The sequence below is a fragment of the Segatella asaccharophila genome (assembly GCF_054687055.1).
This window is the reverse complement of the sequence record NZ_BAACAN010000003.1, coordinates 1-221,903: the sequence shown is the minus strand read 5'-3', so window position 1 is coordinate 221,903 and position 221,903 is coordinate 1. Positions and strand designations below refer to the sequence as shown.

General features: G+C 43.9%; 204 protein-coding genes, 5 tRNA genes and 6 pseudogenes. 84 read left to right on the top strand and 131 right to left on the bottom strand.

The genetic code is table 11. The features are described from left to right. Window positions 1–173: pseudogene (locus ACYRYG_RS03350) on the top strand (IS1595-like element ISPbu1 family transposase); the annotation flags it as partial. A 10-nt stretch (window positions 174–183) separates the two neighbouring features. Here the strand turns inward: ACYRYG_RS03350 and ACYRYG_RS03345 are convergent. Together ACYRYG_RS03345 and ACYRYG_RS03340 are read right to left on the bottom strand one after the other, a co-directional pair. After that, entirely contained in the window at window positions 184–1,014 is an 831-nt protein-coding gene (locus tag ACYRYG_RS03345; RefSeq protein WP_460197602.1) for a nucleotidyl transferase AbiEii/AbiGii toxin family protein, read from the bottom strand. After that, the gene (locus ACYRYG_RS03340; protein ID WP_294732233.1) at window positions 1,011–1,607 is read right to left on the bottom strand and encodes a DUF6088 family protein; all 597 of its coding nucleotides are present in this window, start codon (window positions 1,605–1,607) and stop codon (window positions 1,011–1,013) included. Before ACYRYG_RS03340 ends, ACYRYG_RS03345 begins: the two co-directional genes overlap by 4 nt. Window positions 1,608–1,841: 234 nt before the next feature. Here ACYRYG_RS03340 and ACYRYG_RS03335 point away from each other — a divergent pair, with 234 nt between their 5' ends. From ACYRYG_RS03335 to ACYRYG_RS03320, 4 genes are all read left to right on the top strand, one after another. After that, window positions 1,842–2,120 (top strand): DEAD/DEAH box helicase family protein, encoded by a 279-nt coding sequence (locus ACYRYG_RS03335; RefSeq protein ID WP_293429063.1) that lies wholly within the window; start codon window positions 1,842–1,844, stop codon window positions 2,118–2,120. A gap of 585 nt (window positions 2,121–2,705) precedes the next feature. Further along, window positions 2,706–4,268, top strand: a complete 1,563-nt coding sequence (gene istA / locus ACYRYG_RS03330) for an IS21 family transposase (RefSeq protein WP_293423219.1) — start codon at window positions 2,706–2,708, stop codon at window positions 4,266–4,268. A gap of 18 nt (window positions 4,269–4,286) precedes the next feature. After that, window positions 4,287–5,009, top strand: coding sequence for an IS21-like element helper ATPase IstB (istB, locus tag ACYRYG_RS03325; RefSeq protein ID WP_293423221.1), 723 nt, complete (start codon window positions 4,287–4,289; stop codon window positions 5,007–5,009). A gap of 304 nt (window positions 5,010–5,313) precedes the next feature. Continuing rightward, entirely contained in the window at window positions 5,314–5,574 is a 261-nt protein-coding gene (locus ACYRYG_RS03320; protein ID WP_293429061.1) for a helix-turn-helix domain-containing protein, read from the top strand. A 107-nt stretch (window positions 5,575–5,681) separates the two neighbouring features. Here the strand turns inward: ACYRYG_RS03320 and ACYRYG_RS03315 are convergent. The 6 genes from ACYRYG_RS03315 to dnaN form a co-directional block, all read right to left on the bottom strand. Then, window positions 5,682–5,756 (bottom strand) — tRNA-Arg (locus ACYRYG_RS03315). A 175-nt stretch (window positions 5,757–5,931) separates the two neighbouring features. After that, window positions 5,932–7,578 carry a tetratricopeptide repeat protein gene (locus tag ACYRYG_RS03310; protein WP_293422853.1) on the bottom strand — a complete coding sequence of 549 codons (1,647 nt, stop codon included), beginning with the start codon at window positions 7,576–7,578 and terminating at the stop codon, window positions 5,932–5,934. A gap of 82 nt (window positions 7,579–7,660) precedes the next feature. Next, entirely contained in the window at window positions 7,661–9,331 is a 1,671-nt protein-coding gene (gene recN, locus ACYRYG_RS03305) for a DNA repair protein RecN (protein ID WP_293420128.1), read from the bottom strand. A gap of 152 nt (window positions 9,332–9,483) precedes the next feature. Beyond that, window positions 9,484–10,677 carry a bifunctional phosphopantothenoylcysteine decarboxylase/phosphopantothenate--cysteine ligase CoaBC gene (gene coaBC / locus ACYRYG_RS03300; RefSeq protein ID WP_294074726.1) on the bottom strand — a complete coding sequence of 398 codons (1,194 nt, stop codon included), beginning with the start codon at window positions 10,675–10,677 and terminating at the stop codon, window positions 9,484–9,486. Between the two features lie 16 nt (window positions 10,678–10,693). After that, window positions 10,694–11,545, bottom strand: coding sequence for an exonuclease domain-containing protein (locus tag ACYRYG_RS03295; RefSeq protein ID WP_293420122.1), 852 nt, complete (start codon window positions 11,543–11,545; stop codon window positions 10,694–10,696). 16 nt (window positions 11,546–11,561) lie between these two features. After that, a complete protein-coding gene (dnaN, locus tag ACYRYG_RS03290) occupies window positions 11,562–12,686 on the bottom strand; it encodes a DNA polymerase III subunit beta (RefSeq protein WP_293420119.1) in 1,125 nt (374 codons plus the stop codon). A 175-nt stretch (window positions 12,687–12,861) separates the two neighbouring features. On the opposite strand from dnaN, the gene ACYRYG_RS03285 reads away from it, so the two are divergent. Then, window positions 12,862–13,281: a DUF3127 domain-containing protein gene (locus ACYRYG_RS03285; protein WP_293420116.1), complete on the top strand. Its 420-nt coding sequence runs from the start codon at window positions 12,862–12,864 to the stop codon at window positions 13,279–13,281. A gap of 89 nt (window positions 13,282–13,370) precedes the next feature. Here ACYRYG_RS03285 and ACYRYG_RS03280 read toward each other — a convergent pair whose 3' ends face one another. Continuing rightward, window positions 13,371–15,080: a glycoside hydrolase family 25 protein gene (locus ACYRYG_RS03280; protein WP_460197598.1), complete on the bottom strand. Its 1,710-nt coding sequence runs from the start codon at window positions 15,078–15,080 to the stop codon at window positions 13,371–13,373. Between the two features lie 99 nt (window positions 15,081–15,179). On the opposite strand from ACYRYG_RS03280, the gene ACYRYG_RS03275 reads away from it, so the two are divergent. Further along, entirely contained in the window at window positions 15,180–15,644 is a 465-nt protein-coding gene (locus ACYRYG_RS03275) for a MaoC family dehydratase (protein ID WP_293426797.1), read from the top strand. A 93-nt stretch (window positions 15,645–15,737) separates the two neighbouring features. Then, window positions 15,738–16,199 (top strand): hypothetical protein, encoded by a 462-nt coding sequence (locus tag ACYRYG_RS03270; RefSeq protein WP_293420107.1) that lies wholly within the window; start codon window positions 15,738–15,740, stop codon window positions 16,197–16,199. 339 nt (window positions 16,200–16,538) lie between these two features. On the opposite strand, the gene ACYRYG_RS03265 is transcribed toward ACYRYG_RS03270, so the two are convergent. The 5 genes from ACYRYG_RS03265 to ACYRYG_RS03245 all read right to left on the bottom strand — a co-directional run bounded on the left by ACYRYG_RS03265 (window position 16,539) and on the right by ACYRYG_RS03245 (window position 21,083). After that, window positions 16,539–16,612 (bottom strand) — tRNA-Arg (locus ACYRYG_RS03265). Between the two features lie 28 nt (window positions 16,613–16,640). Then, window positions 16,641–16,714: transfer RNA gene (locus ACYRYG_RS03260), tRNA-Arg, on the bottom strand. 121 nt (window positions 16,715–16,835) lie between these two features. Next, window positions 16,836–18,896, bottom strand: coding sequence for a molecular chaperone HtpG (gene htpG, locus ACYRYG_RS03255; protein ID WP_293422865.1), 2,061 nt, complete (start codon window positions 18,894–18,896; stop codon window positions 16,836–16,838). A 346-nt stretch (window positions 18,897–19,242) separates the two neighbouring features. Then, the gene (locus tag ACYRYG_RS03250; protein ID WP_293417782.1) at window positions 19,243–19,620 is read right to left on the bottom strand and encodes a hypothetical protein; all 378 of its coding nucleotides are present in this window, start codon (window positions 19,618–19,620) and stop codon (window positions 19,243–19,245) included. A gap of 8 nt (window positions 19,621–19,628) precedes the next feature. Beyond that, the gene (locus ACYRYG_RS03245) at window positions 19,629–21,083 is read right to left on the bottom strand and encodes an aminoacyl-histidine dipeptidase (RefSeq protein ID WP_293429055.1); all 1,455 of its coding nucleotides are present in this window, start codon (window positions 21,081–21,083) and stop codon (window positions 19,629–19,631) included. A 116-nt stretch (window positions 21,084–21,199) separates the two neighbouring features. Between ACYRYG_RS03245 and ACYRYG_RS03240 the strand changes: the two genes are divergently transcribed. The 4 genes from ACYRYG_RS03240 to ACYRYG_RS03225 are packed head-to-tail and all read left to right on the top strand — an operon-like array spanning window position 21,200 to window position 23,477. Further along, window positions 21,200–21,400, top strand: a complete 201-nt coding sequence (locus ACYRYG_RS03240; RefSeq protein WP_293417788.1) for a hypothetical protein — start codon at window positions 21,200–21,202, stop codon at window positions 21,398–21,400. A 58-nt stretch (window positions 21,401–21,458) separates the two neighbouring features. After that, window positions 21,459–22,058: an OmpH/Skp family outer membrane protein gene (locus ACYRYG_RS03235; protein WP_293417791.1), complete on the top strand. Its 600-nt coding sequence runs from the start codon at window positions 21,459–21,461 to the stop codon at window positions 22,056–22,058. Between the two features lie 13 nt (window positions 22,059–22,071). Continuing rightward, window positions 22,072–22,725: an endonuclease III gene (gene nth, locus ACYRYG_RS03230; protein ID WP_293417794.1), complete on the top strand. Its 654-nt coding sequence runs from the start codon at window positions 22,072–22,074 to the stop codon at window positions 22,723–22,725. A 35-nt stretch (window positions 22,726–22,760) separates the two neighbouring features. Then, window positions 22,761–23,477 carry a DUF2461 domain-containing protein gene (locus ACYRYG_RS03225; protein WP_460197596.1) on the top strand — a complete coding sequence of 239 codons (717 nt, stop codon included), beginning with the start codon at window positions 22,761–22,763 and terminating at the stop codon, window positions 23,475–23,477. A 24-nt stretch (window positions 23,478–23,501) separates the two neighbouring features. On the opposite strand, the gene ACYRYG_RS03220 is transcribed toward ACYRYG_RS03225, so the two are convergent. The 3 genes from ACYRYG_RS03220 to ACYRYG_RS03210 are packed head-to-tail and all read right to left on the bottom strand — an operon-like array spanning window position 23,502 to window position 28,519. Further along, window positions 23,502–24,548 (bottom strand): GYF domain-containing protein, encoded by a 1,047-nt coding sequence (locus ACYRYG_RS03220; RefSeq protein WP_460197594.1) that lies wholly within the window; start codon window positions 24,546–24,548, stop codon window positions 23,502–23,504. Window positions 24,549–24,577: 29 nt separating this feature from the next. Then, on the bottom strand, window positions 24,578–25,828 hold the full coding sequence (locus ACYRYG_RS03215) for a clostripain-related cysteine peptidase (RefSeq protein ID WP_460197593.1): 1,251 nt from the start codon (window positions 25,826–25,828) through the stop codon (window positions 24,578–24,580). 6 nt (window positions 25,829–25,834) lie between these two features. Beyond that, window positions 25,835–28,519: a valine--tRNA ligase gene (locus ACYRYG_RS03210; protein ID WP_293417806.1), complete on the bottom strand. Its 2,685-nt coding sequence runs from the start codon at window positions 28,517–28,519 to the stop codon at window positions 25,835–25,837. A 274-nt stretch (window positions 28,520–28,793) separates the two neighbouring features. Between ACYRYG_RS03210 and mazG the strand changes: the two genes are divergently transcribed. The 9 genes from mazG (at window position 28,794) to ACYRYG_RS03165 (ending at window position 38,109) form a co-directional block, all read left to right on the top strand. After that, window positions 28,794–29,762 carry a MazG family protein gene (gene mazG, locus ACYRYG_RS03205; protein WP_293442549.1) on the top strand — a complete coding sequence of 323 codons (969 nt, stop codon included), beginning with the start codon at window positions 28,794–28,796 and terminating at the stop codon, window positions 29,760–29,762. Beyond that, window positions 29,759–30,325, top strand: coding sequence for a lipocalin-like domain-containing protein (locus ACYRYG_RS03200; RefSeq protein WP_293417809.1), 567 nt, complete (start codon window positions 29,759–29,761; stop codon window positions 30,323–30,325). The genes mazG and ACYRYG_RS03200 overlap by 4 nt, the downstream gene beginning before the upstream one ends. A gap of 3 nt (window positions 30,326–30,328) precedes the next feature. Then, window positions 30,329–31,252, top strand: coding sequence for a ribonuclease Z (locus tag ACYRYG_RS03195; protein ID WP_294077318.1), 924 nt, complete (start codon window positions 30,329–30,331; stop codon window positions 31,250–31,252). 187 nt (window positions 31,253–31,439) lie between these two features. Further along, complete coding sequence (locus ACYRYG_RS03190; protein ID WP_460197592.1) at window positions 31,440–33,029, top strand: L,D-transpeptidase scaffold domain-containing protein; 1,590 nt, start codon at window positions 31,440–31,442, stop codon at window positions 33,027–33,029. Next, the gene (locus ACYRYG_RS03185) at window positions 33,026–33,571 is read left to right on the top strand and encodes an RNA polymerase sigma factor (protein WP_293417815.1); all 546 of its coding nucleotides are present in this window, start codon (window positions 33,026–33,028) and stop codon (window positions 33,569–33,571) included. Before ACYRYG_RS03190 ends, ACYRYG_RS03185 begins: the two co-directional genes overlap by 4 nt. Window positions 33,572–33,614: 43 nt before the next feature. Next, entirely contained in the window at window positions 33,615–34,004 is a 390-nt protein-coding gene (locus ACYRYG_RS03180; protein ID WP_460197591.1) for a hypothetical protein, read from the top strand. Next, window positions 34,005–34,439 (top strand): hypothetical protein, encoded by a 435-nt coding sequence (locus tag ACYRYG_RS03175; protein WP_293417821.1) that lies wholly within the window; start codon window positions 34,005–34,007, stop codon window positions 34,437–34,439. A 603-nt stretch (window positions 34,440–35,042) separates the two neighbouring features. Next, window positions 35,043–37,190: a TonB-dependent receptor plug domain-containing protein gene (locus tag ACYRYG_RS03170; protein ID WP_293426809.1), complete on the top strand. Its 2,148-nt coding sequence runs from the start codon at window positions 35,043–35,045 to the stop codon at window positions 37,188–37,190. A 13-nt stretch (window positions 37,191–37,203) separates the two neighbouring features. After that, window positions 37,204–38,109: a DUF4249 family protein gene (locus tag ACYRYG_RS03165; protein WP_460197590.1), complete on the top strand. Its 906-nt coding sequence runs from the start codon at window positions 37,204–37,206 to the stop codon at window positions 38,107–38,109. Window positions 38,110–38,240: 131 nt separating this feature from the next. On the opposite strand, the gene ACYRYG_RS03160 is transcribed toward ACYRYG_RS03165, so the two are convergent. The 3 genes from ACYRYG_RS03160 to ACYRYG_RS03150 form a co-directional block, all read right to left on the bottom strand. Next, window positions 38,241–39,542, bottom strand: a complete 1,302-nt coding sequence (locus ACYRYG_RS03160) for an NCS2 family permease (RefSeq protein WP_293417830.1) — start codon at window positions 39,540–39,542, stop codon at window positions 38,241–38,243. Between the two features lie 79 nt (window positions 39,543–39,621). Then, window positions 39,622–40,431 carry an NAD(+) diphosphatase gene (gene nudC / locus ACYRYG_RS03155; RefSeq protein ID WP_293417833.1) on the bottom strand — a complete coding sequence of 270 codons (810 nt, stop codon included), beginning with the start codon at window positions 40,429–40,431 and terminating at the stop codon, window positions 39,622–39,624. 49 nt (window positions 40,432–40,480) lie between these two features. After that, a complete protein-coding gene (locus ACYRYG_RS03150; RefSeq protein WP_460197588.1) occupies window positions 40,481–42,247 on the bottom strand; it encodes a bifunctional metallophosphatase/5'-nucleotidase in 1,767 nt (588 codons plus the stop codon). A gap of 97 nt (window positions 42,248–42,344) precedes the next feature. On the opposite strand from ACYRYG_RS03150, the gene ACYRYG_RS03145 reads away from it, so the two are divergent. The 3 genes from ACYRYG_RS03145 to ACYRYG_RS03135 all read left to right on the top strand — a co-directional run bounded on the left by ACYRYG_RS03145 (window position 42,345) and on the right by ACYRYG_RS03135 (window position 45,404). Next, the gene (locus ACYRYG_RS03145; protein WP_293417838.1) at window positions 42,345–43,082 is read left to right on the top strand and encodes a DnaJ domain-containing protein; all 738 of its coding nucleotides are present in this window, start codon (window positions 42,345–42,347) and stop codon (window positions 43,080–43,082) included. A 206-nt stretch (window positions 43,083–43,288) separates the two neighbouring features. Continuing rightward, window positions 43,289–43,714 carry an acyl-CoA thioesterase gene (locus ACYRYG_RS03140; protein WP_293417841.1) on the top strand — a complete coding sequence of 142 codons (426 nt, stop codon included), beginning with the start codon at window positions 43,289–43,291 and terminating at the stop codon, window positions 43,712–43,714. A gap of 61 nt (window positions 43,715–43,775) precedes the next feature. Next, window positions 43,776–45,404, top strand: a complete 1,629-nt coding sequence (locus ACYRYG_RS03135) for a class I adenylate-forming enzyme family protein (protein WP_293417844.1) — start codon at window positions 43,776–43,778, stop codon at window positions 45,402–45,404. Between the two features lie 303 nt (window positions 45,405–45,707). Here ACYRYG_RS03135 and ACYRYG_RS03130 read toward each other — a convergent pair whose 3' ends face one another. The 6 genes from ACYRYG_RS03130 to ACYRYG_RS03105 form a co-directional block, all read right to left on the bottom strand. Beyond that, on the bottom strand, window positions 45,708–46,961 hold the full coding sequence (locus ACYRYG_RS03130; protein ID WP_460197585.1) for a zinc ribbon domain-containing protein: 1,254 nt from the start codon (window positions 46,959–46,961) through the stop codon (window positions 45,708–45,710). 104 nt (window positions 46,962–47,065) lie between these two features. Beyond that, on the bottom strand, window positions 47,066–47,755 hold the full coding sequence (locus tag ACYRYG_RS03125; protein ID WP_293422889.1) for a glycoside hydrolase family 25 protein: 690 nt from the start codon (window positions 47,753–47,755) through the stop codon (window positions 47,066–47,068). 17 nt (window positions 47,756–47,772) lie between these two features. After that, the gene (locus ACYRYG_RS03120) at window positions 47,773–48,474 is read right to left on the bottom strand and encodes a hypothetical protein (RefSeq protein WP_293419760.1); all 702 of its coding nucleotides are present in this window, start codon (window positions 48,472–48,474) and stop codon (window positions 47,773–47,775) included. Between the two features lie 32 nt (window positions 48,475–48,506). After that, a complete protein-coding gene (locus ACYRYG_RS03115; protein ID WP_293419763.1) occupies window positions 48,507–49,799 on the bottom strand; it encodes a Na+/H+ antiporter NhaC family protein in 1,293 nt (430 codons plus the stop codon). Window positions 49,800–49,880: 81 nt separating this feature from the next. Next, window positions 49,881–51,377, bottom strand: a complete 1,497-nt coding sequence (locus ACYRYG_RS03110) for a UxaA family hydrolase (protein WP_293429041.1) — start codon at window positions 51,375–51,377, stop codon at window positions 49,881–49,883. 20 nt (window positions 51,378–51,397) lie between these two features. Further along, window positions 51,398–52,462, bottom strand: a complete 1,065-nt coding sequence (locus ACYRYG_RS03105) for a LacI family DNA-binding transcriptional regulator (protein ID WP_293419778.1) — start codon at window positions 52,460–52,462, stop codon at window positions 51,398–51,400. 377 nt (window positions 52,463–52,839) lie between these two features. On the opposite strand from ACYRYG_RS03105, the gene ACYRYG_RS03100 reads away from it, so the two are divergent. From ACYRYG_RS03100 to ACYRYG_RS03080, 5 genes are all read left to right on the top strand, one after another. Beyond that, window positions 52,840–53,862, top strand: a complete 1,023-nt coding sequence (locus ACYRYG_RS03100; RefSeq protein WP_293419769.1) for a PfkB family carbohydrate kinase — start codon at window positions 52,840–52,842, stop codon at window positions 53,860–53,862. An 89-nt stretch (window positions 53,863–53,951) separates the two neighbouring features. Continuing rightward, the gene (locus ACYRYG_RS03095) at window positions 53,952–54,623 is read left to right on the top strand and encodes a bifunctional 4-hydroxy-2-oxoglutarate aldolase/2-dehydro-3-deoxy-phosphogluconate aldolase (RefSeq protein WP_460197583.1); all 672 of its coding nucleotides are present in this window, start codon (window positions 53,952–53,954) and stop codon (window positions 54,621–54,623) included. Between the two features lie 130 nt (window positions 54,624–54,753). Next, window positions 54,754–58,305 (top strand): DUF5112 domain-containing protein, encoded by a 3,552-nt coding sequence (locus ACYRYG_RS03090; RefSeq protein WP_293425669.1) that lies wholly within the window; start codon window positions 54,754–54,756, stop codon window positions 58,303–58,305. Beyond that, window positions 58,281–59,006, top strand: a complete 726-nt coding sequence (locus ACYRYG_RS03085) for a DUF5932 domain-containing protein (RefSeq protein WP_293417264.1) — start codon at window positions 58,281–58,283, stop codon at window positions 59,004–59,006. Before ACYRYG_RS03090 ends, ACYRYG_RS03085 begins: the two co-directional genes overlap by 25 nt. Next, window positions 58,996–59,646, top strand: coding sequence for an AbgT family transporter (locus tag ACYRYG_RS03080; protein WP_293422901.1), 651 nt, complete (start codon window positions 58,996–58,998; stop codon window positions 59,644–59,646). The genes ACYRYG_RS03085 and ACYRYG_RS03080 overlap by 11 nt, the downstream gene beginning before the upstream one ends. Before the next feature lie 252 nt (window positions 59,647–59,898). On the opposite strand, the gene rpsA is transcribed toward ACYRYG_RS03080, so the two are convergent. Together rpsA and proS are read right to left on the bottom strand one after the other, a co-directional pair. After that, a complete protein-coding gene (gene rpsA, locus ACYRYG_RS03075; RefSeq protein WP_293417258.1) occupies window positions 59,899–61,671 on the bottom strand; it encodes a 30S ribosomal protein S1 in 1,773 nt (590 codons plus the stop codon). Window positions 61,672–61,890: 219 nt separating this feature from the next. Further along, entirely contained in the window at window positions 61,891–63,372 is a 1,482-nt protein-coding gene (gene proS / locus ACYRYG_RS03070) for a proline--tRNA ligase (RefSeq protein WP_460197581.1), read from the bottom strand. A 220-nt stretch (window positions 63,373–63,592) separates the two neighbouring features. Here proS and ACYRYG_RS03065 point away from each other — a divergent pair, with 220 nt between their 5' ends. Genes ACYRYG_RS03065 through ACYRYG_RS03055 form a run of 3 tightly spaced genes read left to right on the top strand, consistent with a single transcriptional unit; the run spans window position 63,593 to window position 67,501 of the window. Next, on the top strand, window positions 63,593–64,270 hold the full coding sequence (locus tag ACYRYG_RS03065; protein ID WP_293417252.1) for a YiaD family glycine zipper/OmpA-like lipoprotein: 678 nt from the start codon (window positions 63,593–63,595) through the stop codon (window positions 64,268–64,270). Beyond that, entirely contained in the window at window positions 64,267–65,001 is a 735-nt protein-coding gene (gene mtgA, locus ACYRYG_RS03060) for a monofunctional biosynthetic peptidoglycan transglycosylase (protein WP_460197580.1), read from the top strand. Before ACYRYG_RS03065 ends, mtgA begins: the two co-directional genes overlap by 4 nt. A gap of 40 nt (window positions 65,002–65,041) precedes the next feature. Then, window positions 65,042–67,501 carry an ATP-dependent helicase gene (locus tag ACYRYG_RS03055; RefSeq protein ID WP_460197578.1) on the top strand — a complete coding sequence of 820 codons (2,460 nt, stop codon included), beginning with the start codon at window positions 65,042–65,044 and terminating at the stop codon, window positions 67,499–67,501. A 150-nt stretch (window positions 67,502–67,651) separates the two neighbouring features. Here the strand turns inward: ACYRYG_RS03055 and ACYRYG_RS03050 are convergent, their stop codons facing one another. The 3 genes from ACYRYG_RS03050 to ACYRYG_RS03040 are packed head-to-tail and all read right to left on the bottom strand — an operon-like array spanning window position 67,652 to window position 70,086. Next, window positions 67,652–67,783, bottom strand: coding sequence for a dehydrogenase (locus ACYRYG_RS03050; RefSeq protein WP_293417246.1), 132 nt, complete (start codon window positions 67,781–67,783; stop codon window positions 67,652–67,654). A gap of 7 nt (window positions 67,784–67,790) precedes the next feature. Continuing rightward, the gene (locus ACYRYG_RS03045; protein WP_293417243.1) at window positions 67,791–69,266 is read right to left on the bottom strand and encodes a DUF4270 domain-containing protein; all 1,476 of its coding nucleotides are present in this window, start codon (window positions 69,264–69,266) and stop codon (window positions 67,791–67,793) included. Window positions 69,267–69,273: 7 nt separating this feature from the next. Further along, a complete protein-coding gene (locus ACYRYG_RS03040; RefSeq protein ID WP_293417240.1) occupies window positions 69,274–70,086 on the bottom strand; it encodes a glycogen/starch synthase in 813 nt (270 codons plus the stop codon). Window positions 70,087–70,256: 170 nt separating this feature from the next. Here ACYRYG_RS03040 and panC point away from each other — a divergent pair, with 170 nt between their 5' ends. After that, on the top strand, window positions 70,257–71,114 hold the full coding sequence (panC, locus tag ACYRYG_RS03035) for a pantoate--beta-alanine ligase (RefSeq protein WP_293417237.1): 858 nt from the start codon (window positions 70,257–70,259) through the stop codon (window positions 71,112–71,114). 27 nt (window positions 71,115–71,141) lie between these two features. Next, the gene (gene panD, locus ACYRYG_RS03030; RefSeq protein WP_293417234.1) at window positions 71,142–71,486 is read left to right on the top strand and encodes an aspartate 1-decarboxylase; all 345 of its coding nucleotides are present in this window, start codon (window positions 71,142–71,144) and stop codon (window positions 71,484–71,486) included. A 138-nt stretch (window positions 71,487–71,624) separates the two neighbouring features. On the opposite strand, the gene ACYRYG_RS03025 is transcribed toward panD, so the two are convergent. The 3 genes from ACYRYG_RS03025 to ACYRYG_RS03015 all read right to left on the bottom strand — a co-directional run bounded on the left by ACYRYG_RS03025 (window position 71,625) and on the right by ACYRYG_RS03015 (window position 72,603). Next, entirely contained in the window at window positions 71,625–72,293 is a 669-nt protein-coding gene (locus tag ACYRYG_RS03025; protein ID WP_293431932.1) for an MgtC/SapB family protein, read from the bottom strand. Window positions 72,294–72,440: 147 nt separating this feature from the next. Next, window positions 72,441–72,522 (bottom strand) — tRNA-Tyr (locus ACYRYG_RS03020). A 6-nt stretch (window positions 72,523–72,528) separates the two neighbouring features. Next, window positions 72,529–72,603: transfer RNA gene (locus tag ACYRYG_RS03015), tRNA-Val, on the bottom strand. A gap of 149 nt (window positions 72,604–72,752) precedes the next feature. On the opposite strand from ACYRYG_RS03015, the gene ACYRYG_RS03010 reads away from it, so the two are divergent. Next, window positions 72,753–73,535: a TIGR02757 family protein gene (locus ACYRYG_RS03010; protein ID WP_293417231.1), complete on the top strand. Its 783-nt coding sequence runs from the start codon at window positions 72,753–72,755 to the stop codon at window positions 73,533–73,535. Between the two features lie 30 nt (window positions 73,536–73,565). On the opposite strand, the gene ACYRYG_RS03005 is transcribed toward ACYRYG_RS03010, so the two are convergent. Then, window positions 73,566–74,858, bottom strand: coding sequence for a phosphatase PAP2 family protein (locus ACYRYG_RS03005; protein ID WP_298671998.1), 1,293 nt, complete (start codon window positions 74,856–74,858; stop codon window positions 73,566–73,568). Between the two features lie 257 nt (window positions 74,859–75,115). Here ACYRYG_RS03005 and ACYRYG_RS03000 point away from each other — a divergent pair, with 257 nt between their 5' ends. From ACYRYG_RS03000 to eno, 4 genes are all read left to right on the top strand, one after another. Beyond that, on the top strand, window positions 75,116–77,548 hold the full coding sequence (locus ACYRYG_RS03000) for an FAD-dependent oxidoreductase (RefSeq protein ID WP_293425349.1): 2,433 nt from the start codon (window positions 75,116–75,118) through the stop codon (window positions 77,546–77,548). 477 nt (window positions 77,549–78,025) lie between these two features. Continuing rightward, window positions 78,026–78,529 carry a flavodoxin FldA gene (fldA, locus tag ACYRYG_RS02995; protein ID WP_293417270.1) on the top strand — a complete coding sequence of 168 codons (504 nt, stop codon included), beginning with the start codon at window positions 78,026–78,028 and terminating at the stop codon, window positions 78,527–78,529. Between the two features lie 430 nt (window positions 78,530–78,959). Further along, window positions 78,960–79,598, top strand: coding sequence for a hypothetical protein (locus ACYRYG_RS02990; protein ID WP_293417225.1), 639 nt, complete (start codon window positions 78,960–78,962; stop codon window positions 79,596–79,598). Window positions 79,599–79,829: 231 nt separating this feature from the next. Continuing rightward, window positions 79,830–81,137 (top strand): phosphopyruvate hydratase, encoded by a 1,308-nt coding sequence (gene eno / locus ACYRYG_RS02985; protein WP_293417221.1) that lies wholly within the window; start codon window positions 79,830–79,832, stop codon window positions 81,135–81,137. Between the two features lie 110 nt (window positions 81,138–81,247). Here the strand turns inward: eno and ACYRYG_RS02980 are convergent, their stop codons facing one another. Next, window positions 81,248–81,598, bottom strand: coding sequence for a nitrous oxide-stimulated promoter family protein (locus ACYRYG_RS02980; RefSeq protein ID WP_293417218.1), 351 nt, complete (start codon window positions 81,596–81,598; stop codon window positions 81,248–81,250). 57 nt (window positions 81,599–81,655) lie between these two features. Further along, a complete protein-coding gene (locus ACYRYG_RS02975) occupies window positions 81,656–81,940 on the bottom strand; it encodes an HU family DNA-binding protein (RefSeq protein ID WP_293417215.1) in 285 nt (94 codons plus the stop codon). Window positions 81,941–82,802: 862 nt separating this feature from the next. Between ACYRYG_RS02975 and rplU the strand changes: the two genes are divergently transcribed. The 7 genes from rplU (at window position 82,803) to ACYRYG_RS02940 (ending at window position 91,090) form a co-directional block, all read left to right on the top strand. Then, window positions 82,803–83,120: a 50S ribosomal protein L21 gene (gene rplU / locus ACYRYG_RS02970; RefSeq protein WP_293417212.1), complete on the top strand. Its 318-nt coding sequence runs from the start codon at window positions 82,803–82,805 to the stop codon at window positions 83,118–83,120. A 17-nt stretch (window positions 83,121–83,137) separates the two neighbouring features. Continuing rightward, complete coding sequence (gene rpmA, locus ACYRYG_RS02965; RefSeq protein ID WP_293417209.1) at window positions 83,138–83,425, top strand: 50S ribosomal protein L27; 288 nt, start codon at window positions 83,138–83,140, stop codon at window positions 83,423–83,425. Between the two features lie 292 nt (window positions 83,426–83,717). Further along, window positions 83,718–85,013, top strand: a complete 1,296-nt coding sequence (serS, locus tag ACYRYG_RS02960; RefSeq protein ID WP_293417206.1) for a serine--tRNA ligase — start codon at window positions 83,718–83,720, stop codon at window positions 85,011–85,013. A gap of 249 nt (window positions 85,014–85,262) precedes the next feature. Next, window positions 85,263–87,614, top strand: a complete 2,352-nt coding sequence (locus ACYRYG_RS02955; RefSeq protein ID WP_294729360.1) for a bifunctional dihydroorotate dehydrogenase B NAD binding subunit/NADPH-dependent glutamate synthase — start codon at window positions 85,263–85,265, stop codon at window positions 87,612–87,614. Window positions 87,615–87,830: 216 nt separating this feature from the next. Continuing rightward, on the top strand, window positions 87,831–88,703 hold the full coding sequence (locus ACYRYG_RS02950; RefSeq protein ID WP_293417200.1) for a nucleoside phosphorylase: 873 nt from the start codon (window positions 87,831–87,833) through the stop codon (window positions 88,701–88,703). Continuing rightward, window positions 88,704–90,065, top strand: coding sequence for a tRNA uridine-5-carboxymethylaminomethyl(34) synthesis GTPase MnmE (gene mnmE / locus ACYRYG_RS02945; protein ID WP_293444375.1), 1,362 nt, complete (start codon window positions 88,704–88,706; stop codon window positions 90,063–90,065). It abuts the gene before it with no gap. 224 nt (window positions 90,066–90,289) lie between these two features. Further along, window positions 90,290–91,090 carry a BRO family protein gene (locus ACYRYG_RS02940; RefSeq protein ID WP_460197575.1) on the top strand — a complete coding sequence of 267 codons (801 nt, stop codon included), beginning with the start codon at window positions 90,290–90,292 and terminating at the stop codon, window positions 91,088–91,090. A 97-nt stretch (window positions 91,091–91,187) separates the two neighbouring features. Here the strand turns inward: ACYRYG_RS02940 and ACYRYG_RS02935 are convergent, their stop codons facing one another. The 35 genes and pseudogenes from ACYRYG_RS02935 to ACYRYG_RS02765 form a co-directional block, all read right to left on the bottom strand. Next, complete coding sequence (locus ACYRYG_RS02935; protein WP_460197574.1) at window positions 91,188–92,357, bottom strand: nucleotidyltransferase domain-containing protein; 1,170 nt, start codon at window positions 92,355–92,357, stop codon at window positions 91,188–91,190. Continuing rightward, window positions 92,354–92,527 carry a hypothetical protein gene (locus ACYRYG_RS02930; protein ID WP_460197572.1) on the bottom strand — a complete coding sequence of 58 codons (174 nt, stop codon included), beginning with the start codon at window positions 92,525–92,527 and terminating at the stop codon, window positions 92,354–92,356. The genes ACYRYG_RS02935 and ACYRYG_RS02930 overlap by 4 nt, the downstream gene beginning before the upstream one ends. Before the next feature lie 367 nt (window positions 92,528–92,894). Further along, on the bottom strand, window positions 92,895–94,637 hold the full coding sequence (locus ACYRYG_RS02925) for a hypothetical protein (protein ID WP_460197570.1): 1,743 nt from the start codon (window positions 94,635–94,637) through the stop codon (window positions 92,895–92,897). A 673-nt stretch (window positions 94,638–95,310) separates the two neighbouring features. Continuing rightward, window positions 95,311–95,484: a hypothetical protein gene (locus tag ACYRYG_RS02920; RefSeq protein WP_460197569.1), complete on the bottom strand. Its 174-nt coding sequence runs from the start codon at window positions 95,482–95,484 to the stop codon at window positions 95,311–95,313. A gap of 142 nt (window positions 95,485–95,626) precedes the next feature. Beyond that, entirely contained in the window at window positions 95,627–96,937 is a 1,311-nt protein-coding gene (locus ACYRYG_RS02915; RefSeq protein WP_460197567.1) for a hypothetical protein, read from the bottom strand. Between the two features lie 157 nt (window positions 96,938–97,094). Further along, complete coding sequence (locus ACYRYG_RS02910) at window positions 97,095–97,463, bottom strand: lipocalin-like domain-containing protein (protein ID WP_460197566.1); 369 nt, start codon at window positions 97,461–97,463, stop codon at window positions 97,095–97,097. 5 nt (window positions 97,464–97,468) lie between these two features. Beyond that, a complete protein-coding gene (locus ACYRYG_RS02905; protein WP_460197565.1) occupies window positions 97,469–98,557 on the bottom strand; it encodes a hypothetical protein in 1,089 nt (362 codons plus the stop codon). A 53-nt stretch (window positions 98,558–98,610) separates the two neighbouring features. After that, the gene (locus tag ACYRYG_RS02900) at window positions 98,611–98,745 is read right to left on the bottom strand and encodes a hypothetical protein (RefSeq protein WP_460197563.1); all 135 of its coding nucleotides are present in this window, start codon (window positions 98,743–98,745) and stop codon (window positions 98,611–98,613) included. A gap of 171 nt (window positions 98,746–98,916) precedes the next feature. Next, window positions 98,917–102,717, bottom strand: coding sequence for a sacsin N-terminal ATP-binding-like domain-containing protein (locus ACYRYG_RS02895; RefSeq protein WP_460197562.1), 3,801 nt, complete (start codon window positions 102,715–102,717; stop codon window positions 98,917–98,919). 331 nt (window positions 102,718–103,048) lie between these two features. Further along, the gene (locus ACYRYG_RS02890; protein WP_460197561.1) at window positions 103,049–103,357 is read right to left on the bottom strand and encodes a hypothetical protein; all 309 of its coding nucleotides are present in this window, start codon (window positions 103,355–103,357) and stop codon (window positions 103,049–103,051) included. A 388-nt stretch (window positions 103,358–103,745) separates the two neighbouring features. Continuing rightward, window positions 103,746–103,991: a hypothetical protein gene (locus ACYRYG_RS02885; protein WP_460197560.1), complete on the bottom strand. Its 246-nt coding sequence runs from the start codon at window positions 103,989–103,991 to the stop codon at window positions 103,746–103,748. Between the two features lie 84 nt (window positions 103,992–104,075). Then, a complete protein-coding gene (locus ACYRYG_RS02880; protein ID WP_460197559.1) occupies window positions 104,076–105,242 on the bottom strand; it encodes a nucleotidyltransferase domain-containing protein in 1,167 nt (388 codons plus the stop codon). Further along, window positions 105,202–106,332 carry a DUF1972 domain-containing protein gene (locus ACYRYG_RS02875; protein WP_460197557.1) on the bottom strand — a complete coding sequence of 377 codons (1,131 nt, stop codon included), beginning with the start codon at window positions 106,330–106,332 and terminating at the stop codon, window positions 105,202–105,204. The genes ACYRYG_RS02880 and ACYRYG_RS02875 overlap by 41 nt, the downstream gene beginning before the upstream one ends. Further along, window positions 106,333–107,184: a DUF4422 domain-containing protein gene (locus ACYRYG_RS02870; protein ID WP_460197555.1), complete on the bottom strand. Its 852-nt coding sequence runs from the start codon at window positions 107,182–107,184 to the stop codon at window positions 106,333–106,335. Continuing rightward, window positions 107,181–108,464: a glycosyltransferase gene (locus ACYRYG_RS02865; protein WP_460197554.1), complete on the bottom strand. Its 1,284-nt coding sequence runs from the start codon at window positions 108,462–108,464 to the stop codon at window positions 107,181–107,183. The genes ACYRYG_RS02870 and ACYRYG_RS02865 overlap by 4 nt, the downstream gene beginning before the upstream one ends. 299 nt (window positions 108,465–108,763) lie before the next feature. Then, window positions 108,764–109,450, bottom strand: a complete 687-nt coding sequence (locus tag ACYRYG_RS02860; protein ID WP_460197553.1) for an acyltransferase — start codon at window positions 109,448–109,450, stop codon at window positions 108,764–108,766. A 70-nt stretch (window positions 109,451–109,520) separates the two neighbouring features. Beyond that, a complete protein-coding gene (locus tag ACYRYG_RS02855) occupies window positions 109,521–110,267 on the bottom strand; it encodes a glycosyltransferase family 2 protein (RefSeq protein ID WP_460197551.1) in 747 nt (248 codons plus the stop codon). Next, window positions 110,233–111,144 (bottom strand): hypothetical protein, encoded by a 912-nt coding sequence (locus ACYRYG_RS02850; protein WP_460197549.1) that lies wholly within the window; start codon window positions 111,142–111,144, stop codon window positions 110,233–110,235. The genes ACYRYG_RS02855 and ACYRYG_RS02850 overlap by 35 nt, the downstream gene beginning before the upstream one ends. Before the next feature lie 621 nt (window positions 111,145–111,765). Further along, window positions 111,766–112,548 carry a hypothetical protein gene (locus ACYRYG_RS02845; protein ID WP_460197547.1) on the bottom strand — a complete coding sequence of 261 codons (783 nt, stop codon included), beginning with the start codon at window positions 112,546–112,548 and terminating at the stop codon, window positions 111,766–111,768. 49 nt (window positions 112,549–112,597) lie between these two features. Continuing rightward, complete coding sequence (locus tag ACYRYG_RS02840) at window positions 112,598–113,473, bottom strand: NAD-dependent epimerase/dehydratase family protein (protein WP_460197546.1); 876 nt, start codon at window positions 113,471–113,473, stop codon at window positions 112,598–112,600. Beyond that, window positions 113,470–114,501 (bottom strand): Gfo/Idh/MocA family protein, encoded by a 1,032-nt coding sequence (locus tag ACYRYG_RS02835; protein WP_460197545.1) that lies wholly within the window; start codon window positions 114,499–114,501, stop codon window positions 113,470–113,472. Before ACYRYG_RS02835 ends, ACYRYG_RS02840 begins: the two co-directional genes overlap by 4 nt. Beyond that, entirely contained in the window at window positions 114,498–115,922 is a 1,425-nt protein-coding gene (locus ACYRYG_RS02830) for an NDP-hexose 2,3-dehydratase family protein (RefSeq protein ID WP_460197544.1), read from the bottom strand. The genes ACYRYG_RS02835 and ACYRYG_RS02830 overlap by 4 nt, the downstream gene beginning before the upstream one ends. After that, window positions 115,919–116,539 (bottom strand): LbetaH domain-containing protein, encoded by a 621-nt coding sequence (locus ACYRYG_RS02825; protein ID WP_460197543.1) that lies wholly within the window; start codon window positions 116,537–116,539, stop codon window positions 115,919–115,921. Before ACYRYG_RS02825 ends, ACYRYG_RS02830 begins: the two co-directional genes overlap by 4 nt. Further along, complete coding sequence (locus ACYRYG_RS02820) at window positions 116,529–117,737, bottom strand: glycosyltransferase family 4 protein (protein ID WP_460197541.1); 1,209 nt, start codon at window positions 117,735–117,737, stop codon at window positions 116,529–116,531. The genes ACYRYG_RS02825 and ACYRYG_RS02820 overlap by 11 nt, the downstream gene beginning before the upstream one ends. A gap of 195 nt (window positions 117,738–117,932) precedes the next feature. After that, window positions 117,933–118,865: pseudogene (locus ACYRYG_RS02815) on the bottom strand (acyltransferase family protein); the annotation flags it as partial. A 249-nt stretch (window positions 118,866–119,114) separates the two neighbouring features. Beyond that, window positions 119,115–120,593, bottom strand: a complete 1,479-nt coding sequence (locus tag ACYRYG_RS02810) for a lipopolysaccharide biosynthesis protein (protein ID WP_460197540.1) — start codon at window positions 120,591–120,593, stop codon at window positions 119,115–119,117. Between the two features lie 61 nt (window positions 120,594–120,654). Then, complete coding sequence (locus ACYRYG_RS02805) at window positions 120,655–121,554, bottom strand: LicD family protein (RefSeq protein ID WP_460197539.1); 900 nt, start codon at window positions 121,552–121,554, stop codon at window positions 120,655–120,657. 67 nt (window positions 121,555–121,621) lie between these two features. After that, window positions 121,622–122,449: an ornithine cyclodeaminase gene (locus ACYRYG_RS02800; RefSeq protein WP_460197537.1), complete on the bottom strand. Its 828-nt coding sequence runs from the start codon at window positions 122,447–122,449 to the stop codon at window positions 121,622–121,624. A gap of 3 nt (window positions 122,450–122,452) precedes the next feature. Then, entirely contained in the window at window positions 122,453–124,264 is a 1,812-nt protein-coding gene (locus ACYRYG_RS02795; protein WP_460197536.1) for an aminotransferase class I/II-fold pyridoxal phosphate-dependent enzyme, read from the bottom strand. 169 nt (window positions 124,265–124,433) lie between these two features. Next, window positions 124,434–124,769: a hypothetical protein gene (locus ACYRYG_RS02790; protein ID WP_460197534.1), complete on the bottom strand. Its 336-nt coding sequence runs from the start codon at window positions 124,767–124,769 to the stop codon at window positions 124,434–124,436. A gap of 92 nt (window positions 124,770–124,861) precedes the next feature. Next, window positions 124,862–126,541: a DUF262 domain-containing protein gene (locus tag ACYRYG_RS02785; RefSeq protein ID WP_460197533.1), complete on the bottom strand. Its 1,680-nt coding sequence runs from the start codon at window positions 126,539–126,541 to the stop codon at window positions 124,862–124,864. Between the two features lie 603 nt (window positions 126,542–127,144). Further along, entirely contained in the window at window positions 127,145–127,651 is a 507-nt protein-coding gene (locus ACYRYG_RS02780) for a DUF2335 domain-containing protein (protein WP_460197531.1), read from the bottom strand. Window positions 127,652–127,659: 8 nt separating this feature from the next. Continuing rightward, on the bottom strand, window positions 127,660–127,932 hold the full coding sequence (locus tag ACYRYG_RS02775; protein WP_298673977.1) for a hypothetical protein: 273 nt from the start codon (window positions 127,930–127,932) through the stop codon (window positions 127,660–127,662). Window positions 127,933–128,015: 83 nt separating this feature from the next. Further along, window positions 128,016–129,326 (bottom strand): AAA family ATPase, encoded by a 1,311-nt coding sequence (locus tag ACYRYG_RS02770; protein ID WP_293423066.1) that lies wholly within the window; start codon window positions 129,324–129,326, stop codon window positions 128,016–128,018. 135 nt (window positions 129,327–129,461) lie between these two features. Beyond that, window positions 129,462–129,731 carry a hypothetical protein gene (locus ACYRYG_RS02765; protein WP_460197529.1) on the bottom strand — a complete coding sequence of 90 codons (270 nt, stop codon included), beginning with the start codon at window positions 129,729–129,731 and terminating at the stop codon, window positions 129,462–129,464. Between the two features lie 628 nt (window positions 129,732–130,359). On the opposite strand from ACYRYG_RS02765, the gene ACYRYG_RS02760 reads away from it, so the two are divergent. The 3 genes from ACYRYG_RS02760 to ACYRYG_RS02750 are packed head-to-tail and all read left to right on the top strand — an operon-like array spanning window position 130,360 to window position 131,508. Beyond that, a complete protein-coding gene (locus tag ACYRYG_RS02760; RefSeq protein WP_460197527.1) occupies window positions 130,360–130,854 on the top strand; it encodes a D-Ala-D-Ala carboxypeptidase family metallohydrolase in 495 nt (164 codons plus the stop codon). A 48-nt stretch (window positions 130,855–130,902) separates the two neighbouring features. Further along, window positions 130,903–131,355, top strand: coding sequence for an HU family DNA-binding protein (locus tag ACYRYG_RS02755; RefSeq protein WP_293428206.1), 453 nt, complete (start codon window positions 130,903–130,905; stop codon window positions 131,353–131,355). Window positions 131,356–131,406: 51 nt separating this feature from the next. Next, window positions 131,407–131,508, top strand: a complete 102-nt coding sequence (locus tag ACYRYG_RS02750) for a DUF6486 family protein (protein ID WP_293423099.1) — start codon at window positions 131,407–131,409, stop codon at window positions 131,506–131,508. Window positions 131,509–132,159: 651 nt separating this feature from the next. Here the strand turns inward: ACYRYG_RS02750 and ACYRYG_RS02745 are convergent. The 8 genes from ACYRYG_RS02745 to ACYRYG_RS02710 form a co-directional block, all read right to left on the bottom strand. Then, a complete protein-coding gene (locus ACYRYG_RS02745; RefSeq protein WP_460197525.1) occupies window positions 132,160–132,591 on the bottom strand; it encodes a hypothetical protein in 432 nt (143 codons plus the stop codon). Next, complete coding sequence (locus tag ACYRYG_RS02740) at window positions 132,588–133,859, bottom strand: AAA family ATPase (RefSeq protein ID WP_294076405.1); 1,272 nt, start codon at window positions 133,857–133,859, stop codon at window positions 132,588–132,590. Before ACYRYG_RS02740 ends, ACYRYG_RS02745 begins: the two co-directional genes overlap by 4 nt. 549 nt (window positions 133,860–134,408) lie before the next feature. Further along, entirely contained in the window at window positions 134,409–134,693 is a 285-nt protein-coding gene (locus tag ACYRYG_RS02735) for a hypothetical protein (RefSeq protein ID WP_460197523.1), read from the bottom strand. 180 nt (window positions 134,694–134,873) lie between these two features. Continuing rightward, on the bottom strand, window positions 134,874–135,296 hold the full coding sequence (locus ACYRYG_RS02730) for a type II toxin-antitoxin system VapC family toxin (RefSeq protein ID WP_293418829.1): 423 nt from the start codon (window positions 135,294–135,296) through the stop codon (window positions 134,874–134,876). After that, the gene (locus ACYRYG_RS02725; RefSeq protein ID WP_293418827.1) at window positions 135,297–135,428 is read right to left on the bottom strand and encodes a hypothetical protein; all 132 of its coding nucleotides are present in this window, start codon (window positions 135,426–135,428) and stop codon (window positions 135,297–135,299) included. 127 nt (window positions 135,429–135,555) lie between these two features. Then, window positions 135,556–135,852 (bottom strand): hypothetical protein, encoded by a 297-nt coding sequence (locus tag ACYRYG_RS02720; RefSeq protein ID WP_460197522.1) that lies wholly within the window; start codon window positions 135,850–135,852, stop codon window positions 135,556–135,558. A 56-nt stretch (window positions 135,853–135,908) separates the two neighbouring features. After that, window positions 135,909–136,649, bottom strand: a complete 741-nt coding sequence (locus ACYRYG_RS02715) for a hypothetical protein (protein WP_293428202.1) — start codon at window positions 136,647–136,649, stop codon at window positions 135,909–135,911. A gap of 620 nt (window positions 136,650–137,269) precedes the next feature. Then, window positions 137,270–137,578, bottom strand: coding sequence for a tyrosine-type recombinase/integrase (locus tag ACYRYG_RS02710; RefSeq protein WP_460197521.1), 309 nt, complete (start codon window positions 137,576–137,578; stop codon window positions 137,270–137,272). A 286-nt stretch (window positions 137,579–137,864) separates the two neighbouring features. Here ACYRYG_RS02710 and ACYRYG_RS02705 point away from each other — a divergent pair, with 286 nt between their 5' ends. From ACYRYG_RS02705 to ACYRYG_RS02650, 12 genes and pseudogenes are all read left to right on the top strand, one after another. Further along, window positions 137,865–138,431 carry a flavin reductase family protein gene (locus tag ACYRYG_RS02705; RefSeq protein WP_460197519.1) on the top strand — a complete coding sequence of 189 codons (567 nt, stop codon included), beginning with the start codon at window positions 137,865–137,867 and terminating at the stop codon, window positions 138,429–138,431. Between the two features lie 33 nt (window positions 138,432–138,464). Then, window positions 138,465–139,289 carry a DUF3298 and DUF4163 domain-containing protein gene (locus tag ACYRYG_RS02700; RefSeq protein WP_460197517.1) on the top strand — a complete coding sequence of 275 codons (825 nt, stop codon included), beginning with the start codon at window positions 138,465–138,467 and terminating at the stop codon, window positions 139,287–139,289. Window positions 139,290–139,398: 109 nt separating this feature from the next. After that, window positions 139,399–140,172: an arginase family protein gene (locus ACYRYG_RS02695; protein WP_293423111.1), complete on the top strand. Its 774-nt coding sequence runs from the start codon at window positions 139,399–139,401 to the stop codon at window positions 140,170–140,172. A gap of 449 nt (window positions 140,173–140,621) precedes the next feature. Further along, window positions 140,622–140,801 (top strand): tetratricopeptide repeat protein, encoded by a 180-nt coding sequence (locus ACYRYG_RS02690; RefSeq protein WP_293418813.1) that lies wholly within the window; start codon window positions 140,622–140,624, stop codon window positions 140,799–140,801. Window positions 140,802–140,984: 183 nt separating this feature from the next. Continuing rightward, on the top strand, window positions 140,985–141,215 hold the full coding sequence (locus tag ACYRYG_RS02685; protein ID WP_293418811.1) for a 4Fe-4S dicluster domain-containing protein: 231 nt from the start codon (window positions 140,985–140,987) through the stop codon (window positions 141,213–141,215). A 3-nt stretch (window positions 141,216–141,218) separates the two neighbouring features. Then, on the top strand, window positions 141,219–142,316 hold the full coding sequence (locus ACYRYG_RS02680) for a 3-methyl-2-oxobutanoate dehydrogenase subunit VorB (protein ID WP_293418809.1): 1,098 nt from the start codon (window positions 141,219–141,221) through the stop codon (window positions 142,314–142,316). Window positions 142,317–142,318: 2 nt separating this feature from the next. Further along, window positions 142,319–143,086 carry a thiamine pyrophosphate-dependent enzyme gene (locus ACYRYG_RS02675; protein ID WP_460197516.1) on the top strand — a complete coding sequence of 256 codons (768 nt, stop codon included), beginning with the start codon at window positions 142,319–142,321 and terminating at the stop codon, window positions 143,084–143,086. Window positions 143,087–143,175: 89 nt separating this feature from the next. Then, on the top strand, window positions 143,176–143,721 hold the full coding sequence (locus ACYRYG_RS02670; RefSeq protein ID WP_293418805.1) for a 2-oxoacid:acceptor oxidoreductase family protein: 546 nt from the start codon (window positions 143,176–143,178) through the stop codon (window positions 143,719–143,721). 394 nt (window positions 143,722–144,115) lie between these two features. Then, window positions 144,116–144,289, top strand: coding sequence for a hypothetical protein (locus ACYRYG_RS02665; protein WP_293418803.1), 174 nt, complete (start codon window positions 144,116–144,118; stop codon window positions 144,287–144,289). A gap of 13 nt (window positions 144,290–144,302) precedes the next feature. Continuing rightward, window positions 144,303–145,478: pseudogene (locus ACYRYG_RS02660) on the top strand (GTP-binding protein); the annotation flags it as partial. After that, the gene (locus tag ACYRYG_RS02655; protein ID WP_294077453.1) at window positions 145,470–145,988 is read left to right on the top strand and encodes a GNAT family N-acetyltransferase; all 519 of its coding nucleotides are present in this window, start codon (window positions 145,470–145,472) and stop codon (window positions 145,986–145,988) included. The pseudogene ACYRYG_RS02660 and the gene ACYRYG_RS02655, both read left to right, overlap by 9 nt. Before the next feature lie 136 nt (window positions 145,989–146,124). After that, a complete protein-coding gene (locus ACYRYG_RS02650; RefSeq protein WP_460197515.1) occupies window positions 146,125–147,780 on the top strand; it encodes an AMP-binding protein in 1,656 nt (551 codons plus the stop codon). A 69-nt stretch (window positions 147,781–147,849) separates the two neighbouring features. On the opposite strand, the gene ACYRYG_RS02645 is transcribed toward ACYRYG_RS02650, so the two are convergent. From ACYRYG_RS02645 to ACYRYG_RS02590, 12 genes are all read right to left on the bottom strand, one after another. After that, window positions 147,850–148,881 carry a C10 family peptidase gene (locus ACYRYG_RS02645; RefSeq protein WP_460197608.1) on the bottom strand — a complete coding sequence of 344 codons (1,032 nt, stop codon included), beginning with the start codon at window positions 148,879–148,881 and terminating at the stop codon, window positions 147,850–147,852. A 50-nt stretch (window positions 148,882–148,931) separates the two neighbouring features. Then, window positions 148,932–149,315, bottom strand: coding sequence for a hypothetical protein (locus ACYRYG_RS02640; protein WP_460197513.1), 384 nt, complete (start codon window positions 149,313–149,315; stop codon window positions 148,932–148,934). A gap of 535 nt (window positions 149,316–149,850) precedes the next feature. Then, window positions 149,851–150,219 carry a hypothetical protein gene (locus tag ACYRYG_RS02635; RefSeq protein WP_460197512.1) on the bottom strand — a complete coding sequence of 123 codons (369 nt, stop codon included), beginning with the start codon at window positions 150,217–150,219 and terminating at the stop codon, window positions 149,851–149,853. Window positions 150,220–150,233: 14 nt separating this feature from the next. Next, a complete protein-coding gene (locus ACYRYG_RS02630) occupies window positions 150,234–150,812 on the bottom strand; it encodes a C10 family peptidase (protein ID WP_460197511.1) in 579 nt (192 codons plus the stop codon). 94 nt (window positions 150,813–150,906) lie between these two features. After that, window positions 150,907–151,293 carry a hypothetical protein gene (locus ACYRYG_RS02625; RefSeq protein WP_460197510.1) on the bottom strand — a complete coding sequence of 129 codons (387 nt, stop codon included), beginning with the start codon at window positions 151,291–151,293 and terminating at the stop codon, window positions 150,907–150,909. 206 nt (window positions 151,294–151,499) lie between these two features. Continuing rightward, window positions 151,500–153,086: a hypothetical protein gene (locus ACYRYG_RS02620; protein WP_460197508.1), complete on the bottom strand. Its 1,587-nt coding sequence runs from the start codon at window positions 153,084–153,086 to the stop codon at window positions 151,500–151,502. A 190-nt stretch (window positions 153,087–153,276) separates the two neighbouring features. Next, complete coding sequence (locus ACYRYG_RS02615; RefSeq protein ID WP_293418748.1) at window positions 153,277–153,930, bottom strand: ATP-binding cassette domain-containing protein; 654 nt, start codon at window positions 153,928–153,930, stop codon at window positions 153,277–153,279. Window positions 153,931–153,933: 3 nt separating this feature from the next. Then, window positions 153,934–154,869: a hypothetical protein gene (locus ACYRYG_RS02610; RefSeq protein WP_460197506.1), complete on the bottom strand. Its 936-nt coding sequence runs from the start codon at window positions 154,867–154,869 to the stop codon at window positions 153,934–153,936. Between the two features lie 34 nt (window positions 154,870–154,903). Next, complete coding sequence (locus ACYRYG_RS02605) at window positions 154,904–155,533, bottom strand: DUF2238 domain-containing protein (RefSeq protein ID WP_460197505.1); 630 nt, start codon at window positions 155,531–155,533, stop codon at window positions 154,904–154,906. A 4-nt stretch (window positions 155,534–155,537) separates the two neighbouring features. Further along, on the bottom strand, window positions 155,538–156,482 hold the full coding sequence (locus tag ACYRYG_RS02600) for a YitT family protein (protein ID WP_460197606.1): 945 nt from the start codon (window positions 156,480–156,482) through the stop codon (window positions 155,538–155,540). Between the two features lie 68 nt (window positions 156,483–156,550). Further along, on the bottom strand, window positions 156,551–157,366 hold the full coding sequence (gene panB, locus ACYRYG_RS02595; protein WP_293418740.1) for a 3-methyl-2-oxobutanoate hydroxymethyltransferase: 816 nt from the start codon (window positions 157,364–157,366) through the stop codon (window positions 156,551–156,553). A 75-nt stretch (window positions 157,367–157,441) separates the two neighbouring features. Continuing rightward, window positions 157,442–158,092, bottom strand: coding sequence for an HAD family hydrolase (locus ACYRYG_RS02590; RefSeq protein WP_293423162.1), 651 nt, complete (start codon window positions 158,090–158,092; stop codon window positions 157,442–157,444). Between the two features lie 62 nt (window positions 158,093–158,154). Between ACYRYG_RS02590 and ACYRYG_RS02585 the strand changes: the two genes are divergently transcribed. The 5 genes from ACYRYG_RS02585 (at window position 158,155) to ACYRYG_RS02565 (ending at window position 161,530) form a co-directional block, all read left to right on the top strand. Next, the gene (locus ACYRYG_RS02585) at window positions 158,155–158,958 is read left to right on the top strand and encodes an RsiV family protein (RefSeq protein ID WP_293423165.1); all 804 of its coding nucleotides are present in this window, start codon (window positions 158,155–158,157) and stop codon (window positions 158,956–158,958) included. After that, a complete protein-coding gene (rsmG, locus tag ACYRYG_RS02580; protein WP_293418734.1) occupies window positions 158,955–159,608 on the top strand; it encodes a 16S rRNA (guanine(527)-N(7))-methyltransferase RsmG in 654 nt (217 codons plus the stop codon). The genes ACYRYG_RS02585 and rsmG overlap by 4 nt, the downstream gene beginning before the upstream one ends. Window positions 159,609–159,666: 58 nt before the next feature. Then, window positions 159,667–160,311 carry an MBL fold metallo-hydrolase gene (locus tag ACYRYG_RS02575; protein WP_293418732.1) on the top strand — a complete coding sequence of 215 codons (645 nt, stop codon included), beginning with the start codon at window positions 159,667–159,669 and terminating at the stop codon, window positions 160,309–160,311. Beyond that, the gene (gene ruvC / locus ACYRYG_RS02570; RefSeq protein WP_460197502.1) at window positions 160,308–160,916 is read left to right on the top strand and encodes a crossover junction endodeoxyribonuclease RuvC; all 609 of its coding nucleotides are present in this window, start codon (window positions 160,308–160,310) and stop codon (window positions 160,914–160,916) included. Before ACYRYG_RS02575 ends, ruvC begins: the two co-directional genes overlap by 4 nt. 107 nt (window positions 160,917–161,023) lie before the next feature. After that, the gene (locus ACYRYG_RS02565) at window positions 161,024–161,530 is read left to right on the top strand and encodes a hypothetical protein (RefSeq protein ID WP_294075524.1); all 507 of its coding nucleotides are present in this window, start codon (window positions 161,024–161,026) and stop codon (window positions 161,528–161,530) included. Window positions 161,531–161,823: 293 nt separating this feature from the next. On the opposite strand, the gene galE is transcribed toward ACYRYG_RS02565, so the two are convergent. The 8 genes from galE to ACYRYG_RS02525 all read right to left on the bottom strand — a co-directional run bounded on the left by galE (window position 161,824) and on the right by ACYRYG_RS02525 (window position 168,631). Further along, a complete protein-coding gene (gene galE / locus ACYRYG_RS02560) occupies window positions 161,824–162,861 on the bottom strand; it encodes a UDP-glucose 4-epimerase GalE (protein WP_293418726.1) in 1,038 nt (345 codons plus the stop codon). An 89-nt stretch (window positions 162,862–162,950) separates the two neighbouring features. Continuing rightward, window positions 162,951–163,553: an electron transport complex subunit RsxA gene (gene rsxA, locus ACYRYG_RS02555; protein WP_293418724.1), complete on the bottom strand. Its 603-nt coding sequence runs from the start codon at window positions 163,551–163,553 to the stop codon at window positions 162,951–162,953. 20 nt (window positions 163,554–163,573) lie between these two features. Continuing rightward, window positions 163,574–164,167: an electron transport complex subunit RsxE gene (rsxE, locus tag ACYRYG_RS02550; protein WP_293418722.1), complete on the bottom strand. Its 594-nt coding sequence runs from the start codon at window positions 164,165–164,167 to the stop codon at window positions 163,574–163,576. Next, window positions 164,160–164,843 carry an RnfABCDGE type electron transport complex subunit G gene (locus tag ACYRYG_RS02545; protein WP_293418720.1) on the bottom strand — a complete coding sequence of 228 codons (684 nt, stop codon included), beginning with the start codon at window positions 164,841–164,843 and terminating at the stop codon, window positions 164,160–164,162. The genes rsxE and ACYRYG_RS02545 overlap by 8 nt, the downstream gene beginning before the upstream one ends. Window positions 164,844–164,868: 25 nt before the next feature. Further along, the gene (locus ACYRYG_RS02540) at window positions 164,869–165,864 is read right to left on the bottom strand and encodes an RnfABCDGE type electron transport complex subunit D (RefSeq protein ID WP_293418718.1); all 996 of its coding nucleotides are present in this window, start codon (window positions 165,862–165,864) and stop codon (window positions 164,869–164,871) included. A gap of 14 nt (window positions 165,865–165,878) precedes the next feature. Further along, entirely contained in the window at window positions 165,879–167,285 is a 1,407-nt protein-coding gene (rsxC, locus tag ACYRYG_RS02535; protein WP_293428174.1) for an electron transport complex subunit RsxC, read from the bottom strand. Beyond that, window positions 167,282–168,181, bottom strand: a complete 900-nt coding sequence (locus ACYRYG_RS02530; RefSeq protein WP_293418714.1) for a Fe-S cluster domain-containing protein — start codon at window positions 168,179–168,181, stop codon at window positions 167,282–167,284. Before ACYRYG_RS02530 ends, rsxC begins: the two co-directional genes overlap by 4 nt. Window positions 168,182–168,211: 30 nt before the next feature. Continuing rightward, a complete protein-coding gene (locus tag ACYRYG_RS02525; protein ID WP_293425519.1) occupies window positions 168,212–168,631 on the bottom strand; it encodes a SoxR reducing system RseC family protein in 420 nt (139 codons plus the stop codon). A gap of 174 nt (window positions 168,632–168,805) precedes the next feature. Between ACYRYG_RS02525 and ACYRYG_RS02520 the strand changes: the two genes are divergently transcribed. Continuing rightward, window positions 168,806–169,246, top strand: coding sequence for a hypothetical protein (locus ACYRYG_RS02520; protein WP_293423180.1), 441 nt, complete (start codon window positions 168,806–168,808; stop codon window positions 169,244–169,246). Between the two features lie 116 nt (window positions 169,247–169,362). On the opposite strand, the gene ilvC is transcribed toward ACYRYG_RS02520, so the two are convergent. The 6 genes from ilvC to ACYRYG_RS02490 form a co-directional block, all read right to left on the bottom strand. After that, window positions 169,363–170,412 carry a ketol-acid reductoisomerase gene (gene ilvC / locus ACYRYG_RS02515; RefSeq protein WP_293420077.1) on the bottom strand — a complete coding sequence of 350 codons (1,050 nt, stop codon included), beginning with the start codon at window positions 170,410–170,412 and terminating at the stop codon, window positions 169,363–169,365. Window positions 170,413–170,602: 190 nt separating this feature from the next. Continuing rightward, window positions 170,603–171,373 (bottom strand): acyl-[acyl-carrier-protein] thioesterase, encoded by a 771-nt coding sequence (locus ACYRYG_RS02510; RefSeq protein WP_293420074.1) that lies wholly within the window; start codon window positions 171,371–171,373, stop codon window positions 170,603–170,605. Then, the gene (gene ilvN / locus ACYRYG_RS02505; RefSeq protein WP_293420071.1) at window positions 171,363–171,923 is read right to left on the bottom strand and encodes an acetolactate synthase small subunit; all 561 of its coding nucleotides are present in this window, start codon (window positions 171,921–171,923) and stop codon (window positions 171,363–171,365) included. Before ilvN ends, ACYRYG_RS02510 begins: the two co-directional genes overlap by 11 nt. 59 nt (window positions 171,924–171,982) lie before the next feature. Then, window positions 171,983–173,698: a biosynthetic-type acetolactate synthase large subunit gene (gene ilvB / locus ACYRYG_RS02500; protein WP_293423183.1), complete on the bottom strand. Its 1,716-nt coding sequence runs from the start codon at window positions 173,696–173,698 to the stop codon at window positions 171,983–171,985. Window positions 173,699–173,815: 117 nt separating this feature from the next. Continuing rightward, window positions 173,816–175,618, bottom strand: coding sequence for a dihydroxy-acid dehydratase (ilvD, locus tag ACYRYG_RS02495; RefSeq protein WP_460197499.1), 1,803 nt, complete (start codon window positions 175,616–175,618; stop codon window positions 173,816–173,818). A gap of 319 nt (window positions 175,619–175,937) precedes the next feature. Then, entirely contained in the window at window positions 175,938–177,128 is a 1,191-nt protein-coding gene (locus ACYRYG_RS02490; RefSeq protein ID WP_293420062.1) for an OmpA family protein, read from the bottom strand. 238 nt (window positions 177,129–177,366) lie between these two features. Here ACYRYG_RS02490 and cobU point away from each other — a divergent pair, with 238 nt between their 5' ends. The 4 genes from cobU to cobC all read left to right on the top strand — a co-directional run bounded on the left by cobU (window position 177,367) and on the right by cobC (window position 180,463). Next, window positions 177,367–177,933 carry a bifunctional adenosylcobinamide kinase/adenosylcobinamide-phosphate guanylyltransferase gene (gene cobU, locus ACYRYG_RS02485; RefSeq protein WP_293423190.1) on the top strand — a complete coding sequence of 189 codons (567 nt, stop codon included), beginning with the start codon at window positions 177,367–177,369 and terminating at the stop codon, window positions 177,931–177,933. 4 nt (window positions 177,934–177,937) lie between these two features. Next, entirely contained in the window at window positions 177,938–178,993 is a 1,056-nt protein-coding gene (cobT, locus tag ACYRYG_RS02480; protein ID WP_293423193.1) for a nicotinate-nucleotide--dimethylbenzimidazole phosphoribosyltransferase, read from the top strand. 75 nt (window positions 178,994–179,068) lie between these two features. Beyond that, window positions 179,069–179,863, top strand: a complete 795-nt coding sequence (locus tag ACYRYG_RS02475; protein WP_293419964.1) for an adenosylcobinamide-GDP ribazoletransferase — start codon at window positions 179,069–179,071, stop codon at window positions 179,861–179,863. 3 nt (window positions 179,864–179,866) lie between these two features. Continuing rightward, window positions 179,867–180,463: an alpha-ribazole phosphatase family protein gene (gene cobC / locus ACYRYG_RS02470; protein ID WP_293419967.1), complete on the top strand. Its 597-nt coding sequence runs from the start codon at window positions 179,867–179,869 to the stop codon at window positions 180,461–180,463. A 41-nt stretch (window positions 180,464–180,504) separates the two neighbouring features. Here the strand turns inward: cobC and ACYRYG_RS02465 are convergent, their stop codons facing one another. The 15 genes from ACYRYG_RS02465 to ACYRYG_RS02395 form a co-directional block, all read right to left on the bottom strand. Then, entirely contained in the window at window positions 180,505–183,114 is a 2,610-nt protein-coding gene (locus ACYRYG_RS02465; RefSeq protein ID WP_460197498.1) for an alpha-L-arabinofuranosidase C-terminal domain-containing protein, read from the bottom strand. Window positions 183,115–183,283: 169 nt separating this feature from the next. Continuing rightward, on the bottom strand, window positions 183,284–184,162 hold the full coding sequence (gene folD, locus ACYRYG_RS02460) for a bifunctional methylenetetrahydrofolate dehydrogenase/methenyltetrahydrofolate cyclohydrolase FolD (RefSeq protein ID WP_293419970.1): 879 nt from the start codon (window positions 184,160–184,162) through the stop codon (window positions 183,284–183,286). Window positions 184,163–184,166: 4 nt separating this feature from the next. Continuing rightward, window positions 184,167–185,516 carry a signal recognition particle protein gene (ffh, locus tag ACYRYG_RS02455; protein WP_293425580.1) on the bottom strand — a complete coding sequence of 450 codons (1,350 nt, stop codon included), beginning with the start codon at window positions 185,514–185,516 and terminating at the stop codon, window positions 184,167–184,169. A 165-nt stretch (window positions 185,517–185,681) separates the two neighbouring features. Then, window positions 185,682–186,332: a hypothetical protein gene (locus ACYRYG_RS02450; RefSeq protein ID WP_293419976.1), complete on the bottom strand. Its 651-nt coding sequence runs from the start codon at window positions 186,330–186,332 to the stop codon at window positions 185,682–185,684. Between the two features lie 96 nt (window positions 186,333–186,428). Continuing rightward, window positions 186,429–187,799, bottom strand: a complete 1,371-nt coding sequence (locus ACYRYG_RS02445) for an FAD-dependent oxidoreductase (RefSeq protein ID WP_460197497.1) — start codon at window positions 187,797–187,799, stop codon at window positions 186,429–186,431. 549 nt (window positions 187,800–188,348) lie between these two features. Beyond that, window positions 188,349–188,843 (bottom strand): hypothetical protein, encoded by a 495-nt coding sequence (locus ACYRYG_RS02440; protein ID WP_293419441.1) that lies wholly within the window; start codon window positions 188,841–188,843, stop codon window positions 188,349–188,351. A gap of 247 nt (window positions 188,844–189,090) precedes the next feature. Next, window positions 189,091–189,888: a prephenate dehydrogenase gene (locus ACYRYG_RS02435; protein WP_293419444.1), complete on the bottom strand. Its 798-nt coding sequence runs from the start codon at window positions 189,886–189,888 to the stop codon at window positions 189,091–189,093. Between the two features lie 4 nt (window positions 189,889–189,892). After that, window positions 189,893–190,957: a bifunctional 3-deoxy-7-phosphoheptulonate synthase/chorismate mutase type II gene (locus ACYRYG_RS02430; RefSeq protein ID WP_293419447.1), complete on the bottom strand. Its 1,065-nt coding sequence runs from the start codon at window positions 190,955–190,957 to the stop codon at window positions 189,893–189,895. A 31-nt stretch (window positions 190,958–190,988) separates the two neighbouring features. After that, window positions 190,989–192,158, bottom strand: a complete 1,170-nt coding sequence (locus ACYRYG_RS02425) for a pyridoxal phosphate-dependent aminotransferase (protein ID WP_293419450.1) — start codon at window positions 192,156–192,158, stop codon at window positions 190,989–190,991. Beyond that, complete coding sequence (locus tag ACYRYG_RS02420; RefSeq protein ID WP_293419453.1) at window positions 192,155–192,991, bottom strand: prephenate dehydratase; 837 nt, start codon at window positions 192,989–192,991, stop codon at window positions 192,155–192,157. The genes ACYRYG_RS02425 and ACYRYG_RS02420 overlap by 4 nt, the downstream gene beginning before the upstream one ends. A gap of 334 nt (window positions 192,992–193,325) precedes the next feature. Continuing rightward, complete coding sequence (locus ACYRYG_RS02415) at window positions 193,326–195,086, bottom strand: glycoside hydrolase family 15 protein (protein ID WP_460197494.1); 1,761 nt, start codon at window positions 195,084–195,086, stop codon at window positions 193,326–193,328. A gap of 17 nt (window positions 195,087–195,103) precedes the next feature. After that, window positions 195,104–197,281, bottom strand: a complete 2,178-nt coding sequence (locus ACYRYG_RS02410; RefSeq protein ID WP_293428162.1) for a bifunctional alpha,alpha-trehalose-phosphate synthase (UDP-forming)/trehalose-phosphatase — start codon at window positions 197,279–197,281, stop codon at window positions 195,104–195,106. Window positions 197,282–197,408: 127 nt separating this feature from the next. After that, on the bottom strand, window positions 197,409–199,343 hold the full coding sequence (locus ACYRYG_RS02405; protein WP_293419472.1) for a heavy metal translocating P-type ATPase: 1,935 nt from the start codon (window positions 199,341–199,343) through the stop codon (window positions 197,409–197,411). Window positions 199,344–199,442: 99 nt separating this feature from the next. Beyond that, a complete protein-coding gene (locus tag ACYRYG_RS02400) occupies window positions 199,443–199,652 on the bottom strand; it encodes a heavy-metal-associated domain-containing protein (protein ID WP_293419462.1) in 210 nt (69 codons plus the stop codon). A gap of 226 nt (window positions 199,653–199,878) precedes the next feature. Next, window positions 199,879–200,784 (bottom strand): hydrogen peroxide-inducible genes activator, encoded by a 906-nt coding sequence (locus ACYRYG_RS02395; RefSeq protein WP_293419465.1) that lies wholly within the window; start codon window positions 200,782–200,784, stop codon window positions 199,879–199,881. 246 nt (window positions 200,785–201,030) lie between these two features. Here ACYRYG_RS02395 and ahpC point away from each other — a divergent pair, with 246 nt between their 5' ends. Next, the gene (gene ahpC / locus ACYRYG_RS02390; protein ID WP_293419468.1) at window positions 201,031–201,597 is read left to right on the top strand and encodes an alkyl hydroperoxide reductase subunit C; all 567 of its coding nucleotides are present in this window, start codon (window positions 201,031–201,033) and stop codon (window positions 201,595–201,597) included. Window positions 201,598–201,704: 107 nt separating this feature from the next. Here ahpC and ACYRYG_RS02385 read toward each other — a convergent pair whose 3' ends face one another. After that, window positions 201,705–201,983 (bottom strand): hypothetical protein, encoded by a 279-nt coding sequence (locus tag ACYRYG_RS02385; RefSeq protein ID WP_460197492.1) that lies wholly within the window; start codon window positions 201,981–201,983, stop codon window positions 201,705–201,707. Next, window positions 201,980–202,390, bottom strand: coding sequence for a hypothetical protein (locus ACYRYG_RS02380; protein WP_460197491.1), 411 nt, complete (start codon window positions 202,388–202,390; stop codon window positions 201,980–201,982). Before ACYRYG_RS02380 ends, ACYRYG_RS02385 begins: the two co-directional genes overlap by 4 nt. A gap of 191 nt (window positions 202,391–202,581) precedes the next feature. Between ACYRYG_RS02380 and ACYRYG_RS02375 the strand changes: the two genes are divergently transcribed. Together ACYRYG_RS02375 and ACYRYG_RS02370 are read left to right on the top strand one after the other, a co-directional pair. Then, window positions 202,582–203,130, top strand: a complete 549-nt coding sequence (locus tag ACYRYG_RS02375) for a hypothetical protein (protein ID WP_293444205.1) — start codon at window positions 202,582–202,584, stop codon at window positions 203,128–203,130. Then, window positions 203,115–203,702 (top strand): restriction endonuclease subunit S domain-containing protein, encoded by a 588-nt coding sequence (locus tag ACYRYG_RS02370; RefSeq protein WP_460197490.1) that lies wholly within the window; start codon window positions 203,115–203,117, stop codon window positions 203,700–203,702. The genes ACYRYG_RS02375 and ACYRYG_RS02370 overlap by 16 nt, the downstream gene beginning before the upstream one ends. 5 nt (window positions 203,703–203,707) lie before the next feature. Here ACYRYG_RS02370 and ACYRYG_RS02365 read toward each other — a convergent pair whose 3' ends face one another. Beyond that, the gene (locus ACYRYG_RS02365; protein WP_293444199.1) at window positions 203,708–204,133 is read right to left on the bottom strand and encodes a DUF6575 domain-containing protein; all 426 of its coding nucleotides are present in this window, start codon (window positions 204,131–204,133) and stop codon (window positions 203,708–203,710) included. 2 nt (window positions 204,134–204,135) lie between these two features. Beyond that, window positions 204,136–204,546, bottom strand: coding sequence for a hypothetical protein (locus ACYRYG_RS02360; protein ID WP_298671675.1), 411 nt, complete (start codon window positions 204,544–204,546; stop codon window positions 204,136–204,138). Between the two features lie 62 nt (window positions 204,547–204,608). Between ACYRYG_RS02360 and ACYRYG_RS02355 the strand changes: the two genes are divergently transcribed. After that, on the top strand, window positions 204,609–205,277 hold the full coding sequence (locus tag ACYRYG_RS02355; RefSeq protein WP_293444196.1) for a restriction endonuclease subunit S: 669 nt from the start codon (window positions 204,609–204,611) through the stop codon (window positions 205,275–205,277). Here ACYRYG_RS02355 and ACYRYG_RS02350 read toward each other — a convergent pair. After that, entirely contained in the window at window positions 205,270–205,896 is a 627-nt protein-coding gene (locus ACYRYG_RS02350; protein WP_293444193.1) for a restriction endonuclease subunit S, read from the bottom strand. The genes ACYRYG_RS02355 and ACYRYG_RS02350 overlap by 8 nt on opposite strands. 10 nt (window positions 205,897–205,906) lie before the next feature. Continuing rightward, window positions 205,907–207,034: pseudogene (locus ACYRYG_RS02345) on the bottom strand (N-6 DNA methylase); the annotation flags it as partial. A gap of 227 nt (window positions 207,035–207,261) precedes the next feature. Here ACYRYG_RS02345 and dapF point away from each other — a divergent pair. Continuing rightward, on the top strand, window positions 207,262–208,131 hold the full coding sequence (gene dapF, locus ACYRYG_RS02340; RefSeq protein WP_293423209.1) for a diaminopimelate epimerase: 870 nt from the start codon (window positions 207,262–207,264) through the stop codon (window positions 208,129–208,131). Between the two features lie 172 nt (window positions 208,132–208,303). Here the strand turns inward: dapF and ACYRYG_RS02335 are convergent, their stop codons facing one another. From ACYRYG_RS02335 to ACYRYG_RS02320, 4 genes and pseudogenes are all read right to left on the bottom strand, one after another. Then, window positions 208,304–210,823: a glycoside hydrolase family 31 protein gene (locus ACYRYG_RS02335; RefSeq protein WP_460197488.1), complete on the bottom strand. Its 2,520-nt coding sequence runs from the start codon at window positions 210,821–210,823 to the stop codon at window positions 208,304–208,306. A gap of 223 nt (window positions 210,824–211,046) precedes the next feature. Further along, window positions 211,047–211,190 (bottom strand): annotated as a pseudogene (locus tag ACYRYG_RS02330) (carbohydrate kinase); the annotation flags it as partial. Then, a pseudogene (locus tag ACYRYG_RS02325) lies at window positions 211,182–211,313 on the bottom strand (carbohydrate kinase); the annotation flags it as partial. The pseudogenes ACYRYG_RS02330 and ACYRYG_RS02325, both read right to left, overlap by 9 nt. Window positions 211,314–211,632: 319 nt before the next feature. Then, on the bottom strand, window positions 211,633–211,815 hold the full coding sequence (locus ACYRYG_RS02320) for a hypothetical protein (protein WP_293433232.1): 183 nt from the start codon (window positions 211,813–211,815) through the stop codon (window positions 211,633–211,635). A gap of 187 nt (window positions 211,816–212,002) precedes the next feature. On the opposite strand from ACYRYG_RS02320, the gene ACYRYG_RS02315 reads away from it, so the two are divergent. The 8 genes from ACYRYG_RS02315 to ACYRYG_RS02280 all read left to right on the top strand — a co-directional run bounded on the left by ACYRYG_RS02315 (window position 212,003) and on the right by ACYRYG_RS02280 (window position 221,674). Beyond that, on the top strand, window positions 212,003–213,343 hold the full coding sequence (locus tag ACYRYG_RS02315; protein ID WP_293419428.1) for a sigma-54-dependent transcriptional regulator: 1,341 nt from the start codon (window positions 212,003–212,005) through the stop codon (window positions 213,341–213,343). Between the two features lie 367 nt (window positions 213,344–213,710). Then, a complete protein-coding gene (gene kdpA / locus ACYRYG_RS02310) occupies window positions 213,711–215,417 on the top strand; it encodes a potassium-transporting ATPase subunit KdpA (protein WP_460197604.1) in 1,707 nt (568 codons plus the stop codon). Window positions 215,418–215,421: 4 nt separating this feature from the next. After that, window positions 215,422–217,455, top strand: coding sequence for a potassium-transporting ATPase subunit KdpB (gene kdpB / locus ACYRYG_RS02305; RefSeq protein WP_293419425.1), 2,034 nt, complete (start codon window positions 215,422–215,424; stop codon window positions 217,453–217,455). Window positions 217,456–217,471: 16 nt separating this feature from the next. Then, window positions 217,472–218,053 carry a K(+)-transporting ATPase subunit C gene (locus ACYRYG_RS02300; RefSeq protein WP_293419422.1) on the top strand — a complete coding sequence of 194 codons (582 nt, stop codon included), beginning with the start codon at window positions 217,472–217,474 and terminating at the stop codon, window positions 218,051–218,053. A 12-nt stretch (window positions 218,054–218,065) separates the two neighbouring features. Next, the gene (locus ACYRYG_RS02295; RefSeq protein WP_460197486.1) at window positions 218,066–218,788 is read left to right on the top strand and encodes a hypothetical protein; all 723 of its coding nucleotides are present in this window, start codon (window positions 218,066–218,068) and stop codon (window positions 218,786–218,788) included. Between the two features lie 18 nt (window positions 218,789–218,806). Beyond that, entirely contained in the window at window positions 218,807–219,931 is a 1,125-nt protein-coding gene (locus ACYRYG_RS02290) for a sensor protein KdpD (protein ID WP_293419416.1), read from the top strand. Window positions 219,932–219,946: 15 nt separating this feature from the next. After that, window positions 219,947–221,407 (top strand): HAMP domain-containing sensor histidine kinase, encoded by a 1,461-nt coding sequence (locus ACYRYG_RS02285; RefSeq protein ID WP_293419413.1) that lies wholly within the window; start codon window positions 219,947–219,949, stop codon window positions 221,405–221,407. A 102-nt stretch (window positions 221,408–221,509) separates the two neighbouring features. After that, window positions 221,510–221,674: a hypothetical protein gene (locus ACYRYG_RS02280; RefSeq protein WP_460197484.1), complete on the top strand. Its 165-nt coding sequence runs from the start codon at window positions 221,510–221,512 to the stop codon at window positions 221,672–221,674. The last annotated feature ends 229 nt before the right edge of the window (window positions 221,675–221,903 follow it).

The window sequence follows — 221,903 nt, the reverse complement described above, 5'->3', positions numbered from 1 at the left end:
AGTCACTTTTGCTTGATATGTATCATGGCATCAAAGACGAGTTCCTTCAGAGTTATCTGGATGAATTCTGCTGGAAGTTCAACCGAAGATCATTTGGTGACAGACTTTTTGACAGGCTAGTTGTTGCAGCTGTGTCCTATAGACCGGCGTTTCAGCACAGAACCTATGATTGAAGAAAATCACTCAGTTGAGGATAATCATATAAAATTTCATGCGATGTTCCACGATTGCCTCATACAGGTTCTTATCTTTCAGTGCTTCCTTTGCAAAATCAGTATCCATCAGTTTTTCCAAGTCATAAAGATGGCGGCTCATTCTCAAACTGCGAGGCTTTACCTTTTGAAATTCCTCTGAAAGAAGGAATGCCTTTTCCAGGAATGTCCGTGAAGGAATCACAGTAGGGACTATACAGCTTGTATCTTGTTCTATTTCCGGATACATGTTACTGATCAGAGTCTTGATAGTTTTGTTCTCCACGGGCTCATCCATGGAGAGGCAACTGATTTCAATTTTTACTGAGGAAGGAACATATTGGGACTGATGGCCTGATACACTTTCATAGTCTACCATGATAATCGAAGGATCTGCATCCGAAGAAACGGCAATACTGTTTTTCTCTAGAACAGGATGAACGGAAAAGCCGGAAAAACCCAAGACAGACAATTCTTTTTCAAGTTGTTTCGAGAGGACCTCGTCGATATACCTTCTGCCAGATTTACGCAGTTTCTTCAGTTGGTTGTTATTTTCAACGGGTTGGCGAAAAAATCTATGGCTAAGAGCAATGTCGATGTCTTCACTGAACCTTTGAATGAGATTCCATCCTTTGCTGAGACTTGTTCCACCCTTGAACGACAGGTATCGTGAACAATCCAGTAACATCAGCGCTTTTAGCACCGCTGTCACCCACCAGTCTTTCTCGACTGCATAGTCAGGGATATGCTTCGTATCGGAGACATTTTGGAGGATTGCTTTTCGCTCATCTTTTTTCAGATTAAGCCATGTTGTCTTTTTCATTTCTTTAATTCAACAAAGATTTTCTTTATCCATCGGGGAGGCAGCGTCAGGTCATAATTAATCGTGTCCGGTTCAGGATATTGCCTCAATAATTTCCTGATCATTTCTTTATGCCCTTCTGTTACATGTTCTTTCCCAAGCGCCTTCAATGCCTGCACAAGCATGGGAATAAGTTTGCCCTTATAGGCAAAATTCCGGGGTGATACATGGCGGAACACTACGGACTGTGGTCCAATCTTAATGGTACGCGCCATACCTGATGTCAAATACACCAATTTCATCGGCATTTGGGTAGACATACCCAGTTGGTTAAGAGCTGTAAAACCCGTGGGCAGGACTTCTGCCTTATCTCTTCGAGCTATGGCTTCCACCACTTGCCACATCGAAGGTTTCAATGGCCCAAAACGCGTCATTTTTGGTTTGTAATAAATGCCCCGGCTTAATTTCTGCAGGATACCTCTGGCTACCATATCTTTAGACAGGACACGACTGATATAGGCATCATTTCCGCCAACGGCAAAGTCTGACACAAAGAATACCGTGTCATACGGCCGGTTGCCTATTTTTGCTTCTATTTCCTTGGTCTGTGTCATATATGTGGGTGAATTTCTGCAAAGATAGTTTTAAATATCCAATTAACAAAATTTAGGTTGATAAAATCGACTATTTTTTAACTTTTTAGCCTTAGGGGAGGGAATATCCTTTCTATAAACAGAGTCGTTCTAAATGAATATAATCCTTGTAAATATAGCCGTTTTCTTTCTGATCAGCAAGGATCCCATTGATTTTTTGCCGGCCATGTCTGAAATCCCTGAGTTGTTAATGCTATGATGAAAGGTATCCTGTTTTATGATTATCAGCAGGACATGAAGCAGCGTATTGAGGAGGCTTTCACGTCCCATCAGTCCGTGATGACCAGGATGCCGACAGGTACGGGGAAGCCACACCTGCTGGCAGCCGTCGTTTCAGACCTGCTGGCCCGGACACTGGGGAAGGTATGGATCGTAGCTCATCGGCGTGAGCTGGTTCGCCAGATTTCAGACACAATTACCTTCTATATCCCAGTGAGGACTCTGACCGGGTTTCAGTCCCAGAAGAGAGCCTGAAATGCATTTACGTGAACCCCGTGAGGATATGGTCAGTCATGGGGAAGTCAAGGGATAGTATCTTCCAGAATATACGAAGGATACAGCCGATATCGAAAGGACTTTCCAAAAAGTCAATACGTGCACTGACGATTGATTATTCAATCGGGAGATTGCAGAAAGAGGAATGAGAGATTTGAATTTCATTCCTCTTTTTATTTCCGGTGGAATATAAGGTACATATTCCGGACTATACCCACCCACTTATCCGGGTTTAATGTAGCTTCTTAAAACTTTACATTATTCCTATTCTGGTATCCAGTTCATCCGATTTAAGTGTAAATTAGGATGGAAATGATACGATATGAAGCGAAATACACCGCTTTTTTGGCAGGTTCAGTATACACCTTGAAAAGGAATTGCCTTTTTCCGGAGCATATCCGTTCACTTGATAATGGCGGATGGAATTTTCTATTTTTTCCGGAGCAATGCCGTTCATATTATGTTCGCAACCGGCTGACAAATAATCTTTTCCGGAGCATGTCCGTTCACGTTGCCGATTCTCACTATCTTTGCCGCTTTACAAACAATTTGAAAAGCAAAGATATGGCTGGTATAATAGTAGATATGAGTAAGATTAAACAGATGCTTCAACTCTCCGAAGCAGGACATTCAAACCGGAAGATAGCCTTAGAACTGGGTATAAACAAGGAAACCGTGAATAATTATATGCAACTGATCAGGAACGGCAGGCTGGATATCCGGCAGCTTCTAAAGATGGATGATCCAGAACTTGAACGGAGGTTTCATGCGGGCAATCCTGCCTATACCGACAGCCGGATGAAAACGTTCCTGGAAGAACTTCCTGTGATGAAGGCCTCACTGTCCCAGAAACACGTCACCCGTTTTCTGGTATGGCAGGAATATATAGGGCGTCATCCTGACGGATACGGCAAGTCACAGTTTTTCTATCATCTGAAACAGAATCTTGTAGCGGCAAAGGGCCCTTCCGCGGTCCTTACTGACACTTACCTGCCCGGTGAGAAGCTGTATGTGGATTTTGCAGGAGACAAGCTGGAATATGTTGATCCGGAGACCGGAGAAATCATTAAGGTGGAGGTCTTCGTGGCAACACTGCCCTATAGTGACTATGCCTATGCCGTATGCGTTCCGTCACAGAAGCTTGAGGACTTTGTCCATGCCATACGCATGTGTCTGGAATATATGGGAGGAGTACCCCTTATACTGGTTACTGATAACCTCAAGGCAGCCGTGGTAAAGGCAGACCGGTATGAGCCGAAGCTGAACAAGGGACTCGAGGACATGGGTAACTTCTACCATTTTGCCGTCGTGCCATGCCAGCCGAGATCACCGACGCAGAAAGCACTGGTAGAGGATGAGGTCCGTCTTGTCTACCGCCGTATCTATGCAAGGCTCCGTGGCCGCCAGTTCTACTCCCTGCAGGATTTAAACAAGGCTGTCCAGGCCCTTCTCAAAGACCATAACCAGACCCGCATGCAGAAACGTCCATACAGCAGGGAAGAGCGCTTCAGTGCCGTCGAGAAGGACAAGCTGCAGCCGCTGCCGGCCGGTACCTATGAGATCAGGTATTATGCGGACGTGCACGTACAGCAGAATGGCTATGTGGAGATATCCAGGGATCACCGGTATTACTCGGTACCCTACATCTATCTCCATAAAAAGGCCCGTATTATCTTCACCAGGTCAATCGTGAAAGTCTACATCGACGGGCAATGCGTTGCAACCCATCCCCGGATATACGGCTGGGGATATACCACCGTCAGAGAGCATCTCGCATCAAACAACCGCATCATAACGGACAGGTCCCCTGAATACTATATCGGCCGTGCCTGCAGGGTTTCGGACACCTTTGGTGTCTATATCAAGGAGATTTTCTCTTCGACACGTTCGTCCAATCCCCCTGAGGTCTATTACAGGACCTGTGACATGCTTCTGAGGCTGAGCAGTACCAGTGAGCGGAATCGTTTTGACAAGACCTGCCGCCTTTGCCTTACCAACGGCATCTACAGCGGGAAACGTTTTGAAGCCATCCTGGGAAATCCCATGCTTCTCCCCGAAGATGTTCCAAACGATGCCCCGGTACCTTCCAATCATGAGAATATGAGAGGTGCGGGCTATTATAAATAACTTATAAAATTTTATATTATGACAGATGAAACGGAAAGGGCACTGCACTTGCTCAAGTTGCCCGGAATGGCACAATGCTGGACTTCCATGGAGGAAACGCACAAGCTGGACGGTACGTCCCTCAGGGACGGCATGCAGCTGATGATACAGACAGAAAGGGATACCAGGCGTGACAATGGCATTAAAAGACTGGTCAAGAGTGCACATTTTAGGATGCAGGCGTCAATTGAAAGCCTGGAAACGGATACCACAAGAGGCGTCAGCTCCGCTACCGTAGCCGAGCTGGGTACCTGTGAGTACCTCAGGAATGGCATGACCATCATCATAACGGGGCCTGCCGGCACAGGGAAGACCTACCTTGCCAGTGCTCTCGGTGACAGGGCCTGCCGGCAGGGATTCAAGGTCATGTACTTTACCATAAACATGCTTGTCAGTACACTGAGGATGCTCAGGCTGGAAAACCGTATCAACAACTTCTTCCGCAAGCTCGGCAGTCAGGATCTCCTGATCATTGATGACTGGGGTATGCAGAAAGTTGACGGTGATATACAGAATGACTTTGAGCAGATCATTGATGACAGGTACAACTTCAAATCCTTGATCCTGTGCAGCCAGCTGCCTGTGTCTGACTGGTATAATGTGTTCCAGAGTGAGCTGATCGCAGAAGCTTGCCTGGATAGGATGACACACAAATCAATAAGATTTGACTTGCAAGGTGAAAGTTTAAGAAAAAAATATTAATTTTACAGCCGGTAAGAATTAGCAACAATTGAGTGAACGGATATCACTGGAATAGGTGAACGGGATTCCGCCGGAATATGCAATATAAGGAGAGAAAAGTAGTCTTTTGATCTTTCCATCAACTACTTATAAGGTTCCGAAAATTTACTGTTTACAATTCATGCACATGGTACCGATTCGCCGATATTATCAACCAATGTGGAAATGTGGTTACAATCACGACAGGTATATGTTAAAAATGTTAAAATGAGCTGACAAATATAGTCATGTCCGGTATAATTTTTAATTATAAAATATATCGAATATGGACATAAAAAAATTAATCAATCAGGATCAGATATGTGTACTCTCATCTGCTGATCTCAAGGAGTTTTGTTTGGAATTGATTGAAGAAATCAAGGCACAGGAAAAAGTTGATAACAAGATGTACACTGCAGACGAGTTTTCAAAAAAACATGGAGTGACAAAGCAAACACTTTGGCGCTGGTGCAGGGAAGGCGTGTTAAAAAATTATAAAGTGGGCAGACAAGTGTTTTATAAAGAAAGCGATCTGAAAACACTATAATCAAATTGTTGTACTCCTTGGAATCTATTGTGTCACGTTTGTGTCACGTTTGTTTTTACTGAAAACGCTAACTACTTGATTCACAGGTAGCTAGCTTTTGTGTGTTGTGATTCCGCTGGGGTTCGAACCCAGGACCCACGGCTTAGAAGGCCGTTGCTCTAATCCAACTGAGCTACGGAACCGATCCCGTTATTTCGTGGTGCAAAGGTACTGCTTTTTTGATTGATTACCAAACTTTTCCATTATTATTTTCTGGGGTGTTGACGAGAAGAAAAAGGTAGAGGAGTGAATGCTTCTACCTTTTATGGTCATTATATTCATTGTTCTTTTTAGCGGAAATGAACAAGACTCCCTCCTTTACTTATTTTTGTCGATATATCCCTGGGCACGTGGGTCTCCGAGACTTTTTGCTTTTTCCAGGTTCTGAAGGCCTTCGACTTTTTGCTTTTTCTCAATCTGAGCAAGACCTAAAAGGAGGTAGCCTTCTGCATATTCGGGAGCTATCTTCGTGCATTGAGTAGCCGTACTGACCGCTTCATCAAGACGGTTGACCCGGAGATCGAGTGAGGCCCAGTTTGCCAGATAAACAGGTTCTTTCGGATTCAAATAACATGCTCGTGCAATGTCAAGAAGAGCCTGCTGCCACATTTTTGCATTTACTTCACACTGATAGCGCATGTAAAAGAATGCAGGGTCGAGGGTATGGCTTAAGGAATCGTAAGTATAATAGTCTTTGATGGCTGGCCGGTACTGCTTATTTGCATCAAAGAAATGACCTCTTGCTAAATAATAAGGGGCAGCCATTCCCGTTTTTGATGAAATTATTATGGCACTGTCTAAGAGGGTCTTGACTTCCTGATAAGGAGCCTTCAACTGAATTTTGCATTGTGCACATTCCAACCATAATTCGCCATTGTTCAGAGAAGTCTTTGTCAGATCCTTAAACATATCACAGGCTTTCTGATATTGTCCCTGAGCGTATATGATCTGTGCCTGCTGATGTTTATAAGCTGGATCCGGTTTGATCTGATAGGCTTTAGTTGCTTCATCCAATGCTTTAACCAGAGTCCATTCTTTATACTGGTTAGGGTGATATACGGACTGATTGAAAATCAATGCGGCATAATTAGAGTGAGCCTCATCTTTGTGAGTTGTCTTATCTATCCCCAGTTTCATTTCCCGATCAGCATCATTGAAAAGACTGTCAGCCGTATAGAGTTCAGCAAGTGATTTGTATCCCTGTGCTGAATGGGGGAACTTTTCAATGAATTCACGGGCATATTTATAATTATCTCTCTTAGAACGCTGGCTGCGAGCCAGGAACAAGGCTGTCGTAGCATCCTGTTCCGTATCGGGCAGGCCAATTCGAATTCCAGTCTCGGTAAGGGTCTGGCTGGAAAGTGCGTTTACCTTCAAGATGTTGATATATTGAGCATCAATGACAGAAACAGTATTGGCGTCAAGTGATTTCAGCAGACCGATCACTTTACCCGATTCATTGACCACAGGGCAGCCATAGTCCGTATCCGGTGCGGCATAATCTGCCACATAATAATTATATGAGGTCTTGAATTTTTCCACCCGACTGATTTTTGTGCTTTTAATATTCAGGTTTTGATTGGAGTAGGCCACCACCCAGACGGTTGATCCAGACGGAGAAGGCTGGAGAGAAATCTCCGTTCCTCTGGTAGCATGATCGACCTTGAATTTGATGACATCATAATTTTCATCAGCTCCCATAATGTAATCTACCGGCATGGACTGTCCTTTTGAGTCAATTACCGTAGCGCTGTCAGCCCCTACAAAAGGAGCAAATGGAGCTATTGCCGTTCCCTGATTATCAATAAATACCCCACAGCAAGAGGACTTGATGGATCCATCCTTGCCGAAGGTCGTAAGAGTGAATACAGATTTTTCCACATTCTTCACGCTGCCGGGTTGGGCATGGACTTCTGTTGTAAGTGCAAGGAAGAGAAAGAATAAAAAGAACTTTATTTTTTTCATATTCTATTTAAAAGCAATTAGTTTCATTTTATTATGAATCTACGATACCGTAGTTTCGTTTATCATTATTACTGGAGAAGCATTAACGGGTCTCATCAGCTCTTTTGAGCAGATCACGGGCATTTGCCAGGGCCGCATCCGTAATTGCACTTCCGCTTAGCATTTGGGCAATTTCCTGAACCCGTTGCTGGGAGGTGAGCAGTTGCATCTGGCTGACCGTTCCCCGGGCCGTTTCTTCCTTTACCACTTTATAATGGGTGGAGCCCAGCGCAGCGATTTGCGGCAGATGGGTGATGGAGATCACCTGTCTGTTTTTTCCCATTTCCCGCATAATCAGGGCCATCTTTTCCGCGATCTTTCCACTGACCCCGGTATCAATCTCATCGAAGATAATGGTGGGGAGCTTGACTACTCCGCTGACCATTGCCTTCAAAGATAACATGACTCGTGCAATTTCTCCGCCGGAAGCGACCTGGGCGACAGGTTGCATCGGTGTACTCTGATTGGCACTGAAAAGGAAAGAAACTTTATCACAACCTTTTTCACTCAATGGCTTTTTCTGAAACTGTACGTGGAAGCGGATATGTGGAATACCCAGAGGAACGAGGCGTTTTTTCATTTCTGATTCTACTGTCCGGGCAGAGGCCGTCCGGCTCGTGGTCAGTTTTTCAGCCTTATCCTGACATTCCGCCAATTTGGCGTTTACCTGATCCTGTAAGTCTTTCAGCTCGTCATCACTGTTATCAATGGATGATAATTTTATCTTCAGATCTTCATGAATTTTGAGGAGATCGTCAATACTATTGGCATGAAATTTCTGTTCAAGCGAGTAGAGGGTATCCAGCCGCTCATTAAGGTTCTGCAGTTCGGCAGGGTCAAAATCGATTTTTTCAACCTCACTGCTGATCTCCTGAGATATATCTTTCAGGTCAATATAACAACTGTCAAGACGTGAAGCCAGTTTTCCTGCGTCCGGATAGAATTCCTCAATATGATGAAGTTGTTCAGAAGCCGATTTCAGTTGTCCTACGATGCCTTGCTCATCCGCATTCATGGTTTGGTCAGCAGCGTACAGGGCTGATTTGATTTCCTCAGCATGGCTCATCGTCTGCGCCTTCTGTTCCAGTTGTTTTTGTTCTCCCGGCTGAGGGTTGACTTTTTCTATTTCCTGATACTGAAAACGGAGGAATTCTTCATTTTGCCGGGTATTGGCAATAGAAGTCTTCAATTCCTCCAACTGCCTTTGGAGTTTCAGATATTCACTATAAGCCTTTTGGTAACTTTCCAGTAATGGTTTGTTGCTGGCAATAATGTCTATGATGCCGAGTTGGAAATCATCTTTTTTCAGCAGCAGGTTTTGATGCTGGGAGTGAATGTCGACAAGGTCCTCTCCAAGTTCACGCATCATCACCAGTTGGACCGGAGTATCATTGATGAAAGCCCTGCTTTTTCCAGAAGCGGTCAGTTCCCGTCGGATGATCGTATCTTTCAGGTCCATGTCAATGTCATTTTTGAGGAAGAAACCCTTCAAGTCAGAGCCCGTCAGATCAAAATGTGCTTCAACGATGCAGTGGCTGCATCCTGATTTGACGGTTTTGGAATCTGCCCGGTTCCCCAGCAATAGGCCGATAGCGCCCAGGATGATCGACTTACCGGCACCAGTTTCTCCCGTGATAACGGAAAAGCCGGGATTGAATTTGACATTCAATTCGTCGATAAGGGTGAAATTCTTGATATACAACTGTTTGAGCATTGTGCCAGATTCCTTTCTATAAGGTTTAAAACTTGTTGAAGAGGAACATCCTATCCTGCAGATTCTCAATTCCCTTCAGCATGTCTGCCAGTGAATATCTGTTTAGACTGAAGTCTGCCATGAAAGGCAGGACAGGAGCAGAATCGTACAGGTCACAAGTATTTGGAAAGTTCATCAATAATATCGGCCGCTACTTCAGATTTCTGCTTGCGCGGATAGTCCTTCCTTGTGGAGGCTGTAAGGATGGAGATTTGATTCTCGTCAAAGCCAAAAGTTGTTCCAGGATTCCGGGTGGAATTCAAGACGATAAAATCTGCATTCTTCTTGGTTAGTTTTTCTCTTGCATGAGTTTCTTCATGATCTGTTTCCAAGGCAAAGCAGACCAGTCTCTGACCAGATTTCTTCATCCGGCCCAGGGTAGCTGCAATATCCTGGGTGGGGTTCAACCTGAGGGACATTTCATCACTGCCCCTTTTGATTTTAGTATCCGCTGTCGTTTCCGGCCTGAAATCCGCCACGGCTGCACAGAGGACAGCCGCATTGCAGTCCGGGAAATATTTCGTGGCTGCTTCGTACATCTCTTGGCAACTTGTCACGTTGATCCGACGAATTCCAGAGGGGCAGGACCGTGAGACCGGACCGGCAATTAAGGTGACCTCAGCTCCTCTTGCATAGCATTCCTCAGCCACGGCGAATCCCATCTTTCCCGAAGAATAGTTACCTATGAAACGAACCGGGTCAATATTCTCATAGGTTGGTCCCGCCGTAACCAGAATCTTTTTATCCTTCAGCTCTTCCTTTTTGGGATAGAAAAAGCGATCTAAAAGATCCGTGATGACCTCCGGGTCTGCCATCCTGCCTTTTCCTTCCAGGCCAGAAGCCAGAAAGCCCTCACCGGGTTCTATGATCAGATTACCGTAGTGTTTTAAGATACGGAGATTTTCCTGTGTGGCAGGGTGTCTGTACATATCCCTGTCCATGGCAGGAGCGATGAACACAGGAGCCTTCATGGCCAGGTAAGTGGTTATGAGCATATTGTCAGCTATGCCATGGGCCATCTTTCCCAACGAAGAGGCTGTGCAGGGAGCAATGACCATGGCATCAGCCCACAGACCGAGGTCTACATGTGAGTGCCATGTGCCGTTTTGTTGGGAGAAAAAATCACTGATGACCGGTTTGTGAGTCAGTGCAGACAAGGTTACCGGAGTGATAAACTCTTTTCCTGAAGGAGTGATCACTACCTGAACCTCTGCGCCCCTTCTGATCAGATCCCGTATGAGCAGGCAAGATTTGTAAGCAGCAATAGAGCCGGTAATGCCCAGGACAATCTTTTTTCCTTTTAGCATAATAGAGTAGGTCCTGTTAATGATTGATTTCTTTCAGCCGGATGCGAGTAAGAACCTGTTTGGTATTAAGGGTGAAATCACTGTTCAGAATCCAAGAGAAGTAGCCCGGATCACGGTGCAGGACGTCAGAGACAGCCCATCCCCGGTATTTGCCGAAATTGAAGACTTCATGCTTGAGCGGTTGTCCGTCTTTATCCTTGAGGACATTACCCTTCCCATCTACCATTGGTTCCCAGATGATGCGGCCAGCAAAATCCACATTGTCGTTCCGCCGGGAAAATTCCGCCAGTTCATCCATGTCATTATGCAGGACCCGCTCCGGTTCCTCCTGCTCACCAGGAGCATATTTGTCCAATTCACCCTTCAGAACCCTGTAGGTCGCTTCTGTATCCTGGTCAGAACGATGCGCCACAAAATCATCTTCCATTTTGTGACCCGTATAGAATTTGTATGCAGCTGCCAGGTTGCGCTGTTCCATCTTATGGTAAATGGTCTGGGCGTCAATCAGCCGGCATTTGGAGAAATCGAAATCTATGCCGGATCTCAGGAACTCCTCTGCCAATAAGGGGATGTCAAAACGATTTGAGTTGAATCCGGCGAAGTCACAGCCTTTAAATTTCTCCGCCAGTTTAGGTGCCAACTCCTTAAAGGTAGGTTGGTCTTTTACCTTTTCGTCATCAATCCCCGTGAGTTCTACTACCTCAGGTGGGATATGCTTTTCCGGGTTGACGAGGTGGTCTCCACGTTCTTCCTTGCCGTCCGGTTCAACTTTTATATAAGAAATTTGTATAATATGGTCATGGATTAAGTCCAGGCCTGTAGATTCAAGATCGAAAACGATGAGGGGTTTTGTCAAATTAAGTTTCATCTTCCTTTTTTCCTTTTTAATCATTCAGCAGCATTGGCATCAGCAGCATCAGCACCTCTCCGTTATCCGGTTGTGTGACTGGATAGACGATTCCGGCACGAGACGGGTCTGCCAGTTCCATGATGATTTCATCACTCTCCAGGTTTGTCAGTATTTCCTGCAGACTGGTACCCTTGAAGCCAATACTCATCTCCTGACCACTGTAATCGCATGGTAACTGTTCTTTTGCAGAAGTAGCAAAGTCCAGATCCTCCGAGTTCAGTTCCAGTTTACCTTGTCCCAACTGAAAGCGGACGAGTTCGCTGCTTTCACTGGCAAAGGGTACGACATGTCTCAGGGCACTCAGCAGGCTTTTTCTGTCTATGGTGAGTTTGTTGGGGTTGTCCTCAGGGATCACCGAATTATAATTTGGATAGCGGCCTTCGATGAGGCGGCAGTTCAATATACTGTTGTCAAATTTGATCTCAGAATTCCGGTCATTGAACCGGATGATGACATCACCGCCGTCACGGTTTAATATGTTTTTGAGAAGGGTGGAAGGTTTCTTGGGGAGGATAAAGGAAGTAGGGGCGTCACTCTTGATCCCGAAGAATTTATTCCTGACTAATTTATGTCCGTCACTGGCTACGATATTCAAACTTTCAGGTGTGAGGTCAAAGTATACCCCATTCATCACAGGACGAAGTTCGTCTTCTGCTGTGGCGAACAGTGACCGTGTCAGATTATCCACCAGAATCCCTGCATCAATAGTGATCGTTGTGGTATTGTCATCCAGCAGTTGTGTCCGGGGATATTCTTCAGCACTTTGTGCAGTAAAATGGTAGAGTCCATTCTGGTATGAAACCTGAACGCTGAACGTATCGGTGTCAATATCAAAGTTGAGTGGCTGTTCAGGCAATTCTTTTACTGCGTCAAGGACGGTACGGCTGGAGATAGCAAAGTCTCCATTCCCCTCCGCACTGTCCAGTTTCAGGGTACTCTGTATCGTATTTTCGCTATCACTGGCCGTAATGGAAAGAAGGCCATCATTCACCTTAAAAAGGAAACAGTCAAGAATCGGTAAGGAATTCTTGCTGTTGATCACTCGGGAGAGCGTGTTAAGGCAACTACTCAGTGCCGTACTGGATAATGTAAATCTCATGAGTATGTTTGTTTATGTTCTTTGCGAATGTTTTCAGGATGCAAGTCTGCACCTTATAATGCACAAAAATACGAAAATATGTGTAGATAAGCAAAAATTAGCTTAGAAAATTTCGTTTTTTAGAACTATTTTAGTAATTTCGCAGTCAGAAAATTAAACATTAAAAGCATACAGCATGGAAATACAAGGAAAGATTATTGCGGTTCTTCCCAAGCAGAGTGGTACGTCAAAGCGGACAGGTAATCAATGGGCTTCACAGGACTATGTCATTGAGACTCATGAGCAATATCCCCGGAAATGTGCCTTTCGGGTTTTCGGTGAAGACAAGATCAACCAGTTTGCTATTAAGAGTGGTGAGGAGTTGACGGTATCTTTTGATATTGATGCCCATGAATATCAGGGGCGCTGGTTCAATAATATTAATGCCTGGCAGGTACAGCGGGTAGATCCTGCGGCTGTGCAGGCAAGTGTGCAGGGCAATCAGCCTCAGGACAACGCCGCTCCTTTGGCAGGTGGTGCTCCCGCCAGTGGTGCACAGGCTCCTTTTCCTCCCTCTTCTGACGGAGACAGCGGAGCAGACGATCTGCCTTTCTAAGACCAGACTGAAGGTCGGTTTGTCATAGGATATTCCCGGGAGAGCATGCTGCTGTTCCGGGAATATTTTTTAGTGTTCGATTTCGCTGATCAGCGTATCGTCGCTTTCTGAAGGAATTTTTTATATTCCTGTTCGTAACCGTTGAATACGTTGATGTCTACTTCACCGCGGATTCCCCTTACCCCGCCGTCTGGACACAACTGCCAGAAGGCCAATCGTATATCCGGTTTGTATTCTCCGTAGTGGGCTATCCAGATATAATAGTGTTGCTTGATATCAGGAGCACTGTTCAGGTACTTGTTGACAAATATCTGGTTTACATATAAGATAGGCCTTATGCCTGTATGTTGCTGAACGATTCTCAACCACGTACGGACACGGCCGAACAGGATTTTCTCTCCACCCATTTTCCGGATCTGACTCGGATAGGGCTCTACATCAAGAACAGGGGGGAGATCCCCTTTCCCAAATTTTGATCGTTTCAGATAAAACCAGGCTTGTTTTGCCGGGTCAGTACGGATGGAGAAGAAGTGATAGGTTCCCACACGGTACCCGTGCGCTTTGGCTTTTTCATAATCGCGGAGATAGTAGGGATTGAACAGCGTCATGCCCTCTGTGTTTTTGATAAACACGAATCTCAAGGGGTAGTTGACGGTACCGGAGACTATCTTCTTGCTGAGGTTCCCGAGGTGGGTAATCTTCAGATGTGCCCAGTCGATGGCGTAATAATGTTTCTGGTGCCTGCCTTTGATATGCTGATATTTTGAGATGTCAATGCCATAGATCCGTTCGGAATTATAAATGAGTTTTTCTCCCAGATAGACATTGTTTTTCCATTCACCCACACGGAGTCCTTTCTTCGGGGAGGCCAGAAATCCAAAGCCATTCCGCTTGCCATTTGACCAGTGGCCTTCATAATACGAACCGTCGTTATCTATGTGAGCACCATGCCCCTCAGGGATAAACCGTTGGTTGAGCTCTCCTATGTAAATGCCTGCAGAATCAGGCCGTTCCGTCCAGTCTATGGGCTCGCGCATGCTTTTATTAGTGCCCATGACGATATATTGTGCTACGGACAAGGGCTGACTGGTTACTCCCTGGGGTTTCTCCTTCCGGTCAGTTTGGACAATGAGATACCGGTGGTGCAGGATCTTGATCAGATGGCAGTTCTCTTCTGCCATGTCTCCCTTGGCATCCTTATACTTGACTTTGAAATAAACTCTGTAAGTGATCTGCAGCCGGTTACTGTCACTTTTCACTTGATGGATAGTGTACAGGTCATGAGAGATCTGCCGGTACTGGCGGACTTTCCGGATTCCGTAATCCGCAATCATTCCATAACCGATGTCACGTACATCATGTACACGGGCATAGTATTGAAGCGCCTCGACAATATTTCTCATGTTGTCCTTCTGCCTTTGCAGAGAATCTACATGTTTTTTCAGAAGATTCCGTACTTCTTCAGGACTATACCGGTGTTGGATGAGAGAACTGTCAGAAATCGTAAGCAGACGGCCCTTGCAGGAGGGGACGATGGCCCACCGGTCTATCCAGCAGGCCGCTGTGGTGATCGTGTCTGCATTGAATGACAGTACCGGTTGTCCGTTCAGGGTAAGTTCATAGCATGAAATGCACTTCAGTTGTGCCTCACTTTTATAAATCTCTTTCCTGTCAACGGTATAGGTCGAAATGATTCCGATGAGAAGGATAGCCAGTAACAGTGGCGCACTGATCCATTTAAGTTTTGCTTTTGTAATAGTTGGTTTGATCTTTTCCTGCATTTGCCAGCAAAAGTACATAAGATTTTTGGGATTCGCATATAAAATTCAGAATTTATTGTTAACTTTGCAAAATCTGTTTGTCGGAGAACAACCATCAATCGAATTTAAGGACACGATATGGAAAAATTAATCATCAATAGTTTTGAGGAATTCGCCTCTCATTTAGGCGAGCAACTGGGTGTTTCTGATTGGTTACAAATAGACCAGGAACGCATCAACTCATTTGCTGAAGCCACTCTTGACCATCAATGGATTCACGTTGATGTGGAGCGGGCCCGGAGGGAGAGCCCTTATAAGAGCACGATTGCTCATGGCTATTTGACGCTGTCTCTTCTGCCTTATTTATGGGGTCAGATCATTGAAGTGAACAATCTGAAAATGATGGTGAACTACGGGATGGATAAGATGCGTTTCGGTTGTCCTGTCCTTTGTGGCTCAAGGATCCGACTGGTTACCAAGTTGGCTTCGATAGAGAATCTAAGAGGGATCTGTAAAGCCGGAATCCAATTCAAGATGGAAATAGAAGGAGAAGCCAAGCCCGCTCTGAAAGGGGTGGCGAGTTTCCTGTACTACTTCAAATAATTTTCATTTTCAGGCAGAGTCAACGGATGGGTCTTGATGAGGTTTAGGCCATGTTGTACCTGCCGGTATTTTCCACTGAATGATCTCTTATAAATGATTTATTTTGTAATTGCTGTCACCGTCATCTATATCATTTACATGACCTATAAGAAGGGGGAGCCTCTGGCCAGTATCTCCGAGATTTCCTATGTGGCGAAACACCACTGGGAGTTTATGGCCTATATGCTTTTCCTGGCAGTCTATGTCCTTCCGGTGATGTACAGGAAAAGTTCTCCGGGGACGAGATTCCTGACTTATATAACGGCCTTAGGCATGTTTATGGCTATTATTACTCCGGTGTTTCGTACTCATGGCGCAATTTTTCATGACGTGGGGGGAGTGATTACTTGTGTAGCCTGTCAGACCTGTATTCTGCTGAATCATCCAATTCTCCTTTTAGCGTGGTTCCCTTATGTTTTTTTCTTCCTTTTCATGCGGAAGGAGAATCATTGTCATCCTGTGTTCTGGGCGGAGATGACGGTCCTGGAGAATATGTTTATGTATAGTTTGATTTGAAAATTTCTAAAGTTTCTCCGGTGACCGGTCTATTGGCTATGGGCAGTTGGCTTGAGGTAAGTATGTTTCAGACAACATTATTTTTTTAACAATAAGAATCATAGTCACTGATTTTCACGACCATAGTCAATTGTGGCCGATATGGTGCATTTTGCTTCCCCAAAATGGTGCATATTGCTCCTCTATGACTATCCCCCCTGAATCAGGTGTCAACGTTAGTGAATTTAAGGTCTTATGTATGAAGGTGTAATTTGAATTATTGAACCCTGAATTTGCTATATACAGGAAAGGGTTAAACCTGAAAAAGGGGAAATATCATGATAGATGTTTCCCCTTTTGTGACTCCGCAGGGATTCAAACCCTGAACCCTCTGATCCGTAGTCAGATACTCTATTCAGTTGAGCTACGGAGCCCCAGAGATTTGCAAACTTATTTAAAATGTGACTCCGCAGGGATTCAAACCCTGAACCTTCTGATCCGTAGTCAGATACTCTATTCAGTTGAGCTACGGGGCCCACTTTTTATAAGCGATTGCAAAGGTACAGTTTTATTTTCTAAAAACCAAAACTTTTCAAAACTTTTTTTACCTTCAAGCCATCCGTCTGCATGCCTGTTTCATGATGAGAGGATGGGCCTTCAGGCCTTAATCATTTCGACGGAGCGTTTCATGAATTGATCCAAAGCCTTTCCTTTCAGCATGCCATTCTGGAGGAGGGACAGATCGATAAGTTGGTGAACGACAGCATTGCCGGCAGCATAATCATCCAGGATCTTATTCCTTTTCTCACGCTGATCATTGACCGCCTTTTCTGTATTCTTGAGGTCATCTTTTTCCGCCTCTGTAATCTCCTCAGCTTTTTTCTTGCTTTGCTCCTGATGGATGGCAGCCAGACGAGCCTGGCATCCTTTCAGTTCACTCAGGATCGGTTTCAGCGCGGTTGCGTTCTTGCTTTCCTCTTCCTCAATAACCTTCTTGATTACCGGATGGTCACTGTTGATGACCAGGACATAGCTGTCCGGCATCTGGTTATAGAAGCTCATTCCCGGTTGGAAATGGCTCATCGTCTTCATCCGCCGCATATATTCACTTTGCGTGATGACAATGGGCTGGCTTTCTTCGCCGAGAGCTTGTACCTCCACCATGAACTGAGCCTTATCGATTTTCGGCATCTGTGAATGGAACAGTTCTGTCAGATTGTCACTCTGGTCCTTATCCAAATCAGATTTCTTCGGAGCCTCCTTGACAATCAAGCGGTCAATCACATCAGCGTCCACACGACTGAAACGGGATTTTTCGAATTTCTGTTCCAGCATGCTTACCATCGGCACATCCAGTTCTCCATTCATCAGGAGCACGCTGTAACCTTTGTCTTTGGCGGTCTGGATAAATGAATATTGCTCATCTTTGTTGGTAGCATAGAGGTAGATAAGATTGCCATCCTTGTCAGTCTGATTATCCTTGATGAGTGTTTTGTATTCATCAAAAGTGAAATGCTTGCCATCGACATCCTTGAAGAGAGCAAAGTCTTTGGCACGATCATAGAAGTCTTCCCGGGACAACATGCCATAATTGATGAAGATCTTGAGGTCATCCCATTTCTTCTCATAATCTTTGCGGTCGCTCTTGAAGATCTCCTGCAGCCGGTCGGCTACTTTCTTCGTGATATAGATAGAGATTTTTTTCACGTTGGCGTCGCTCTGAAGATAGCTGCGGCTTACATTCAGAGGAATATCCGGAGAATCAATCACACCATGGAGCAGGGTGAGGAAGTCTGGCACGATCCCTTCGACATGGTCGGTGACGAACACCTGATTGCAATAGAGTTGGATCTTATTGCGTTGCAGGTCGATATTGCTCTTGATGCGAGGGAAATAGAGAATTCCGGTGAGGGTAAAGGGAAAGTCTACATTCAGGTGGATCCAGAACAGAGGTTCATCCTCCATGGGATAGAGGGCTTTATAGAATTTCTTATAATCATCATCCTTCAGTGTAGAAGGCTTCTTGGTCCACAACGGCTCTATGTCATTGATAATATTGTCTTCCTCAGTATCCACCTGTTTGCCGTCCTTCCAGGTCGTTTTCTTGCCGAACGCGAGGGGGACAGGCATGAACTTGCAGTATTTGTTGAGGAGCTCGGTGATCTTTTCTTTCTGCAGGAATTCCTTGCAGTCATCACTGATATGCAGGATCACATCAGAACCTCTGTCCGGTTTGTCAGCTTCTGATATTTCAAACGTCGGGCTACCGTCACAACTCCACTTTACAGCTTTGGCTCCTTCCTTGTAGCTCTTGGTCACGATGTCTACTTTGTCACTGACCATGAAAGAAGAATAGAATCCCAGTCCGAAATGTCCGATGATTGCGTTTGCATTATCCTTGTATTTGGTCAGGAAATCATTGACCCCAGAGAAGGCTATTTGATTGATATACTTGTCGATTTCATCCTCTGTCATTCCGATGCCCCGGTCACTGATCGTGATGGTCTTCGCTTTTTCATCCAGTTTTATCCTCACGGTCAGATCTCCAAGTTGACCTTTAAAATCACCCTTTTCTGCAAGTGTTTTCAACTTCTGGGTAGCATCAACGGCATTGGATACCATCTCCCGTAAGAAGATTTCATGATCAGAATATAAGAATTTTTTAATGACGGGGAAGATGTTTTCTGTAGTAACCCCGATATTACCTTTCTTTGCCATATCAATATGATTTTTTGATTATAATTTTCAACTGTATACGTTTTATGGAGACTGACATCCCTTGTTATGGCATCTTATCGCCCTTGGCAGGCGGGTTCACCCTGAGGAATGAAAGACTCATGGGTAGCTCTTGCAAAATATGTGCCAGAAATGATCCGGGGAAGGTAATCGGTCTCAGGACGGGTGAGGAGTGTCATGTCTGTTTATGGTCTGACAATGAAAGTGTGAGCCTACTTCCTGTCAGGATAAAAAAATCAGGTTCTGACTATCAAGCATAGTCAGAACCTGTTCTATAGGAATATGGCTGAACCGTCAGGATTCAACCTATACAGATCCCCCTGTAAAGTCAGTTATTCTTGAAAGCAACGATTCCTGTCAGATTTCTGTCCATATAGAAGGTCTGCTGGAAATGTTTCACTTTCCCATTGTTACGGGTAATCTTGTAGCTGACCGTCATATACATTAAGGTAGAGGTAGGGACCCCATATTGAATGCCATGGCGGAATTCCGGCATTTTACCTGTGATTTCATGCATCTTCTCTATACGGTCTTTCGTGACATGTGTTGTTGAGTCCATATCACTGTAGCGGTCCTCACTGATGTCACTGTACACCAGATTCTTATTCAAGAAATTTCTGACCAGCACTTTACTCTGGTGCTGCTCTCCGCATCCCGTAAAAAGAAGCAGGAACAGCATCAGAATGAAAAAGGACCTTGCTTTCATAAGCATTTTCAAGCATCAAGATTCTTTAAGATGAGAAGCAGGTGATCCCATACCATCTGGACACTTGGGATATAGAGCATTTCATCCGGAGTATGGACATTTTTCAGGGTAGGGCCAAAGCTGACCATATCCAGATCGGGATATTTCTCACTGAAGAGACCACATTCCAGACCTGCGTGGATTCCTCTTACTTTCGGCTCTTTATGGAAAAGAGTCTTATAAGCGTCAACTGCCACTTTTACCAGTTTGCTGTCCGGATTCATTTTCCAGGCAGGGTAGCCGTCAGTTGCTTCCACCTGAGCACCGGCCAACTGGAAGGCAGCCTTGACAGAATTGCAGATATTGTCCAGGTTGCTCATCACGTTGGACCGCTGGCTTGATACGATAACCACCTGTTCATTGTCCGTCTTTACGCTGGCAACATTACTGGAGGTTTCTACCATCCAGGCAAGGGCCTGATCCTGGCACATTGCGAACACGCCGTTGTCGATGGCTTGCAAGGCCCGCACGAGAGGGATGGACACCTTTTGCGGCATCACCGGCTGGACCTTGCCTTTAGTGATGCTCCAGACCATATTGGTGTCTGTGACGTGGAATTCGTCTTCTACTTTTCCCGTAAAGGCTTTCCAGTCTGCCTTCACCTCATCCTCTTTGGCCTTGGGGATCGCAAATAAGATCTTGCCGTCCCTGGGGATCGCATTGTGCATTTTGCCAGAATTGAATTCTGCCAGTAATAACGACATCTTTTCTTGTTCTATATAGAGGAAACGGGTCAGGATTTTAATGGCATTTGCACGTTTTTTCTCAATATCATCGCCAGAATGGCCACCCTTGAGACCCTTGACGGATGCTTCGAGGAAAGCATAATCCTTAGGGGCAACTTCGCGTTCAAACCTGAAAGTTGCAATCGTGCTCCTCCCTCCTGCACAGGATACGAATAATTCACCTTCGTTTTCGGAATCCAGATTGATCAGGTATTTTCCGGTCATGAATCCCGGTTTGATGCCGATGGCCCCGGTGAGCTGTGTCTCCTCATCGCGTGTGAATACACATTCTATCGGACCATGTTCTATATCGTCGCTGTCCAGGATAGCGAGTTCAATAGCATCACCGATACCATCATCGGCACCCAGCGTTGTTCCTTTTGCTTTCAGCCAGTCACCGTCGACATAAGTCTGAATGGTGTCCTTGGAGAAATCAAAGTCAACATCTATCAGTTTGTCGCAGACCATATCCATGTGGCATTGCAGAATGACAGTAGGGTAGTTCTCATAACCCTTTGTAGCCGGCTTACGGATCAGGATGTTTCCTGTTTCATCCTCTTTTGTTTCCAGATGATGATCTTTACCGAATTTTTTCAAATACGCAATCATTTTATCCTCGTGTTTTGACGGACGGGGAATTTTGTTGATTTCAGCAAATTGCTCAAAGACGCGAGCAGGTTTAAGTTCACTCTTATTCATTTTATTTTCTATTATTAAAAAATACTTCTTTTTATCTCTTTTTATTTTGTTAATTACCTCAAAACTATTATCTTTGTCACTGATTTAGCCATGAAGGTATTGCAAAAATAAGGAAAATGATTGAAATATTACTATTCAGCGTGTTAATTATTGCTATTAGTTTCGCCTTGTTAGCGATTAAGCTGATTTTAAGAAAAAACGGAAGGTTTTCATCACCGCATGTTGAAGACAATCCAGCCTTGCGGAAACAGGGTATCCACTGTGTCCTTGAGCAGGACCGGGAAGCCCATGGCATCCGGAAGGCGGTGTCTGAATGAGAAGGGAGACCGGACAACTGTTCCATTTTGAAAAACAATAAGAACTAAAATAAAAGAAATGAAAAAAAACATTTTGGGAACGCTTGCCGTTGTTGCGATTACTGCTCTCGGCATGACGTCTTGTAACAAACAGCAACCTCAGGTAGAACCGGAGTCTGAAACTGCGAAAGCTCCTGCCAATCTCAAGGTTGCCTATGTGGAAGTTGACTCTATCATGACGCAATATGCGTTTGCAAAACAGTATTCCCAACTGCTGCAGAAGAAGAGTATCAACATTCAGAATACCATTAATGCCCGGGGACAACAGTTGCAGGCTGCCGCTGCAAATTTCCAGCAGAAGGTGCAGCAGAATGCCTACACGCGTGAGCAGGCCCAGGCTATCCAGGAAGGTCTTCAGAGACAACAGGCAGACTTGCAAAGTTTGCAGCAGCGTCTGGGAAATGAATTCCAGGCTGAGCAGAGCAAGTATAACAAGGCCTTGCATGACTCCATTTCCCATTATCTGACGATTTACAACAAGGATAAGAAATATTCCATTATCTTCAGCAAGAGTGGTGACAATCTTTTGTATGCCAACAAGGCTTACGACATTACCAATGAGGTCATTGCCGGTCTGAACAAGGCATATAAGGGCAAACTTAACACCACTGCAAAATAGGAGATTCTGAAAGGTGACCAGAGAAGAGCGTTATCGTTATGTCCTCTCTTATTTCAGGAGGACAGAGCCGCAAGTAACGACCCAGTTAATGTTTGGAAGTGCCTTTCAATTGCTGGTGGCTACTCTGCTGAGTGCCCAGTGTACGGACAAACGCATCAATGAGATAACACCGGATTTGTTCCGGCGTTATCCTGATGCCCGTGCTATGTCGCAGGCTTCTCCGGAGGATATACTGACTTATATCCATTCAGTGAGTTATCCGAATTCTAAAGCCCGTCATCTGTCAGAGATGAGCCGTATGCTCGTTTCTGATTTTGGAGGTGAAGTTCCTTCCGGACCGGATCAATTGGTCAAGTTGCCGGGAGTAGGGCGCAAGACTGCTAATGTGCTGCAGGCGGTCTGGTTCGGAAAGGCGGTCATGGCTGTCGACACCCATGTCTATCGGGTGAGCCATCGGATGGGACTGGTCCCGCAGAGCGCAGATACCCCTCGTAAGGTGGAGGATTATCTGACAGCACATATTCCTTCGGCAGATTTGTCTAAGGCTCATCACTGGTTGCTCTTGCATGGACGTTACATCTGCAAAAGTCTGCATCCTCAATGTGATAAGTGTTTCTTTAATCCATATTGCCCTAAACTTCTTGAGGGGAGCAAACTGGAAAAGTAAGGTTCAGCCTTATCGTTCTCAAATCTTGATGTACTATGCATATTCAGAAGATTAATCATTTTCTTAAAGGCATTTCCGTTCATAATGACCGGGAATGGTTTGCCAGTCATAGAGACGAATTCTTGGCTTGTAAGGATGACTTTGGGGCAGGAGTGGATCAAGCTATTGCCACGATCTCTGAGTTTGACCCGGAAATAGCCCATTTGACGGCAAAGGACTGTATGTATCGCTTTTACCGTGATATTCGTTTTTCCCCTGATAAGTCCCCATATAAAAACCATTTCGGTGGATTTATTTGTGCACATGGGAAGAAATCACTTCGGTGCGGCTATTATCTTCATGTTCAGCCTGGCCATTGCCTTATTTCCCAGGGATGCTATTGGTTGCCGACCAATATCCTGACCTCTGTCAGAAATGAGATCATGGGCAATATAGATACCTGGAGAAGGGCGGTAGAGAATGGAAAATTCATTTCTCTTTTCGGTTATCCTGATGAAGGAAAGACTGACGACAGAGGATCTGTAATCAGCCCCAAAGGATTCGGCCTCAGTCATCTGAAGACTGTCCCTAAAGGATTCCCGAAAGACTATCCCTACATTCAGTATCTGCGGATGAAGGATTTTGCCACTTGGATTCGTGTTGATGATGATTTCTTTAACGGTGACCAGTGGCTTGATACGATAGCTGAAGACTTCAAAGTGGGGAAGCCGATGATGGATTTCCTCAATGGGGTCATTGATGACTATGAGTAACCATCGACGGCTGAGGATAATGGTTTAATGGATGCCGAACATATCCATGACCCTGTTGATAAGGCGGTCTATGGTTGTAGAGTCCGTGACCTGGTTGATCTCCTTATCTATTTTCTTTTCCACTTGCTTTTCTACCTTATTACTGATCCGGGTAGCAATCTGATCAGCAGATTGGCCGTTAGACGGTTGGAAACCATTGTTCACGTTTTCACCCTCACCGGAAGCCTCTTGGTCATCTTGCTGGTTTGCCGCATCATTTTGATCCTGGAGCTGATCCGGACTTTGGCTCTGCACGTCAATTCGTGTCGGATTAACCTTGCTGAGGACCTTCAGAATATCATCCTCATTGATGGTATGTACCTTTCCCAGAATACCGAAACTTACGATATGGTTGCTGCCATCAAGGTGAACCGTTGTTTTTGAAAAGAAAACATAGTTATGATACTGTAATAAAGTGTCCAGTGCAGTATCAAAGAATGTTCCTGTAATCATTTTCGTGATCATGCTGAATCCCTGAGTGAAGAGGTCATCTGTTTCTTCATTCTGGTTATCATTCGAAGCTTTTTCTACAGCCGTAGTGATTTCATTCTTGATGGCGTTTTCATGATCCTGCTTGCTCGGGTTAGTGAAGATGAAAAAGAGCAAGGCGACGATCAAAATGGCTAAAGCAATCAGCCATGGCGTGTGGTTCTTCTTTTTCCCGTTCTTGTCAAGGGTGTTTTCCTGATTGTCCTGTGGAGGGATGGTACCTTCATAGCCGCCCCCTGCGCCGGCCGTTTCAGTGGTATAGTTTCCTGCACCGTTTCGGTCAGCCGCCTCATTCTGGTTTTCTCCGCCCTGCGGAGTGGCATAAGAACCAGGCTGCTGTGTATTTCCCGGAGAATAGGGAGGAGGAGTAGGCTGAGGACTTCCGGTAAGGATATACTTCAGTTGTTCCACCTGCCATGCAGGGGTCCAGTTAGACATGCCTTCTGCCCATACGAGTGTTTCAGAAGTAATATGCTTCTGTGCAAGTTGATCAATTGTAAACGGGCCGGTCTGTTGACCATTTTCGATCATAAAATATTCCATGACGATAAGCTAAATGATGAAAATTGAATTTAATGGGTTGCTTTCCACCAGTCGGTCTTTTCTTTCCCTTTCAAGGCCACACTGTTGATGCTCGGATCAGACGTGGCTATGCCACAATAATTCTTGACAATAATGAAATTGTTTCCATTTCTCAATGCAGTATAGAGGCTGTCAGTATGAGCAGTACTCCGGATGAGTGACGAAAGGGTATCCTGACACGATTTCAGGAGAGAGGCTGCTACCTTGTTGTGGTCAGCATCTTCAAGGTGATCCACGTAATCATAAAAGTCATAATACAAAGGTAAACTGAACCCTCCGACCCCCTGGATGCTGTCACGATAAGACTCAGGGAGGGAATAGCTCTCATTGATCTTTTTCATGATGGCAGCAAGACCATTCATCTTCCTGCAGTCAATAGCTGAAAGTGCGCCGAAAGGATAGGTATAACTCTTGTAGAAGTCGTAAAATGCAGATACAATTGAAGTGTAGGATGGTGCACTGGAGCTCAGGTTATTCCACATTTTTGTATAAGGCATTCCTATATCCATGACCTCGCTGGTGGAAGCGATTAAGAAATAGGCGGCGTTACGCAAGGTGTAAGCGGTTTCAACATTTGCCATATAACAGTCATCGAAGAGAATATATTGGAATTTGATTCCTGCATCAGCGATGCCTTCTGCGAGGGTAGGAATATCGGTGGCGTAGTTCTTCAAGTCTGTGACGCTCCCGAAGAAACGTGTCTTGATTGGACTGTTGGCCTTGTTGTAAGTGAATAACGCACGGCTATTGGGATAATTTGTCCAGTCATCCTTGTAGGTCCATCCTGTCCCGTGACTGCCGATAATCAAGGCGTAGTTTAAAGCGGACGCATTTGCTTTCATGTCGTCAAGGATTTCAGTGATCCCTAAAGCTGAGGTGTAAAAGTTGCCGCTGTAATCCTTGATGTGCTTGTGGGTGAATCCTCCTTGGCTGTAAGTAATCTCATACAACTCAGATTGGGTTGCAGACGTACTGAGAAAGACCAAAACCCTTTTGTTGGTTAACCCTCCTGCATTTTTGATCCCCTTCTCAATGCTGTCCAGATTTTCCTGGAAAATGGAATAGAGCCCATCATCCGAACTTGAACCGGTCCAGGGCATATAGACGAGGAGGGTCTGCTGGTTGACGCCACTGTCGTCACTGTCCGTAATCCCGTCTCCACTACTGCAACTGCCTAAGGCGAAGATCAGAAGGAGACTGAATATGCCTACTATGAAGAAGCGCTTTTCCTTCGCTTTCATACGTTTTTATTTCTTTTTAAGCTCACTTATCGTTTCTTTTAAGGTCTGAATTTTTTCCTCCGCGTCACTCTGTTTCCTGCGCTCACGTGCCACTACAGCCTCGGGAGCATGGGAGACAAAATTCTGGTTGCCGAGTTTGGCCTTCACCCCTTTCAGGAAATTCTCGAAATGCTGCAGTTGTGACTGAGCCTTGGACAACTCTGCGTCCACGTCAATAAGATCACCCACAGGTACGGCAAACTCATTCGTGCCTACCATAAAGCCACTGGCATCAGCAGACTTATCCATGACGGTTTCCATCTTGGAGAGGTTTGCCATCTTCAGGATGACGGCGCTCCATGCATCTGCCTGATGGTGATTGATAGACTGGAGGACAAGCGGTTTCTTAGGAGCAATATTTTTCTGATTACGTACGGTCCTGACCCCACTTACCACCTGTTTGACATCCTCTATCTGATCACACAGTTTTCTCTCATCATCAGTGGGGACGGGTATCTGAAGGATTGAGTCCATAATACTCTCGCCGTCTTTGCGCGGATAGATATGTTGCCATAGTTCTTCTGTGATGAACGGCATGAACGGATGCAGCATTTTCAGCAGGTTCTCGAAAAATCCCAGGGTAGCTTGATAGGTCTTTTTATCAAGAGGCTGACCATATTCTGGTTTGATCATTTCCAGATACCATCCGGAAAATTCATCCCAGAACAAGCGGTATATCGTCATCAGCGCTTCCGAGATGCGATACCCCTTAAACTGTTTGTTCATCTCATCATTTGCAACTTTCAGGCGGGCATCGAACCACTTTACGGCAACCTGGCAGGCTTCCGAAGGCTCTGTGTCCTTTGTCTGCCATCCTTTTATCAGCCGGAAGGCGTTCCATATCTTATTGTTGAAATTACGCCCTTGCTCACACAGGCTTTCATCGAAGAGAATATCATTGCCTGCAGGAGCACTCAGCATCATTCCCATGCGCACGCCATCAGCGCCATATTTGTCAATCAGCGTGATCGGATCAGGAGAGTTTCCCAGACTCTTGCTCATCTTTCTCCCCTGTTTATCCCTGACAATACCGGTGAAGTAAACATGCTTGAAAGGATAGGTCCCCTTGTATTCGTAACCGGCCATGATCATCCTGGCCACCCAGAAGAAAATAATATCCGGGCCCGTGACCAGATCATTGGTGGGATAGTAGTATTTTATATCTGGGTTGTCCGGATGGTTAATCCCGTCGAAGACGGAAATGGGCCACAGCCATGAGGAGAACCAGGTATCCAGGCAGTCACTCTCTTGTTCCAGATCACCAGCCCGGACTGCCGGATTCTTTTCCTGAGCCAGTTTTAAGGCTTCCTCTGCATTCTCGGCGACGACAAAGTCCTTATGGCCCTCTACCGTGGTATAGTAGTAGGCCGGGATGCGGTGTCCCCACCACAACTGCCGGCTGATGCACCAGTCCTTGATGTTCTCCAACCAGTGACGGTAGGTATTTTTGTACTTTTTAGGATAGAATTCGATGGTATCATCCATTACCGGCGGCAAGGCTAGAGCGGCAAAATGCTTCATGCTCAGAAACCATTGTGTGCTCAATTTCGGTTCTATAGGTACGTTGGTGCGTTCAGAGAATCCTACTTTATTGTCGTAGTCTTCGACTTGTTCCATCAGTCCTGCCTTTTCCAGATCAATGGCAATCTGTTTCCTGACGACCATCCTGTCCTGTCCTACATATAATCCGGCTGCCTTGGAAATCGTCCCATTGTCGTTGAAAATATCAATGGTCTCCAAGTGGTGTTTCAGGCCCAGCGCGTGGTCGTTGACATCGTGTGCCGGCGTTACCTTCAGGCAGCCTGTGCCGAATTCTATATCTACGTAATCATCTTCAATGACCGGAATGGTCCGGTTGACAAGAGGCACGACGACATGCTTGCCTTTGAGCCACGTGTTTTTCTTGTCCTTGGGATTGATGCACATGGCGGAGTCACCCATTATTGTCTCTGGACGAGTGGTGGCAACGACGGCATAGAATCCCTTGTCATCATGATGGATGACATTCTCTTTGTCTGCACGTTCACAATCTTGCTCGACGACACGGTATTTCAGATAATAGAGTTTGGAATGTTCGTTTTTATAGACTACCTCTTCGTCGGATAATGCGGTCTGGGCTTTCGGGTCCCAATTGACCATGCGTGCTCCCCGATAGATATAGCCTTTCTTATACAGGTCGACAAACACCTTAATCACCCCCTTGCTGCGGGTTTCGTCCATGGTGAAAGCAGTCCGGTCCCAGTCACAGGAGCATCCGAGGCGGCGTAATTGCTTCAGGATGATCCCTCCATGCTCTCGTGTCCATTTCCAGGCTTCATCGAGGAATTGCTCCCGTGTCAGATCGGTCTTCCTGATGCCTTCCTGGGCGAGTTTGTTGACGACCTTAGCTTCAGTAGCGATACTTGCATGGTCTGTTCCGGGTACCCAGCAGGCATTTTTACCTTCCATCCGGGCCCGTCTTACAAGGATGTCCTGTATGGTATTGTTCAGCATGTGCCCCATGTGCAGCACTCCTGTTACATTTGGAGGCGGAATAACGATGGTATAAGGTTCACGTTCGTCAGGGTGAGAACTGAAGAGATGGTGATCTATCCAGTACTGATACCATTTTGATTCTACATTTTGTGGGTCATACTTACTTGCTAATTCCATTTTATATACTGATTTTATTAAATTCTTCCCTTATTTCTGATCTTCCCAATTAGGAGAAATGTAAGGATCCTCTAATCATCAGGATGCACCCTTTCGTTTCCCTATAGAGATATAATGGTGCAAATGTACTAATTTTCTTTTTAATAGTGAAAAAATCAACGGTTTAATCCTTTTGTTTTACGAAAATGTGCGATTGTATGGTTTTCTTATTCTATTTATTTGTACCTTTGCGCAGAATATAGATTGAAAGTTAAGATTCATTAAGTTGAAAAGGGTGCATAGCAGGGAAGAAAAATTAGCGGCCTTCGGGCGGTTGCTGGATGTGCAGCATCGTTTGCGCAAGGAATGTCCGTGGGATCGCAAGCAAACTTTTGAAAGTCTCAGGCCTAACACCATCGAGGAGGTCTTTGAACTTTGTGATGCGGTGATGAAAAAGGATGATCACAATATCATGAAGGAGCTGGGCGATGTGATGGAGCATGTCATCTTCTATTGTCTGATGGGAGATGAAGAGGGGGAATTTGACATCGCTGATGTCTGTAATCAGGAGGCTGACAAACTGATGTTCCGTCATCCGTTCATCAACTGGCTGAAGAATCCTACAGCTTCTTCTCAGGAGCATCCGCAATGGCGGGTAAGTGATCCGATGCTGGAGATCAATGCCCAGGGCCAGGTGGTCTACCGGCATGAGGATACAGGGCATTCTTCTCAGCAGCCTTTATCTCACTCCTCCGCTGCGAATGTCTCGGAGGTCCGTCGTGCTCCGAATAAGTTTCCTCCTTCTACGGCAAATGAGGTGGAGGCTACCTGGGAGCAGATCAAGCAGAAGGAGAAAGATGGCAACAGGACCGTCCTGGGGGGCGTACCTGACGCCTTGCCTTCTCTCATCAAGGCTTATCGGATCCAGGATAAAGCGAGGAACGTAGGATTTGACTGGAAGGATAAGGGTGATGTCTGGGGGAAAGTCCGTGAGGAACTGGACGAATTGGAAACGGAACTCCGCCGGGAAGACTCCTTGCGGTCAACCAGTGAACTGGGGGATTTCTTGTTCTCTGTCATCAATGCCGCCCGACTTTATCATCTCAACCCGGATAATGCCCTGGAACATACCAATCAGAAATTCATCAGGCGTTTCAACTATGTAGAGAAGAAAATAGAAGAGGGGGATAAAACCTTCAAGGAGGTTACTTTAGAGGATATGGATAAACTTTGGAATGAAGCTAAAAATAAAGAAAGATCATGAAGAAAAATATTCTTTTGATGAGTATTGCACTTATCAGTGTCTTAATCATTGCAGGCTGTAAGAACCATAGGCAGGCACACCATTCTGACTCTGCAAAGACAGAAGATTCTGCTACTGCCGGCGGATCCGATTCTACTATATATGGGGTGTGCGGTGATGGGACTGCAATGCATACCATAGAATTGATTACAGATGCCGGGGATACCATTAATTATCTGATTGATGAGGATGAGACAGAACCCGTGGTCAAAGGTGGACTGTTCGTGGGTGATCGTATGGCTGTCATCGGACACAAGGGGAATGGCGACTGTATAGCAACTAATGTGATCAATCTTACGGCATTGATGGGCAAATGGACAAGTATTGATAAGAACTTTGAAATTCTTGAGGGGGGAACCGTAAAGAATTATGTCAAGGCGGAAACTCATCCTTGGACCTCGTGGAAAATTTATAATGGAAAATTAGTCTTGAGCAGGGATACGTTTACGATAGACAATCTGGGTGCTGACAGCCTCTACCTTGAAAATCATGCGGGCATCTTTGCCTTTAAGCGTCAGAAATAGAGATTGGAACCATTCAGAATACATATCATGGGGTGTGGGTCGGCGATGCCTACGCTGAAACATCACCCTTCTTCCCAGATTATAGAGATCCGGGGTAAACTCTTTATGATAGACTGCGGAGAGGGCACACAAAGTCAGTTGCGTCGTTATAAAATCAGGTTTACGAAAATATCAGCCGTATTCATCTCTCATCTTCATGGAGACCACTGTTTCGGACTGTTGGGGATGATCAGCACTTTCGGGATGGTCGGCAGGACGGCGGACTTGCATATTTACGCACCAGCTTACTATGGCCCTCTATTGAAAAAGGAAATTGACTTTTTCTGTCAGGGGCTGAATTTTCAAATACGTTTCCATCCTGTAGACACTACTCTCCAGAAAATCATCTATGAGGATCATAGTCTGACGGTAGAGACCCTTCCTCTGGTACATCGTATACCATGCTGTGGTTATCTGTTCCGCGAGAAGCCTACGCTTCCTCATATCCGTCGGGATATGATCGACTGTTACGATGTGCCGGTCTCCCAGATTAATAATATCAAATTAGGTGCTGACTGGACCGCAGAGGATGGGGAGGTGATTCCGAATGCTTGCTTCGTGGAACCTGCTGATCTTCCCCGCTCTTATGCATACTGCAGTGATACAAAATATATGCCTGAGTTGTATAAGAAGGTGAGCGGGGTCAGCCTGCTCTATCATGAATCAACTTATATCCAGGCAGATCAGGAAAGGGCCCGATTATATTATCACAGTACAGCCCAGCAGGCCGCACTGGTGGCCAGGGCCTCAGGTGCAGGGAAATTATTGCTGGGACATTACAGCGCGCGGTATGATGATGAAAAGGTCATGCTCGCTGAAGCCAAAGAGGTGTTCCCAAATAGTTGTCTGACCCATGAAGGTGACTCTTTCGATATTAACAATCCTTAACAGGTCCAGATTCTGCTGTGAAGAAGGGAATAGAGTGCTGTTATATCTTTATACAAGAATTTAATCAGAGTGAAAAGGAGTGAATGAGTCGAATGGGGAGAGTATCTATCTTGATCTTGCCGGAAAGGTGTTCTATCTTTATGAGAGGTGAGACCGTTCGTCAAATGATTGTCAAATTCTATCAATTTTGAAATTATTAAAGTTTATTGGACCCTTGTTGTGTGTGTTTTGTAGTCTTTCTGCATGCGAAAATAAGGCAGCTAATCCGAACACACGAATATCTCTTGATTCCTTTTCCGGGCTGAGATCAAATACTTTTGCCCAGAATTCTTTCCGTATCCGGTCTGAAATAGACAGTTGTATGGCATACGATAAGGATTCCCTGACTACGGATTATTGGATACGTCATTATTATCAGAACAAGGGGACTTTTATATGGATTGACCGCCACGGGGTAGACGCACGTGCTGACACCCTTCTTTCCTGGCTGAAAACGGTCAGGGGAATGGGCTTTTCCCCACGCCAGTTCCGCGTCCGCCAGATCGAGCGGGACTTATACAGAATCCGCCATTTGCATTTTGACCGTGTCAACAATATCAATGTGGTCATGGGACGGCTGGAATATAATTTGACCAAGGGTTATTTCCGTTATGCCGTCGGCCAGCGCTTCGGGTTCATGAACCCGGACTATGTGTTCAATCATCTGGATGCTGTGGACGGGCAGTCTTCAGATACACCTTCTCCGGTAAAGTATCATCAACTCTTTGATATCCCCATGGAACATGCCACGAAACGATTCTATGCCCTGGCGCTCTGGAAAGTGAGACAGGATAGTATTGCAGGGTTTTTACGGGAGATCCAGCCCACGAGGCCTTTTTATAGCAGACTGTTGCATCTGCTCAAAAGGGCGCGGACAAGAGAGGCCAGGGAGCTCATCCTGTGTAATCTGGAGAGGTGCCGCTGGCGCTTAAAGGACTATCCTCAACGTCACAGGAAGTATGTGATCGTGAATATCCCCTCCTTCAGACTTGATGCTGTGGATGGTTATAAGGACCTGTCCATGCGTATGGGCTGCGGGACCAGAGAGACCAAAACCCCTTTGCTGGTGAGTTCGATCTATCGAATGGACATTAATCCTCAGTGGATCATTCCGAAGAGTATTATCAAAAAAAGTGTTGCCCGGCATGCGGGCGAAGAGGCTTACTTTGAAAATAAGCGGTTCTTTATAGAAGAGAGGAAAAGTGGGGGAAGAGTCAATCCCGTCCATGCCAGCAGAAGTATGCTTTTAAGTCCTGACTATGCTGTCATCCAAGAAGGGGGGAAAGGAAATGCGCTGGGCAGGATCATCTTCCGGTTCAGGAATAATTTCTCGATCTATATCCATGATACTTCTTCAAGAGGATTTTTCTCGAGAGAAGATCGGGGTGTGAGCCATGGTTGTATCCGGGTGCAGAAACCTTTCGGTCTGGCAATGTTCCTTCTGAGCAAAAAAGATCCTCATCTGATCGGTCAGATCCGTTATTCCATGTCGGCGGACATTTCTTCTCTCCAACACCCTCTTGATCACCGGCAGATGGGGCAGGACGAGGAAGATCACCGGCAGGACGCTCACCTCAACCGTCAACTGCTCGTTAATTCGGTAAAGGTGGAACCTGCCATTCCTCTTTATATCACTTATTATACACTCTATCCGAAGAAAGACGGACATCTGGAAAAATATGATGATGTTTATGGCTATGATCATGTGATCCTGCATTTTTTAAAAAATTATCAGTGAATAAAGATGACATAGAAATTTTACGCTTGCTCGGATCTCCTTCCACTTTCAAAAAAGGATTTGAGCGACTTGTACAAGTTTACAGCAAACCTTTGTACTGGAAGGTCCGTCGTATCGTCTTGGTCCATGAAGATACCGATGATGTCCTACAGAATACGTTCCTTAAGATCTGGTCGAAATTATCACAGTTTCAGGGCAAATCGAATCTTTCTACTTGGATCTACCGTATTGCAATCAATGAGGCTCTTGATTTTCTCCGTCATAAGAAAAGTGCTGCGGGCATCAGTACTGATGAGGATCAGATGGTGGCTAACCGGCTCCTTGCGGATGATTATTTTGATGGGGGCAGGGCTGAAGCTTTACTTCGGGAGGCAATAGCCTTGCTGCCTGAGGTTCAGCGTACTGTGTTTAATCTTCGTTATTATGACAATATGAAATATTCGGAGATGAGTCAGATTTTGAATACTTCGGAGGGGGCTCTTAAGGCAAGCTATCATCTGGCTGTGCAGAAGATTACTCGTTTTTTGAAATTAAATGATTAAACTTTTCATTTCTATACACGTCTAATTCAATAGGAAAGGGAAGATGAATATGAATAAGAAGGAAGAGTTCATTAAGAAAAAGTTTGGTAAGAAGCAACCTTTCAGGGTGCCTGATGGTTATTTTGATGATTTTTCCGGGCGTTTGATGGCGCGTCTGGCCGCACAGAACAAACCTGTGCCCATGGTTTGTTCTCTTTCTTCAAGGCGGAGGGCAGCGCGCAAGCATTTTATCTGGCGTGCCAGTCTGATAGCAGCAAGTATCCTTGCCGCTGTTTTCTCTCTCAATCTGATTTTCTCCAGAAAGGATGCACGACCGGTACAGACCGCTCAGAAGCCTGCACAGTCGATCACCGTTGATCAGGCTGCCGATTATGCAATGATGGATAATGAAGATATATATACGGATCTTGTAGAAGGTAATAATCATTATTAGATGATGAAAAGAAAGTTATTTGTACTTTTTGTTTTTTTGATGGGAATTTCCCTGTCTGTCTTTGGTCATAATGGTTTTAATCCTGAGCGCTGGCAGGCAGAGATGGAGCAATATATTGTATCTAAGGCTGGTCTGACCCCTTTTGAAGCGTCTAGATTCTTTCCTGTCTACCGGGAATGGAAGGAGAAAGAGCGGGTTTATTTTGACCGGCTCCGTTTTTATCGCCATATCAACAGTAATGATCCTCATGCCTGCACAGAGGCTATTCAGCAACGTGACGAGATAGACTTGAACATTAAGAAGTTGCAGCAGTTGTATCATAAGAAATTCCTGAAGATGCTGCCGGCAACGAAGGTCTATCGGATTATCCGGGCAGAGGATGAGTTTCATCGCCAGTCATTCCGGAAATTTATCTTCCAGGGAGGTGATAGATGATTTTTTAAGAGAAGATATTTGATGAAAGGACCATTCATACCTTTGACAGGCTAAAACGCCATGGCTGATCAACAGGAGCCGTGGCGTTTCTGTTTTGCCTGAATCTGATGGATGACGATTTTGTATACAACGACTGACAGGCTATGGGGGGGCATGGCAGGAATGGCAGAAGGGACTGGGCTTGATGATACAAGCTGCTATGGTTAAAGATGGATGTATTCTCGATATGCTGAGGACTTTATCGTTAATAGTAAAGATTCAAATGTTTATTTTTATTAAAAACGATTTGGACAGATAGGGGAGTTTCAGTCTTTCTATGTTTATAGAATACAAGGTGTCTGTATTTCGAATGATTGGGTTTTATGATGACCTTATAAAGGTAATAGATCATCAGGGTGCTAGTCACTTTTATAACTCTTGTCCGTGAAGTTGAATTTCGACAAAACTTGTACGGTTGATTCAGTACAATTAAATTTTTAAAATGAAAAAGTTGTTTTTTAGTATGTTCCTTTTGTGTTGTGATTTGTTTGTAAATTCGCAGCATAAAAAATGTGGTGTTAATGCAGGAATCAATGTAAACAAGTCTTCTGGTGATATTAAGGAATGAACATTAAAAGATTGGCATTAACCTCTTATTGTGTGTTGCTAGTAGGCGTTCCCCATATGTTGTATGCCCAGAAAGAAAAGTCGGTGATAGATTCTATTGGCAAGGTGAAAATCAAAAATAACAAACAGTATGCAAAAGAAGTAGTAATTTCAGAAGTCGTGGTCTCGTCAAAGAAAAAGGATAACAATGTGACCGGTACTGTCGTCGGGTTGCAGAGCCTTACTGGAAACGAGATCAAGAAAATCCCTGCGTTGATGGGGGAGGTGGACGTGATAAAAGCCATACAATTGTTGCCGGGGGTGCAGGTGCCGTCGGAGGGGAGCTGCGGGTTTAATGTCCAGGGGGGAACGATGGACCAGAATCTTATCCTTCTCGATAATGTGAATGTCTATAATGCGTCCCACATGTTTGGCTTCTTTTCCGTATTCAATAATGATGCCGTTGAAAGTGCTGATCTGTATAAGGGTGACTTGCCTATAAAATATGGCGGGAGGTTATCGTCATTGTTGGATGTCAAACTGAAAGATGATTCTCCGGAAAAGATAACGGGGACGGGGGGCCTAGGGCTGATTTCAAGCAGGCTTACTGTTGAGGGACCTTTAGGAAAGAATACTTCTTGGCTCGTCAGCGCCAGACGCAGTTATGCAGATGTGTTTCTCAGGATGTCGTCTGATCCGGAAAAGAAGAATGAATATCTTTATTTTTATGATATTGATGCAAAAATGTCACATCGTTTTTCTTTAAAGGATAAGTTTTATCTGAACATTTATAACGGTTATGACAGGTTTATTGCACCTTTTGGAAAGATCGGTTATGGCAATTCTTTGATTTCAGGATGTTGGAATCATCTCTTTTCTGATAACTTGTTCTCAAAACTGTCTTTGAATTACAGCCGGTATAAATATGATTTGGTATGGACTGTTACGGGGGCGAAGGTAGACTGGATGTCCGATATTCAGGACTTGGAACTGCGTTGGGATCTTAGTTACATGCTCTCAGAAAAACTGAGGATGACTTATGGGACATCTTCTGTCTTCCATTCGTTAAATCCCGCATTGATCAAGCGCCCGGGATACCCTGATTTCCGGATGCAGCGGTCTTATGCCCTTGAACATAATGTGTACATAGGACTGGAGCAAACGGTCAACCGGCATCTTTCTTTGAATTATGGCGCCCGGTTTACGGCTTTCAGGAATATCGGCAAAGGGATCGTTTATAACTATGATCAGAATTATCAGGCCACAGGATTCCATGTTTATGGGAATGGAAAGATATACCATACTTATATACGTCCTGAGTTGAGAGCCAGTGCGGTATATCTGTTAGATGAGAAATCTTCATTGAAAGCATGTTTCTCTCATAATGTACAGTTCTTGCAGATGGCTAATAATTCGGATTCTGGTTCACCTTTTGATCTATGGTTCCCCGCTAGTCCGAATATCAAGCCGCAAGAGGCGGATCTCTATTCTCTCGGTTATTTCCGGAATTTCCATCATAATGCGATAGAAACTTCTGCAGAGGTGTACTATAAGAAGATGAGAAATGTAATTGACTTCAAGGATAATGCACAATTGCTCTTCAATGAGAAACTTGATGGTGAAGTTCGTACAGGAACAGGGAAATCGTGTGGCGTAGAACTGATGGTGAAAAAGAATACGGGTCGTCTCACCGGTTTTGTAAACTACACCCTGGCTCGTACTGAGCGGACCATTCCCGGAATTAATAATGGGAAAACCTATCTGGCTCCTTCAGACAAAACACACAGTGTGAATGTTCTTGCTTCATATCAGTTGAATAAGAAATGGGACTTTTCTGCTGAATGGGTTTTTGCGACAGGAGCACCGGTAACTTATCCTACCGGACGCTTTGAAATTAATGGTGAGTATTATCCGATCTATTCAGGACGTAACAACGATCGCAGGAAGCCATACCACCGTCTGGATGTTTCTGCTACATACCATCCTCATCCTAAATCTAAAAAATGGAGTCATGGAGAGTGGGTCTTTTCGGTATACAACATCTACTGGCACAAGAATCCATGGATGACGTATTTCGACCAGGACACGGATGACGGATTCCCTCATGCTAAAATGATTTATCTTTTCGGTGCCGTTCCTTCAATTACCTATAATTTTAATTTCTGAATCGTAACCAGTGATGAAAGCAAGAATATTTGTATTTAAGGCAATGATGGTATTGCTATCTGCCGCTTTCCTTGATTCGTGTGTGGAAGATACGACGATACCGACGACAGATTCTGCCTATGTACCGGTGATTTATGGTACGATTACAGACCAGAATATCAGACAGGGTATTCAGATAACCAGTTCCAGGGGATATTTTGACAAAAAGGAGAATGCCAGGATAGCAGATGCTCTGGTGGTTCTTTGTGAAGATAGTGCCGCCATACATCGCACCTATATCCTGACTCAGGACTCAGTGGGTAGTGGCGTTTACATGACCAGAGACGAGATGCGAGGCAGACCTGGCTGGACTTATAGTCTTCAAGTGAAAATGGATTTCAATCATGATGGTACTGTTGAAACCTATACCGCGGAGAGTAAAATGCCGAAGAAGGTGGATCTTGACTCTTTAGCTATTGAGAAAATAAAGGAGGGGGACTATACGATGTATGCCGTGAACATCAGTGCTGTTGATCCTAAGGATGAAAATTATTATTTCGGGAAATATAGTATAAATGGCAAATTATATAATGCGATAAGCAAGTATATCTTGTTTGATGATATGAGCCTTAATGGTCAGAAAATACGTGGTCTGACCATACATTATTTCTTTGACAGGACGGATAAAGATCAGTTCAGTGATGATGATGCCAAGGATATGATTTTTATGTCGTCTGGCGATAAAATTACGCTTCAGGTCAGCAATATCAATAAGGATTATTGGGATTTTATCTCTGATTGCATTAATCAGGAGAATGGTTCCAATCCTATGTTCGGAGGTCCGGCCACAAATATTTCAACTAATATTTCGAATGGCGTGCGTGGTTTCTTCACTGCCTATTGTGTGTCGTCAGCAAGTGCTACTGCTCCTGCAGAGTAATGAAATAAGATTATCGTTTATCTATTATAAAAGGATCCAGGTGACTGGATCCTTTTATTGTTTTATGCATAATCTTATATAAGTAGCAGGAACTGCCGGCTGTTGTCCGCAGTAGGAGAGTAAGAATAAAATTACTTGAACACGAAACTGAGAACAAAAATGATGCTCAGAATAATCAGAGTCGGATTCAGATCTTTATATTTTCCGGTGCAGAGTTTGATCACTACATAACTGAGGATTCCGAGGGTGATCCCATCGGCGATAGAGTAGCAGAGCACCATGGTGATCATAGTAATAAATGCAGGAAAGGCTTCGCCGACTTCATTCAGGTTGATCTTCTTCATACTGTCAAGCATCAATACACCTACTAAGACAAGGGCTCCACTGGTTGCGGCACTTGGAATAATCAGAAAGACAGGACTTAAGAACAGGCTGATCAGGAAGAGGATGCCTACTACAAAACTCGTAACCCCACTTTTTCCGCCTTCGGCAATGCCGCTGGCGCTTTCGATGTAAGTCGTGATGGTAGAGCAGCCCAGGAAGGATCCGCAGGTAGTACCGATAGCGTCACTCATCATCGCCTCCTTTACGTGTGGGATCGTTCCATCAGCCTTTACGATGCCGGTCTTTTCAGCTAATCCTACTAATGTTCCCACCGTATCAAATATATTGACGATCAGCAAGGTGAAAACGGTGATGACGGTCTGGAAGTTCATCAATCCGGAGAAATCAAATTTGCAGAATACAGGTGCGAGACTTTGCGGGGCACTCACTGGCAGCCATCCCTTGGAGAAAGAAGTCACTCCCATGGGGATGCCGATAATCGTAGCAATGATAATACTATAAAACAATGCCCCCTTTATCTTTCTTGCCATGAGAACAGAACTTAAAAGTATGGCAATGACACCGAGCAGCATCGGTTTCGTGAAATCTCCCAGACCAACGAAGGTACCTGGTTTGGCGACGATGATGCCTGCATTTTTTAAACCGATGAAAGCGATGAACATGCCGATACCGGTACTGATGGCATATCGTAGGTTCTGCGGTATCGAATTCAATATCAGTTCCCGGATATTAAGGAAGGTGATCAGGAGAAAGATGATCCCTTCGATCAGCATGATGGCCAGAGACTGCTGCCAGGTATAGCCGAGAGCCTGGCACATGGTATAGGCGAAGAAGGCGTTCAGCCCCATGGAGGGTGCTTGTGCAAAAGGTAGTTTGGCCATGAAAGCCAGGAGCAGGGTGGCAATGGCGGCTGCAATCACCGTGCCGGTAAAGAGTGCGGCTTTGTCCATACCTGTCGTTGAGAGGATGGCCGGATTGACAGCTAAAATGTAACTCATCGTGAGAAAGGTCGTAGCTCCTGCTACAACCTCTGTCTTCATCTTCATACTTCTGGGATCAAATCCCAGAGCTTTTTCGAAAAATTTCATTATTTATATATCTATGATTGTATGTGCCAGAGAACTGGATGGGCGAGATAAAAGCATTATATTTCATCCCCGGCTTCCTCTATTTCTTTTCTTTCAACCAGTCATCAAGGATCCTGCGGGCTATACTTAATTTCTCGGGGATCACAGGAAGGTTTTCTTTGGTAAACCAACTACCACGGCTTAGTTCTTCTTTCTGAAGATGAATGGTGCCACTGACGTAATCGGCATTATATCCTACCATTAGTCCACTAGGATAGGGCCATGGCTGGGAACCGAAATAGCGGAGATTCGTGATCGTCAGGGACGTTTCTTCTTTCACTTCACGATAGACAGCCTGTTCCAGCGTTTCCCCGGTTTCAACAAAACCGGCCACCAGTCCGTAAAAATCACCCTTGAAGTTGCGTGCATGGACCAGGAGCACTTCATCTCCACGATGGATAAGGACAATAATGGCCGTGGCTAATTGTGGCCAGACTTCTTTGCCGCAATTCGTACATCTCTTGCTGATGTCTGTATGCATTTCCATCGGAGCACCACAGACACCGCAAAACTGTGTGTTCTTGTCCCAATAGAGGAGTTCACTGCATTTGCCGGCCTCTACATACAGGTTATATGGGATTCTGTAATAGCTTGCCCTCAGGCCGCACATTTCGTAATGAGAATCGTTGGTCAGGGTATGCTGCGGATCTTTACGAAGGAAAGTTTTTGACGGATCATCAATGCTGAAAGTCTTGATCTCCATGCTGTTGTCCTTGGAGGCAATGTTCATAATATGGGTCCAGGGCTTCGTCACGACTGGTGGTTCTTCAGAATAAGGGATAGTATAATGCCCGTCCTGCAATTTCTCGAGCATGAGGTCACTTTTACAAAATATGAACCAATACTTCATATCTGATCTGTTAGCATTCATAAGATGATTTCAATTTATTTTTAAAACATTATTTTTCCTCTGCAGCAGTTAGCGGCTTCCCGAAGAGGAGTGCCTTATCACGTGCGATCGCCGGTGTTGCCCATTCCTCAGGGATGAAACGCCAGTTGTGATGGGCTTCAGGATCCAGCGTCCCGGCCTGCTCGATTTCTTTCATAAGATAGTAGCGCTGGTCTTTCTTGCTTTGAAAAATGATTCGTTTTTTCAGATCCTTATGAGGAATACCTGCACCCTTGGTCAGGAGTTCGCCACCACCGTTCCCCCGGTAACTGTTCATCGCTACCTTGTACCACTTCTTCAGGTCAAAAGGCTGTCCATTGCTCATCCTGAGGATATGGACTTTCTGTCCGTCAGGTTTGGTCACGTCCACAGTATAGTCGATGCCGACAGCAGAATCGAAATTGAAAGCCATGTTCTTGAACTGATACCTTTCTTCTCCATTGTCAGGATGATCGGCAAGGAGCATGATATGATCCTCGGGACTTTTCATCGTGTTGACCCAGAGGTCATAGCTCATCTCCAGATATCTGAGGATTTCTTCTCCCGTCATTCTGACAGTGTAGATCTGATTCTCATAGCGGTAGAGATTGAAAAGATCGCTGACATGCACATCTCCCTTCTGAATGCTCGTATCAAAGGACAGGGGGGCATTGAAAGAGAGGTCTGCTCCGGTGATCTTCAGTTGCAGATCCTGGATGAAATCAGTGAAGGGGGCACTGCCAAAATAGCAATCACGAGTGTAAATACTATGTTTAAAGGTGCCGATCTTACGATCTACAAAAGTTCTCACACTGTCTATCTCTGGTTCGAAATGTCTGGTAAATGCAGTATCTGTCTTTTCGTGGCAGATATTGACCAGTTGTCCGGTCACCTTGGTGCCTAACGTGATAGGATCCGTACCGTCAGAAACAGTTATGGAGATCTGTGCATCACTCACGTAAAGGGCATAGCAGCTCGGATCCAGGCAGAGCACTTCTTTCCCGGTAACCGTATTCTTGATAAGATCCTGATGAAGGGTATGGTCATGGCCATAGAGGATAAGGTCAAAGCCGGGAACTTTCCTGGCTACTTCTATGGAGGCATTCTCATCGAATCGGTCATTCTGTATCCCGCCTTCCTTTCCGCTGTGAAAGAGACCGATGATCAGGTTCGGGTGTTCGTGAGTCTGCAGGTAACTGACCCAATAGCGGCAGGATTTTACCATGTTCTCAAAATAGAGACCACTCCACAAATGCTCGTTGAGCCAGTTGGGAATGGCATCTGTCAGCATTCCCAGAACGGCAATTTTTATGCCATCCCTTTTGATGATCGTGTAAGGGTGTACGTAGGGCTGTCCTGTCTTCGTGGAGATGATATTTGCTCCCAGAACAGGGCATCTGACCTCCTTGATCCATGGATCATAGACGGCATGCCCTGTCTCAACGTCATGGTTGCCCATGGTTTCGGCGTCATAGTGCATATAGTTGACGACACTGGCTGCTACATTTGGCAGTTCAGGTTTGACATAATTGCTGTAATAGCAGGTGGGTTGTCCTTGAAGAATATCGCCGTTATCCAGAAGGATGAGATGATTCCCGTATTTTTCCCTCAAGGAATCTACATAGGTAACGACACGGGCTAATGACCCTTCTTTAGGTTGATGATTGATAAAATCGTAAGGAAAGAAACATCCATGTACATCACTTGTTTCAATAATCCTGAGATTGACTGTTCTCGTTTGTGCCATAGTTGGTAAACTGATCATGATTGCCAGAAGGCCAATAATCGTTTTTTTCATCTGACATTTGTTGATTACTTTGCAAATTTACTAATTATTGTTGGATTTGGTATACTTTTTGTTGCATATCTTATCGTTAATTGAGAGATAGAAAGATATGGCATTTATAGATTATTATAAAATTCTGGGCGTTGACAAGAGCATTCCTCAAAAGGATGTTCGTGATGCATACCTGAAAAGGGTAAAGCAGTTTCATCCTGATCTTCATCCTGATGACCCTAAGGCGAAGGCGAAGTTCCAGGCGTTGAATGAGGCTTATGAAGTTATCTCTGATCCTAAAAAGCGTGCCAAATATGATAAATATGGTGAACAGTGGCGCAATGCGGACGCTTTTGAACAGGCGGGTGGTGCCGCAGGAGGGACCGGTGGTTTTGGACAGGGCTCTCCGGGGGGCAATCCGTTTGAAGGATTTGACTTTAACAGTTTTGGAGGGGGCAGTGGCTTTTCTGATTTCTTTGAAGACTTGTTCGGAGGGGGCAGAAGGCATACCCGCTATCATACTTCAGGTGGTTTTAATAGTGGCTTCGGAGGTTTTGGCAATACCGGCTTCGGAAATGCCCGCCAGAGTACAGGGGAAATGGATGCAAAGGTGAATATTGACTTGTATACAGCGTTGCTGGGTGGAGAAATCCTCCTTCAGTTGAGCAATGGACATCGGATCAAACTCAAGATCAAGCCGGAGACGCAGAATGGTACGAAGGTACGTGTTCGTGGAAAAGGATATGATCGTGGTGATGGTACGTATGGTGACTTGATTATCACTTACAACGTCAAATTACCTGTGAATCTGACGGAACATCAGAAGATGCTGCTCCGAGAGATGCGACAAGGATAAAGAGTTGATCGGCTGGGCCGTATCGATTCTTCAGTTTTAGGAAAGGCAATGACCAGAAGGATGGTCATTGTCTTTTTAAGATTTTCAGAAAACCGGATTACGTATAAAGGACCTTTAGGAGTTGTGAATACGTAATGAACCGGGACTTTTTCCTGTGATTTTCTTTTGAGTAAAAGGTGTACTTACAGATCAGTTATCGTTTTTAAATGGATGAGATTATTTATCATAATATATTACACATGCAACTCCGTTTCTGTGATGCGGACCAGTTCGGGCATGTGAATAATTCGGTGTATTTTCAATATTACGATACGGCGAAGATTCATTATATGAAGACCGTCTGTCCTCAGATGGATAAAAAATATGCGATCGTGGTCGTTCATATAGATGCTGACTTTCTGTCTCAGCTCCATACGGATGAGCATGTTGCCGTGCAGACCGCCGTCATACATATAGGGAAAAAGAGTTTTACCCTTCAGCAACGATTGATTAATCTGGAAAGTAAAGAAGTAAAATGTACCGTAAAGACCGTTATGGTTGCCTATGACCTGGAGTTGAATAAATCGGTAGAGTTGTTACCCGGATGGGTAAATGCTATGTGCAAGTACGAGGGCAGGGACCTCAGGGCATGAGGCCCTGGTGAAGTTGGGATTTGTTTTTTTATATTGTTTAATAACTTTAGAACCAGTTTTTATGAAAGATTTCAAATCTATTTTTGAAAGCCACTACACCTGGATTGAGGGGTTCATGAGGAATGTCATGCGCTATAGTGGCAAGTTGGCAATGGTTGATCCGGACAGGGACAAGACATGGACGTATGCTGATCTGAACAGGGATTGTAATCGCCTGGCTAATGCCTTGATCCATGATGGCCTCAAAAAGGGGGACGTGATCATGATGCAGCTGCCCAACTGCCCGGAGTTTGTCTTCACTTACATCACTGCACATAAAACTCATGCCGTCAACTGTCCGGTCAGCTATCGTCTGAGCCCCGGCGAATTGGCTGAGAACCTGAGAGACTCTCAACCCAGTTTTATCCTTTTCGATTCTGCGAGGAAAGAGGGGATGCTGGAAGCCTTGAAAATTTCCGGGCTGAAGCCAAAAAGGCTTATCGTCACGGACGGGGAAAGTAAGGATGAGGTCATCTCTTACTCTGATTATATAAAGAATGCTCCCGGCACGGAGCCCGCGTACACCTGCGCTTATAACATCTATGATGAAACGACCCGTCTGTATACCTCAGGGACGACCGGACATGCAAAGGGAGTTCCTCTGACCAGTATCAATGAGGTGCTTTCCAGTCATGATGTCATGATCCATTTCCCGATGAGCTATAAGGATGTAACCATGAATACTACTCCCTGGTTTCATCGTGGTGGCCTGCACTGTGCCGGTCCTTGCCCTACCTTTTATGCGGGGGCCACACTGGTGATCATGACTAAGTTTGATGCGATAAAGACGCTTGCCTACATTGCAAAATATAAAATTACTTTCCTCATCGGCGTACCTACTGTTCTGGAGAAACTGGCGGATGAACAGGAGCGGCAGTCTTTTGACCTGAGTACTCTCAAAGGCATCGTGACCATGGGCAGTCCCTTGGAACGGTTTGCCTGCATTCGCTATCAGAAGGTGCTGACCCCGAATATCTTCAATGGCTATGGAACGACGGAAACCTTCTGGAACACTTTCCTGAGACCCTTTGACTTACCGGAAAATGCGGGGACTGCAGGCTCTTCCTGCGTGGATGATGATGTGAGGGTGGTTAAGATCCATGAGGGCAGGCGTTCTGAACCGGATGACCTGGTCACGAAAGATGGGCATGACATCGGTGAGGTCATCATCTGTTCCCCTGCCAAGTCGCCTTATCGATATGTCAATAATGATGCCGAAACGGAAAGCAAATACTATAAAGATTTCATCTATACGGGGGATCTGGCTACATGGGACGAAAATCAGTTCCTCACTATCGTCGGCCGCAGGGATGACATGATCATCTCCTCGGGTGAGAATATCTATCCTACACAGATCGAGGAGGTCCTCAACTCCAACCCGAAGGTCAAGGACTGCATGGTCACCTCTGTTCCTGACAAAATCAGGGGACAGGTCGTCACGGCTTATATCGTCAGAGAAGATGATTCGCTCACGGCTGAAGAGTTGGATGATTATTGTAAGAAAAACCTGAATATGGCCAATTTCAAGCGTCCGCGATTTTACCGTTTCGTCTCTCATATACCTTTCAACGCAACTGGCAAGAAATTACATGGCAAGTTGAGGGAGATTGCTCATGAAGACCTCAAAAACGGACTTCTCTATCAAGTATGAAGAATGGATGAATGCAGACTGGAATTCACGTGCTCAGGACGTTGAATCCCAGCCTGTTTGATCTGTCGTTGTCAACCTGATCCGAGGCTGACATCTATGGAAAATCATTACCGAGGTTTGGTAACTTGCTTACCAAGGCTTGGAAACAAGCTTACCAAGCCGTGGAAACATCGTTACCAAGCCGTGGTAAGGAGTTGACCACAGTCTGGTAATCAACGTGTGAAAAAATCAACCATAAATGACTTTCCCCAATACCTTCCGGAATGGATAAACGGATGCCTGTCCCTGACGGTCAGCCTTAAATTATAGAATAACCTTGGCCATATTGAACGAACTGATCTTCCCATTGGGTGAGACCGTCGCATTGATCCGGAAATCAGACTGAGTAGGTTGGGAAGAATCCGTACTGCTCACACTCTGGCGTGCAGAAAACTGCACCTGATATTCATATTTGTCATCCCCGACACTCTGTTTCTTGATCGTATAGTCATTGTTGATTCTCCAGTTCATATTAGTAATGTCATTTTTCCATATTTTGTGTATGAAACTGGCGACATCTTCTTTGTGAGCATTCGTCTTGCCTAAAAAAGAGGACATGACATTTTCCACCTGGTCAGTGGCACGGTCATCATTTTTTGAATTGATGCTCTGGAAGAACGTCTTGAAGAGGGCAGAGATCATCTGTTTCTCTTCCGGTTGAAGTTCTTTCTGCTGTACCTTTCCCATCTTTTCTTGAGCCGAATTGACAAAAGCACCCTGTGGATGTTCTTTCAAATATTCCTGATAGCTTGCCGGTGTATTCTCGTTTTGGGCATCGCGCCAGTCCAGAGAATCGATTTTATTGCGTGCCTCCGGGGCATGAGGAGAATGAGGATGATTCTGGAGATAGTCTTCCAGGGCACCTTTCGAGCCCCTCATTATCGCATTGGTCCATTCCTGGTCATTCTGCTTGATTTCCATCAGATGATTTTGCACAGAATCCAGATGGGCTTCCGGCGCATTCGGATAGGTATTCAAATAACTTTGCAGGACGGTAGGATCCGAACTTTTCATCGCATATTCGTAGTCTTGTTGCTCTTTTCCGGTCTGGGCTGTCGAATAGAAGTGATACATGATACCTAAAGCAACAAGCGCGATCAATACGGCAATGATCAGAGGGGTATAGTTCCGCTTTTTATGCTTTTTCTTTCCGCCGGAAGTAGAGAAGCTGCTGCCTGAAGGATTCCTCGGGGGAACAGGGCCCTGGATGGATGTCCGGTGCGGTGGTACGGAATGGTTTTTATTCTCCGTCGTATCTTTCGGCGGAACATTATCGGTAACTGGTGGCAACGGTGAGGCACCGGCTGATGAAGAGGACGTAAAAGGAACTTGTGTGGAGGTCTTGTTCAATCTCGTGGGCCGATGGCAGTTAGGGCACATCTCCTCATTAGCAAAATAAACTTCTCCACAATTGGGACAACGGATGATCTTTCCTGCAATTTCAACTCCACAATTGGGGCAAACGGGTGCTTTATCACTGATTTGATGACCACACTCCGGGCACTTGATAATAGCCATATCTTATATTATAAAATTCTAATTTCTACTTTTTATTCACTAAATAACAGAATGGAATGAATTTAAAGGTCATTTATTAGATTTCTTATAAAATCCATTGATTATCATCGGTGTCGGAACCTGATTTCACGTAATTTATGACGCCCCATCAGCCGACTTTTGTCAACATAACCATTGATGCCATCAAGGTGGCCTCTTCCGGTGTATTGCCATAATTCAAAGTCACGACCGTCTGTAAGACGTGGAATGCGTTTGGTATACTGGGCTATCATCAATTTATAATTGTCTACTTTTCCTGCCAGGTTATGGTCGTAGAAATTAGCTCCTGTATAGAGCAGTGGCTTTTGTCGGTAAGTCCGCTCGATGAGCCGGAGGAATTTGAAAAGGCTGTCGCAGAACTCTTCTTCAGACAGTCCACTCCTCGTTTCTATATCGACCATTGGAATTAAGTCCTGGTCCCCCGGACGGCATTGGGACAGGAAATTGTCCAACTGCTGTTGCTGGGAATATCGCGGGCGGTAAAAATGGTAGGAGCCTACTTTCAGACCGTTGCGATGAGCCAGGTCAATGTTTTCCTGGTATTTGCTGTCTATCCGGCCTCCACCTTCCGTGGCTTTCAGATACACATAGGCCATGTTGGAATTATCGCCTACCGTTTTCCAGAATACCGTTCCCTGGTAATGGCTGAGGTCAATTCCCTGGACATAATGACACGTATCCTCGTCTTCTGCCTCCTGGGCTTGTGACAAAGATAGCGTAAATAGGCCGAGTATTAATAATAAAATCCGCTTCATCGTCGCAAAGATACTAACTATTCTTCAATTTCAGATAAGGAACGTGCAAAATTATGTAAAAAGTTGAATATTGTCTCCACAGGAGCATATCCGAAATAGCGCATACTCTGGCGGAGATTGCGCCAGAGCACCTTGCTGTTATTCTGTATGAATCCCGTAGTACCCTGCCGGAAGTGCCACTCTTTCGTGATGTCTGCCCAGGTGTTGCACAGTGAACGGATCGTAAGCCCGCCTGCACCTTTCTCCAGATGGTGTACGAAAGGTACCTCATCTTCCTCAAAATGGAAGAACAGGATGAGGATGCTGCCTTCTAACTGGGAGATACGCCCCAGATGGAGTTTGCTGAGCCATTTATCCAGTTTCAACCAGTCTACTTTACCCCCCTTGGGACTTCGCAGATATTCTCCAAGCTGGATGATGCCTTTGAGGCTCACGCCATAGTTGAGCATTGCATTGATGTTCGAGACGATGAGATGAAGTAATTCAAGAGTCTCTATACTGGTGTCAATGGCATGGCGTTCAGTCAGTTCTATAGATCTTAATTTCTTCTCCAGGAAAGGAGTAGCCAGCGTGACCTTGCCCTCCTTTGATTCAGTGACATTATTCATCAGGGCTTCAAGTTTTTGCATTTTGAAGCGCGTCATGGGTTCTAGTGTTTCATGAGACAGGAAATACTGTGAACGTAATTTCTTAAAAACATTTCTCTGTATAAAGTTCATGATTTCACGAATTTAAGTCCAAACGACTCTTCTTAACTGTATTTTTTGGGGTACCGGAAAAGAATAGCCATCAAAGCGGCTATGCCTATAGCCATGGGGTAGTACAGGTAGGGCAGGATTTGCATCGGGTTCACATGAGCCAGCCCGGCGGCCAGCAGCATCTGTACCCCGTAAGGAAGGAGCCCTTGCACGCAACACGAGAAGGTATCCAGGATACTGGCTGCCTTACGATTGTCCACGCCGAATTTATCCCCGATCCGTTTTGAAATATCACCCACGGTCAGAATAGCTACCGTATTGTTGGCCGTGCAGATGTTGACCAGGGAAACCAGTGCCGCGATGGACAGTTCAGCCCCTCTCTTACCTTTGACGTGAGCGGTGAGCCGGTCAATGATATAATCGATGCCACCGTTCGCCCGGATGATCTCCAGCATGCCACCGGCCATCATTGCTATCATCACCAGTTCGCCCATGCCCAGGACTCCGTTGCCGATGGCACTGAACCAGCCGTAAATGGAGTAGTCCCCGTCTATCATTCCGATCACGCCACAGAGGATAAGGCCTAACGTCAGTACTGCCATAACATTCATCCTGGCAATGGCAGTGATTAATACGACGAGATAAGGAATTACCTTGATAAATTCCACCTTCGGTATGTATGCAGGGGATTGGATATGTATGCCGAGGAAGGTATATATGATCAGTACGATGACGGCCACAGGCATGACGATCAGACTGTTGACCCGGAATTTATCGCTCATGTTACACCCCTGTGTCTGTGTGGCGACTACTGTCGTGTCAGAGATGAAGGAAAGGTTATCTCCGAAATAGGCCCCTCCCACGATGATTGCCGTGATCATGGGCACGTTGGCACCCATGGAATGGGCTATGTCCGCGGCGATGGGGACGAGTGCTACCACTGTACCCACGCTGGTGCCGATGGAGATGGAAATGAAACAGGAGGCGAGGAAGAGACCTGGAAGGAGCATCTTCGCCGGCAGGTAATGGAGGGCTAAATTCACTGTAGCATCAATGGATCCCATTCCCTTGGCTGAAGAAGCAAAAGCTCCTGCAAGGACATAGATCCACAACATCAGCATGATATTACTGGAGCCTGCTCCCTTGCTGTAGGTGTCAATCCTGGCTTTCATCGGCATACCTCCGGTGATCATGATGGCATAGATACTTGATATCAGAAAAGCTACGGACATTGACAGGTTAGGCTCACGGTCACTTTTATCTACCGAATAACGGGTGAAAATGATGATGAGGATGATGAGAATGATCAGCGGTGAGAGGGCCAGTAATCCACGTTTTTTATTCACTGTTTCGTTTTTTTATTTTGAGGATAAGATTCATTTTATGAACAGAGCGACTGAGGAGAACAGAAGGGTCTGGGAATCGTTTCAGAGGGTTACTCCATTTTTGAAGATAGCGATCTCCTGGTAGCCATTGATCTCATTTTTACTCTGTTCACCGCCGGCGATGGCAAGTACCTTATTGATAAAAAGGGTCGTCAGCCTTTTCATGCCGGTATCTTCAAGAAGCACCCCTGCATTAAAGTCCAGCCAGTTAGGTTTGTTATGATAGAGAGTGCTGTTCGAAGCAACCTTTATGGTCGGTACGAAAGTTCCGAAAGGAGTTCCCCTGCCAGTGGTAAAGAGAACGATCTGGCAACCGGCTGCAGCCAGTGCCGTAGAAGCGACCAGGTCATTTCCCGGAGCAGACAGGAGGTTAAGGCCTGGAGCCTGCAAGCGTTCCCCATATCCGAGCACGCCACTGACCAGTGCTTTCCCACATTTCTGGGTACATCCCAAGGCCTTGTCCTCCAGGGTAGAGATCCCCCCGGCCTTGTTGCCAGGAGAGGGGTTTTCTCCTACGGGCTGGCCATGCGAGAGGTAATATTCTTTGAAACCGTTGATCATCTCTACGGTTTTGTGGAAGAGTCCTGCCGTTTTGCAACGGTTCATCAATATGGTTTCTGCGCCGAACATCTCGGGCACTTCCGTCAGGACGGTAGTGCCCCCCTGGGCAACGAGATAGTCGGAAAATTCTCCCAGGAGAGGATTGGCCGTTATACCGCTGAATCCATCAGATCCACCGCATTTCAGGCCTATCCGCAGTTTGCTTATAGGAACCTCCGTGCGCCGGTCCTGCTGTGCTTTATGGTAAAGTTGGCGGAGAATCTTCATGCCCTCTTCCAGTTCATCGCCTTTTACCTGCTGGGCAACCAGGAGTTTGATGCGTTCAGGATCATAATCTCCTAAACTTTTCATGAAAGGACCAGGCTGGTTATTTTCACATCCCAACGATAACACCAGTACCCCCCCCGCATTGGGATGCAGGCACAAGTCACGAAGGATCTTACGGGTGTTTTCGTGGTCATCCCCCAGTTGGGAACAGCCGTAGTTGTGGACCCAGGCATGCACGGCGTCAATCCCCTCGAGGTGTGTCTCTTCCTGCAGTTGCTGTGCGAGCCGTTGGGCAATACCGTTTACACATCCCACGGTAGGGACGATCCATATTTCATTACGAGTACCCACCTCGCCATTCCCGCGTACATACCCCTGGAAAGTACGATGATCCCGGGGAATATTCACGGTGTCCCGGACGGGGGTGTAGGTATAATCAAGGGTTCCAGACAGATTGGTCTGCAGATCCTGCTCATTGACCCATTGTCCCTGTGCCAGATCCGTTTTCGCATGGCCTATGGGATAGCCGTACTTGATGATGTTGGTACCTTTGCATACATTTGTAATCAGCACCTTGTGTCCTGCTGGAACATCCTGCAGCAAGGTGATGGAATGGCCGTCAATGCCGAGGGTTTCTCCCCTTTTAAAGGGGCGCAGACAGACCACGACATTGTCAGCAGGATTGATTTTAATAAAACTGGATGATTTCATTTTGTAGTTCGTTTTTGTAATTATAATTGTGTCCTTTTATAGAAGTCCACATTCTCTTTGGTCAGAAGTTCGATTGGCATATAGTTGACAGGCTGGACCTTCTTCTTGAGCACGGTGGCCCTGAAGAGAGCATCTACACAGTAGTACCCCTGCATGTAGGCATGCTGGGCTATGAGGAAGGAAATGCTTCCGAGCTTCAGGCATCTGGCATTTTTCCCCACCATGTCATATCCCATGATTTGTATATCCCGCCGGTTGGTGGCCAGCAAGAAATCCCCTACAATATGTGCTTTCGAACTTAAGGTGATGCAATGGTGAACAGAGGGATGGCTGTTGAAGAAGTCTTCCAGGATCTGGTAATATTCCTTCCGGTTGTCCCCCATAGGAAGCTGCAGCTCGGTAATCTTGATGTCCGGATAGTGATCGCGCATGTAATGCCGGAAGCCCACCTCGCGGTTGTCCTGCTGCTTGCTGATCACCTGTCCGTCTTTAGTCAGTTTCATCAGCATGATTTCAGATTCCCCCGAAGCGATCAGCATCAGCATCTTTGCAGCAAAGAAACCACTGCAGAAAGAATCCTGGCCGTAGAAAGCCAGAGGCTTGAGGTCCGGCATATAGGAATCAAGGAAGATGAAGGGTATGTTTTCCTTATGCAACTGGTCCGTGAAAAGACGCGTGACATCGAGTTTGGTGGGAACGATGATCACACCGTCCGGTTTCATCTTGAAGACCCCCTCGCATTCTGCAGTGAAGGAAGCATCGTCATAGCGGTTGTAGTGCACGATCTCCAGATTGATATGGAAATCCCGCCGCAGCTCCTCACATCTTTTCGCCCCCTCTTCTATTTCAGCCCAGTAGGCTTCATGTTCGTGCTGGGGGATCAGCAGGTAGAAGGCATACTCCTTGTTATAAGCCAGAGCACTGGCGTACATGTTTGGCTGGTAGTTCATTTCCTTTAAGGCTTGTTCAACTTTTGTCCTTGCCGGCTTGGACACGTTGGGGCGGTCATGCAGCACCCTGTCGACAGTTCCTACAGAAACTCCTGCTCTCTCGGCTATATCCTTGATTCTGATTTTTAAGGGCATACTCCTTGTAAATAAATGAATATTAATAGGCAAACCCACTTCCTCTCTATCATTGGAAGAGGATATGCTGTCAAACGGCTTGAACACCGTTACAAATGTACACATTTCATTTTAATTGTGCGAATGCACAACGGGAAAATTTGAATAAACGGTGCTTTTTCATCATCAGACGGTTAAAACAATAAAGGGGAAAGGTGCTTTCGAGGAGCGTATTCATGAAAAACAAGACAAGCAAGCTTTTGTATTTCTTGTTATTTATTATCAAATAGGAAGATTTTCCTGATTTTATTTCGAAATATGGGAATTATTCATTATTTTTGCCCTATGAGAACAAACATACTCAAGATCTAAGTAAACTATCAACAAAAACATTTAAAATGGCTAAAGTTGTTACATTAGGCGAGATCATGCTCCGCCTGTCGCCGGAAGCAAACGATCGTTTTATACAGACCGATTCTTTCCGCATCATTCCTGGTGGTGGTGAGGCAAATGTCGCAGTGAGTCTGGCTAATTATGGCCATGAGGCTTATTTCGTGACCAAACTTCCCAAACATGAAATCGGACAAATTGCTGTCAATGCATTACGCCGCTATGGCGTGCATACAGATTTTATCGTCCGCGGAGGAGACCGGGTAGGGTTATACTATGCCGAGACAGGCGCTTCCATGCGTCCTTCAAAGGTCATCTATGACCGTGCACACAGTGCTATTGCCGAGGCAGATGCTTCTGACTTCGATTTTGACAAGATCATGGAAGGGGCACAATGGTTCCATTGGACAGGCATTACGCCCGCTATCAGTGACAAAGCTGCCAAACTGACCCAGTTGGCTTGTGAGGCTGCCAAGCGCCATGGCGTGACCGTCTCCGTAGATCTGAATTTCCGCAAGAAATTATGGTCTTCAGAGAAAGCGATCGCCGTGATGCGTCCACTGATGAAATACGTGGATGTCTGTATTGGAAATGAAGAGGATGCCCAGTCCTGTCTGGGATTCAAACCGGATGCTGACATAGAGGCGGGAAAGACGGATGCAAAGGGCTATTACCACATCTTCAAGGGGATGATGAAGGAATTTGGCTTTAAATATGTCGTCTCCACGCTTCGGGAATCTCTCTCTGCCAGTCATAATGGATGGAAAGCGCTTATTTATGATGGCAAGGAATTTTATGAGAGCAAGCATTATGATATTATGCCGATCATTGACCGCGTAGGCGGAGGAGATTCTTTTGCCGGTGGACTGATCCACGGTCTGCTGACGAAGGCGGATCCGCGTGAGGCTCTGGAGTTTGCTGTTGCTGCTTCAGCCTTGAAGCATACCATTCCCGGCGATTTCAACCTCGTCAATGCGGAAGAGGTGGAAAGTCTGGCAGAAGGAAATGCCAGTGGGCGTGTTCAACGCTGATACCTGTGGCTGACAGTAACCGGCAGGGGGCTGTCATTTTATGAAAGGACAGTCTTTTCCTGTCAATCAATCAAGTAAGACAGAAAATTATGGCAAGATTCAATAAAATACAAGTGTTAAACGCAATGGGGAAGACGGGGATGGTACCCGTGTTCTTCAATAGTGACCTGGAGATTTGTAAACAGGTGATCAAAGCATGTTACGAGGGTGGCGTAAGGGTGTTTGAATTTACTAACCGTGGTGACTTCGCACATGAAATCTTCGGAGAATTGGTAAAATGGGCTGCCTCCGAGTGTCCGGAAATGATCCTGGGCGCCGGTACGGTAATAGATGCTCCTACAGCTGCACTTTATATGCAACTTGGAGCTAACTTCATCGTCGGACCTAATCTGAATCCGGCTATCGCTCCTGTTTGCAACCGTCGTCTGGTTCCTTATACACCGGGCTGCGGTTCTGTCTCTGAAGTGTCTGAAGCCCAGTCGTTAGGATGTGACGTGACAAAGGTCTTCCCGGCAAGGAATGTCGGCGGACCGTCATTCGTGAAGAACATCCTCGGTCCTCTTCGCTGGAGCCAGATCATGGTGACAGGGGCTGTCGCTCCAGACCGGGAAAACCTTACGGCATGGATCAAGGCGGGGGTCTTCTGTGTAGGAATGGGGTCCAAACTCTTTCCTAAAGAGGAGGTGTCAGCGGGTAACTGGAAAGCGGTTACGGAAAGATGCGTCCGTGCTTTAGAATATATCCGTCAGGCCCGCTCCTGATGGTAAGGATCATTCATAAAATTTATTTGTTTTCAGGGACAGGCAGCGTGTGACCCTGTCCCTGTTCTTTCACCTATTGAAGAACGTTCAAGAAATTATACGACTCGTAAGAACCTTTTTTTTCCTGTTATTGGTTCTTTTAGTTTCAGCATGTACACCTTCTCACCAGAAAGAGGTAGACGAGTTGAATGCGAAGGCTTATTCCTTTCATTATCGGAATATAGACTCTACGAGAGTACTTGCCGCAAGGGCCCTGGAACTTTCTTCTGACTATGATGCGGGAAAGGCCGAGGCACTTAATAATCTTGCCTTCGTCAGTCTGGTGAAGATGAATTACCGTCAGGCAAAAAGACTGCTTGATGAGGCGATCTCCGCCAGTGACAATCAGATAGAATTGCTCGTCGCTTATGTCCAGCAGATGCGCTTATGCCAGCGGCAGTCGCAGAACAAGAATTTCTATGACTGGCGGGAAAGGGCCGTAAACTGTCTTCACAGAATTGATGAAAGCAGTACGGACTTGCCAGAACGGGAACGGTTGAGGATCATTTATGCCCGTTCAGAATTCAATATCGTCAGCGCCACATACTACTATTATACCGGACAAAGGCGTCTGTTCACGAATGCTTTGGGACATATCCATGCAAATGAATGTGAGGAAGATACGGCGCAATATCTCAATTATCTTTATAATATCGGTGAGGGAGGAGTCATCACCCATGGAACACCGGAACAGATCGCCCAGACGGAATTTGATTATCTGGTGCGTTGCTTTTATTTTGCTAATGTCTTCCGTAGTCCTTACTGGGTGGCAAACTCCCTGGAGGCGATCAGTGAACACATGCAGTCGCCGAAAATCCGTGACTTCCTGATTCACAATAATTTGCCGGCAATAGAACTGCTGAATGTAGATAACATGCCTTATCAACTCCTGGCAGGGAATCTGGCACAACGCTCACTGAACCTTTTTATCCGCTATGGTGATGTGTATCAAATCGCCGGGGCTTATCGTACCCTGGGGCGTAATTACTGGGCAATAGGCGATTATCGTTCTGCCTTGATCTGTCTGAACCGGGCCTTACGCAACAGGAGAATAGAACAGGCACCAGATCTTGTAGCCTCAATCAGGGAACAGTTGAGCATGGCATATTCTGCCGTCAATGACAAACAGGCCAGCGATTATAACCGGAACATCTATCTCGATTTGCAGGAACAAACGCGGCAGGACCGTCTCATGGAAGCCAGGGCGGCAGAATTGAATGAGAATGCGGCCCAGTTGAATACGATGATCGTGGCCGTTATCTTAATGATCACCTTCTTCATCGTTCTTCTTTTTGTGTTTGACCGTTTGAGGAGGAAAAGCGATAAGGAAAATTCTATTGATGAATTGCTCCAGCCTCTACGGCAATGGAAGGTAAAGAATGACCAGTGCATGGATGGCTTGAATGACAGGTATGAAGAGATCCATGAGGATACATTGATCACGCAGGAACATATTCTGAAAAACAAACAGAAGTATCTTGAGCAGCGGGCTAAAGTCCAACTGGTCATCAGCATCACACCCTTTATTGACCAGATCATCAATGAACTGCACCGCCTCCAGGCGGGGACAGGCAGTCAGGAGACGCGGAAGTCTCGTTATCAGTATATCGGTGAACTCACGAATCAGATCAATCAGGACAATGCGGTCCTCACACATTGGATACAGCTCCGCCAGGGACAGTTGAGTTTGCATATCGAGAGTTTCCCTGTTGAATCCGTATTCGATATTGTGCGGAAGGGGAGTATGGCTTTCCAGATACGGGGTATCATTTTTACGGTAGAGAAAACAGAGGCCATAGTCAAGGCCGACCGGACGCTGACCCTGTTTATGATCAATACGATGGCAGACAACGCCCGGAGATTCGTCCAGAAGGGAGGAAGGGTGACCATATCTGCCCATGAAAGCGCTGACTATGTGGAAATTTGTGTCTCTGATACGGGCAAAGGGATGACTCCGGAACAGGTAGAACATATCTTTGACCATAAGGCAATCATCAGTGACGAGCAGCCGGTACCGAATGTAGAAAAGAAATACAGCCATGGATTCGGACTACTGAACTGTAAGGGGATTATTGAGAAATATAAGAAAACGAGCAGCCTGTTCCGCGTGTGCAGCATTTCTGCTCAGAGCGAACTGGGAAAGGGGTCCTGTTTCTCCTTCCGGTTACCCAAAGGGGCGGTACACCTGAGAATGCTGCTGCTGCCGCTGATCCTCTTTTTTACCCTCTGTACGGGAATCCTTCATGCTCATGAAAAGACGTTGCCTTCGAATCGTAAACTTGCGGCCCTTTCTGAAAAAGCCGTTACGCATAGTTCTCCTTATGGCTTGAAGGTCTTGTTCTCGCATAAAGCCTCCCAGTTTGCGGATAGCGTCTATTTCTCAAATATCTATGGGCATTATCACCGGGCTCTGGCTTTTGCGGACAGTACCCGCTACTATCTGAATGCCGTCTACCGCCAACTGGTCCCTCATGGGAAAATATTGATGAAGGCGATAGGGAGTGAGCAGACACCTCCGGAGATACAGTGGTTCCATGATAATCTGGATATGAATTATATCGTGATCCTCGATGTGAGGAATGAGAGTGCCATTGCTTGTCTGGCCTTGCATGACTGGGCTCGATACACTTATAACAATTCGGTGTATACCCAACTCTTCCGTGAGGTTTCTTCTGATCAGTCACTCGATGATTATGTCCAGACAATGCAGAAATCGGAAAATTCCAAGACCGTAGCAATCATCCTGTTACTGTTGCTGCTGCTTTCGATCTTCCCCGCTTATTATTTCCTGTATTACCGTCACCGGGTGTTCTATCGGTTCTGCATAGAAAGGATCAGAGGTATTAACCAGATCTTGTTGAGTGATCTGCCGGATCAGGAAAAACTCTCAGATATTGACCGGCTCTGGGATCAACGGATGAAGAGAGAAATACAATTCCATGCTTTTGGATTCCATTCCAGAGAGGTCATCGACCAATTGGATCAGGTGGTGGAGCAGATCTGCGCAGCCCTGCGGAAGAGTATGTCAATCTATCATGATCATCAGGTGAGCATAGAACTGGCTCAGGACGAACTTTCAAAGGCTCGTTACGAAGATGCCCGCTTACATGTCTCCAACGCAGTACTAGATAACTGTCTCAGCACGCTTAAGCATGAGACCATGTATTATCCGTCACGTATCAAGCAACTCATTGATGGCTCGGACCATCATCTCGAAGTGATCAGTGAACTTGCCGGTTATTATAAAGAACTTTATTCCCTTCTCTCGGCACAGGCGCTCAGGCAGATTACCGGTCAGATCAGACTGGACCCGGACCTCCTGAACTATCTTTTTGAAATCCTCCAAAAGAAAAGCGGGTTGAAGAAAATCATACCGGAAATCCATGACAAGGGGGAAGCCTATGTCCTTATTCATATCCCCTTGCCAAAAATGGATCTTACCGGAGTAGAATGCCGGCAACTTTTTACTCCATTGACAAAGGATCTTGATTTCCTCCTCTGCAAGCAGATCGTAAGAGAAGTGGGAGATCTGACTAATCTCAGAGGTTGTGGCATTGAGGCTGTACCCGGTCAGAACGTCGCCGGGATCATCATTGAAATGGTTTTACCTAAAAAAATATGGATAAATTTAAAGTGGTCATAGTAGAAGATGTGCCTCTCGAACTCAGAGGCACGGAAGGGATCTTTCATAATGACATCCCTGAAGCACAAATCATTGGCACTGCAGACAGTGAACCTGCCTATTGGAAGCTCCTCAAACAGCAGTTACCTGATCTGATCTTGCTTGATCTTGGATTAGGCGGCAGTACGACTGTTGGTGTTGAGATCTGCAGGCAGACGAAAGAGATGTACCCTCAGGTGAAGGTCCTTATCTTTACCGGGGAGATTCTCAATGAAAAATTATGGGTGGATGTGCTGGATGCCGGATGTGACGGGATCATTCTTAAAAGTGGCGAGTTGCTGACCAGGAGTGATGTGGCCTCTTGCATGTCAGGTAAGAAATTAGTATTCAACCAACCCATACTGGAAAAGATCGTCGACCGTTTTAAGAAGAGCGTCAATCAGAAAGTCATGCGTCAGGAGGCATTGGTAAATTATGAAATAGATGAATATGATGAGCGTTTCCTGAGACATCTGGCTCTGGGTTATACAAAGGAACAGATTACCAACCTCCGGGGGATGCCTTTCGGGGTAAAGAGTCTGGAGAAACGGCAGAATGAGTTGGTACAGAAACTCTTTCCCAACGGGAATGGGGGGATCAATGTGAATGCTACGCGCTTGGTGGTCCGTGCTCTGCAATTGAGAATTATAGACCTTGATGACTTGCATCCAGATGAAGAATGATCTGTTTCAAACGAAAGAACTGTCTAAGCGGTGGAAGAACAGAATAGGATGGCTGATCTTTATCCTGATGATGATCCAGGTGGTTGTCATCCTCTTGTCCTGGCTGCTCACGGCGGCCGACCCTGAAAGTTCTATTCGTTCCTTGTTAAGCAGCGAGGGGATCAGATGGTTTATAGGGAAGAACATAAAGAATTTAAGCCAGCCTCTTTTAGTGTGGTTATTACTGCTGGGCATTGCATGGGGTGCCATAAAGAGCAGTGGCCTTTATTCCTTTTTCGCTTCCCGTCAGGTTTTTCATTTGAATAGGACGGAATACAGGAAGCGGATCGCCTTTAGGTTCGTCCTTTTTGAGTTTTCTGTCGTCTTGATCGTCATGGCACTCCTTACAGTCATTCCTCATGCTGTCCTGTTGAACATCACGGGCCATCTTTATCCCGGTCCTTTTTTTTCCGGACTTATCCCGGTAATCAGTTTGACGCTGATTGGTATGGGAATCACCTATGGGTGTATCAGTGGGCGCTTTCAGAATTTTGCGGATATTTTTGATTGTATCACAGTGGGAATCTGTAAGGCGTCACCTTTAATTGTTATCTATATAGTCGTAGTCCAACTCTATTATTCTTTCCTTTTTGTGTTTTAAAAAGGATGGACCTTGAACCTGCGCTTGCATTCCCCCTTTTTCATGGTTAAAGTGCCAATTCCGCTGGCCGGTGTAATCCTCTTTGGCCTTCAGAATAGTCCTGATCTTATGGGATGAAATCAAAACGTACTCATCTCTATTCTCTGGAACGACGGGGACAGGCAAGAGACTAAAAAAGGTGTACTGCCCTTAAGCAATACACCTTTTAATATTTACCAGAAAGTTTGAGACTTGTTTCGACAGGTCAGAAACTTATTTGTCATTCTCCATTTGCTCTTTAAGTTTGGCAAGAGCATCAATATCACCCAAGGTAGTACCTGCTGCCACGTTATTGATTTGTGCAGCTTCAGGTTTCTTGGTGCTGTGCTTGTGAGCGGCTGGTTTGTAATCATCTTTGACATCCTCGAATGTACGGGAGTGAGAAAGGATGATACGCTTGGTCTCTTTCACAAAATCAAGAACCATGAAATCAAGTTCATCACCAACCTTGGCCTTACTTCCATCCTGCTTTACAAGATGTTTCGGAGTAGCGAAACCTTCACCACCTTCATTCAGAGTGATTACGGCACCCTTGTCCATTAGTTGTGTGATCTTGCCTTTATGGATTGATCCTGGAGTATAAATAGTCTCATAGGTATCCCAAGGATTGGGTTCAAGTTGCTTGTGTCCAAGGCTCAACCGGCGATTCTCTTTATCAATATCCAGCACGACTACGTCGATGTCTGCGCCAACAGTAGTGAACTCAGATGGATGTTTGATTTTCTTCGTCCAGGAAAGATCACTGATATGGATCAAGCCGTCAACACCCTCTTCAAGTTCGACGAAAATACCAAAATTAGTAAAGTTACGAACTTTAGCGGTATGCTTGCTGCCTACAGGATATTTCACTTCAATCGTTTCCCATGGATCCTCAGTGAGCTGCTTGATGCCCAAGCTCATCTTCCGTTCCTGCCGGTCGAGAGTCAGGATGACAGCTTCAACCTCATCGCCCACTTTCAGGAATTCCTGAGCGGAACGCAGGTGCTGGCTCCATGACATCTCACTGACATGGATCAGTCCCTCAACACCGGGAGCAATTTCGACGAAAGCACCATAATCGGCCATTACAACCACCTTGCCATGAACATGATCACCGACTTTCAGGTTAGGATCAAGGGCATCCCAAGGATGTGGAGTAAGTTGTTTCAGACCCAGTGCGATACGCTTTTTCTCTTCATCGAAGTCAAGGATAACCACCTTGATCTTCTGGTCGAGGCTGACGATTTCGTGTGGATCACTGACACGACCCCAAGAGAGGTCTGTAATATGAATCAGTCCGTCAACACCACCGAGGTCAACGAAAGCACCGTAAGAAGTGATATTCTTGACAGTACCCTCCAGGATCTGTCCCTTCTCCAGATGTGAGATGATCTCTTTGCGTTGGGCCTCCAGTTCTGCTTCGATCAAAGCCTTGTGGGAAACCACTACATTACGGTATTCCTGGTTGATCTTCAGAACTTTAAATTCCATAGTCTTGCCTACGAAAACGTCGTAGTCACGTATAGGATGAACGTCAATCTGGCTACCGGGCAGGAAAGCTTCAATGCCATAGATGTCAACGATCATGCCACCTTTGGTACGGCTCTCGATATAACCCTGGATGACTTCTTCTTTCTCATAAGCCTCATTGATCTTTTCCCAGCTTTTTGCCAGGCGGGCTTTTTTGTGAGAAAGGACAAGTTGGCCTTTTTTGTCCTCTTGGTTTTCAACGTAAACCTCTACTTTGTCACCTACCTTCAGATCCGGGTTATAACGAAATTCTGAAGCAGGGATAATGCCATCACTTTTGTAGCCGATGTTTACGACAACTTCCTTTTTGTCCATGGCGATAACAGTACCCTCTACTACCTGATGCTCCTGGATCTTGTTCAGTGTGTCGTTGTAAGCCTTCTCGAGGTCTTGTTTGTTGGCTTTCGCACTCGAACCATTTTCAAATTCGTCCCAATCGAAGTCTGCCAATGGTTGTACGTTCTTTAAATCTGACATAAAAAAATTAAAAAATTAATAATGAATAAAGTAAGACTTTATGTTTACATGTGAACACTCTTCGTCCACATCGGCTGCAAAGGTACATAAAAAAGGCAAGATGAGTTCTGATTCATAGACACTTATCTTGCCTTTTAAACATCTTTAACTATCTCTTTCCGGAAATTCTGATTCTTGCAAAAAGTTGCTTTTCAGCATCCGTGAGTGATTGATATATGATCAGTAAGCACGTGCAACAATGACCCTTTGGGTGGCAGGTTTTCCACTGATCATGTCTTTACCCGGAGTGGGAGGGAAGGCGAACGGAATACAACGGATGGTTGCCTGTGTATCCTCTTTGAGTTGGGCTTCTGTCTCAGCAGTGCCGTCCCAATGGCAGAGGAAGAAGCCACCATCCTTTATCCGTTCCTTGAATTCATCATAGTTGTCACATTCATAGATGTGGGCATCCCGGAATTTCAGAGCCTTATCGAAGATGTTTTTCTGAATGTCCTCAAGCAGCGTCTGTACGCGGTTCACGATGCCCTCAAAAGGAACACTTTCCTTTTCGAGAGTGTCACGGCGCATGATTTCAATCGTACCGTTTTTCAAGTCCCTGTTCCCCATTACCAGTCGGACAGGCACTCCCTTGAGTTCATAATCAGCAAATTTGAATCCCGGACGTTTATTGTCAGCATCGTCATATTTGACGCTGATCCCTGATTCTTCAAGTTGTTCGATCACAGGTTGCAATTTTGCAGTAATGGGGGCCAGTTGGTCAGCATTGTTTGCGATAGGGACAATGACAACTTGTATCGGAGCCAGTTTGGGAGGAAGGACCAGACCATTATCATCGGAGTGAACCATAATTAGTCCCCCTATGAGTCGGGTGGATACTCCCCATGAAGTAGCCCAGACGTATTGCGGTTTATTCTCCTTATCCAGGAAGGTGACATCGAAACTTTTTGCGAAGTTCTGTCCCAGGAAATGACTTGTCCCACTTTGCAGTGCTTTTCCATCCTGCATCATCGCTTCAATCGTATAGGTGTTTTCGGCGCCTCCGAAACGCTCTGCAGGACTTTTTACCCCCTGGAGTACAGGCATGGCCATCCATTGTTCGGCAAAGTCAGCATAGACATGCAGCATCCGCTGAGCCTCTTGTTCAGCCTCTTTTGCCGTAGCATGAGCCGTGTGTCCCTCCTGCCAGAGGAATTCAGAAGTTCTCAGGAAAGGACGTGTCCGCATTTCCCAGCGCATGACATTGCACCATTGGTTACACATGACAGGCAGGTCACGATAAGAATGGATCCAATTCTTATAGGTATGCCAGATGATTGTCTCTGAAGTCGGACGGATGATCAGCGGTTCGTCAAGTTGGGCATCCGGGTCAACGATAACACCCTTTCCGTCTTCGCTGGCTTTCAGCCGGTAGTGGGTGACGACCGCACTTTCCTTTGCAAAACCCTTGACATGTTCTGCTTCACGCGAAAAGTAACTCATCGGGATCAATAGTGGGAAATAAGCATTTTGGGCGCCCGTTTTCTTAAACATCTTATCAAGTTGTTGCTGTATCTTTTCCCAGATAGCATAACCGTAAGGTTTGATGATCATACAGCCCCTGACCGGAGCTTGCTCTGCCAGCCCCGCCTTGGCTACCAGGTCATTGTACCATTGGCTGTAATTGTCAGCTCTTTTCGTAAGTTCTTTCAGTTCTTTTCCCATAATTATATGTGTTCTTTTGTTTTCAGAGGATAATCAGACCGAAGGCACCAGAGGGGATACTTCCTGTGTACAGGCGTTTCCTTCTATGAATGATTCCTGGAAATCTTTAATTTTGGGCAAAAGTACAAAAAAAAGTTGATTCTTATAGGGGAATGCAGAAAAAAGAGTATCTTTGCAATATGGAATCAAGTAAATCAAGAACAAATTAAGATATAAGGTTATGAAGAATATGAAATTAGCTGTTGCGGGAGCAACTCTTTTAGTGATGGTCAGTTGCAGTACGAACCGGGGGAATGGTGCGCTTATCGGTACAGGCGCCGGCGCCGGTGTAGGAGCTCTTATCGGGGCCATTGCCGGTCATGGAAAAGGAGCGGCGATAGGTGCAGCCTTAGGCGGTGCCATCGGTGCCGGAACAGGAGCGCTGATCGGTAATCACATGGATAAGGTGAAAGCAGCGGTCAGCCAGCAAGTATCAAATGCCAAAGTGGATGAAGTGACGGATGCCAATGGCCTAAAGGCTGTTAAAGTAACTTTTGACAGTGGCTTGCAGTTTGACATTAACAAAGCGACACTAAAGTCTGATGCTCAGAATGATCTGGCCAACTTTGCCAACGTATTGAAGAAGGATCCGACTCTTTCCGTAGACATACAAGGATATACAGATGCTACAGGTGGAGACCGGATTAATTTACCGTTGAGTGATTCCCGTGCGAAAGCTGTATCCAACTATCTTGTCAGCAGAGGGGTTCCTTCCAGCCAGTTCAAGAATGTGGCAGGCTATGGCAGCCAGAATCCGATTGTCAATAAGACCGTTGCCCCACAAAATCGTCGTGTAGAAGTTTATCTATATGCAAGTAAGGAAATGGTGGATGAAGCAAATAATGGTTCTCTGAAATGATAGTGTCAAAGATACGAAAAGTATTCAGATGGATGGTGGTGCTGTTTTTCAGTTCCACCATTCTTGTTGTAATAGCCTATCGCTTCTTACCCGTTTATATCACCCCTCTGATGGTCATACGCTGTTTCCAACAAGTCAACAGAGGAGAATCTGTCACCCTTCATCATCACTGGGTATCCCTTGATAAAATTTCCCCGCACATGCCTGTAGCGGTCATGGCCAGTGAGGACCAGCGGTTCTTGAAGCATCATGGCTTTGATTTTGGTGCCATCAAGAACGCAGCTTTGCACGATATGGATGGTGGGAGAGTACATGGCGGCAGCACGATCAGCCAGCAGACCGCAAAGAATGTGTTCCTGTGGCCGGGACGTTCCTGGATCCGTAAAGGATTCGAGACCTATTTTACTTTTCTCATAGAACTGTTGTGGGGAAAGCATCGTATTATGGAAGTTTATCTGAACAGCATTGAGATGGGGGATGGAATATACGGGGCTGATGCCGTAGCAGAATACCATTTTAATAAAAAGGCAGTTAATCTGTTCCGTGACGAATGTGCATTGATTGCAGCCACATTGCCTAATCCCATCAAGTTCAACAGCGCTCATCCGAGTGAATACGTGAAGAAAAGGCAGTTTCAGATTGAGCATGAGATGCGTTTTATCCCTGCTTTTCCACGCGAAGGAGAGGATGTGAACCCCCGATCTATGGTGGGCAGGTATACTCCCAGGTGATATGAATGCTGAGAAAACAGTAAGTACGAACTGAAAAATGATGAAAGAGAACTTATCAGGAGATCTTAATCCTTCACAGAGTGCCGCGGTAAGATACATTGACGGCCCCTCCCTTGTGATCGCCGGAGCCGGTTCGGGAAAGACCCGCGTATTAACATATAAAATAGCTTATCTTCTCCACCAGGGCTATCGGCCCTGGTCTATACTGGCTTTGACGTTCACCAACAAAGCAGCCAAGGAGATGAAAGAGCGCATCGGCCGGATCGTGGGCCGGAAGGAGGCAGACCAGTTGTGCATGGGCACTTTCCATTCCATCTTTTCACGTATTCTCCGTATTGAGGCTCGTGCCATAGGTTATACTTCCGCCTATACGATCTATGATGAAGCGGATTCCCGGTCATTGATCAAGGCTATCGTCAAGGAAAAGGGTCTTGATGACAAGATCTATAAACCGGCTGTCGTCCACCATCATATATCCATGGCCAAGAACCGTCTCCTTTTGCCGGAAGCCTATGCCCGGGACAGGGAAGCTATGGCAGAAGCCCAGCGTTCTCATATCCCTGCGCTTTCCGACATCTATACTTCCTATTGTGTGCGGTGCCGGAAGGCAAATGCCATGGATTTTGATGATCTTCTGGTGCTTACCTATATGCTTTTCCGTGATCATGATGAGATCAGGAGAAAATATGAGTCGAGATTTGATTTTGTCCTGGTGGATGAATATCAGGATACAAATTATGCCCAACTGTGCATCCTGTTGCAGTTGACACGTGACAAGCAGCATGTATGCGTCGTGGGCGATGATTCTCAGAGTATCTATAGTTTCCGCGGTGCAAACATTGATAATATCCTGAATTTCAATCAGCATTTCCATGACGCCCGACTTTTTAAACTGGAACAAAACTATCGTTCCACACAGCATATTGTCCAGGCAGCCAACAGTCTGATCAAGCATAATGAGAAACAGATTCCCAAGGAAGTGTACAGCAAGAATGCCGCTGGGGAGAAAGTGATGCTGAGACCAGCATACAGTGACAAGGAAGAGGCGTTGATCGTCTGTCACGAAATTAAAAGGATCCGTGAAAAAGAAACTCTTGAGTGGGGTGATTTTGCCATCCTCTACCGCACCAATTCCCAAAGCCGTAGTTTTGAGGAGGAGATGCGGAGGGAGGAGATACCTTATCATATCGTAGGAGGGCTAAGTTTTTACCAGCGTAAGGAAATCAAGGACATCATTGCTTATTTCCGTATGGTTGTCAATCCTGATGATGAGGAAGCCTTCAAACGGATAATCAATTATCCGTCACGTGGAATAGGAGCAACGACTGTAGGCAAGATCTCCACGGTGGCACGTGAACATGCGGTAAGTTTCTGGAGTGTCATCAATGATCCTGTCCGATTCGGACTTACTGTCAACAAGGGAACACTGAACAAATTGGATGATTTCCGGAACTTTATTTCAAAATATATACAAAAGAGTCCTACCCATGATGCTTATGTTCTTGGATCAGAGTTGATCCAGGAGAGTGGTATCAGTGCAGAGATTTTCTCGGGAGCTGATCCTGAAGCCGTAGCCCGACAGGAAAATCTGGAGGAGTTTGTTGGTGGAATGAAGGATTTCGTAGATGACCGGAAAGAAGAAGAGCAGGATACCAGGACAGGACTGTCCGATTATCTTCAGGAGGTATCCTTGCTTACCGACCTGGACAGTGAAGACAAGGATGGAGGCAGCCGGGTGAACCTGATGACGATACACAGTGCCAAAGGACTGGAGTTTCCGACTGTTTTTGTAGTAGGACTTGAAGAAAATATTTTTCCCAGTCCACTGTCTGCCTGTTCTCCCCGTGAACTTGAGGAAGAGCGTCGCCTGCTTTATGTTGCCATCACCCGTGCTGAAAAGCATTGTATTTTGACCTATGCCCGCAACCGCTGGCGTTATGGGAATATGACCATTGACGGTCCCAGCCGTTTCATTCAAGATATTGACCCTGATCTGCTCGACGTTGAAACAGAGGCAGCAGAAAGTGGCCATCCGTCATTTTCTCATAGTGGGTCGGACTGGAAAGGATATGAGCCCAATCGTCCCTATACAGGTTATCATGACTGGGGGAATGGTGGATCAGGATATGGCTCAAAGATGCAGAACAGCCATCCTGTAGCCTCCCAGTTCAGGGCTGATCCAAAGCCCAGGGTAACTGCCCCTCTCCATGCGGAGAACGCAGTAGACCCTCTATCGGCGTCATTCAAGAGACACTTGGTGGAAAGCGGGGGAAATCTCCGTCGTGTGTCCAAGGCGATGGTCAATGGGGGCAGGACAAAAGAAGAATCCTCTGTGTATGAAGTTTCTGAAGGGGACATGATCGAACATCAGCGTTTTGGCGTCGGCAAGGTAATAAAAGTGGAAGGGAAAGGAGAGAATACGAAGGCTACGGTCGAATTTAAAAATTCCGGCACCAAACAACTCCTGCTGAAGTTTGCTAAATTCAAGATTATAGAATAGTTCCCCTGTTCGACTTCAGAACGGAATAAGGCCGGAGTGTGTTAAAGTCTTTTTGGGAACCCAACCTACGAAATTGTAAGTTAAATTTGTTTTGAGACATCATAAAAAGCCATATCTCACCTTCCTGTAAAGGTGGAATATGGCTTGAAACTACAGATCATTTTCATTCTCTTTCTCAATGTGATGCGGCCTTTTATGAGGCAGATGCTTTTTCTTGCGGAGCCAGATCATCTTACGCTCTTCATAATCACGGCGCTGCCGTTCCAGGAAATTGTCAGCCATAACACACCTATTTATTGAACCGGCTGTAAATGACGGTCATCTTAACCGGGTGATTTGGTCCTCCCACCAGTTTGGTACTCGAAAGAGACATATCATTTACGACTCGTGTAATATAGGTTACGTTATTGCGCGTAGCCGTAGAGATGGTCACAGGAACAATGATCGCCTTATTATAATCAGAGCTCAAGTTCCGCTTCTTATACATATCCGTAATCAACCCGGAAATATTATTGAAAGTATAAGTATTAGAAGAAGAGTCGAACGAAGCAGAAAAACTGTTCTTATAGTTGATGAGTTCATCCTTTTCGAAGAAACTTTGCAGACTGTCCTCAGGAATGATCAGAAGACTTTGTGGGATCCCCAGTTTGAAATTGCTGTCCGTAGTATTATTGATACGTGTGAGGACTAATTTTGCACTATTGATGGAATCATTTTCATGCTTGGTCATGATCTCATTTATAGGTAAGGTGATTTCTGTGAAAATTCCGGCCGGGGTCTTCAGATAGCTGCATGAATTGTCTGCGACAAGACGGTCCAGTGTACCTTCATCATTTGTGATTTTATTGGTTTGCAATACTTCGTCCGTGCCATAGAGATAAGCTCCGGTAGTCACATATTCAAGTGAGTCTTTCGTTGTAGTCACATCACTGCCATTGACCGTTGAGGTATGAGACACAGAGACGATCGTGTCTGTCAGCTGTTCCATATAAACCTGGCTGATTTCTACCTTTGCCATAGCCCCCAAACCATTCTCATATTTGATATAGAATCCGGGGAAGACATTATTCAGGAAGGTTTTAGAGGTCTTGAAATATTCGGGATGCGCGTAATAAGTACGCATGATATAAGCTCCGAAATCCGGATAGGTTACTCCATCATGGACATATTTCTTACCGTCCAGGGAGATGGTAATTCCCTTCATGCCATCGTTGGCAGTCCTGGAAGAGTCACTGAGAGTCCTGTCTTCTACGGTATAAGTTTTTTCTAAAGTCAAGCCATCCTTTTTGACATATCCTTCAGCCTCCGGATCAAAATCAGAATAATAGTTGACCCCTTCCGGGACAGGTTTGCTCAATTCCTCTACCTTTAATTTCATCGGTGCCAGAGAATCACCGTAATAGTCCTCAAAGAAAAGGTTCAGGTAAGTATGTAAAGGTTTTACTCCGCCGTCAGAAGCGATCGTCCGGATAGAATCTTTCTGTATAAACCCCGGGTTAGGGAGGGCATAGAACTGAGCCATGTAGTCTCCCGTAACGTATGCACCTGTTTCCGGGTCTTTGACTTTGCCGACATAGCCACTGCTGTTCCGGGCCAGGACCCTTCCGGCTTTAACCGATTGGGTGTAAGTTTGAAAACTAGAATCGGTTACAAAGAGTGCATCTGAATTGTTAATCAACGATGACCCGATATAATCGGTTGTATTAGTACATGCTGTAAAGGTAACGGCAGTCAAGGCTGCCAGAATAAAGATTTTCAGTTTCATTTTTATTTTATTTATCGGAACTGATCTGATTCAAAAAGTTGATGTAAGCTTGTGTATCTTCTTCTTCACTGGGATGTTGAAGCAAGGGTTTGTCTTTTTCAGCAGCTTCTTTCAGTAGATCCTGATTGACATGGCTGCCTGCCTCTATAATACCATCACTGTAGTCGATTGCTAATTTGCCAAGTTCAAGAAAATCGAATTTCTTTTTATAGGAATCCAGCAGCTCAGCCTTTGCTCCCTTATATTCAATACAGCGCTTGAAATTCTCACCTAAATTGGATTTCAACTGATTTTCAAAGAGGAGACTGACGACCCTCGTGTTTGCAAATGAAGGCTCATCATGATATGCCTTTTTGATATAGAAAGGAACGACAGCTCCTATCCATCCCTGGCAGATGACAATATCAGGAGACCATCTTAGTTTTTTGACGGTTTCAAGTACCCCACGTGCAAAGAAGATAGCTCTTTCACCATTATCGGGATATTCCACGCCTGTTTCGTCTGCTTCCATCTGGCGTTTGCTGAAATAATCATCATTGTCTATAAAATAAACTTGTATTCTGGATACCGGTATAGATGCAACTTTTATAATGAGAGGATGGTCCGTATCATTGATAATCAAATTCATTCCTGACAAACGGATAACCTCATGTAACTGTCCCCGGCGCTCATTGATTGTACCCCATTTGGGCATAAATGTACGAATTTCAAAGCCATTTTCCTGCATTTTCCGAGGCAAGTCTCTTCCCATAATGGACATTTCACTTTCTGGTACATAAGGAGCAATCTCCTGGTTAATGAACAGTATTTTCTTAGCCATATAAGTTGAGTTTTAACAATGCAAAGATACAAATAAAAGTCGAGAATTCATTATAAAACAATTGAAATCAAGGAAAAGAAACAGATTATTCGCAATTTTTTAGGATAATTCTTTCTTATTTAAGAAAAAAAGTTTTATTTTGCAGTCTGATAGAATTAAAGTTTTTGGTTATGAAAATATTCAAAAAAATTGTTGACCTTCAAAATGAGCTTTTTTTAGTTCGTAAAGAAGGTAAAACGGTCGGTCTTGTACCGACGATGGGTGCACTTCACGAAGGTCATGCCTCTCTTATTCGCCGCAGCGTGAAAGAGAATGATGTAACAGTAGTAAGTATATTTCTCAATCCTACCCAGTTTAATGATAAGGGTGACCTGGAGCGTTATCCACGTAATCCGGAGTCTGACCAGAAAGTGGTGGAGGATTGTAAGGCTGATTATTGTTTTGCCCCTTCTGTAGAGGAAATCTATCCAACGCCTGATCCCCGCCATTTTGAATTTCCACCGGTTACTACCGTGATGGAAGGGGCTCATCGCCCCGGGCACTTTAACGGGGTTTGCCAGGTGGTCAGTCGTCTTTTCTATATCGTCCGTCCGGACAGGGCTTATTTTGGCGAGAAGGATTGGCAGCAGATTGCGGTTGTCAAACGCCTTGTAAAATATATAGGTATGAAAATCCAGATCGTGGTCTGCCCTGTAGTCAGGGAGAAAGACGGTCTGGCCATGAGCAGCAGGAATGCTTTACTTACAGCTGACGAACGCAAAATTGCTCCAAAGATTTATGAACTTCTGAAAGCCAGTATTGATTTTGGGAAAGAGCATACGGTCAAGGAGACTCATGACAAGGTCGTGGAAGATATTAATGCCGTAGAAGGCCTGACCGTGGAGTATTTTTCCATCGTGAACGGTGATACCTTGCAGGATGTGGACTCCTGGGATGCTTGTCCCAATATTTCGGGATGTATTGCCGTCAACTGCGGAAGCAAACCGATCCGCCTCATTGATCATATTTCGTATAAGGAAAATAAATAATCGGACTCCATCTATTCTTTCATCTCTATGGAAATTGAAGTTTTAAAAAGTAAGATACACTGTGTCAAAGTGACTGAAGCCAACCTGAATTATATGGGAAGCATAACCATCGATGAAGATCTCATGGATGCCGCGAACATGATAGCAGGAGAAAAAGTGCAGGTCGTTGATAATAACAATGGTGAACGGTTCGAGACCTATATCATAAAAGGAGAGAGGGGGAGTGGGTGTATATGCCTCAACGGTGCGGCCGCCAGGAAGGTTCAAGTCCATGATACTGTGATTATCATGAGTTTTGCCTTTATGGATTTCGAAGAAGCCAGGGCATTCAAGCCGACGGTTGTTTTTCCAAAGGAGGGGAATCTCCTCTGAGAGGTTATGATCTTCGAGATATAAGACGATCAGATATTTTATAAATAGGAGAGGGAACCCGCACATATAGGTTCCCTCTCCATTTTTTATGCCGGGGATAATAAAAAGGTCAGGACGAAAGTTTCCTGTTGGCAGTCTTTATTCTATATCTTCAAAACTGACGCCGTTGAATTCCTGTAAGATAGCGATAACATTTGACGGATAAGTGCTTCTCTTGATCTTCAGTTCCATCGTAACGAGATAGCGGGGCCCCTTTTCAGTATGATTTTCATGAATCTGACAAGAACTCAATTGCAGTCCTGCCGACTCGATCTTTTTTAATATTCTTCCGGCACTAGCCTTATCCGGTGCTTCAAAGGTTACAGCCAGGTTCCGGAACCCAAAGCGGTTGATTATAAAATTTAAAGTTTCCAGGCAGATAAGTACAAGAAGTGTTGTAGCAATGGCCAATGTATACATACCTGAACCACAGGTAAGACCGATGGCACTGGTTACCCATAGGCCGGCGGCAGTGGTAAGGCCCTTGATCACATGTTTTTGAAAAATGATGGTACCTGCACCGATAAAGCCTATACCGGTGACAACTTGTGAAGCTATTCGTGAAGGATCGTAGGAAAGATGAGGAAAATGCCCTGCCAGGTCATTAAACCCATATTGTGAGAGGATCATGAACAAGGCGCTGCCTAAGGCAACCAGGAAATGTGTTCGCACTCCTGCATCTTTGGCCCTGCATTCTCGTTCGAAACCAATACTGCCCCCCAGTAAAGCTGCCACTGCCAGCCGGAAAATAAAATCTGTAGTTGTCATCATCGTCTTATCTGCCTCAAAATGCTTGATTTATGACTCAAACGGAAGCCTTTCATGTCCTTTGAAGATGATCTGTTATATATTGAAAGAAAGGCCGCTTTGGAAAAAGGAAAGAAGAGTATCCGATCATTGGAGATTTTCACGGGGTGGGTAGTGATGGATTCGAACCACCGAAGGCATAGCCAGCAGATTTACAGTCTGCCCCATTTGGCCACTCTGGTAACTACCCTGATTGTGGGCGTTGACGGATTCGAACCGCCGACCCTCTGCTTGTAAGGCAGATGCTCTAAACCAACTGAGCTAAACGCCCTGATTTGCGAGTGCAAAGGTAGGACTTGTTTGCGGAAATTCCAAACCAGTCTTGTGTTTTTTAGTTTTTTTAAGAATTCCAAAGCTTATGCTTACTGGTTTTCCTGCTTTTTGACTAAATTTGCAGCGGAATAATAGAATCCCACATAAATGAAGAAATCACTTAGGCAAGCATTAGTCAGATATGCAAATTACTATGAGTCAGAAGATTTCCTGGAAGGAGATCCTTCCTGGTTTATGCATCAGGTCACGGGATCAAGAAATCAGGAGGTTATGGCTTTTATAGCTTCATCTCTCAGTTATGGTTCCCGGAAACAATTCATGCCAAAGATCAGGTATATAATGGTTGCCTCTCACTATCAACCTTACGACTGGCTGTGCAGTGGTGACTATGCTGATGACATTCCGGATAATTCCTTATGTTATTACCGTCTGTATACGAACCATACAATGTATTCTTTTCTGGGGGCCTTGAAGAGACTCTATGAGGAATATGGGAGCTTGTATGATTTCGTAGGGCAAAGGGTGAAAAACGGTTGCCCCTCAGAGAGTGGACTAGTGGCTTTAAAGAGCATCAGCGACTATTTCAACCGTCAGGGGATCTCCGGAATTGTACCTCATTATGGTTCTACATGCAAGAGACTTTGCATGTTTCTCAGATGGATGTGCAGGGACCATTCGCCGGTGGATCTTGGATTGTGGTCAGAAAGGATTGACAAGCGTTCCCTTTTTATTCCTCTGGACACGCATGTCTTGCAGGTATCCCGAGATATTGGCCTGATCCATCATAAGACCGCAAACTGGTCAACCGTTGTTCTCTTGACCAAAGCATTAAAACAAGTGTTTCCTGATGATCCGATGAAGGGAGATTTCGCCCTCTTCGGCTATGGCATTCATGATGACAAAACCGGCAGAGGAATGATTACAGGATAGCAGGATAGTTCCAACAGTGCTGCAACGAGTTTAAAATCTGATGCAGGCCCGTGCCCCTAAAGTCAGGATGTGTAAATATTCCTTGCTGGAAAGACCATGAGGCGGGCGGAGGTCATAATCAAGGAACAGGCTGGCTCCGAAATGATCTTCAAATTGACGGTTGACAGAAAGTCCGGTACCGAATCCCCAACCATTGTTCCTGGGGATGATGGTGGAACTGATTCGGGTATTTGTGTACCAAGTATGGTCCAATAATAATTTTGTCCCTAATGATAATCGCTCAGAGAGGGGGAGGGAGAAATAAGGGCCTATGGAAAGAGAATAAAAATCGAAGGTGTCGTCAGGAGCTTCACTACCGTTGACAATAAAACGGAGATTGGAGATCGACGCTTTTCCTCCAAAACCGATATATGGGTTAATGAATCCCGCTCCTTCAAGGCCTATTGTCGTTCCAGAGGAGGTCTTGAACGACAAGTTTTCATTCAGGTCATATTTGCTGAGAGGGAGATTGTATCCCATATATAATCCCAGAAAGGATGAAGACTCATCACCTGAAAAAAGGTCAGGCTGTGATTTCCTCTGGAGACCTTTGCCCTTGCAGATCTCATCAGCAATCCAGTATCCGAACTCTGAGGAAAGTATTCCAATCCCGGCTCCTGTGATCACATCGCTCAACCAGTGCTTATTATTGGCCATTCTCATCAGTCCTGTGGCAGTAGCTATACTGTAGGCTCCAACACTGACCCATGGGCTGAGATAGCCATATTCCTTGCTTAACATCGTGGCCGTCATGAAAGCTGTGGTCGTGTGGCCGGAAGGAAAACTATGCCGGTCGGACCCATCCGGACGCATCACATGTGTAGTCGTCTTCAGGATGTTGACCGTTGTTCCCATGATTGCAGCGGAGAAAGCATCACTGATCAGCATCCGCCCCCACGAACTGCGACTTTCAACTCCTGCTGCCTTTAACCCTAACAGTATAGCCGCAGGAGCATATTGGGTATAGTTGTCCACGGTGCGATGGAAATGAGGCATAAAGTCGTTTCTAAGACTTCTGAATTGATCATCCTGTCGCTTGACAACCAATCCGCTGATAATGAGCGGTATCCCAATATGGGTTGACTGAAACCAACGGGATTGTACGAAACGACTAACATTAGGATGGATATAACGGATGGGCGTATTGGAGGTGTCTCTGCTCGTACTGTCTGTACCGTAGTATACAGATGTTGCTGCCCCTAAGGCTGTGGCTTGGGGACAAAGCAGGATAACCGCAGCAATCGTATGTATGATCGTTCTCTTACCAAAGATGAATTGATGCATATTATGTTTTGCAATAAATAGAATCAGATGATTTAATATTATTCTTATCGTCCGGCAAACATACAAAAGAATTTTGGTGAAAATCTGAAGATGGAGGAACAAGTCTTGCAGGAATGGAAAATTCGTGATAGAAGAGTTAAATATTGTTTAATGGCGAAATTGTTTCTCTGAGAAACTTGTCTGATCGGCAGAAAGTGATTATATTTGTGAATATTTCCAGAGGAAATTATTAGTAACAGAGTATATAGAATAGATTTATGAAACATGTGATTATTGGTGGAGTTGCAGGTGGGGCCACGGCTGCAGCCCGGATTAGAAGAGCTGACGAGACGGCCGAAATTGTTCTCCTGGAAAAGGGGAGATACATTTCTTATGCCAATTGTGGCTTACCCTATTATATAGGAGGAGTGATTTCAGACCGGAACAAATTATTCGTACAGACGCCGGAGAATTTTTCCAGGAGATTCAATATTGATGTCCGTACAGGAAATGAGGTGACTGCCATTCATCCGGATGCAAAGACGGTGACAGTGAAGCGAACGGACGGGTCTGAGTATGAGGAATCCTATGACCGACTGTTGCTTTCTCCAGGATCAACACCTGTCCGTCCGCCGTTTCCGGGTATTGACCTGAAAGGTATATTCACGTTGCGTAATGTGGAAGATACAGATGCTATTAAAACTTATATGGATAGTCATGATGTCCGTCAGGTTATTGTGGTAGGTGGTGGCTTTATAGGTCTTGAAATGGCTGAGAATCTACGGTCTGCAGGAGCAGCGGTCTCTATCGTTGAGATGTCAAATCAGGTTATGGCTCCGGTTGATTTTTCTATTGCATCCTTCGTACATCAGGAATTGATGGCACATGGCGTAGGTCTTTATCTGGGCAGGGGGGTAGAACATTTTGAAAAGGAAGGGGATCAGATCAAGGTGTTCCTCTCTTCTGGAGAATGCCTTCATACGGATCTGGTCCTGTTATCTATCGGGGTCCGTCCTGCTACTCAACTGGCCATGAAGACTGGTATTAAGATAGGGGTAAGAGGCATTCAGGTAGATGACTATCTCGAAACTTCCATCAAGGGAATCTACGCTGTAGGAGATGCTATTGAGTTTACGCATCCGCTGACCGGGAAACCTTGGCTCAACTACCTTGCCGGACCTGCTAACCGTCAGGCCAGGATCGTAGCTGACAATATGGTTTTCGGCAACAAGGAAACTTATGAAGGAGCCATAGGAACTTCTATTGCAAAAGTTTTTGACTTGACCGTAGGTTCCACAGGACTTCCTGCAAAAAGACTCAAACAAGAGGGAATCCCTTATCTGAGCAGTACTACCTCAAGCTCTTCCCATGCCGGTTATTACCCTGGAGCGTTCCAAGTAGTGACTAAGTTGACTTTTGATCCGAAGAGCGGACGCTTGTATGGAGCACAGTGTGTAGGACATGATGGTGTAGATAAACGTATTGACCAACTTGCATTGGTCATCAAGCATAGTGGAACAGTATATGATTTAATCAAATTAGAGCAGGCTTATGCTCCACCTTACTCTTCAGCAAAAGATCCGGTTGCCATTGCCGGATATACGGCTGCCAATATCATCTGTGGGGCTATGCCTGTAATTTACTGGCGTGATGTCAGAGATTTGGACCTATCGAAGAATTGCCTGATTGATGTCAGAACACAAGATGAATATCAGTTGGGAACTATAAAAGGTGCTGTGAATATTCCCCTGGATGATCTCCGGGAACGAATAAGTGAAATTCCTGTGGATCGACCGGTCGTTTTGTTCTGTGCTGTTGGTCTGCGAGGTTACCTTGCCTTGCGTATATTGACCGGAAGAGGGTATAAGAATGTCAGAAACTTGTCCGGTGGGTATCAAGTGTATTGTGTCGCCACTCAGAAGATCAAAAGTGAACCCTCAGCGGCAACCGGGAAAGGCAAAGGGCAGCCGGAACTGAAAGACCAGATACAGACGCTGAAAGTTGATGCTTGCGGACTTCAATGCCCTGGACCGATTTTGAAATTAAAGGAGGCCATGGATGGTCTGTCAATCGGAAAGCGTATTGAAGTAGTGGCCACCGATGCCGGTTTTCCAAGAGACGCCAGGGCCTGGTGCATGAGCACAGGTAATACATTGGTCTCTTCATCTGACGATAATGGCTATCATAAAGTGGTCTTCGAGAAAAGAGCGCCACAAATGGAGACTCCATCTTCCAGCAGAGGTAATCATAAGTCTTTCATCCTTTTCAGCGATGATCTTGACCGTGCCATAGCTACTTTCGTGCTGGCCAATGGTGCTGCAGCTACAGGAAAAAAGGTGTCTATTTTCTTTACCTTTTGGGGACTTAACGTGATCAAGAAAGAACATAAGCCTGAAGTCAAGAAAGATTTCTTTGGCAGAATGTTTTCATGGATGATGCCTTCTAACAGCAAAAAACTGAAATTATCCAGGATGAACATGATGGGAATGGGCGGAAAAGTGATGCGCCATTTGATGAGAAAAAAGAATATTGGTTCTTTAGAACAACTCCGTCAGCAGGCCATGGATAATGGCGTGGAGTTTATCGCCTGTCAGATGACTATGGAGATGATGGGTATTCATAAGGAAGAACTCTTGGATGGAGTAACTATTGGCGGGGTGGCAACCTATATGGAACGTGCAGAGCAGTCAAATGTGAATCTTTTCATTTAAGATAATATTCTAATCTCCTGACAGATGATCTTTTAACTGCCTGAATGAGCCAATTTGTCATCTGACAAATTTCAGGCATGGAAATTGCAGGAAAGGATAAAGAGTCAGACAACCAGCAAAGGCTGAAAGATTTAAGAACGGTCTGTAAACCGCGGAGTTGCTGTTTAAGAAGGAGAATAGAAAATGGCTTATGTGATGTGTTTTACAGGATTATTTTTTGTGACAACTTTGGTAGCACGGCATGAGATGGGAAAAGATGGACGATAATGCTGAATCCTTTCAGGTGCATCTTCTGGAGTAAAGCATAAAGTGAAATTTCTTGCCCCATCAACAAGTATGAATGGAATCCATTATTTTTAGGTATTGTGGATTCCATTTTTTTATATTATCTTTGCAGTATTGATATTCAGCATTACATAATTTATATGGAATGAGTTTTAGGAAAATTGGTACTAAACCTTTTAAATGAAAAGAATGATGAAAAAGACGTATGTGATTTATGGATCCTCTACGGGGATCTGTGAGGATATTGCTTCGAGAATCGGAGAAAAACTCGGCCTGTCTGGTAATGACGTGATTAACGTGGCCCAATTGAATGCCAAACAGGTTAATGAAGCTACTAATTTGATACTTGGAACTTCCACCTGGGGTGCCGGAGACTTTCAGGATGACTGGTATGATGGCCTCAAGACTCTTCAGGAATGTGATTTAAAGGGAAAGACAGTTGCATTGTTTGGCTGTGGTGATTCTGAAAGTTATAGCGATACCTTCTGTGGAGGAATGTCAGAGCTATATAAAGGGCTTAAAGATAAGGGCGTAAGATTCATTGGCCCAGTTCCTACCACGGGATATACCTATGATGATTCAGAATCGGTCATTGACGGTAAATTTGTCGGCCTTGCACTGGATGAGGTCAATGAAAGTGATAAGACAGATGAACGTATCGATGCCTGGATCAAACAGATCAAACCGGAACTGTAAGGATTTTGAGATTGAGGGGGATCTGTTGATGATAGATCTGTGCTGAAAGCCTGATGCTCTTCAGTGGTACCATTTTCTCCCTTCTCCATAGCAAGGAGAGGGGAAGAAATAAGCGACTTCTCCTCTTGATCATATTCATAATGTTTTGTAAGAAATAGGGGAGGTCGGGAGACCTTCCTTATTTCTTTTACAGAACAGCTTTTGCTCAGGATGGATTAAGTCATATAAATAAGGTTGATTGAATTCCGGAAGATGTTATTAAACATCACAGTAGCATTGGCGAAGAGGAAGAAAAAACAGTTAGATTCTTCCCTATATCAAATAAATTGTTTATTTTTGCAGAAATAGCGTAACTTCTTTGGAATAGAATCAGTACAACAACAGATAGAGGAGATGGCGTAACCTTCAATAATCATAATTTTAAGTTTAAATGAGGAACAATAAAAAAATCAACTGTACATTACTTATCTTTTTTTTCATTTCGTTGTGCTCATGCGACAATGAAGTAAATGTCCCGGATCATACAGTGGCTGCTAATGACTTATATGAGTTGGAAAAGATAGATTTTTATTCTGATAAGGGTGATTGCACGGATACAGTGGAATATCATATAGACACGACATTCATCTATAATTATTCGGGAGCCAGTCTTAAGGAGGTAAAAGTTTCATCTGATTTTAAGGATACATTATCCGTGTCCATTATGAAAGGGCAGGAGTATCTGAAAGACTTGGTCTTCCAGGGAACCATTAAGTTTCCTTCATCCTATTATGATAATAACTTTTATGATTCTCCAAGTGGACTCGAGATGCCTCTAAATAAACAGGATTCCATCTTTCCTTCACCGGTTAGGTATACTTCATCTACCTCGATGCCTCCAAGGTCCTATCTTATCCATACGGGGATATACCATCAGATCGTGGACCATTATTCGTTCCAAGCTACCTTTATCGGGCAGAAATCCCATGAGACCATTTGCATTCAAGGTAAATACCGTTATTCCCGTGCAACCGTACAGTCATTCAACGGCTCAGAATGTTCTAATATGGTTATCCGTCCGATCAATTAATTCAGCCGTCCCATGATGAAGGCATTTTGCTGGATATAAATTTGTATTCCATGGACTTGAATATCAGAGGGTGAAAATAGTCAGAATAAAGATCCGTTAAATTATGTTACTTTTATAGATAAAAGTTATTTCCCCCGGATTGATTTCAAAAAAATCTTCGTATCTTTGAAAAACACTTGGTAAAGGAGGAAGAAAGTGTATATGCATTTCATTAAATAAATTGTCAAATTTATGAAAATTCAAAAGATTCATGCAAGAGAAATCCTCGATTCAAGAGGTAATCCTACCGTAGAGGTAGAACTCACGTTGGAAAATGGTGTAATGGGACGTGCCAGTGTACCTTCCGGTGCTTCAACGGGTGAGAATGAAGCCTTGGAGCTTCGAGATGGAGACAAGAAGCGTTTTGGTGGCAAGGGCGTATTGAAAGCCGTGGATAACGTCAATAAAACCATCGCTCCGGCATTAGAAGGGGATGATGTTCTTAACCAGCGCGCACTGGATATGAAGATGCTGGCTTTGGATGGTACACCTACTAAGAGTAAGTTGGGTGCAAATGCTATCCTGGGGGTAAGCCTTGCTGCTGCTCATACAGCTGCCAAAGCTTTGAATATTCCTCTTTATCGCTATATTGGTGGCTGTAACACTTATGTTATGCCTGTGCCAATGATGAATATTATCAATGGTGGTGCTCACTCTGATGCACCTATCGCTTTCCAGGAGTTTATGATTCGTCCTGTCGGTGCTCCTTCGGAGAAAGAGGCTATCCGTATGGGATCTGAAACTTTCCACGCTTTACAGAAATTACTGAAGAAACGGGGTCTTTCTACAGCAGTAGGAGATGAAGGGGGCTTTGCTCCTGCATTAAATGGCATTGAGGATGCTTTGCAATGTATCGTTGATGCTATCCAGGCAGCAGGTTATAAACCAGGCAAAGATATTACGATCGCTATTGATTGTGCTGCCAGTGAGTTTTCCTTAAAGGAGAATGGCAAATATTATTATAATTATAAGCAACTCTCCAATGGTATGCCCAAGGATCCTAAGGGTAAAAAACTTTCTGATGAGGAACAGATCCAGTATATTGATCAGTTGATTTCTAAATATCCTATTGATTCTGTCGAGGACGGATTGGATGAGAATGACTGGGAAGGCTGGACTAAGATGACAACAGCGCTGGGACATAAAGTGCAATTGGTTGGTGATGATTTGTTTGTTACCAATACAAAATTCCTGGAGAAGGGTATCAAGTCGGGTGCTGCCAATGCAATTCTGATCAAAGTAAATCAGATCGGTACCTTGACCGAGACGCTGGAAGCTATCGAAATGGCTCACCGTCATAATTATAATACGGTTACATCACATCGTTCTGGTGAAACGGAAGACACAACGATTGCCGACATTGCTGTTGCCACTAATTCCGGTCAGATCAAGACGGGTAGTATGAGTCGTACAGACCGTATGGCTAAATATAACCAGTTGATCCGCATTGAGGAGGAATTAGGACCTCAGGCTGTGTATGGTTATCGCAAATTGAAATGAATAAAACGATATTGTCTATATAAAAACAATATCAAGTAGAATAGATCATATTTTTAACCGGGGCAGCCGTGAGGGTTGCCCCAGTTTTTTAATTTGGGTAACTGACCTGCTCACTTCTTGTGGGTGTTATGAGCATGAATGTGCTGTGAGGATAATCTGTCGTGATATAGTTGGAGAAGATGCCTGAACGCTGACCGGGGACTCCAGATGAGCATACGGGGACCGCTCCATTTCATGACTTCTCTAATTTCCTTTTGCTTTTCAGGGAGGAAACAGTGGTGAGGACAGTCCTTGCAGGCAGGTTTGTCCTTTCCCCAACTACAATGATCCAGACGGGTGTTGGCATAGTTGATAAGTTGCCGGTATTTTTCTGGTATCTGAGAAGTTTTTAACCGATGTTTGCAGTACATTTGAATCATCAATTTTACTGTCTGCTTATCGCGTTCTTTTGAAGAAATCATTTTAATGTGGCATTCGTAAGAAAGATAATAAAGTCCTGACGTTATAAGGAAAGTTGATCAAGAATGTTTACGTGAGAAAATACACAGATTATCGGAAGGTTTGAAGACAACTTTATCATGTGCTTCAATTACGATTTTTTCTCCTGTAGCAGGATTAATGCCTTGACGTTCTGAGACATGCTTTTCATAAAAACGCCCGAAATCGGGAATACTTACTTCTTCGTCTCCTTCACAAGCATTGTCTGCGATGATACCTAAAACAGCATTTACATATCTGGCTGCATCTAATTTTGAGACGTTGACTTTCGCAGCTAAGGCTGCAGTTAATTGGGTCTTATTCATATTCTTTGTATTTGTCCTGCAAATATACAAAGAAATCTCCATTCATAAAAGCCTAATAGAGATTATGCTTTTATGGAATGATAAACATAACATTCATGCTTTTATGAAAATGACAGACCGAGAGAATAAGATCCCGTTTTTTGTGAACTACTGTCTATTGAGTAGGTGTCTCGCAATATCTATTTATCATAATACATATTATATTTTATTTGTCCTAAAGCAATAGTTGATGAAATTATCTTTGATCTCATTATCAAGGATGATACTATCATCCTTGTTGCTTTTGAAAAGATCAATCATTAGAATTGATAGATATCAAACTGACATTGATAATAAAATAGTAAGCGCAGTTTCAGAATCACTCTGTAACTGCGCTTATTATTGCCGGATGGATGGTATCACGCATCCATCCGGATCATCCTTCAACAATCTTTTATCCCTAATACCTAATTTATTTGCAACCTTAACCTTTGCAATTCAAAACATAAAACCAAATAACCAATCTAAACAATCAATAACTAAAATATGCCTGTTGCAAATATAGAACATTTTTATGAATGACGCTCTTGTAGTTTGTGATAAGACTACTTTGACTTAATTTTCTTGACTTACATCAACATCTTTGTGCGCGAACACAAAGATAAAGAACGGTGATTAGGGAAAGTTGCTTCTGCTGAGTATTTTAATCGAAGAGAAGGAATCTGACAGTTAATAATCGTTAAACAGAAGATAATTTCAATCTGTAAAACATTTGTCTGAAATCTTTTTTGTAATTTTGTTGCCGATTTGCCGTAGAGGCTTGGAGAAGTTCTGTCAGAACAGGCAGACGCCTGGCGGTAGAAAACCGTTTTATTAAAAATTAATGTACGTAATTGTAGAAATTAACGGTCAACAGTTCAAGGCTGAAGAGGGCAAAAATCTCTTCGTGCATCATATTAAAGATGCCGAAACAGGTAAGACTGTTGAATTTGACAAGGTACTTCTCGTCGATAAAGATGGAGCAGTAACTGTCGGTGCGCCCACAGTAGAGGGTGCAAAAGTGGTAGTTGAGGTGGTTAATCCCGTTGTTAAGGGAGACAAGGTCCTGGTCTTCAAGATGCATCGCCGTAAAGACGAGCGTAAGCACATCGGTCATCGTACCCATTTCACAGAACTTAAGGTAAAACAAGTAATTGCTTAAAATCGGAGGAATTCATTATGGCACACAAGAAAGGTGTAGGTAGTTCTAAGAACGGCCGTGAGTCGGCTTCGAAGAGATTAGGCATTAAAATCTGGGGTGGTCAGAAGATCGCTGCGGGTAATATCATCGTCCGTCAACGCGGTAACAAGCATTTCGCCGGTACCAATGTCGCACAAGGTAAAGATGATACTCTCTATGCACTTAGTGATGGAGTCGTAAGCTTCCACAAGGGCAGAAAGAACAAGAGTACCGTTTCGGTACTGACGCCTGAGGATTATGCTAAGAAAACTCAGACAGAGGCCTAAATAAAAACAAAACTTATTCCAAACAAACAATAAAGCCTGCTCTTATGCGAGAGTAGGCTTTTTCATTTTAGGAAATTCATTCCTTGATGAGGCGATCTGAGTCGCCACCCTACTCCGCCTGATTGTTTTCATATTTTTCTTGATCGAATCTTTTCCGTATTATGCTTGATTCTTAGTTACAATTTTCAAGAAAGATTTTCACATCTCAAATTTATTTCGTATTTTTGCTCTTTGTAAGAGCCTTTTTCTAAAAGGAATTTAATTTATAAAATATAATATATAGATATATCTTATGCTTACACTTAAACAGATCAGTGAAGAGACTGAACATGTGATCAAAGGACTCGAGAAAAAGCACTTTGAAGGCGCACGTGAATCTATTGAGAAGGTACTTGAATTTGATAAAATACGCCGTGAGGCTCAACAGAAAGTTGATGCTAACAAGCAGCGTCAGAATCAACTCTCAAAGCAGATTGGCGGATTGATGAAATCCGGAAAAAAGGACGAAGTGGAAAAGATCAAGACAGAGGTGGCTGATCTTAAAGCCGATTCCAAAGCCCTTCAGGAAGTAATGGAAAAGTCTCAGAAAGACATGACGGATCTGTTGCTTTCTATCCCTAATATTCCAAATGATGATGTGCCGGAAGGAAAAGATTTTCACGATAATGTAGTTGTGAAAAATGGTGGCACAATGCCGGATTTACCCGCTGACGCACTTTGTCACTGGGATATTTGCAAGAAATTTAATCTGGTGGACTTTGATTTGGGCGTGAAAATTTCCGGTGCGGGATTTCCGGTCTATATTGGAAAAATGGCCCGTTTTCAGCGTGCTCTTGAGGCATTCTTTCTGGATGAGGCCCGCAAAGATGGCTATCTGGAAATACAACCTCCTTATGCCGTGAATGAAGATTCCGGTTATGGCACAGGTCAGTTGCCGGATAAGGAGAACCAGATGTATCATTGCAATCTGGATGACCTCTACCTTATTCCTACAGCAGAAGTTCCGGTCACAAATATTTTCAGGGATGTTATCCTGGAGGAGAAAAAGTTACCGATGAAACTGTGTGCTTATTCTGCCTGTTTCCGTCGTGAAGCCGGATCCTATGGAAAAGATGTCCGTGGCTTGAATCGTTTACATCAGTTTGATAAGGTTGAACTGGTACGTATTGATACTCCGGAACATAGCTATACTTCTTTGAAAGAAATGCTGAATCACGTGGAGGGACTTTGTAAGAAGTTGGAATTACCTTATCATATCCTGCGCCTCTGTGGTGGAGACATGAGTTTTACGTCTTCTATCTGTTATGACTTCGAGGTGTGGAGTGCTGCCCAGAAGCGATGGCTTGAAGTTTCTTCGGTGTCTAATTTTGAAACTTATCAGGCTAACCGGTTAAGATGCCGTTACCGTCGTACTGATGACAAGAAAATCGAACTCTGTCATACATTGAATGGTTCTGCCTTAGCCTTACCACGCATTGTAGCTGCTATTCTTGAAAACAATCAGACACCGGATGGGGTTCGTGTTCCGAAAGCACTTGTCCCCTATTGTGGTTTCAAGATGCTTGATGATAAAAATTTTGATGACTGATGATCAGACAAAAGAGGAGATTGCATCTCCTCTTTTCTGATTATACTAAAGAAGCACAAATGACTCTCCTGTATTCATAGAGGTGTGTGAGAAGAGTTTTTCATTATGCTGGTGTGAAAACCTGATATAATCTTTCGAGCGTAATAATTATCTTATTAGTCCTGATTTGTGAGATAGACCTGCATTGATGAAAGAAAGATAGAAACTTAGCAATCTGTTTTGTATCCATAGAAAATAAAATCCAATTGTATGTATAAGATCATCAAGAAAGAACAATTTTCCGATAAAGTTTTTTGTATGGAAGTGGAAGCTCCATTGATAGCCAGGAGCTGTAAACCGGGTAATTTTATCATTGTTAGAGTGGACAATGTCAGTGAGCGTGTGCCCTATACCATCGCTAAGGCGGATCCGGAAAAGGGCACGTTGACCCTTGTCATTCAGGAAGTCGGCTTGTCCTCCACTAAGTTATGCCGACTGACTCCAGGTGACAGTGTCCATGACATTGTTGGCCCGTTAGGAAATCCGTCTGAAATAGAGAATTATGGTACAGTCATCTGTGCTGGTGGTGGCATCGGTATTGCCGCTATTCTCCCTATCCTCACGGCTCTGAAAAAAGCCGGAAACAAGGTTATTTCTGTTTTAGCTGGCCGTACAAAAAATCTGGTCATCATGGTGGATGATGTTAAGAAATATTCTGATGAAGTGATCATTATGACGGATGACGGATCATACGGTCAAAAGGGTGTCGTTACAATAGGCGTTGAACAGGTTCTAAAACGTGAGCATGTAGACCGGGTAATTGCCATCGGTCCTCCTGTGATGATGAAGTTTACTTCTCTGTTAGCTAAGAAATATGGTATACCTAATTCAGTTTCCCTGAATACGATAATGGTGGACGGTACTGGAATGTGTGGTGCCTGCCGATTAACAATTGGAGGAAAGACAAAATTTGTCTGTATAGATGGTCCTGAATTTGATGGAGATCTGGTCGATTGGGATGAAATGTTCAAGCGTATGGGAACCTTTAAAAATGCTGAGCATGAAAAGATGGAAAATTATCAGAAACATCTGGATTCTGTAAAGGTCAATCCGAATGGTAAAAAAGTTACTGTCATCAAAATGGATGTAAAGCCAACAGAGGATCCTATTAGCGTGCTTGTAGATCGTAATGCTCAGTGGAGAAAGGATTTACGAGCTTCCATGAAACCGAAAGAGCGGAATGCTATCCCACGTGTTGTCATGCCAGAACTTGATCCGACTTATCGGGCTACCACCCGACTGGAAGAGGTGGATCAGGGACTTACGAAAGAAATGGCGCTGACTGAAGCCAAGCGGTGTCTGGACTGCGCAAATCCCACTTGCGTAGAAGGCTGTCCGGTAAATATTAATATTCCTTCTTTTATTAAGAATATTGAGCGTGGTCAGTTTCTTGCGGCAGCCAAGGTATTGAAGAATACTTCTGCCCTGCCGGCAGTCTGCGGCCGTGTCTGTCCACAGGAAAAACAATGTGAAAGTAAATGTATTCATCTGAGAATGGGGCAAAAGGCTGTGGCAATAGGTAATCTGGAACGTTTCGCTGCTGATTATGAACGTGAAAGTGGCAGCTTCTCCCTTCCTGCTCTTGCCCCCGGAAATGGTATTAAGGTGGCTGTGGTCGGTTCTGGTCCTGCCGGCCTGAGTTTTGCTGGTGATATGGTCAAAAAAGGCTATGAAGTATATGTCTTCGAGGCTCTTCATGAAATTGGAGGAGTTTTGAAATATGGTATTCCTGAATTCCGCCTACCTAACCGCATTGTTGATGTGGAGGTGGATAACCTTCGCAAGATGGGAGTACATTTCCATACCGATTGTATTATCGGTAAAACGATTAAGATCGAAGAACTCGAAGAGAAAGGATTCAAAGGAATTTTTGTCGGGTCAGGTGCAGGATTACCAAGTTTTATGAATATTCCGGGAGAGAATCTTATTAATGTCATGAGTTCGAATGAATATCTGACTCGTGTCAATCTGATGGATGCAGCTAACCCTCTCACAGATACGCCGATTAATATTGGCAAAAAGGTCATTGTTGTTGGAGGCGGAAATACTGCTATGGATTCCTGTCGTACTGCAAAGCGTCTTGGTGCAGACGTAACGCTGGTTTACCGGCGGAGTGAGGCTGAAATGCCGGCACGTCTTGAAGAGGTTAAACATGCAAAGGAAGAGGGGATTCATTTCCTGACCTTGCATAATCCAAAAGAATATCTGTCTGATGATCAGGACCGGGTGAGAGCAGCTGTCCTGGATATTATGACTCTTGGTGAACCCGATGAGAGTGGCCGCCGGAGACCGGTTGTAACAGGCAAAACCGTTACGATAGAATGTGACCAGGTTATCGTTGCGATTGGGGTATCTCCTAATCCCCTTGTTCCAAAATCCATAAAGGGGCTTCAACTCGGAAGGAAAAATACTATTGTCGTCAATGATCAGATGCAGTCCAGCCGGCCTGATATTTATGCTGGAGGGGATATTGTGCGGGGTGGTGCTACGGTTATCCTGGCTATGGGTGACGGTAGACGTGCGGCGGCAAGCATGGACCAAAAACTTCAGGATAAAAATTAATCGCTTAATAAATTTATCGGTTATGGGGACTCAATAATATTCATGTATAATTGAGTCCTCATTTTTAGTTTCAGCCTTCTCCAGGATTGATAAAAGAGCATTCCACAATAAAACTTAAAATCCTTGTTGTTTTCTCTTTCTTTTTGTATTTTTGTAATTCACTAATAATATACAGTTTTGAACTGTAATGTTTAAAATGATATAAATCGAGAAAGTATGACACAATATTTTGCAGAATCAGAATTGATAATCAATTCTGATGGAAGTATCTTCCATTTACATCTTAAACCGGAGCAACTGGCCGATAAAATTATTCTGGTGGGTGATCCGGGACGAGTCAAACTCGTGTCTTCTCATTTTCAATCTATTGAGAGTGAAGTACAGAACAGGGAATTCCATTCTGTTACAGGAGAATATAATGATAAGCGGATTACGGTGACGAGTACGGGTATCGGATGCGATAATATTGATATTGTCTTAAACGAACTTGATGCTCTGGCTAATATTGATTTCGGGACTCGTACGGTAAAGGATCATTTGCGTTCCCTGACTATTGTCCGTGTTGGTACCTGTGGCGGATTGCAGCCTAATACTCCTACCGGAACTTTTATAGCAAGCGTGAAGAGTATAGGCTTTGACGGATTGCTTAATTTTTATGCGGGCAGAGATCAAATGAGTGATCTTGATTTCGAACGTGAATTCAAGCGACAGGTTAAATGGAATGACAAGATCGGCAATCCGTATGTTGCTACAAGTGATACCGAACTTCTTGACCGGATTGCACAGAAAGATATGGTGAGAGGGACAACGATTGCCTGTGGTGGCTTTTTTGGCCCTCAAGGTCGTGAACTTCGTCTGCCACTGGCTGATCCTGACTTGAATGAAAAGATTGAAAGATTTGAATATCAAGGACTTAAAATAACTAATTTTGAGATGGAGAGTTCTGCAGTTGAAGGATTGTCCCAACTAATGGGGCATAAAGCTCTTACCTGTTGTATGGTGATTGCTAATCGTTTGGCACATAAAGCAAATGCAGGGTATCAGAATTCCATTGATGGATTAATAAAACTGGTATTGGACAGAATTTAAATGGATAATGCTACTATTTGTGCCCTGGCTACTCCAGCAGGAGGAGCAATAGGAATCATACGAGTCAGTGGTAAAAATGCTATTTCTATAACTGATCGGATATTTCATCCTGCCGGAACCCATTCGTTAACTGAAGCAAAAGCTAATACAGTTCATTATGGTGAAATTATAGATGCGGACCATCAGGTCATTGATGATGTGTTGGTAAGTGTCTTTCGTTCTCCACATAGTTATACTGGTGAAGATTCTACAGAAATTTCCTGTCATGGCAGCCGTTATGTTCTCGGTCAGGTCCTTAGGCGCTTGATCGATTGTGGCTGTCGGCAGGCCGGTCCTGGTGAATATACTCGGAGAGCTTACTTGAACGGGAAGATGGATCTCAGTCAGGCAGAGGCTGTAGCTGATCTGGTTGCTGCTAGTAACCGGGCTTCTCATCAATTAGCAATCAGTCAACTTAAAGGTCATTTTAGCAGTGAATTAGGAAGATTACGTGAACAATTGCTAAAGATGACTTCCCTCGTAGAGTTGGAACTGGACTTTAGTGATCATGAAGATTTGGAATTTGCTGATCGAGGCCAGTTGAAAACCCTTGCCCAGAAAATCGATGATAAGATTATTTATCTGGCCCGCTCTTTTAAAACAGGTAATGCACTCAAGCAGGGCATACCGGTAGCGATCATTGGTAAGACAAATGTCGGAAAGAGCACTCTGCTCAATCGACTCCTTCATGAGGATAAGGCCATTGTGAGTGATATTGATGGGACAACTCGCGATATTATTGAGGATACAACTGAAATCCATGGCATTTCCTTTCGTTTTATTGATACGGCAGGACTTCGCAAAACGGATGACAAAATAGAAAAATTAGGAATTGAGCGGACGTATCAGAAAATTAGTGAGGCTGCCATTATTTTATGGATGGTTGACCAGCAACCTTCTGATCAGGAGATTGAGGATATTCAGAAACGTACCTCTGATAAGTCGTTAATTATTGTACGTAATAAGATTGATAAAGATAGTAGTACTATAAATGTTCCTTCTAAGATTCCGGTGATCTCTTTGAGTGCCAAACAAGGTACTCATATTCCAGAACTGGAGCAAAAGCTGTATATTGTTGCTGATATTCCGGAAATTAATGAGAATTCCGTCATTGTGACCAATGCACGCCATTATGATGCATTAATGGCAGGTAAAGAAAGTATTGAACGGGTTCTGCAGGGATTGAAGGATAATCTGAGTGGTGATCTTCTTTCTGAAGATCTTCGAATTTGTCTGAATCAACTTGGTGAGATAACCGGAGGTCAGATCACTCCCAACGAGGTCTTAAATAATATCTTCAAACATTTTTGCATCGGTAAATAATTGCCCATTATTTTAAAGATAAATTTCAAGAGGCAAAAGATTCAATTACGAAAAAGTGAATATAGAGATAAATGAAGGTTTAAGGCCAAACTTCGCAAATATAAAATATTTAATTTTTAAAATCAAATTATTGAGGAAGAAAATTATAGTTAATTACAAGAAATGGATTGATATGTCTTCCAAAAAACATTACCTTTGTAAAATCGATTATAACATTTTGAATTATGGCAAATATTGAGGAGAGAAACACATTAAGTTTTGAGGACTTTAAGAACCAAAACGGGATCACTTATTGGTGGGCTTCAGATCTAATGCTTATGTTGGGCTATTCTGACATGAAGTCTTTTGAAAAAGTTTTGAATCGTGCCACAAAGACTATGGTATCACTCAATATTCCTCATTATGATAATATTATTGCTGTAAAACGTTCTATAAACGGGAAGGAATGCCAGGATTTCAAACTGACACGCTTTGCATGTTACCTTACTGCCATGAACGGTGATCCTAAAAAACATGAAGTGGCTGTAGCTCAAATCTATTTTGCTGAACAGACAAGGAAATTTGAAGTATATGCCCAAAGCCATAATGAAATTGATCGTTTACTTATAAGGGATGAGCTGACGGATGGCAATAAATCTTTAGCATCAGCAGCAAAGGCAGCCAAAGTAACAAATTATGCGAATTTTCAGAATGCCGGATACCGTGGTATGTATAATATGCCATCCTGGAAACTTGAAAAGCGCCGTGGTGTAGAAAAAGGAAAACTGTTTGATGGTATGGGACGAACAGAACTTGCTGCAAATCTATTCCGGGTAACCCAAACGGAAGAGAATATTAAGAGTAAAGGGATAACAGGGCAGGTAAATCTCGAACAGACACATTATTCCATTGGAAGAAAAGTCCGAGAAATTGTGGAACAAAATACTGGGCATAAACCTGAAAACTTACCACAAGAAAAGAAATTGCCAGAGATCAAGAAAGACCTGAAAAAAGATTACCGTGAAATGAAAAAGAAAGATAAATAGAACTATTTTTGAAGTAAGCGTCCAAAATAGGCATCTTGCAAGACTCTTTAATAAATACAAGGCGGAATGATACGGATACGATTCGGGACCTTCCACGTCAGGCGCTCTTCCCTATCCTCCATAGGAAATGCCAGGTACGGAACAGGGGCTCACTGAGGGCCTCAGAAGGATACAGACGGATGAAATGAAGGTTACGGTAAATCTTCAGGAAATACTTCTTCACCATGCCCTGACGGGTAAAATGGTCATACTTCGTAAAGAACTTCCCGAAATTACCCCCGCCCAGGACTTCACTCAGGAGCAGCTGCCCCCGCTTCCGGTCTACAGGTACCAGCATCCGGTCATCCCGCATGCCGAATACTACGGACAGGACGTACATGACGGCCCCGGCAAAATGATACAGCCCCAGATACCGGAGTTGACGGGCATATTCCTCTCCATCCCATTCCAGTTTCCCCCTGGTCAGCACATAATAGTAATCCATAAGTTGCCGGAGGCCCACGCCCTCATCGAAGAAATGATGATAGATATGGGATAACTGGTAGATGCTGTTAAAGGCAGAAGTAGGCACAGCCACCCTCCCTGCACCATCCGGCAGATCGACAAAATTGGAAAACTGGGCCTCCGCATTCTTCTCAAACCACCGCTGAAGCCTGCGGTTATGCCACAGCGCATTCATCGTGCAAGGAGTGAAATGCAATTCCAGAGGAACGCCCCTTGACGAGTCGAACCCGATATGATGATACCTAAGTTCCGTATTCCCAGTAAGCCGATGGACATACCTGATGATCCGATCCCTGCGCCCTCTCAGGCCCATGCTCCGGTCAAGTCCGCCACCCTTGTTCACGTCCAGGCCTGAAGAGACAGGCCACACCCAGATGTCTATATCCCCCGGCATCCGGGCATGCACATCCGGGTACAACAGCGCATTCCCTTGTCCTTTCAGGATACAGCCAGCCAGCCCATCCCCTGCAAACTTCGTCCACATCCTTACAGCCTCAGTATTCAGTCTGATATTCTGTTTCCGGATCTGTTCACTGGCCGAAAGCCACTGCAACAGGATCCCCTCAGGCGGAGCCATTTCCTTCGGCAGTCGCCGGATCCCGTCAAACAACACCCCTACCAGCGCCTGTTTCCGGGCAAAGGCAAACAGCCCCCTCCAGTCCATATACCGGAAATCCTCCCGAGGCACTGCCGTGCTGTCCATCGAGAAACGGAGAAAAACGAAGAAAAAGTCAAACATATTTCCAGAGATATTCATGATCATAGGTGAACACAACAGAAATGGTTATTATGGACATTTGGGACGATAATCTCGTAATCCAACAGCCATTTATAATCAACATTGTTATCAATACAGTACTTCCATAGCTTCCTGCCGTTGCGGTTCTGGTTGAAACCCTGCATCACGCTTTCAAAATATTCTTTTGTCTCCATATTTGATAATGTTTGAAATACGGTGGCAAAGATAATTAGAAATTTCTTACCATTGACCTACGTTCAAGTGGTGGTTTACTGAAGTATCTGTCAAAATGAGGATGAATTAAAATGCGGAACAGACAAGATATTCCAGAGTGTCACTTATTTTAAGTCATAGATAAAATAAAATAGAATTTAATCCATACCAATTGACTATGATCATGTTCTTTTCCTCCGTCTTATAGAGGATAAGCAGTTTTTCAAAATCTGTCGTACTCAATATAATTCTTGATTTTTGATGTGAGCACAAATGTAACATTTATTAAGTGGTTTTGCAAGATACCGATTTGGGACACGTACACTAATAAAAGGATTATTCATAATTCTATTGAACATAGTTCTTTGCAATAGGTACTTGCAACGCCCCTTCTTTGGCATCTTCTGACATAATCAATTTCTCCCATTTAGCATAGAACCAAAAGAAACGTTCCATTGATACTTCATTGATTTTACTGCTCTCTTCTACACTAAAGCCTATCAACTGATTTAATACAAATGTCAGATAAAAACGCAGATTACTTGTGACATTCATAATATCTTGTTTTATTGCTGCCTCATGAACCAACTCATTTCGCAATCTATAAATTCTTACAATATGCTGTAGCAGATGGTCTTTGTGTGCTTTGATATAGTTTTTTATATTATCTCTTGAATGGAGATGACTTTTCATATTCTTTGCTCTAAATCGTTCAAGGATATTATGCATTCCATTGACAGCCTCATCATCATTTAACGCTTCATATATGTTATCTTTTTGATTCATATAATGAGTCTTTACAAACCAATTCTTCAAATATTCTGTATTTCTTTTAATATAACATACAGAAAGAATCTGAACCAAATAAGTTTTAATACGTTCAAATGTACTGAAGTTCCTGTCACTTGAAGAGAATATAAATTCCAGAGCAATCCAGTAGTTGATAAACTGTTGTTCTATTTCAATTTGAGAATCACCAATTCGTAAATGTCTCAAGGCAGATTGAATTCTGTCCCTTACATCCTCTTGAACTAGTCTAAAGTCCTGTATTTCCTTTAACGTAGATTGTAGAGACTCGTCTGGTTCATCCGTATATTTTCCTCCTGCATCCAAAATACAGAAATTCTCTGTGGATTCTTTTCTCTCAATATTAGGATCTTGAGCAATTACCAAGGCTCTGCTTGGTATCTTGACACTTTTAACTACATCCTGATTATAGTCCAACATTTCAGATAATTCCTCATACCCTATTCTTGCAGCAGATGCCGAATCAAGCGCTTCCACCTTGTCAAGTACAAAATAGCGAGTTTGGCTATTGGACTTTTCATAAGATTTCTGTACGACAATCTGCTCTTGAATTTTCTGAGGAACAGATACATAAATATTGTTAATCTTTTGTTCCGCTGTAATCGCATTTTTATTGTTGTCAAAAGACAGCTTAATGACAACAGAAAATTGCCTGCCTGTCTGCACAGTTAAATCTGTTACCATTTTGTTGAAGGCATCCCCGAAATCTTGATTCTGAGGGTTCTTTTTCATCGCATTAAAGAAAGAAAAAAGATACTTTTTAGAATATCCTTTACGCAAAAGCTCACAGCCAAAGGCAGCCAAAAGATCATCAAACTGCCTTAATATGACGGAAAATTGGTCATCTCCGTATTCGATATTTGCAATTACATAGTTTTTGATTTTACTTACTAGATTTTCAAAATATAGAGTCTTATTTGTTTGAATCAAATCTTCTACTGCATATAGGATAAAGTTTGTCTCATGGAATAGCGGTAAATCCTTTCCGGATTTTGCCCTCTTAGTGTAGTCTGTTAGGTTTGCCAGAAATAAGTTTTTATCATAGTTTGAGAAAGCCAGACAATCGTCATTATTTATGAGATCTAAACATTCCTGTATACAATAATCAACAGTTGAGAAGCGTTTCACGTTCCCATCTAACCAACCTTGAAGGACATTCTTCAATTCTATGATAATAGATAAAGCATTATTTGTCCTGACACGGTAACTGTCCAAAGTGTCTTTATGCATCATTTCTGTCATGCGTAACACAAAATATTTTTGAAAATCAACAGTTTTTATCATCTTTTTATATTTTTTTTATTTAATTATTTGTTTATTTGTTTGTTTATTCATAACTTTGCAACACATAAAGAATAGAAAGGGAGAGTGTCGTTCCTATTGAGGCCTTGGGTCCGGGGTTCTGATCAACCTCCCTACAGTATACGGAGCATCCTTTCGAGGATGCTCTTTTTGTTTTTGAATTTCTCTCATGATTTTATTAGGATGATGTTCAATTGATGTTCATACCAGATAGTCAAGACACTTGAAGGCATCCCTTATTTTAAGTCACGAATAAAACTGAATAGTTTTTAATTAATGATCAACGAGCATCTGTCATTTTCATAAAGTCCAAGCTTTTGTCAAACGATTACATTTAAATTTATTGTTTTTCTTAGCAACTGATCAGATTAGGTGAAGGGTTGTCGGACGAGAGAGACTGAAACAAGGACGACAAAAAGGTGATTCACAGCAGTCGTGAAGTGCTTCAGTAGATTCACGGTTCAAAGATAGTAAATAAAATGGAAACGAACAATGGATTGTTGTGTTTTTTATAGTAAATAGAATCAATCAACAGAAATAAGCGTTCTTTTTGATCAATTATTAACCTCTGACCTATTTCTCAATCAAGAATAGATGGATAGAGGATAATGGTTGACAGACAAAACAAAACCAAACCAGACAGAATTAGACAGAATTAGACAAAAATGAAGTATCTGCCAAAATGAGGAAGAATTAAAATACAGTCTACCCCACCATTCTCGGTGACAAAGTTAAGCACACGATTAAGAGCATTGTATCTTGTCTTATCTTTCGATGATTTTGACTCATACTCTTCAAAAACAGCATTTCTCAAATCTTCAATTGTCATTATCTACATTTTTAAAATTAATCTTCCATTATGTCCTTTCCACATAAATGCCATAATAACGCTTACCCCATATAACACACCAGCCAACTTTTTTGGGGTTACTTCCACACAGTAGGTGTGGGGCTTTGTATTACACATTCTTTTAAACCCATTCTTTTACATTCCCTGCAAATAATTGAAAACCTAGACTCAACAAGCACTCTTTCTTTTTCAGCCATTGCGCATCTCTACACTCAATAGAAAATTTATTACTACCATGGCAAATATCATACCTATTACACTTTGTTGAATCTTTGTTAACCAATCTTTTGTATAATAATTCCCATGATGCCAAAAAAGCAATCTCCACATAGGGCTTCTTTGTTTCTATATTATTCTGCAAAAGAGATGACTTATGCGATTCTATAAAAGGAAAACCATATACTCTTAAAAGTACATCATTAAATGACTTTACATTCTTAATACTGCCATCATATATAAGATTCAGTAAAGTGCTCTCACCTGTACTTAATTCCTCGTTTGTCTGCACAAACACCCTTTTATAATAATCAGACTTCACACCTGTTATTGCCTCAAACTCATGCAGTAGTTCGTTTTGCTCAATGCGAAGCATCTCTCTCATAGTTAATTTTTTATTTCTAAATATAACTTTATTCATCAAGGACTCCTTATATAATGTTCTTCCATTATTTATTTTATTGGTGGAAGCATAGTCTGCTACATCAAAGAAACCCACGCCGGGGTTACAGTATGATAATGCAATCATGCAAATTGAAATCATCAATAGCTTGTCATTACATATCTCTGGATACATAGCTTGGCATATTTTATCAACAATCTTATATGGAACTGTAGAATGCCTCTTGTCTGCTGTAGGATCTATGAGTAGTTGAATATGATGGGCCATCCCCTCAATTATAGCCCAATAGCCAAAATGATATCCTTCTTCGCCATCCAAAGCATCACCCGATTCAAAATCATATATTCCTATTCTCACAGATTGTTTCTTTTTTCTAGCCAATTCTATATCTCCTCTTCTTATTTCAACTTCATCTATATTGTGAGGATAATTTCGGGATCCTTCCGTTTCATTAGCTTTGGTAAAAACATTAATAACCTTGGGGTTGACAGTTTTAGCCGATAGCGGCAACTCTATCTTTTCGTGTTCTTTCAGATAATTCTTATATTCAATAAACAACCGATTGTGTAACCTTGTTCGGTTCACACCATAGATTGTTTGGATATGCTGAATGTAATGAATATATTCATGAACCAAACTTCCATATTCTTTTGTCGACAAGTTATCGCATACAAGATTGCCATCAACTACTTGATAATCGCCATCGTCATCTACATAGATATGGAAATGATTGGTCTCATTTCTGCTTGTGCGAGAAGCAAGTATATCATAATCAAATGCTGTTTCTAATTGTGTATTTTCTGTATTCTCCATGATATAAATTAATTCAAGCTTCACAAGTATATAACTTGCATTTCTAAGTTGATAAAATTAAGGTAAATTCTCTAATTCATTTTTCTACTCGATAAGAACAGATCATTGAGTCTATTTTATTCGAAGCAACCTCTCAGTATAACCTTTAGGGCAACCTTCAATACCTTTCAAAACTCAATTGCAGCAGGCTGTCACGCAAGATCATATTACTGCCACTAAGATACAGGATCTTAAAGTGCTCATTCAGGGAGTTGATGCCTAAGGCCTTCACCGGATCTGTATTCTTCAACAGTGAATCCTGATGCCAGTCATGAATATAAGGAGCATAAAGCCTCAGCGTATCACTGTATCGCTCGTGAAGAAAGAAGATGCTCTCCACCTGGGCCAGTTTCCCTTCAATCCTCCAGAAACTGTTTACCTTGGACAGGTCCCTGATGTCTCCCGTAGCCAACGTGTCCACCTGTTTCAGATGCCAGTATCCGTCCGGTTTCCCATTACTGTCCGTATGCAGGTCACACGAGGCCAATAGTATCAGCCGCCGGCACCGTCATCTATCTGAAAATCACAGAGCCAGTCATTTAACCCAATAACTGAGTCTCTATACTTTTCCCATTCATCCAAGTTACCAATATTCCGTGTGTTCTCTACATCTATTTTTATTTTCATCTTGTTTACATCAAGAGAAATATACTTAAGTACTTCTAAGGTATTAAATTTCTTAATCGGTTCCAAGGTATCCACCAGACACAACAAAAACAAGAAAGGAGAACTTTTCAACCTTATTTTCCTCGCCCGCTTTTTATACACGAATTCACCCAAGTCATGCTCTTTATAGTATTTGGCTTCCTCCGTATCTTCTTGCACGAAAAACATATTGTGACATATAATAGTCCAAGATATACAAGCATAAACTTTTTCTAAAGGCTTTCCCCAATAATATTGTGGAGAATCTTCACGTAATTTTTGCCCCATTGTTGTTATCATCACCGTGTTATCCAAATTATTCGGAGTATTTTTTGATGAATCATGTTGTCTACGTATTTCGCACAATTTTTCATAACAAACTTTACCTCCATAAATGCCATGATCTACATTTACGTGATATTTTTCCTCACGATATTTTTCATAGGCAGATACAGCCTCTGGGGTATAAATACGGGGTAAAAAAACAGAAGATTTCCTTTGCGGAGGAAAAACACCATCTTCTTCTGGGATAACATTTTCACCTTCCTCAACATTATACCCTAAATCGTGGAAGAAACATATTAACATCCATATATAAGAGAATTCACCTTTCCAGTCTTTTGAATAATCATGACATAAAGTTTTCAGTTTTTTATCTATCCAATCCTTTTTAGAAATATTTTCACGAAAAACAAATCCTAAAAGAAAACAAGACACGATATGCTTGATACGACTGGGACTTAGACTATCTAAACTGTCATTTAAATAGTCATTACCTTTCCCTCCGGCTTTCATACAGTTTCTGATAAAACTCTTACATTTACAAGAATTACTCAACATACCTATATTCAATGATGGAGAATTTTCATAATATTCCCACTTATAAGTCGAAAGTACATGATTATATCCTTTATAAAGAGTACACATCTTTTTCATAAAAACTTTTTTATTACATCTTATTTCTCTAATTCCTTATACACTTCCACGGTCTAGTCAACAATCTTCTCCCAATCATACTTGCTCATGTCATACACCATATACTCAAAAAAGTAAGTAATCAATCCACCTGCTTCAATACTATTGTAGAGGGAGAGCAGTTTTTCAAAATCTGTCGTACTCAACATAATTCTTAATTCTTGATGTGAGCACAAATGTAACATTTATTAAGAGGTCTTGCAAGATGCCTATTTTGGACACTTACGATTCTAACCCCTATAGTCGATTTTGATTTGTATTTATATAAAAATCAAATACTTACAATGACTGTTAAGTATTTTTTGTGGGCACTAGTGATTCTATACCTTAAAACGTTTCCTGTTCCCCCGCAGGAAATACACTTGCGGTTGATTATCGATAGAGAATATACGCGCGATGATATAAACTTCCGTTTCCGAATTCTCCACTTTGTCTATCATTTTCCATTCCCTTGCGCTAATTGGAATATTCTCAATAGCATTCTTCGAGCAGACCGTTGTCTTGACTTCAAGATACACTTTAACACCATTCTTTATAAACGTGATATCATATCTGTCATAGTTAGTCTTGTGGTAGTACTTCTTCCCTTGGTAATTAAGGGAAAAGTCATAATCATCATCCTCTGACACAATGGAGGGGCATATTGGTTTGTATCCTTGAGACTTAAGATTACAGTACATACAAATCTCTCCCTTAAATCCTGTATGTGCATTGGGGGTAACGCCTGCTGGCATTGTCGGAGTGAACACGCCAGAGTCTGCTTGAGGCAACAAAGGCCCTTTCTCCATTAGTTCCGTATGATATCCTTTCTCTTTAAGATAGCTCTCAATACCATCTTGCGACTCAATCATGATTACAAATAACTCATGTGCACACTTCTTGCCTATTCCTAGAAAAGAGCATAGAGGTTCCATTAACGGCTCTAAGTTAGCCGCTCTGATATTCCCAGTGAAGTAGAAGTTGTCTTCCAGTCCGAAAGTAGCTTTCTCCAACTGGTCTTCATCATCACCATACGACAAGTATATCTCGTCGCATTGGTAGAAATGTGTCTTTGCCACTTTGCTTCTTAAGTTGCTTTTTGCTTTGCTGTATTCATCTTTGTCGGCGCTCTCTTCAATCTTCAGCAATGCCAGTGCTGAGACTCTTGACTCCAGTGCCATCTTGATAGTTTCACATTCTTCTCTCCCTTTAAAACTCGGCTTGACACTCTTCTCGGTAATAATCTTAACGCCCATCAGGCGCAGCAATTCTATTACCCTATCCTTATTAGTGACGCCACCTATATAGACACTTTTCCACTTGCCAAATCCGTCAAGGGTGATATACCTAAGCTCGGAAGGGTTATAGAACTGTCCATCTGTGGAAAGGATGCGATGACTTGTTGCCCATTCTGTCAATTTGTCTTTATAGCCCAAATTTTCTATGCCTCCAATTTCGATGATTTTGGAATAGATATTGGCAATAAGTTTTTTATTCTTTTCCACTTTGTTGGCATCACAAGATATTTTATCCAGCACATTCAACAAATCATCTATCCCTACTTGAGTCTTTAAGGCCAACAAAGAGTCCCATGAATTATCTATTTCGCCATCAATATCTATAATAGGAAGATAGTTACCGCCAACGGAGCTGATGCTTTCAGTATTGGCAAATAGCTCTTTTGACAATCGTAAGCTGCCGTCCTTAGCTGGGAACTTCTGTACATTTTTAATTGCCCACTCAATGAATGGCTCTAAGTTCAATGATGTGTATTTCGCAGATTCGCCAAAAAATCCTGCCTGCCCTTTTACAATATCCTCATGGAATGCATATTTTTTCGCAAGAATTTTACCCCATATTAATTTAGTCAAGTCAGGCCTTACTTCCTTTTGTGAAAGCAGAAGTGGAGGGTAAAATACTAAGCTCGACTCGTAAAAATAATAAAATTTCGTCCCCAAAGAACCCACATTATATCGTTTTCCAAATTCACCTTTTGCCCTTTTGATTATATCCCAATCCTCAGTATGTCCTATAAGTGTTTGTTTTTCAATTTCTATAGAGTCATTCACTCCGAACTTCATCCAGAACACTTTCCACTCTTGGACATCTGAGCCGCCTGTATATCTTTCCGATACATAGATGTCGCCCTTATAAACGCTTTCCAAATCAACTTCTGGATGATAGAAAGAGCCGAAATAAAGTTCTTCTGCGCACTTTAGTGTCCCTACTTTTGTGAGTATTTTTATTTTTGATAGGGTGTAGCTGCCTATATTATCGAAGATATTCTCATGTTGATTGACTTCAAACAAAAACTGCCCGACTTCTATGGCATTACTAACTGTGATATAGTCGTCCTTGCATAGCACATATTGAATGAAGGTCATATTGTTCAGTTTAGAGACTCCGACTTCACTCAGCCACTTTTCCATGTCAGCATTGGCCTTGGCAAAGTCCGCAACATCTGTATGCAGGAAAGTCACATCCTTTGCCATTTCATTTTGTTCCCGATAGTCAGAGGGGAAGAAAAGATTTTCAGGTGCTGCAAGATTTCCCTTTTCGTCCAGTAGAAACTTCACCAACTTCAGTGTTTTCACAAAATCCGGTTTCTCGGTAGCGTCTCTTTGCAAGTAATATAGAAAGCTTACCAGTTTCTTGTCGAGCTCAACATCAATGCCCTCGAAGCAATCCTCATCATCGAAAAGTTTGGCAAGGCAATCCTTGTCAAAGAAGAACACACCATATTTTTTCAGCATACAGCTACCTTTCCTAACTCTTCGTATTAGGCTATTGTCGTCATACGCTTTTCCGTATGTCTTGTTGACGTGGCGAAGCAGTACACCTGTTGAGATGGCATCAGATATGCCTATGCTATCCATTATCGCCTGACTGGGGAGGAGTTTAATGGCAAGATTATCAATGCTCGGAATGAAAGCCACATTTCCTATAGCTGATTTCATCCCGTCTTCGTATGCTTTCTCCAACGGATTGCTACAACCATACGATATCTTTGGCAGCATCTCATAGTAGTTCTGGTACTTGTCTGAGATTTGCGACATCCACGTCAAGAATTCGAATGGAATCCTTGAGAATATCAGCTTATTCCACGCTGAATCCTTGTGCAGTTGCTGACGTCCTGCATCTGTAATAAAGTTAGCATTGACAAGAAAAGGTAACCCTACGTCACCAAACTTAAAAGAGGTCGGCAGGTAGGTATAGACTACAGCGTCTGCCATAGGTACGAGCCTGTTTTCTTTATCCAGCTTTATCGCAAAAGACAAGTCGAAGCTTTTGGCATCCTGCAGTTTAAGTGGCGTGTATCCATCCTCTTTCATCTCACCTTGGATTTCGGGCGGCACCTCTACATGATCATTGGAATAGATCAGCCACCGACTATCTTCAACATCGTTTTTAGATAGCACAACTTGGTCATCCACCGTTTTCTTCTCCAAAGAAGACACCAAACTATCTTCTTTCCAAAATGCCATCTTGATGTTCTTGGCACTGACGAACAACAAAAATTGACAATCCGACATTAATCGAACAATCTTCTCTCCAATGTTCTTCTTTCTGCCAAGCTGAATATAAGTGACTACTTGATAGCCCGATGTGTCAATACCTATGTTTGGAGGCATGGTCTCTATTGGAATGATTTGCCACGGCATCAGATATTTCTTCTCGTCATCTTTCTTCCCATATGACGCTTTCCAATGTTTATCCCAATAGTCTGTCCAGTGCTCCTTGTCAAACTTGAAGCAATAGCCGCCGGAAGCGACCGTCACGCAGTTGGACCAGAATACGGACTTGAAGCCAATTCCCTTGTAACCGATCTTCTTAATGTCCTTGATCTTGTTTCCGTTACCCACATCGCACAATCCCTCTATGTCGCGCTTGGAGAATGCCTGTCCGTTGTGCATGAACACTAAGTAACCATTACTAATGAGTATTTTCACGTCTAAGCAACCCGCAGAAACCTCAAATGCATCCACTGCATTCTGAAACAGCTCAAAGACAAACCGTTCCTCCTCTGTGTATATTCCAGACGAAAGCTGTATCAGGCTCTGCTCTTGTGTAGTCGCCTGATCTGGATTATTATAATCGCTTTTCTTCCTGCTGAGGTCAGCTATAAATGTATCGTTATTCATCTTCGAAAAGTAAATGTCTATTATTCCATGAACCACTCCGAAGCGCCCTGTTTATGGGCGTCTTCCGACTTTGCTCATAAATATTAAACTTTTGTTGTTAACGAACTTTTGCGTAATAATAGGGCAAAAATTTTTGATTTGTTCGTGTTCAATTGATGTTTATGCCAGATAAACAGGATATTTTAGAGCGTCACCGCTTTTAAGTTGTGAATAAGACTAAAGAGATTTTAATCTATGGCCAGCTGCCCGGGTATCATTATCTTGAAGTCACAACAGCAGTTCCTATTTTAAGAATTTCGGAGACTGGCTATAGTATGTACTGATATTACCTTCATCCGACTTGTAGACTTCTATCCTCATAACTTCCAAGTTCGGCGGTCTCTATCCAGTAACCATGTTTATTTTCCCATTCTGCTATACGAGCGATTTGGACTCCCTTGCAATTCGTTGTTCCCGCAACCGCTTGAACTGATTTGAGCACTCCTTGTGCGAAAGTTTCAACCTCCTCCAGGATTCCACCGATTGAATCTTGATGGCATTTATCTTTTTGTGATAGTCGTTGAGTACCGGTTCCATCCATTATTCCTTTCTTCTTATATCTTGACTTTGCAAAAATAGCTAAACTTTTCTGATTTACCAAACATCAAATGAAAAACTTCAATCATTCGATTTTTACTTGACTATCATCTTGTTGCCGATTGTTAATGTAATACTTCATGATCATAAGACTTATTGATTAATTCTATTTGTTTTTCTTAGCAGCTCATCAGATTAAGTGAAGGGTTGCCGGACGAGAGAAACTGAAACAAGAACGACAAAGAGGTGATTCACAGCCGTGGTGTTTCAGTAGATCAACGGTTCAAAGATAGTAAATAAAATGGAAATGAACAATGATTTGTCGTGTTTTTTATGGAAAATAGAATCAATCAATAGAAACAATTGTTTTTGTTGATTCAATCGAAGCCCTGCAAGGTAAGGTGGCCAATAACAAGGCGGAATGATACGGATACGATTCGGGACCTTCCACGTCAGGCGCTCTTCCCTATCCTCCATAGGAAATGCCAGGTACGGAACAGGGGTTCACTGAGGGCCTCAGAAGGATACAGACGGATGAAATGGAGGTTACGGTAAATCTTCAGGAAATACTTCTTCACCATGCCCTGACGGGTAAAATGGTCATACTTCGTAAAGAACTTCCCGAAATTGCCCCCGCCCAGGACTTCACTCAGGAGCAGCTGCCCCCGCTTCCGGTCCAGGTACCAGCATCCGGTCATCCCGCAGGCCGAATACTACGGACAGGACATAATGACGGCCCCGGCAAAATGATACAGTAAAACACATAACATAAGGTATTTTCATCAAGATTTTGAATGAAAGAACTCCTTTGATTTTTTCCAAAAAAATCTCTTGATCTTTGATAGTACCCACCATCTTGCTTCACTTGGACAAACAAAGCCTAAGCGGTAACACCGCTTAACCACCCAACAATAATTTTTAATAATATCATTAATCGTATTATATTGGAAGATGTATTCTCCCCGGCCAAAATTCCCCACATGTATAATATCTGACATTAGACGTGTTGCCCAATCTTCTTCTTTTTGCGTAAAAGGAATTACTAATGGAGGAATTTGCAAACCAAGATAGTTCACACATAAGCAAGTAAATATCCGCCAGGCCCTCTCCATCCGCATTAATTTCAAATACTCTGCATGTTTAGTCCAGTCAATATTCTTATTGCATCTATTAAAAAACAAAGCATAGTCAATGACCTGTCTTAGTCCCAATCCCTCCTCATACACATGATTGACTAGATGACTGATCAGAAACACACTTTCAAAGGTAGGCGGAAACACGCAAATTTCCTTTCCGTCCATCACAATACGCGACAAATGTTCCGGATAAATCTCTCCGAACATCTCCCGCATGGCCTCGTCAGTGGAAGGCCTTTGGTAATTGTGAACCTTATAGTGTGGTTCCACTGTCACCCCGTCTATCCAGGCCATCCCGTGATGTTCATGCACCAGTGTACGGTCCACACGGCCTAACCGTTCTAGGATGTCCAGTGTTTTGGAAAAATCCCTGCTCCCGATCACAAAATCAATATCGCCCGGTTGACGGTGCAGAGGCTGAGGGTAGCGCAAAGCTGTCACCTGTCCCTTCATAAACACGGGCACAATTCCTTCTGTCTCCAGTGCATCCTGTATCCTTGCGATGATACTGCGGTGCAACCGGTTGACCCGTTCCACCTTTTGCATCTGTGCTATCCGCTGCAACTTTATCGGAAGAGGAGGATGCACCTCCTTCGACAACAGGGAGATACCGTCCAGCACCAGACAAGAAACCGTTTCGATGTCCGCCAAATGGAAGATTCCCTTCCAGTCTGCGCCCATGAACTTAGATGCGTCGGGGCTTTCTCCCCACATCGCTGCACGGACCAATGTCAACAACCGGTCAGCCGTATCCGTCATTGTCTCTTCCTGTCTATCGTTTCTGTTCCAGCAACCACTTGAAATATGCCTCATGCTGGTCCACAAGATGATTCCAGGAATACTCCTTCCGAATCACCTCGAGATTACCGTCCACAAACTGTTGCCGGTGAACGACCTCATTTTCCTCGATATGGTCCAACAGGTCACTCACCTCTTTAGCCGAACCATAGTAAGTTGCATTTTCCCTCAACACGGCCCGGTTAAAAATATTGTCATGCGCCAGGATAAAACAGCCCGCAGCCATTGCTTCTAACAAGGAAGGATTAGTCCCTCCCACACTATGCCCGTGGAAATAGGCATACGAAAAATGCCTGATACTATTGAGTTTGGTAAAGTCATAGATACCCCCAACAAACTGGATAGACGGATCATCGCCGAATTCAGTCAAAAGTTCCTTCGCATGTTTCGTTGTTGTCTTGCCCACAATCACCAACGGTTTTCGTCCATACTCCCCGGAATGTTTGTACCCCTCTATGGCCATACAGATATTGTTTTCCGGCTCCAGACGAGCAATGAGCAGGTAATAGTCCTTAGGATGCAAGCCTAAACTTTCAAGATGCTTCTCGTCATAGTCATCATAGATATTCGCTCCATAGGCCAAGAACTTACTCTCCTTGCCGTAAACTTCCTTGTAATAGTCATGAATACCCATATTGTCCGCTATCAAGTAGTGGCTGTGCTTTACAGCCTCCTTCTCCTCCCAGTGGATAAACTTCTGTACCCACTTGTTGAATTTCGACCGATTAAATTCCAGTCCGTCCATATTGGTCGTGAATATGGGCGACTTGATTTTCTTCACATTAAACCAGATATAGGCTGGGATGATACTGGTATATCCCGCTTCGTAGATAATATCGAAATGTCCCCGTTTCAGGGCATCCCGCAGACAGGCAAAGTCATAGAAAAAACTCCCTACCGATCCGCCCATCCATTTCTCCGGGGAATAGATATGCCGGATGTGAACCCCTTTATATTCCTCCTTCTGATAAGGATGGTATTTCGGAGAATACACCGTTACGTCATGTCCCCTTTTGGCCAGACCTACAGATATATACTCGGCAAACTGTTCGAAGCCCCCGTAATTGTTGGGAATGCCCCGAGTACTGACAAAAGCAATTTTCATCTACTTTAGAATATTAAGAATGATTCCATCTTGCTTCAATCCTGTCATAACATCAGGAGGGACTAAGATTTCCTTAGGTGTTGGTTTCAATCTATCAAGAACAAAATAAAAGAATTTCCAAATATCACGACAAAAATAAGCTAATTTTGAATGTTTGTTTTTCCCTTTATCACAAAAGACTAGTGGAACACATTTCACCTTTAAATGCATACATGAAATAAATAATCCTAATGACCATTCTCCAAAATAGCCAATACACCTTTGTTGTCTAGAATATCCATGTTTTTTTATTCTTTTCTCCACCTTGAAAAGTACCGGGAAAATAAAATTACAAAAAGCATCATAGATTTCTTTTTTTGCAATAAACATTGTGTAAGGATAACTTACCCGTGAATTATAGAAATAATTGATAAAGCTATCATGAAATTGTGGATAGATAGAAAGAAATGTATCTGCAAAAATATAATAATCTTCTTGGCTTGTCATGTGAATTAAATTATCCGCCCTTTCTTGCCGAGAATTCATTTTAGGGGATTTTATGACAATAATATCCTTTTCCTTAATGATTTTATCTATGTTTGTGTCATCTATTTGTACGTCAAAGTACCGCCGATAGTGACACAACCCCAAATATTCAACGTCATTAATATTTTTCCATCCCCAATAAAGTGCTGTTAATTCACTCCATGATGAATTTTTATTACTTATATTGTCACCTATGTTATCATTAAGAAATCCTAAATTGATGTCTGGATGTAAAGCTTTCCCCACCTGAATTGCTGTATATGGTTTACAATTCCTAGTGTAAGAACTTTCTTTATGAGCACATACTAAAATCTGAATTTTTTTCATAAGTATAATTCCTTTTTAATAATTTGTGCATGAATTTCAACTGAATGTTTCCATGGTTGATCTAAAATATTCTTATTGAATTCTTTTAATATTTCCTGATCAAGAAGAATTTGGAAGATTAGTTCTTTCAAACTTTCAGAACTGTCAAAGACAAAATGGGGATCATATTGAGAAACAATATCCTTTGCACCAACATTTTTAGATACAATCACAGGAACACCAAATGAAAGGGCTTCCAAAGTAATCAAACTAAAAGTTTCTTTCCATATTGATGGAACGATTAAAAGATCCATAGATTGATATACCTGTTCTAATTGCCGTGCAGTAAATTTTCCTTTATAAACAATATTGTTGCATTCTTTGTCTGTACCTTTTGGACCTCCCCAGACTGATAAAAGCCAGTTATTATACCCTTGAGAAGATAAATCCCGTAGAATATTTTTTAGTAACGGAAAACCTTTATACGGAGCTATACTTCCTATAAAGCCAATTTTTATACAACTTCCATCAACATGCAAAATTTTTCTTCTATCCATGATTCCTTGATGGGTTATCGGCAATACCACAGATTTGTTGATTTTCAGATGGCTTTGATAAACCTCTTTGGCAACTGTACTGTTGAAATGAATAATATCAAACTGTTCTAGCATAGTTATATACGTATCCAATAATTTTCCATAGCTATTGAGATTATGAGGAGTAGTATTTGTTTGAACTAGTGCTGAAGTGCATGAAATACTATGAGAATTATACTTGAGTTTAGAAAGAAAGACATTTTTATATTTAAGAAGCGTTGGCATGTTCCTCAACTTCAAAAATAATGTCTTAGGAGCACTTGAATTACATATAGAACACAAATAAGGATTAGGCGTTTCACAAACTTTACCACGATCATTTACAAAATTTACTCTAAGACATATACCAAAATAATCATGACTGGTATAAACGATTCTTATGTGCATCTTTTTTGCAACAGAAATAAAGGCTTTTGGTAGCCCCATTAAGGTGTGCACATGAATTACATCTGGTTTTACAGAATTATAAAAATTAATTACAACAGATTCATCAATTGTATGAAAGACCTTATCTGGTCTCTTTATACCATAAAGCAACGGGATTACACAAGGATTGTTAATTTTGTAGCATATAACTTGCTCTCTCGTATAGGCAAAAGATACCCAACATTTTCTCCTTAAATGTATATAGCCTCCAGGGAACAAAACAAAGACCTTGTTATTCTTTTTTTGCACCCGAATCAGATCTGTGGCATACTTAGTCATTCCACCAGTTCGTTCAGGAGGGAACCCTAAGATATAATGTAAAATCCTCAACTTAAGAGTATATAAAATAATCAAATATTACTATGACTTTTTGCACAGATTCCTCTACTTTCTATCTTGATTGACTTCATCCACCATGATTGAAATCATATACGTCCCTTAGACCATATTGATTAAAAAAGATCCACGAGATCCTTTCCTTTTCTATATAAACCAGGCGTTTCCGTCCCGGTTACATAAAGAACCAATTTTTGAATAGCATACTTCGATAGTTTCATGATTATAATTTAGGATTCTTCTTATTTCCTCATTTTCAATATCTTTGCAGGAACTCCACCTATAACAGAATAAGGAGGAAAGATGCCTTTCACAACTGCACCAGCTGCAACAATAGAGTGGTCACCCAGTATGGTACCATCTAATATAGTTGCTTTGGCTCCTATCCAACAATCACTCCCTATCTTTATTCCCTTGCCGTTAACCCCTTGAGATCTTATAGGTAAATTCAAATTGGAATAATTGTGATTTTCAGGATGTACACTCACATAATTACCAAAAATGGTATTATCCCCAATCTCTAATAATCCCGTTCCACTCCCATAATAACCATGTGTACCTAGCCCAACATTATTACCAACTATCATTCCTTGTCCTAACAGTTTAAGACTTCCTGTTAATTCTATATGAGTAAAGAAACCTAAGGACACATTGTCTCCGCAAATGAGACCATGTTTAGACAAAGCATCAATATAGCATAATCTCCCCACAGAGAAATTTTTCCCAAACTTTAACTTTGAAGCACATTTAATAGTACTTGATGGATGAATAAAAACAGTTTTAAAGCATCTCAACCTAACAATACCATAGATTAAGCAAAATATCTTGCTCAAGAAAAAATAAAATATATATGAAGTTGGAACCAGATCATCAATAACAAATGATTCCCCCTTCATTTTGGTTATTATTGAATTTATTTTTTTTATCATATACATTTTATCATTAAGGAACAGCCTTCCCCTTTTGTATCTTTATATTCTATTTTACTCAAACAATTATTTATGATTTGCAAATGACAAAATATTTAAAGGCAAGCCAGTCACGTATCAACAAGAGGACATTTTCTATCCCGGAAACAGTATGATGCAACTTTCTTATTTGATAGGCCTCAATAACTGCTGAGGTGGAAAAGCTCATCCCTCCTATTTTCATTCTGGCAATATGCTTGTCAATAAAAAGATATTTCAAATGATTCCGTTTGCGAACTAATAATTCATAATCAGCACATATCTTAAAGTTTAAGTTGTAAAGACCAATCTTATCAAACAAATTATGCTTATTGTGTAATGATGCGACATGTGCTGCAGCCATAGTCTTCCTCATCACACTCCATGCAGGGGCAGAGCCTAATATTTTCAAGAGATTCCCATGCTCATCTACAAACTCGTTATGTGCACAAATATAATCGTAAGAAGAGATTAGATCGGTTGCCTTAATTGTATCTAAATAGTTATTTAGAGCATGGGGCAATAGCAAGTCATCTGCGCCAACAAACATGATCCATTCCCCACTTGATGCCTTAATCCCCTTATTCCAGGCATCATAGATTCCCTGATCTGGTTCGGATATATGAACAGAGACCTGATCACTATAAGAATCAATGATGGCATTGGTATTGTCTTTTGAACCACCGTCTACAAGAACAAGTTCACACTCATCTGTTAATTGAGGCACAATGCTATCCAAACACCGCTTCAATGTCTTGTCAGCATTATAGGTTGCGATAATAATTGAAATTATTTTCATTTACAAATTTATATTTTATTCCATATCTTTTGACCAAAAACATATATGCAAGGAAAATCCATAGCATATAATGATTAAAAGGTACGACTGAGTAAAGAAGAACATAAATCAATGTATCAAAACTTTTGACTTTTGTTATTGCAAATTTATAAACAAACAAAACAAATGATATGGTCATAATAAAGCCATAATCGTAAAAGGTTGAAAAAATATTCATCGCTCCTATACCCTCTTTTGCCTCTCCTATTGCTAAAATTTGATAATCAGCTAAAGTCTCTGCACTATCAATACCATGTCCAATCCAGAAATTGGGATCCAAAGGATTAAAAGCATTTATATAATTAAAGTAAGGTACTATTCGACATGCAGCACTTGGATCAACATCTACTATGGTATTTATGTCAAATGTAAAGAACGCATTGATTACTTTTGTTATCCTATCAAATTCTATAACTCCTGCATATTTTAATCCCATTGCCAGACCAAATCCAAATATTACAACTCCAATGATATATTTTATATCTTTTACACGTAAAAAATACAGGCAAAAAATCGGCAAAGTAAAAAGTGCCGTCATTGCACCATTTGTTAATGTTACATACAGAAATATGATTATAATTTTTTTATCTCTTTTATAAATTTGTTTTATTTCAAGTTTTTCTCCGAGTAACAGTTCCTGCAATCTTATATAACAATACATCAGAAGAGGAATTATCATAGCCGTATTTGATGATTCCATAGATAATGAATTAAGTTTCCATTTCGAGCTAAAATCACTTGCTAAATTGAAAACATGTGTCATTCCACTAAATGATTGTATTTGCTGAATAAAAAGGACTATTGCATAAGCATAGATTATATATTTTATCAATTTCATTACAGATGAAATCTTTACTTTACTCTTATCCCATATCACAGTGTACGATAAAAACGATGTCACAAATAACAGACTGTATAGAATAGTTGATGACCTAAAACTTTCTCGATGAGCCAGAAAGGAGAACAAGAACATAATAAGAATCATCAATAATGGTAAGAAACTATCTGTTTTGATATATGCTTTTATAAATAAGCCAACGAAACTTAATAGCATCATTGACCCAATCAGGAAATAGTTAAGATTCTCATCATTAACAAAATACCTTATAACAATAGTAAGACTGATTAGATATAGATAAAATAATTTTTTCATGTTTGTGTCCAATTTATCTCCACGCCCTATCGGTATTTCAGAGTGTTCCTAATTTTACGCTCTGAATAAAGTTGAAGAGATTTTAATCTATGACCGGCTAAACGGGGATCATCTTGGAGTTGATAGCCTTTATTTACACAAAATGTATGGATTGACATGTTCTGACCCTCCGTCTTGTAGAGAAAGAGCAGTTTTTCAAAATCTATCGTACTCAACATAATCCTTGATTTTTGATATGAGCACGAAATTTCATTTGTTAAGGGTTTATGCAAGATACCTATTTGGGACACTTACTACTCACAAGGTCTATATTTTGTAATTGATTACATTTCTATATCCCAAGACGCGGGCAATTTTATTTATCACACGAATAGGAAAAACTTTCAGATAACCTATAAAAGTTAGTTTCTTTTTTCGTAATGCCCAAATAGGGCTATCTTCTATTCCTATATTAGAATGACAACCATATTCTATTTCTGATAAATTCTTTGTTACTAAACCCTTGTACTGTTTAAGTAATAAGGATAGCAGACTTTGATCGTAACGACATGTTATAAAATCAGGATTTTCTGTACAAGTTGTACTCTCATCTATCAAATCCTTATGATAATTGCTTAAATTATACCACTGATTTATCAAATCTGAACTTTGCAGCGTTTTACGAACTAAAAGAGTTCCAGCAAAAAACTGTCCTGTATTACGGATCATCTTGTCATTTTGAGAAATACTGAAATATTTGAATACTTCTTCTTTCGTATAAGCTTTCTCCAAATATTGCGGTTGGATAAAAGCCATAATATCCTTATCTTGTTTGCTTATATCCGAAATCCAAAGATGTAATTTCCTCAAGCCTTTTGGATTGAGAGTACATCCCGCATCACAATATATAAGAAGATCCCCTTCATTGAGTTTGTCCAACACACTTTTGACAGCCCATGATTTCCAAGAGTAATAACCAAATGCATACATCTTATTGCGATGTTCTCCATAAAATAATTTCTTATAAGCTATATCAAAGTCTTTTTCAGAAAGAATGTATATCCCATCAAAGATATTCATACCCTGAGCTTCTTTTTTTATTCTTTCCAATGTGGGTTTGTATCGTGAGTCAGCAAAAGTTATGAAATAGATCTTCATCCTAAATCTCCCCCAATGAATGTTTATATGTATACCCGCCTAACAATTGTTGTATCAACGAATCATCGAAATAGGTGTGATTACTCTCTAATCGTAAATCTGCATCAGGCCAAGAGACAGCAGTCACATTAACACCATAATGTCTTGCAATAAGTGTAGCCGCATCTTTTAATGAATATGTCTCCCCACCAATATTAAATATCCGATTGTCGGATGCAGGGTTAAGGGCACCCATTATCATCTGATAGCATAAATCTTCCAAATGTGTAAAAGTCCTTTTAACTGTTCCACCTCCATACAACGTTATATCCTTCCCGGAAGATGCCGTTTTGACAAAAAAACCTATCGTTCCAAAACTATAGTTATTATCCAGCATATTGCCGTATGGTACACAGATTCGGAATACGGTAAAGGGAATATCAAAGTTATAGTTGTATGCTTTCAAGTATGATTCACAAGCTATCTTGTTAGCAGCATAGATAGTCCGTGCATCTTTTTCATCATCTTCTCTTAGAGCCTTATCTACACCCTTGTATACCAGACGTGAAGACGGAAAGATGATCTTTGGGCGATAACTCGACCGACGGATAGCATCCAAGAGATTCAGTAAAGTCAACTCATTGACCTTCAGGAAGGTTCCATATTGGTCGAATCCAGTTCTCGTTCCTGTCAATCCTGTCATATAGAATATGTAATCCACATCAAGACTTATCTCGGAAACAGACTCTTTATTTAACATATCAACTTTGTGATAATGGGCTTCTTCTGACTCCACAATATCATAGCATTCCGGAGTTATTCCTAATCTTGTTTTGAAGAACCAGTTGAGATGCCTCCCTATAAAGCCTTTGACCCCTATTATAGCAATACGTTTCATTCTGCCATGGTTTTAAACTGTGTCAGTAAATCTGATTCATTCTGAACAAGTTCATATTCATTCTCCCTAATACTCTTATCAATAATGCAATCATAAAATCTCCCTATAGATTTACAGAAAGCATCATCGGCAGGTAATTTACGAGTTTCATAGTCTTGGTTTTTCTTGATAGTATACTCTGGTACAAAACCAGCCGGTGCAGTCAAAATACGGTTTGATGTTATTGTACCTTTACTACCCCAAATTTCAATCTCACATTTATAGTCACAATCCATACCGAATGCCAATTGCGCCGTAACTCCAGCATCGTTTATCATTGTGGCAGAGCCAAAAATATCGACATCAAATTCAGAAAGATAATTGAGGTGGGCAGCAACTAATTTTGCGGATCTCCCGAGTAAGAAAGATGCATATTTAAGTGTATACCCTCCAGCATCTATCAAGGCTCCGCCACCGAGAGCCTTATTGTAACGGAAATCATTCTTGGCACGACGGGGAAAGCCAAAAGTAATGCGATAGAGTCTTATGTCACCGATTTCGCCACTGGCTACGACATCATTAATGGCTTTTAATTGGTTGTGATAAACAAACATATAATTTTCATGCAATGCCAGGCCTTTATTATGAGCGAGGGTAATCAATGTTTTCGTATCTGCAGAATCTGTCGTAGTCGGTTTTTCTACAAAAACATGCTTTCCATTTTCAAGAGCCTGCTTTGCCCATTGATAATGTAGGGCTGGTGGCAGTGGTAAATAAACAGCATCAACGTCTTTTGAACTTACGAGTGATGAATAACTGTCATATATCTTTCCCCCTCCGCAGGCATCAATAAAAGTTTGGGCCTTGGAACGTTCCCTTTCGATTCGAACCTTATTGACCTCAGTATTAATGTTGGTTGTCGTTCCATACCATTCTGCTGTACTTGCCATACCTATACCAACAAATTCAAATCGTGAATCCTGCTTCAATGCAGGCAAAAACCTTCTGTAAGCGATTTCAGAAGGACAGATTATACCTATTTTTATCATTTTATAAAGTTTATTGCGGAAAGTAGTGAACGAGCTGCTATATTTAGATAATTGTTATACTTGATAAAGGAAAGCATCTGATTGAGTGTCATCCAACAATAGTTGTCCTCCACACCTATTGGAAAATCATCACCCACTTCTACAATCATATTCAAATTTTGCTCCTGGAAGAATCTTCCACCCTCCTCGCTTTGATATGTAGCATACCAAATTCTCGTCTTCGGAGCATCCACAAAATACTCCAAATAAGGAATCGTATATTCGTTGTACCCTTTTCTATAATTGCCAGTTAGACATTGGACAGTCGGAGCCATCTCAACAATATCAAAATTTCCACATTCGAGTTTTGCCTGAACAAGAAAATGATAGATACCATTTATCTTCTTTACTAGAAACCCCATCAATCCCTTTTGGGCTGATCGTACCATCGGCTGATCCCATGCTACGACCTCGCGATTCCCAATTTCACAATGTACTCCTATGACATCAAAGTACTTATTGTGTTCGTGGTGGATAGTATTTCCGTCATAAATCCAATGTTGAAGATGAGATATGCCGACTTCCCTGACATCCAATTCGTATTTAAACTTCAGAGTTGTCATCCATTTAATAATGTCTTCCTCATCATGTAAATGGTTGTCATGGCTAAGCAGGGAATAAATCAACTGGTCATTTATATCTGTATTCAATTTCTGAAATGCAGATAACATTTTCAGAGAGTGTTCAGAATAGTCTCCGAAGCGTATGCATGAAATTACTGTACGAGAATCCATATTGACCACATTCGGGTGTTTGAGCAATTCCTTTATCTGATAGAGTGTCAGCCAGACAAAATTCTCCTTTATATCTAATTCTTCATCTTCTGATACTTCAATTATTATATTGCGATTGCGCTTATGTAGAAATCTTGCACCCTGTTCACTTTGGAGTTGGTCAATAAGAATCTTTACTGGCTTATCCCCTGTAAAATACTCAAGATACTTGGGTGAAGCGCCACCATGAACTCTCATGAAATTACTACGTGTAGCCTGTAAAGTAGGTGAGAGTTGTACAACATTAAGATTGCCCGGCTCAATTTTTGCCTGCGTCAAAAAATGCAAGACCCCATTTATCTTTTTCGTAATAAAACCGAGAAAACCTATTTCCGGTTGATTGATAATAGGCTGGTCCCAAGTGGACACATTTCTATAATTTGTAGAAACACTTATTCCGTCAATGGAAAAGAACTTATTAGAATCATGACGAATGCGATCATCGCGATAACTCCAATTTATCAATTTCTCCAAAGGAATTTGTTTGATATTACTTTTTACTTCTTCATTCTGTTGTTTAATCCATCCCAGTACATTTTCTGTAGAGATGTATTCACCATCGTGAATGGCAGAAATCAAAAAATCAAGTTCGATATGCTCTTTGTTCATACTAATCCCATTTTATTTCTTAAATTCTCACACCTCATCCATTCTGAATAATAGGGCTCTTCAGCTGTCCAAGGATTACATTCCTTAATTGGTTTAGCCTTTACCCCCCCCCATAAAGTATTACCAATCAAGCAATTACAATTAAGGAAGCTACAGGATGAGATTGTACAGCCGTCAGCGATAGATATTTCTTTAGCTATTACGACATTCGAACTAATTGATACATTGTTGCCTATTTTCTTTGAACAACCGTCTGCGATGGTAATATTGTTTTGAATTTCACAATAGTTACCAATTTTAACAGCCCCATTAATCACAATATTACTTAAATGCCCGATACGTACACCATAGCCAAAGGTGTTAATAGGTATATCAAATCCTGTTTTTGCAGCAAGCCGATGATATTTATACGAATAAAAGAGTTTTAATGACAGGAACATCTTATTGGTCTTGTATTTTGAAGAAACATATTCCAGCCATCTCATACATCGCAAAAAACGGCGAATAAGAGTATGGTTATAGTCAATCAACTTGCGAAATCCTTTAGGAAAGACCTGCTCGTTCATAATTTCGTCTGCCTTCAAATAGAAGTCCAATTTCTTTCTGCTATCTATCATGTGCTTCTTGAATCATTTTTTCATAAGTATGAACTAACACTTCCACTATTTTTTCAGGATCATGCCGTTCTAAGGCAGTCTGCCTGCCATGATGTCCTAAATCTATCGAAAGCTGATCATTGCAAAGTACCCGTTTTATCTGACAAGCCATCATATACACATCGTTACTGGGTACGGTTATACCGTCAATCCCTGTATGTACCAAAGAAGAAACACCACCAACATTAGTTGCAATAACAGGAATGCCAAGTATTTGAGCTTCACATACGGTATTGGGACTGTTTTCTATATAGGATGGATGAACATAAACATCCGCATCAACAATGATATTGACTAATTCTGGTGCCGTTATTACACCTAATATCTTTACATTTACTTCTACAGCCTTTATTTCTGTATATTTTTCTGCATCAGAAAGATTTGATACCCCATATACCTCCCAAATAAAATCAGCGGGAAAGTATTTTTTCAATACTTTAGCAGTTCTAAGGATAATATCACTACCCTTATATACTGCCCCAGAGATAATAGAAACAATATGTTTCACTCGGTGCTGCTTTTTAGACCAGATCTTATCACTATAATAGATGTTCGGTCTAAGCATTTCACTGCAATAGTAATATTGTGCAGATGGAGCCATCAAATTCGATACTCTGTAATCCCATTCGGTTCTTCCAAAAACATATCTTGTATGGGCAAAGATTCTCCTTTCACGCTCCATATTACGATGTAATCCTTTTATTGACATAATTTGTCTAGGATGATCCAAGAAAAGTCTGATCCAAGACAGGCTCTCAGGTAACCACGCTTCTTTGTAGGCATTTAAAATTCCTTGCAAATGAATAATGGTCGGCACTTGTGTAATCGTGGCCACCAAACCAAATATTTCTTCCGTCCCGAATACCTGAATCACATCAGGATTAAAATCATTTACGATCCATTTTACTCGTTCAAGGCATTTCCGTTCTTTACCTTTATAATCCCAAAATGCATGACGGATTTTTTTAACGCCATAATAAAGGCAATTTTCTCCTTGGTCCTTAATGTCCGCCTCCCAAGGAAAAGCTATGGCTAATTTTATATCGCTTGGGTGCATTTTGAGTAATTCCTGTTGGAGAGAAGCTATCCATCCACCGCCATTATAACTGTTCCGGTTAGCATACATAGCAGGATTACCCGAAAACCAAAGTACTCTCATCAACTTATTTATAAAATGTTATTTTAAATTTCTGCAAGGAAACACACATACACCACTGTGTTATCTTCTAGTTAATATCTTAAATCTGGTCTGGTCTTAATCATAATAATTCAATACTATTGTTTATTTAGAGATGATGGGAGTTGGCAATTTTGGATGCAATTCTACAAATATTTCATGTTTGAAATTGATTAGCTACTCCCTATTACACCATTTTTTCACTGTATTACATCCTTGTCCTATTACAGAACTGAAATCTGCTATTAAATTATCTATTCTGCAATAATGGAATAATTGGTCTCGAAAAAAGTCAATGAATATACAAATCACAAAGATGCAAATGCTGACAACTAACATGATTGGCAATAAATAGATAGAACCTAAGTAATTATCAAAGTTTATGTTTTTATACCAAAGGATAGTACGGATGAAATTATTATCATGAATCAGGTAGACACCAAAAGTATAAGGGGCAATTTTTACAAGAAACCTGACTAATACAGCGTCACCAAAAGTATGATTCTTGAAATACATAAATAATGCTATAGTGAGGAAGAAGGAGAAACCATTGTAAGATGAACTTGAATAGCCTAAACCCTCATGATGATGTAGTACGCTGAGAATTGCTCTGAAAACAACAAAGCCAAATATAAAGAAACTAATATACCAAAAATAATGACCGTATTTTTCTTTCCCTAAATGCACATCATACAACCTTATATATCCGGCAACCAAAAACAGGAAAATAAACCACAGTAAAGACATCCCGCCTCCATAGATATCTCCATAAGGTAAATTGAAGAAGAATGTGATATTCAATATTCCCAATACCAATAAAAGGATCTTATATTGAGGTTGTGTCAACGCATGTGCAGCCTGAGCCAAGAAAGGAGAAAGAAGCATCATCCCCATATAAATCGTAACAAACCAATACTCCCGACTTCTAATTGGTGTGAAGGTCTTCAAAATATCTTTTATTCCCGCCATCTCAGGAAAGATGAAATGAACTACGACCGTAATGATAAGTGCATAGAAAAATGTTTGCATCCAAAGTTTTATCACCCTTTCGAGTTTAAAAGTCTTGTTGACAAGAAAATAGCCCGAGATTAAGACATATCCATTCACACATACGCTACAAAGATGGAGAGATAAGTTGAAAGAACATAATTAAATATTCCTAAAGCAGTTCCATCTGCATATATGGTCTTTCCAGACAACCCATGCATTATTCCATGAAAATAGAAATGCCAAACTACAATCATCAGCATGCATAAAGTACGCAATACTTCAAAATTGGGTAGTCTTTTGCCCCCCTTGATATTTGTTAACATAATAAGTTCCCTAACATACTAAAAATCACCCTAACAAATAGAAAGACTAATTTCTCCTAAGAAACTTATCTTTTACTTTTTGGCACATGCAACAAACTAATTCTCGTTCTTTCTGGTTTAAAGCTAATTTATACACAGTTAGTCCATATATTCCCAAGAATACGATTGATGTCAAAAACAAGGATGCTAAATGATTATGAATCAATAGTGCAATTATGCAGGGAATCGGTATTGATATAATACTAACTTGCACTATTTTGAGAATTACTTCTTTACAATAGTTCTTCACATTTAGATGAATCAAATGCCCCATCCACCATATTCTTACAATTGCACAGACTAAATTTAAAAGTACATAGACGACCAATACAGTAATAACAGGAAAATGCAACTTAAGAAGAGTATAGGATATCGGTATATTTAAAATTTTAATACCTGCCATGAGCAATTGGTGAACTTTTAGATTGCCCGTAGCATGTACAGCCTCCCAAAGAGGCTGAGAAAATGAATCAATAAGAGAAAACATAATGATTAGACATAAAAAAGAAGCCGTCTGATCAGGAGGGGTCTTCAACCATAATTTTAGCAAATATTGTATGTTAAGCATAATCGGAAAGGAGATACCAAATAATAACAGGTAGGACAATTTTCCAGCAGAATAAATTAAATTCATAAAATAATGGTAATCCTTTGCTGCATAAGATTTGATAATCTGAGGATTATAACTCTGACTAAAATTACCAACAAATTGGTTTAACTGTGAATTTACCTGATTGGCAATGCCTAATGCTGCATTAGCTACTAATCCTTGAAATAAATTAAAGAAGATACTTATAGACTGTATTACAGCTACATCTGCGATATTAACAATCAGGCTAAGGCCCGAATAATTCGTGAGTTTCTTCAACAGAGCACTATTCCAAAATAACTTATATCGAGATTCTTTAAAATTCAACCTACAATAAACAATCATCCATAAAGTAATTAGTATTGTAACTAATAGCTGTAAAAAAGCATAAGTGATCAGTTTATCATGATGGATGATCAATAACAAATAGACTATCGCCAATTTACAAGATGCCTCAACTATACTAGTATAGGCAAAATAGTTCATTCGCTCATGGGCAATAATTAGAGAGTTAAATGGAGTTCTAAGAAGACTGACAATAAAACTTAATAATGAAAATTGAAAAACTGCCTGTGCAGCTTCAACTCGGGCTGGATCAATATTCATTTTATGACCGATAAACCAAGGGCCAACCAGCTCGGAAAGGAATAAGATGATTAAACCAAGTAATGCCTCAGAATTAAGGCTCATAGAAAAAGTATGTCGTAAATTCCCTAAATTTCCTATCCCTAAATCAAAAGTGATAAATCGAGAAGTCGCATTATTCAATGCGGACTGCAAGAACGAAAACATCACTACAATCGTTCCTACAAGATTATAGGTGCCGAAATCCTTAACTCCTAGAATTTTTAAAATCTCACGGGAAGTAAACAAACCAATTCCTACAATCAGTATCATACGGAGAAACATGAACCCCGTATTCTTCACTACCCTCTCAGACTTTTGAGAAACCATCCTGTTATTTCTTATGTTTTAATTTTGCAAGTACTTCTTCAATAGTCTCCCGCTTCTCCAAATTAAGATATGCTACATAATGATGAGATTTCTGCTCTGATAAAGGAGGATATTGCATATAATCACCAAATATATGAGTTAAATATTTATCATACTCTTTAGGCAATTTCACATTCATATCTTCAAATGGAAATTCTCTCGTTCCTTCATACCATTCTTTTGGCTGATATAGTTTATAGCCATAATAATCATCATATTCATTTATGTATTCGGAACCTTCATAATTAACTTCTTGTATAATTTTATGAATTCCAGATAACGACTTTCTCCTAATTCTTTTTCTAAAAGAACATATAAACAAAATCCTAAATACATCTTTCCAATGTAACTTAATCAGTTGAATCATTAAGTCTGTAAATCCATAATATGTAGCTGTTAGAGAAACATTTAAACGCAACTTTTGATATCTATCATAAAGTCTCTTAGCATGCTTAGGATTTTTGGGAGCACCATCTAGAGGAAAGATATCTATAAATACACCTATAAGACAATGAAAACATTTATTTTCTAATAGCGTTGTATTCTTATCATACAATTTTGCATAAGTAAGATAATAATTTTCGTCCTTTTCAGGAGTTATAATTTCCAAATTGCCAACATTTTTTATTCGGAAGATATCCAAAAGTTTTTCATAATCTGGACGTGGCATCATTACATCAATGTCATCATCCCATGGTATAAAACCATGATGTCGTACAGCACCTATAGCTGTCCCACCGTTACAAAAATATGTTAAGTTATATTTTGAGCAAAGTACATCAAATTGTTTGAAAATTTTAACGAGTTCTTTTTTCCATACAATGAATAATGAACCTTCTATCTGAAAACTCTTTTTATTCCGCATTTTCTATCATGTTATATATTTTATAAGCAAAAACAGCATCATGTAGACCTAAACCTATATTATAAGACTATATCCTTTCGGTATCATTTTCTCTTCCCTTACTTTTACATAGAAGAACATTACCTATTTCGTCAAGACATTTAAACCTATCAAAATATTTAAAGTCCTTTACATGACCACGGTCATCAGCAAAAACTTTATCAAAGAACAAATCACAATTTTGAAATCCCCGGGTATGAATTGGTAAAACTAGAATCCCTGGCTTAAATAAATTATTTTTAGGTTCTAAAATACCTTCAGCAAATGTTATACACGAAATAACCACATCAGAACCTTTGACAAAATCATCCATTGTATCGACTATAGTAAAATGTAGATTGGAAAAATTCTGATATGTATAAGCAAAACTATCAGCCTGATCCTTATATTTTAATAATTTTATATATAATTCCTCATGTTTAAAAGATGCTATTATGCATTGCATTGTACTATGAGCGATTTCACCCAAACCCATCAATGCAAAAACTCGAGCATTTCTTTTTCTAAAAGTTTTAATAGCCAAAGCAGCAACTGCCCCCGTTCTCATATTTGTAATCCAATTAGCATCCATTAAAGCTAACATTGAACCCGTGATTGTATCAAAAAGAAACAACTTGCTTTTCAAGGCAGGATGATTTCCTTTTATACGATTAACGATCTTTACACTAAATGTATGATATTCTTTTGGCAGAATACAAGGCATTGTATTAAAAAAATCACCTTCTTTTGGATGAAGGGATATCTTGGGAGGAAACTGACTTCGATTCTTCATTTTGAAAGATTCTTCAACCCATTCTATACAACGTGTTGTAGGAATTTTCAATGCTTTTATATCATCATCTGTTATAATTTTCATTGCTTACAATTTCCTTAATGCTTTTATTAAAACATCATTATCTTTTTTACCACGTATTGCAATACGCACAAAGTTCTTTCCTTTAAGACCATTTTTAGAATCACAGTCTTTGAGGAGTATATCGTATTTCTCTAAGAGACTTTGTGTAATTTCTCCAGAAGTAAACCTACTATTAATTTTTACAAGAAAATAGTTCGCCTGAGAAGGAATAACAGTAAGATAAGGTATCTGCTTCAATTCTTTAAAAAAGCGGCTACGCTCAGCTATGAACTTATTACACGCTCGCTCATAATCAACAATATACTTTCCAAAAATTTGCATATAAAACTCCGCGAAAGAATTGATATTCCAAATAGCTACATCTTTCTTCATCCAATTAATAAGCTCTGAATCAGAACTGGCCATAATCCCAAGTCGTAATCCTGGAACTCCATAAGACTTAGAGATACTCTTCATTACAATCAAATTAGGATAGTTTTCTAATATATCATCTTTAAAGAGAGAATTATCAGTAAAATTATCCGTAAAATCAACGAAAGACTCATCAACAATCAACTGGATACCCCGATTTTTGCACCATAGTGCAAATTTGAGAATATCTACTACTGGTATAAAATTCCCCGATGGATTATCTGGATTTATAATTAATATTGTATGTACATTCTTGTCTTCATAGAATTGTTCAAGTTCTGATATACCATAAGAAAAGTCTCTTGCCTTTGGCATAAAAGGAACAATATCAGCCGGATTTCTTCTATTAGGATATTCCTCAAAAGTCGGATAGATAATACCAATCTTACCTGCGATTCTCTCCATGAGACTTTTTATCAATTCTGCAGCTCCATTACCGACAATTGTATATTTCTGTTTGACCCCAAAGTACTTTCCTCCAAGAAGAGAGTTGACATACATCCCGGAAGGATATTCAGTGAGTAAAGTATCAAAATTAGCTCGAAGTTCATCTTTCATACGTTCCGTAGGAAAATATGGATTAACTAAATAACAGAAATCCAAAAGTTTAGGAAAACGCCAATGCCCGCCATAACGCCTATTATAACGATTCATCAGATCTTCTTTAGAGGCAAATATAGTTTCAGCAATATCTAAATCCTGAGCATCATCTATTTCATACCACTTCCTATTGCCTATAGGCAGAGCCTTAATATCAGAGCTATTCAAAAATGTTATAACACGTAATACTTGCTCATAATATTCATTATTGCCCAAAGCTTCACAATATGCATTTAAAAATGGAACATACTTATGCCTTGAGAATTCTTTACTGAACTTATAAATATTGACTGTTTTATAATATAAGTTTACATCTTGATAATTAAAGGCTTGTTTGGAAACAAAATCAACAATATTATTGTCTTCATCAATTCTTACCATTGTCCCATCCATCCAGGTTTCATACTTCGCAACAAGGGCAAGATTTGGAAAAGGATCATCAACAAGCATATTTAAGATACTTTCTTCAAAAATCAAATCTGATTCCATAAGGATTGTGTCATCCTCCATCAGTTTTTCTTTTGCAAGGGATAAAGAGTAGATATTGTTAGTCTTATCATAAACAGGATTATCGATATATTCTATCCTCAAACGGTCATCATAACGATGACCAATATGATCTATAAGGTTTTTGCCTTTATATCCTACAACTATGATTACCCGATTGAGATTCAACTTAGAGAGTTGATCAAGATCACGATCAATAAGACGCTGGCCATTGATAGGCAACATACACTTGGTATTATCCCGAGTATATTCTCCAAGGCGCCGTCCCATTCCGGCTGCTAATATTATCGCTTGCATATTTTATTTAGATTATTGATTTGAAAAATTCGTGTCCAATTGATGTCCACGCCCTATAAACAGGGGCATTCCAAAGTGTCCCTGATTTTTTATTGCAAATAAAGTTTAAGAGATTTAATTGATACGCAATTAGCGTGATAACCGATTCATGAAGTCACGATAGCCTTCTTTAACGTTTATAGGCAATCTTTTTGTTTCGATCTTTCCACTTCTTGAGTTCTGTCAGCATTTTCCCATACTGACCGCTCATCTGCTTCAACTGGCGTTGTAGTTCAGCGAGCTGGTCCATCAGTCTGATCTGGCTTTCTGAACCGGATCTGTTCAGACGGGTCAGCTCGTCGATACGGCTATTCAGGCGATCCTCCCTTAAACGGGCTTCCTCCATCAGTTTGTCAAGCCTGGCCTGAAGCTGCCTGTTCTCATTCTGGGATGCCAGCAACATTTTGATGATCGTTATCTTGTCCATATTGGTGGAGAGAGGTTCCTCAAAATCTGTGGCACTCAAAATAATTCTTGATTTTAATGTGAGCACAAATGTAACATTCATGAAGGGGTTTGGCAAAATGACTATTTTGGATACTAATATACGAGTTCGTTTTATTTGAACATTTCTTTCAACCGGCCTACAAGCATTATCTTACGGGCTTCAATGAAGTTATTGAAGTTGTCAAGAGATAAATCAACATCAGGTATCAGGTGAGCATTAAGAAAAACTTGCCTGTCTTTATCTTTAGTCTCCTCATCAATCCATTGCTTTAGTGGCTTGTCATTCTTGGACTCATTCACATTGGCATCAAGCATCTCAAGATTCAGAATGGAATTGTAAACATACCATTCTGATATATCCTCACTATAGGAAGCTGCCGGATGGAGATGGTCAAGATGGAAGTTATTGTTCTTGTAATCCATATTAGGATAAAGAAGCGCCAATATCGAAAATGCGAATTTATCATCTTTTTGTGTGTAAAGCAGCTGTTCAAAGTTCTCATCTGAGAGTGCAGTCTGCTTTAACAACTTGCTTAACTCCTGAGAAGGGAAGTTTTGCACACTCGGCAATATGTACTGACCGGCCATGCTGTCAGTAAAAGCCTTCCTTGATGTATTCAATGCCCCGTCAGAACTTCCGGTAAAAGTTCTCAGTATCAGAGACTTTAACAACCACACTTTTATGTTGGCTCTTTCCGTCTTATATGCCATACCATTAGCGAAGTTGTTGTACAAATCCCTATGATAGATATAATAGAACACAGGCAATGTCGCATTATAAGAAGTCAGCGTTCTGTAATTGAAGCCATAGCCATGCATAAGGTCGAATAATGCGATTATGGAATTGCGAATCTTTTCCCAATTATCTTCTATCTTGGCAATGAAGTCATTTGTAAAGCTCTGTATCTTAAACCTTACATCATTGTGATAAAGGTATAAGAGCGACTTCAAGATAAAATCATAAGTGATAGAGAAACCTTTCGAGTTTATCACATCAACAAGATTAGAAATCTCCGTTTTGGCATCCTTCTCCTTCCACCCTGCTATAAGCAAGGATAGCAGAATGGCTGAAAAGCTCAGAGCTGTACCTCCAGAGTTAATGCGCACGAAAATATTAACTGCCACATCGGGGTCTTGTGTGTCTTCTTCATAAAAGTTTATGCGCAAGTCTGTAAATATAACCTTATCTAACTTCTTCAAAATTTTCTTTTCTGTCCTTTCGAGGGCATTGTCTGTGGAAAAGTCATCAAGGTCATAGTCCTGATTATGCAAGGAAACGATGTGTCCTACCTTAAACCATTTGTCGCCGCTGCCATCAACAAACAAAGGCTTTTCATTTGTTTCCTTCTTGTCACGGAAAAGGAACTTGAAAGTCATGTCGCTTTCTTCTTCCTGAAATTCCCTACTTATGTTCAAGTATAGATGGCGCGTTGGATAATTGTTCTCCGAATAGTCATAAGAATGACGGTATTGATGATAGGCATAACTCCCGAAAAGGCCTATGTATAATGATGTAAGGCGTTGCTGACCATCAAGGACAGCATAGAAGTCATTGACACTGCTGGCGTCATACAGGTTATTATGAGTATGCTTGTTCTGTATGAAATAATTCAGAAATTCGTAAAAACGGTATTTTAGTTTACCATCATCCCTCACTTTCCAGAAAAGCATGGAGCTAATTGGATAGCCCTTCATAAGAGAGTCAAACAGCCTTTCGACTTGATCAGCCCCCCAAACATATTCTCTTTGGAAAGCAGGAATGAGATATTCGTGTCTACGAATATGCTCCATTGCTTCTCCAATTGTTATTGGTGATTGAAATCCAGACATTTTATGCTTATAAATTAATTTGATTATTATTTAATTCTCTTATATTTTAAGAAAGTCCGGCAGTTCATTATATTCTTCGCTACTATCAATGTATTCAATGTTATTGTTCATCTCAAGACCGGTAAACGTCTATTATTCCATGAGCTATCCGGAATCGCCCTGTTTATGGACGTCCCCAGATTTTACTCATAAATGTTAAACTTTTGTTATTAACAAACTTTTGCGTAATAACAGGGCAAAAGTGTTTGATTTGAGATATTCTCGTCTGCAAACTTCACCAGAAGATCCTTGATGTAAACTACCGGTGAGATTGCATTCATCGCGCATAACCATACAATCGGTATTCCCTGATAATGGCCGCATAGTCCGGTTGGTTTCTTTTTTCTTCCATTGCGTGATAAAATATTATTTCACACACAAAGGTATAACTTGTTTTTTACAACGCATGACGGAGAAATGGACGGTTACCAAACTTACTTGTTATGTCGTGGCGAGAAATTGCACTTTTCATAAAAGAACTTCCCGAAGAGGCCAGAAAGTGCTTTTGAATTCGTTCTAAAATAATTATTGCTCTTTCGGCAAATCATGTTCTTCATCTTCCTTTTTCATAGACTTGTCGGAACGTTTATGAAGAACAAAGATAGTTGCTATAGATATAATTGTTACAGAAAAAATGATATATGCCACAGTATCATGCCCGGCTAATGCCAGTTTGTAAGCTCCAACAAAGAAAAGAACAACAAGGATTGCACCAATAATAAGTCCTGCCCAATTTTGCCATATCTGATTCCTTATGATCATTTTCTCACTGGAATGCGTATGCTCCTGCTCTTTCTCTACTAATTTCAAAAATCTGTCAGGAGAACCCGGTAATATGGACTGGTATTCTTTAAGAACTTCGGGAGGTGGCAACGGTCCATGAAAAGCCGTTAGACGCTGACTGGTTACAATGAGTCGTTGAGTAACCTCACCACGCTGCTCTTCAGGAATATCCTTAAGAAGATCGCGTAATTCCTTAGGAATATTCTCGCTTCCTTTTCCCTCATTTTCCCCTTTGGAATTCTTATCCATAAGTTCTCTTACTTGTTATTGTCAGCCATTACATCAAGCGTATATGTGCCGACATTCTCCCAATATTTCCGTATCGATTGAGACGGGGACTTCTGAACTCTATCCAAGAGTTCGCGATAAGAGCTGCTAAAGTCAATAAGCTTGGACAATCCCGTAATATAAGGATGCCGGTCCTTTTGTACCACGGAATGTCTGGTTGAAGAATAAACGACATAATTGTCATCATCCATTACCTGGATCATATCCTTTTCTTTCCTTATATGATAATTCTTTAAAGCCATAACATTATTATTTGTAGCAAATATAATGACTTTTATTTAAAACACACATTATTTTCACATTTTTTATAACTATGGATCGTTACTTACATATCTTCCATAGACAGTCCCTGGAACTGAAGATGATATTTATGAAAGACAACAGGAAGAGCTTCAACTTTCTTCTGTAGTTCGGACAAACGAATGCGGTTCTTCTCCCGTTTTACTTCTGCGACCATCCCTGTATGATCAAAATCATTCAATGCCAGAAGATCAATTTCTTTTTCACCTTTCCGATCCCACCAGTTGCCGACACAGGTGAAACGTCCCGATTCCATAGCTTTCTGCTGAAAATACGCCTCCAGTGTTCGTCCCGTAAACTGATTATATTGGTGTTCAATATTTTCTCTGATCAATGAGAGTTGGTTGCTCTCTATAAGATTCTGATAAGGATAGATAAAGCGGAACCAGAAACGCAGGAATGGGTCCTTGATCTGATACCTCGTAATCTTACTACCAGGTTTGGCCTTCAGAGGTTGTTGCCGGGAGATCATTTCATAGTCTGATTCAAGTTTCTTCAGATACACACCCATACTTTTCTGTAGGACACCATCAATCTCAGTACGCTGTGTCATTCCTGACGCAATCAACTGCAAGATAGAAAAATAAGTGTTGTAATCCCTCTGAAATTCATTATTAATCAGATCAAAACCCTCAGAAAGGAAATAGGAATCCTGCCTGCACACAGCATCTAGCATATTTTTCTTGGTTAGATTTCCTCTGTCCACAAATAACTCCAGATATTTCGCCACACCTCCCGTCAGCATATAAAGACATAGCAAATCCTCACTGCTATATTCAGGATGAGAATCAGATAGAATCTGTTTGATTACCGACAAGCGGAAAGGATGAAGAATGAATTTGGAGGAAGGCCGTCCATAAAGAGGTTCGGATTTATCTTCAAATATTCGCTTCATCAGAGAATGAATACTGCCACAAGCAATGAGATTCAACCGAGAGGTAGCATGATAACGGTCCCATATATCTTGTATCTCACTAAAAATTGAAGGATTGGCAGTATAGAGATTCTGAAATTCATCCAGCACTACTGTGAAATGTCTTTTTTCAGATTCTTTCATGATAATTTCAAACAAATCTCTGAAATTCGTAATGGTTCCATAAATCGATAAATGGAGTGACTCTTCCAGAATCTTCCGAAATTTCTGACAAAGTAAAGATTCATTATCCTTAGAGACAAACAGATAAGCATGCTCCATTCCTTTCAAAGAATGCAACAACAGGGATGTCTTCCCTATCCTTCTGCGTCCCATAAGCACCGTAAACATTGCATGATCCCTGGATTGCATTTCATTATCCAGGAGTATTTTCATTTCTTCTTCTCTATCATAAAACTTCATAAGCAGGGCAGTTATGTTAACGGTGATTTATATAAACAGCCGTTTACATTTACAAATGTAACTGTAATTGTTTAAACTAACAAGAAAAAAAGGAAAAATATTATAGTTGCATGATATGTCCCTTTGGGGTTAAATTCAACTTCTAAAGTTGGCTTTTCTGGAGTTTGTGTCCAATTGATGTCCACACCCTGTCAGCAGGGCGCTCCAGAGTGTCCCTGATTTTTTATTCCGGATAAAACTGAAGAGATCTGAATCTATAGCCAGTTGGCCGAGTAATTGATTTGTAAAGTCAGGGCAGCCTTTAGTGGATACGCTGAGGCGTACCGGAATCTGCGTGCAAGTCCGCAAATGACTTTCTGTCATCCAAAACCACATTTCACTTACACTTTGCTTTTTGAAAGCCATCATGGAATTTCCTTCAAATAGAAATTAAAAATGTCTCGAATCTTTACTATTCTTCATTTCCCTTTACATTTTCAGTATCCCGTTTTCCAATCGCCGTTCGTTCAGGTGGTCATTCCAATGCTTTCAGGTGGTAAAAGCATTGGAGTCAGGGTGCAAACGTACGGCGATTGGACCCTAAACGAACGGCGATTACCAAGCCGGAAAGGTAAAATTGCGTGTAAACAAATCGGAAGCCATTGATACATAGCATTTTGCGGATATTCGCTGAGAATCGCGTATTTCGGACCGAAGACTGCTTGGTGAATTCTATCGCCGTTTTGAGAGGTTTTGTAAAATCAAAAAGAAAGAAAACTTGCGCATTTAACAACAACCTATCAAAAGAGATTTTATCTTTGGCCGGCTGACCAGTATATGGTGGAGTTGACACCGTTGTTTTACACAAAATGTCCGGATGGACCTATTCTTTTCTTCCGTCTTGTAGGGAAGAGTGGTTTTTCAGAATCTGTCGTACTCACCCTCATTCCTGATTTCTGGCATGAGCACTAAGCAATGAAAAGTTATGAGGGCATCCATACTGAAGCCATGAACTAGGGTATTTACTACAAAGTTCCTATACACTGAACTATAAATGAAAACCTTGACAAAGGCTTCGTTTTGCCGTATCTTTGCATCTGTCAAACCAACTTATACTAATATGGAAAACATCATGCTTACTTCTCACTTTTCCAGGTGGGAGATGAAACGCTCGGGGATTGCCATCAAAAAGGATCTGTGCAACGAACCGGACGAGGAACAGTGGAAAAAACTCCAGGCCCTGTGCACGAATGTACTGGAACCGCTCAGGGCACGCTATGGTGCCGTCATCGTGACCAGCGGATTCAGAAGCCGGGCCGTAAATGCCCTGGCTGGGGGAGTACCCGACAGCCAGCATTGCCGGGGAGAGGCTGCCGACCTCTATATCGGATCTGCGGAAAAGGCCCTGAAATACATCGAATTCATTCGCCGTCATACTGATTTCGACCAACTCATCGTGGAGCCCCGTGGCGCATTACCGGAGAATATCTGCTGGATCCACGTGAGCTACACCACCAGGAGAGCCAACCGGCGGATGTTCCTTACTTGACAGTGCACTGTAATTCACATATTGTTTCACTTTTAAATTTTCAAAATTATGTCAGTAGCTTACAAACTCTATCAGTTGAACCACAAAGGCAACAAATCCAACGGACTCTGGTGCGCACGGCCCTGTACCTCCGACACCATCGACGTGAACAAGCTGGCGGAAAAGATCCAAAGTCGCTGTACCGTGACCCTTCCCGACATCGTAGCCGTAATCTCCGCCCTCGTGGACGCCATGCGCGAAGGGTTGCAGGAAGGCAAGCGTATTTATATCGACCGGTTCGGGACGTTCAAGGTGGGCATCCACTGCATCCCGGCCCCAACGGCGAAGGATTTTTCCGTAGCATCCAATGTCAAACGCCTGCACGTGCTGTTCCATCCGATTACGACCGTGGACAACAAAAAGCACATGAACTCCCTGTTGAGCGGCTGTAAGCTCAAGGAGATGGACGCTTACGACAAGCCGGCGAAAACGGACGGCAGTTCGAACGGCGTACAAGCCTAATGGCGAGTCAGAGTGAATTCCAATTTCGTTAAACCTCAAAAAAAACAACACATGCAAATCACAGAAATCAAACTCGTACTGAAGATCGTTGCCACGATCATCTCCGCCATCCTCGGAGTCATCGGAGGAACGGAGGCCTCAGATGAGAAATAAGGTCTATGCCCTGCTCCTTTTCCTCTTCCGGCTCATCGCCTGGTCACTGGTGATATATGCCCTGGTCAGCTGCGCCCTAAACGTGGTTTGACCGGAGAGGACTACCCACGCCGCCCGATACGCATACTTACTGTCAAAACGTTCCCCAAAATGCTGCGCTCCCGAAAACCAATGGCCTTTGCATCCGACAATCGCAAAGGCTATGAAAACGGAAGACGCTATCAGAAACGTGGTGAAGTTGTATGTTTAAGGGCGGCGTATTTTCTTTGAATGACTTAGGCAAAATGCCTGTTTGGGACTGTTACCTTTTTCTGCTGAGCATTAATCTATGGTAAGTATCCAATCAATGTCCAGTTTGTGTCCAATTGATTTCCACCCCCTATAAACAGGGCACTCCAGAGTGTCCCTGATTCTTTATTTCGAATAAAATTGAAGAGATTTTAATCTATGGCCAGCTGGCCGGGGATCATTTCATGGAAGTCACGGCAGCAACAACTTTTAACAGCTTTTCAAAATCTGTCATGCTCAACATCATTCATTGATCGTATATGTGAGCACAAATGTAACATTTATGAGGTGGGTGGCAAGATGCCGATTCTGAACGCTTACGATAAGATTATAATGGAAGAACTATTAACAGTCATTACCGACTCAAATGGTACACTCACATATATTATTCTTGATCTTCAGTTGCGAATCTTTACCATATTTTTTCTTCAGTTTGTTAATCATTATAAATGTTTTTTCAATGGTTTTAGTACTATAATTTGTCGGAACAATAAAGGCCTGAACTTTGTTGCCTTTCTTATGAATTTGCGGAATTGTAGTCAGAATCTGATCGATAGCATGTGACACGTCCTCACCTTTTAACTCAACATAACTTTCAACTGAACTTTCATTATTATCCCCATAAAGAAGCAACTTATCACATCGTAATCCTTCGGTAATCACACAACCGTCAACCTGAATCTTCCGGCATTTTTTCTTTTTAGGATTATGGTAAATCATTTTACTGTGTTTCTCCTTGAAAACGACCTCTAAGCCTTCTGTATCGACCTCACACTTATCCGGTATTGCAATCATAGTTCCAGAAGTTTAGAATAGTCATCGGATATGCATTCTGAAGCTTTATCGAGTTCATCTGTTGAAATCAACTGAAATTCATCATCCTTGATCGAATGAATTTTCCCATCCTTAATACCATAAGCTGACAAGTCTTCATAACGGATATATGACGAACAGTGCAAGATATTTTCAACTGCATCTTTCTTACTCTCATCATGGCTAACAATATTACCTGCTGCAATAAGATTATTGATAGTTGTCATGACATAAGGGCTATGAGTCGTGATAACAATGGTATTATCTCGTTTATTATCGATCATCTGTGCTATTTCCTTTATCAGATAGTACTGTGTCTCGGGAAACAAATTCTCTTCGGGTTCCTCAATAATCAAATTGGAATAATGTGGCTTTCCTATTCGCTCTGTCAAATCTGCTATGCGAACAACAGAATCTTTTAAACCACTCTTATCTTTAAGAGTAATTATGATGTTAATCAGGTCGCTAAATATTTTATCATTTTTCAAAGATTCTCTTTTCATTAAATCAGCAATTTCCTTGTCAGAAAAAAATGTTTGGTCTGCCAGATTCCGAATCGCGGTATATTTATCAAAGGAGATATCCTGTTCATTCTCAAATACCCACTTTGTATTGTAGTTGAGAAAAGCATACATCGGTACGGCCGACTGTATTCCGCTTGAGGCCTGATCCATGTCTATCGTTTTCCCGTCCGGCAATACGATCACATCTCCCTTGCTAGCATCATAATAATACTTAATGCCAAGACCGAGCAAGTCAATCTGATTTTTGACATCAAATTTACTACGAATCAACAACCAATCGAAGACAAAGTCACGGACATATGTATCTGCCATTTTCAACGTGGACAAATTGGGGATGGCTACATAGTTACGCTCTGATGGAATATAGGAAATCTTTCCCATCTTCGCTTTTTTCAGGTCGCCTACAATATCAACCTGACAGTTATGAGACTTGCCGTCAAAAAGGATTTGTAATAAATTACCCTTGAATTTTATCTGCGTATCATCGTAAATATAGGAATCTAATTTATGATATTTAATCAGATTCTTATCAATATATTTAGTATCAATATGATCTTTACCCTGCTTGATGAGCACATCTTTCTCCAGCCACTGGCAAAAACTGATCACCTTTGCCAGGGTACTTTTACCTGAACTTTGAGGACCAATAAAAACATTATATTTATTAATCTCAACTTCAACATCCTTAAGAGGTCCCAAATGATGTATGGATACGATTGGCTTCATGCTTGTAAAAACAATTAATTCAACACTTTAATTTCTCTCTAGAAAAAGAAACACCTTTACAAAGGTAATCATTTTTTAGAATATCGTAGTCTTTTAACCTGTTAATTTATAAATTAACGTAGCACCTATCAGTAGCACCTATCATTTGTTCGTGTCCAATTGATGTCCACCCCCTATAACCAGGGCACTCCAGAGTGTCCCTGATTCTTTATTGCGAATAAAACTGAAGAGATTTTAATTTATGGCCAGCTGGTCAGATAAACGATTCGTAAGGTTGCGGCAGTTATTAAGATTTACGGGCAATCTCCTTGTTCCGATTCTTCTATTTTCTGAGTTCTATCAGAATTTTTTATTCCTAAAGAGGAAAACTAATCTATCGAATTCAAGTAAAGTCTTTTTTAGAACACAAGGACCAAAATGGTGCATTTCGGTCACCTCCAAATTGTGACTTCAATCATATACTATAGTCCTAGTCATCTCCACACTCTCCAAACGCGGCTCCATTTTCTTCGCCTTCATCCATCAATCTTTGCATGGCGGCCATCATCCTCAACTGTTTGGGTGACGGCGGTTTGACTCCGCGCTGGGCCAGATCAAAATAGGAGGGAAGTTGACTATCAGGAGTTCCTGTTTGTTGAGTACGCTGAGGATATTGATCGGATTGGTCATCATGGTGGCGGCCACCCGGTGGACGGTCTCGGCTTTCTTCAGGTTCGGACTGACATAAAGGTCGAGTTTCTTGCAGATCTGCAGGAGCTCTGCCTTAGTCTGGACGGCTAAAATATCAGGGAATGAAATGCCGGAAGTAAATGCCGTATTATCTATAGTAATCATAATGGTGAAATTGCAAACTTTTCAGAAAAAAACTTTCTGAAGAAGGTCTGGAAGTACTTCTATGCCCATCGGCAGGTCTGTACTACACTATAATACAGTTTATCTTAAGGATTCGTTAAAGATGCTCATTTTAGATGCTTAAGAATCCTTTAGTAAGGAAAAATTAGCCAGACTAAAGAATCACTTCTTATTAAAAATCAAATCCAGTCCTTGCTTACGATAAAAAGGGAAACGTGTGTCACTGGAAATCAATGGTAAATGTTCAGTCAATGCTTGTGAAATAATCACGTGGTCTGAAGGATCCTTATGACCCTGAGCCTTATTTAAACGAAGCCGAGAATAAGTCATCATGTGCTCTTTCTTCAAAGGCAGAATACTAATATAAAACTCGTTTTCAATAGAATTAACCAAATCTTCTGCTGTTTTCCACCTCCTAGAGCCTAAACCTTTATTGTTAAAACCAACTATAAGTTCTCTTACAGACTCAACACTCATGCACAAGACCGTTTCCGGTTCTTGAATTATTGCTTGAACATCACGGCTCAGTTGCTCAATATCAAGAGCTAAGTAAACAAAAATATTTGTATCTATCAAATATCGCATTTACAACAGGAATGATGGGTCATTAACGATGATGCTTCCCTTCAGCCTCATTGCTGCTTCCCAGGTCTTGCTGACCTTCTTGCCAGCTTGTTGCTTTGTGGTATCATCCACTTTTTTAGTCTGCTTATCCATAATTTCTGATTTTCATTTCAAAGTTAACAATTCCATTTATAACTTCCAAATTACAGGCTACTTTTTAAGTTAAATATTCATAAGTGTCTAATTGATGTCCATACCCTGTCAAGTATGGTTCCCATCGTTAAATCAAGTCACTGACACTCGCCTGCTGAACCAATTGTATATACAGATCTCTGGTCATCAAGAAAGTAGGAACGACGGACAGGTCACATCTTACGGCGATCTTCTTCAGGTTACGCTTGATGTTCTGACGTTGCTGAATGACTTTCCGGAGGGCTTCTTTCCGACTTCGGGTAGTGACGAAGGGAAAGAAATAGGAAGTTTCAGACAAATAACGGGCGGCAATTTCCTGCATCTGGAGATCCCAAAAGACTGTCCGCCTGGGATTTTCCCCTGCGTGTGAAGTATAAGTAGGCATACCGTCCGGTTCAGTTTCCGAATACACTGATGGGTAAAGGCTACGAATATCAAGATTCAGTGATGTAATGTTATCCTATTCCTGTCGGGATCATTGTGATCACCACAATCCGCATCCATCATACTTTTCACTTCTTCAAATTCTTCCTTATATATACCCCCGACAGCCACGACCATATCACCAATCTTCATGACGAGTTTACGGTCACGGGCTATACGGATGACATAGCCTTCCTGCCCTTTCAGAATACCCGTCAGCACCCGTAACTTCACATTACCTTCGGCATAGTGCTCGATAGGGTTCTGAAGGATCCGGATCCTGGTAGGGTCATCCTTCATGATCTGCATGAAAGGCTGCATCTGACCGTCGGGGATGACTGCCGGAACGCCGGTGTTGTGATCCCTGATCAGATGGAGGAAAGGATAATGCTCATGCAGGTATTGTCGAAGAAATTTGGTACTGCCCTGCAGGAAGACGAAACCACTGATTGAAGGTTTCTCTATCTTCCTGACGCCATGTCTGGCTTTCTCGTAGAAAACGGACCGGTGGACAAAGCAACGGCAGTGACCCTCCTTGTTCACCTCGGCCTCAAACTTTTCCACCTTCTTGCTGTGGACGAACAGATAGCCCCACGAGGCAGGATCCTCAGCCCATTTCTGACTGATCTTTTCTTCCTCCCGAGACGTTCTCTCTATCGCTTGACCCGACTCTCCGTCAATCCAAGTAACGTGTTTGCCCTTTGGAAAACAACTGTTTTCGTCGGCTATAGTCGGGGTCACTGTACCATCCAGTTTCATAGCTTCCCTGATTATTTTATGTCCTTGCCAGCTGCCATCTCCGATAGTGCCAGCGTATTTGAAAATATTGAAGCCCTATTTACCATACTCGTATCTTTTAATACTCGTAATTCACTATTTTTCAGGCTCATAGCCTGGACGTAACAACTCCTTTACTCTTTGTAAAAGGAGTATTGCGATACAAAGATACATTTTTTCTATGATTTCGGACAGTTTTTCATCCATTTTTTTCAAAAACAAAAAAAATCTTCATCAATGTTTGCCAAATCAGTTGTTCCTTGATCCTGTAGGTTACTGATTAATAAGGACAAACGGATAACGCCCTGTCTTACAAAGATAGAGACATATTCGTAAAACATTCTACCGGTCAGTAGTCTGCCCTGTTCCCTTCATTTTACCATTATCTTTCACCATCAGACTCATTTTCCGTTTTCTCTCCATCCCGGACATTAATAAAATAGGTAAAGGAAGGAGGAAAAAAAGCACATAGTCCGATAATTGACCCAGACCGGGAAGCAAAAAACATTGACAAAGATTCATTAAAAAAGGATGTGCAAGTGAACACATCCTCCCTGATCCTTACAGTCCCGTCCGGCTACGGACGAAAAAAGCAGTTGGTTTCAGCACTTCCTTCTCACGTTCCGGATGATCTTCCGATTAGCCCGGTTGATCTGAGAAGTATCAATGGAGTTCAAGTAGATCTGCGTAGTCCTGTAAGAATTGTGTCCCATTCCCTCGCTGATCACGGCAATGGAAACGTCCATGTTACGTGCAATACAGGCCCAAGAATGTCGGGCCACGTAAGTAGAGAGCGGAATCTTCAGTCCGATCCGGTCCCCTATTTTCTTTAAGTTCCGGTTGACCGTCTGTTCCACCTGCCAGTACCTGCGATAGGCCGTATCATCGTCCTGCTTCAGGATGGGAAGCATAAACAGAGATCAAAGATTAAACGACCATAAAGCATAAATATTTCCACCCCAAGTTAAACATGGCCATAAACGATCAGGGAAGAAAACCGCAATAACGACAATTCGAAAAACAAAACATTCCGCTACTAAAACAACAATCATTTCTATTAAATAAACAGAGGAAGAACAACGATTTGCGTTATCTTTTCCTAAAAGTTCCCCACAACTTTAATAAAAATACGAATTTTTGACTATCTTTGTGATAATTCACTTTCGCAATTAAGCGGGAAATTAAAATTATCATGACATGAAAAAAGATTTAGGAGCCAAAATGTTTTTTACACCGTTACCAGTTCTTATCATCGGTACTTACAATGCGGCAGGCATACCGGACGCTATGAATGTAGCCTGGGGCGGACAATGCGGGCCGAAACACGTAGCCCTGAATATCGGTTCACACCAGACCACAGAGAATCTGAGAAACAAAAAAGTTTTCACCTTAGCCTTTGCAGATCGTCAGAATGAAGCCAAGGCAGATTTCGTAGGCCTTGTCTCCGGCAGGACCGTACCGGATAAGATCCGGAAGACCGGTTGGAAAGTAACCAAGTCCCCCCATATAGATGCACCCGTCTTCGATGATTTCCCCCTGACACTTGAATGCAAGGTCATTGACATGAAAGAGGAAAGCGACGGAGGAGCCCGCGTGGTAGGCGAAGTTGTCAACACCATTGCCGATGATAAAATTCTGGACAGCAAGGGGAATATAGACATCGACCAACTTCAGCCTATCCTCCTGGATGATTCCGCTGCAGCCTATCGTGCCGTAGGAGAGAAAGTTGGCAACGCTTTTAAAGATGGCAATTCGTATAAATAAATCCCTAATAGACAATCTTTCAAGACCATCCAAATGAAAAAAATCTGTTTGACAGGAATGTTCCCCCTGCTGATAGGAGTAACCATGACCTTTTGTGCCTGTAACAACAAAGCCACCTCCACTCCGGTCACATTCGATAAAGTAGCAATAGACACAACGGTGAACCTGGTCCCGGGAGACACAGCCTCCCCGAAGGCCAAGATCAATCTCACCTATACCTATGCCAAGGGAGACAAGGGAGACAAGGGAGACAACGTAAAAAAGATAAACAATTATATCCTATCCTCCAATGCTTTCAAAAGTGACCTGGTAAATGCCTATGCTCTGGAAAATTTACCACCGAAAGAAGTAGTCCGCAAATTCGTCCAGGAATATATCAAAGAATACCGGAAAACCTGCGGTCCACTCTATGCAAAAGACAAGACCACCCATTCCTGCAACTATGAATTTCTGTCAGAAGGCAAAGTGGTCAACAATGGAAGATACTCCTGCCTCACCTTTAACAAATACGTTTATACCGGCGGAGCCAACGGGATGTCTTCCGCCATCACCATCAATGTAGATAGAAAAACCGGTGAGATCATTACCAAGGATCAACTTTTAAAGCAGATCTCGCCCAGTAAGACAAAACAGGAAATCGTAAACAGCCTTGTGAGGCAACTCAAAGTAAAGAATTTCAAGCAGTTGCACGACAGCCTGTATGTATTTTCCGATACCACTGTCTACATCCCGGACAACTTCCGGATCGGCAAAGACAGTATCACCTTCATTTATGGCGACTTAGAGATCGCTCCCCACTATATGGGAGTACTCAAGGCCAAGGTATCCAAAAAAGATATTCAAATGAAGCCGGAATAAGCCGGCTGATCCTTCCATGATCTTACTTTTCCTCCGTCAAGGACAAAAGTAAGACCCCTGAAGGATCATAAGACAAGAAATACCAGAAAGCAAAATAAATCGAAAAAGCATGAAAGTAAAAGGGGAACCTATTATTATCATGAATTTCTCAGGAGCCTATGAACTAGAACCCTTTGCCGATCATCCCGGCTTTATCCATCTGGACTGCTCCCACCTCAACGGCACAGATTGCTATTGCAGCCATGAGGCCAGGGAGCAAATCAGACAGATGATCGCCCCCTACTCTCCGGAAGGGATACACTTTATTGATAATGGAGACTACCATTATATCACGAAATTCTGGATAGACAAACTCAACCAGCCATTCTCCCTGGTCATCTTTGATCACCATTCCGACATGCAGCCGTCACGCATTCCAGGTCTGTTGTCCTGTGGCAACTGGGTAAAGGACGCCATGGACGAGAACAGAAGACTGGTCAAAGTCATTCTCATCGGTACCCCCCAGGACACCGGATGGAATATTCCAGTCAATTATCAAGAAAGAGTATACCTCCTGGACCGGGAAGAAATAAGGAGGATCATAGCGGGGGAAAAGCCGATTGCCCTAAAAGGCCCCGTCTACATTTCCATCGACAAAGATGTACTGAGTACAGCCTTTGCAGAAACCAACTGGGATCAAGGTACACTTACCCTACAGGAATTGCAACAGACCCTCTTCCTCCTGTTAACACAGACACACGTCATCGGCATTGACATCTGCGGAGAATATAAAATCGTACAGAGCCTCTTCCAGAATCAAAAAGCTGCCTGCATCGACAATCACGCCAATCTGTCCATCCTCCAGACCATCGTGCAAGCAGCAAGATTAAAAGGAAGTCACTGAGGCGGCAGCAGATTCACATTCGCTTTACCTCCCCAGTCCTTTCATAGCGAAACACGATGCAGTCATGTTAAAGTGTAAACATTATTTCATACATTGCGCACTCATTTTATTTTTGTGCAACATTCTTAAGGATGAAAAACAGACTAAAAAAAGTTCAAATTAGGCCATTATAATATTTTATGATCTGTATCACAAACAAGGTATTTTCTATCAAAGTGAAACATAACCCTCAAAAACAAAGCATCAAATTTGCTCTTTCCATATCATTATGTCAAAAATGATTTAAATCCGTTGTATACGAATCTAATTCCTTCTTTTTTTGCACAAATATTTTATTGTGTGCACCTTTAGTGTGAAATTGTCAAAAACTTTGTTAATATGAAGAAGAAATAGACAGACTTCGATTCATACCCATTAACTTTGCGACAAGCAAAATAAAAACAGAGAATATGACAAGTGAAGAATGGTATCTGAAAGGCAATCTTTATCGAAAACAGCAAGACTGGCAGCATGCTATGGACTGCTATCTTGAAGCGATCGATTTAGATCCGGAAAGTCCTGCAAAGGATGCGAAGAAGATGCTGGACAATATATTGAATTTCTATTGCAAGGATTGCTACAATCCGTAAGATGGAAAAATCACAGACCCCCTGGGCCCTTCAAGGACGGGCAGGTACATAAAAGATCAGCCCCTCTCCTCAAGACGCAGAAGAGAACAGGGTCCGCTCGCCTTTTGGTTTTCAGGAGTCCCGTACTCCTTTCAGAACCTCAAATCTATTGAAAACAGAAACACATCTAATTAAGAAACAAAGATGAAAAATAAAGGAGCTATTGTGGTGAACACAGATCGTTGCAAGGGCTGTGCATTATGCGTACAGGCCTGTCCCAACGGCGTGTTGGCCCTGGTAAAAAAGAAAGTCAATGTGCACGGATACCCTTATGTGGCACCACAACTTGATAAAGATTGTATCGGTTGCAGTTGTTGCGCCATCGTATGCCCGGATGCATGCATTACCGTTTACAGGAAAAGAATGGAGGACTAAACAATGGAAGAAAAGCAAGAAATAACCCTTATGAAAGGGAATGAAGCTCTGGCCCGTGCCGCCATTCGTTGCGGAGCAGACGGATTCTTCGGATACCCCATCACCCCCCAAAGTGAAATCATTGAGACCCTGGCCCTGCTTAAGCCGTGGGAAACGACAGGAATGGTAGTCCTTCAGGCTGAAAGCGAAGTTGCAGCCATCAACATGGTCTATGGAGGAGCCGGTGCCGGCAAAAGGGTCATGACCACCTCTTCGAGTCCCGGCGTGGCGCTGATGCAGGAAGGTATAGCCTATATGGCCGGAGCCGAGATACCAGGAGTCATCGTCAACGTACAGCGAGGCGGTCCCGGGCTGGGGACCATCCAGCCCTCACAGAGTGACTATTTCCAAGCCACGCGAGGAGGAGGAAACGGTGATTATAACACCATCGTCCTGGCCCCCGCATCGGTCCAGGAGATGGCAGATTTCGTGGATCTCGCCTTCACCCTGGCATTCCGCTATCGCAATCCGGCCATGATCCTGAGCGATGGAGTCATCGGCCAGATGATGGAGAAAGTAATCCTGCCCCCTTCCAAGCCACGGCGGTCCGAAGAGCAGATCCGCAAGGAATGTCCATGGGCTACCATCGGCAGGACCGCAGACCGGAAACCGAATATCCTTACTTCCCTGGAACTGAAACCGGAAATCATGGAACAGCGCAACCTGTCCATGCAGAAGAAATACCAGACCATCAAGAACTGTGAAGTCCGTTTCGACACCCAGCAGATGGATGACGCAGAATATATTATCGTAGCCTTCGGCAGTGCCGCCAGAATAGCAGAAAAAGCCATCGAACTGGCACGAGAGCAAGGGATCAAGGCCGGATTGTTCCGTCCCATCACCCTATGGCCCTTCCCGGAAAAGCAACTCCGTGAAGCAGCTGAGGGCAAGAAGGGAATTCTGGTAGCTGAGATCAATGCAGGCCAGATGGTCCAGGACGTGCGCCTGGCCATGAACGGCGCACTGCCTGTAGAGCATTTCGGCCGGTTAGGCGGTATTGTACCCGAACCAGAGGAAATCGTAAATGCGCTGAAAACACAATTGATTCAAAAGGAGAAATAAACATGGATACATCAATCATATCACCGGAAAATCTGGTTTATACCAAACCGAAACTGATGAACGACACCACGATGCACTATTGCCCGGGGTGTTCCCATGGAGTCGTGCATAAACTTGTCGCAGAAGTTATCGCAGACATGGGCATGGAAGAAAAGACCGTAGGAATCTGCCCGGTAGGATGTGCCGTATTTGCATACCGCTACCTGGATATAGACTGGCAGGAAGCTGCCCACGGAAGAGCACCAGCACTGGCTACAGCCATAAAACGTCTCTGGCCGGACCGTCTGGTATTCACCTATCAGGGTGACGGTGACCTGGCATGCATCGGCACAGCAGAGACGCTGCATGCCCTGAACCGCGGAGAGAACATCACGATCATCTTCATCAATAATGCCATATACGGCATGACCGGCGGGCAAATGGCACCCACAACCCTTATCGGCCAGAAGACGTCTACCTGTCCATACGGAAGAGACCCCGTCCTGCACGGCTATCCCCTGAAGATCACCGAACTGGCTGCCCAGTTGCAAGGAACCTGCTACGTCACACGCCAGAGCGTAGAGACTGCCGGAGCCATCATCAAGGCAAAGAAAGCCATCCGCAAGGCCTTTGATGCCTCGATGGCGAAAAAGGGTTCATCTCTGGTAGAAATTGTAAGCACCTGCAGCAGTGGCTGGAAACGGAAGCCTGCCGAAGCGAATAAATGGATGGAAGAGCACATGTTCCCCTTCTATCCCAAGGGTGACTTGAAAGATACGATAAACAAATAAAGTATGTCCTTCAAAGGCAGGGGAGAATCATGGAGTCCAGTCTCCGGACTCCCCTCTGCTGCAGAAAGGATAATTGACAGAAAAAGGAAATGAAAAAGGAAATCATTATAAGCGGATTCGGCGGCCAGGGAGTCCTCTCGATGGGGAAGATACTGGCCTATTCGGGATTAATGGAAGGAAAAGAGGTAACATGGATGCCAGCCTACGGCCCTGAACAACGGGGCGGAACGGCCAATGTCACCGTCATTGTCAGTGACCAGCGCATCTCCTCCCCCATCCTCAGCCGTTATGACATAGCCATCGTCCTGAACCAGCCCTCCCTGGATAAATTCCAGGCCAAGGTGAAACCAGGAGGTATCCTCATCTATGACGGATACGGCATCATGGCCCCTCCTTCACGGAAGGACATCAGCATATACCGTATCAACGCGATGGATAAGGCAGCGGAGATGAAGAATGCACATGTCTTCAATATGGTTGTCCTCGGCGGCCTGCTCAAGGTCTGTCCACTGGTTACTCCTGACGGGCTCCAGAAGGCTCTGTTCAAGACTCTCCCGGAGCGCCACCATAACCTGATCCCACTCAACATGAAAGCAGTAGAGGAAGGAAAGGGCATCATCACAAAAATGCAATAACATCTGACAAGAAGCAAATACAACTGTAGGGAGTAATCGGGTCTCCCCATGGTAAGGAAGGGTACATTTTCTGAATGTGCCCTTTTTCATTGCCTTTTCTCCCTGACCGTCGTCAGGAGCATAACCGTCCGTGCCTCAGCACTCCAGCCAGGCGTGGAAACGGCGGCCGGCAGAAGCGGCAGCCATACGGCTGGCCGAAAATTGTTTTTAACCTTTCTGGAAACCCGCTTGTTGATTTTTTTTGTATCTTTGCAACTGGCTTGAGGAAAAGCCAACCATCATCTTCGGGGCAGCAGCCGTTGCCAGAGATGAAAGGCAGAAAGGAAACCACTACGAGTAAGCCCATCTTTCCGATCTGTCCACCCGTAAAAATCGCACCCATAACTGAATAAAAATGTCAAAAACAACACTCTATTTTACAATCGCCATATTTATTGTCCTGTTCATCGGACTGGTATGGTTCGGCTTGAAATCTTATCTGGATATAAAAAGGCATAAGCTCCAGAGTGAACGGGACCGCAAAGAGAGACTGGAAAGGATGAAACAGAACCTGAAATCCAGAGGATAAAAGAAACTGCATGATGGTAAAAGAAGCGAACAGCCCCACAGAGCAGAAGACAGGAGAGATACCCGTACTGTTATTAACAGGGTATCTGGGGAGCGGGAAGACAACACTGGTCAACCGGATCCTTACAAATCAGCATAACATCAAATTTGCGGTTATTGTCAATGACATCGGTGAGGTGAATATCGATGCAAGCCTCATACAACAAGGCGGAGTCGTAGGGCAAGACGACAAGAGTCTCATCGCCCTGCAGAATGGTTGTATCTGTTGTACACTAAGGATGGATCTCGTCGAACAGCTCTGCGACATCGCCAATACCGGCCGTTTCGATTATATTGTCATCGAAGCCAGCGGCATCTGTGAGCCTGCCCCTATCGCCCAGACCATCAGTTCCATCACGGATATAGTACCCGGATTTATCAAGAAAGCAAGGCCCACGCTCGATTGCATCGTGTCTGTCGTCGATGCCCTCCGGCTTCAAAAGGAGTTTGACAATGGCCAGACGTTGCAACGTACGAATATCGCTGAGGATGACCTGGAAAACCTGGTCATCCAGCAAATCGAGTTTTGTAACCTCATCCTGCTCAACAAGGCTACAGAGGTCAGTACGGGCGACCTGGGACGCATCAGGGAGATCCTTCATACCATTCAGCCGGAAGCAGAAATCATCCCCTGTGATTATTGTGATGTTCCTCTTTCCCGACTGATCCATACCCATCAATTTGATTTTGACAAGGTCGCCGGTTCTGCTGCATGGATCAAGGCTATCGAAGGAGAAGATCAAGGCTGCCCTATTCCACAAAACAAGGATGAGGGAGAGAGAGAAGAATATGGCATCACCACCTTTGTCTACCAGCGCAGACCCGCATTCAATCTTGGAAGATTTGATGAGTTTGTCTCAGGCAACGCCATGAAAAAGGTCATCCGGTGCAAGGGAACATGCTGGTTTTATGATGAACCAGACAACTGTTATATCTTCGAGCAGGCAGGATCACAGACCACTCTCAGGAATGCCGGTCAATGGTATGCCACGATGCCGGAAGAGGAGCTCCGCCAACGGTTACAGGAAGATGAAAGTCTGCGTCGTGACTGGGATGAGAAATATGGTGACCGGATGGAAAAACTGGTGTTCATTGGTCAGGATCTTGACCGGGAAGCCCTGGTCAAAGTCTTGGACGCCTGCATGGAAGAGCCGGATGATGCCCCCTACACCATCCGGAAAGCAACCATTGATGACTGCCAGTTGATCCACAACATGGCGGAGCAGGTGTTTCCCAAAACCTATAAAAGTATTCTGTCACCAGAACAGAACGACTATATGATGGACTGGATGTATTCTCTTCCGAACCTTTACCGGCAGATCACGGAACAGCATCATACCTATCTGATCTTGTCCGTCAATCATGAGCCTGCTGGATATTCATCCGTCCAGCCGGAAGGAGAAGATGTCTATCATCTCCAGAAACTCTATATTCTGCCCAAATACCAAGGCATTCACTTAGGCGGCCGGCTCTTTACGGAAACGCTGAAATATATCAAGAGCATCCACAAAGACCCCTGCCGGGTAGAGTTGAACGTCAACCGGTCAAATCAAGCCGTGGGGTTCTATCTGCACATGGGCATGAAGAAGATCCGCGAAGGTAATTTCCCTATCGGGCATGACTTCTTCATGAATGATTACATCATGGGCATTGACCTCTGATCAAGGCACAAGATAACAAGGAAAGGATCGCTGCCGGTTTTTCATCGATGACTTGCAATCATTGCCCCGTAAGATCACAGCAGGGTCCCTCTCTTCAGCAACAACAAACTAGATCAAGAAAAGAAATTCTCGGGAAATGGATAAACTTTCAGAAAACACCATCGGACAGTGGCTGGAATACTGGGCTCAAAACGATCCGGACAGAGATTTTGTGGTATACTCTGACCGCAATCTTCACTGGACCTTCAACGATGTCAATGAGCGTGTCGACCAGATGGCAAAAGGTATGATGAATATCGGAGCCGGAAAGGGAACCCATATCGGCATACTGGCCAATAATGTCCCCGACTGGATCACGGTATTATTGGCATGTTCCAAAATCGGAGCCGTCTCTATCCCCGTGAACACGAACTTCAAACGGATCGAACTGGAGGACATTATGCAACGTGCGGATATGGAAATGATTTTCATCGTTGAGCATTGCAAGGATAATGACTATGCCGAGATCATGTACAGGATCCTTCCCGAACTCAAGACCCAACCTTTAGGACAGTTGCACAGCACCCGTTTTCCGAAGATGAAAGCTGTCATCCTCATGGGTACGGCTCATCGCCGGGGGATGTATACCACGGTAGACCTCCTCTCCGGAGCAGCATGGGTCAAGGATAAAGACTATCAGAGCATAAAACATGCCGTAAACGCTCATGATCTGACCAACATCCAGTTTACCAGTGGCACTACCGGGTATCCGAAAGGAGCTATGCTGAGCCATTATAATATCTGCAACAACGGCTATCTCACAGGCGTCCATCTGCGTTTCACGCCTGACAGCAAACTCTGCCTTTGTGTTCCCTTCTTCCATTGCTTCGGTCTGGTCATGGGCATTATGAACTGCCTGGTCCATCATTGCACGATGGTCATCTGTGAGACCTTCGATCCTATGCTGGTCTTGTATTCCATTGCCCATGAGCGTTGCACCTCTCTTTTTGGAGTGCCGACCATGTTCCTTGGAATCCTCTCCCATCCCCTGTTCAAACGATTCGACCTTTCAAGTCTTTATGCCGGAATAATGGCAGGGAGCATCTGTCCGGCGAGCCTCATCAGACGGGTTGAGGAAGAAATGGGAATGATCGTCTGCACGGAATACGGATTTACGGAATCTTCACCAGGGATGACAGCCACGCGATGGGATGATCCCTTCGACATACGCAGCAACACGGTCGGCAAAGCCTTTGAAGACTCTGTCATCACCGTTCGTGACAAGGATGACAAAGAGTGCCCCGAAGGAGTTGGAGGAGAATTATGTAACCGTGGCTATAATAATATGCTCGGATATTATAAAGATCCGGAAAGCACCGCAGAGATATTAGACAAGGAAGGAAACCTGCATACCGGCGACCTGGGATTTAAGGATGAAAAGGGTTACTTCCATATCTCCGGCCGCATCAAGGATATGATCATCCGTGGAGGTGAAAATATCTATCCCCATGAGATTGAACAGTTCCTTTACCATCTTCCTGAAATCAAGATCATACAGGTTGTCGGAGTACCCTCGGAGAAATACGGTGAGTCTGTAGGTGCCTTCATTGAACTGAAGAAGGGTTCCACCCTTCAGGCCTCTGACATCACAGACTTCTGTAAGGACAAGATTGCCCGATACAAGGTGCCGAAATATATTTTCTTCCTCAAAGACGGAGAATGGCCTTTGACCGGGAGCGGAAAAATCCAGAAATTCAAATTGAAGAAGAAAGCGGTCGAAATCTGTAAGAAAGAAGGCAGGACGATTATATGACATTGGTGAGTGCCATTCAGTTATTAGGGGGAAATCAGCTTACGCTCAGATAGCTGCAGATCCGAAAGTCTATCTGTAATCAACTCTCATTAAAATCGGACAACTTTTAAAAGCACTATGCAATTTACCTTTCATGTTTTCAGGTAATATTACATACTGCAGGCCTGTATGGGCAAAAGCGAATGCAGGTAAAGAATTAATCAGAGCCTTACTTAAGTCCAGGGACCTTAAAACACCTGTCAATTTATTGTTGCTACCTTTGTGCCCACCCATGTACCTGATATAGGCAATATCTTCATTATTCACCGGTCCTTCTACTTTCAAGTGATAAACATAAGGAATGGTGTTTTCTTTCAACCTGTATCTTAGCGTTCCCTTTTTAGAAAGTTTGACAATGGTTTGATGTGGTACATAATTACTGTCGGCTACACCAACAATGATAGATTTCCGATAATTATAAACCGGTATATGATCGAAGTCGTAATAGCCGTCTTTCTCACCACCCCAGCCAAAATTTACGTGAATGGAGTCACCTTTTATCCCATCTAAAAGGAAGAAGTGCCTGCCAGCGTTTTTATTTGATGCTGCAATGATTACAGGCCGACCCTCCTGGATTTCCTGTCTGACAATCTCCACAAAACGAAGATGCCCGGATTTCTCCTCAAAACATCTAGAATCAAAATAAGTAAGATAGGGAGAGAAATGCAAGTCATTTTCCATTACACTAAACATTCTCCTAAAATTCGACAAACCTCTACTGAATGTATAATCTGTATGTAGAAGATCAGCAGAATACCGTATTAGTGCAGATACGAAATGTACCCGCTGGGGCAGAACACCTCTATGATAGACATTAAAAGAATTCGACCATACTATATCAACTTTCCGATTATCGGTGGTGATCTGGGATGGATATTGCATATAATTCATAATCTGTGCCAGGACTACAGCTCCGCATCCAGTTGGAACTCGCCGTATTTTCCCACAGGGGTCTTTGGCCAGGAAAAAATAATTATAAGGATCCTCCTGCCCCCATTTGGTTTTAATCAGCGGCTCGTCTCCCCTGTTTTTGCTGCATGCTGCTAAGGTAAAAAGCAGCATGCCTGCGAAAATAAGATTTTTAAAATTAATTCTATTTTTATAATTCATTTTCAACAAAAGAATTTAGCCAGCAACATCATGATAAGGGGAAAAAGCACGATACTGACGAATTTTATCCATCCACGCTTGCAGATCCGTTTCATTTGCAGATCATCCAAATGTGAAAAGGTATCGTTTATATGTTCATAGTAATTTCTTTTCTTCAATTTGGCTGTGTATATCTTACTTAAGATATAGGTTAGGAATACCCATACCAGGGCGATTGCCTTGTAGTGGGTACTATCGGCTATCTTAACATACAAGACGATAAAAGGGACACCCAGCCAGCAGCTTAGGAGAAAAGAATTTACTTGCACAGTATCATAAGCATATTTTCCTATATATCGTTTATCGTATCCATGTTTTACCCGATAATGTTTAACGGCTATGAGCATATCTGTAAAAAAAATCATCAATCATCATCATATTTGTTTTTAATAGTATAATACCTAGTATTTGTATTTTGTTCTTGTCAACATAAGAGGACTCATATATAAGTCCGTGTTAACCATCAGACCAGTATCTTAACTTTTCTACTACAAATTTAATTATTTATTCTATGAATAAAGACAAATATAGCATATTGCACTTCCGGTTATCTTCTACCACAGCACTAACTGGATTATCTGCATCGGCAACTACAAACTTCTATAGATTCCAGAATAGTGTGTGGTATAAGTACTGTATTTTGTCCATTATAGACAACTTGAGAGTATTACCAGTGAATTCTGTTGAGAGTTCACTGAAAGTTTCATTCGCTTCAAATCACTACATCATACATGAGTTATTATTATATTAATGTCAGTAACACCACCAGACTATTCAGAATAGATGATGAAACCCTCACCTATTATGATTCAGCATAGATTTCCATATTTTGAATAAGATCCTCGTATGCCTTTATCACATCGATAAGATTGAAATAGTCATCTAATATTGCTCAACTTTAATCTCTGCAGGAGTGTCAACAATCATGGGATACACATAAAGCTTACGTTTCTTTCTGGAGGGATTGGGAGCTGCTGTCATCTTCAATTGTTTATCATATCTTTTACATTTTACCGTCAACCAATTATAAGCAACTCTTATTGAGTCCGTATCTCTTATTCCCGAACCTGCACCATTGCCGTTGTAGTTATCGATGTCTATACAGATACATTTACTTGCTCCTGAACAAAATATTGTCCCACCCTCTTTTTGAAATGTTATTTTGGAAGGATAACCGAAATTATCATCTGTATCACAAGAGGCAAACAGGAACGGAATAAATAAAAATGCAAATAATATTTTTCTTTTCATAATCTTTATCTTTATCACACCGGTTTTGCGTATGTTATGATACGCACATGATGGTTATACTTTGTATTTTTTCTTTCTGTATTAATCTCATCGTAATCGTAATCGTTATCACTACTATTAAGTTTGAAAACGCCATCAACATAGTATCCGTTACAGTATCCACCCCATCCAAAGTCGCAATGTACCATTCGACATGTATCAGGTACTGTACTTGTACTGATTAAATAGCCATTTCTGTATTGTCTTGTAATTTCCTGTCTTACTTTTATTTTATAGCCATCAATAATCCAAGCATGACTATCCCAGATTTTTATGCCAGGAACTGCATAAATAATTACGGGGCAACTATTATCTATCATGCAAGTTACTCTATTATAAGTATAGTTAAATCGCTTCACATCGTTAAATCCCATATCTTTTAAGAATGAAGAGGCCTTTGATGGAAAAGTAAAAGTACCTTTATAGAAATACATAGAACCACACCATTCTGCAATCCCTCTGAGTAATGTTGCGGCCGCAATTTCACCTTGATATGAATATACATTATTTAAAGCATTCCAGTCAACGATAGTTCCATTATATGAAAATTTCATTCGCTTCAAATCACTACATCATACATGAGTTATTATTAATATTTTGTATAATAGAAAGGGGGCCAAGATAAACATTTCTATGGCTCTCCTCCTTTTACAGTTCAATATCAGATATAATTTGTTCCTCACTTAAAATTATAATATGGTATTCAGATTTTGGATCCAAAATAAATTGTTCCTGATAGTTGGCATGAACAGAATTAATACTAAGATTTTCTATTGGTAAGCCGTTTTCTGTTATAATAATGTGGATCTGACTGTAATTCTTATTAAATGTCAACGTAGCAAGCCCGGATACCTGATCATATTGCATCGTAACAGCAGGATTTGTTCGTAATTGACTCATTATTCTTCTTACGATTGGACCCGTTTCTCCTATATCCGGCTGGTCAGAATCATTCACATTTGAAGGTTGGGCAAATGTATTAACACCGAAAAAAAACAGGAAGCCAACTGTTGATAAGATACATTCACTTTTCATTATTTTGTGGTCTTATATATTTTATTTCTACCACAAACTTAATTTTTTATTCTATGAATGAAAAATTTCAGATACTTTTTTTAAATTTAATGTTGCAAATCAAAAACAGCTTAATTCATTGATTATAAATGGAATAGGCTATAATCTACCCTTCTATCATAGTCCAAAATGCAACATTTTTATCAGGCTATATGGTCAATTTTAGCTCATTTCTTCTGCTTTAACCTTGCCTTGATCCTTGATTTATCTGACCTGACCGTAACTGCACTGATTCCCATAATGTGCTGAATCTCTGAATCCGTTTTCCCCTCATGACAAAGGACAGCAAAGAAAATATTCTTTGGAGATAAGCTATCATAGTCCGATTTCAAGTGCATGATGAAAGGTAAATCCATCAATTTATAATAAGCTATGTATTTAATAAATTCACTCTTACTCCATTTGACAACAGTCTCTCCCCGCTCTATCTTCTCATAGAGTTCTTTACCTTCATACAGAATCCGCGACTGGGATTTCTTCACGATCTCTATTTGCTTCTTAAGTTTCTCAACCTCTTCATGAGAACCGGTTTTCTGGAGTTGGGTGATCTTCTCCTGATATTCATTGATAAGCAATTGATTCTGCATGATAATACCCTGCAAGTTTTTATCCTTGAACTTAAAATAGATATAGACAATAATAGTCAACAGGATAAACACAAGAAGAATAAACAGAAAACAAATCAGATTCTGCCTTTGTCTGGCCTGTTGCATTCTGAGGTCGAAGGCTGCTTGTATTTTAGTGATGTTCTTCTGATGATCCTCTTTCAATATAGAATCCTGAAGATTTATGATACTGTCTTTGTATGCTAAAGCTTTTGTCGGGCTATTATAGTCAGCATAGTACTCAGAAAGTTGTTGGAAGATATTTCTTTCATTAAGAGGGTCTTTGTACCTCAAAGCCTCTGTCAGTACAGTTTTACCTTTCTGCGGTTGATGTCTTTTAAAATAGATGTCCGCAAGACCAAGACAGGCACTGGATATCGGATTCAATTTTATAGCCCGTTGAAAACAACTTTCCGCCTTCGAAGGATTTTTGTTTATATAGAATATACCTAAATTTGAATAAAAATAAGCACGGTCACTCCGAGGAATTGATTTCAACAGCGGCTGGCATTTCTGAAGGCATAGCAGACTACTATCTTGTTCGCCTATATTATGATACGAAGAAGAAAGGTCTATCAGGGCGTATGTAATCCAATTTATATTATGGTCATCACGTGATATCCTCAAGTTTTTCTTGGCGTAAACCAGTGAAATCTTCGTGTTGTTACTTATATTATTGACATACCACAGACTCTCCATAATTTTGTGTTTTATTTTATCATTGGTGGTATGTGAAGCCTCGGCTTCGGCATGTTTCAGATTAACTATAGCAACTTCATAGTTCCGTCTTAAGATATTGACGGCTCCCTTATAATAATAGGAATCGGCAAGTTTTTCCATTTCACCGGTATTTTTAAAGTATCCGATGCTGAAATCAATAAGGCTATCATTCTTGATCGGCTTGTCCGTGAGGTACTTGATTCGATACAGGAGCAAATCGTACAGAGCCTTGTCATCTTCCCGGCTTACATCGGAGGGCAGAATCATATCCAACTTCAACGCAGCAGAGTCCGCCAGTTCCTGATCAAGCAGGGATTCAACTCCGACAAGTTTCTTATGAACAGGTTCTTCACAACTGCACAGGAAAACCGTTAAGACTGCAAAAATCAGAGTAATCGGGTAATTTCTTCTTACAGATGTTATAATCATTATTCTGAGTTGCCTTTTCAAATAGTGTTGTAAAGATACGAATATTTTGCTAATCAGGCAAGAAATCATCAAAAAAGGTATCGCCCAGAAACTCAATATAAAGTGTACCTTTTTAATAAAAGAATCAGACCGTCGAAATCATGATAAAAGGAAAAAGCAATATCCTTGCACTTCTATTCAATATCTTATTTCACAGATGCAGATATTTCTTTGAAATGGCATCCTCTATTTCACTTACACTGCGTCCAACAAAAATATCAGCCAATTTACCTTGATGAATATAAAAGATTTTATCGCATATATCTGCCAATGAAGCGATGATGTGAGAGGATACTATCAATAGTTTCCCTTCTCCTTTCATCTTCATCATCCATCGTTTCAGGATAATGCCACCCGCCAGGTCCAATCCGTTGAAAGGCTCATCCATCACATATACATCATTATGTTGGAGCATCAGCACTAGCAGCATCAATCTCTTCTTCATTCCTAACGAATACTGACTGGGATATTTACCTAATGGCAGGCGAAAACTTTGGTTCAGTTTTTCTATTTCATCCTTGTCTATCGCCATCCGCCTTGCCCGAAGACAGAACTCTATGAATTCACCTGCCGTAACCAAGGGATAATAATATGGGATGTCAGGCAAATAGCCTATTTGGGACACATCTTCTTTCCTGACTTCGCCTTTGAATGATTCAAGCCCCATTATACATCGGAAGAGCGTACTCTTGCCGGCACCATTCTCACCCATTATGCCATAGATATGCCCCGGCTTGCAGTCCATATTGATGTCGGATAGAACCTCTAACTTTCCATAACTTTTTGTAAGATGAGAAATTTCCATTATCTAAAATTTAAGAATGCCATTAAGATGATTGATTAATTGATAAACCATGATCGCGGTAATGGCTATCTGGACAGCAATCATATAACCGTATATCATCGTCATACCGTATATTGCGAAGAAGAAAAAGATGAGAAATGCCTGTAAGATGGATATATTGTTCAACATAAACCTGAGGAAATAGACTTGCAGCAGAAATAAGTTTGCACCTATCAGGAGTTTGAGACAGGTAAGAACGCTAGCCCAGTCCTGTCCCTCTATCAAACTTAAGATGACAAACGGAACCAGCAGAATGAAGGAGTTGATGAAGGTAAACCTGGCATTCAATCCGATAAGCCGGGATATACTGTCGTAATGAAAGAGATAGGTAGGCTGAACGGTCTGAGAGACCAGACATCCTAACAGAAATACCAATAACAACACGCAGACATAGATGATATTGGCATTGTTATAAACAGCCCCCATCAAAGAAGCAAGTAAGAAAAACGGATACAGAAAGATCAATATTCTGAAACTACTCTGGTAGAGTATACTCCCTTTTGAGAAGAACGGATTGGTCGGAATCCTCCACTCTAAATGAATGGAAGGAATGAAGGCGGCAAGAAATGGTATCAGGCAACAGCCTATACAGTCCTTGAAATGTCCAAGCAAAAGTGTCTCTACAATAAATATCAATGCAATACCATAATAGTCAACCAGAAAGGCTTTGCGATAATGATTACCAAACAGGACTCTCAACAGTGATACATCGCCACGTGTAAAGTGTATTCCTATAAGTATTGTGGCCAGAAGGAGTGGCATGATGTTCTCGGGGAGTCTTGTAAACAGGACCACAGATCCAACAACCAACGATACGACAAGGATGGACATAATGATTCCCAGTTCTCTGAAGAAGTTTGTCATCGATTGATACCGCAGGATCAAAATGGACTTAATCATTCATATCGGGATTTAAATGTAAAAACAGGTTCGATCATGAGGCACGTTCCTTCCGCTTTCTGCAGGCCCAACGAATCCGGTAAACGATATACATGAAGGTTGACCCAACAAGTGCCATAGCCATATCCTTCTGAGAGTCCCACATGTCTCCCTGTTGTCCGTTATAGTCAGCAGCAGCCTGAGGAGACATGCCCCAGGTAACCAGTCCTTCAAAAAGTTCATACAGCATGCTCCCTGTCTGAACCATCATCCAGGCAGAGAAAAGAGCAGCCAACCGTTTTTGGGTGACATACTTTAAGGACATAGCATAGAAGAAGGGGAAGAAAAGAATGCCAAAATTGAGATGCACGAACCGGTCATAATCGTTACGTGTCGTATGGAGAATACCATTCACATCTATATGGAACCAGGACTTGAAGCAACTCTCATAAGGCACGTATGAATAGATATACCGGGCTCCGAGAATATGGAGGAGGATAAAGATTGCTACCCCTAGAAAGGCAAGTTTCGGAAGTTTTGCTTTTGGAATATCAATAATCAAAGGAACCAAAAGCACCACCGTTCCTAAATGTTGCAGAAGTTGGTCTTGCAGAAAAGGTGGATGAATCAGAGAGATCAGCGCTACTGCAATCAGAATAATTACTACACTAAGCCTCAATTTCATATACTCAAACTTTATTATTACTATTTCTTTTAGATTTCAAGCGGGTTTTAGATTTCAAGCGGGTCTTGAATGGCTCAAACCCCAGGCCATACACCCCTACTACTGCACTCTGGGAGACAAAAGCATGAGGGTCAATATCATCAATGAGCCTGAATATTTTTGACGATTCCCGTTGCCTGGCAATGACGAAGAGCATCTTCACTTCCCTTCCGGAATAGAACCCTTTCCCGTCTATCAGTGTGCATCCTCTGGGAATCTCATCATTGATCGCCTCACCCAATTCTTCATACCGGTCAGTGATAATCATAAACTGAACCGACTTACGGCGGGTATTGACGACCTGGTCAACAAACAAGGCCGTGATGAAAAGGAAGACATAACCATAAATAACCTGATTCCAGTCACGAAGCACCAGATAACTTGAGGTGACAATGACCAGATCACAACAGAATATGACATGCCCCAAGGAGACGTCATAATATTTATTCACCATCGCAGCAATCGTGTCAGAGCCGCCTGTACTCGCATTACAGGACAGGCTGAGACCGGAACTGCTTCCTATGAAAAAGGCCCCGATGACCGTATCCATGAAAGGCTGGCCCTGAAGCAGGACATAACCGTGCATGAGATGCTGCACACCAAAGAGGCACACACTGAACACGATCACTGCATAAATGGTTTTCAGGCAGAAACGCCACCCCAGGATCTTTAAGGCTACCGTCAGGAGCAAGACATTCAGCACCAGATAGCTGACACTCGGAGAAAGACCGAATCCCCAATACAGGATGGAGGAGATACCGCCGATCCCTCCCATGGTGATATGATGGGGAAGCAGGAAGATACCCAGCCCTACACTGCCCATTATCATAGCCAATGTGATCAGGGCCATGTCCGACCATCCTCTCTGACGTATCGGGCGCACCCCGGGTTCTCTCACCGGAATCGTCATGGGCTTCATCTTCATGAAACTTTCCTGTCCATACTCTTGTCCTGCACAAAATTCAAGGCCAGACCATCTCAATAACTTTCATCAGCATTGGGGAAAGAGGTATCCTTGACATCCTTGATATATTCCTGTATGCCTTCTTTCATGGAAGTCCTCACATCCGCGAAATGGCGGAGGAATTTCGGCTGGAAGCCACGTGTCATTCCCAAGGCATCAGCATAGACAAGGATCTGGCCATCAGTGCCATTACCGGCCCCGATACCAATGGTGACAGCATGCAACTCCTTGGTCACCCGGGCAGCCAGTTGTGCCGGTATCTTCTCCAGCGTAATCCCGAATACGCCAGCCTTTTCCAGAGCCTTCGCATCAGAAAGGAGTTGGTGTGCCTCATGCTCCTCCTTCGCACGGAGTCCGTACCCGCCAAACTCATTGATATGCTGAGGCGTCAGCCCCAAATGGCCCATCACCGGAATACCGGCCTCCACGATCCCCTTCACGGTATCTGCGATCTCGGCTCCACCTTCCATCTTCACCGCATCGACACCCGTCAACTTGACCATACGGATGGCATTCCGAATACCTTCCTCACGACTGACTTGATAGCTGCCGAAAGGCATGTCACAGATCACCAGACAGTGCTTGCAGGCACGGGCCACGGCACGGGCATGATAGATCATTTCTTCCACCGTAATCGGCAGAGTATTCGCATTCCCTGCCATGACATTGGAAGCGGAATCTCCGATAAGAATCCCGTCAATGCCTGCTTCATCAAGAATGCCAGCCGTGGTAAAATCATAAGACGTAAGCATAGTGATCTTCTCCCTATGCTGTTTCATTTCAATAAATGTTTTTACAGTGATCTTCTTTTTGTCTGTTATTAATCCCATAATATTCTTTCTAAAGGGGGGGAAGGATCGCCGATCCCCCGCTTATCTGATTCTAATTGAAAGCAAAAATACAACTTATTCCTGAAAAGGCGGAAAGTCCCTGCATATTTTTGAATAAGTCTGACCCTTAAAATCTTTTATGACCGTATCACAATAGGACCTGATCGCCTCCTCTGAGTTTGTTGTGGCCAGGCCGACAGTCCCTTCCCCTGCTGCCCGAAGAGCTTTCAGTCCGTTGAAGCTGTCTTCAAACCCTACACACTCTGCAGGTTTCACCTGAAAGAGTTGTGCGCCCTTCAGGTAACAGTCCGGGTCAGGCTTGCTCTTCGCGAAATCTTCAGAAGTAAGTATACAGTCAAAATATCCAGGGAGTTCAGGCCGCCGGGCACAGGCATTCCGCATCTTGGTTTTATTGCTGCTGGTCACCAATGCCGTCTTGACATGATGCCTCCGCAAGTCAACGGCAAAAGCCGGAAAACCCGGAATATAATCATACCTCATCTGTTGTTCAAACGCGTTGAGGCGCTGTGTTATCTCCTGTTGTATCCCTTCCTGACCAGGGAACAACTTCCTGAAAATCTGTACGAGCGTCTGCCCTTTAATGTCTTCCTCCAACCCCGGACGATCCGGAAAATAGTGGCGAAGTTCCTTTCCCCAGAAGATACTGTACTGAGGTTCCGTATCAAGGACTACGCCATCCAGATCGAAAAGTGCAGCTTTAATCATTTTCACCTTATTTATGGTTTTGTTTTGCAAAGTTACAAAATTTTATTAGTACCTTTGTCGCTATGAAAAAAAAAATTCTGATAATGGCTCTGGCCGTACTGGCCATCACTTCCTGCGGGAGCAGGAAGGACAGGAAAATTGTCGGGCTTGACGGGATGCACTTCGATAGTCTGAGCGTGGACACCATCGTCCGTCTCTCCCCCAAGACCGGTTCACCGAGCCTGAAGCTCCAGCTTAATCTTACTTATATAAAAGGAAAGAATGCAGAAAGGATCAACCCTGTCCTCCTGCGCTCAGGTATCCTGTCACCGGATTACCTCTCACTGTCCAGTGAGAGGATGACCGTCAGGACTGCCGTAGATTCTTTCGTCAATGCCTATTCACGTGGCTATATGAAAGATTACGCCGCCATATACAAGCAGGATCCCACCCACCCTACCTCCCTCAACAATGTCTACATCCTGCACACTCATGTCGAGAGCCGCGCAGACCATACCCTCAACTATTTTGCAAATATCCACTATTATGGCGGGGGAATTCATCCCCTGGACCAGACGCTGGTCAGAAACTTTGATACGAAAACCGGCAAGCTTATTACATTGAACGACCTTTTCGTCCCGGGCTATCAGAAAGGTATTGAGGAAGTGATCCGGCAAGCCCTGCTCAAGAAATATAAAGTAGACAACTGGCAGCAACTTGCCAGACGGTATTTTTTCGCCAGCGGGAAAATCTATGCACCGGATAATTTCATAGTGGGTGACAAGGAGATCACTTTCATCTATTGTGAGGACGAAATTGCCCCACACTCAGAAGGGGAAATCCGACTGACCATTAAAAAAAGCAAACTTAAACATTGGTTAAGATGAATTCAAATGCCGATCTTATATTCCATTATTTCACGACACTCAGCGAAAACCAGATCTGGCAGATCCGGCAACTTGATTCCTTGTATTCCGACTGGAATGCAAAGATCAATGTCATCTCGCGCAAAGACATCGGAAATCTCTATGAACACCATGTGCTCCACTCCCTGTCCATCGCACGGGCCATCCAGTTCTCTGCAGGCACTAAAATCCTCGATATAGGCACGGGCGGAGGTTTTCCCGGTGTTCCCCTCGCCATCCTCTTCCCGGAATGCTCTTTCAAGTTGATTGATTCTACCGGGAAAAAGCTCAAAGTGGTCAGGGCGGTTGCCGAGGCTATAGGATTAAAGAATGTGCAGACAGAACACCTCCGGGGAGAAGAGGAAAAGGGGAAATATGACTTTGTCGTCAGCAGGGCTGTCATGCCTTTTCCTGAACTGGTCAGGACCATCCGGAAGAATATCTCTTCACATCAGAACAATCCTATGCCCAACGGACTGTTCTGTCTGAAAGGCGGGGACCTGACCGAGGAACTGCTGCCTTTCAAGGGGAAAGCAAAGGTCACTCTCCTCAGCGATGATTTCCAGGAGGAGTGGTTCAAGGAAGATAAAAAACTCATCTATCTTCCCATCCAGGGGAAGGCGAAAAAATGAACCGCCTGCATTCCCTGGGATTAAAATACGAATACGTTTAAACAGAAAAGAAGAAAAAATGATGAACATACAGAAATTCGAATGTAATATGATTCAGGAGAATTGCTACATTGTCAGCGATGAAACCGGAGAATGTATCATCATTGACTGCGGAGCTTATTACGAAGAAGAGCGACAGGCCGTCGTCAACTATATCAAAGATCATAAGTTGGTCCCCAGACATCTCATCGTGACCCACGGGCACCTTGACCATAATTTCGGCAACAACACGATATTCCAGACTTTCGGACTCAAACCGGAAGTTGCTGAGGGAGATGCCCATCTCATGGAGACCCTGAAAACTCAGGCGGCCAAGTACTATCAAGTCAAACTGGACTATGATTTCCCGGCTGTGGACCATTACTTCAAACAGGATGAGAAAATCCGGTTCGGGAGCCACGAATTCTCAATTATCGAGACGCCGGGGCATTCCAAGGGATCTGTCACCTTCTATTGCGAGGCGGAACATGTTGCTTTCACCGGAGATACCCTCTTCAAGCATTCCATAGGAAGGACAGACTTCCCGGGCGGATCCATGTTTCTCATGATCCAGAGCTTGAGAAAGTTGGCCCAGTTGCCAGACAATACCATTGTCCTTCCCGGACATGGAGACCAGACCTCTATAGGGGAAGAAGTATCCCATAACCCGTACATGGATCGATGAACAACGGAGGAAATAAAATCTGCAAAGAAAATGATCCTCTCCCCAAACCTGTAAGGACTATCCTGGGAATAGATCCGGGGACAAATATCATGGGATATGGTGTTCTCAGCAGTTCCGGCAATCATGCCCATCTGGTAGTGATGGGGGTGATCGATATGAAAAAAGAAAGGGACCCGTACATCCGGTTAGGAAAGATACTTGAGCGGGTAAGCGGAATCCTCAACGAATACCAACCGGACGTCATGGCCATTGAAGCTCCCTTCTTCGGGAAGAATGTACAATCCATGCTGAAACTTGGGCGTGCGCAGGGAGTGGCCATCGCTGCCGCCATCCATTATGGAATACCCATCCATGAATATGCTCCCTTAAAGATCAAGATGGCCATTACGGGCCAGGGAAGGGCCAGCAAAGAGCAGGTGGCGGGAATGCTCCAGCACTTATTGAACATCAGCAATGACGAGATGCCTAAGTTTATGGATGCCACGGATGCTCTTGGTGCGGCTTACTGCCATTTCCTGCAGATGAAAACACCTGAGACAGGAGCGCACCATTACAGAAGTTGGAAGGATTTTCTCGTCAAGAACAAGGAAAGGATGGCGGAATAGCTCCCTTCTTCTTGCTGCTCGGAACTACCGGCAACGGGCCTGATGCGGGCAGGATGAAAGGGACATTCCCTCCAGACAATAGAGATTACAAATATAGAAATAAGATGATGAAAAAAACGATTTTAGCCATAGCTTTAACTTGCCTGTTAGCCATACCGGTTAATGCTCAGGATGTCATGAACGATCTCCTGAAAAGTTCTACTGCAATCGTAAATGATACGACTAAGGACCTCAATGACCGGAAAATTGCAGTTTTTAAGGTTGATGAACTCAACTACATGAAAAGTAAGGTTACACCGGATATTCTGGCAAAATTCAAGGACATGAACTTCTTCAACCAGAAGATCAAAATGCTCAACGAGCAGAGCCTGGCCATGAAGATCTACTGTGACTTGTATCTGAAGCGTGAAGCTGAATGCAAGAAGAGAAACAAGGATAAAGTGAAGGAAATCTTCAAGCAGGCAACTGAGGAAAATCCTCTCTTCCAGGAAGAAGATGAAGAGTTGAATAACTCCTATTACAACCGTGATGACTATCCCATACAGTTCGCACTCAACTGTGACTGGGTAAAGGTCCTGAAACTGATCCGACAGTTGGACTGGTCAAAATATTAATTTCTACCTGTTGGCGGAATGAATTTAGTCAGTCTGAGTCAACACTTACCGAAATGGTTCATAATGAGGTACCGAAATGGTGCGTTTTGGTCATAATGGGTTATTATTATTATTTTTTATGAAGACGATTATGTACAACTCCTTAATGTGTTTTCTTCTTCATGTCTGATTTCGCCAACGGGTTAATTCCTACCTATTTCGCTCTCTAAAAAAAATACTCTGTAAACAAGATAATGATTCTGCTTACAGAGTATTTTTATTTTCAGGAAATGCTCTTCCCTACCTGACAGGAATCACATGATTCCGTCTTCACGCAGTTTCTTCTGCCATTTCCAGGCACTCGCCATCACATCCTCCAGCGGAGTCTCCGCCTTCCATCCCAGGACACGATTGGCTTTTGTACAGTCTCCCCATATTGCCTCAATGTCACCTTCACGACGAGGGCCAAATTTCCAATTCAGTTTCACCCCCGTAGCCTTCTCGAAAGCCTTTACGATTTCCAATGTAGAAACCCCTTTGCCCGTACCGATATTAAAATACTCTATCGGTGCCGTATCCTTATCCAGTACACGGGCCATGGCAGCCACATGAGCCTTGGCCAGGTCTACGACATAGATATAATCACGGATGCAGGTCCCGTCAGGAGTCTTGTAGTCATTACCGAAGATTGTCAACTGCTTCCGTATGCCCATGGCCGTCTGTGTCACATAGGGGATCAGGTTAGCCGGAACACCATTAGGGAGCTCGCCGATCAAGGCAGAAGGATGAGCGCCGATAGGATTGAAATACCGCAGGACAATGCTCTTGATGGGCGCGCCACTGTGAATATCATCATAAATGATCTGCTCATTGATCTCCTTCGTATTCCCATAAGGTGAGGTGGCCTTCTGATGAGGAGCATCCTCCGTAACGGGAAGATTCTCAGCTTTGGGCTGGCCATAAACGGTACAACTGGAAGAGAAAATGATCCCCTTGACCTGGTACTTCGGCATCAGGTCCAGGATATTGAGAAGAGAAACAATATTATTACGATAGTACAACAAAGGTTTCTGTACGCTCTCACCTACTGCTTTCGAGGCAGCGAAGTGGATAATACCTTCAATGGCCGGATATTTTTTAAAAACACCCTCCGTAGCCTCCTTATCCCGAAGGTCCACCTGCTCGAAGGCCGGACGGACACCCGTGATTTTCTCGATACCATCAAGTACTTCCAACTTAGAATTGGAAAGATCATCCACAATAACTACCTGATAACCAGCTTTCTGTAATTCTACGGTCGTATGCGATCCGATAAAACCTGTACCACCCGTTACTAAAATTGTCTGTTTCATCTCTTTAAATTAATAGCATTAGTTAATAGGACAAAGATACACAAATTATTTAATCTCTGAAGTACTTTGACCAAAAAACTACAAAAAAATCAGTTCAGCCCAAACAGGACACGCAGTCCGCCTTCCAACCCGCTGAATCCCATAAAGGATAAAGCCAGTAATCCGGCAGTCACCAGGACAATACTCATGCCCCTCATCCCCTTCGGGATTTTCACCAGTGACAGTTGTTCCCGGATACCCGCGAAGACGATGAGCGCCAAGGCGAAGCCCAGTGCCGTAGAAAAGGCATAGACGACACTCTCCAGCAGATTATAGTCTTTCTGGATCACGAGGATGGCTACCCCCAGGACACAGCAGTTGGTCGTAATCAAAGGCAAATAGATTCCCAAAGCCTGGTAGAGGGACGGGCTGACTTTCTTGAGGATGATCTCAACCATCTGCACCAATGCTGCGATCACGAGGATGAAAGCCAGTGTCTGGAGATACTGCAGTCCCATCGGATTCAGGACATAAGTCTGGAGCAGCCACGTAATGATCGTACTCAGTGTCAGCACAAAGGCAAGGGCGGCGCCCATGCCGATTGCCGTATCTATTTTCTGGGAAACGCCCAGAAAAGGGCAGATACCCAGAAACTGCGACAGGACGATATTATTGACAAATATCGCGGAAATGAATATCAATAAATATTCCATGATTGTTCGTTTTTATCGTTTCAGCCCTTACGAGACCTTACTCTGTTAATCACTGCTACCAGATAGCCCAATGAGAGGAAAGCGCCGGGAGGGAGCACGAAAAGGATGATGTTCGTGACGTCCGGAAGGAGATGAATGCCGAACAGAGAGCCTGCGCCGAAAAATTCACGGATACATCCGAGGATGGTCAGTGCCAAAGTAAATCCCAGACCGATGCCTAGTCCGTCAAAAATACTGGCGACCGGAGTATGCTTGCAGGCAAAACTCTCTGCACGTCCCAGGATGATACAGTTGACTACGATCAAAGGAATATAGATTCCAAGAGCTTTATTGATGGCTTCCGGAGCATAGGCAGACATGAACATCTGGAGAATAGACACAAAAGCTGCGATGACCACGATGAATACAGGGATATGCACCTGGTCAGGAGTAATATCCTTGATGCAGGATATGACGAAATTAGTACAGACAAGGACCGCCATCGTACACAGTCCCATGGAAAGGCCATTAATGGCACTCGTCGTCGTCGCCAGTGTAGGGCACATTCCCAGGAAAAGGACAAAAGTCGGGTTTTCCTTGATGAGCCCATTTAAAAATATCTTCAAGTTACTCATATTTCTCCTTTCTTGTCCGTTGCACATTTTCCGCTCCCCTTTCTTTCTTCTCATCCATGACCTTCTTGTTTTTAGGTGAAGATCCCGTATGCGCATCACAGTTTCGGCTCAGATAAGCCTCATAGGCCTCGTTGACCGCCTTCAGAAAAGCCCGGCTGGTGATGGTAGAAGCCGTGATCGCATCCACCGTCCCGCCATCCTTGCTCACCGACAGTCCGCTGCTTCCAGGGGTCTTACCGATAATATCTCCCTTCGCTCCCTTCTGGAACCATTGTCCGGCCTTTGCTCCCAGTCCGGGAGTGTCTGAAGTTTTCAGGACGGTATACCCCAGGATCTTTCCTTTCGTATCAAAGCCGACCAGGACCTTCAAAGGACCTCCGAAACTATTAGACTGAGCCTCCACGGCTGCTCCGTATGGTTCCCCGTTCCGTGTCGTATTATGGATGACAAAAGACAACTCCTTGCCCTCCATGTTCTGCCGGACCGTATCTGTGGAAGCCACCTGGCAGTTTCCCCCCATTACCGTCATGATCCCCGCCTGGAGGAGTTTCTGTGATTTCCGGGCGACAGGACCTTTTGTGATCTGATTGGCAAAGGCCAGCAGGCAGCCGATGACAATACAGACCCCCACCAGGACCAGCACCATGTTCTTTAATGATGACTTTATCTTTTTCATATTCGTTCCTTCTTTTCTTGTAAGGTCACTTAACCAATTCCTCCCCAAAGCGTCTGGGTTTGATATAGTGGTTGATGAGCGGAGTAAACGCGTTCATGATGAGGATCGCGAAGGACATACCTTCCGGATAACTCCCCCAGTCACGGATGACCACGGTGAGAAAGCCGATAGCAATGCCGTAAATGACCTGTCCCCTGTGTGTCATGGGAGAGGTGACATAATCGGTCGCCATAAAGATGGCCCCAAGCATTAAGCCACCACTCAGGATCTCGGACAACGGGTCTGCATAGACAGGATTGGCCAGATGGAGCAGTCCTGAAAAGACAAAGACTGTGGCGATGATGGATACGGGGATATGCCAGGTAATGACTTTCTTCCAAAGCATATAAGCCAGCCCGAGGAGCAACGCCGCCGCACAGACCTCACCGATGGATCCCAGGCCGAGGTTCGGATTGGTCCCAAGCAGCATCTGGGCAGCTGAAGGCAGCTGTCGGAGGATCGACGGATCTCCCGCCCTGATGGCATGCTTCATGAGGGCGAGCGGCGTAGCGCCGGTCTTGGCATCAAGATATGAAGTCAACTGGCCGGCCACGGGCCAGGAGGTCATCTGCGCCGGAAAACTCACCAGGAGGAAACAACGGCCCACCAATGCCGGATTAAAAGGATTGTTGCCAAGTCCTCCGAAAGTCATTTTTCCAATACCTATGGCAACGAGTGAACCGATCAGAATAATCCACAACGGCAGATTGCTGGGCAGGTTCATGGCCAGCAACAGTCCAGTCACGATGGCAGAACCATCAGAGAGAGAAGGTTTTGTCTTCAGGATATATTTAGAAATTGCCCACTCGAAGAATACACAGGAGGCCACGCTCGTTGACAAGACGACTGCAGAGCCCACCCCAAAATAAACCAGTGACACGATGATGGCAGGGATCAGTGCGATGACCACCCCATACATATTCCTCTCTACACTGTCACTGCCATGAGCATGAGGCGAAAGCGATACGATTAATTTTCCCATTTGATGATAAAATACTAAGAAATAACGGATGATGAACCGGTGGTCCCGGGTGCTGCTTCAACCTTTTTAGAGGGCCGGGCAGTACGTGCCTTGATATATCCCATGACCACTTTCTTGCCTTGTGAGATATAGTCCAGAAGAGGACGGTGAGACGGACACGTATACTGGCACGAGCCACAGGATATGCAACTCGTTATCTCTTCGCCTTCCAGACGGTCATAATGCTTCAATGCAGAAAGGGTAGCCAGGAGATAAGGCTCCAGTCCCATCGGACATACCGACACACATTTTCCGCAACGGATGCAGGGCTGGGGGTCCTTCCTGTGAGCATCCTCACCACTGAGGACGGTAATGGCATTCGTACCCTTGCAGATGGGGACATCAAGGGAGACGACCGATTTCCCCATCATCGGGCCGCCCGCCAGGACCTTGTTGTCTCCCTCAGGCAAACCTCCGCAAGCCTCAATCAACTGGCGGAACGAGGTTCCCAGTCTGACCTGGAAATTACAGGGATGAGCGATGCCCTTTCCCGTAACCGTCGTCAGACGCTCTATGAGCGGCTTGTTTTTCATCACCGCCTGATAGACCGCCATGGCTGTACCGACATTCTGGACGATCGCTCCTACATGTACAGGAAGGGCGGGAGGAGCAGGAATCTGACGGTGAAGCACAGCATCGACGAGTTGCTTTTCTCCCCCCTGCGGATATTTCCTGGTGAGAGGAACGACCTTGATACGGGGATCACCGGCCGTCTTTTCCTCCAGCAGCCGGATCGCTTCAGGTTTATTCTCTTCGATGCCAATGTATCCTTTCTGCACCATCGCGGCCTTCATCAGCAGATCAAGTCCTACAAGCAGTTCATCCGGATATTCCATCATCAGACGGTAATCAGAAGTAATATAAGGTTCACATTCCACCCCGTTGAGGATGATACATTCAGCCTTTGTGCCGGCGGGAGGATTCAACTTGACCATCGTAGGGAAACTGGCGCCCCCCATCCCGGTCACCCCTGCCTTCTGAATCCGGCCCATGATGATCTCAGGAGTGAGTTCCGGATGATCCTCAAGTTTCTCCAACCGGTCACTACGGTCAATGCCAGGCTCCCACTCATCCCCTTCCGTCTGCACCATGACAGCCGGCTGCAGATACCCGGTAGCATCGATAGCCTTGGCGATATCTATGACTGTTCCCGAGACAGAGCTATAGACCGGAGCACTGACGAAGCCGCCGGCTTCAGCGAGGAGGGTTCCCACCTTGACCTTGTCGCCCTTCCGTACCACAGGCCGGGCCAACGCGCCGATATGCTGGTTCAGAGGGAAAACAGCCCTCTGGGGCAATGCAGCCCTCTTCACGGGGCACTCTGCCGTAAGTTTGTTTTCATCAGGGTAAACACCCCCAATTTTAAAAGTATATAATTTCATGCTTTTGCATCCTCCCGGTTTTCTGACTGTTTTGACATGGACACCTTTTCTGTATTCGCATGCTGGCGAGGTATCGGAAAATTAACCTTGACGATCGCACCGGTAGGACATACCTCCACGCATTTTGTACAGAGCCGGCACCGGTCAAAGTCGATATAACTCAAATGATCTATAATAGTGATCGCATCAAAAGGACAGACCTTCTGGCATTTGCCGCAGCCGATGCAAGCCACCGAGCACACCGCCCTGGCCAGTCTGCCCGGATCCTTGTTGACACACTGCACATAGATACGGCGGCCCTTAGGCCCCTTCTTGCGAAGTTCAATGATATTTCTCGGACACGCTTTCACGCACGCCCCACAACTTGTACAGCGGTCTTCGTCAACCTCAGGCAGGCCGGTCTCACGATTGATATGGATCGCGTCAAACGAACAGGCGGCGACACAATCCCCACAACCCAGACAGCCATAGCTGCACCCCGTCTCCCCGCGGCCGCAGGCATCCATGGCAGCACACGTACGCAGACCATCATAGACAGCCACCTGGGGCCGGTGTTCACAAGTACCGTTACATCTGACAACGGCTACCATAGGATCTTTAGCCGACACGGTCATCCCCAGAAGATCCGCTATCCGAGTCATCACCCGCTCACCCCCGACAGGGCAATAAAGTCCGCTTATTGAACCTTTCCCGGCTCCATTGACAAGAGCTTTCGCCATTGCCGCACAACTGGTCTGACCACAGTTACCACAGTTGGCTCCCGGCAGCAAGTCTGTGACCTGTTCCGTCCGAGGATCCTCCTGCACGGTAAACTTTCTGGAAACGAAATACAAGATCACCGCAGCGATCAAGGCAATGGCTCCCAGGACCAGAACAGCACTTAAAATCATGTTCATAGTATCTTCAGTTATATTTTCAGATTTGTTTCAGTGACCCTTTTCAAGTTGGAACCGCACCTCAGATGAAATCTTCCTTCTTAGAAGAAAGAGCACCAGATAGTAGGGAATCAGGATGCCCACCCCCGCCAGTGCCGCAGCCCCCTCACTATGGGACAACTTCAATACCAGGATCAAGGTTACCACCATGAGGAACAGAGGGATGACATAAGCGATTACAGTAGCCCGCTTTGCCGTCTGTCCGTCCGTGCTGATCACCACCTGCTCCCCATCACGGTGTCCAGAAGCATGAGGATCCCACACATCAATGTATTTCTCACGGACATCAGAGGCATTACAATGACCCGCAATCCGGCATGCCCCACAAGCAGAAGCCTGCAGAATACGCACATGTATACGATTCCCCTCAATGGAATCTATTATTCCCGTATGAGTGATTTTCCCGGTCATTATTCTAATGTTGACTGTTTAAGTAATTTGCAAACCTAATAGTAATAGTGCAAAGGTAACATAAATCTCACAAAGAAACAAGAAAAAGTTTTTTTTTGTAAAAAAAACCTTATGAGCGTTGTCCTTTTCAAGGAAATCTCTTATCTTTGTATGAATTTATCAAAGCCAATCATTATGAAAGCAACGGAACAAACTATTCTGCAAGTTGAACGTTTTATCAACAAAATAGCTCAGAAATTTCCTCCTACGGAAGAGGCTGTCCTGTTAACGGACATTCATGTACGGGCCTATCAGGAAAGCGGGGAATTACGGGCTTTCGACGATGATGAGAATGAGATCACACGCTGTGTAGTGGAACAGTGGATAGACAACAATGATGAAGACTTCTATGAAAAAGTCGCAGAGCTGCTCCGTTCCGAACTTAAGAAACATGCCTGTGTCGTAGACCATCTGAGTATCATGAAGCCCTACAGTTTTGTCCTTGAGAATGAGGATAAAGAGAACGTGGCAGAGCTGTACGTGGCAGATGACGATACCGTTATCATCGGAGGAGACGTGATGCCGGGCCTGGACAAAGACCTTGACAATTTTTTTAAGCACCTGATGAAGGAATAGGATCATCTGCCCTATAGTCCATACGATGAGAACAAAAAAGGAGGATTGAGTCCTCACGGACTCAATCCTCCACAACATGATGTACGAGAAAAAATAAGTTTATCTCAAATACAAGATTATTTGTCACCATTCTCAGGACGGAGCTTACGTACCGTTTCGCCCGTACGCCACATCTCCATATCGTGCATAGCCTTCAATTCCTTGTTCAACTTTTCACGATAATCAGGCTGAGAATTACTGTCAATAGAAATCTGAGCTTCTACGCCACTCTTTACAGAGAGGTACAGCCACTCCATTACTGGATGGATGGCATCACGGAAACGGGGAGCCCAATCAAGAGCGCCACGCTGTGCTGTGGTAGAACAGTTAGCATACATCCAATCCATACCTTTAGCGCCAAACAACGGGCCAAGGCTCTGTGTCAACTCCTCGACGGTCTCATTGAAAGCCTCCGAAGGAGAATGTCCATGCTCACGAAGCACATTGTACTGAGCTTCAAGAAGTCCCTCTATAGCTCCCATCAAAGCACCCCGCTCACCCGTAAGGTCAGAAGTAGCCTCACGCTGGAAAGTAGTCTTGAACAGATAGCCGGAACCGATGCCAATACCCATAGCCAGAACCCTGTCTTCAGCCTTACCGGTAGCATCCTGCTCCACAGCGTATGAACAGTTCAGGCCACGACCTTCCTGGAACATTGTACGCAGAGACGTACCGGAACCTTTAGGAGCAACCATAATGACATCAACGTCCTTGGGAGGAACTACGCCCGTGCGGTCCTGCCAGTTGATTGCAAAACCATGAGAATAGTAAAGCGCCTTACCCTTTGTCAGGTTTTTCTTAATGTCAGGCCATTGTGCGATCTGACCAGCATCAGAGAGGAGCATGCAGAGGATAGTACCCTTCTTTGCTGCCTCATCAATTGAAAATAACGTCTTTCCCGGAACCCAACCATCGGCTTTGGCTTTCTCATAAGAACGACCAGGACGCTGACCAACAATGACATTGAAACCATTGTCACGCAAATTACAAGACTGACCAGGACCTTGAATGCCGTAGCCAATGACTGCAATCGTTTCATTCTTTAAAACTTCACGTGCTTTTTCCAATGAAAATTCCTTGTTGGTGACCACTGTCTCTACAACGCCACCGAAATTGATTTGTGCCATATTGCTAATTTTTTTTATGCGGCCAACACAGACCGCTGTTGAACGATTAAATCTCTATAAAATTAAATCTCTCTTATCTATCAAGTCCGACATTCAGGAAGAGAGATACATCTCCTTCCCTCAAACTCATTAACATTTCCTTTATTGACTGCAAAGGTAATGATTTAAAATGAAATGGCAAAATTTTGTATCACTTTTTTATAAAAGTAGCCTTGCTTCTTACAACCTCGATTTCCTTAGAAGACATCGGCTCCGTTTTCGTGACTTTAAAAGAATAGATACCCTCACCCTCATCTTTCCGGTAGATATTCAGTTGGTCCCCCTGATGGCTTTCCGCCACGTATGCGATCTCAAAGCGTTTCAGCGTATTCCGGCGATAATAGTCCAGATCGAAAAGATCCAGGATATGATCAATATAGCGAATACTGTTAATATGACCGTTGACATCCACATCGCTATAATAGGTATTGACCGTACGTACCTTAACGGTATCATCCTTTACCTGCACCCTGGAAGGTTTAGCTATCGGGCACACCTTATCCTTATTGATATACTGTAAAATATCATCCTCATGAATCGTTTTGAGATCTACAGGCTCCCTTGTCCGGGTATCAATGACAGCCCAAATACTTCTGGCATAGCCATACACCTTGTGAGACAGCGTGTCGATAATGGCAAAATTCCTGCACGAAAATGAGCGCAGGACGCTTTCCACCCATGTCACCACGGTATATTTCTGATTCACCATCGGCATATCCTGCATCTCGATCACCAGACGACTCAGCACCCACGTACGGTGGATGCTATTCATGAAGTCCATTCCAAAGCCGTGCTCACTGCTATGATAATCGGAAGAATTGAGCAGCTCCTGCCCCAGTTCACCCCAGAAAAGATGATGCGTAAAATCACTATGGAATTCCTCAGCGATAAAATTATATTCTCCAGCCTGATTATTCACCATACGTATCCTCTCCTTCCTTCCCGCAATCCTTAAGATAATCTGAAATAGGTTCCTTGAAACTCCGTGTGACAGCGATCCTACCACTACGGGTATACTGTAAGAGACAGCCAAAACCATCCAACGCATGGAACAGATCAGTGATCTCTTCCGTCAGTCCGGCCAGAAGGACGGTGCTGTAAGTAGGGTTCACCTCCATCATCCGTGCATCATGACGGCGGATTGTCCGGGACACTTCAGGATTATCGAGCAATACGGAAGAAGAAATCTTATAAAGGGCAACCTCATGGATGAAGAGTTCATCATCCAGATAATAGTCTGCCTTCAAGACATCAATGATCTTCTCTATGGCCTTTGTAATCTTACTGATCTGTTCTTCATCACTCCACGCCGTAATAGTATATTTATGAATGTTCCTGACACTGCTGGCAGAAACATTCAAACTTTCGATATTTACCTGGCGGCGCGTGAAAACGGCCGTAATCTGATTCAAGATACCGGCAATGTTCTCTGAATAAACTAATAATGTATATAATTTCTTATGACTATCCATTTTCTCTGCTCTTAAAGTCCAACTTACCGATTCTATTCCATCTGTTAAAGTCTGCTCCCTCAGCAATCCAGGATCAGTTTCATCTGGTCCACGCTCGTTCCGGGAAGAATCATCGGCACGATGTTCTCCTCCTCCTTAATGGCACACTCCAGCAGGTAAGGGCCTTTCGTCGACAGCATCTTCCCCACCTTTTCCTTAAGATCCTTCCGGTCAATGACCACATCATAAGCGATACCATAGCCTGCTGCAATTTCCTGATAATGCGGATTGAGCATTCTGGTAAAAGAATGACGATGGTGGAACATCAGATCCTGCCACTGGCGGACATTACCCAGATAATTATTATTCAGCAGGATCATCTTCACTGGCACCTGCTGCTCCATGATCGTACCTAACTCCTGGATGCTCATCTGGAGGCCGCCGTCACCCATGAAGCAACAGACAGTACGGTCAGGTGCGCCGAAGGCAGCTCCCACCGCAGCAGGCAGTCCGAAGCCCATGGTTCCGAAACCACCACTGGTCACGATGGACCGCGAGCGCTTGTATTTGAAATAACGGCTGGAGATCATCTGGTTCTGGCCGACATCATTTACCAGGACAGCTTCACCATTCGTCTGCTCGGCTACCACATTGACCACTTCCCCCATGAGCAATGGTCCATCCTTCGGATGAATATCAGGTTCGATGACCTTTTCCCGCTCCTCCACGGCATATTTGTGGAAAGATTCACGCCAGGCGGCATGACTCCGCTTATGCAGCAGTTTTGTGAGAGCAGGGAGCGACTCCTTACAGTCTCCGATGACCGGAACATCAACCGGAATATTCTTGTTGATTTCAGACTTGTCTATATCCAGATGGATAATCTTCGCCTGTCTGGCATAAGAAGAAGGCGTCCCGGTATCCCGGTCACTGAAGCGCATCCCGATGGCGATGAGGACATCACACTCCTGCGTTTTCATATTTGTAGCATAATTACCATGCATACCGAGCATGCCCATATCCAGCGGATGGTCACTCGGTAATGCCGACAGGCCGAGCAAGGTCCTTCCTGCAGGGATGTCAGCCTTCTCCAGAAAATCGACCAACTCCTTCTGTGCACCGGCAAGTTCGACCCCGTGGCCGACCAATGCAAAAGGTTTCTCAGCATGGTCAATCAGCTCCGCAGCCTTACGGACATCCTCCTCATTCAATCGGGGATAAGGGCGATAGGAACGGACACTCTCCACCTCCACCGGTTTCCATTCACATTGGCCGGTCTGAGCATTTTTCGGAAAATCCAGGACCACAGGTCCAGGACGGCCGGAACGGGCTATATAGAAAGCCCGGCTGACGGCCCATGCCACATCTTCAGCACGGCGGATCTGATAAGCCCACTTGGTGATCGGCTGGGCGACCCCCACAAGATCGACCTCCTGAAAGGCATCCGTACCTAGAACTCCGATACCTACCTGACCGGCAATCACAACAATCGGAGTAGAATCCATCATCGCATCAGCAATCCCTGTAAGCGTATTTGTAGCTCCAGGGCCACTGGTCACCAGACATACCCCAACCTTTCCGCTCACACGTGCAAACCCTTCAGCAGCATGAGCTGCAGCCTGTTCATGACGGACCAGAATATGATTAAAACATTTTTCCTCTCCTCTTGTATAAGTATACACGGAATCATAAACCGGCATAATATTTCCTCCAGGATAGCCAAAGATAGTTTCTACTCCTTCAAGACGAAGAGAGCGCATCAATGCCTCTGAACCAGTAATAGTCTCTTTTCCCATAATCAATCTCTTTCTCTCTACTTAAACAAATATCAAACACTTCTGCATGATTCACCTATTGTATATTTACTTCATGATACGCTCCTACCGATCAGTATATCAAGCATAAACGATCCTTCACTCTATCACCCTGACACCTCCCTTATCAGCGGAGGCAACACTCTGGGCATAAGCTTTCAGTGCTTTGGATACAATGCGATGGCGCTTTAACGGTTGCTGAGGACGAGCATTCAATTCCTCCTCCGTCAACTTTACATTAATGCTCCTTCCGGGAATATCAATGACGATGAGGTCGCCATCCTTAAGTTTTCCAATATTCCCTCCGGAAGCAGCCTCAGGAGAGATGTGCCCGATGCTCAACCCTGACGTCCCCCCGGAAAAACGCCCGTCGGTAATCAACGCACATTCTTTCCCCAGATGACGACTCTTGATATAAGAGGTAGGATAAAGCATTTCCTGCATTCCCGGGCCACCCTTTGGCCCCTCATGGGTAATCACGACACAGTCACCAGCTTTAACTTTTCCACCCAGGATTCCCGCACAAGCATCTTCCTGACTGTCAAAGCATACGGCAGGGCCTTCAAAATGCCACAGTTCAGGAGCCACCCCGGCAGTCTTCACGACACAGCCATTCTGGGCAATATTGCCAAAGAGTACTGCCAGTCCGCCATCTTTAGTATAAGCATGCTTCAGATCACGGATACAGCCATTGGCACGGTCCGTATCAAGACTTTCCCATTGAGTATCCTGGCTGCCCATGACCGTAGAGAACCGATGTGCCGGTGCACTATGATAGATGCGGCTGGCATCAGGATCGATCTCTTTACCGGTAATATCATACTGTCTCATCTCTTTGTCGAGAGTTGTTCCGTCCACCCGCTTTACTTTCCCGTTGATCAGCCCTCCTTTATCGAGCTCATTGAGAATACCCAGGATTCCTCCTGCCCGGTTACATTCCTGGACACTATATTTCTGGGTATTAGGAGCGAGTTTACAGATACAGGGGACCTTACGGCTCAACTGGTCAATGTCAGACATCCTGAAATTGACATCACCTTCCTGGGCAACAGCCAGCAAATGGAGAACGGTGTTCGTACTGCCTCCCATGGCGATGTCGAGGGTCATGGCATTGAGAAAAGAATCACGTGTAGCAATATTGCGCGGCAACACGCTATCGTCGCCATCCCGATAATAAGAATAGGCATTCTTGACAATTTGACGGGCAGCATCCTTGAACAACCGGATACGATTCTTATGTGTAGCAAGGACCGTCCCATTCCCGGGAAGAGCGAGTCCGATAGCCTCCGTGAGAGAGTTCATCGAGTTGGCTGTGAACATCCCTGAGCAGCATCCGCAGCCCGGGCAACAGGTCTGTTCGATCTTGGCCAGATCCTTATCGCTGCATGAAGGATCACCCCCTCCGATCATGGCCGTGATCAGATCCGAATTTTCTCCCTTCCAGCGTCCTGCTTCCATGGGTCCTCCGGAACAGAATATTGTAGGAATATTCAATCGCATGGCTGCCATCAGCATTCCTGGAGTAACCTTGTCGCAATTGGAAATACAGATCATGGCATCTGCCTTATGTGCGTTCACCATATATTCCACTGAATCAGCAATCAGATCCCGTGAGGGTAATGAATAGAGCATACCGTCATGCCCCATGGCGATACCATCGTCAATGGCAATCGTATCAAATTCTGCGGCATAGCATCCCAGCGACTCTATTTCTTTCTTGACTAACTGACCGATTTCATGCAGATGGGTGTGACCAGGCACAAACTGTGTGAAACTATTCACAATAGCAATAATAGGTTTACCAAACTGCTCTGGTTTCATACCTGCGGCTACCCAGAGCGCTCTCGCTCCTGCCATTCTTCTGCCTTCAGTACAGACAGCACTCCTTAACTGATGTTTCATAATCTCCTGTATCTTACAATAATTCTCTTGCAAAGATAAGGAGTTTTTGAATAATAGCCAACTATTACAATAAATAAATTTAAAAATAAATCAAATCCGAAAGAGAAATACACGGAAAAGTAACAAATTAAATTATTGTAGTATAAATTTACAATCCTCAGTCACTCCCCTTTTTCCCCAGGGCCAGGCAAAACAATCAGAAAGAAACGACAGTATAAAAGCAGGGAAAGGGAAAATGCGAAATGCCTAAAACAAAAAAGTCCCGATATTCATGATGAATATCGGGACTCCCTTATCAGACTAACCTGACGGTTAATCTTTATTCTGCTGCATTGTTATCATTGAAAGTAGCAACACGGTTGAACTCAATCTGCTTGAAGAGTTTGTCTGTTTCGCCCATACCCTTTGTAGTCAGACGGCTGGCTGCAATATGATATTTTTTAACAAGCGCTTTCTTGACAGCTTCAGCACGGAGCTCAGAAAGTTTCTGGTTGAATTCCTTGCTGCCTTCAGGAGAAGCATAACCCTTGATCTCAACATTGGCATCCTTATTATCCTTCATGTACTTAGAGATCAACTCGATCGGAGCATACTGTGCAGGATCAATGATACTCTTGCCTTGACGGAAAAGAACGGTCGGCTGCAGATTAGTAGCAGTAGCTGGTTTCTCATACTTTGGACGAGCATTCAGAGCATTTTGCAGATCTTCGATTTGCTTGTCCTTAGCAGACAACTGGTTGTCCTTGTCGTTCAAGCTGCTGCGAAGATTGTTGATCTGTGAATTCAGACCATCGATCTCTGACTGATCACGAAGTTGTGCGATAGCGAAGTTATGAGTACCGTTAGAGTTCTTAAACTTGTAGATCAAACCTGCGTTCAGTTGAACGAAAGAACGATTTACATTATAAGCAGCGCCATCATAACCATCACCGTTCAAAGCATAGATAATAGCCGGCTCAACATAAATCTGCCAAGCTTTAGCCTGACCGAGGTTAAACTGGAAGTCAAGACCCAGTTTAGAGCTGATGTTATCCAGGTGGCTGTTGATTCCATGATCAGCAACGAAGTTGAAATCATTTGCCTTGTTAGCACCTCTGGTATAAACCTGAGCGTTACCAAAGGAATGACCCCAGCCGAAGCCATAGACACCACTCACCTCAAAGAACCGGGGAGCGCCCTTATAACCGCCAAACCAATTACTGAAATTGATTGTTGCCAGCAAACTGGTATTCAAGAAACGGACGCCTGTCTTTGCAGAAGCATAAGGCTTGTTGGAAAAATACGCATTACTTTCAGCAGCCAGTCCGAATACAGGAGTGAAATAACGGCCTACACGGATACCTGCATTAGGATCCATACCCTTCATCCAGGCATGACCGGTGGTCTTCGTTACAGCACCTCCATTAATACCCAAATACCAATTGTCGAAAGTCTTGCTCTCTGTAACAGTCTGAGCCGATACAGAAACTGCCATCGTTGCGGCAGCTAACAATAAAACTAACTTTTTCATGTCTCTCTAAAATTTATTAATAGTTTTTAAATTTATCCTTTTTACTCTCCTTTACACACTTCGTAGTTCCCCATTCTGGAGATTCTTTGTGCAAAGTAATAAAAAAAATGTTTAACTTCCAATTTTTTTTGATAATATTTTATGTTTTACAGCATTAAATACAAAAACTCCGAGTTCCTTCCCTTTTTTGTTCCGTAAACGACCTACATTCAAATTAATTTTGTAATTTTGAAGTCTAATGAAAAAGATCATCTTAATTACCGGCGGACAGCGCTCCGGGAAGAGCAGGTATGCAGAGCAACTGGCCCTGAGTCTGTCCCCTTCTCCTGTCTATATGGCCACCGCTCACATCTGGGATGAGGAATTCAGGGCGAGGGTCAGGCGGCATCAGGAACGCAGAGGTCCCAACTGGACCAATATCGAAGAGGAAAAACACTTATCCCGCCATCTTATTAATAATAAGGTGGTAGTCATCGACTGTCTCACCCTCTGGTGTACCAATTTCTTCTATGACCGCCGGAAGGAGGCCACGGAGCAGCCTTCTGTAGATCAGGTCCTTCAGGAAGTCAAATCAGAATTTGATGCTTTCATCCGGCAAGAGGCTATTTTTATCTTCGTCACCAACGAAATCGGGAGTGGCGGAACAAGCGACAGTCCGGTGCAGCGAAGATTCACCGATCTGCTGGGATGGTTCAACCAGTACGTTGCCTCCAAGGCTGATACTGTCATCCTGATGATCTCTGGAATCCCCGTGAACATCAAAGGAACGAGTGATACGACAAGGAACATTCATCAAAAACCCTGAAAATATGCGCACTTTTCATATTCAACCCCCTAACGAACAATTACGACGACCCCTCCAGGCAAAAATAGACAACCTGAACAAGCCCAAAGGATCCATGGGATTCCTTGAAGACCTGGCCTTGCAGATCGGCCTCATACAACACACGCTGTCCCCATGCCTCAGCCATCCCTGCCATCTTCTTTTCGGCGGCGACCACGGCATAGAGCATGAAGGTGTCAGTGCTACCCCTCGTGAGGTTACCTGGCAGCAGATGATCAACTTCACCCGCGGAGGTGGCGGTGTCAACCTTTTTTGCAGGCAACACCATTTTCATCTTCTGATCATAGATATGGGAGTAGACCATAATCTGTCTACGGTCCAGGGAATCGTCCATGATAAGGTTGATTCCGGCACCAAGGATTTCCTCTATGGCCCAGCCATGACAGAGGAGCAGTTTGATGAAGCAATCGACAAAGGAGCACAACTCGTAGACAATTGCCACGAAAAAGGATGCAACGTGATCAGTATGGGAGAAATGGGAGTCGGCAACACCTCCCCGTCTTCCGTCTGGATGTCCCTGTTCGGTCATCTCCCCCTCTCCGAATGTATCGGAGCCGGTTCCGGACTCAATACGGAAGGAACGGAACATAAAAGGGAGATCCTTCAGCAAGCCATAGATCACTTTCTCAACACACATCAGGAATCAGGACGGGACAGAACCCTTACCGTTCTGCGCTATTTCGGAGGCTTTGAAATGATCGGAGCTATAGGAGCCATGCTGCGTGCAGCAGAACTGAAAATGGTCATTTTAATAGATGGCTTCATCATGACGGCCTGCCTTCTGGGAGCTTCCCGTCTGGAGCCGGATATACTTCCCTATGCCCTGTTCGGACATTGCGGAGACGAAGAAGGGCACCGGAAGATGTTAGACCTTTTACACGCCCGTCCCATTCTCTCCCTAGGGCTCCGCTTGGGTGAAGGGACAGGAGCACTATGTGCCTATCCGATCATCGAATCAGCCGTACGTATGATCAATGAGATGAATTCCTTCGAGAAGGGACATATCACGAAATATTTTTAGCCGGCATAGCTCACCCCGCCACGGAACAGGAGAAGAACACAAGATTATTCATATCAAGAATTCAAGCCACCATTTATGAAAGTAGCAATTGACAGTAACCTCAAATGGACTGACCGTATCTGGGCAGCCTTCATCTTTTTCACACGTCTGCCTTTCTGGAGGATTCACCAGCCCCCCAAGGCAGCCTACCGTACAGTAGTCGAGCACTGGCCTCTCGTGGGCTGGCTGACAGGAGCACTGATGGGAGGAGCATTGATCGGGTGTAAACAGTTTCTGCCCCTGACCATAAGTGTTCTGATAGCCATGATTGTACGTATTCTGGTTACAGGAGCACTGCATGAAGACGGGCTGACCGACTTCCTTGACGGGTTTGGAGGGGGAAACGACAGGCAGCGGATCCTGGACATCATGAAAGATTCCAAGATCGGCACATACGGAGTACTGGGAATCCTTTTCTATGAACTGCTTTTCTTCTTCCTGTTACTTAACATAACAGGGAGCAGAGGAGACCTCTACACCTTTCTCTTCGTGGTCGCAGCAGACTCTTTCTCCAAGATGATTGCCGGACAGATCATTCAGATGCTGCCTTATGCAAGACCCGTAGAACAAGCCAAGAACCAAGTTGTCTACCGTAAGTTTTCCGTCCCGGCAGGTCTCAGCCTTTTCTTCCAGGGGGCTATCCCAATGGCAATCTTCCTCTACTATAGTCATTTTGCAGGGTGGGAACTCCTGCTTTTTGTCCCATGCTTTATCATGTATTTCCTCTATCTCCTTCTTTATAAAAAGATAGGCGGCTATACAGGCGACTGTTGTGGCGCACTTTTCCTGCTTGTCGAACTCAGTCTTTATGTCACAGAAAATCTATTATAGTTTATGAAAGTCATATTGATCAGACATACCCGTGTAGGAGTGCCGAAAGGCACGTGTTACGGATGGGCAGACGTACCGGTGGCAGAGACCTTCCCCCAGGAAGCAGCCGAAACAAAAAGCCAACTGGGAAAGTTGATGAAAGAAGAAGGAATTCCTTCTTCCTTTGATGCCGTGTTCACCTCTCCGCTCACCCGTGCCCGCAAACTCGCCGCTTTCTGTGGCTATTCCACGGATGGATTTCCGGCACGGCCGGGAAGGAAATTAGGAAAAGCCACCATTGACAACCGGCTTAAAGAGATGAATATGGGAGCATGGGAGATGAAACGATTCGAAGACATCGCCAAGACGGATCCCTTCATCCTCAAATGGTACGATGACTACATGCACCTGTCCTGTACCGGCGGGGAAGGATTCCCGGACTTATATGCCCGCGTCAGTTCCTTTCTGGATGAGTTAAAGAAAAAGCCTTACCGGCACGCTGCACTTTTCGCCCATGGCGGAGTACTCATCTGTGCAGGAATCTACGGTGGCCTTTTCAGCGCCGAGCATGCTTTCGAACATGAGACGAATTACGGCGGAATAGAAGAAATCAACATCTAATCCTTGTTTGAAAGTCCCGCCTGCTCAGCCTTTCCTGCAAGTCATTTCCAGTCTACTACGTTCACCGAATACGGGGGGAGAATAACTGTCTGGCCCTGAATCTGGGCGGGAGATGCCTGGTCCTGCAGACCGCCGGCACGACGGACATGGATAAGACGGTCAGACGGATCACCCTGCAACTGCATCTCTTCTTTTCCGGCAACCAGAGAAACACCCTTCACATCCATGATCACCGTCTTGGGAGAAGCATTGACCAGTTTGATATATCCCCTACCCGTCTTTGACGATCTTACGACACTGGAAGCTATCCGATAAGCAACCGGAGCAGCCACATCAAGATGAGACGAGACATACTGATCACCTGAATAATTGGAAAACAAGTACTGAACCCAGTAGCTGGGAGTCACCTCTACCGAAGTACCATCAAAATAGATCAAATCAGGATTCCAGTCCATATATCCCTTACGGCACAGCAAGGGAGCATAGGAAGCCATCTGTACAACATCCGCATTCCGCTCAATGCTACAAAGGTATACGGCTTCTGCCAGGGCATTTTCCACTGTACGGCCTTGAGAAGCATATTCTCCCAAATAGACCACAGGAGACTTCCGGCTATAATCATCATAATAGTCCTGATGATGGAGGAACCATCCCGGACGCTCATAATAATGCTCATCCACGGCATCTATGCAGTCAGCATGTGCCCTGGCAAAGCGCCATCCTTCCGTATAATCAGAAGAAGGATCATGAAAGGGCCCTGCTGTTCCGATCACCTCTATGGCCGGATAGGCTTTCTTTACCGCCTGGCAGATCATGAGATAACGTTTCTCGAAAACTGTCGAGATCAGATCTTCATTTCCGATTCCGATCATCTTGAGATGAAAAGGCGCAGGATGCCCCTCGTCCGCACGCATCTTAGCCCATTTAGATGTGGCGGGATCCCCATTGGCCCACTCGATCAGGTCTAGCACATCCTGAACATACTGAGGCATATCCTTCATCGGAATTCCTCCCTGCTGACCGGCAAGTCCGTCTGCATCGGCGCGCGAGTTCTGACAGGAGACACCGGCAGCAACTACCGGCAGTGGCTCTGCGCCAATATCTTCGCAGAACTGGAAAAATTCATAAAAGCCCAGTCCTCTGGTCTGATGGTAATTCCATATATTCGGAGCCGGCACACGATCTTGCCACGGCCCGATAGTCTCTTTCCACCTGTAAATATTGGAGAGTCCCTGGCCGTGGACCAGACATCCGCCGGGGAACCTCATGAATTTAGGATGAAGTGCCGCAATGGTCTCAGCAAGGTCCTTGCGCATTCCATGTCCCTTGTAAGTATCATGAGGAAAGAGAGAGATCATATCAACTCCCACTTTCCCTTCCTTCTTGACAAGGAGTTGCAAATGGCAATTCTTGTAACCGGCCTCTACAGCCTCTTTCTTTTTCGGGACCGTATTCAAGGATAACGCATAACGTCTCCATCCGGTCCCCTCCAACTTCACCTTATCCTTTGCAACTATGGTGCCGTCATCGGAAATCAAAGACACCTCGATCTGATTTTTATCCCCTTCTATCTGATTGGCAAAAAAGGAGAAATCGTAAAAACCGGCCTTCACCGGCATGCCGTCCCACCCGGAATTACTTATGACCTCATCCTTTCCAAGTACCACATAATGAGGATTGTGCTTACTTAAAGGATGATCTGTCACCAGAGACAACGGCTCTTCTTCCAACTCTTTCTTGCTGACCATCCGGTAAAGTTTCCACGCCGGGTGAGCAGCCCATGCATTCTTCTGATTTCCGGGGTCTTCAAAATCACGGTTACGGACCATTTCCGCATATAGTCCGCCATCAGCTGCCGAATTGATGTCCTCAAAGAAAACGCCCATCAACCGGTTACTGATCCGGTGCACCTTCAACGGGTCGACGACAAGAGTCGATCTCAAGGTATCCCCGAGGGCAGAAAACCGCTGCCGGTCATCTTTCATCCGCTCACTGCAAAGGGCCTGATCCTGTGCCAATGCCCGAAACCAGTTCTGCATATAACGGAGATGCACGGCCGGAACCTCAAAGGTGTTGCCATACCGCACCTTCCCACCGACCACAGCGGTATCCTGCTGCCAGAGGACATCATCCGCCACTGCCTGCAGGGTATCCTCGGCGAAAGTCCGGAAATCATCTGAGGCATGCACATATCGTTTCCCCTGAGGTGTCTTAAAATAAATATCCCAGCTCCCATCATCCATCTGATAGGCTACAGGTGCCATCACATCATGCTCCCGGACGACGGGGTAATCCTGGGGACGCCAGTGGATCAAATCCTCGGAATAGGCTGCCGCAAAGGCCGGCGACTGATGATCCAATGACCATAAAGCACGCCACGAACCGTCATTGGCCTTTGTGACAAAAGGGGTATACATTTTCTTCCCTGACCCCCAGGGCCCGTAATCACAGGTCAACACCTGTCCCAGCTCCTGCCAGTTCTGGTTGCCGTCAAGATAAGCGGCATGAAGTCCCTCGGAAATTCCAGGCGAATAAAGAAATATCTGAACGGTTGTATCACGCCCTGTAATGGTATAAAGAGGTAAAGACTGAGCCTTACCGGAAAGAGTCAACAAACAGGCCACAAACAAAAAGAGCAACTTATTCTTCATATTTCTCAGATTTAAGCCCTTACCGGTCGTCAGGCCGTAAGGGACGGATACCTCGACAGGTCCACCCTCAATCTTCACGCCTCTAATTAAAAGAGGCTGGAGGCATCACTGCGTCCAGCCCCGAACAAATTAGAGAGTTATAAAAAATCAAGTGTTTATTGTCTCAACTTTAACGATAGTATTCTTTCTGGGCTGCTGCCAGGGTGTTCTTCATCAAGGAACAGATGGTCATCGGCCCCACGCCTCCTGGAACAGGAGTGATATACGAACATTTGGGAGCGACCTCATCAAATTTCACATCACCATTGAGGTGATACCCCCTCTTCCTGGAAGGATCAGGAACACGCGTAGTGCCTACATCGATCACTACAGCTCCCTCCTTTACCATGCAGGCAGTTACAAAATCAGGTTTGCCAATGGCAGAAATGAGAATGTCTGCTTCCCTTGTCTCCCTGGCTATATCCTGCGTATGACTATGACATACCGTTACGGTACAGTCACCATATTTTTTATTCATCATCAACTGTGCCATCGGTTTTCCAACAATATTGCTGCGGCCGATAATGACGCATTTCTTTCCACTTGTCCGGATATTATAATGCTTCAGCAATGTCAGTATACCCAGCGGAGTGGCGGAAACGAAACAAGGCAGGCCTATTGACAGACGTCCGACATTAATGGGATGGAAGCCATCCACATCCTTACGGTAATCAATAGCCATAATGATCTTCTGCTCATCGATCTGTTCAGGCAAGGGCAGCTGGACAATAAAACCATCCACATCCTTGTCTTTGTTCAGACGATCCACACAGGCAAGGAGTTCCTCCTCAGTAACATCATCCTCATAACGGATCAGCGTAGACTTGATGCCACAAACCTGGCACGCAATCATCTTGTTCTTAACATAAGTCTCCGACCCACCATCATGGCCTACGAGCACAGCTACCAGATGAGGCTGCTTTCCCCCGTTGTCAATGATCTTCTTCACTTTCTCCGCGATCTCCTCTTTAATAGCCGTCGCTGTAGCTTTTCCGTCAATCAGAGTCATTTTATTATTCTTTTGATAGATTCGGCATCTTCATACCCTGCATCCTGCTTGCCATCCCAGCCATGTTCGGACCCGTGACCATTTTCATCATCTTGCGTGTCTGGTCAAACTGCTTGATCAGCCGGTTTACCTGTTGGATATCCGTTCCCGAACCCATCGCAATACGGCGGCGCCTGCTGGAATCCAGGACCTCAGGATGAGTACGCTCCTTCGGCGTCATGCTCCTGATAATTGCTTCTACACCTTTAAAGGCATTATCATCAATATCCACATTACGTATGGCTTTACCCACACCAGGAATCATGCTTGCAAGATCCTTCAGGTTACCCATCTTCTTGATTTGCTCGATTTGCTTCAGGAAATCATTGAAATCAAACTGGTTCTTCTGGATCTTCTTCTGGAGTTTGAGGGCTTCCTTCTCATCAAACTGCTCCTGAGCTCTCTCCACGAGGCTGACCACGTCTCCCATTCCCAGGATCCGGTCAGCCATACGGGATGGATGGAAAACATCCATAGCATCCAGTTTTTCTCCTGTACCGATAAACTTGATCGGTTTGCTGACGACAGTACGGATAGAAAGAGCAGCACCGCCACGCGTATCACCATCCAGTTTAGTCAGCACCACCCCGTCAAAGTCCAGACGATCATTAAATTCCTTGGCCGTGTTCACAGCATCCTGACCCGTCATGGAATCCACCACGAACAAGGTCTCATCAGGATTGACGTGATCTTTCAGGCTGGAGATCTCCTGCATCATCTGCTCATCGACAGCCAGACGACCGGCCGTATCAATGATCACCACATCATTCCCGTCAGTCTTCGCCTGCTGGATGGCATGATCCGCAATCGTATTGACATTCTTGTTATCCGGCTCAGCATAGACAGGTACTTCAACCTGACTACCGACAACTTTCAACTGGTCGATAGCTGCCGGCCGGTAGACATCACAAGCCACCAGCAGCGGTTTCTTCCCTTGCTTTGTTTTCAGATAATGCGCCAGCTTCCCGCTGAAAGTCGTTTTACCAGAACCCTGCAAACCACTCATCAGCACCACTGCCGGATGACTTTTCAGGACGAACGGAGCATCCTCTCCTCCCATGAGTGTCACCAGTTCATCATGAACGAGTTTGACCATGAGTTGTCCGGGTTTGACGGCCGTCAGCACATTCATACCCAAAGCCTTCTCCTTGACGCGGTTAGTGAAATCCTTTGCTACCCGATAATTGACATCCGCATCCAGTAATGCCCTGCGAATATCCTTCATCGTTTCAGCAACGTTGATCTCGGTGATCTTTCCTTCACCTTTCAATATTTTGAAACTGCGTTCAAGTCTGTCGCTTAGATTTTCAAACATAACAAGTAATTTGCTGCAAAGATATAATAATTATATGGAAAATCCAAACAATCACTTAAAAAATAAGTGTTCAAAATTGCAAATGAAAAGAAAGCCTTCAATAGGGAAAAGAAGCAGGCATACTTTCCACCCCTTCACTTCCCTTTCATCTCCAGAGGATAACCACTACTGGTTAGCGATTTCCTTTTCCGCCGTCTCTTTCTTCTTTTCTAAATCCGCTGCCTGCTGCGCACGCGCCCTGTTCAAGGCATCCAGTTTAGCCTTCTCTGCAGCAGCTTTCCGGGCCTGTTCCTGATGAAAGGCATCCAGGACAGGATCATTCTTTTTACTCTCCGAATCCAAATCAGAGATCACACTCTCAGCTTTTTTCAGATGTCTTCTGTCACGATTTCCCCGACGGTCCATCCACCCAAAGGCATTAAAGCTGACCAGTCCTCTAGGAACGACCACCTCCTTCGCTGCCTGTCTTGCAGCTTCGCCCAAAGAAGATGCATTTTTCTTTCCCATATCCTTTCCATACACCTCCACTTCGTTCAACTGGTGTGACTGAGGAAGCAGCAAGACCGTATCCGGGAGATTCTTATTATAAATATAAGTCTTCACATATCCGGTCTTATAGACGGAAGCAGAATCAAAGGAATAACGCATGGCAAAATACCCCCGATAGTCTGTTCTTGCCCAATGATTTGTATTGGTATGAACAACGGCATCCCGGATAGGGACATGAGTCTCCATATCAGCGACCACACAAGTTCGTTGTGCATAGGCAGCCATTCCGGAAAGGAGGCAGAAAATCATGGTGACATATCGATTCATGCTTGCAAAGGTAAAGGATAGAATGCCCGCATGCAAATAATTAAAGGAGTTTTAAACTAATAAATTCAAAATTATCTTTTATAATGTCATTGTGCATCAGGCATCCGGAATATCCAGTCCCACGTCCTGCATCAGTTTGATGGCATCTATATACTGTTCTATCCCATGGGTCACCTTTTTAGCAGCTTTCATCGCCATGACAACCGTCTGTGGGCGGTGCACGACATCACCACCGGCGAAGACGCCCCTTCGGGTGGTCATCCCATAAGGACGTTCCGAAATCTTGACATATCCTTTATCATCCACTTCTATCCCTTTTGTGGTACTGATAATGCGGCGGGCCGGTTGATTGCCGACAGCCAGGAAGATACGGTCAAACTTTTGAATCTTCTCTCCTTCCGGAGTGCTCAGGCGGCAGGCTGCCAATCGTCCATTTTTGCCGGGAAGGAACTCCTCCACCGTTGTTTTCCACTGAAACTTGACTCCTTCTTTGACGGCCAGGCCATATTCCTCCTTATTCGAAGGCATTTCTTCCTCCGTACGACGGTAGAGAACGGTCACGTCAGCGCCCAGCCGGACACAAGTCCGCGCAGCGTCCATAGCCACATTGCCTCCCCCGATGATTCCTGCTCTCTGCCCTGCCTGCAAGGGAACCATATCGCGGCTCATGGCCCCTTCATGATAAGCATTAAAATTATGAAGCAGATAAGTACTCTGGCTCACGCCACGGAGAGTAGACCGAGGAGTATCATGCATATCTTTGGGAACGTCTGTTCCCGTACCCATAAAGATCGCATCATACCCATCCTTGAAGATGCTGTCTACGGTCACCCCGTTCTCTCCTACCATACAGTTGCAGATAAAGTTGACGCCCAGAGCCTCAATCTTCCTGATCTCGGCCCTGACCACTTCTTTCGGCAGACGATATTCCGGGATACCGTACATCAACACCCCTCCGGGCTCCGGCAGACCTTCAAAAATAGTAACCGCAAATCCCTGCCGTGCCAGATCACCCGCCACCGTCAGGCCTGCAGGTCCGGAGCCGATCACTCCGACCTTCCCACGGGTTTTCTGAGGAATCTTCTCACTGGTCAAGTGCATCCGGGTATCAAAGTCAGCGACAAACTGTTCTATCTTTCCAATCTGTACGGGTTGGCCTTTCTTTCCCAAGACACAATGCCCCTGACACTGTTTCTCATGAGGACAGACGCGGCCACATATAGCCGGCAGATTACTTCTGACGTTGATGATCTTCATGGCAGAGCCAAAATTCCCCATCGAAACTTCATGTACGAAATCGGGAATATCATTTTCAATAGGACACCCCCGTCTGCACTGCGGGACTTTACAATGTAAACACCGCTGGGCTTCAGCAATGGCCTCACGCATCGTAAACCCTTCATCTGACTTCTGAAAGCAAGGGACAGATTCCTCCCTGTCTTTTTTATCCAACACTTCGCATTCCATTTTTTGATTTCTTTTAGTAGTATAATAGTCACCGTTTTGCAAATAGGAGAAGAAATTGCAAATCCCTGTCTGAACGATTACAGGATAATCATCCCTTAAACTGGCCCATCCCCTTCTGAACTCGGAAAGACAAGACACAATATTGTCATGTCTGTTTTGCAAAAATACAGTTATTAGCAAAAATGGACCTTCTAAGCATCTCTTTTTTAACTTTTATTAATCGGTAAAAGCTACAGGAATGCACATACCCCCCTCTAATGAGCAAAAAGGGTTCAAATAATATTGTTGTTGTTTTAATGATAAGAATCATAATCACTGATTCTTACGACCATAGTCAATTGTGACCGATATGGTGCATTTTGACCCCCCAATATGCACCATTTCGGTACCCCAAAATGGTGCATATTGCTTCTCCCTGACTATACCCCCAGGATCAGGCGTCAAGGTCAGTGACTTTAAGGCTTTAAAACGAGAAGTATACGATAAGAAAGAAAAAGCCTGTCCTTTCAACGAAGAAGGACAGGCTGAAGTATTTTCCTTCAGTACCGGTTACCAGAGATAAATTCCGATGCCGACCTTTACCCCTATCGTGGAATAATCACTGTGATTCTTGAAACTCTGGTCATAATAGACAGCCGGCTCCAGGGTCACCGTCCTGCTCAAGAAGAAAGCATAGCCCACTTCCAGTCCAGGCAAAAGATCATTATAATTATGATTGGCATGAACAAGTTTGGCATTAGCACCCAGATAAAAGCCATTCTGAATGATATAATAGCGGAATCCCGCTCCCACCATGACCCTATCCGGAGCGTCTTCATTTCCCCCCGTGTGTTCATAGCCAGCCTGTCCCAGGATCATCAGATTGTCAGCAACCAGGCGTCCCACCTGGGCCTGGGCACCAAACTGAAGTTTTTCCTTGCCGTTATATCCCAGGTTCAGTCCGGAAAGAGAACCATTAATATACGTTTTATTTGCTTCAAACTGAGCATTTGCTGTCAAGGTCAGCAGGAGAGCTCCCAAAAGGATGAATAATTTTTTCTTCATTATTAGTCTTTTAATTGATTTCACGGGGATACCGGGATTTTCCCATGGATACCGGACAAACCACACCGATGTCTTTTCACCCAATGTCTGCAAAGATAATTATAAATTTTGAGATCGCCAAGGAAAAAGCCCTCATCTTACATCCAGGAACCCTTCCCCGTCTCCTCCCCTTAAAATCTCCACCGGCAGGTCCTCTCCTGAGACCATTCTCCTCTCCCGGCTTTCCCCAGGATCATCAGTCAAGTAGTCACCGCGGTTTGATTTCTATATCACCGGCAACATTTTTCCGGATTTTCGTCAGATAGGCTTTCATTCCCTTCCCATCCTTATTGTCTATGATTTTGATAAGCTCCGTAAGTTGTTCCCGGATCTTGCTCACCTGTCCCTTCGTATACGGGTTGAAAAGGATTTCCTGCAACAAGTAATCATCCTCGTTCAGAACCCCCTTGGCGATCATCATGTGGCGTTTGAACGTCGTCCCCGGCGCATCCTGATGCTTCATGACAGCCGCAAAGACGAAAGTGCTGACAAAAGGGATTGACAAGGAATAGGCAACGGTCTTGTCATGTTCCCTGAAAGTATATTCATAGATGTTCAGTCCCAGAGAAGCATATAGCTTATGGAAGAAATCCCGTCCACGCTCATCCCCTTCCTTAATGATGATGGCATTCTCTTCCGACAACTGGTCCAGATTGGCAAAAGTAGGGCCAAACATAGGGTGAGTACTCACAAAAGGATGCCCGCTCTTCTGATAGAAATTCTCCAGGCCCGTCTTGACAGAAGCAATGTCAGAGATGATGCAGTCCTTCGGGATCAGAGGGAGCACCTCCCGGAATGCCGGAAGGGTATACTTTACCGTCACGGCATTGATCACCATTTCCGGTTTGAAAGCCGTGATCTCCTCCGGTGACCGGAAGCGCTGGCAGTTGTAAGTAAAACGCAGACGTTTAGGATCTTTCTCATAGACGGCTACATCGTGGTCAAAACTCAGCAGATCGATGAAGAAAGATCCCATCTTGCCTGCACCTAAAATTAAAATTCTCATCGTCTTATTTCACAATTTCCAGTTGCTGCCGTACACTTTCTTCATGGACCAGTTCGAACACATGTCCCACAAACTCTGAATCCATGTGACACCGTACGGCCTCTGCTCCCCTTTTTTCAAGGATTTCATTATACCGCTTAGATTGGAGGACTGTCATATTATGCTCTTTCTTGAACGTACCGATTTCACGGCAGATCCGAAAGCGCTTACTCAGCAAGTCCATCAACTGATTGTCAATATCATCAATCTCACTGCGGAGTTGGCGCAGTCCCTCGGTATTACTGTGCTCATCACGTACCACCAATGTGTTGATCATATAATTCAACACATCCGGTGTCACCTGCTGCTTGGCATCACTCCAGGCATTGTCCGGGTCACAGTGGCTCTCAATGAGCAATCCGTCAAAGCCGAGATCCATAGCCTGTTGGCTGAGCGGAGCGATGAGGTCACGGCGTCCGCCGATATGACTGGGATCGACGATAATGGGAAGGTTCGGGATGCGACGACGCAATTCAATCGGAATCTGCCACATCGGTTGATTGCGGAAGATCTGATCATCATAACTGGAGAACCCTCTCAGAATAGCTCCCATACGCTTGATGCCTGCCCGGTTCAGGCGCTCCAGTGCACCGATCCATAGTTCCAGATCAGGATTTACGGGGTTTTTGACAAGCACAGGTCCTCTGAATCCTTCGAGAGAATCAGCCAGAGCCTGCATAGCAAAAGGATTCGTCGAGGTACGGGCGCCGACCCAAAGGATGTCAATGCCATATTTTTCACAAAGTTCTACATGTTCCGGTGTTGCCACCTCTGTAGCCACCAGCATACCCGTTTCCCGCTTCACTTCCTGGAGCCAGGGCAAGGCTTTTTCGCCGTTGCCTTCGAAGCATCCCGGTTTGGTACGCGGTTTCCACACTCCTGCGCGAAACATGTGACAGCCTTTGGCCGCCAGTTGTCTGGCAGTTGTCATCACCTGTTCTTCGGTTTCAGCCGAACAAGGACCAGCAATGATACAGGAAGGGCGTTCCTGATCACTCGGCAAATTTAAAGGTTCGAGATTTAGTTCCATACTTTTATCGTTTTTTAGTTTTTATTTCTTTCTACCATTTCAACTCCTCTATTCGTCTGAGCGCTTCACGGATCTGCTCATCCTTGGCACAGAGAGAGATACGGATATAGCGTTTTCCATTATTACCGAAAATGAATCCCGGCGTGATGAACACCCGTGCCTCATGGAGTACACGCTCCGTAAGGTTCTCCACCTTCTCATAGCGGTCAGGGATCCTTCCCCACAGGAACATTCCTACCTGTTTCCGGTCGAAGGTACAGCCCAGGACCGTCATGATCTTCTCGGCTATATCCCGGCGGCGGCGGTAATTCTCAATGTTGTTCTGACGATGCCATTCCTCTGAGTTTGTGTTATAGGCCTCGGCGGCAGCCAGTTGTATTCCTTTGAAGGTTCCATTATCCACATTACTCTTGATCTTCAGAAGCCACGAGATGAATGTCGGATTGGAAACGGCCATGGCCACACGCCAGCCCGGCATGTTATGGCTCTTTGACATAGAGTTAAACTCAATGCAACAGTCTTTGGCCCCGGGGACCTGCAGAATGCTCATCGGGTGCTCGTTCAGAATCAGGGAATAAGGATTATCATTGACGATGATGAGATGATGTCTCTTGGCAAAATCCACCAGACGTTCATAAGTCTCCATGCGTGCATCTCCTCCTGTGGGCATATTGGGATAATTGGTCCACATCAATTTCACATGACTGAGATCCATCTGTTCCAGTGCATCAAAATCCGGTTGCCAGCCATTCTTCTCCTGGAGATTATAATAAGTGATTTTCTGTCCGAGGATCTTGTTCAGGGCGGTGTAAGTAGGATAGCCGGGATCCGGGATCAAGACCTCATCACCGGGATTACAGAAGGTGAGCGTGACATGCAGGATTCCTTCCTTTGAACCGATCAGAGGCTGGATCTCAGTTTTCCAGTCCAGGTCCACGCCATACCATCTCTTATAGAATCCGGCCATGGCCTTGCGCAGTTCCGGTATACCTACCGTAGGCTGGTACCCGTGGGCATCAGGCTGGCGGGCCACCTCACAGAGTTTGTCTATGGTCTGTGATGACGGTGGCATATCCGGGCTTCCGATGGCCAGGGAGATAATATCCTGTCCTTCGGCATTCAATCTGGCCACTTCTTTCAGTTTCCTGCTGAAATAGTACTCCTGTATCTGATTCACACGATTTGCTGGTTGTATATTCATGATTCTGCTTCTTGATATTCTCCTAATATTTTGATATTTCTCACAAGGGGCGTAATAGCATCAATGGACTGACGGTATCGTGTGATATTATCATACGTTACATCCACGTAGAACAGATATTCCCATTCATGGCCGATAATCGGAAGTGACTGGATCTTGGTCAGGTTGATGTCATAGAAACTCAGGATGGCAAGAACCCTGCTCAGGGAGCCCTCTTCATGGGGAAGGCTGAACACGATACTCGACTTGTTGCTCTGGGCAATAGAACGGAGATAGTCAGCTTTCATGGGTGAAGAGACGATCAGGAAACGGGTAAAATTATGCTTGTTGTCATGAATATCATTCTGGAGTATCTTCAGGTGATAGAGACGGGCTGCATAGGGGGAGCAGATCGCTGACATGCCCAGAAGATGGTGCTTGGATATATCCGCTGCCGATCCGGCCGTATCAATAGACTCCACGGCTTTCAGATCCGGATGGGAATCCAGGAAATGGCGACACTGTGCCAAGGCAACGGGATGGGAATGTACTTCCTTCAGTGTCGCCCAGTCATCTTCGGGAAGACAGCAGATGCAGTGCTGGATATGCAGTTTCGATTCTCCCACAATCACGTCATCCGACTCCTGGAGAAGGGCGTAGTTGTGTAAGATCGAACCGGCTATCGTGTTCTCAATAGCCATCATCCCGATGATGGTAGGATCCTTCCTGATCTGTGCGAAAATTTCCTCAAAGGTTTCACAACAGGTTAATTCAATCTGTTCTCCCTTGAAGTACTCATGCGCTGCGATGTCGTGGAAAGACCCGATCTCTCCTTGTATTGCTATTCGTTTCATAATAAAATAAAAAAAACGGTCGCGCTCTTTCGAGCGGGACCGTTTCGTGATTTCTTTATGTATAATTTAAATACTATAAGTTGAAATGAATACGCAACTTCCCGCTCTACGGCTGCCTGTAAAGTAAAAGTAATAATAAAAAGATGCGTAAGACTTCATCATTTTTCCGTTTTCTTATTGTTTACGATGGCAAAAGTAAAACTTTTATTTCGTTCTGCCAAACAAATTGAAAGAAAATTCACTTTATAGATTCACATTTATGATAACTGTATTTTTATGGGGACCTGCTGCCTCCTGCCGGAAGATCATTAAAGTCATCCGTCCCGGACCGGTTTCACTTAGAAAAAAGCATAGCTGTATTGATCAGGGCCAGATGAGAGTAGGCCTGCGGAAAATTCCCCAGCAGTTCTCCGGTCTCGAAGCTGATGTCTTCACTCAGCATCCCCAGGTGGTTTGTCTTGTCCAGGATATTTTCAAACAGTTTTCTGGCCTCTTCCTGTTGACCGGTCACAAACAGAGCCCGGATAAACCAGAAGGTGCAGATAACGAATGCCGACTTTGGACAGCCGAAATCATCAGGAGAATTATAACGATACATCAGTCCGTTCTTGAAAAGACTTTTCCCTATAGCCTGAACGGTGGAATAATATTTCGGATTATCCGCCCGTATAAATCCGTAAGGCTCCATCAGCAGAACTGATGAATCGAGATAATTATTATCATAAGTCTGGGTGAACGCCTGGAGCCTGTGGTTCCAGCCATGCAGGAAGACATCACTTTTGACCGCAGCGGCCTCCAGTTCCCATTGTCTCTCATAGCTCCCCATACCCAACTGTCTTGCGATTTTTGCGCCACGGTCCAGAGCGACCCAGCACATTACCTTTGAGGACAGGAAATGATGTGCCTGCCCTCTGATCTCCCAGATGCCCTTGTCAGGCTTACGCCAGTTTTTCATCACCATTTCCTCAATGCTCTTGACCATATCCCACATGTTTTCCACATCATCCGTGGAGCCTGGTACCAGCGTATAGTACTGATAGATCATGCTCATCAGATAACCGAATGAATCATTCTGCTTCTGCAGATAGGCCTTGTTGCCTATCCGCACAGGACGAGATCCTGCATACCCTGACAGATGTCCCAGGGTCTTCTCGGTCAACTGACGCTCGCCATGTATCCCATACATGATCTGGAAACGGCTGTGGTTGCCGATAAACGTTGACTCGACAAACTTCACGAATCTCCGTGCAGCTTTGGTATGTCCGCATTTGACCAGCGTTTCGATAGCCATGGAAGCATCCCGAAGCCAGCAAAAACGGTAATCCCAGTTTCTTACTCCCCCGGGGACTTCCGGCAAACTGGTTGTAATCGATGCCAGTACGGCGCCGTTATAAAACTGCATCATCTTGAGCGTGAGCAAGGACCGTTCGATCACCTCGTTATAAGCCGGAAACTTCCGGGTGGTTTCAGACCAGTTGAGCCAGTATACAAGCGTACGGCAATATTCGAGTTTCTCCTTGTCCATGTCAACCTCACCGATTTTCTCATTGTAGGATAACAGGAAAAACTCATCCTTCTGAAGAATCAAAGGTTCACCTGTGAGGACCTTGTCCAGAGGCAACGAAGAATACAGGTACTGACGATCCTTGTAATTCGTGTCTGAACGTGATTCAATATGATTACCTTCAATACTGCTTATACAGTTTCCACGGGCATAGTCAGGTCGTGGATCATAGTTCACGCGGATTTGTGGACTGCCCTTGATAAGGTGCAGATAACGGTAAACTTCCGAAGGATGATAATCCTCTGCCTCACCCTGCACAACATAGCAAGGCATGAAATCAGTAATATCAAATTCCCCTTCCGCCCCCTTAAAATGCGTCCTTAACAGATTAGTATGAGGGATATACTGCTGGGTGATCGTATAGTCCCCTCCCACTCTAACACCAAATCTCCCACCCTTTTCCTGATCCAGAAGAGAGGCGAAGATAGACGGAGAATCAAAATAGGGCATACACAGCCAGTCTATATCTCCCCGGTCAGAAATCAAGGCAGCGGTACAACTATTGCCGACAAGACCATAATTCAAGTTCATTTCTTATATTCTGTTTTTTATTGTATGATTCGGTTCAGAAAAGACAGCACCTCCTTCTGACTCTTCAGACTATAGCGGGCACGGCTCACGGTCGGCCCTACATTCACGCTGATGCCCGTATCCGGCAGGGCACGGTACATATCCTCATCGGTGGTATCATCCCCTATGGCAAAGACGAAGCCATAGGATCCTTCCGAAAGGTATTCTGTCACCACCGTACCTTTGTTATAAGAGGATGGCTTCAGTTCCACAACTTTATTACCGGCCATGATTTGCAGATGATATTTCGTGCATTCAGGCATGAGCGCATTCATCAGTTGACGGGATCTGAAATCACCCAGCCAACTGTCTACCTCACGGTAGTGCCAGGCCAGTGAAGTTTCCTTTACCTCCAGGCGGGATCCGGGAGTCTTGCAGACGAAAAGGTTCAGTATCTTCCGCATCTTGTCACTCACCCCATGCCGGATGAACCGCTTGGTCCATACACCGTTCTTTTTGAGAAAAGCCCCGTGCTCAGCAGCTATATCAACCGGAAGATTACCGAGCCAGTTTTCCATAATCTCATGGTCTCGTCCACTGTTGATGACCACCGTATTCCTATCATCCTCCGTCATTTTCTTCAAGAGTACGATCAGCTCCGATGTCGGAACGGCCCTCAGCGGATCATCCTGAAAGCCCACCAGGGTACCGTCATAATCGAGGACGAAGAGTCGGTGATCAGCCTTCTGACATAAAGCATGGAATGATTCAGTCCGTTCGGGAGTAATAATCTTGGCCGCCAACTGGAGGTTGCGCTCGATGACCTCCGACCATTCTTTCATGAAGTCTGCCGCCCATTGACGGACATCGTATGTGGAGACAATATGCTGCATAGCTACCAGACGGCGCTGCTGTTCTTCCATAGGCATCTTCAACGCTATCTCCAGTCCTTTTTCTATCTGGTTCAGGTCATTGGGATTGACGATGACGGCTTCCTTCAGTTCGACAGAGGCGCCGGCCATCTCACTCAGGATCAGAACGGCAGGATCCCCTGCCGTCTTTGACGCCACATATTCCTTTGCCACCAGGTTCATTCCATCCCTGAGTGGTGTGACCAGGGCAATATCACAAAGTTTGTAAAGAGCCATCAACTGCGCAAAAGGCAATGCACGGTAAATATAACGGATGGGGAGCCACCCTAACCGGGAATAAGCTCCATTGATCTCTCCTATCTTCTCATCGATCCTGCGCTTGAGTTCAGCATATTTTTCTACCTTGTCACGTGAGGGGACAACGACCATCATCATGGAGACCTTACCGTGGTATTCAGGATGTGACTTGAGGAACAGATCATAAGCCATAAGCCGGTGCAGGATACCCTTACTATAGTCCAGACGGTCACAACTGAGAATGAGCCTGCACCCGGCCGTTGATTTCCTGACCTCCTGCACATACGCCTGCACCTCCGGTTTCCTGCCGGCCTGATGATACAGACTATAGTTGATTCCCATAGGCAGGGCATCCACATGTACGGCACGACCATTGACGATGACCTCCTCCAGATGAAATTCGAGATGCAGCGTACGCTCTACACTGCTCATGAAATGGCGGAGGTAGTCATGGGTATGGAATCCGATAAAGTCTGCTCCCAGCAATCCTTTGAGCAGATGATCACGCTCGGGCAAGACACGAAACAATTCATAACTGGGAAACGGAATGTGCAGGAAAAAACCGATATGCAGATCCGGCCTCTTCTCCCTGAGCATTGCCGGCACCAGCATCAGTTGGTAATCCTGCACCCACACAAGCGCTGACGGGCCTGCCAGCCGGCACACCTCATCAGCAAACATCTGGTTCACTTTCTTATAAGACTCCCAGTAGGTCTTCTGATAGCGGGCTGAGCCATAGAAATAATGACAAAGCGGCCAGAGCGTGCTGTTGCAATAGCCTTCATAATAGCTCTTATACTGTGATTGGGAAAGGAAGACCGGGTGGAGATTCTCCGCTTCCAGCCTCTCCCTGACCTCATCCTGCTCCTTCTTCCGCGGGAAGCACATTCCTGGCCATCCGATCCAATGCTTCTCGTAATCTATCTTCAAGGAATTCAGCCCCGTAGCCAGACCACCTTCACTACGGATAAAGGTAAATCCTTTCTCTTCGTCCAGGGTAGCCTTCAACGGCAAACGATTTGATACAATATAGAGTTTCTGCTTCATTTGGGAAAAATACAAAAAAAATATGAATATACGTTCATAATATTTAAGTAAAATTCTTAATAGAAGTTAACAGTATCAAATATTCTGACACACAACTGTCCCAAAAGAAATCCGTAAAAGACAGTTTCTACTTCACAAACTTCAGCCGTAAAGAGTTGAGTACCACGGATATACTAGAGAAGGCCATCAATGCGCTGGCCCACATCGGGGTGATCTGGAAGTCAATCCCGAAGAGATACAGCACTCCTCCGGCGAGAGGGATACAGACTATATTATAGATAAAAGCCCAGAAGAGGTTTTCCCAAATCATCTTCACCGTTTTCTTACTCAGGCGGATCGCTTCCGGAATATGCCGCAAGTCGTTCCCCATCAAGGTTACCTGAGCCACATCCATAGCCACGTCAGCACCTTTGGCCATGGCCATGCTCACGTCAGCCAACGCCAGCGCCTGGGTGTCATTGATGCCGTCACCCACCATAGCTACGGTTTTGCCTTCCGTCTGGAGCTTCCGGACGAGGTTTTCCTTGTCCTGGGGCATCACCCTGCTCTGATAATGAGCTATTCCTGCCTTTTCCGCCCAATAACGAGCAGCTTCCTCCTTATCTCCACTCATCATATAGACTTCTATTCCCATATCCTGCAAGGTCTTCATCGCCTCGCGGGCATGAGGCTTCAAGGTCTCGCGCTCCTCAAGGGGCAGGTTATCAGCCTTGGTGAAATCAATGTTCTGGTTAGGGATGGTCAGCGTTCCGGTCTTGTCCGTTACCAGTACACTGACATTCTTCAACTCCTCCAGGGCCGTCGCATCCTTGATCAGCACCTGCTGCCGGGCAGCCTTGCCGATACCGACCATCAACGCTGTCGGAGTGGCCAGTCCCATGGCACAGGGACAGGCGATCACCAGTACAGCCACCGCAGAAAGAATCGCCCTGGGCAAATCTGAAGTACCGCCGATCCCCCACCATAAGAAGAAAGTCAGGACTGACAGGCCGGCTACGGAAGGGACAAAAACCAGAGAGACCTTATCGACAATCCGCTGGACGGGAGCCTTGGAGCTCTGGGCTTCCTGTACCATCCGGATGATGTGGGACAGAGCAGTGTCGGCTCCGATCTGACGGGCCTTCATGCGGAATTTCCCCTGATTGGGAATGGTCCCTGCCAGAACCTGCGATCCGCTCTTCTTTTCTGCCGGGGTCGGCTCACCGGTAATCATGGACTCATCGACGTATGCTGCATCAGCCGTCATAAAACTCTCAGCTTGTGTCACCTCACCATCAACCGGAACTTTCTCGCCGGGACGGACTTCCAGGATGTCTCCAGGAGAAATCGTGGAAACCGGAACTTCCCGGATCTCTTCCCGGCCGTTGTCATCCTGCTCCACGATACGTGCCGTCTTCGATTCCATCCCCATCAACTGCCGGATGCTTGATGCCGTGCTCTCCCTGGCTTTCTCTTCGAGCAGCCTGCCTGTCAGTACAAAGGTTACGATCATTGCAGCAGCATCAAAATAGGTGTGCCATCCTATTCCCCTTGCTCCCCAGGTCTGTTCTCCCCAAAAAGTGTTATAGGTACTGAACAGAAAACTGATTGCCGTGGAGAGGGCCACGAGGGTATCCATATTTGCAGAAGCGTGGATGAGTTGTTTCCAGGCTGTGACATAGAACTGGCGTCCACAGACCCACAAGTCCACTGCGCACAGCAGCAGACTTACCTGGTTAGTGAACCCCGCAGACCCCAGCGGAATCCATCTCATCGAAATGCTCATCAGCAGGACAGCCAGGATCCAGGAAAGGACCGTTTTTCTTTTCAGCACCCGATAGGCATTATGCTCGATCATCTCTACATCACGGCCGGTCTCTATGACCAGATCATAGCCGATGTCATTGACATTCTTCTTCATCACCTCAAGAGAAATCACACCGGGATCATAGTCCACCAGAGCACTTCTCGCCGGCAGACTCACCGAAGCGCTCTGAATCCCTTTTAAGGAACTCAGTTTGCGCTCGACATTTGCTGCACAAGAGGCACAAGCCATACCTAAAACAGGAATTGTCTTCTTCATCATTTATCCTTTCCTTGAAAATCCATGATCATGAAAGTAGGCCGAAATGATTCGACCCGCTTCCTTCTCCTCTTTTCCTTGCAGGTTCCGCAGACAGATCTACCCTACCAGTTCATATTTTCCACTTGCACCTACGGCATCCTTCAAGTTACTGACTGATACGACCGTATCGTCATAGTCTACCACCACATTTTTCTGCTGGAGGTCTGCTACCGCGGTATGGACACCTTCCAGTGATTGAAGAGCATTCTCTACCTTAGCCTTGCAATGCACACATTTCATACCGTTTACCGTAAAAGTTTTTTTCATCTTCGTAAGTTTTAAAAGTTCTGGGTCATCAGTCTCCCTGCGCATGGACAGGCGGAACGGTCCGCCGCATTCCCATCTCAGGATCCTTCTGATTTCCACGGACAAAGATACTCCGGTTTTCGGTGAAACAGTTACAGAATATTGGATACATTTTATAAATTCCTGCGATCCGTTCCTTAACGGTGAAAACGGGAAAGTATGCTTTTCTCCTGTTTTACCTCTCTTTTTATTTCATCAACATCCTTTCCGGAACAGCACTTCTGATCCTTGTAATAAGATGCTGCAACAAAGTGGTGCGGATAAAATGTGAGGTCGTCATCATGATAATTTCACGGGTAGGAACAGGTACGGCAAAGGGCCGGACCAGTTGTTTCTGCTCTTCGCTCAATTGAGAAATAGCCAGCTCTGGTATAAAGGTCACCCCCTTGTCATGTTCCACAATACGCATAAAAGTCTCAATGCTTCCCAGGGTATAAGCTCTCTTGCTCCGGCTGGCAGCCTTCAGATGACAGAATTTGACCAGTTGGTCACGAAAGCAATGCCCTTCGTCCAACAGCCATAAATATTCCCCGGTAAGGTCTGCCGCACGGATGCTCTTTCTCTTGAAAAGTGGATCATTCTTGGCAACATAGGCAAAATACTTCTCCTTGAACAAAGGCTCACACTGCATTCCTTCCAGTCCGTCAACACGGGCTAAGATACCGGCATCAATTTCTCCACGGATCAACGCCTTCTTCATATCCTTTGTCTTCATCTCTATGATACGAAGATCCATCTCCGGATGCTCATTCATGAGCTGGGGAAAGAAACGGGGGATCAGATAGGGAGCTATCGTGGGCAGGACACCGATGAGGAATGGTCCTAAAAGGGATTGCTTCTCTTCTTCGACCGTTTCCCTTAACTTACGGGCCCGGAAAAGAACCTTCCACGCCTGGTCGATCACTGCCTTGCCCTCTCTTGTCGGTTGAATGGGGTTCGTCTGCCTGTCAAAAATGGTAACTCCCAGTTCTTCCTCCAATTTCTGGATCATTGAACTCAACGTAGGTTGGGTCACATTACAATAATCTGCTGCTTTGGAGAAATGCTTCATCCGGTATACAGCGATGACATATTCCAGTTGTTGTAACGTCATGTTTCTCTCCTTCTTTATAATTACAATATAGCAAAGATAAGGAAAAAAGAGGAACAGACATGGTATTTACTTCTATTTCTTGTCTTTCGTAAATCAAAATGTATCTCTCATACTGTTGATTATCAGTAGGTTTACTATGATATATAGAAATCTTCTATCACGTGATAGATTTTATCAGTTGGAATTAATACAATTCTTTCCTATCTTTGCAATGATAAAAAAAAGTACAACTAAAAGACAAATAATATGGAACCAATTATTAATGCACACGCACCTGAATTTTCTGTTCAGGCTTACCAGGATGGAAGTTTCAAAACAGTATCCAACAAAGACATTGAGGGCAAATGGGCCCTGTTTTTCTTCTATCCTTCAGACTTTACCTTCGTCTGCCCTACAGAACTGGAAGACCTTTCCAGCAAATATGAGGAACTGAAGGGTATGGGAGTAGAGGTCTTCTCTGTAAGTACAGACTCCCAGTTTGTTCATAAGGCCTGGCACGATACTTCAGAGCGTATCAAGAAGATCAAATATGCCATGCTGGCTGATCCGATCGGCACCCTGGCTAAAGGATTCGGGGTATATAAGGAGGATGAAGGAGTTGCTTACCGTGGCACCTTCCTGGTAAACCCGGAAGGTCTTGTCAAGGTCGCAGAAATCCAGGATAATAACATCGGGCGTAATGCAGATGAACTTGTCCGCAAGATCCAGGCTGCTCAGTACGTAGCCACTCATACTGACGAGGTTTGTCCGGCTAAATGGAGACAGGGGAGTAAAACCATAAAACCGAGCATTGACCTTGTCGGCAAACTCTAAACCAGCATACGATCCGGTTTAAAGTGTATATTTTCATATAAGGAGTTGGACATGGTGAGCAAGGAAACGAACCACTATGATCCAACTCTTTTTTTATTCCATAGTCTTCAATGAACTGGTATTTCATATCCGTTCCCACACGATGACCTGTTTTCCCAGACCTTCCATTCATCTATCTGACGGATGATCCGCCGCACCGCCTTCGAGCAATTTCCAGGATAAGTAAGTTGTAATACAAACCAGATTCTCCTATGCCTCACATATTTGGCATGAAACCGGTATCCGTTGATCCTGCTGCCGTCAATATACAATGGTCCGGACAAGATAAAGAAATCCTTTCCCTCACTTTCTTTCGTAGCATGAAGAGATCTGCCGATATTATTCATCCCCTGCCCGACCGTAAGTTGCCGGGGATTAATTGGATGAAGGCCATTTGCACTATCTGAATCCAGTTATCCCAGTAACTGAACCTGCAAGCCCCTGGCTCATCAATAAGGGAATCAGGGGTCTGCTCAAAAAATGCGGGATAACGGACGGTATATCCGAAAAGACTGTCTTGATAGGTTTCCATGGATGCATCATTGATCCGGTCTTCCAACTTCTCGGTAAACGGCCTCGTGTCACCGCCCTTCGGCAAGAGCGCCACTGTCGTCAGTAGGATGAAGGAAGAAAGAAACAAGACAAAAAAACGGTGCAAGGTCAGGTCATCGCTCACTTCCGCTTCCGGAAATCTTTCTCTTTTTCTCCTTCTGGACAATCGCTCCTTGATCATGAATATCATCCCTTTGATCATGTCTGACAATATTTGAATACATACTTTTGAATCCGGCACAAAATTAAAGCATTAAGTTTCTCTGGCCTGAAAAAGAAACTGACATTTGTCTGACAAATTCACTATCGTTGTGCCTGAACCCGCTTTTTAAGGTTTTTCCATATAATATATCAGAAAAACGATGTAAATTTGTATTCTTAAAATATACCAATATGGAAAAGAACTTTTTTGTTAAGACGCAAGGTCTGGGCAATGAATATATTGTTTTGGACAGCAAGAATATTACCTTTACGCTGACTCCTTCTGTAGTCAAGAAAATTTGTAATGTGAATTATGGCATTGGATCTGACGGTATCCTGCTCAAAGTAGAAACGGATAAAGCGGATGCTGGTCTGAGGATTTTTAACCCGGACGGGTCTGAAGCGGAAAAGAGCGGTAATGGTCTGCGGATCTTCTGTAAATATATATTTGATTACGGTTTTACCCGCAAACATCAGTTTACCGTCGAGACTAAAGGCGGAATCGTAAAAGCGAATATCGTTGAGGTTGAAAATAACAAGGCCGTACTGATTACCGTCGATATGGGGAAAGCAGAATTCCGTTCTGCACTGATACCCACAAAATTCCCGGCAGCAGAGGTGAATGACGAAACCATCACTGTAAATGGAACAATTTGGAAGAGCAAGCGAAGGCTCTTTTCAAGTCGTGGTTCATCGACTTTGAGCCGTTCAAGGACGGCAAGTTTGTGGACTCGAAATTAGGAAAGATTCCTAAGATATGGATGATTTTACCATTTGAATCGTTCATTTCTGAGAGCCAAGATAAAGCTATGGTTGGGTTTTATCCTGCTTACTCTGTAACAAACAATGGTATTACCCCTAGAACTGAAAAATTCAAAAAACAGCTCAGTAAAGCAACATCAAAAGAGAAGATTCTCAGAAAAGACGACTTGGTGTTTGGCATGAGTAGGCAAATTCTTAACTGGGGAATTATGCAAGATAAAATAGGTAGCGTAAGCTCAGCTTATCATGTGTACAAAATTGACAAAGAAAAAGTCAATCCAACATACTTACGTTATTTCATTAAAGGTTATCAAACATACTTTAAAGACCTGATCGGCACTGCTGCAAGAGAAGGGCAATCATTGGATAAAGGTGCCTTGATGAGCAAAATTATACTTATACCATCCCAAGATGTTCTTCAGTCTTTTTTACGAAACATTACAGCAATAGAAGATGCAGTAAGTCTCTTAAAGGCTCAATGTTCTCGCTTATCCTCTCTCCGTGATACGCTTCTTCCCAAATTGATGTCAGGAGAGATAGAAGTAAAGTAAGCCATTTACATGCAGGCCCATCCAAACTTACGCACAAGCTCGGTGAATAGTCCATGGTCTTTTATGGGAAGATGAACTGTTATGGATTCTTGTGCGTTAGCGTCAAGAAGCGTGTAACCTCTCTCAGGAAGTCTTTCTTCTGGTAAGGTGTTGCCTTCAAAAGGAGTTATACAGAGATGGCCGCCACTATCAACTACCTCGTAGTATTCTTCTTTCATTTCTGGAGAGACAAACAACTGCCGCAAGTCAACCTTACCTGTAAGGAAGTCGGTTAACTTTGCATTAGATATTTTCACTGCGGTGTACCTTGGCGCTTCATCATCGTCATACAGTAAGCAGATGTATTGTGCGTCAAACATGTCGCGTGCAATGAAGAGTTGTGGCTCGTCATAGTAATCTAATATCTTGTCAATTCTAAGCTCGTTGTTCATAGTTATTCCTCCACCTTGGCTTGTTTTACATCAAAATTAGTGCTACGCCACCATGAATAGTGAGAGTCGCGGAAGGTCTTTTTCATTTCTCCATCTTTAGGTTCCAGTTCTACTGCGGCAATAACAGAATATCTGAACTTTGGCAGTTTTAAACGTTTCTTGGCATCGTCCTTTTCCTTGAACAATGAAACAGCTCTTGCTATGCACTCGTTTACACCTTTCCCAACAAAGATCTTATTTGGCTGTAATTTCCTTTGAGAAAAGAAGTCAAGAGAAGTGGCAGGATTGCCATTGGCTATCCTATAATAAATACCATTACATGGAGTCGCATTTGATGGTGGACATGCAACGGGTAATTCTTCAAACCATTCCATATGACATGTTTTTATGCAAAAATAGATAGTTTCTCCCAATCATCCAAACTTTAATCGATATTTTTTCAAAGATAATGCTAAAGCGTTAGATAAACAGCAATTTGGAAGAGCAAGCGAAGGCTCTTTTCAAGTCGTGGTTCATCGACTTTGAGCCGTTCAAGGACGGCAAGTTTGTGGACACAGAATTGGGAAGAATACCAGAAGGTTGGGAAATAAAATCTGTTGGCGAAATCACAGCTAATACAAAGGAGAAAGTAGGCGACAGAAAGGATGTAAAAGTTCTTTCCCCTATAACATCAGGACATCTTGTTCTTTCAGAAGATTATTTTAGCAAGCGAGTATTCAGCGAGAGCGTTGCCAAATACATAGTAGTCCATTATAACGATTTTGCCTACAATCCTGCACGTATCAATATTGGGTCAATTGGCATGAATGAGTTTGGTTATGACGGTTGTGTTAGCCCTGTCTATGTGGTTTTCAGAACGGAACCTAGCTATGAGTATTTTTTCGACCTTTTCAGACAAACTACATTGTTCAAGGAGGAGGTTAAGAAAAGGGCTATTGGCGGTGTTAGGCAAACATTAAGCTACAATGACTTTTCTTTGATTCAGCTTGTTTATCCACCAAAGTCTATTGTACAACAATTCAACACGATATACTTGAGCTTGTTTAGAGAAATTAAAGCCAACAATGAAATTAACACAAAATTAGAGCGCGCTCGAGATATTCTTCTTCCACGTCTAATGTCCGGCGAACTTGTAGTTATGTAAATACACGTGACACACTACTTCCTAAGTTAATGTCGGATGAAATCGATGTCGGACAATCCAAATTGCTGTTTATCTTATTATTAACCTCTATCTTGTCTTCAAGGCTTAACAATACAGCTATTATCTTATCTTGAACTGATAATGGAGGTATTGGTATTGACAATTCCTTAAATGTTGTAGTTGGCCTTGCTAAAGCAGGAACACCAACTTGTGAGGCATTCATTAATATCTTATGTTGCCCAATTCTGGTGTGAAAGAAATAAACGAAATAGTCAGGTCTGACAATGTCAGTCTTTAATTTCATGCGAAATTGACTCTGTGAAATTATGTACCTATCAAATAGGGAATTTTGTGGTATATAGACGATTTGTCCCAGTGTACCACGATGAGTTATAACAATATCACCTCTATGGGCATTTGCTTTACCTAAGCTGTCAGCTTTCTCTTCAGAAATATAATTGAAAGAGCCTTCATTAAGTTTGAAACCTTGAAGATTAGAACCATTAAGAACAGGTACTCCATATTCAATAAAGTTATCAACTTTAATGTTTGAGCCAAATGGCCCCATGGATATTTCCTGTATAAGTTCTGATACTTTTATCTCTTTCCACTGTTCCATAAATGGGAATTTAAAAGTTCAACTTAAACCCGATAGAAGCGAGCTGCTTCTGAATCTCGTTTTCGAGGCGATGGCTCTTGGTGAAGAGACCAGAGAGCTCTGTTGTCAGACGGTTCATCTTTTCTTCAAACGGCTCTCCATCATCTTCTTGTTCAGCAATGCCCACATAGCGACCAGGTGTGAGGATATAATCCTGCTCGCGGATGTCGTCAAGGCTCTTTACGGCGCAAAGCCCTTTCTCGTCTTTTAGTTCGCCACGGCGGTAGTTGTTGAAAAGCCCCGCAATATGATTGATGTCGCCCTCAGACAACTCGCGATTTCGACGACTGACCATCTCGCCCATGTTGCGAGCGTCAACGAACAGCACCTTGCCCGGTTGCTCCTTGCGACGCGAGAGAAACCAAAGACAGACAGGAATCTGCGTGGAATAGAAAAGCTGGCTTGGCAAAGCGACAATGCCTTCCACAAGGTCATCCTCAAGGATGTTCTTGCGGATTTCTCCCTCGCCACCTGTTTGTGAACTTAATGAGCCATTGGCGAGAACCATGCCGACACGGCCTTGTGGCGACATGTGGTAGATAAGATGTTCCATGAAAGCGAAGTTGGCGTTGCCAGCAGGTGGTATGCCATACTTCCATCGCGGGTCGTCTTGCAACTTGTCCTGTTCCCAGTCGCTCATGTTGAACGGAGGGTTACTCAGTCCGAAGTCCATCTTTATTGTGGGAAAGTTGTCGTGCATCAACGTGTCGGCGTTGCTCTCACCAAGGTTGGCCTCTAAGTTACGGATGGCGAGGTTCATCTTACACATCTTCCATGTATTGGCATTGATTTCTTGACCGTAGATGGAGATGTTGTTAATTAGCCCTTGGTGGTGCTTTACGAAGTCGGCACTTTGCACAAACATGCCACCGCTGCCGCATGTTGGGTCGTAGACACGTCCCTTGAACGGCTCAATGACCGATACCAATGTGCGGACAACACAGGCGGGAGTGTAGAATTCGCCAGCGTTCTTGCCTTCGAGTTGGGCAAACTTAGCCAGACAGTATTCGTAAGTGCGTCCTAACAAGTCTTTGTTCTCCTCGTTCTTGCCAAGCGATATGTTGTTGGTGAAGATGTCAACCACATCACCAAGGCGGCGTCCGTAAATGATTGATTTTCTGTGTATTGATGGGTGGACCACGATTTCACGACCTCCGGATTATGAATCCGGCACAAAATTAAAGCATTAAGTTTCTCTGGCCTGAAAAAGAAACTGACATTTGTCTGACAAATTCACTATCGTTGTGCCTGAACCCGCTTTTTAAGGTTTTTCCATATAATATATCAGAAAAACGATGTAAATTTGTATTCTTAAAATATACCAATATGGAAAAGAACTTTTTTGTTAAGACGCAAGGTCTGGGCAATGAATATATTGTTTTGGACAGCAAGAATATTACCTTTACGCTGACTCCTTCTGTAGTCAAGAAAATTTGTAATGTGAATTATGGCATTGGATCTGACGGTATCCTGCTCAAAGTAGAAACGGATAAAGCGGATGCTGGTCTGAGGATTTTTAACCCGGACGGGTCTGAAGCGGAAAAGAGCGGTAATGGTCTGCGGATCTTCTGTAAATATATATTTGATTACGGTTTTACCCGCAAACATCAGTTTACCGTCGAGACTAAAGGCGGAATCGTAAAAGCGAATATCGTTGAGGTTGAAAATAACAAGGCCGTACTGATTACCGTCGATATGGGGAAAGCAGAATTCCGTTCTGCACTGATACCCACAAAATTCCCGGCAGCAGAGGTGAATGACGAAACCATCACTGTAAATGGAACAAAATATCTGGCAAATTGTGTTTCCATGGGCAATCCTCACTGCGTGATCATTAGAGAACAACTGGACATTGATGAAATCAAGAAAGTTGGCCCGATGATAGAACATTACCCCATGTTCCCCAACAGGATCAATGTACAGTTTGCAAAGGTCATTAACCGCCATGAGGCTCGTATCCTCATCTGGGAACGGGGAGCTGGCTTCACGCTGGCCTCAGGCACTTCATCATGTGCCGTAGCGTGCGTATTGCATAAGAAGGGACTGGTTGACAACGAGGTTCTCATCAGATGCCTGGGAGGAAACCTGAACATACAGATCAGCAAGGACTGGGAAGTAAGGATGACCGGACAGGTAAGGCAAATCTGCCAGGGAGTACTCAGCAATGAGCTGACTGAGGAATTTGGTAAGAATTAAGGATTCTCTTATCTATGATGATAACCATAAATCATCTTTTTATCTTAGCCTAGTGAAAACTGTCTGCGGAATCAAGCAGCAAAAATATCAAGATTTAAGGTATTACACATAGTTTCAAAAAGAGAGGATGTATTGACACACCCTCTCTTTTCATCTATTTTTATAGCAACCGTCATTTAACTGCCTCAGGCCCCAGCACCTCGTGGAGGAACCACTGGCAGTCTGCATCGCTCAACTTCTGGTCTTTCAGGATCGCCGGCAGGTTCTTCAGGTTGTCATTGAAGGCCTGTATGAGGACATCAAACTTCTCAGGATAGTAGGTAAGGCTCATCCCCGTGGAAGCCATCGTGCCCAGACCGTCATTCAGTACGATGCCGGCATTCTTGTACTTCAGTCCTACGACCGCATCTCGCAGCCTGTGGGACGTCCCGATGAAACCATCCAGGTCAGGGGCTGGCCCCTGGGGATAGGTGATGACCACCTGTTTCTCTGCCGAGCACGAGGTCACCGGCACCTTCACCGTCAGTTTCAGGCTGTCCCCGCAGTAAGAATAGTCCGCTTTTTCTCCTCCCACGGTAACACTCTCGGGAGCCTCCTTACAGTTGACGCATACATAGAACTGCCTCTCCGAGGGCATTTCCCTGTACTGGCCCTTGCGTGCCCCGATCGTCACCGTGAGCCGGTTGCCATTATAACGGTAACTCAGCGGAATACGTGCATAATCAGTAGCATAGTCCTTGTCATTGCCGTTGTCTTCATAGAGGGAGAACGATCCTTCTTCAGCCCCGGGGAAGATGTTGACGTAAATGTCGTCATCCATGCCCTTGAGGTTCTTCACATGTCCCAGGAAAGGCAGTATGGCCCCCGCCTTGATATAGATCGGATATTCATCTATCTTAAAATAGCGGGTCACGGTCTGGCCGCCCTTCAGCAGAGTGCCCGTCTCCCATTCATACCAGTCATTGCCCGCAGGCAGCCACACCTTCTCAGTGGCATAGCCGTCTTTCATCGGGGCCGTGATCGGCGCCACCAGCATGTCATCACCGAACATATATTCATCCTTGAAGTCGTATGCTTCCCTGTTCTCAGGATAATCATAATACATCGGACGACAGAGGGATATGCCCGTATCGTAAGTCTTCCGCGCCATCGTATAGATGTAAGGATTCATCCTGTAGCGCTGGATGATCGTATTACGGAGCACGCTGAAGATGGTATCGTTGAACACCCAGGGTTCCTTGCGCAGGTTGCCGTTCTTGGTGGTATGCGTACGCATGATCGCACTCACGGCACCGAACTGCATCCACCGGGCAAACAGCTCCGGATTGATATGGTCTGCTCCCATGTGCCCCCCTATATCATGACTCCAGTAGCCATAGAGGACATTGGATGCCGTGGAATTGAAATAAGGCTGGAAGTCCAGTGACTTCCATGAGATCCGCGTATCTCCCGAGAAGCCGATCTGATAGCGGTGGTTCCCCAGTCCGCCCCAGCGGTGGTAAAGCATCGGACGGTCCTGGCCCTCTCGCTGGCTATGGGTGAAGAACACGTAGTTCAGCCACCACGTATTGCTCAGGCTGTCCACCTGCTTATCATAGGGCCACTGCTGCCAGTCCAGCCACCAGAAGCTCACCCCCTGGCGGTGCATCGGATCCAGAATATCCTTGAAAACATTCGTCATCAGTTTCTTGTCGGAAGCTACCCAGGGAATGGTCTGCTTGGACGCAGGATCAATACCCATGTCTCTGGCTATTTGCGGATACTGCTCCTCGTATGGGGCAATGCCTTCCGCAGGATGCAGGTTGAGGGTTACGTCCAGTTGATTGGAATGGAGGTAGTCCAGCAGTTTCGGGGGATCAGGGAACAGTTTCCGGTTCCACGTCCATCCCGTCCAGCCGCCTTTACCCGGCTCGGTATAATGCCAGTCCATGTCGATCACCAGCACGTCAAGGGGGATATTGTATGTCTTGAATTTACCGACCATATCCCGCAGTTCGTCATCCGAATAACTCCAGTAGCGTGACCACCAGTAGCCGAAGGCATACTTAGGAGGCATGGGGACCTTTCCAGCGAAAAGCGTAAAGTCCTTCAGCGCCTTTTTATAATTATGCCCGTAGGCCATGAAATACCAGTCCTGGGAATCACCGCCCCTACGCTTCTCCACCCAGGGCCAGCTGGAGTTATCAAACAAAAAATCCTTCGAGTCATCGATCATCGTCCAGCCGTCAGTGGCCAGGAGCCCCTGTTCGAGCTGCAGTTTATCCTTCCCATGCATGTCACCGTCACAACCATCCAGCGTACGGTAAGTGCCCAGAAGATTCCCCTTCTGGGCCATCCCCGGCTTCCAGGCAAACTTGAAGAACTTCCTGGCTGAAACCACGGACAGGTTGGACGGGGCAAACTTTCCACTGTTTTTCTTATAAGTCAGGGTCAGGTCATCCGTCTGGATAACCACCTTGCTTTTACTCTGTTTCACCCTGTACCTCACTGACGGGTATTGTCGGTCCACAGCCACGAAGGATCGGTTGTCGGTAAATTTCCCGTCAGGAGAATACTCCATGCGGAGTGTCCCGTCGGAAATCACGGTAAATCTCACGGAATTGTCCTTATAGGCCACATTGGCCGATTCCTGTGCAGAAGCACTCCCGGCGGAAAGCAGCAAAATAAGACAAGCTAATAGTGTTTTTTTCATCAAGTGTAATTTTTATAATAATTATTGGTTGGTTAGTTATAAGGTACATTCTGATTGCAAAGATAAAAGTTTTTTTTGTATTAAGAAACTTCTTTTTTCTTTTTTATTACCCATGAAGGACATTTTGTCAAGACCTGTCACTTTCTTCCTACAGAACAAAAAATATTTCAAATCCAGTCACAAATTCTAGACGCCCGCAAAAAAAAAAATTGGAATCCCACCCTTATCCTTTCACCCTTTCAGTAAGTTCTTCAGGTAATAGAGGCATGGCTCCATCCTGTGTACATACATACGCACTTACGTCAACCGCTAATCGATGAGCCTCAGTTACAGACGTACCATGAAGGATTGCTGCAACACTGACAGCCAAGGTAGCCAACACAAACTGAAAGACATGAAATGCAAAATTTGCAGGAGCTCCGCCTAATTTCTTGCCTCCAGGAAAAACATCCCACAAGGCTTCTCCAATACCAACTATGGTCTTATTCATTTTAATGTCGTCATTTATTAATGGCGGATGCCCGGCGCAAAACCAGGAAGGCAGGAACTGAGATTTATCTCCCTTACCCTCTTCTTGCCCCTTAACCACAAGGGGAAACACAGGATCATCCGAATGCCTATCAGCTATGCAATATTCGCTAAAATTCCTGGAATATGCAAGGATTTCCCTGAAGAAATTAACATTACCTGAATCTAACAGCTCTATTTCAATTGGATTGAAGAAGGACATCTGTATTAAAGTTACGACCATAGTCACCTGACTTTCAGACCATAATCAATGATCACCTCAATGGTACATACAGAGCACCTCAATGGTACATACAGAGCACCTCAATGGTGCATACAGAGTACCTCAATGGTGCATACAGAGTACCCCAATGGTGCATACAGATCATCCCAATGGTGCATCGCGCCCAACGATGAATATGCAGGATTCCTAATCCAAGGCCACTCCTTTTCCACAATTTCTTGTCGCAAAGATCATATACCATTCATTAAACTAATTTATTTTTACAGAGAAACAACAGAAATCAGAGTAATTATAGTTATCTTTGTCGGCAAAAGCAGCTATGTCACTCTGGATGCCAGAGATCATCAACAGAGAGGCAACTGAAACGATCATCTGCGAAGACCAGTTGCGCAGACAGCCACAACAGATATAAATAGTATAATAAAAGAATGAGCAAACTGCTGATCATAGATGATGAGCCGATCATACGCAAGCTATTGGCAAAGATGATGGAACTTGAAGGCTATGAAGTATTTCAAGCCGAGGATTTCCATACCGGCATGTCACAACTGAAGAAGAATCATCCGCAAGTTGTACTTTGCGATGTATTCCTTCCTGACGGTAATGGCGTGGAGCTGCTTCCGAAGATGAAAGAATGTGCTCCCGACAGCGAGATTGTCATGCTCACGGCACATGGAAACATAGAGGACGGAGTAAAAGCCATCAAGAACGGCGCCTTCGACTATATCACCAAGGGAGATGATAATAACAAGATCATACCGATCATCAGCAGAGCCATGGACAAGGCTGGGGACCATCAAACTCTGAAAAAGAAAACTACTAATTACACTTTTGATTCTATCATCGGCAGTTCACCAGGTATCCAGTCTTCCATTCAACTGGCCAGGAAAGTAGCAGTTACGGATGTCTCGGTACTTCTGACCGGGGAGACCGGCACAGGAAAAGAGGTCTTTGCACAGGCGATCCACAGTGGCAGCAACCGCCGGGCATACCCCTTTGTAGCCCTCAACTGTTCCGCTTTCAGCAGGGATCTACTGGAAAGTGAATTATTCGGATACAAAGCCGGGGCCTTCACAGGAGCGATGAAGGAAAAGAAGGGACTTTTTGAAATAGCCAACCACGGGACACTCTTCCTTGACGAAATCGGCGAGATGTCCTACGACCTGCAGGCCAAGCTCCTGAGAGTACTCGAAACGGGTGAATATTTCATGATCGGTGGTACCACCCCTACAGAGGTGGATGTCAGGATCATATCCGCCACCAATGAGGATTTACCTAAAGAAATAGCCAAGGGCAATTTCCGGGAAGATTTATTTTATCGCCTGTCTGTATTCCAGATTCACCTGCCCCCCTTGCGGGAGAGGCAGGAAGACATTATCCCGCTGGCAAAACTGTTCCTTGCCCGCTACTCCAAAAAATTGAACAAGAAAATAGAGGGTATCAGTCCGTCCTTTATCCATGCCCTAAGAAAAGCTGAATGGAGAGGAAATGTACGAGAGTTGAAAAACGTCATTGAGCGTTCCTGTATCGTCTGTGACGGCAAACTGACTTCGGAAGACCTGCCGATGGAGCTACAGGTCTATCAGGATAGTGACGGCTCTCATGCTGACACGATGGATCTAGCTGCCGTTGAACGCCGGCATATTGCCAGAGTCCTTGCGTATGCCAAAGGGAATAAGACCAAGGCGGCACGATTGCTGAAAATTGGGCTTACGACTCTATACCGCAAGATAGAAGAATATCATATTGACAATTCTTTTTCAAATTAGCATGGCAACCCTTCCAGAATGGAAGGGTTTTTGTTTTCCCCTGATTTCCTTCTTTATTTTTAACTGATTGATACTATTGCTGTTACAGCGATCAGGTGCCACTTGGCACGGTCGTTGTAACCTCACCTGTAGATATTAATCAATTAAAGACAAAAAAATATGTTTCATTTTACAATCGGGTTTACAGTTTGCATCTTGAGTGGTCTCTTATGCTTTCTGTTGTTTTACAAGTTGATTGAGTGGTTTGATAAAATGTAAAAAGGAGGGAAAGAGTATGTACACATTCTTATTTATTGTAGGCTGTATCATGTTCATCTATATGATGTACGTGATTATCCGGCCTGAAAAATTTTAATTTGCACAGATGATGAACAGCGAAATTTACGGTATTATCTTACAGATCGTACTGATGCTGGCGATCAGTTTTCCATTAGGGAAATACATTGCCAAGGTTTACAAAGGTCACAAGACCCTGCTGGATTTCATGAAACCAGTAGAGCGAGTGATGTTCAAGTTATCCGGGATCAATCCTGATGAGGAGATGAACTGGAAGCAGTTTCTCAGAGCCCTTCTCACGGTCAACCTGTTCTGGTTCCTATGGGGTATGCTGCTATTAGTATCACAAGGTTTTCTGCCGCTCAATCCCGATGGGAATCTGGGGCAGAATGTCCATCAGGCATTCAATACCTGCATCAGTTTTATGGTAAACTGCAACCTCCAGCACTACAGCGGTGAAACCGGAATGACCTATTTCACCCAACTATTTGTAGTCATGCTGTTCCAGTTTGTCACCGCAGCTACAGGTATGGCAGCCATGGCAGGAATTATGAAAGCCCTGGCCGCAAAGACCACCAAGACGATCGGCAACTTCTGGAAATATCTCGTGCTCAGTTGCACCCGCATCTTGCTGCCCCTATCGCTTATAGTAGGGTTCATAGTGATTCTGGAGGGAACCCCTATGACCTTCAAGGGCAAGGAAGATATTACAACCATGGAAGGCAGGACACAGCAAATATCACAGGGTCCTGTCGCAGCCATCGTCCCCATTAAGCAACTGGGGACGAACGGAGGAGGCTATTTTGGCTCCAACTCATCCCACCCTTTGGAGAACCCCACCTATCTCAGCAACATTGTAGAATGTACTTCTATCCTCATCATACCGATGGCCCTGGTATTTGCATTCGGTTTCTATATCAAGAAGAGGAAGTTAGGATACAGCATCTTCGGTGTCATGTTCGTGGCCTTACTCATCGGAATAGGTGTCAATGTCCGTCAGGAGACTGGCGGGAACCCACGTATCAGTGCATTAGGTATCGCCCAGGACAACGGTTCAATGGAAGGCAAGGAAGTGAGGTTCGGCTCGGCAGCCACAGCCCTATGGAGTGTAGTCACTACGGCAACATCCAACGGTTCGGTAAACGGCATGCATGATTCCATGATGCCCCTCTCCGGGATGGTAGAAATGCTGAATATGCAGATCAACACCTGGTTTGGAGGCGTAGGCGTAGGCTGGATGAACTACTTCACCTTTATAATCATTACCGTATTCATCAGTGGGCTGATGGTCGGTCGAACGCCAGAATTTCTATGTAAGAAAGTTGAAGCGAAGGAGATGAAGATAGCCTCTCTGGTAGCCCTGCTCCATCCCTTTCTGATTCTGACAGGCACAGCACTCGCTGCCTACCTGTTCGTCCATGCCCCACAGTTTGTCGCCGGTGAAGGTGGCTGGCTGAACAATCCCGGCTACCATGGACTGAGCGAGATGCTATATGAATTCACATCATCAGCGGCCAACAACGGTTCCGGATTCGAAGGTCTGGGCGACAACACCTGGTTCTGGGACATCGCTTGTGGATTCGTACTGATCTTAGGGAGGTTCATCCCGATCATCGGGCAAGTGGCCATAGCGGGATCACTCGCAGGCAAGAAATATATCCCTGAAAGCAACGGCACATTACGCATGGACACCGTTACGTTTGGTATCATGACCTTTGCAGTCATCATCATCATTGCTGCCTTGTCCTTCTTCCCGGTACAGGCATTAAGTACAATAGCAGAACATTTAACTTTATAAAGTTATGAATAGTAATAGAAAACAGTCGTTGTTCCGAAAAGAACAAGTCAAGGAAAGTATAAAACAGTCGTTTGTCAAACTTAATCCACGGCTGTTGATCAAGAACCCTATCATGTTTACCGTCGAGGTATGCACATTCATCATGTTTTTCGTCATGCTCTATTCCATTACGAACAGCAGCCAGGGTTCATTTGCATACAACGCAGTAGTATTCGTCGTGCTCTTCATTACGCTGCTGTTTGCCAACTTTGCCGAAGCAATCGCCGAGGCAAGAGGAAAGGCACAGACAGACAGCCTCAGAAAGACTCGTGAGGAGACACCTGCCAAACTGCTTGTAGACGGCAACATTAAAATGGTGAGCAGTTCCCAACTGAAAAAGGGCGATACCTTCTTCTGCGAATCCGGCGATGTGATCCCGGCAGACGGCGAGATAATTGAAGGTCTGGCCTCCATTGACGAAAGTGCCATCACGGGAGAATCGGCACCCGTCATCCGCGAGGCAGGCGGTGACAAGAGTTCGGTAACCGGCGGTACGAAAGTCCTGTCAGACCAGATCTCCGTAAAGGTCACCACCCAACCCGGAGAGAGTTTTCTGGATAAAATGATAGCCCTGGTAGAAGGTGCCTCACGCAAGAAAACTCCTAATGAGATAGCCCTGACGATATTGCTGGCTATGTTCACCTTGGTTTTCATCATCGTATGCATCACCTTAAAGCCATTTGCCGACTACTCAGGCACGGTCATCACCATCGCCGCATTCCTCTCCCTGTTCGTATGCCTGATCCCCACGACCATCGGCGGCCTGCTCTCTGCCATTGGCATCGCCGGCATGGACAGGGCATTGGGAGCTAACGTGATCACGAAATCCGGCAAAGCAGTAGAGACGGCCGGAGACGTAGACACGCTGCTGCTTGACAAGACCGGAACCATAACCATCGGCAACCGCAAGGCCACTGCCTTCTATCCCGCTGACGGCATCAACAAGGAAGATTTTATCAGAACCTGTATGCTTTCCTCTGTGGCTGATGACACTCCTGAAGGAAAGTCCATCATAGAGTTGGGCAGGACCACGGGACAACGCATGCATAATCTGAATACGACAGGAGCCAGGATGATCAAATTCTCTGCAGAGACCAAATGCTCAGGTATTGACCTGAGAGACGGGACGGAAATACGAAAGGGCGCCTTTGACGCAATCCGGACAATTGTGGTCCATGCCGGCAATCCCTTCCCGGAAAAGACCGGACAGATCATCAAAGTCATCACCAGCAACGGCGGGACACCACTCGTCGTAAGCATCAACAAGAAAGTGATGGGCGTCATCGAACTTCAGGACATCATCAAACCCGGCATCAATGAGCGGTTCCAGCGCCTCCGCAAAATGGGTGTGAAGACGGTTATGGTGACGGGTGACAATCCCCTGACGGCAAAATATATCGCACAGAAAGCAGGCGTGGACGACTTCATCGCCGAGGCCAAGCCGGAAGACAAGATGGAATACATCAGGAAAGAGCAATCTTCCGGGAAAATGGTTGCCATGATGGGTGACGGCACGAATGATGCACCGGCCCTGGCTCAAGCAGACGTGGGCGTGGCGATGAACAGCGGCACGCAGGCTGCCAAGGAGGCCGGGAACATGGTAGACCTGGATAATGATCCTACCAAACTGATAGAGATTGTCGAGATCGGCAAGCAACTGTTGATGACACGCGGGACACTGACCACCTTCTCTATAGCCAATGATGTGGCCAAATACTTCGCCATCGTCCCCGCCCTCTTCATGTTGTCTATCCCGGAATTGTCAGCTCTCAACATCATGGGACTGCACAGTCCTGAGAGTGCTATCCTCTCTGCGGTGATATTCAATGCCATCATCATACCCATACTGATACCACTGGCCCTGAAGGGGGTAAAATACAGGCCAATAGGTGCATCTGCCCTGTTGCGCCGCAATCTGCTTATCTATGGTCTTGGCGGTATCGCCGCCCCATTCGTGGGAATCAAGATCATCGACCTGTTCGTAGGACTATTCTTTTAAATATAAGTACACCATTATGAATAACTTTATGAAATCAATAAGGATTACTATCGTATTCTGCGCATTCTTCTGCGTATTTTATGTGTTGTTATTGTGGCTGTTCGCAAAGGCAGCCGGTCCAGGCCATGGGGACGCCAAGCTGCTGACCCTCAACGGCAAGGTAGTCGGCGCAGCAAACGTAGGCCAGTTGTTTACCAGTGACCGGTATTTCTGGGGACGCCCATCAAATGCCGGTGCCAAAGGATACGATGCCACCCGTTCAGGCGGGAGCAACAAGAGTGTGACAAACCAGCAATATCTTGCCGGAGTAAATAACCGCATCACCTTCTTCATGAAACACCATCCATACCTTCGGCGCAAGGACGTCCCTGCCGAGATGGTCACGGCAAGCGGCTCCGGACTTGATCCGGACATCACGATCCAGTCTGCCTATGTGCAAATCAGGCGTGTGGCTGAAGCCCGCCACCTGAAACAGGCAAAAGTGAAGGCTATTGTAGACAGTGTCATAGAAAGACCCTTGCTCGGACTCTTCGGACCGGCGAAGATTAATGTCCTCAAACTGAATATTGCATTGGATAAAGACACAAGATCCAGATAACAGAAAAAGAAAATGAATAGAACATCTATGAGATTATGGCTCTTTCTGATGATGATAATTATAGGAGGAATGAAGGGAAAAGCGCAGGAGAAATTAGACACTAAGGTCTCTTGTGATTTCGTGAACCAGTATATATTCCGCGGACAGCACTGTGGAGACGTCAGCATCCAGCCAACTTTAGGCATAATCTTCAAGGGACTGTCACTGACGGCATGGGGTAATGTGGGGCTTTCCAATACCAATGATACAAAAGAATTTGATGTTACCACAGCCTATTCGTTAAATCGATTCAATATCGGCATTATCGATTACTGGTATGACAAAGGACCTGATGCCGACAGCAGATATTTCAGATACAATGCCCATTCCACAAACCATTTGTTTGAAGCAAATATCGGTTACCATTTTAATCCAATATCTTTCCAATGGTATACGAATTTTGCAGGTAATGATGGCCTTAAAAGCAATGGAAAAAGGGCTTATTCTTCCTATGCCGAACTGTCCTGTCCTTTTCACCTGTTGCAATGTGACTGGACAGCCACAGCCGGATTCGTCCCTTTCCAGACCACCTTCTACTCTAAGGTGAATCGGTTCGCGGTAACGAACCTCTCTCTCCAGACTGTCAAGGTCATTAAGATGACAAAAGACTTCACTGTACCTGTCTTTGCTGGAATAACAGCTAATCCAAGTAACGGAAAAGCCTATTTAATATTCGGAGTAACTATCCATCCTTAATTTAAAAAACCTCAAGACATGAATAATAAAGAAGACAATGTCAGACATTTTCTGGATCTCATACAACGATCCCGCAGGGGTAAGTTCAAACTCTACATCGGTATGATTGCCGGCGTAGGCAAGACCTATCGTATGCTCCAGGACGCACATGATATACAGAACAGCGGCATTGATGTCCAGATCGGATACGTGGAGACCCATGGCAGGCAGGATACGGAAAGATTACTGAAAGGACTGCCCGTAATTCCAAGGAAAAGGATCTTTTATAAAGGTAAGGAGATAGAGGAAATGGATGTTGACTCCATCCTCCTGATACATCCCGAACTCGTTATCGTGGATGAGCTCGCACATAGTAATGTGAGCGGCAGCCGTAACGCCAAACGGTGGCAGGATGTAGAAGAACTCCTTGATGCCGGGATCAATGTTCTGTCGGCCGTGAACATTCAGCATATCGAAAGCCTGAAAGAGGAAATCAGGAAGATCACCGGTATCGATGTTCAGGAACGGATACCAGACAAGGTCATTCAGGAAGCAGATGAAGTGGTAAACATTGACCTTACCTCTGACGAACTCATCAGCCGTCTGAAAGCGGGGAAAATATATACTATGAATAAAGTCCAGACGGCTCTGGATCACTTCTTCAGGGCTGATCATATCCTGCGCCTTAGAGAGCTCGCACTGAAGGAGGTGGCATTAAGCGTGGAGAACCAGGTGGCTAACGTGTCACCGGAGACCTACGGGATAAAAGGTGACAAAATATTGGCCTGCATCAGCAGCAACAGAGGAACACCAAGGCATATCATCCGAAAGGCATACCGCCTGGCACGGCATTACAACTCCTCCTTCGTCGCGTTATATGTGCAGACCCGGAAGGAAACTCCTGAGAAGATAGATCTTGCTTCCCAAAGACATCTGATCCATCACTTTGAACTCGTGGAAGAACTTGGCGGAAAGGTCGAGAAAGTCGTATCCAACAATATAACCGATGCGATCATCCAGATCTGCAGGAAATATGATATTACCAACGTATGTATGGGACAACCCTCTTTCAAAATACCCAATTCTTTTTGGAATATTATAAAATATCGTAAATTCCTGCACTATTTGTCTCTGAATAGAATTGATTTGGTTATTATTGCATAATTTAAAACGAATCTTATGAATATAAAGACAAAACTGACCTTATCTATTGGCACCCTGGTAGCAATGATCATATTGCTGGTTTCCCTTTCTGTGGTCTACCTGCAGATACTTACCGCTACAGAACCCAACAGCCCTAATGCCGGAATAGGCCTTGACCGGGCATTGCTCTGGGTACTGGTGATCGGTGGAATCTGTATTTGCATAGGACTGTTCCTGCTCTTCAAAGTGCCTAATTCCATCAATGCACCTGTCAAGCAACTCATCAATGCCATCCAGCAAATTGCCAACAAGAACTATGATGTCAAACTGGATCTCCAGGGCAGCCACGAACTGCATGAGGCATCGGTCAATTTCAATATCATGGCCAAACGCCTTTCAGAATATTATCACAGCACCCTCACTGACCTGATGGCATCCAAGCGTTATCTTGAAACAGTGATCAACTCCATGAAAGAACCCATTATCGGCCTCGACAATAACATGAAGATACTTTTCATCAATGACGAGGCCTTGAAGACACTCAACCTGAACGGTAATGCCCTGATCGGCCAGTCAGCAGAAGACTTAGCCATAAGCAATGACTTGCTGAGGAAACTTGTACGTGGCATCGTCGAGGAAAACAGTAATGCCCAATCAACCAAGAAGTCACCGTTAAGCATCTATACCAACGACAAGGAAAGTTATTTCAAAGTAGAATACCTGCATATTGAACTCCCCCAGGACAAGGATAAAAACCTCCGCATGGGCTATGTCATTCTCTTGCAGAACGTGACGGAATATCAGGAGCTCAATGCCGCCAAGACCACCTTCATCTCTACGATCTCACATGAACTGAAAACTCCTATCTCTGCCATCATGATGAGTCTCCAACTGCTCGAGGATGAACGAATAGGCAAACTCTCCGGCGAGCAGAAAGAACTTGCAGGAAGCATCAAGGACAATAGTGAACGATTACTGAAGATTACAGGGGAACTATTAAATATCACTAAGGTAGAAAGTGGCAAACTGCAACTGAAGCCAAAAATTACCAAACCGATAGAGTTGATCGATTATGCGATAAAAGCCAACAGAGTACAGGCTGAAAAATTCGGAATCCAGATAGAAGTAGAATATCCTGACGAGGGGAAAATAGGAAAGTTGTTTGTAGATAGTGAGAAAATAGCATGGGTACTGACAAATCTGGTCAGCAATGCCATCCACTATTCTTATGAAAACGGCCGCGTTATCATCGGAGCACGGCCAACAAATAACCGGCATATCGAACTCTATGTCAGAGACTTTGGAAAGGGAATAGACAAAAGGTACCATGAGAGCATCTTCGACCATTACTTTCGTGTTCCCGGGACAAAAGTGCAAGGCAGCGGGCTCGGATTAGCCATATCACGTGATTTTGTCGAAGCACATGGAGGAACCATTCATGTGGAAAGCGAGATCGGCAAGGGCAGTTGTTTCATCATCTCCCTGGCAATGGCATAGGCACATCACATAAATTTATTGGCTGTCAATCAACCTGCATCTCGGTAACTGGCATGGATTTTGCTCCTTCTTTTCCTTAACTATTCCATATTACTGTTTATTATGACTAAAAAAGAAATTAATGTATTGGACTATGCCGGCTATATTCTGAAGGGGGTAAATAAGGGCGTATTGCTCACCACCAAGGCTGATGGCCGCGTCAACACCATGACAATCAGTTGGGGAACACTGGGTATCGAGTGGGGCACATGTATAAATCCGTGTTGACTATAAGAAGATAAAGGTTGAAGTTATAAGTTGTAGAATGCAAGAAAGAGCGTATCTTTGCATCCATGAACAACAATAACAATAAATCCTATGAGTTCTTTTCAAGTTTCCTTCTTCCGGAAGGTATACTTGACTGGTTTGACCTTGTAAAGGTAGAAGAAGAGAAGTTGAAGATCTCTAAAAAGAATGTGTACACCGGTATCCTGCATGTATATCTTGATGAGCGGGA

Coding starts and splice junctions, on each gene's coding strand:
- ACYRYG_RS03345 (WP_460197602.1), bottom strand. CDS start 1,014: ATGAAAAAGACAACATGGCTTAATCTGAAAAAAGATGAGCGAAAAGCA.
- ACYRYG_RS03340 (WP_294732233.1), bottom strand. CDS start 1,607: ATGACACAGACCAAGGAAATAGAAGCAAAAATAGGCAACCGGCCGTAT.
- ACYRYG_RS03335 (WP_293429063.1), top strand. CDS start 1,842: ATGATGAAAGGTATCCTGTTTTATGATTATCAGCAGGACATGAAGCAG.
- istA (WP_293423219.1), top strand. CDS start 2,706: ATGGCTGGTATAATAGTAGATATGAGTAAGATTAAACAGATGCTTCAA.
- istB (WP_293423221.1), top strand. CDS start 4,287: ATGACAGATGAAACGGAAAGGGCACTGCACTTGCTCAAGTTGCCCGGA.
- ACYRYG_RS03320 (WP_293429061.1), top strand. CDS start 5,314: ATGGACATAAAAAAATTAATCAATCAGGATCAGATATGTGTACTCTCA.
- ACYRYG_RS03310 (WP_293422853.1), bottom strand. CDS start 7,578: ATGAAAAAAATAAAGTTCTTTTTATTCTTTCTCTTCCTTGCACTTACA.
- recN (WP_293420128.1), bottom strand. CDS start 9,331: ATGCTCAAACAGTTGTATATCAAGAATTTCACCCTTATCGACGAATTG.
- coaBC (WP_294074726.1), bottom strand. CDS start 10,677: ATGCTAAAAGGAAAAAAGATTGTCCTGGGCATTACCGGCTCTATTGCT.
- ACYRYG_RS03295 (WP_293420122.1), bottom strand. CDS start 11,545: ATGAAACTTAATTTGACAAAACCCCTCATCGTTTTCGATCTTGAATCT.
- dnaN (WP_293420119.1), bottom strand. CDS start 12,686: ATGAGATTTACATTATCCAGTACGGCACTGAGTAGTTGCCTTAACACG.
- ACYRYG_RS03285 (WP_293420116.1), top strand. CDS start 12,862: ATGGAAATACAAGGAAAGATTATTGCGGTTCTTCCCAAGCAGAGTGGT.
- ACYRYG_RS03280 (WP_460197598.1), bottom strand. CDS start 15,080: ATGTACTTTTGCTGGCAAATGCAGGAAAAGATCAAACCAACTATTACA.
- ACYRYG_RS03275 (WP_293426797.1), top strand. CDS start 15,180: ATGGAAAAATTAATCATCAATAGTTTTGAGGAATTCGCCTCTCATTTA.
- ACYRYG_RS03270 (WP_293420107.1), top strand. CDS start 15,738: ATGATTTATTTTGTAATTGCTGTCACCGTCATCTATATCATTTACATG.
- htpG (WP_293422865.1), bottom strand. CDS start 18,896: ATGGCAAAGAAAGGTAATATCGGGGTTACTACAGAAAACATCTTCCCC.
- ACYRYG_RS03250 (WP_293417782.1), bottom strand. CDS start 19,620: ATGAAAGCAAGGTCCTTTTTCATTCTGATGCTGTTCCTGCTTCTTTTT.
- ACYRYG_RS03245 (WP_293429055.1), bottom strand. CDS start 21,083: ATGAATAAGAGTGAACTTAAACCTGCTCGCGTCTTTGAGCAATTTGCT.
- ACYRYG_RS03240 (WP_293417788.1), top strand. CDS start 21,200: ATGATTGAAATATTACTATTCAGCGTGTTAATTATTGCTATTAGTTTC.
- ACYRYG_RS03235 (WP_293417791.1), top strand. CDS start 21,459: ATGAAAAAAAACATTTTGGGAACGCTTGCCGTTGTTGCGATTACTGCT.
- ACYRYG_RS03225 (WP_460197596.1), top strand. CDS start 22,761: ATGCATATTCAGAAGATTAATCATTTTCTTAAAGGCATTTCCGTTCAT.
- ACYRYG_RS03220 (WP_460197594.1), bottom strand. CDS start 24,548: ATGGAATATTTTATGATCGAAAATGGTCAACAGACCGGCCCGTTTACA.
- ACYRYG_RS03215 (WP_460197593.1), bottom strand. CDS start 25,828: ATGAAAGCGAAGGAAAAGCGCTTCTTCATAGTAGGCATATTCAGTCTC.
- ACYRYG_RS03210 (WP_293417806.1), bottom strand. CDS start 28,519: ATGGAATTAGCAAGTAAGTATGACCCACAAAATGTAGAATCAAAATGG.
- ACYRYG_RS03200 (WP_293417809.1), top strand. CDS start 29,759: ATGAAGAAAAATATTCTTTTGATGAGTATTGCACTTATCAGTGTCTTA.
- ACYRYG_RS03180 (WP_460197591.1), top strand. CDS start 33,615: ATGAATATGAATAAGAAGGAAGAGTTCATTAAGAAAAAGTTTGGTAAG.
- ACYRYG_RS03175 (WP_293417821.1), top strand. CDS start 34,005: ATGATGAAAAGAAAGTTATTTGTACTTTTTGTTTTTTTGATGGGAATT.
- ACYRYG_RS03170 (WP_293426809.1), top strand. CDS start 35,043: ATGAACATTAAAAGATTGGCATTAACCTCTTATTGTGTGTTGCTAGTA.
- ACYRYG_RS03165 (WP_460197590.1), top strand. CDS start 37,204: ATGAAAGCAAGAATATTTGTATTTAAGGCAATGATGGTATTGCTATCT.
- ACYRYG_RS03160 (WP_293417830.1), bottom strand. CDS start 39,542: ATGAAATTTTTCGAAAAAGCTCTGGGATTTGATCCCAGAAGTATGAAG.
- nudC (WP_293417833.1), bottom strand. CDS start 40,431: ATGAAGTATTGGTTCATATTTTGTAAAAGTGACCTCATGCTCGAGAAA.
- ACYRYG_RS03150 (WP_460197588.1), bottom strand. CDS start 42,247: ATGAAAAAAACGATTATTGGCCTTCTGGCAATCATGATCAGTTTACCA.
- ACYRYG_RS03145 (WP_293417838.1), top strand. CDS start 42,345: ATGGCATTTATAGATTATTATAAAATTCTGGGCGTTGACAAGAGCATT.
- ACYRYG_RS03140 (WP_293417841.1), top strand. CDS start 43,289: ATGGATGAGATTATTTATCATAATATATTACACATGCAACTCCGTTTC.
- ACYRYG_RS03135 (WP_293417844.1), top strand. CDS start 43,776: ATGAAAGATTTCAAATCTATTTTTGAAAGCCACTACACCTGGATTGAG.
- ACYRYG_RS03130 (WP_460197585.1), bottom strand. CDS start 46,961: ATGGCTATTATCAAGTGCCCGGAGTGTGGTCATCAAATCAGTGATAAA.
- ACYRYG_RS03125 (WP_293422889.1), bottom strand. CDS start 47,755: ATGAAGCGGATTTTATTATTAATACTCGGCCTATTTACGCTATCTTTG.
- ACYRYG_RS03120 (WP_293419760.1), bottom strand. CDS start 48,474: ATGAACTTTATACAGAGAAATGTTTTTAAGAAATTACGTTCACAGTAT.
- ACYRYG_RS03110 (WP_293429041.1), bottom strand. CDS start 51,377: ATGAAATCATCCAGTTTTATTAAAATCAATCCTGCTGACAATGTCGTG.
- ACYRYG_RS03105 (WP_293419778.1), bottom strand. CDS start 52,462: ATGCCCTTAAAAATCAGAATCAAGGATATAGCCGAGAGAGCAGGAGTT.
- ACYRYG_RS03100 (WP_293419769.1), top strand. CDS start 52,840: ATGGCTAAAGTTGTTACATTAGGCGAGATCATGCTCCGCCTGTCGCCG.
- ACYRYG_RS03095 (WP_460197583.1), top strand. CDS start 53,952: ATGGCAAGATTCAATAAAATACAAGTGTTAAACGCAATGGGGAAGACG.
- ACYRYG_RS03085 (WP_293417264.1), top strand. CDS start 58,281: ATGGATAAATTTAAAGTGGTCATAGTAGAAGATGTGCCTCTCGAACTC.
- ACYRYG_RS03080 (WP_293422901.1), top strand. CDS start 58,996: ATGAAGAATGATCTGTTTCAAACGAAAGAACTGTCTAAGCGGTGGAAG.
- rpsA (WP_293417258.1), bottom strand. CDS start 61,671: ATGTCAGATTTAAAGAACGTACAACCATTGGCAGACTTCGATTGGGAC.
- proS (WP_460197581.1), bottom strand. CDS start 63,372: ATGGGAAAAGAACTGAAAGAACTTACGAAAAGAGCTGACAATTACAGC.
- ACYRYG_RS03065 (WP_293417252.1), top strand. CDS start 63,593: ATGAAGAATATGAAATTAGCTGTTGCGGGAGCAACTCTTTTAGTGATG.
- mtgA (WP_460197580.1), top strand. CDS start 64,267: ATGATAGTGTCAAAGATACGAAAAGTATTCAGATGGATGGTGGTGCTG.
- ACYRYG_RS03055 (WP_460197578.1), top strand. CDS start 65,042: ATGAAAGAGAACTTATCAGGAGATCTTAATCCTTCACAGAGTGCCGCG.
- ACYRYG_RS03050 (WP_293417246.1), bottom strand. CDS start 67,783: ATGGCTGACAATTTCCTGGAACGGCAGCGCCGTGATTATGAAGAGCGT.
- ACYRYG_RS03045 (WP_293417243.1), bottom strand. CDS start 69,266: ATGAAACTGAAAATCTTTATTCTGGCAGCCTTGACTGCCGTTACCTTT.
- ACYRYG_RS03040 (WP_293417240.1), bottom strand. CDS start 70,086: ATGGCTAAGAAAATACTGTTCATTAACCAGGAGATTGCTCCTTATGTA.
- panC (WP_293417237.1), top strand. CDS start 70,257: ATGAAAATATTCAAAAAAATTGTTGACCTTCAAAATGAGCTTTTTTTA.
- panD (WP_293417234.1), top strand. CDS start 71,142: ATGGAAATTGAAGTTTTAAAAAGTAAGATACACTGTGTCAAAGTGACT.
- ACYRYG_RS03025 (WP_293431932.1), bottom strand. CDS start 72,293: ATGACAACTACAGATTTTATTTTCCGGCTGGCAGTGGCAGCTTTACTG.
- ACYRYG_RS03010 (WP_293417231.1), top strand. CDS start 72,753: ATGAAGAAATCACTTAGGCAAGCATTAGTCAGATATGCAAATTACTAT.
- ACYRYG_RS03005 (WP_298671998.1), bottom strand. CDS start 74,858: ATGCATCAATTCATCTTTGGTAAGAGAACGATCATACATACGATTGCT.
- ACYRYG_RS03000 (WP_293425349.1), top strand. CDS start 75,116: ATGAAACATGTGATTATTGGTGGAGTTGCAGGTGGGGCCACGGCTGCA.
- fldA (WP_293417270.1), top strand. CDS start 78,026: ATGAAAAAGACGTATGTGATTTATGGATCCTCTACGGGGATCTGTGAG.
- ACYRYG_RS02990 (WP_293417225.1), top strand. CDS start 78,960: ATGAGGAACAATAAAAAAATCAACTGTACATTACTTATCTTTTTTTTC.
- eno (WP_293417221.1), top strand. CDS start 79,830: ATGAAAATTCAAAAGATTCATGCAAGAGAAATCCTCGATTCAAGAGGT.
- ACYRYG_RS02980 (WP_293417218.1), bottom strand. CDS start 81,598: ATGATTTCTTCAAAAGAACGCGATAAGCAGACAGTAAAATTGATGATT.
- ACYRYG_RS02975 (WP_293417215.1), bottom strand. CDS start 81,940: ATGAATAAGACCCAATTAACTGCAGCCTTAGCTGCGAAAGTCAACGTC.
- rplU (WP_293417212.1), top strand. CDS start 82,803: ATGTACGTAATTGTAGAAATTAACGGTCAACAGTTCAAGGCTGAAGAG.
- rpmA (WP_293417209.1), top strand. CDS start 83,138: ATGGCACACAAGAAAGGTGTAGGTAGTTCTAAGAACGGCCGTGAGTCG.
- serS (WP_293417206.1), top strand. CDS start 83,718: ATGCTTACACTTAAACAGATCAGTGAAGAGACTGAACATGTGATCAAA.
- ACYRYG_RS02955 (WP_294729360.1), top strand. CDS start 85,263: ATGTATAAGATCATCAAGAAAGAACAATTTTCCGATAAAGTTTTTTGT.
- ACYRYG_RS02950 (WP_293417200.1), top strand. CDS start 87,831: ATGACACAATATTTTGCAGAATCAGAATTGATAATCAATTCTGATGGA.
- mnmE (WP_293444375.1), top strand. CDS start 88,704: ATGGATAATGCTACTATTTGTGCCCTGGCTACTCCAGCAGGAGGAGCA.
- ACYRYG_RS02940 (WP_460197575.1), top strand. CDS start 90,290: ATGGCAAATATTGAGGAGAGAAACACATTAAGTTTTGAGGACTTTAAG.
- ACYRYG_RS02935 (WP_460197574.1), bottom strand. CDS start 92,357: ATGATCATGAATATCTCTGGAAATATGTTTGACTTTTTCTTCGTTTTT.
- ACYRYG_RS02930 (WP_460197572.1), bottom strand. CDS start 92,527: ATGGAGACAAAAGAATATTTTGAAAGCGTGATGCAGGGTTTCAACCAG.
- ACYRYG_RS02925 (WP_460197570.1), bottom strand. CDS start 94,637: ATGATAAAAACTGTTGATTTTCAAAAATATTTTGTGTTACGCATGACA.
- ACYRYG_RS02920 (WP_460197569.1), bottom strand. CDS start 95,484: ATGACAATTGAAGATTTGAGAAATGCTGTTTTTGAAGAGTATGAGTCA.
- ACYRYG_RS02915 (WP_460197567.1), bottom strand. CDS start 96,937: ATGGAGAATACAGAAAATACACAATTAGAAACAGCATTTGATTATGAT.
- ACYRYG_RS02905 (WP_460197565.1), bottom strand. CDS start 98,557: ATGAAAAAGATGTGTACTCTTTATAAAGGATATAATCATGTACTTTCG.
- ACYRYG_RS02900 (WP_460197563.1), bottom strand. CDS start 98,745: ATGTTGAGTACGACAGATTTTGAAAAACTGCTCTCCCTCTACAATAGT.
- ACYRYG_RS02895 (WP_460197562.1), bottom strand. CDS start 102,717: ATGAATAACGATACATTTATAGCTGACCTCAGCAGGAAGAAAAGCGAT.
- ACYRYG_RS02885 (WP_460197560.1), bottom strand. CDS start 103,991: ATGACCGGATGCTGGTACCTGGACCGGAAGCGGGGGCAGCTGCTCCTG.
- ACYRYG_RS02880 (WP_460197559.1), bottom strand. CDS start 105,242: ATGAGGCATATTTCAAGTGGTTGCTGGAACAGAAACGATAGACAGGAA.
- ACYRYG_RS02875 (WP_460197557.1), bottom strand. CDS start 106,332: ATGAAAATTGCTTTTGTCAGTACTCGGGGCATTCCCAACAATTACGGG.
- ACYRYG_RS02870 (WP_460197555.1), bottom strand. CDS start 107,184: ATGAAAAAAATTCAGATTTTAGTATGTGCTCATAAAGAAAGTTCTTAC.
- ACYRYG_RS02865 (WP_460197554.1), bottom strand. CDS start 108,464: ATGACTAAGTATGCCACAGATCTGATTCGGGTGCAAAAAAAGAATAAC.
- ACYRYG_RS02860 (WP_460197553.1), bottom strand. CDS start 109,450: ATGATAAAAAAAATAAATTCAATAATAACCAAAATGAAGGGGGAATCA.
- ACYRYG_RS02855 (WP_460197551.1), bottom strand. CDS start 110,267: ATGAAAATAATTTCAATTATTATCGCAACCTATAATGCTGACAAGACA.
- ACYRYG_RS02850 (WP_460197549.1), bottom strand. CDS start 111,144: ATGAAATTGATAAAATATATAATCTATGCTTATGCAATAGTCCTTTTT.
- ACYRYG_RS02840 (WP_460197546.1), bottom strand. CDS start 113,473: ATGAAACGTATTGCTATAATAGGGGTCAAAGGCTTTATAGGGAGGCAT.
- ACYRYG_RS02835 (WP_460197545.1), bottom strand. CDS start 114,501: ATGATAAAAATAGGTATAATCTGTCCTTCTGAAATCGCTTACAGAAGG.
- ACYRYG_RS02830 (WP_460197544.1), bottom strand. CDS start 115,922: ATGAACAAAGAGCATATCGAACTTGATTTTTTGATTTCTGCCATTCAC.
- ACYRYG_RS02825 (WP_460197543.1), bottom strand. CDS start 116,539: ATGATAGATAGCAGAAAGAAATTGGACTTCTATTTGAAGGCAGACGAA.
- ACYRYG_RS02820 (WP_460197541.1), bottom strand. CDS start 117,737: ATGAGAGTACTTTGGTTTTCGGGTAATCCTGCTATGTATGCTAACCGG.
- ACYRYG_RS02810 (WP_460197540.1), bottom strand. CDS start 120,593: ATGATACTGATTGTAGGAATTGGTTTGTTTACTTCCCGTGAGATTTTA.
- ACYRYG_RS02805 (WP_460197539.1), bottom strand. CDS start 121,554: ATGCGGAATAAAAAGAGTTTTCAGATAGAAGGTTCATTATTCATTGTA.
- ACYRYG_RS02800 (WP_460197537.1), bottom strand. CDS start 122,449: ATGAAAATTATAACAGATGATGATATAAAAGCATTGAAAATTCCTACA.
- ACYRYG_RS02795 (WP_460197536.1), bottom strand. CDS start 124,264: ATGCAAGCGATAATATTAGCAGCCGGAATGGGACGGCGCCTTGGAGAA.
- ACYRYG_RS02785 (WP_460197533.1), bottom strand. CDS start 126,541: ATGGAGCATATTCGTAGACACGAATATCTCATTCCTGCTTTCCAAAGA.
- ACYRYG_RS02780 (WP_460197531.1), bottom strand. CDS start 127,651: ATGGATAAGAATTCCAAAGGGGAAAATGAGGGAAAAGGAAGCGAGAAT.
- ACYRYG_RS02775 (WP_298673977.1), bottom strand. CDS start 127,932: ATGGCTTTAAAGAATTATCATATAAGGAAAGAAAAGGATATGATCCAG.
- ACYRYG_RS02770 (WP_293423066.1), bottom strand. CDS start 129,326: ATGAAGTTTTATGATAGAGAAGAAGAAATGAAAATACTCCTGGATAAT.
- ACYRYG_RS02765 (WP_460197529.1), bottom strand. CDS start 129,731: ATGGCTTTCAAAAAGCAAAGTGTAAGTGAAATGTGGTTTTGGATGACA.
- ACYRYG_RS02760 (WP_460197527.1), top strand. CDS start 130,360: ATGAAAACCTTGACAAAGGCTTCGTTTTGCCGTATCTTTGCATCTGTC.
- ACYRYG_RS02755 (WP_293428206.1), top strand. CDS start 130,903: ATGTCAGTAGCTTACAAACTCTATCAGTTGAACCACAAAGGCAACAAA.
- ACYRYG_RS02750 (WP_293423099.1), top strand. CDS start 131,407: ATGCAAATCACAGAAATCAAACTCGTACTGAAGATCGTTGCCACGATC.
- ACYRYG_RS02745 (WP_460197525.1), bottom strand. CDS start 132,591: ATGATTGCAATACCGGATAAGTGTGAGGTCGATACAGAAGGCTTAGAG.
- ACYRYG_RS02740 (WP_294076405.1), bottom strand. CDS start 133,859: ATGAAGCCAATCGTATCCATACATCATTTGGGACCTCTTAAGGATGTT.
- ACYRYG_RS02735 (WP_460197523.1), bottom strand. CDS start 134,693: ATGATTACTATAGATAATACGGCATTTACTTCCGGCATTTCATTCCCT.
- ACYRYG_RS02730 (WP_293418829.1), bottom strand. CDS start 135,296: ATGCGATATTTGATAGATACAAATATTTTTGTTTACTTAGCTCTTGAT.
- ACYRYG_RS02725 (WP_293418827.1), bottom strand. CDS start 135,428: ATGGATAAGCAGACTAAAAAAGTGGATGATACCACAAAGCAACAAGCT.
- ACYRYG_RS02720 (WP_460197522.1), bottom strand. CDS start 135,852: ATGCCTACTTATACTTCACACGCAGGGGAAAATCCCAGGCGGACAGTC.
- ACYRYG_RS02715 (WP_293428202.1), bottom strand. CDS start 136,649: ATGAAACTGGATGGTACAGTGACCCCGACTATAGCCGACGAAAACAGT.
- ACYRYG_RS02710 (WP_460197521.1), bottom strand. CDS start 137,578: ATGCTTCCCATCCTGAAGCAGGACGATGATACGGCCTATCGCAGGTAC.
- ACYRYG_RS02705 (WP_460197519.1), top strand. CDS start 137,865: ATGAAAAAAGATTTAGGAGCCAAAATGTTTTTTACACCGTTACCAGTT.
- ACYRYG_RS02700 (WP_460197517.1), top strand. CDS start 138,465: ATGAAAAAAATCTGTTTGACAGGAATGTTCCCCCTGCTGATAGGAGTA.
- ACYRYG_RS02695 (WP_293423111.1), top strand. CDS start 139,399: ATGAAAGTAAAAGGGGAACCTATTATTATCATGAATTTCTCAGGAGCC.
- ACYRYG_RS02690 (WP_293418813.1), top strand. CDS start 140,622: ATGACAAGTGAAGAATGGTATCTGAAAGGCAATCTTTATCGAAAACAG.
- ACYRYG_RS02685 (WP_293418811.1), top strand. CDS start 140,985: ATGAAAAATAAAGGAGCTATTGTGGTGAACACAGATCGTTGCAAGGGC.
- ACYRYG_RS02680 (WP_293418809.1), top strand. CDS start 141,219: ATGGAAGAAAAGCAAGAAATAACCCTTATGAAAGGGAATGAAGCTCTG.
- ACYRYG_RS02675 (WP_460197516.1), top strand. CDS start 142,319: ATGGATACATCAATCATATCACCGGAAAATCTGGTTTATACCAAACCG.
- ACYRYG_RS02670 (WP_293418805.1), top strand. CDS start 143,176: ATGAAAAAGGAAATCATTATAAGCGGATTCGGCGGCCAGGGAGTCCTC.
- ACYRYG_RS02665 (WP_293418803.1), top strand. CDS start 144,116: ATGTCAAAAACAACACTCTATTTTACAATCGCCATATTTATTGTCCTG.
- ACYRYG_RS02655 (WP_294077453.1), top strand. CDS start 145,470: ATGGAAGAGCCGGATGATGCCCCCTACACCATCCGGAAAGCAACCATT.
- ACYRYG_RS02650 (WP_460197515.1), top strand. CDS start 146,125: ATGGATAAACTTTCAGAAAACACCATCGGACAGTGGCTGGAATACTGG.
- ACYRYG_RS02645 (WP_460197608.1), bottom strand. CDS start 148,881: ATGCTGCTTTTTACCTTAGCAGCATGCAGCAAAAACAGGGGAGACGAG.
- ACYRYG_RS02640 (WP_460197513.1), bottom strand. CDS start 149,315: ATGCTCATAGCCGTTAAACATTATCGGGTAAAACATGGATACGATAAA.
- ACYRYG_RS02635 (WP_460197512.1), bottom strand. CDS start 150,219: ATGAAAAGAAAAATATTATTTGCATTTTTATTTATTCCGTTCCTGTTT.
- ACYRYG_RS02630 (WP_460197511.1), bottom strand. CDS start 150,812: ATGAAATTTTCATATAATGGAACTATCGTTGACTGGAATGCTTTAAAT.
- ACYRYG_RS02625 (WP_460197510.1), bottom strand. CDS start 151,293: ATGAAAAGTGAATGTATCTTATCAACAGTTGGCTTCCTGTTTTTTTTC.
- ACYRYG_RS02620 (WP_460197508.1), bottom strand. CDS start 153,086: ATGATTATAACATCTGTAAGAAGAAATTACCCGATTACTCTGATTTTT.
- ACYRYG_RS02615 (WP_293418748.1), bottom strand. CDS start 153,930: ATGGAAATTTCTCATCTTACAAAAAGTTATGGAAAGTTAGAGGTTCTA.
- ACYRYG_RS02610 (WP_460197506.1), bottom strand. CDS start 154,869: ATGATTAAGTCCATTTTGATCCTGCGGTATCAATCGATGACAAACTTC.
- ACYRYG_RS02605 (WP_460197505.1), bottom strand. CDS start 155,533: ATGAAATTGAGGCTTAGTGTAGTAATTATTCTGATTGCAGTAGCGCTG.
- ACYRYG_RS02600 (WP_460197606.1), bottom strand. CDS start 156,482: ATGACGATTCCGGTGAGAGAACCCGGGGTGCGCCCGATACGTCAGAGA.
- panB (WP_293418740.1), bottom strand. CDS start 157,366: ATGGGATTAATAACAGACAAAAAGAAGATCACTGTAAAAACATTTATT.
- ACYRYG_RS02590 (WP_293423162.1), bottom strand. CDS start 158,092: ATGATTAAAGCTGCACTTTTCGATCTGGATGGCGTAGTCCTTGATACG.
- ACYRYG_RS02585 (WP_293423165.1), top strand. CDS start 158,155: ATGAAAAAAAAAATTCTGATAATGGCTCTGGCCGTACTGGCCATCACT.
- rsmG (WP_293418734.1), top strand. CDS start 158,955: ATGAATTCAAATGCCGATCTTATATTCCATTATTTCACGACACTCAGC.
- ACYRYG_RS02575 (WP_293418732.1), top strand. CDS start 159,667: ATGATGAACATACAGAAATTCGAATGTAATATGATTCAGGAGAATTGC.
- ruvC (WP_460197502.1), top strand. CDS start 160,308: ATGAACAACGGAGGAAATAAAATCTGCAAAGAAAATGATCCTCTCCCC.
- ACYRYG_RS02565 (WP_294075524.1), top strand. CDS start 161,024: ATGAAAAAAACGATTTTAGCCATAGCTTTAACTTGCCTGTTAGCCATA.
- galE (WP_293418726.1), bottom strand. CDS start 162,861: ATGAAACAGACAATTTTAGTAACGGGTGGTACAGGTTTTATCGGATCG.
- rsxA (WP_293418724.1), bottom strand. CDS start 163,553: ATGGAATATTTATTGATATTCATTTCCGCGATATTTGTCAATAATATC.
- rsxE (WP_293418722.1), bottom strand. CDS start 164,167: ATGAGTAACTTGAAGATATTTTTAAATGGGCTCATCAAGGAAAACCCG.
- ACYRYG_RS02545 (WP_293418720.1), bottom strand. CDS start 164,843: ATGAAAAAGATAAAGTCATCATTAAAGAACATGGTGCTGGTCCTGGTG.
- ACYRYG_RS02540 (WP_293418718.1), bottom strand. CDS start 165,864: ATGGGAAAATTAATCGTATCGCTTTCGCCTCATGCTCATGGCAGTGAC.
- rsxC (WP_293428174.1), bottom strand. CDS start 167,285: ATGAAATTATATACTTTTAAAATTGGGGGTGTTTACCCTGATGAAAAC.
- ACYRYG_RS02530 (WP_293418714.1), bottom strand. CDS start 168,181: ATGAACATGATTTTAAGTGCTGTTCTGGTCCTGGGAGCCATTGCCTTG.
- ACYRYG_RS02525 (WP_293425519.1), bottom strand. CDS start 168,631: ATGACCGGGAAAATCACTCATACGGGAATAATAGATTCCATTGAGGGG.
- ACYRYG_RS02520 (WP_293423180.1), top strand. CDS start 168,806: ATGAAAGCAACGGAACAAACTATTCTGCAAGTTGAACGTTTTATCAAC.
- ilvC (WP_293420077.1), bottom strand. CDS start 170,412: ATGGCACAAATCAATTTCGGTGGCGTTGTAGAGACAGTGGTCACCAAC.
- ACYRYG_RS02510 (WP_293420074.1), bottom strand. CDS start 171,373: ATGGTGAATAATCAGGCTGGAGAATATAATTTTATCGCTGAGGAATTC.
- ilvN (WP_293420071.1), bottom strand. CDS start 171,923: ATGGATAGTCATAAGAAATTATATACATTATTAGTTTATTCAGAGAAC.
- ilvB (WP_293423183.1), bottom strand. CDS start 173,698: ATGGGAAAAGAGACTATTACTGGTTCAGAGGCATTGATGCGCTCTCTT.
- ilvD (WP_460197499.1), bottom strand. CDS start 175,618: ATGAAACATCAGTTAAGGAGTGCTGTCTGTACTGAAGGCAGAAGAATG.
- ACYRYG_RS02490 (WP_293420062.1), bottom strand. CDS start 177,128: ATGAAAAAGTTAGTTTTATTGTTAGCTGCCGCAACGATGGCAGTTTCT.
- cobU (WP_293423190.1), top strand. CDS start 177,367: ATGAAAAAGATCATCTTAATTACCGGCGGACAGCGCTCCGGGAAGAGC.
- cobT (WP_293423193.1), top strand. CDS start 177,938: ATGCGCACTTTTCATATTCAACCCCCTAACGAACAATTACGACGACCC.
- ACYRYG_RS02475 (WP_293419964.1), top strand. CDS start 179,069: ATGAAAGTAGCAATTGACAGTAACCTCAAATGGACTGACCGTATCTGG.
- cobC (WP_293419967.1), top strand. CDS start 179,867: ATGAAAGTCATATTGATCAGACATACCCGTGTAGGAGTGCCGAAAGGC.
- ACYRYG_RS02465 (WP_460197498.1), bottom strand. CDS start 183,114: ATGAAGAATAAGTTGCTCTTTTTGTTTGTGGCCTGTTTGTTGACTCTT.
- folD (WP_293419970.1), bottom strand. CDS start 184,162: ATGACTCTGATTGACGGAAAAGCTACAGCGACGGCTATTAAAGAGGAG.
- ffh (WP_293425580.1), bottom strand. CDS start 185,516: ATGTTTGAAAATCTAAGCGACAGACTTGAACGCAGTTTCAAAATATTG.
- ACYRYG_RS02450 (WP_293419976.1), bottom strand. CDS start 186,332: ATGAATCGATATGTCACCATGATTTTCTGCCTCCTTTCCGGAATGGCT.
- ACYRYG_RS02445 (WP_460197497.1), bottom strand. CDS start 187,799: ATGGAATGCGAAGTGTTGGATAAAAAAGACAGGGAGGAATCTGTCCCT.
- ACYRYG_RS02440 (WP_293419441.1), bottom strand. CDS start 188,843: ATGAAGAAAAAATTATTCATCCTTTTGGGAGCTCTCCTGCTGACCTTG.
- ACYRYG_RS02435 (WP_293419444.1), bottom strand. CDS start 189,888: ATGAGAATTTTAATTTTAGGTGCAGGCAAGATGGGATCTTTCTTCATC.
- ACYRYG_RS02430 (WP_293419447.1), bottom strand. CDS start 190,957: ATGGAACTAAATCTCGAACCTTTAAATTTGCCGAGTGATCAGGAACGC.
- ACYRYG_RS02425 (WP_293419450.1), bottom strand. CDS start 192,158: ATGAATATACAACCAGCAAATCGTGTGAATCAGATACAGGAGTACTAT.
- ACYRYG_RS02420 (WP_293419453.1), bottom strand. CDS start 192,991: ATGAAACGAATAGCAATACAAGGAGAGATCGGGTCTTTCCACGACATC.
- ACYRYG_RS02415 (WP_460197494.1), bottom strand. CDS start 195,086: ATGAACTTGAATTATGGTCTTGTCGGCAATAGTTGTACCGCTGCCTTG.
- ACYRYG_RS02410 (WP_293428162.1), bottom strand. CDS start 197,281: ATGAAGCAGAAACTCTATATTGTATCAAATCGTTTGCCGTTGAAGGCT.
- ACYRYG_RS02405 (WP_293419472.1), bottom strand. CDS start 199,343: ATGAAGAAGACAATTCCTGTTTTAGGTATGGCTTGTGCCTCTTGTGCA.
- ACYRYG_RS02400 (WP_293419462.1), bottom strand. CDS start 199,652: ATGAAAAAAACTTTTACGGTAAACGGTATGAAATGTGTGCATTGCAAG.
- ACYRYG_RS02395 (WP_293419465.1), bottom strand. CDS start 200,784: ATGACGTTACAACAACTGGAATATGTCATCGCTGTATACCGGATGAAG.
- ahpC (WP_293419468.1), top strand. CDS start 201,031: ATGGAACCAATTATTAATGCACACGCACCTGAATTTTCTGTTCAGGCT.
- ACYRYG_RS02385 (WP_460197492.1), bottom strand. CDS start 201,983: ATGAATAATATCGGCAGATCTCTTCATGCTACGAAAGAAAGTGAGGGA.
- ACYRYG_RS02380 (WP_460197491.1), bottom strand. CDS start 202,390: ATGATCAAAGGGATGATATTCATGATCAAGGAGCGATTGTCCAGAAGG.
- ACYRYG_RS02375 (WP_293444205.1), top strand. CDS start 202,582: ATGGAAAAGAACTTTTTTGTTAAGACGCAAGGTCTGGGCAATGAATAT.
- ACYRYG_RS02365 (WP_293444199.1), bottom strand. CDS start 204,133: ATGAACAACGAGCTTAGAATTGACAAGATATTAGATTACTATGACGAG.
- ACYRYG_RS02350 (WP_293444193.1), bottom strand. CDS start 205,896: ATGGAACAGTGGAAAGAGATAAAAGTATCAGAACTTATACAGGAAATA.
- dapF (WP_293423209.1), top strand. CDS start 207,262: ATGGAAAAGAACTTTTTTGTTAAGACGCAAGGTCTGGGCAATGAATAT.
- ACYRYG_RS02335 (WP_460197488.1), bottom strand. CDS start 210,823: ATGAAAAAAACACTATTAGCTTGTCTTATTTTGCTGCTTTCCGCCGGG.
- ACYRYG_RS02320 (WP_293433232.1), bottom strand. CDS start 211,815: ATGGTATATGATCTTTGCGACAAGAAATTGTGGAAAAGGAGTGGCCTT.
- ACYRYG_RS02315 (WP_293419428.1), top strand. CDS start 212,003: ATGAGCAAACTGCTGATCATAGATGATGAGCCGATCATACGCAAGCTA.
- kdpA (WP_460197604.1), top strand. CDS start 213,711: ATGAACAGCGAAATTTACGGTATTATCTTACAGATCGTACTGATGCTG.
- kdpB (WP_293419425.1), top strand. CDS start 215,422: ATGAATAGTAATAGAAAACAGTCGTTGTTCCGAAAAGAACAAGTCAAG.
- ACYRYG_RS02300 (WP_293419422.1), top strand. CDS start 217,472: ATGAATAACTTTATGAAATCAATAAGGATTACTATCGTATTCTGCGCA.
- ACYRYG_RS02295 (WP_460197486.1), top strand. CDS start 218,066: ATGAATAGAACATCTATGAGATTATGGCTCTTTCTGATGATGATAATT.
- ACYRYG_RS02290 (WP_293419416.1), top strand. CDS start 218,807: ATGAATAATAAAGAAGACAATGTCAGACATTTTCTGGATCTCATACAA.
- ACYRYG_RS02285 (WP_293419413.1), top strand. CDS start 219,947: ATGAATATAAAGACAAAACTGACCTTATCTATTGGCACCCTGGTAGCA.
- ACYRYG_RS02280 (WP_460197484.1), top strand. CDS start 221,510: ATGACTAAAAAAGAAATTAATGTATTGGACTATGCCGGCTATATTCTG.